203 protein-coding genes, 9 tRNA genes and 2 pseudogenes (2 of these 214 only partly in view) are annotated in these 230,686 nt (G+C 46.7%); 141 read left to right on the plus strand and 73 right to left on the minus strand.

The annotated features are described in order from the left end of the window. The 5 genes from ettA to BLR73_RS00285 form a co-directional block, all read left to right on the plus strand. Positions 1-707, plus strand: the end of a protein-coding gene (ettA, locus tag BLR73_RS00270; protein WP_091857806.1) for an energy-dependent translational throttle protein EttA. Its footprint begins 991 nt before the window's first position; the window shows 707 of its 1,698 coding nt (coding positions 992-1,698); the start codon falls outside the window, past its left edge; the stop codon is at positions 705-707. Between the two features lie 29 nt (positions 708-736). Beyond that, complete coding sequence (locus BLR73_RS00275; protein WP_091857810.1) at positions 737-3,022, plus strand: glycoside hydrolase family 2 TIM barrel-domain containing protein; 2,286 nt, start codon at positions 737-739, stop codon at positions 3,020-3,022. Between the two features lies 1 nt (position 3,023). Further along, positions 3,024-3,746 (plus strand): sugar-binding domain-containing protein, encoded by a 723-nt coding sequence (locus tag BLR73_RS14485; protein WP_233456445.1) that lies wholly within the window; start codon positions 3,024-3,026, stop codon positions 3,744-3,746. Beyond that, entirely contained in the window at positions 3,707-5,836 is a 2,130-nt protein-coding gene (locus BLR73_RS00280) for a glycoside hydrolase family 2 TIM barrel-domain containing protein (RefSeq protein ID WP_233456444.1), read from the plus strand. Before BLR73_RS14485 ends, BLR73_RS00280 begins: the two co-directional genes overlap by 40 nt. A gap of 493 nt (positions 5,837-6,329) precedes the next feature. Further along, positions 6,330-7,658, plus strand: coding sequence for a uracil-xanthine permease family protein (locus BLR73_RS00285; RefSeq protein ID WP_233456443.1), 1,329 nt, complete (start codon positions 6,330-6,332; stop codon positions 7,656-7,658). Between the two features lie 10 nt (positions 7,659-7,668). Here BLR73_RS00285 and mnmE read toward each other — a convergent pair whose 3' ends face one another. From mnmE to prfA, 17 genes are all read right to left on the minus strand, one after another. Beyond that, the gene (mnmE, locus tag BLR73_RS00290) at positions 7,669-9,015 is read right to left on the minus strand and encodes a tRNA uridine-5-carboxymethylaminomethyl(34) synthesis GTPase MnmE (RefSeq protein ID WP_091857813.1); all 1,347 of its coding nucleotides are present in this window, start codon (positions 9,013-9,015) and stop codon (positions 7,669-7,671) included. A gap of 34 nt (positions 9,016-9,049) precedes the next feature. Continuing rightward, complete coding sequence (locus BLR73_RS00295; protein ID WP_013064290.1) at positions 9,050-9,922, minus strand: nucleoside phosphorylase; 873 nt, start codon at positions 9,920-9,922, stop codon at positions 9,050-9,052. Positions 9,923-9,934: 12 nt separating this feature from the next. Next, positions 9,935-11,065, minus strand: coding sequence for a hypothetical protein (locus tag BLR73_RS00300; protein WP_143010849.1), 1,131 nt, complete (start codon positions 11,063-11,065; stop codon positions 9,935-9,937). Between the two features lie 3 nt (positions 11,066-11,068). Then, positions 11,069-11,848 carry a tRNA 2-thiocytidine biosynthesis TtcA family protein gene (locus tag BLR73_RS00305; protein ID WP_013063076.1) on the minus strand — a complete coding sequence of 260 codons (780 nt, stop codon included), beginning with the start codon at positions 11,846-11,848 and terminating at the stop codon, positions 11,069-11,071. Then, positions 11,835-14,195: a bifunctional dihydroorotate dehydrogenase B NAD binding subunit/NADPH-dependent glutamate synthase gene (locus tag BLR73_RS00310; protein ID WP_091857820.1), complete on the minus strand. Its 2,361-nt coding sequence runs from the start codon at positions 14,193-14,195 to the stop codon at positions 11,835-11,837. The genes BLR73_RS00305 and BLR73_RS00310 overlap by 14 nt, the downstream gene beginning before the upstream one ends. A 20-nt stretch (positions 14,196-14,215) precedes the next feature. Further along, complete coding sequence (gene serS / locus BLR73_RS00315) at positions 14,216-15,535, minus strand: serine--tRNA ligase (RefSeq protein WP_013065156.1); 1,320 nt, start codon at positions 15,533-15,535, stop codon at positions 14,216-14,218. 166 nt (positions 15,536-15,701) lie between these two features. Continuing rightward, the gene (gene rpmA / locus BLR73_RS00320) at positions 15,702-15,965 is read right to left on the minus strand and encodes a 50S ribosomal protein L27 (RefSeq protein WP_013064241.1); all 264 of its coding nucleotides are present in this window, start codon (positions 15,963-15,965) and stop codon (positions 15,702-15,704) included. 21 nt (positions 15,966-15,986) lie between these two features. Further along, complete coding sequence (rplU, locus tag BLR73_RS00325) at positions 15,987-16,304, minus strand: 50S ribosomal protein L21 (protein WP_013063597.1); 318 nt, start codon at positions 16,302-16,304, stop codon at positions 15,987-15,989. 458 nt (positions 16,305-16,762) lie between these two features. Beyond that, positions 16,763-18,568 (minus strand): ATP-dependent DNA helicase, encoded by a 1,806-nt coding sequence (locus tag BLR73_RS00330; protein ID WP_091857825.1) that lies wholly within the window; start codon positions 18,566-18,568, stop codon positions 16,763-16,765. Next, the gene (locus BLR73_RS00335; protein ID WP_073047902.1) at positions 18,568-21,066 is read right to left on the minus strand and encodes a transglycosylase domain-containing protein; all 2,499 of its coding nucleotides are present in this window, start codon (positions 21,064-21,066) and stop codon (positions 18,568-18,570) included. The genes BLR73_RS00330 and BLR73_RS00335 overlap by 1 nt, the downstream gene beginning before the upstream one ends. Continuing rightward, positions 21,047-21,967 carry a tRNA (adenosine(37)-N6)-dimethylallyltransferase MiaA gene (miaA, locus tag BLR73_RS00340; RefSeq protein WP_091857830.1) on the minus strand — a complete coding sequence of 307 codons (921 nt, stop codon included), beginning with the start codon at positions 21,965-21,967 and terminating at the stop codon, positions 21,047-21,049. Before miaA ends, BLR73_RS00335 begins: the two co-directional genes overlap by 20 nt. Beyond that, on the minus strand, positions 21,954-22,727 hold the full coding sequence (lpxA, locus tag BLR73_RS00345) for an acyl-ACP--UDP-N-acetylglucosamine O-acyltransferase (protein WP_013063623.1): 774 nt from the start codon (positions 22,725-22,727) through the stop codon (positions 21,954-21,956). Before lpxA ends, miaA begins: the two co-directional genes overlap by 14 nt. 20 nt (positions 22,728-22,747) lie before the next feature. Then, a complete protein-coding gene (locus BLR73_RS00350) occupies positions 22,748-24,139 on the minus strand; it encodes a bifunctional UDP-3-O-[3-hydroxymyristoyl] N-acetylglucosamine deacetylase/3-hydroxyacyl-ACP dehydratase (RefSeq protein WP_091857835.1) in 1,392 nt (463 codons plus the stop codon). 6 nt (positions 24,140-24,145) lie between these two features. Next, complete coding sequence (gene lpxD, locus BLR73_RS00355) at positions 24,146-25,189, minus strand: UDP-3-O-(3-hydroxymyristoyl)glucosamine N-acyltransferase (RefSeq protein WP_028907766.1); 1,044 nt, start codon at positions 25,187-25,189, stop codon at positions 24,146-24,148. A gap of 37 nt (positions 25,190-25,226) precedes the next feature. Further along, positions 25,227-26,456: an HD domain-containing protein gene (locus tag BLR73_RS00360; RefSeq protein WP_091857838.1), complete on the minus strand. Its 1,230-nt coding sequence runs from the start codon at positions 26,454-26,456 to the stop codon at positions 25,227-25,229. A gap of 36 nt (positions 26,457-26,492) precedes the next feature. After that, positions 26,493-27,356, minus strand: a complete 864-nt coding sequence (pyrF, locus tag BLR73_RS00365; RefSeq protein WP_013063298.1) for an orotidine-5'-phosphate decarboxylase — start codon at positions 27,354-27,356, stop codon at positions 26,493-26,495. Between the two features lie 37 nt (positions 27,357-27,393). Further along, positions 27,394-28,509 (minus strand): peptide chain release factor 1, encoded by a 1,116-nt coding sequence (gene prfA / locus BLR73_RS00370; protein WP_013063878.1) that lies wholly within the window; start codon positions 28,507-28,509, stop codon positions 27,394-27,396. A gap of 129 nt (positions 28,510-28,638) precedes the next feature. On the opposite strand from prfA, the gene BLR73_RS00375 reads away from it, so the two are divergent. Continuing rightward, positions 28,639-30,687: a sensor histidine kinase gene (locus tag BLR73_RS00375; RefSeq protein WP_176763571.1), complete on the plus strand. Its 2,049-nt coding sequence runs from the start codon at positions 28,639-28,641 to the stop codon at positions 30,685-30,687. 73 nt (positions 30,688-30,760) lie between these two features. On the opposite strand, the gene BLR73_RS00380 is transcribed toward BLR73_RS00375, so the two are convergent. After that, positions 30,761-30,967: a hypothetical protein gene (locus BLR73_RS00380; protein WP_091857842.1), complete on the minus strand. Its 207-nt coding sequence runs from the start codon at positions 30,965-30,967 to the stop codon at positions 30,761-30,763. A 224-nt stretch (positions 30,968-31,191) separates the two neighbouring features. Between BLR73_RS00380 and BLR73_RS00385 the strand changes: the two genes are divergently transcribed. Beyond that, positions 31,192-33,408, plus strand: a complete 2,217-nt coding sequence (locus tag BLR73_RS00385; protein ID WP_091857844.1) for a peptidase domain-containing ABC transporter — start codon at positions 31,192-31,194, stop codon at positions 33,406-33,408. Positions 33,409-33,417: 9 nt separating this feature from the next. Beyond that, a complete protein-coding gene (locus BLR73_RS00390; RefSeq protein WP_176763572.1) occupies positions 33,418-34,701 on the plus strand; it encodes an HlyD family secretion protein in 1,284 nt (427 codons plus the stop codon). Positions 34,702-34,745: 44 nt separating this feature from the next. On the opposite strand, the gene BLR73_RS14225 is transcribed toward BLR73_RS00390, so the two are convergent. Together BLR73_RS14225 and BLR73_RS00395 are read right to left on the minus strand one after the other, a co-directional pair. Continuing rightward, positions 34,746-34,847: a smalltalk protein gene (locus BLR73_RS14225; protein ID WP_176763573.1), complete on the minus strand. Its 102-nt coding sequence runs from the start codon at positions 34,845-34,847 to the stop codon at positions 34,746-34,748. A 79-nt stretch (positions 34,848-34,926) separates the two neighbouring features. After that, positions 34,927-35,505 (minus strand): HU family DNA-binding protein, encoded by a 579-nt coding sequence (locus BLR73_RS00395; protein ID WP_091857851.1) that lies wholly within the window; start codon positions 35,503-35,505, stop codon positions 34,927-34,929. Positions 35,506-36,659: 1,154 nt separating this feature from the next. Between BLR73_RS00395 and BLR73_RS00405 the strand changes: the two genes are divergently transcribed. From BLR73_RS00405 to BLR73_RS14685, 7 genes are all read left to right on the plus strand, one after another. Next, positions 36,660-37,445 carry a metallophosphoesterase gene (locus tag BLR73_RS00405; protein ID WP_233456442.1) on the plus strand — a complete coding sequence of 262 codons (786 nt, stop codon included), beginning with the start codon at positions 36,660-36,662 and terminating at the stop codon, positions 37,443-37,445. Positions 37,446-37,524: 79 nt separating this feature from the next. Further along, positions 37,525-38,139 carry a CdiA C-terminal domain-containing protein gene (locus BLR73_RS00410; RefSeq protein ID WP_091857857.1) on the plus strand — a complete coding sequence of 205 codons (615 nt, stop codon included), beginning with the start codon at positions 37,525-37,527 and terminating at the stop codon, positions 38,137-38,139. Positions 38,140-38,442: 303 nt separating this feature from the next. After that, entirely contained in the window at positions 38,443-38,598 is a 156-nt protein-coding gene (locus BLR73_RS14230; protein ID WP_176763575.1) for a hypothetical protein, read from the plus strand. Positions 38,599-38,681: 83 nt separating this feature from the next. Next, complete coding sequence (locus BLR73_RS14680) at positions 38,682-38,996, plus strand: putative polyvalent protein kinase domain-containing protein (protein ID WP_369821132.1); 315 nt, start codon at positions 38,682-38,684, stop codon at positions 38,994-38,996. After that, positions 38,923-39,603 carry a hypothetical protein gene (locus BLR73_RS00415; protein ID WP_091857860.1) on the plus strand — a complete coding sequence of 227 codons (681 nt, stop codon included), beginning with the start codon at positions 38,923-38,925 and terminating at the stop codon, positions 39,601-39,603. Before BLR73_RS14680 ends, BLR73_RS00415 begins: the two co-directional genes overlap by 74 nt. Before the next feature lie 241 nt (positions 39,604-39,844). Continuing rightward, positions 39,845-40,900, plus strand: coding sequence for a hypothetical protein (locus BLR73_RS00420; RefSeq protein ID WP_143010850.1), 1,056 nt, complete (start codon positions 39,845-39,847; stop codon positions 40,898-40,900). Between the two features lie 117 nt (positions 40,901-41,017). Next, positions 41,018-41,215: an HTH domain-containing protein gene (locus BLR73_RS14685; RefSeq protein WP_369821128.1), complete on the plus strand. Its 198-nt coding sequence runs from the start codon at positions 41,018-41,020 to the stop codon at positions 41,213-41,215. A gap of 282 nt (positions 41,216-41,497) precedes the next feature. Here BLR73_RS14685 and BLR73_RS00430 read toward each other — a convergent pair whose 3' ends face one another. The 6 genes from BLR73_RS00430 to BLR73_RS00455 all read right to left on the minus strand — a co-directional run bounded on the left by BLR73_RS00430 (position 41,498) and on the right by BLR73_RS00455 (position 46,545). Beyond that, positions 41,498-41,791 (minus strand): hypothetical protein, encoded by a 294-nt coding sequence (locus BLR73_RS00430; protein WP_091857869.1) that lies wholly within the window; start codon positions 41,789-41,791, stop codon positions 41,498-41,500. Between the two features lie 108 nt (positions 41,792-41,899). Then, positions 41,900-43,066, minus strand: a complete 1,167-nt coding sequence (locus BLR73_RS00435; protein ID WP_091857873.1) for an AIR synthase-related protein — start codon at positions 43,064-43,066, stop codon at positions 41,900-41,902. A gap of 8 nt (positions 43,067-43,074) precedes the next feature. Further along, positions 43,075-43,821, minus strand: a complete 747-nt coding sequence (locus tag BLR73_RS00440) for a shikimate dehydrogenase family protein (RefSeq protein ID WP_033149280.1) — start codon at positions 43,819-43,821, stop codon at positions 43,075-43,077. A gap of 11 nt (positions 43,822-43,832) precedes the next feature. After that, the gene (gene ubiE / locus BLR73_RS00445) at positions 43,833-44,564 is read right to left on the minus strand and encodes a bifunctional demethylmenaquinone methyltransferase/2-methoxy-6-polyprenyl-1,4-benzoquinol methylase UbiE (RefSeq protein WP_091857878.1); all 732 of its coding nucleotides are present in this window, start codon (positions 44,562-44,564) and stop codon (positions 43,833-43,835) included. Between the two features lie 27 nt (positions 44,565-44,591). After that, positions 44,592-45,548: a phosphoribosylaminoimidazolesuccinocarboxamide synthase gene (locus BLR73_RS00450; protein WP_013064788.1), complete on the minus strand. Its 957-nt coding sequence runs from the start codon at positions 45,546-45,548 to the stop codon at positions 44,592-44,594. 34 nt (positions 45,549-45,582) lie between these two features. Further along, positions 45,583-46,545, minus strand: a complete 963-nt coding sequence (locus BLR73_RS00455) for a PhoH family protein (RefSeq protein ID WP_033149339.1) — start codon at positions 46,543-46,545, stop codon at positions 45,583-45,585. Positions 46,546-46,658: 113 nt separating this feature from the next. Between BLR73_RS00455 and BLR73_RS00460 the strand changes: the two genes are divergently transcribed. Continuing rightward, positions 46,659-47,378, plus strand: a complete 720-nt coding sequence (locus BLR73_RS00460; RefSeq protein WP_013063300.1) for a DUF5715 family protein — start codon at positions 46,659-46,661, stop codon at positions 47,376-47,378. Between the two features lie 90 nt (positions 47,379-47,468). Next, the gene (locus tag BLR73_RS00465; protein ID WP_091857881.1) at positions 47,469-48,350 is read left to right on the plus strand and encodes a KPN_02809 family neutral zinc metallopeptidase; all 882 of its coding nucleotides are present in this window, start codon (positions 47,469-47,471) and stop codon (positions 48,348-48,350) included. On the opposite strand, the gene rlmH is transcribed toward BLR73_RS00465, so the two are convergent. Together rlmH and BLR73_RS00475 are read right to left on the minus strand one after the other, a co-directional pair. Continuing rightward, positions 48,351-48,821, minus strand: a complete 471-nt coding sequence (rlmH, locus tag BLR73_RS00470; protein WP_073047837.1) for a 23S rRNA (pseudouridine(1915)-N(3))-methyltransferase RlmH — start codon at positions 48,819-48,821, stop codon at positions 48,351-48,353. Between the two features lie 30 nt (positions 48,822-48,851). Further along, positions 48,852-50,168 carry a GH25 family lysozyme gene (locus BLR73_RS00475; RefSeq protein ID WP_013063879.1) on the minus strand — a complete coding sequence of 439 codons (1,317 nt, stop codon included), beginning with the start codon at positions 50,166-50,168 and terminating at the stop codon, positions 48,852-48,854. A 428-nt stretch (positions 50,169-50,596) separates the two neighbouring features. Between BLR73_RS00475 and BLR73_RS00480 the strand changes: the two genes are divergently transcribed. From BLR73_RS00480 to BLR73_RS00505, 6 genes are all read left to right on the plus strand, one after another. Beyond that, positions 50,597-52,099, plus strand: coding sequence for a 2-isopropylmalate synthase (locus BLR73_RS00480; protein WP_091857884.1), 1,503 nt, complete (start codon positions 50,597-50,599; stop codon positions 52,097-52,099). 2 nt (positions 52,100-52,101) lie between these two features. After that, a complete protein-coding gene (gene leuC, locus BLR73_RS00485) occupies positions 52,102-53,496 on the plus strand; it encodes a 3-isopropylmalate dehydratase large subunit (protein WP_091857886.1) in 1,395 nt (464 codons plus the stop codon). A gap of 85 nt (positions 53,497-53,581) precedes the next feature. Further along, a complete protein-coding gene (gene leuD / locus BLR73_RS00490) occupies positions 53,582-54,178 on the plus strand; it encodes a 3-isopropylmalate dehydratase small subunit (protein ID WP_091857888.1) in 597 nt (198 codons plus the stop codon). Beyond that, complete coding sequence (locus tag BLR73_RS00495; RefSeq protein ID WP_033149285.1) at positions 54,157-55,731, plus strand: alpha-isopropylmalate synthase regulatory domain-containing protein; 1,575 nt, start codon at positions 54,157-54,159, stop codon at positions 55,729-55,731. The genes leuD and BLR73_RS00495 overlap by 22 nt, the downstream gene beginning before the upstream one ends. A 21-nt stretch (positions 55,732-55,752) precedes the next feature. Beyond that, complete coding sequence (gene leuB / locus BLR73_RS00500) at positions 55,753-56,814, plus strand: 3-isopropylmalate dehydrogenase (RefSeq protein ID WP_013065727.1); 1,062 nt, start codon at positions 55,753-55,755, stop codon at positions 56,812-56,814. Further along, a complete protein-coding gene (locus tag BLR73_RS00505) occupies positions 56,807-57,475 on the plus strand; it encodes a tetratricopeptide repeat protein (RefSeq protein WP_091857891.1) in 669 nt (222 codons plus the stop codon). Before leuB ends, BLR73_RS00505 begins: the two co-directional genes overlap by 8 nt. A gap of 55 nt (positions 57,476-57,530) precedes the next feature. On the opposite strand, the gene BLR73_RS00510 is transcribed toward BLR73_RS00505, so the two are convergent. From BLR73_RS00510 to BLR73_RS00520, 3 genes are all read right to left on the minus strand, one after another. Continuing rightward, positions 57,531-59,117: a mannitol dehydrogenase family protein gene (locus BLR73_RS00510; RefSeq protein ID WP_091857897.1), complete on the minus strand. Its 1,587-nt coding sequence runs from the start codon at positions 59,115-59,117 to the stop codon at positions 57,531-57,533. Positions 59,118-59,208: 91 nt separating this feature from the next. Beyond that, the gene (gene uxuA, locus BLR73_RS00515) at positions 59,209-60,462 is read right to left on the minus strand and encodes a mannonate dehydratase (protein WP_013064172.1); all 1,254 of its coding nucleotides are present in this window, start codon (positions 60,460-60,462) and stop codon (positions 59,209-59,211) included. 82 nt (positions 60,463-60,544) lie between these two features. Then, a complete protein-coding gene (locus BLR73_RS00520) occupies positions 60,545-62,011 on the minus strand; it encodes a glycoside hydrolase family 10-like protein (RefSeq protein ID WP_091857900.1) in 1,467 nt (488 codons plus the stop codon). A gap of 109 nt (positions 62,012-62,120) precedes the next feature. Between BLR73_RS00520 and BLR73_RS00525 the strand changes: the two genes are divergently transcribed. From BLR73_RS00525 to BLR73_RS00550, 6 genes are all read left to right on the plus strand, one after another. Next, a complete protein-coding gene (locus tag BLR73_RS00525; RefSeq protein ID WP_091857903.1) occupies positions 62,121-63,581 on the plus strand; it encodes a carbon starvation CstA family protein in 1,461 nt (486 codons plus the stop codon). A gap of 5 nt (positions 63,582-63,586) precedes the next feature. Beyond that, positions 63,587-64,084: an outer membrane beta-barrel protein gene (locus BLR73_RS00530; protein WP_176763577.1), complete on the plus strand. Its 498-nt coding sequence runs from the start codon at positions 63,587-63,589 to the stop codon at positions 64,082-64,084. A gap of 37 nt (positions 64,085-64,121) precedes the next feature. Next, positions 64,122-64,973, plus strand: a complete 852-nt coding sequence (gene nadC / locus BLR73_RS00535; protein WP_013064555.1) for a carboxylating nicotinate-nucleotide diphosphorylase — start codon at positions 64,122-64,124, stop codon at positions 64,971-64,973. A 15-nt stretch (positions 64,974-64,988) separates the two neighbouring features. Then, positions 64,989-66,713, plus strand: a complete 1,725-nt coding sequence (locus tag BLR73_RS00540; protein WP_091860027.1) for a dipeptidase — start codon at positions 64,989-64,991, stop codon at positions 66,711-66,713. Continuing rightward, positions 66,710-67,354, plus strand: coding sequence for an HAD family hydrolase (locus BLR73_RS00545; RefSeq protein ID WP_091857909.1), 645 nt, complete (start codon positions 66,710-66,712; stop codon positions 67,352-67,354). Before BLR73_RS00540 ends, BLR73_RS00545 begins: the two co-directional genes overlap by 4 nt. Before the next feature lie 114 nt (positions 67,355-67,468). Beyond that, complete coding sequence (locus BLR73_RS00550; protein ID WP_091857912.1) at positions 67,469-67,978, plus strand: lipocalin-like domain-containing protein; 510 nt, start codon at positions 67,469-67,471, stop codon at positions 67,976-67,978. Between the two features lie 86 nt (positions 67,979-68,064). On the opposite strand, the gene BLR73_RS00555 is transcribed toward BLR73_RS00550, so the two are convergent. Then, the gene (locus tag BLR73_RS00555; RefSeq protein WP_091857916.1) at positions 68,065-69,504 is read right to left on the minus strand and encodes a DUF1254 domain-containing protein; all 1,440 of its coding nucleotides are present in this window, start codon (positions 69,502-69,504) and stop codon (positions 68,065-68,067) included. A 216-nt stretch (positions 69,505-69,720) separates the two neighbouring features. Between BLR73_RS00555 and map the strand changes: the two genes are divergently transcribed. From map to BLR73_RS00645, 18 genes are all read left to right on the plus strand, one after another. Continuing rightward, positions 69,721-70,587, plus strand: coding sequence for a type I methionyl aminopeptidase (gene map, locus BLR73_RS00560; protein WP_041385636.1), 867 nt, complete (start codon positions 69,721-69,723; stop codon positions 70,585-70,587). A gap of 1 nt (position 70,588) precedes the next feature. Next, positions 70,589-71,614, plus strand: coding sequence for a tRNA (adenosine(37)-N6)-threonylcarbamoyltransferase complex transferase subunit TsaD (gene tsaD, locus BLR73_RS00565; RefSeq protein WP_033149293.1), 1,026 nt, complete (start codon positions 70,589-70,591; stop codon positions 71,612-71,614). Positions 71,615-71,717: 103 nt separating this feature from the next. After that, positions 71,718-72,233: a CinA family protein gene (locus BLR73_RS00570; RefSeq protein WP_013063611.1), complete on the plus strand. Its 516-nt coding sequence runs from the start codon at positions 71,718-71,720 to the stop codon at positions 72,231-72,233. A gap of 119 nt (positions 72,234-72,352) precedes the next feature. Further along, complete coding sequence (rpmB, locus tag BLR73_RS00575; protein WP_013063140.1) at positions 72,353-72,616, plus strand: 50S ribosomal protein L28; 264 nt, start codon at positions 72,353-72,355, stop codon at positions 72,614-72,616. Positions 72,617-72,620: 4 nt separating this feature from the next. Then, positions 72,621-72,812 carry a 50S ribosomal protein L33 gene (rpmG, locus tag BLR73_RS00580; RefSeq protein WP_013065340.1) on the plus strand — a complete coding sequence of 64 codons (192 nt, stop codon included), beginning with the start codon at positions 72,621-72,623 and terminating at the stop codon, positions 72,810-72,812. Positions 72,813-72,824: 12 nt separating this feature from the next. Next, on the plus strand, positions 72,825-72,983 hold the full coding sequence (locus BLR73_RS00585) for a DUF4295 domain-containing protein (RefSeq protein WP_006950479.1): 159 nt from the start codon (positions 72,825-72,827) through the stop codon (positions 72,981-72,983). A gap of 105 nt (positions 72,984-73,088) precedes the next feature. Beyond that, positions 73,089-74,048: a signal recognition particle-docking protein FtsY gene (gene ftsY / locus BLR73_RS00590; RefSeq protein WP_073048485.1), complete on the plus strand. Its 960-nt coding sequence runs from the start codon at positions 73,089-73,091 to the stop codon at positions 74,046-74,048. A gap of 51 nt (positions 74,049-74,099) precedes the next feature. After that, positions 74,100-75,413: a 30S ribosomal protein S12 methylthiotransferase RimO gene (gene rimO / locus BLR73_RS00595; RefSeq protein WP_033149295.1), complete on the plus strand. Its 1,314-nt coding sequence runs from the start codon at positions 74,100-74,102 to the stop codon at positions 75,411-75,413. Then, on the plus strand, positions 75,403-75,690 hold the full coding sequence (locus BLR73_RS00600; RefSeq protein WP_013064518.1) for an HU family DNA-binding protein: 288 nt from the start codon (positions 75,403-75,405) through the stop codon (positions 75,688-75,690). The genes rimO and BLR73_RS00600 overlap by 11 nt, the downstream gene beginning before the upstream one ends. Then, positions 75,690-77,996, plus strand: a complete 2,307-nt coding sequence (locus tag BLR73_RS00605; RefSeq protein ID WP_091857920.1) for an HU family DNA-binding protein — start codon at positions 75,690-75,692, stop codon at positions 77,994-77,996. Before BLR73_RS00600 ends, BLR73_RS00605 begins: the two co-directional genes overlap by 1 nt. A 144-nt stretch (positions 77,997-78,140) precedes the next feature. Then, positions 78,141-79,136: an AAA family ATPase gene (locus tag BLR73_RS00610; RefSeq protein WP_013065531.1), complete on the plus strand. Its 996-nt coding sequence runs from the start codon at positions 78,141-78,143 to the stop codon at positions 79,134-79,136. After that, a complete protein-coding gene (locus BLR73_RS00615; RefSeq protein ID WP_033149296.1) occupies positions 79,136-80,005 on the plus strand; it encodes a DUF58 domain-containing protein in 870 nt (289 codons plus the stop codon). Before BLR73_RS00610 ends, BLR73_RS00615 begins: the two co-directional genes overlap by 1 nt. Continuing rightward, positions 80,006-81,073 (plus strand): BatD family protein, encoded by a 1,068-nt coding sequence (locus BLR73_RS00620; protein WP_091857923.1) that lies wholly within the window; start codon positions 80,006-80,008, stop codon positions 81,071-81,073. It begins immediately after the preceding gene. A gap of 10 nt (positions 81,074-81,083) precedes the next feature. After that, positions 81,084-82,082 (plus strand): vWA domain-containing protein, encoded by a 999-nt coding sequence (locus BLR73_RS00625; RefSeq protein ID WP_013063970.1) that lies wholly within the window; start codon positions 81,084-81,086, stop codon positions 82,080-82,082. Between the two features lie 2 nt (positions 82,083-82,084). Continuing rightward, positions 82,085-83,785: a tetratricopeptide repeat protein gene (locus BLR73_RS00630; RefSeq protein ID WP_091857926.1), complete on the plus strand. Its 1,701-nt coding sequence runs from the start codon at positions 82,085-82,087 to the stop codon at positions 83,783-83,785. Then, complete coding sequence (locus BLR73_RS00635) at positions 83,785-86,346, plus strand: BatD family protein (protein ID WP_091857928.1); 2,562 nt, start codon at positions 83,785-83,787, stop codon at positions 86,344-86,346. The genes BLR73_RS00630 and BLR73_RS00635 overlap by 1 nt, the downstream gene beginning before the upstream one ends. Positions 86,347-86,352: 6 nt before the next feature. After that, the gene (locus BLR73_RS00640; RefSeq protein WP_033149299.1) at positions 86,353-87,042 is read left to right on the plus strand and encodes a phosphatase PAP2 family protein; all 690 of its coding nucleotides are present in this window, start codon (positions 86,353-86,355) and stop codon (positions 87,040-87,042) included. Then, entirely contained in the window at positions 87,039-88,256 is a 1,218-nt protein-coding gene (locus tag BLR73_RS00645; protein WP_033149300.1) for an S-adenosylmethionine:tRNA ribosyltransferase-isomerase, read from the plus strand. The genes BLR73_RS00640 and BLR73_RS00645 overlap by 4 nt, the downstream gene beginning before the upstream one ends. Positions 88,257-88,319: 63 nt before the next feature. On the opposite strand, the gene BLR73_RS00650 is transcribed toward BLR73_RS00645, so the two are convergent. Together BLR73_RS00650 and BLR73_RS00655 are read right to left on the minus strand one after the other, a co-directional pair. Continuing rightward, positions 88,320-88,955: an OmpH/Skp family outer membrane protein gene (locus BLR73_RS00650; protein ID WP_091857930.1), complete on the minus strand. Its 636-nt coding sequence runs from the start codon at positions 88,953-88,955 to the stop codon at positions 88,320-88,322. A 79-nt stretch (positions 88,956-89,034) separates the two neighbouring features. Further along, on the minus strand, positions 89,035-89,241 hold the full coding sequence (locus tag BLR73_RS00655) for a hypothetical protein (RefSeq protein WP_013064708.1): 207 nt from the start codon (positions 89,239-89,241) through the stop codon (positions 89,035-89,037). Between the two features lie 67 nt (positions 89,242-89,308). Between BLR73_RS00655 and BLR73_RS00660 the strand changes: the two genes are divergently transcribed. From BLR73_RS00660 to BLR73_RS14250, 21 genes and pseudogenes are all read left to right on the plus strand, one after another. Then, on the plus strand, positions 89,309-90,769 hold the full coding sequence (locus tag BLR73_RS00660; RefSeq protein WP_073042336.1) for an aminoacyl-histidine dipeptidase: 1,461 nt from the start codon (positions 89,309-89,311) through the stop codon (positions 90,767-90,769). Further along, positions 90,766-91,134 carry a hypothetical protein gene (locus BLR73_RS00665; RefSeq protein WP_041385641.1) on the plus strand — a complete coding sequence of 123 codons (369 nt, stop codon included), beginning with the start codon at positions 90,766-90,768 and terminating at the stop codon, positions 91,132-91,134. The genes BLR73_RS00660 and BLR73_RS00665 overlap by 4 nt, the downstream gene beginning before the upstream one ends. Before the next feature lie 108 nt (positions 91,135-91,242). Then, positions 91,243-91,329, plus strand: a tRNA-Ser gene (locus tag BLR73_RS00670). Positions 91,330-91,363: 34 nt separating this feature from the next. Continuing rightward, positions 91,364-91,435: transfer RNA gene (locus BLR73_RS00675), tRNA-Glu, on the plus strand. Between the two features lie 38 nt (positions 91,436-91,473). Further along, positions 91,474-91,545: transfer RNA gene (locus BLR73_RS00680), tRNA-Glu, on the plus strand. A 68-nt stretch (positions 91,546-91,613) separates the two neighbouring features. Continuing rightward, positions 91,614-91,955 carry a hypothetical protein gene (locus BLR73_RS00685; RefSeq protein WP_091857933.1) on the plus strand — a complete coding sequence of 114 codons (342 nt, stop codon included), beginning with the start codon at positions 91,614-91,616 and terminating at the stop codon, positions 91,953-91,955. Positions 91,956-92,125: 170 nt separating this feature from the next. Next, positions 92,126-93,433 (plus strand): hypothetical protein, encoded by a 1,308-nt coding sequence (locus tag BLR73_RS00690; protein WP_091857936.1) that lies wholly within the window; start codon positions 92,126-92,128, stop codon positions 93,431-93,433. Between the two features lie 10 nt (positions 93,434-93,443). Next, positions 93,444-94,988, plus strand: a complete 1,545-nt coding sequence (locus BLR73_RS00695) for a DUF2779 domain-containing protein (protein ID WP_091860029.1) — start codon at positions 93,444-93,446, stop codon at positions 94,986-94,988. An 86-nt stretch (positions 94,989-95,074) separates the two neighbouring features. Then, positions 95,075-95,296, plus strand: coding sequence for a hypothetical protein (locus BLR73_RS00700; protein WP_091857941.1), 222 nt, complete (start codon positions 95,075-95,077; stop codon positions 95,294-95,296). A 120-nt stretch (positions 95,297-95,416) separates the two neighbouring features. After that, a complete protein-coding gene (locus BLR73_RS00705; RefSeq protein WP_091857944.1) occupies positions 95,417-95,734 on the plus strand; it encodes a hypothetical protein in 318 nt (105 codons plus the stop codon). A 146-nt stretch (positions 95,735-95,880) separates the two neighbouring features. After that, entirely contained in the window at positions 95,881-97,719 is a 1,839-nt protein-coding gene (locus BLR73_RS00710; RefSeq protein WP_091857947.1) for an AAA family ATPase, read from the plus strand. Positions 97,720-97,745: 26 nt separating this feature from the next. Then, entirely contained in the window at positions 97,746-99,254 is a 1,509-nt protein-coding gene (locus BLR73_RS00715) for a 5-methylcytosine restriction system specificity protein McrC (RefSeq protein ID WP_091857950.1), read from the plus strand. A 75-nt stretch (positions 99,255-99,329) separates the two neighbouring features. Next, positions 99,330-99,689 (plus strand): annotated as a pseudogene (locus BLR73_RS14660) (2-C-methyl-D-erythritol 4-phosphate cytidylyltransferase); the annotation flags it as partial. A gap of 36 nt (positions 99,690-99,725) precedes the next feature. After that, positions 99,726-100,070, plus strand: a pseudogene (locus tag BLR73_RS14665) (sigma-70 family RNA polymerase sigma factor); the annotation flags it as partial. 14 nt (positions 100,071-100,084) lie between these two features. Then, positions 100,085-101,356: a hypothetical protein gene (locus BLR73_RS00725; RefSeq protein ID WP_091857953.1), complete on the plus strand. Its 1,272-nt coding sequence runs from the start codon at positions 100,085-100,087 to the stop codon at positions 101,354-101,356. A 202-nt stretch (positions 101,357-101,558) separates the two neighbouring features. After that, a complete protein-coding gene (locus BLR73_RS00730) occupies positions 101,559-102,440 on the plus strand; it encodes a sigma factor (protein WP_091857956.1) in 882 nt (293 codons plus the stop codon). Then, positions 102,418-104,061: an ATP-binding protein gene (locus BLR73_RS00735; protein ID WP_091857959.1), complete on the plus strand. Its 1,644-nt coding sequence runs from the start codon at positions 102,418-102,420 to the stop codon at positions 104,059-104,061. Before BLR73_RS00730 ends, BLR73_RS00735 begins: the two co-directional genes overlap by 23 nt. A gap of 39 nt (positions 104,062-104,100) precedes the next feature. Further along, positions 104,101-105,657, plus strand: coding sequence for an AAA family ATPase (locus BLR73_RS00740; RefSeq protein WP_176763578.1), 1,557 nt, complete (start codon positions 104,101-104,103; stop codon positions 105,655-105,657). Continuing rightward, the gene (locus BLR73_RS00745) at positions 105,654-107,012 is read left to right on the plus strand and encodes a vWA domain-containing protein (protein WP_091857967.1); all 1,359 of its coding nucleotides are present in this window, start codon (positions 105,654-105,656) and stop codon (positions 107,010-107,012) included. Before BLR73_RS00740 ends, BLR73_RS00745 begins: the two co-directional genes overlap by 4 nt. Further along, positions 106,994-107,620 carry a M48 metallopeptidase family protein gene (locus BLR73_RS00750; protein WP_091857968.1) on the plus strand — a complete coding sequence of 209 codons (627 nt, stop codon included), beginning with the start codon at positions 106,994-106,996 and terminating at the stop codon, positions 107,618-107,620. The genes BLR73_RS00745 and BLR73_RS00750 overlap by 19 nt, the downstream gene beginning before the upstream one ends. A gap of 86 nt (positions 107,621-107,706) precedes the next feature. Further along, a complete protein-coding gene (locus BLR73_RS14250) occupies positions 107,707-107,970 on the plus strand; it encodes a hypothetical protein (protein ID WP_176763579.1) in 264 nt (87 codons plus the stop codon). On the opposite strand, the gene BLR73_RS14495 is transcribed toward BLR73_RS14250, so the two are convergent. From BLR73_RS14495 to BLR73_RS00805, 11 genes are all read right to left on the minus strand, one after another. Next, positions 107,904-108,122: a DUF6140 family protein gene (locus BLR73_RS14495; protein ID WP_091857973.1), complete on the minus strand. Its 219-nt coding sequence runs from the start codon at positions 108,120-108,122 to the stop codon at positions 107,904-107,906. The two genes, BLR73_RS14250 and BLR73_RS14495, sit on opposite strands and share 67 nt — an antisense overlap. Before the next feature lie 29 nt (positions 108,123-108,151). Beyond that, positions 108,152-108,319 carry a hypothetical protein gene (locus BLR73_RS14255; protein WP_176763580.1) on the minus strand — a complete coding sequence of 56 codons (168 nt, stop codon included), beginning with the start codon at positions 108,317-108,319 and terminating at the stop codon, positions 108,152-108,154. Between the two features lie 30 nt (positions 108,320-108,349). Further along, positions 108,350-108,532, minus strand: coding sequence for a hypothetical protein (locus tag BLR73_RS00765; protein ID WP_091857978.1), 183 nt, complete (start codon positions 108,530-108,532; stop codon positions 108,350-108,352). Between the two features lie 568 nt (positions 108,533-109,100). Then, a complete protein-coding gene (locus BLR73_RS14260) occupies positions 109,101-109,205 on the minus strand; it encodes a smalltalk protein (RefSeq protein ID WP_157054458.1) in 105 nt (34 codons plus the stop codon). A gap of 126 nt (positions 109,206-109,331) precedes the next feature. After that, positions 109,332-109,889 carry an HU family DNA-binding protein gene (locus BLR73_RS00775; protein WP_091857986.1) on the minus strand — a complete coding sequence of 186 codons (558 nt, stop codon included), beginning with the start codon at positions 109,887-109,889 and terminating at the stop codon, positions 109,332-109,334. Between the two features lie 452 nt (positions 109,890-110,341). Then, positions 110,342-111,154, minus strand: a complete 813-nt coding sequence (locus BLR73_RS00780) for a hypothetical protein (RefSeq protein WP_091857989.1) — start codon at positions 111,152-111,154, stop codon at positions 110,342-110,344. Then, positions 111,078-113,090 carry a YgiQ family radical SAM protein gene (locus BLR73_RS00785; RefSeq protein ID WP_091857992.1) on the minus strand — a complete coding sequence of 671 codons (2,013 nt, stop codon included), beginning with the start codon at positions 113,088-113,090 and terminating at the stop codon, positions 111,078-111,080. The genes BLR73_RS00780 and BLR73_RS00785 overlap by 77 nt, the downstream gene beginning before the upstream one ends. A gap of 26 nt (positions 113,091-113,116) precedes the next feature. Further along, the gene (locus tag BLR73_RS00790) at positions 113,117-113,461 is read right to left on the minus strand and encodes a hypothetical protein (protein WP_013064219.1); all 345 of its coding nucleotides are present in this window, start codon (positions 113,459-113,461) and stop codon (positions 113,117-113,119) included. A gap of 16 nt (positions 113,462-113,477) precedes the next feature. Next, positions 113,478-116,426 carry a golvesin C-terminal-like domain-containing protein gene (locus tag BLR73_RS00795; RefSeq protein WP_091857996.1) on the minus strand — a complete coding sequence of 983 codons (2,949 nt, stop codon included), beginning with the start codon at positions 116,424-116,426 and terminating at the stop codon, positions 113,478-113,480. After that, positions 116,423-116,995 carry a 1-acyl-sn-glycerol-3-phosphate acyltransferase gene (locus BLR73_RS00800; protein WP_013065719.1) on the minus strand — a complete coding sequence of 191 codons (573 nt, stop codon included), beginning with the start codon at positions 116,993-116,995 and terminating at the stop codon, positions 116,423-116,425. Before BLR73_RS00800 ends, BLR73_RS00795 begins: the two co-directional genes overlap by 4 nt. A 12-nt stretch (positions 116,996-117,007) precedes the next feature. After that, positions 117,008-117,274 carry a hypothetical protein gene (locus tag BLR73_RS00805; protein ID WP_013064756.1) on the minus strand — a complete coding sequence of 89 codons (267 nt, stop codon included), beginning with the start codon at positions 117,272-117,274 and terminating at the stop codon, positions 117,008-117,010. Positions 117,275-117,482: 208 nt separating this feature from the next. Between BLR73_RS00805 and BLR73_RS00810 the strand changes: the two genes are divergently transcribed. Together BLR73_RS00810 and BLR73_RS00815 are read left to right on the plus strand one after the other, a co-directional pair. Beyond that, the gene (locus tag BLR73_RS00810) at positions 117,483-119,120 is read left to right on the plus strand and encodes a diphosphate--fructose-6-phosphate 1-phosphotransferase (protein WP_033149315.1); all 1,638 of its coding nucleotides are present in this window, start codon (positions 117,483-117,485) and stop codon (positions 119,118-119,120) included. Positions 119,121-119,212: 92 nt separating this feature from the next. Continuing rightward, positions 119,213-120,109: a glycoside hydrolase family 25 protein gene (locus BLR73_RS00815; RefSeq protein WP_033149316.1), complete on the plus strand. Its 897-nt coding sequence runs from the start codon at positions 119,213-119,215 to the stop codon at positions 120,107-120,109. Between the two features lie 12 nt (positions 120,110-120,121). Here BLR73_RS00815 and BLR73_RS00820 read toward each other — a convergent pair whose 3' ends face one another. Further along, a complete protein-coding gene (locus BLR73_RS00820; RefSeq protein ID WP_091857999.1) occupies positions 120,122-120,862 on the minus strand; it encodes a TrmH family RNA methyltransferase in 741 nt (246 codons plus the stop codon). Positions 120,863-120,993: 131 nt separating this feature from the next. Here BLR73_RS00820 and BLR73_RS00825 point away from each other — a divergent pair, with 131 nt between their 5' ends. The 7 genes from BLR73_RS00825 to BLR73_RS00855 all read left to right on the plus strand — a co-directional run bounded on the left by BLR73_RS00825 (position 120,994) and on the right by BLR73_RS00855 (position 129,946). Next, the gene (locus tag BLR73_RS00825) at positions 120,994-123,183 is read left to right on the plus strand and encodes a translocation and assembly module lipoprotein TamL (protein ID WP_091858002.1); all 2,190 of its coding nucleotides are present in this window, start codon (positions 120,994-120,996) and stop codon (positions 123,181-123,183) included. A gap of 96 nt (positions 123,184-123,279) precedes the next feature. Continuing rightward, positions 123,280-124,086, plus strand: coding sequence for an MBL fold metallo-hydrolase (locus tag BLR73_RS00830; RefSeq protein WP_033149318.1), 807 nt, complete (start codon positions 123,280-123,282; stop codon positions 124,084-124,086). A 19-nt stretch (positions 124,087-124,105) separates the two neighbouring features. Next, positions 124,106-124,609, plus strand: a complete 504-nt coding sequence (locus BLR73_RS00835; protein ID WP_013065468.1) for a DMP19 family protein — start codon at positions 124,106-124,108, stop codon at positions 124,607-124,609. Positions 124,610-124,618: 9 nt separating this feature from the next. Then, positions 124,619-125,101 (plus strand): SsrA-binding protein SmpB, encoded by a 483-nt coding sequence (gene smpB / locus BLR73_RS00840; protein ID WP_013063647.1) that lies wholly within the window; start codon positions 124,619-124,621, stop codon positions 125,099-125,101. An 81-nt stretch (positions 125,102-125,182) separates the two neighbouring features. Next, positions 125,183-127,831, plus strand: coding sequence for a methionine synthase (metH, locus tag BLR73_RS00845; protein WP_233456482.1), 2,649 nt, complete (start codon positions 125,183-125,185; stop codon positions 127,829-127,831). Then, complete coding sequence (locus tag BLR73_RS00850) at positions 127,821-129,305, plus strand: glycoside hydrolase family 10-like protein (protein WP_176763581.1); 1,485 nt, start codon at positions 127,821-127,823, stop codon at positions 129,303-129,305. The genes metH and BLR73_RS00850 overlap by 11 nt, the downstream gene beginning before the upstream one ends. A 5-nt stretch (positions 129,306-129,310) precedes the next feature. Beyond that, on the plus strand, positions 129,311-129,946 hold the full coding sequence (locus BLR73_RS00855) for a hypothetical protein (RefSeq protein ID WP_143010851.1): 636 nt from the start codon (positions 129,311-129,313) through the stop codon (positions 129,944-129,946). On the opposite strand, the gene BLR73_RS00860 is transcribed toward BLR73_RS00855, so the two are convergent. Then, on the minus strand, positions 129,943-130,383 hold the full coding sequence (locus BLR73_RS00860; RefSeq protein WP_033149322.1) for a hypothetical protein: 441 nt from the start codon (positions 130,381-130,383) through the stop codon (positions 129,943-129,945). The genes BLR73_RS00855 and BLR73_RS00860 overlap by 4 nt on opposite strands. Before the next feature lie 154 nt (positions 130,384-130,537). On the opposite strand from BLR73_RS00860, the gene BLR73_RS00865 reads away from it, so the two are divergent. From BLR73_RS00865 to BLR73_RS00905, 9 genes are all read left to right on the plus strand, one after another. Next, positions 130,538-130,951 (plus strand): SoxR reducing system RseC family protein, encoded by a 414-nt coding sequence (locus BLR73_RS00865; protein WP_074760613.1) that lies wholly within the window; start codon positions 130,538-130,540, stop codon positions 130,949-130,951. 25 nt (positions 130,952-130,976) lie between these two features. Next, positions 130,977-131,858 carry a Fe-S cluster domain-containing protein gene (locus BLR73_RS00870; protein ID WP_013063846.1) on the plus strand — a complete coding sequence of 294 codons (882 nt, stop codon included), beginning with the start codon at positions 130,977-130,979 and terminating at the stop codon, positions 131,856-131,858. Then, a complete protein-coding gene (gene rsxC / locus BLR73_RS00875) occupies positions 131,855-133,225 on the plus strand; it encodes an electron transport complex subunit RsxC (protein WP_073042368.1) in 1,371 nt (456 codons plus the stop codon). Before BLR73_RS00870 ends, rsxC begins: the two co-directional genes overlap by 4 nt. 29 nt (positions 133,226-133,254) lie before the next feature. Next, complete coding sequence (locus tag BLR73_RS00880) at positions 133,255-134,247, plus strand: RnfABCDGE type electron transport complex subunit D (protein ID WP_033149325.1); 993 nt, start codon at positions 133,255-133,257, stop codon at positions 134,245-134,247. Positions 134,248-134,273: 26 nt separating this feature from the next. Beyond that, the gene (locus BLR73_RS00885) at positions 134,274-134,894 is read left to right on the plus strand and encodes an RnfABCDGE type electron transport complex subunit G (RefSeq protein ID WP_033149326.1); all 621 of its coding nucleotides are present in this window, start codon (positions 134,274-134,276) and stop codon (positions 134,892-134,894) included. Positions 134,895-134,897: 3 nt separating this feature from the next. Beyond that, entirely contained in the window at positions 134,898-135,485 is a 588-nt protein-coding gene (rsxE, locus tag BLR73_RS00890) for an electron transport complex subunit RsxE (RefSeq protein ID WP_013063517.1), read from the plus strand. Between the two features lie 115 nt (positions 135,486-135,600). Beyond that, entirely contained in the window at positions 135,601-136,203 is a 603-nt protein-coding gene (gene rsxA / locus BLR73_RS00895; RefSeq protein WP_013065610.1) for an electron transport complex subunit RsxA, read from the plus strand. A gap of 89 nt (positions 136,204-136,292) precedes the next feature. Beyond that, positions 136,293-136,991 (plus strand): DUF2027 domain-containing protein, encoded by a 699-nt coding sequence (locus BLR73_RS00900; RefSeq protein ID WP_013065031.1) that lies wholly within the window; start codon positions 136,293-136,295, stop codon positions 136,989-136,991. Next, positions 136,988-138,928: an NAD(+) synthase gene (locus BLR73_RS00905; RefSeq protein WP_091858006.1), complete on the plus strand. Its 1,941-nt coding sequence runs from the start codon at positions 136,988-136,990 to the stop codon at positions 138,926-138,928. Before BLR73_RS00900 ends, BLR73_RS00905 begins: the two co-directional genes overlap by 4 nt. 31 nt (positions 138,929-138,959) lie before the next feature. Here BLR73_RS00905 and BLR73_RS00910 read toward each other — a convergent pair whose 3' ends face one another. After that, positions 138,960-141,494, minus strand: coding sequence for an ATP-dependent Clp protease ATP-binding subunit (locus tag BLR73_RS00910; protein ID WP_091858008.1), 2,535 nt, complete (start codon positions 141,492-141,494; stop codon positions 138,960-138,962). Between the two features lie 243 nt (positions 141,495-141,737). On the opposite strand from BLR73_RS00910, the gene gyrA reads away from it, so the two are divergent. The 3 genes from gyrA to BLR73_RS00925 all read left to right on the plus strand — a co-directional run bounded on the left by gyrA (position 141,738) and on the right by BLR73_RS00925 (position 146,167). Then, positions 141,738-144,278 carry a DNA gyrase subunit A gene (gene gyrA, locus BLR73_RS00915; RefSeq protein WP_091858011.1) on the plus strand — a complete coding sequence of 847 codons (2,541 nt, stop codon included), beginning with the start codon at positions 141,738-141,740 and terminating at the stop codon, positions 144,276-144,278. A 69-nt stretch (positions 144,279-144,347) separates the two neighbouring features. Continuing rightward, positions 144,348-145,562, plus strand: a complete 1,215-nt coding sequence (locus tag BLR73_RS00920) for a tetratricopeptide repeat protein (RefSeq protein ID WP_091858016.1) — start codon at positions 144,348-144,350, stop codon at positions 145,560-145,562. A 152-nt stretch (positions 145,563-145,714) separates the two neighbouring features. Continuing rightward, positions 145,715-146,167, plus strand: a complete 453-nt coding sequence (locus BLR73_RS00925) for a hypothetical protein (RefSeq protein WP_091858019.1) — start codon at positions 145,715-145,717, stop codon at positions 146,165-146,167. A 185-nt stretch (positions 146,168-146,352) separates the two neighbouring features. Here the strand turns inward: BLR73_RS00925 and BLR73_RS00930 are convergent, their stop codons facing one another. Beyond that, positions 146,353-146,688, minus strand: a complete 336-nt coding sequence (locus tag BLR73_RS00930) for a hypothetical protein (protein WP_091858022.1) — start codon at positions 146,686-146,688, stop codon at positions 146,353-146,355. A 99-nt stretch (positions 146,689-146,787) separates the two neighbouring features. On the opposite strand from BLR73_RS00930, the gene BLR73_RS00935 reads away from it, so the two are divergent. Genes BLR73_RS00935 through BLR73_RS00945 form a run of 3 tightly spaced genes read left to right on the plus strand, consistent with a single transcriptional unit; the run spans position 146,788 to position 148,457 of the window. Continuing rightward, positions 146,788-147,360 (plus strand): DUF488 domain-containing protein, encoded by a 573-nt coding sequence (locus tag BLR73_RS00935; RefSeq protein WP_091858025.1) that lies wholly within the window; start codon positions 146,788-146,790, stop codon positions 147,358-147,360. After that, positions 147,357-147,836, plus strand: a complete 480-nt coding sequence (locus tag BLR73_RS00940; protein ID WP_091858028.1) for a DUF488 domain-containing protein — start codon at positions 147,357-147,359, stop codon at positions 147,834-147,836. Before BLR73_RS00935 ends, BLR73_RS00940 begins: the two co-directional genes overlap by 4 nt. Before the next feature lie 42 nt (positions 147,837-147,878). Beyond that, on the plus strand, positions 147,879-148,457 hold the full coding sequence (locus tag BLR73_RS00945; RefSeq protein ID WP_143010852.1) for a dual OB domain-containing protein: 579 nt from the start codon (positions 147,879-147,881) through the stop codon (positions 148,455-148,457). 70 nt (positions 148,458-148,527) lie between these two features. Here BLR73_RS00945 and BLR73_RS14265 read toward each other — a convergent pair whose 3' ends face one another. After that, the gene (locus BLR73_RS14265; protein WP_176763582.1) at positions 148,528-148,629 is read right to left on the minus strand and encodes a smalltalk protein; all 102 of its coding nucleotides are present in this window, start codon (positions 148,627-148,629) and stop codon (positions 148,528-148,530) included. A 74-nt stretch (positions 148,630-148,703) separates the two neighbouring features. After that, a complete protein-coding gene (locus tag BLR73_RS00950; protein WP_091858035.1) occupies positions 148,704-149,270 on the minus strand; it encodes an HU family DNA-binding protein in 567 nt (188 codons plus the stop codon). 408 nt (positions 149,271-149,678) lie between these two features. On the opposite strand from BLR73_RS00950, the gene BLR73_RS00955 reads away from it, so the two are divergent. The 12 genes from BLR73_RS00955 to BLR73_RS01005 all read left to right on the plus strand — a co-directional run bounded on the left by BLR73_RS00955 (position 149,679) and on the right by BLR73_RS01005 (position 180,923). Then, positions 149,679-150,008 (plus strand): hypothetical protein, encoded by a 330-nt coding sequence (locus BLR73_RS00955; protein ID WP_091858037.1) that lies wholly within the window; start codon positions 149,679-149,681, stop codon positions 150,006-150,008. 161 nt (positions 150,009-150,169) lie between these two features. After that, positions 150,170-150,373 carry a helix-turn-helix transcriptional regulator gene (locus BLR73_RS00960; protein WP_033151079.1) on the plus strand — a complete coding sequence of 68 codons (204 nt, stop codon included), beginning with the start codon at positions 150,170-150,172 and terminating at the stop codon, positions 150,371-150,373. Between the two features lie 225 nt (positions 150,374-150,598). Continuing rightward, on the plus strand, positions 150,599-153,190 hold the full coding sequence (locus BLR73_RS00965; RefSeq protein ID WP_233456441.1) for a helicase-related protein: 2,592 nt from the start codon (positions 150,599-150,601) through the stop codon (positions 153,188-153,190). Positions 153,191-153,211: 21 nt separating this feature from the next. Further along, complete coding sequence (locus tag BLR73_RS14500) at positions 153,212-155,053, plus strand: hypothetical protein (protein ID WP_233456440.1); 1,842 nt, start codon at positions 153,212-153,214, stop codon at positions 155,051-155,053. A 54-nt stretch (positions 155,054-155,107) separates the two neighbouring features. Further along, a complete protein-coding gene (locus BLR73_RS14505) occupies positions 155,108-158,155 on the plus strand; it encodes an Eco57I restriction-modification methylase domain-containing protein (protein WP_233456439.1) in 3,048 nt (1,015 codons plus the stop codon). A gap of 28 nt (positions 158,156-158,183) precedes the next feature. Next, positions 158,184-160,220: a DUF262 domain-containing protein gene (locus BLR73_RS00975; RefSeq protein WP_091858042.1), complete on the plus strand. Its 2,037-nt coding sequence runs from the start codon at positions 158,184-158,186 to the stop codon at positions 160,218-160,220. Continuing rightward, complete coding sequence (locus BLR73_RS00980) at positions 160,213-162,612, plus strand: DUF262 domain-containing protein (protein WP_091858045.1); 2,400 nt, start codon at positions 160,213-160,215, stop codon at positions 162,610-162,612. Before BLR73_RS00975 ends, BLR73_RS00980 begins: the two co-directional genes overlap by 8 nt. 64 nt (positions 162,613-162,676) lie before the next feature. Further along, the gene (locus tag BLR73_RS00985; RefSeq protein ID WP_091858049.1) at positions 162,677-169,852 is read left to right on the plus strand and encodes a sacsin N-terminal ATP-binding-like domain-containing protein; all 7,176 of its coding nucleotides are present in this window, start codon (positions 162,677-162,679) and stop codon (positions 169,850-169,852) included. Next, a complete protein-coding gene (locus BLR73_RS00990) occupies positions 169,842-171,920 on the plus strand; it encodes an AAA domain-containing protein (protein WP_233456438.1) in 2,079 nt (692 codons plus the stop codon). The genes BLR73_RS00985 and BLR73_RS00990 overlap by 11 nt, the downstream gene beginning before the upstream one ends. A 3-nt stretch (positions 171,921-171,923) precedes the next feature. Further along, positions 171,924-178,058: a DEAD/DEAH box helicase gene (locus tag BLR73_RS00995; RefSeq protein WP_091858051.1), complete on the plus strand. Its 6,135-nt coding sequence runs from the start codon at positions 171,924-171,926 to the stop codon at positions 178,056-178,058. A 2-nt stretch (positions 178,059-178,060) separates the two neighbouring features. Continuing rightward, entirely contained in the window at positions 178,061-180,157 is a 2,097-nt protein-coding gene (locus tag BLR73_RS01000) for a UvrD-helicase domain-containing protein (protein WP_091858053.1), read from the plus strand. After that, positions 180,147-180,923 carry a phospholipase D-like domain-containing protein gene (locus tag BLR73_RS01005; protein ID WP_091858057.1) on the plus strand — a complete coding sequence of 259 codons (777 nt, stop codon included), beginning with the start codon at positions 180,147-180,149 and terminating at the stop codon, positions 180,921-180,923. The genes BLR73_RS01000 and BLR73_RS01005 overlap by 11 nt, the downstream gene beginning before the upstream one ends. A 147-nt stretch (positions 180,924-181,070) precedes the next feature. Here BLR73_RS01005 and BLR73_RS01010 read toward each other — a convergent pair whose 3' ends face one another. Then, complete coding sequence (locus BLR73_RS01010; protein ID WP_091858060.1) at positions 181,071-181,358, minus strand: hypothetical protein; 288 nt, start codon at positions 181,356-181,358, stop codon at positions 181,071-181,073. Positions 181,359-181,538: 180 nt separating this feature from the next. Between BLR73_RS01010 and BLR73_RS01015 the strand changes: the two genes are divergently transcribed. From BLR73_RS01015 to BLR73_RS01055, 8 genes are all read left to right on the plus strand, one after another. Continuing rightward, the gene (locus BLR73_RS01015) at positions 181,539-182,435 is read left to right on the plus strand and encodes a S24 family peptidase (RefSeq protein ID WP_091858063.1); all 897 of its coding nucleotides are present in this window, start codon (positions 181,539-181,541) and stop codon (positions 182,433-182,435) included. 255 nt (positions 182,436-182,690) lie between these two features. Beyond that, positions 182,691-183,149, plus strand: a complete 459-nt coding sequence (locus BLR73_RS01020) for a hypothetical protein (RefSeq protein WP_091858067.1) — start codon at positions 182,691-182,693, stop codon at positions 183,147-183,149. 218 nt (positions 183,150-183,367) lie between these two features. Further along, positions 183,368-183,649 carry a DUF3127 domain-containing protein gene (locus tag BLR73_RS01030; RefSeq protein WP_091858074.1) on the plus strand — a complete coding sequence of 94 codons (282 nt, stop codon included), beginning with the start codon at positions 183,368-183,370 and terminating at the stop codon, positions 183,647-183,649. 20 nt (positions 183,650-183,669) lie between these two features. Continuing rightward, entirely contained in the window at positions 183,670-184,035 is a 366-nt protein-coding gene (locus tag BLR73_RS01035) for a hypothetical protein (protein WP_091858077.1), read from the plus strand. Between the two features lie 96 nt (positions 184,036-184,131). Then, positions 184,132-184,503, plus strand: a complete 372-nt coding sequence (locus tag BLR73_RS01040; RefSeq protein ID WP_091860037.1) for a hypothetical protein — start codon at positions 184,132-184,134, stop codon at positions 184,501-184,503. After that, positions 184,500-186,863: a hypothetical protein gene (locus BLR73_RS01045; protein ID WP_143010853.1), complete on the plus strand. Its 2,364-nt coding sequence runs from the start codon at positions 184,500-184,502 to the stop codon at positions 186,861-186,863. The genes BLR73_RS01040 and BLR73_RS01045 overlap by 4 nt, the downstream gene beginning before the upstream one ends. A 12-nt stretch (positions 186,864-186,875) precedes the next feature. Further along, on the plus strand, positions 186,876-187,325 hold the full coding sequence (locus BLR73_RS01050) for a YcbK family protein (protein WP_091858080.1): 450 nt from the start codon (positions 186,876-186,878) through the stop codon (positions 187,323-187,325). A gap of 82 nt (positions 187,326-187,407) precedes the next feature. Then, the gene (locus tag BLR73_RS01055; RefSeq protein ID WP_091858083.1) at positions 187,408-189,837 is read left to right on the plus strand and encodes an ATP-dependent helicase; all 2,430 of its coding nucleotides are present in this window, start codon (positions 187,408-187,410) and stop codon (positions 189,835-189,837) included. A 23-nt stretch (positions 189,838-189,860) separates the two neighbouring features. Here the strand turns inward: BLR73_RS01055 and BLR73_RS01060 are convergent, their stop codons facing one another. From BLR73_RS01060 to recQ, 4 genes are all read right to left on the minus strand, one after another. Then, a complete protein-coding gene (locus BLR73_RS01060; RefSeq protein ID WP_013065414.1) occupies positions 189,861-189,992 on the minus strand; it encodes a hypothetical protein in 132 nt (43 codons plus the stop codon). 6 nt (positions 189,993-189,998) lie between these two features. Beyond that, a complete protein-coding gene (locus tag BLR73_RS01065; RefSeq protein ID WP_033150897.1) occupies positions 189,999-191,459 on the minus strand; it encodes a DUF4270 domain-containing protein in 1,461 nt (486 codons plus the stop codon). Positions 191,460-191,486: 27 nt separating this feature from the next. Continuing rightward, complete coding sequence (locus tag BLR73_RS01070; RefSeq protein WP_074760793.1) at positions 191,487-192,302, minus strand: glycogen/starch synthase; 816 nt, start codon at positions 192,300-192,302, stop codon at positions 191,487-191,489. Positions 192,303-192,449: 147 nt separating this feature from the next. Next, the gene (recQ, locus tag BLR73_RS01075; protein WP_233456437.1) at positions 192,450-194,273 is read right to left on the minus strand and encodes a DNA helicase RecQ; all 1,824 of its coding nucleotides are present in this window, start codon (positions 194,271-194,273) and stop codon (positions 192,450-192,452) included. Between the two features lie 120 nt (positions 194,274-194,393). Here recQ and BLR73_RS01080 point away from each other — a divergent pair, with 120 nt between their 5' ends. From BLR73_RS01080 to BLR73_RS01120, 9 genes are all read left to right on the plus strand, one after another. Further along, positions 194,394-194,867, plus strand: a complete 474-nt coding sequence (locus BLR73_RS01080; protein ID WP_013065379.1) for a helix-turn-helix domain-containing protein — start codon at positions 194,394-194,396, stop codon at positions 194,865-194,867. 44 nt (positions 194,868-194,911) lie between these two features. Continuing rightward, complete coding sequence (locus BLR73_RS01085; protein WP_233456481.1) at positions 194,912-196,819, plus strand: dipeptidyl peptidase 3; 1,908 nt, start codon at positions 194,912-194,914, stop codon at positions 196,817-196,819. 44 nt (positions 196,820-196,863) lie between these two features. Then, positions 196,864-197,478, plus strand: a complete 615-nt coding sequence (locus BLR73_RS01090; protein WP_073042744.1) for a DNA alkylation repair protein — start codon at positions 196,864-196,866, stop codon at positions 197,476-197,478. A 62-nt stretch (positions 197,479-197,540) separates the two neighbouring features. Beyond that, positions 197,541-198,050, plus strand: coding sequence for a Fur family transcriptional regulator (locus BLR73_RS01095; RefSeq protein WP_013064934.1), 510 nt, complete (start codon positions 197,541-197,543; stop codon positions 198,048-198,050). After that, positions 198,047-199,318, plus strand: coding sequence for an adenylosuccinate synthase (locus BLR73_RS01100; protein WP_091858089.1), 1,272 nt, complete (start codon positions 198,047-198,049; stop codon positions 199,316-199,318). The genes BLR73_RS01095 and BLR73_RS01100 overlap by 4 nt, the downstream gene beginning before the upstream one ends. A gap of 3 nt (positions 199,319-199,321) precedes the next feature. Then, entirely contained in the window at positions 199,322-200,686 is a 1,365-nt protein-coding gene (gene hisS / locus BLR73_RS01105) for a histidine--tRNA ligase (protein WP_033150892.1), read from the plus strand. A 68-nt stretch (positions 200,687-200,754) separates the two neighbouring features. After that, positions 200,755-201,576, plus strand: coding sequence for a rhamnogalacturonan acetylesterase (locus BLR73_RS01110; protein WP_233456436.1), 822 nt, complete (start codon positions 200,755-200,757; stop codon positions 201,574-201,576). 131 nt (positions 201,577-201,707) lie between these two features. After that, positions 201,708-202,265 carry an NADH peroxidase gene (locus tag BLR73_RS01115; RefSeq protein WP_013064684.1) on the plus strand — a complete coding sequence of 186 codons (558 nt, stop codon included), beginning with the start codon at positions 201,708-201,710 and terminating at the stop codon, positions 202,263-202,265. 41 nt (positions 202,266-202,306) lie between these two features. Then, positions 202,307-203,635 carry a right-handed parallel beta-helix repeat-containing protein gene (locus BLR73_RS01120; RefSeq protein WP_091858095.1) on the plus strand — a complete coding sequence of 443 codons (1,329 nt, stop codon included), beginning with the start codon at positions 202,307-202,309 and terminating at the stop codon, positions 203,633-203,635. On the opposite strand, the gene BLR73_RS01125 is transcribed toward BLR73_RS01120, so the two are convergent. Continuing rightward, entirely contained in the window at positions 203,632-204,105 is a 474-nt protein-coding gene (locus BLR73_RS01125; RefSeq protein WP_033150890.1) for a cytidine deaminase, read from the minus strand. The two genes, BLR73_RS01120 and BLR73_RS01125, sit on opposite strands and share 4 nt — an antisense overlap. A 77-nt stretch (positions 204,106-204,182) precedes the next feature. Between BLR73_RS01125 and BLR73_RS01130 the strand changes: the two genes are divergently transcribed. Further along, complete coding sequence (locus BLR73_RS01130; RefSeq protein WP_091858097.1) at positions 204,183-205,094, plus strand: glucosaminidase domain-containing protein; 912 nt, start codon at positions 204,183-204,185, stop codon at positions 205,092-205,094. A 37-nt stretch (positions 205,095-205,131) separates the two neighbouring features. Here the strand turns inward: BLR73_RS01130 and BLR73_RS01135 are convergent. Both BLR73_RS01135 and BLR73_RS01140 read right to left on the minus strand, forming a co-directional pair. After that, positions 205,132-205,202 (minus strand) — tRNA-Gly (locus tag BLR73_RS01135). A 35-nt stretch (positions 205,203-205,237) separates the two neighbouring features. Continuing rightward, a tRNA-Thr gene (locus tag BLR73_RS01140) sits at positions 205,238-205,310 on the minus strand. Between the two features lie 297 nt (positions 205,311-205,607). Here BLR73_RS01140 and BLR73_RS01145 point away from each other — a divergent pair. Further along, positions 205,608-205,973, plus strand: coding sequence for a hypothetical protein (locus BLR73_RS01145; RefSeq protein WP_013063550.1), 366 nt, complete (start codon positions 205,608-205,610; stop codon positions 205,971-205,973). A gap of 80 nt (positions 205,974-206,053) precedes the next feature. Here BLR73_RS01145 and BLR73_RS01150 read toward each other — a convergent pair whose 3' ends face one another. Both BLR73_RS01150 and BLR73_RS01155 read right to left on the minus strand, forming a co-directional pair. Beyond that, positions 206,054-206,932 (minus strand): phosphohexomutase domain-containing protein, encoded by an 879-nt coding sequence (locus BLR73_RS01150; protein ID WP_176763583.1) that lies wholly within the window; start codon positions 206,930-206,932, stop codon positions 206,054-206,056. A 72-nt stretch (positions 206,933-207,004) separates the two neighbouring features. After that, positions 207,005-207,907, minus strand: coding sequence for an AraC family transcriptional regulator (locus tag BLR73_RS01155; protein ID WP_091858100.1), 903 nt, complete (start codon positions 207,905-207,907; stop codon positions 207,005-207,007). Between the two features lie 182 nt (positions 207,908-208,089). On the opposite strand from BLR73_RS01155, the gene BLR73_RS01160 reads away from it, so the two are divergent. After that, positions 208,090-209,265, plus strand: a complete 1,176-nt coding sequence (locus BLR73_RS01160) for a hypothetical protein (RefSeq protein WP_143010854.1) — start codon at positions 208,090-208,092, stop codon at positions 209,263-209,265. 24 nt (positions 209,266-209,289) lie between these two features. On the opposite strand, the gene BLR73_RS14270 is transcribed toward BLR73_RS01160, so the two are convergent. Further along, entirely contained in the window at positions 209,290-209,430 is a 141-nt protein-coding gene (locus tag BLR73_RS14270; protein WP_170857791.1) for a hypothetical protein, read from the minus strand. Between the two features lie 99 nt (positions 209,431-209,529). On the opposite strand from BLR73_RS14270, the gene BLR73_RS01165 reads away from it, so the two are divergent. From BLR73_RS01165 to BLR73_RS01175, 3 genes are all read left to right on the plus strand, one after another. After that, positions 209,530-209,928, plus strand: coding sequence for an FKBP-type peptidyl-prolyl cis-trans isomerase (locus BLR73_RS01165; RefSeq protein WP_013064915.1), 399 nt, complete (start codon positions 209,530-209,532; stop codon positions 209,926-209,928). A gap of 16 nt (positions 209,929-209,944) precedes the next feature. Continuing rightward, on the plus strand, positions 209,945-210,553 hold the full coding sequence (locus BLR73_RS01170; RefSeq protein ID WP_033150888.1) for a YqiA/YcfP family alpha/beta fold hydrolase: 609 nt from the start codon (positions 209,945-209,947) through the stop codon (positions 210,551-210,553). A 109-nt stretch (positions 210,554-210,662) separates the two neighbouring features. Beyond that, entirely contained in the window at positions 210,663-211,049 is a 387-nt protein-coding gene (locus BLR73_RS01175) for a hypothetical protein (protein WP_143010855.1), read from the plus strand. Between the two features lie 246 nt (positions 211,050-211,295). Here BLR73_RS01175 and BLR73_RS01180 read toward each other — a convergent pair whose 3' ends face one another. From BLR73_RS01180 to BLR73_RS01195, 4 genes are read right to left on the minus strand one after another with little or no spacing between them, the layout of a single operon-like run. Next, entirely contained in the window at positions 211,296-211,793 is a 498-nt protein-coding gene (locus BLR73_RS01180; protein WP_013064691.1) for a nitroreductase family protein, read from the minus strand. Positions 211,794-211,813: 20 nt separating this feature from the next. Then, a complete protein-coding gene (locus BLR73_RS01185) occupies positions 211,814-212,059 on the minus strand; it encodes a hypothetical protein (protein WP_091858109.1) in 246 nt (81 codons plus the stop codon). Continuing rightward, positions 212,043-212,264, minus strand: a complete 222-nt coding sequence (locus BLR73_RS01190; RefSeq protein ID WP_074832646.1) for a DUF4250 domain-containing protein — start codon at positions 212,262-212,264, stop codon at positions 212,043-212,045. Before BLR73_RS01190 ends, BLR73_RS01185 begins: the two co-directional genes overlap by 17 nt. Before the next feature lie 22 nt (positions 212,265-212,286). After that, complete coding sequence (locus BLR73_RS01195) at positions 212,287-212,916, minus strand: HAD family hydrolase (RefSeq protein ID WP_013064044.1); 630 nt, start codon at positions 212,914-212,916, stop codon at positions 212,287-212,289. A 185-nt stretch (positions 212,917-213,101) separates the two neighbouring features. On the opposite strand from BLR73_RS01195, the gene BLR73_RS01200 reads away from it, so the two are divergent. Then, the gene (locus tag BLR73_RS01200; protein WP_176763584.1) at positions 213,102-213,914 is read left to right on the plus strand and encodes a carboxypeptidase-like regulatory domain-containing protein; all 813 of its coding nucleotides are present in this window, start codon (positions 213,102-213,104) and stop codon (positions 213,912-213,914) included. A 47-nt stretch (positions 213,915-213,961) separates the two neighbouring features. Here the strand turns inward: BLR73_RS01200 and BLR73_RS01205 are convergent. The 5 genes from BLR73_RS01205 to BLR73_RS01225 all read right to left on the minus strand — a co-directional run bounded on the left by BLR73_RS01205 (position 213,962) and on the right by BLR73_RS01225 (position 218,808). Continuing rightward, positions 213,962-214,034 (minus strand) — tRNA-Lys (locus BLR73_RS01205). 42 nt (positions 214,035-214,076) lie between these two features. After that, positions 214,077-214,149 (minus strand) — tRNA-Lys (locus tag BLR73_RS01210). A 114-nt stretch (positions 214,150-214,263) separates the two neighbouring features. Then, positions 214,264-215,748, minus strand: a complete 1,485-nt coding sequence (locus tag BLR73_RS01215; RefSeq protein ID WP_091858115.1) for a DUF5687 family protein — start codon at positions 215,746-215,748, stop codon at positions 214,264-214,266. A 16-nt stretch (positions 215,749-215,764) separates the two neighbouring features. Then, a complete protein-coding gene (locus BLR73_RS01220) occupies positions 215,765-216,361 on the minus strand; it encodes an outer membrane lipoprotein periplasmic chaperone LolA1 (RefSeq protein WP_091858119.1) in 597 nt (198 codons plus the stop codon). Between the two features lie 2 nt (positions 216,362-216,363). Next, positions 216,364-218,808: an FtsK/SpoIIIE family DNA translocase gene (locus BLR73_RS01225; protein ID WP_091858123.1), complete on the minus strand. Its 2,445-nt coding sequence runs from the start codon at positions 218,806-218,808 to the stop codon at positions 216,364-216,366. An 89-nt stretch (positions 218,809-218,897) separates the two neighbouring features. On the opposite strand from BLR73_RS01225, the gene BLR73_RS01230 reads away from it, so the two are divergent. The 4 genes from BLR73_RS01230 to BLR73_RS01245 are packed head-to-tail and all read left to right on the plus strand — an operon-like array spanning position 218,898 to position 222,398. Next, the gene (locus BLR73_RS01230; protein WP_091858126.1) at positions 218,898-219,551 is read left to right on the plus strand and encodes a 3'-5' exonuclease; all 654 of its coding nucleotides are present in this window, start codon (positions 218,898-218,900) and stop codon (positions 219,549-219,551) included. Then, complete coding sequence (locus BLR73_RS01235; RefSeq protein WP_041385677.1) at positions 219,529-220,704, plus strand: class I SAM-dependent rRNA methyltransferase; 1,176 nt, start codon at positions 219,529-219,531, stop codon at positions 220,702-220,704. The genes BLR73_RS01230 and BLR73_RS01235 overlap by 23 nt, the downstream gene beginning before the upstream one ends. Next, positions 220,694-221,995, plus strand: coding sequence for a tRNA lysidine(34) synthetase TilS (gene tilS / locus BLR73_RS01240; RefSeq protein WP_091858129.1), 1,302 nt, complete (start codon positions 220,694-220,696; stop codon positions 221,993-221,995). The genes BLR73_RS01235 and tilS overlap by 11 nt, the downstream gene beginning before the upstream one ends. 7 nt (positions 221,996-222,002) lie before the next feature. Next, entirely contained in the window at positions 222,003-222,398 is a 396-nt protein-coding gene (locus BLR73_RS01245) for a hypothetical protein (protein WP_033150875.1), read from the plus strand. A 64-nt stretch (positions 222,399-222,462) separates the two neighbouring features. Here the strand turns inward: BLR73_RS01245 and BLR73_RS01250 are convergent, their stop codons facing one another. Next, the gene (locus BLR73_RS01250; protein ID WP_091860041.1) at positions 222,463-222,909 is read right to left on the minus strand and encodes a low molecular weight protein-tyrosine-phosphatase; all 447 of its coding nucleotides are present in this window, start codon (positions 222,907-222,909) and stop codon (positions 222,463-222,465) included. A 3-nt stretch (positions 222,910-222,912) separates the two neighbouring features. Then, complete coding sequence (gene rho / locus BLR73_RS01255) at positions 222,913-224,889, minus strand: transcription termination factor Rho (protein ID WP_091858133.1); 1,977 nt, start codon at positions 224,887-224,889, stop codon at positions 222,913-222,915. A gap of 250 nt (positions 224,890-225,139) precedes the next feature. Here rho and yihA point away from each other — a divergent pair, with 250 nt between their 5' ends. The 9 genes from yihA to glmS all read left to right on the plus strand — a co-directional run. Next, positions 225,140-225,742: a ribosome biogenesis GTP-binding protein YihA/YsxC gene (yihA, locus tag BLR73_RS01260; protein ID WP_013062991.1), complete on the plus strand. Its 603-nt coding sequence runs from the start codon at positions 225,140-225,142 to the stop codon at positions 225,740-225,742. Beyond that, on the plus strand, positions 225,742-227,538 hold the full coding sequence (gene abc-f / locus BLR73_RS01265; RefSeq protein ID WP_091858135.1) for a ribosomal protection-like ABC-F family protein: 1,797 nt from the start codon (positions 225,742-225,744) through the stop codon (positions 227,536-227,538). Before yihA ends, abc-f begins: the two co-directional genes overlap by 1 nt. Continuing rightward, positions 227,535-228,152 (plus strand): recombination mediator RecR, encoded by a 618-nt coding sequence (gene recR, locus BLR73_RS01270; RefSeq protein WP_013065562.1) that lies wholly within the window; start codon positions 227,535-227,537, stop codon positions 228,150-228,152. The genes abc-f and recR overlap by 4 nt, the downstream gene beginning before the upstream one ends. A gap of 6 nt (positions 228,153-228,158) precedes the next feature. After that, complete coding sequence (locus BLR73_RS01275; protein ID WP_013065008.1) at positions 228,159-228,584, plus strand: hypothetical protein; 426 nt, start codon at positions 228,159-228,161, stop codon at positions 228,582-228,584. A gap of 21 nt (positions 228,585-228,605) precedes the next feature. Then, complete coding sequence (locus BLR73_RS01280) at positions 228,606-229,445, plus strand: glycosyltransferase family 2 protein (protein WP_091858137.1); 840 nt, start codon at positions 228,606-228,608, stop codon at positions 229,443-229,445. Then, entirely contained in the window at positions 229,442-229,960 is a 519-nt protein-coding gene (locus BLR73_RS01285; protein WP_073042448.1) for a GNAT family N-acetyltransferase, read from the plus strand. Before BLR73_RS01280 ends, BLR73_RS01285 begins: the two co-directional genes overlap by 4 nt. A gap of 83 nt (positions 229,961-230,043) precedes the next feature. Further along, positions 230,044-230,117: transfer RNA gene (locus tag BLR73_RS01290), tRNA-Asp, on the plus strand. Positions 230,118-230,151: 34 nt separating this feature from the next. Then, positions 230,152-230,225, plus strand: a tRNA-Asp gene (locus BLR73_RS01295). Positions 230,226-230,385: 160 nt separating this feature from the next. Continuing rightward, on the plus strand, positions 230,386-230,686 hold the 5' end (the start) of the coding sequence (glmS, locus tag BLR73_RS01300) for a glutamine--fructose-6-phosphate transaminase (isomerizing) (protein WP_033150870.1). It continues 1,544 nt past the right edge of the window; only the first 301 of its 1,845 coding nucleotides appear in the window; the start codon lies at positions 230,386-230,388; its stop codon lies off the right edge, out of view.

Here is a 230,686-nt window from a genome sequence, read left to right on the forward strand (position 1 = left end):
GTAATAAGGTGATCGAGGCTGAGCACGTAGCTAAGTCGTTCCCCGAGAAAACATTGTTTACCGATCTGAACTTCAACCTGCCACCAAATGGTATTGTGGGTGTGATTGGTCCTAACGGTGCGGGTAAAACCACGCTGTTCCGACTCATCATGGGGTTGGATCAGCCCGATGCAGGTCAGTTCTCAGTAGGCGAAACAGTGAAGTTGAGCTATGTGGATCAGCAGCATAAAGATATCGACCCAAACAAATCGGTATATGAAGTAGTGAGTCAGGGTAATGAGACTATCCGCATGGGGGGCAAGGACGTGAATGTGCGCGCCTATCTGAGCCGATTCAACTTCAGTGGTGCCGATCAGGAGAAGAAATGCGGCGTACTGTCGGGAGGTGAGCGTAACCGTCTGCATCTGGCCATCGCGCTGAAGCAGGAAGGCAACGTGCTGTTGCTCGACGAGCCTACCAACGATATCGACGTGAACACCCTGCGTGCGCTCGAGGAAGGTCTGGAGGCTTTTGCCGGTTGTGCAGTGATCATCAGTCACGACCGTTGGTTCCTGGATCGTATCTGTACACACATCCTGGCTTTCGAGGGCGAAGGAAATGTGTTCTACTTCGAGGGTAACTACAGCGAGTACGAGAGTAACAAGGCCCAGCGCTTAGGCTTAGAGGAGCCTAAACGCGCCCGATACCGTAAACTGATGGAAGAGTAATTCTTTTATTTAAAAAACAATAACTTAAAATGAAAAAACTAACTTTATGTGCTGTGCTGTTGGGAGCATGTATGTGTGCCCAGGCACAGACACAGCAACTATTCGACAATGGCTGGCATTTCAGCCACGATGGCAAGATCATCAGTGTAAACCTACCTCACGATTGGGACATCTCGTATGCCTCTAATCCTGAAACCGGTGCCACGGGTACCGACGGCGGATGGTTCCCCGCTGGCAAGGGGGAGTATCGTAAGGCTTTTGCTACTCCTAAGGGTGAGTTGGTGAAATTACACTTCGAGGGTGTGTATCAGCGTGCCGAGGTGTTTGTGAATGGACAGAAAGCTGGGCAGCATGCCTATGGCTATACCCCCTTCACCGTGGATGTGACACCTTATTTATATAAGGACAAGCGCCTGAACGAAGTGGTGGTGAAGGTTGATAATAGTCAGCAGGTGAACTGTCGCTGGTATTCTGGTTCTGGTATTTATCGTCACGTGTGGCTGCAGACGATGCCACTCCTGCACATCGCCGAGAACGGCGTGTTTGTTACCACGAGCAACATATCGACTAAAGAAGCCACAGTGAATGTAGAAGTGACGGTGCAGAACGAGGCTGCTAACGCCGGTCAGGCCATTGTAGAAGTGGAAGGCAAGCAACAGCAGGTGGAGCTCCAGGCAGGCGAGAGTAAGTCGGTATGCTTTAGCTATACCATCCAGAATCCCCATCTCTGGTCACCCCAGGATCCCTATCTCTATACTGTTAACACTAAGCTCTCAACACAGAATTCTCCATGCTCAACAAAATTTGGCGTGCGCTCGTTCAGCTACGATACTGAGAAAGGATTTGTGCTTAACGGCAAGCCCATGCTGTTGAATGGTGCCTGCGTGCACCACGACGACGGTGTGATAGGAGCCATGGCTTTCGATGACGCAGAGATACGTAAGGTGCGCCTGATGAAGGCTGCCGGGTTCAATCTGATTCGTACCAGTCATAACCCCACAACACGTGCTTTCCTGGATGCCTGCGACTCGTTGGGTATGCTGGTTATCGGAGAGGCTTTCGATGGTTGGCGCACAGCCAAGAAACCCTATGACTATTCTACACTCATCGATTCATGCTATCGTGAGGATATCCATGCCATGGTGATGCGCGACCGCAATCACCCCAGCATCATCTCATGGAGCATCGGCAACGAGGTGATAGAGCGCAAGGAGATAGCTGTGGTAACCACTGCTCGAAAGTTGAAGGCTGCTGTGCTGGAGTGCGACAAGACACGTCCTGTGACCGAGGCCCTCTGTGCCTGGGATCGCGATTGGGAGATTTACGACCCACACTTTGAGGTGCTGGATATTGCAGGCTATAACTACATGATATTCAAGCATACTACTGACCATAAGCGCGACCCCAAGCGCGTGATGTGGCAGACTGAGAGCTATCCACGTGGGGCTTTCCGCAACTGGGCTACCGTGCATGATTATCCTTATGTGATTGGTGATATGGTATGGACAGGTCTCGACTATTTGGGAGAGTCGGGCATCGGTCGCTACTACTATGAGGGTGAGCGCCCAGGCGAGAGCTATGCCGAAGGCGGACAACCCGATTGGCACGGCGCCTGCTGCGGTGATGTGGATATGACCGGCTGGCGTCGCCCCATCAGCCATTACCGCAGTATGCTGTGGAATGATAATGAACCACTCTACATGGCAGTGAAGGAGCCCAATGGCTATCATGGTAAGATATATGAAACCTCTTGGAGCGTATGGCCCACATGGGAGAGCTGGAACTGGGCTGGCTGGGAAGGTAAGCCCATCGATGTAGAGGTATATACCAAGGCGCCCGAGGTGAAACTCTATCTGAACGACCAACTGGTGGGCACGAAGAAGGTGAGCCGCGATACAGAGTTTAAGGCTGTGTTTACGTTGCCTTACGAGGCTGGCACCTTGCGGGCTGAGGCTGGTGATGAGACTGTTACGCTGGCCACTGCCGGTGAGCCTGCCCGTCTGCGCCTGACAGCCGACCGCACCAAGTTGACTGCCGACGGGCAGTCGCTGGCCTATATCACCGTCGAGGTGGTGGATAAAGAGGGTAGGGTATGTCCTGATGCTGCTATCCCCTGCGAGGCTATTGTAAAGGGCCAGGCCACGCTGATGGCTTTTGCCTCTGCCGACCTGAAGGACCGCGAAATAAAGACATCGCCACGCGCCACTACTTTTAAAGGTCGTGCCATCATCGTGGTACGTAGCACCCATAAGAAGGGTAAGGTGCAGGTGAGTGTGAAGAGTAGTCTGCCTGTAGCTACTACTAGCATCAATTAGAATGAAAAGAATTTTTTTCGCATTGATGTTGGCGCTGGCTGTTGATGGTCAGGCGCAGACATCTCGTGATTGGGAGAACCCTGCTGTTCTTGGTATCAATAAATTGCCTTATCATGCTACTTTGCAGTTACCTTCTAGGTGGCATGAGTGCAAGGAGATTGTGAGTCTGGATGGTGAGTGGTTCTTCCATTGGAGCCGCAAACCAGAGGAGAGGCCGGTTGACTTTTATGCGGAGCATTTCGATGTGAGCGCATGGGATAAAATCAAGGTGCCTGGCAACTGGCAGACCCAGGGCTTTGGCACACCTATATATACTAATATAGACTATCCTTTTAAGCGTGATCGGCCCAGTGTGACAAGTGAGCCGCCACGTGACTGGACGGCCTATGAGAACCGCAATCCTGTAGGCTCCTACGTTACCTATATCAACGTCACTAAAGCAATGCTATCACAGAATCTTATTCTGCATTTCGGTGGTGTCCATTCGGCGATGTATGTTTGGTTGAATGGAAAGCTGGTGGGCTATAGTCAGAATTCCATGTCGCCGGCCGAGTTTGATGTGACGCAGTATCTGCATGAAGGTGAGAACAAACTGGCTGTCGAGGTTTATCGTTGGTGCGATGGCAGTTATCTGGAAGATCAGGATATGTGGCGCCTTTCTGGCATCTTCCGTGAGGTGCAGTTGTGGGTGCGCCCTTGGTGCATATTGCCGACTACCATGTAACGGCTGTTCCTAACCGACATTTTTCTCAAGCCAGTGTGACTGCTGATATTGCCGTTTGTAATAGCGGTCGCTCAGTGGCTAAAAATATGAAGGCTGTGCTGAAGTTGGATGGACATACCATCGATGGGGCTCTGAAAACGCTGGGGGCAGGCGATACCATGCATGTTAAGCTTTCGCACCTGATAGATCATCCCCGTTTGTGGTCGGCTGAGAAGCCTCATCTCTATCCGTTTAGCGTTGAACTCGTAGATAAGAAGGGTAACGTGGTTGAGCATTTTGATTATCATCTGGGAGTGAAACGGGTAGAAACCGTTGGAGAGGTTTTCAAAATCAACGACAAGAATGTAAAGTTGCGTGGTGTGAATCGTCATGACCATCATCCTATCACAGGTCGCTATGTAGATGATGCTACCTATGAGACGGACATTCGACTGATGAAGCAGGCCAATATTAATTTTCTGCGTACGTCGCACTATCCTGATCGCGAATATCTTTATGAACTCTGCGATAGATGGGGGCTCTATGTGATGGACGAGGCTAATCAGGAGAGTCATGGCTATGGCTATGCCAACGAAGAGATGGGGCATGATGAGGCTTGGAAGCAGGCACATGTGGATCGCGCAGAATCGTTGGTGAAACGTGACTTCAATCATCCATGCGTCATCCTTTGGAGTCTTGGAAATGAGGGTGGGGTAGGTCCTAATATTCAGGCAATGTATGACAAGGTGTGCGAGCTTGACTCTACACGCCTGCCTTTCTACGATTGTCATCCACGCTACTCCGCTCTGCACGACTTTGGTTATCCTGCACCCGACGAACTGCGCAGTGAGGCTATCAAAGAAACGGAGAAACCGCTGATAGCACGCGAATATGCCCACGCCATGGGTAACTCCGTGGGTAACCTGCAGGAGTACTGGGATGTGATATATGCCGACTCAAGTATCTGTGGCGCTGCCATTTGGGATTGGGTGGACCAGGGACTCGTTAAGAAAGATGGGGATAAGAAGTTCTGGGCTTATGGAGGCGACTTTGGTGATAAACCAAACTTAGATGCCTTCTGTATCAATGGTTTGCTGGCACCCGACCGTACGCCACATCCACATTACTATGAGGTACAACATGTGTATCAACCTTTGCAGTTTGTGTTACAAGGGGATAGCATTCATATTATCAATCGTGACAGTTTTACTGATGTGAGTGAGTACGACATCACGTGTGATACTATCGTGATTGATGGTGAACGACTGTTGAATGTGGCTGCGCATTTGCGTCAGGATATGCCTTGGGCTCAGAAAGGATTTGTGGTAGCCAGTGAGCAGTTTGTACTTTCGCCTTATGTGTTCTCGAAACCAGTAGTGACTCCTTCTGATTCTCTTGTTGCAGGTAATGGCATTACCATCCGTGGTAACGCACTCACGTCATGGATGATAGATGGGCGCGAAGTACTGCAAGCCCCCCTCGATCCATATTTCTGGAAACCAGAAAATGACAATCAGCATGCCGCTGGTTTTGCGGGGCGTGTAGCTATGTGGAAAGAGGTAAAAGATGTGAAGGTGCGTTACACCGTGCTTAATGAGCGTAGCATTCTTGTTGATGTTGACTATCAGCCCACAGAAACAAATCGCCCAATTATGCCAAAGTTGGGCATGCGTATGCGTTTGGCAGCTGATATGACAAAAATAGCGTATTATGGTCGTGGACCCTGGGAAAACTATCCTGATCGCAAACGGAGTGCTTTCCTCGGTCTTTATCAGATGCCATTGTCACAATTCGAAACCGAATACATACGTCCTCAAGACAATGGATGCCGTACTGATGTGCGTTGGTTCAGTATATCTAATGGTTCTAACACATTGCGTATTGATGGATTACAACCACTCTGCATTCGTGCCTGGGATTATGGTGAGGAAAACCTTGAGGCGGCTCGTCATCCGTATGAAATTCAGCGTGGGCAGTTTGTAAATCTCAATATCGATTTGAATATTCATGGTGTTGGTGGCATCGACACCTGGGGGCGCCGCACACTGCCCCAATACACCATTGATGGTAACAAACCATATCACTATGCGTTCATTCTAACTTGTATTTAGTTTGTTGGTGCATAAAAAAGCCGCTCGAGAGTCATCAACGACTCGAGGGCGGCACCAACAATCTATGAATAACTAAAAACCTTTTTCTGAGAAAAAACGGAGTGTCACCACTGCGTCTTTGTTATCCTTACTAACAAATCTTTTCTAACACCTTAGAAATACCTATCTCCAATTTAACTAATAAACCTAAAACCAAATTCTAACTAACTATTAACTCTAAATAAAAACCTAAATCAATCTATATTACCTAACTAATACCTCTGTATCTTTTTGACGATGCAAAGGTACGGCGATTTTCGTTACCATACAATAAAAATGATATACTTTTTGCAATAAAATGCATTTCTTTTGATATACATCAAGCTGTTGTGTGCGAACACAGCTAAATTGTGTGCGAAAACAGTTCTTTCGGTAAAAATAAAAATGGGGAAAATCATGAGAGTATTGTGGATTTTTTGTATATTTGCACGATTTTATAAAATTTCTCACTTAGATGAATCAGATAGAAGAAAAAGAGGGCATCTTTGATGCCAGAGAACTGGGCATGCCAAAATACATTATTTTGGGTGTCCAACATTTGTTTGCTATGTTTGGTGCCACCGTGCTGGTGCCTGTGTTAACTGGTCTTTCTGTGTCGTCAACCTTGCTGTTTGCAGGTATCGGCACATTGGTGTTCCATGCTATCAGCAAGTTTAAGGTGCCTGCTTTCCTTGGCTCATCGTTTGCCTTCCTGGGCGGCTATCTGTCGGTGAAGGCACTGGGCGTAGAGCAGGGAATGAGCGAGACGCTGGCTTTGGATTATGCCTGTATCGGCGTGCTCTTTGCCGGTTTGTGCTATTTCGTGATGGCCGGACTCATCAAGTCGTTCGGCATCGAGAGAGTGTTGCATTTCTTCCCACCTTTGGTTACTGGTCCTATGATTATTGCTATTGGCTTGGTGCTCTCGGGTAGCGCTATTCAGAACTGTACCACCAACTGGCCATTGGCACTCGTAGCACTTGTGACGGTGATTGTTGCCAGCATTTATGGTAAGGGCATCATCAAGATTATTCCAATTCTGCTGGGTGTGGTAGTAAGCTATAGCGTTGCCGTTGCAATGGGCGAGGTTGATTTTACTTCGCTGGGCGAGGCAAACTGGATTGGACTGCCTTTCAGCAAGGAGCAGACCGCGCTGGCTGTATGGGATAATATGGATACTACGTTTTTGATTTCTACCATTATTGCCATCATGCCTATCGCCATCGCTACCATTATGGAGCACATCGGTGATATGTGTGCTATCTCTTCTACTGTAGGTAAGGACTTCCTAAAGGAGCCCGGTTTGCACCGTACGCTGATGGGCGACGGACTGGCTACTGCTTTTGCATCGCTGTTTGGTGCGCCTGCTAACACCACTTACGGCGAGAATACCGGCGTGCTGAACCTTACTAAGGTGTTCGACCCCGCTGTGATTCGTCTGGCTGCTGTCTTTGCCATCCTGCTGTCGTTCTGTCCTAAGTTCGCTTGCTTGATTGGCTTGATGCCTGCTGCTACCATCGGTGGTGTAAGCTTGATTCTCTACGGTATGATCTCGGCTGTGGGTGTTCGCAACCTGGTTGAGGATAGCGTAGATTTCAACTCTTCACGTAATGTGTTTGTGGCTGCTTTGATTCTGGTTATCGCCATCGGCGTGAAATACGGTGCCGACGATAACGTAAGCTTCGGTCCTATCCACTTCTCAGGCTTAGCCCTCTCGGCTATCGTAGGCGTAGGTCTTAACGCCGTCCTGCCTGGTAAGTTAGGCATGAAGATTAAGAGCGTTCACGGTAAGGAAAAGAAATAAAACCCAAGAATCACTTTCCCACGCAGAAGTTTTTAAAGATATTTCCTAAAACTTCGTTGGGGGTGATTTGACCGCCGGTGATTTCGGCGAGGGTGTCAAGGGCTTGGCGGAGATCTTCACTCAGAAGGTCTCCGCTAAGTTGCATTTGGAGACCGTCGATCACGCGTTGGATGCTGTCGTGAGCACGCACCAAAGCGTCGTAATGACGGGCGTTGGTAACAATGATGTCGTTATCGGTTAGGGCAGGAATATTAGCTGCCTCGTAGACGGCTTGCTCTAACTCTTCGATACCGGTACCAAACTTAGCACTGATGGTGATAAATGGGCGATTTAACAGATTGTAACTATTGTTATCCGCCTTGTCGGCTTTATTTTTGATAACGATAAGCTTCTTGTTATCAGTGCGTTGTAATACATCGTTAATTTCTTCTGTTGAAGGCTCTGCATCAATCAGCCAAAGCACGATGCGGGCCTTGTCGATAGCGGCATATGTGCGGGTAATACCTATCTGTTCTACCTCGTCCTGGGTCTGTCGGATACCTGCTGTATCGATAAAGCGGAAGGTGATACCGTTGATGTCGATGGTGTCCTCGATGGTATCACGGGTGGTACCATGAACGTCGCTCACAATAGCGCGATCATCCTTCAATAAGCGATTCAGAAGGGTAGATTTTCCCACGTTGGTCTTGCCCACAATGGCCACAGGGATACCTTGCTTAAGTGCCTGACCTGTTTCGAAGCTTTTGGCCAAGCGGGTAATGTGATTGTCAATCGTTTTCGTTAAATCCATCAGCTCGCTGCGGTCGGCAAACTCCAAATCCTCGTGATCGGAGAAATCAAGCTCGAGCTCTAAGAGTGAGGTGAGCTTGAGCAGCTGTTCGCGCAGTTGGGCCAGCTTGGATGAAAAATGACCACGCAGCTGACTCATTGCTATCTGGTGGGTAGCCTGATTGGTTGAGGCTATCAGATCGGCTACAGCTTCGGCCTGCGAGAGGTCCATCTTGCCGTTCAGATAAGCACGCTGTGTAAACTCACCTGGGCCCGCCTGGCGACAACCATTGGCTATCAGCAAGGCTAACACCTTATTCAGGATATAACGTGAACCGTGACACGAAATCTCTGCGCTCTCTTCGCCCGTATAAGAGTGGGGGGCACGGAATACGCTTACCAGAACCTCGTCAATCGTCTCTTCGCCGTTCCTGATATGCCCATAATGAATGGTGTTGGGCTGGGCGTTTGTGAGGTCCTTGGTAAATACACGAGAAAGAATCTCAAGTGTTTCGTTACCTGAGATTCTTACTATTCCTATTGCTCCGCCAGGGGCGGTAGCGAGTGCGCAAATTGTGTCGACCGACATTAAACGTTAAAGATTAAACATTAAAGATTAAACATTAGATGCGGTCGAGAACTTTTTCGATAAGGGTATCGATGCTGTTCTTGTACTCGGTGTTCATCTTCTGGGCGTAGCGGTTGGCGATAACCATGCAGCAGGTCATAGCACGATGACCCAGTAGCGATGCCATACCGGCGAGGGCTGATGACTCCATCTCGAAGTTGCAGATCTTCAAGCCATCATACTCAAAGCTCTCAATCTTCTCGTTCTGCTTGGGATCCTCGATGTTAGCACGCAGCACGCGACCCTGAGGACCGTAGAATCCGCCACACGAGATAGTATAGCCACGAACCATATCGTCCTTTGCAATGCGGTCGATAAGCTCAGCATCGGCTACCGATACGTAAGGAGCACCCTTGATGGGGTTCCAGTTCATGTGCTGCTTAAAAGCCTCTTCAAGCTTCAGGTCGCACACCTTATTACGGTCGGCATAGTAGTTCAGCAAACCATCAAAACCAATGCTCTTTACGCTGGCTACGAAACATCCGGTAGGGGTGTTGGGCTGCAAACCGCCACAGGTACCGATACGTACCATGGTGAGGGTGCGATGCTCGGCTTTCTCCTCGCGGGTGTTATAATCGATGTTGGCGAGTGTGTCGAGCTCGTTGGCTACGATATCAATATTGTCGCAACCGATACCGTGACTCTGTACAGTGATGCGTTTGCCTTTATACATACCTGTGATGGTGTGGAACTCGCGACTGCTAACCTCGCACTCCTTTGAGTCGAAGTGAGCTGCAACTGTGTCTACTCGGGCTGGATCGCCTACCAGCACCACCTTGTCGGCCAGCTGTTCTGGCTTCAGATGCAGATGGAAACATGAACCATCGGCATTGATAATCAGTTCTGATTCTGGAAAATTCTTCTTCATAGACTGTATGTATTATTTAATTTTACTTTTAATTTCTGCATTACGGATTGCTTTATCCAACTGTTTTACGTTGGCGTTCAGCTCTACCACCTCGGCTTCGAGCTTCAGAATCTCGTTCTTCAGCACTTTTCTACCGTTGGTGTTGGCTGTGTGATACTGCTGGCGCAACTGGGCCAGGCGTGCGTTGGCGGTATCCAGCTTGCTCTGCTGTTCCACCAGCTCAGGGTAGAGCGATTTGGCTTCTTTCGATTGGAAGTTTACTGTCGCTTTACCTTTGTTGTTCGTTTTTTCGACTGATGTGCCAGCGGCGTATTTCTGCTTGATACGCTCGAGGGCAGCCTGACGCTCAGCGCCATCGCCCCAGGTATCAGCAATGCTGGTGATATCAGCCAGATTACGGATCTGCTCTTCTGAATACACGGCGCCATCGTAAGTCTTACGTGTCTCTGATGGCACGAAGATATAGATACATAACTTGCCCTCAGGCTGGCGACGATCGCTGGCGAAGTAGCCGATACGGTTGGTTTCGTCGATAGCGTACATGTAGTCGTTGGCCTCAGAGTTGAAAGGCATACCGATATTCTCGGGTTTCAGGAATGAACCGCTACGCGAGTCGTAGCGTGTCACAAAGATGTCGTAGCCACCAATACTCTCTTCGCCCTTACCGGCAAAGTAGAAGGTTACGCCATCGGCAAGCATAAAGGGGTAGGAGGCCTCGCTGATGCCCTCGCTGATACCAGTAAGGCGCTGCGCACGGCTCCATTCGTTACCCAGTTTGTCGGATGTGAAGAGCTGCTGCAGCGTGTCGACAGGCTGACTGAAGTACACCTTGTTGCCCATCTCGTTGATGTAAAGGCAACCCTGCTGCTGATTGTTGAAGAAGGTGCCCGTAGGCATCAGCTTACCCGATTCGGATGAGAGTCGGATTGAAGCCAAGAACTGCTCCTTATCGGTTACGATACTGTCGATAATCACAATTTGCTGTGTCATCTCGCGCATATTGGTGATGCGTGGATCCTCCTGTGGCTCTTCGATCACAGGCACGGGTTTAGCTTTGGGCTTTACACGTTTACGTTTCTGTGCTGCCATCGGGAGCGACAGCAGTACGGCCAATGCAAGTATCGTAATCTTTCTCAGGTTCATATCTTATTCTTCTATTAGTTTGTTGTCAGCGTTCAGCGCGTTCCACATGCTGTAGCGGGCTTCAGGGTTCATCTGCTCGATAGCATCGTAGATGTGCTTGATGTCGGCGCGATGCGAGTGGGTCTCGTAGGGACAGAGTTTCTGCTGTTTCTGATAACCCTGCAACTCAGCGTACTGCTTGATGTCTTTCTCCTCGATCATACACAGCGGACGGATGATGGCGAGTGGCATCTTGCGCATCCTGAGTAGGGCGGGCATGGTGTCGAATCGGCCTTGGAAGGTGAGATTCATTAATGCCGTGTGCAGCAGGTCGTCCTGATGATGCCCTAAGGCAATCTTGTTGCAGCCTAACTCCTGCGCCAGATTGAACATCTGCTTGCGGCGGTTCCATGAGCACAGGAAACAGGGCGTTTTCTGCTTGCGGCGACGGGCTGCGTCGGTAGGTTCCGAATCGGCTGTAGCGTCAACCTCAAAGCTAGTAGTTAGCACGTGGAGCTTTACGCCCAGGTTGTCGCAGAACTGCTGCAGGTAGCTTGTGTCGGTCTCGTAGTGGATGTTAGCCATCCTAACGTGCAAGGCCTCTACCGTAAAACGTGGGTGCTGTATGCGCGAGCGCTTGGCCAGCATTTCGAGCAACAGGAGCGAGTCCTTACCGCCCGATAGCCCCACGAGTATGCGGTCATCATCTTCTATCAGATGATAAGTAGCCATCGCCTTGACAAAACGCTCATTGAGACGATGCCAGAGGCGATGGCTCTCTTTATCTTGATTAAGCTTCTCCACGCAGATGCTTATCCATATTCAATGCAGCACGACGGCCATCACCCATAGCGAGGATGACTGTTGCACCACCACGCACGATGTCGCCACCAGCGAAGATCTCAGCACGAGACGACTGCATCTCCTCGCTCACAGCGATGGTGTTCTTGCGGCCCAGCTCCAAGCCCTCAATACTCTTTGGTACCAGTGGGTTTGGTGATACGCCAACGGCCACAATCACCTGATCAACATCGAGTGTTACGGTCTTACCCTCAACGGGAACAGGACTGCGGCGACCTGATGCATCGGGCTCGCCCAGCTCCATCACCTGCAGAACGGCCTGCTTAACGGCACCCGTCTCGTCGGCAATATACTCGATAGGATTATGCAGGGTGAGGAACTTAATGCCCTCTTCCTTAGCATGCTTCACCTCTTCCAGTCGGGCTGGCATCTCAACCTCACTACGACGATATACCAAAGTAACATCGGCACCCAGACGCTTGGCTGTACGACAAGAGTCCATAGCGGTATTACCACCACCTACAACCAGTACGCTCTTGGCGGGGTTCAGTGGGGTATCGGTCTTGGGGTTGGCGGCATCCATCAGGTTCACACGGGTAAGGTACTCGTTTGATGACATGATGTTGATGCTGTTCTCGCCAGGGATATTCATGAAGTTAGGCAGTCCGGCTCCCGAACCAACGAAGATGCCCTTGAAGCCCTGAGCCTCAAGCTGCTCTACGCTGATGGTCTTACCCACAATCACGTCGGTCTGGAAGTGAACGCCCATCTTAGCCAGATTCTCGATTTCTACATCTACAATCTTATTTGGCAGACGGAACTCGGGGATACCGTACTTCAGCACACCACCGATTTCGTGCAATGCCTCAAATACATATACATCATAACCTTTCTTCACCATATCGCCAGCAAAGCTCAGTCCGGCAGGACCCGAACCAACTACGGCAATCTTCATACCGTTGGCTGGTGCAATCTCAGGCAGACTGATGTTGCCGCTCTCGCGCTCAAAGTCGGCTGCGAAACGCTCCAGGTAGCCGATGGCTACAGCGGGCTCGTTCATCTTCAGGTGGATACACTTGCTCTCGCACTGCTTCTCCTGAGGACAAACACGTCCGCACACAGCGGGCAGGGCAGAGGTGTTCTTCAGCACCTTAGCAGCAGCCAGGAACTGACCGCGCTCGATGTTCTTGATGAACGATGGGATATTGATGTTTACAGGACAGCCCTCAACACAGGTTGGTTTGGCGCAATCCAGACAGCGCTTAGCCTCGGTCATTGCCATCTCCTTGGTAAGTCCGATGTTTACCTCCTCGGTACGTGTGGTAGCACGATAAACGGGGTCGAGCTCAGGCATAATCACGCGCTCAATCTGAGTGCGCTCTTTTGGTTTCATGCTCTTTCTGAGCTCATCACGCCAAGCAGCGTTGCGGTCGGTCAGCACCTCGATGGGATCGTTGGTAGGATCGCTGTCCATCTTGATGTCGGAGCCTTTAGCCTCGGCTTTCTCCTCGGCGTTTAGACTGTCCAGATGCTCCTCGTAGTGGGCCAGCTCCTCCTGCTCTTCGCGCTTAAAGGTGCCCATACGCTTAAACATCTCGTCCCAGTCAACCAGAGCACCATCAAATTCAGGACCGTCGATACAAACAAACTTTGTCTTGCCTCCGATAGTGAGTCGGCATGCGCCACACATACCTGTTCCGTCAACCATAATGGTGTTCAGGCTAACTTCGCAAGGAATGTTGTGCTTCTGAGCGGTGAGGTTCGAGAACTTCATCATGATTGGAGGTCCGATGGCGAATACCTTATCCACGTGTGGCTCCTGCTCAATGAATTTCTCGATACCAACGGTTACTACGCCTTTCTCGCCGTAGCTACCGTCATCGGTCATAATGATTACTTCGTCAGAACTTTCGCGTACCTTATCCTCAAGGATAATCAGGTCCTTTGAGCGACCTGCCATTACTGAGAGCACACGGTTGCCAGCAGCCTTCAGGGCCTGGATGATGGGCAGCATAGGAGCAACGCCCAGTCCACCACCTGCGCAAACTACCGTTCCGTAGTTCTCAATCTTAGTGGGGTTACCTAATGGACCAACCACGTCGGTCACATAGTCGCCCACATTCAGGGCACAGAGTTTTTTAGATGAGAGTCCCACCATCTGTACAACCAGCGTGATGGTACCCTTCTCGATGTCTGCGCCAGCGATGGTCAGCGGCATGCGCTCACCCTTCTTGCCTACGCGCACAATCACAAAGTTACCGGCTTTACGGCTCTTTGCAATCAGTGGAGCTTCGATCTCGAAGAGAAATACTTTCTCAGAGAACTGCTCTTTTCTAACGATTTTGTTCATAAGTATTTGTAAGTTGTTGATTAATCAATCATGTCGCAACCCATGTAGGGTACGAGTGCTGCTGGGATCTTGATACCGTTTTCGGTCTGATTGTTCTCCAGCAGGGCAGCCACGATACGAGGCAGAGCCAAAGCCGATCCGTTCAGTGTGTGGCACAGCTCGGTCTTCTTGGTCTCGCTGTTACGATAGCGGCACTTCAAGCGGTTAGCCTGGTAGGTGTCGAAGTTAGATACACTTGATACCTCGAGCCAGCGTCCCTGAGCCTCTGAGTAAACCTCGAAGTCGTAGCAGATAGCGCTTGTAAAGCTCTGATCGCCACCGCAAAGCAGCAGAATACGATAGGGAAGCTCTAACTTCTTGAGCAGGCCCTCAACGTGTTCCAGCATCTCCTTGTGGCTCTCCTTTGAGTGCTCGGGCTTATCGATACGTACAATCTCAATCTTCGAGAACTCGTGCAAACGGTTCAGTCCGCGAACGTCCTTACCGTATGAGCCCGCCTCACGACGGAAGCACTCTGTGTAAGCACAGTTCTTGATAGGCAGATCCTTCTCGTCGAGAATCACGTCGCGATAGATGTTTGTTACAGGTACCTCGGCTGTTGGGATGAGATAGAAGTCGTCAACCTCGCAGTGGTACATCTGTCCCTCCTTATCGGGCAGCTGACCTGTACCGTAGCCTGATGCAGCATTAACTACTGTAGGAGGCATAATTTCGGTGTAGCCGCTCTTACGGGCCTCGTCGAGGAAGAAGTTGATGAGGGCACGCTGCAGACGGGCACCCTTACCGATATAAACGGGGAATCCGGCACCAGTGATCTTTACGCCCAGATCAAAGTCGATGAGGTTGTATTTCTTGGCCAGCTCCCAGTGGGGCAGGGGATTGGCGATACCCAGTGATGGGTTAACGTCCCAGTTGCCAACGGTGTCGTTAGCGGTGCACTCCTTCAGGTTGCTCTTTACTACGTGGTTATCCTCAGCTACCTTGCCCTCGGGAACCTCGTCGTAAGGGATGTTAGGAATCTGGCACAGCAGAGTGGTCATCTCCTCCTGAGCCTTAGCCATAGTCTCGTCGAGCTCCTTTGACTTCTCCTTGAGCTGAGCCACCTGAGCCTTTACCTGCTCGGCCTCGTCCTTCTTGCCTTCCTTCATCAGACGGCCTATCTGTCCTGAGAGCTGCTTCTGCTCGTTCAGGCATTTATCAAGTTCCTGCTGAGCTTCGCGACGCTGCTTGTCAACGGCCAGTACATTGTCGATAGCCTCCTTGGCGCCGGCGAAGTGTTTCTTCTCCAATCCGCGAATTACGCGTTCTGTTTCCTCATTGATGAGTTTGAGTGTTAACATCTTAAATACGTATTTATTAGTTTATATTCTTTATCTAAGGCGCAAAGGTACAAATAATCGGTTAAATAGCCAAAGAAATAAGCTAAAAAAAGCAGAAATCCCGCTACTCCTTGCGGAGTGCGGGATCCTGTTGTTTGTTTGGAATAAGTGTTTCTTAATAATTCTCTTAGGCCTCAGCGTTTGGAATTACTGATACAACGCTCTTGTTGTACTTGCCCTTGTGGAAGTTTACGGTACCATCTACGAGAGCGTAGAGAGTGTCGTCCTTACCGATGGCAACGTTGTTACCAGGATTGTGCTTTGTACCACGCTGGCGAACGATGATGTTACCAGCAACGCACTGCTGACCACCGAAGATCTTGATGCCAAGTCGCTGAGCTGCGCTCTCACGACCGTTCTTAGAACTACCTACACCTTTTTTATGTGCCATAATGTTGTTCCTCCTACGTTTTTAAGCGATTACCGACTTGATTACTACTTCTGTGAACTGCTCACGATGACCGTTGCGAACGCGATAGTCCTTACGACGCTTCATCTTGAAAACGATGACCTTGTCACCCTTTACGAGTGGGTTCACTACTTCACACACTACTTTTGCTCCGTCTACGGTGGGAGCGCCTACCTTTACTGCACCGTCAGCATCTACGAGCAGTACCTTGTCAAATTCAACAGTCTTGCCTGCCTCAACATCCTTGATGTGGTGCACGAAGAGCTTCTTGCCCTGCTCGGCCTTGAACTGCTGACCCTGAATTTCTACAATTGCGTACATTTGCTTTTTATTTGTATTTAGGGGTTTTTCCGCGAGGCGGCATACGTTCGTACACACTTAACTCTGCCCCAACGGACTCTAACGGGGTGCAAAGGTACATATTTTAATTGATAGTTGATAGTTTATAGTTGATAGTTTATTATTATTTATGAAAAATTAACCTTTCGGGTAGGGGTAAAAAAAAGAGCAATGACTTTCGCAAGCGATCGCTCCATATCTTCAATAGGTATTAGTCTTCTAAGGTAAAAAGATTGTTTTCAGGATAACGGTGGCAAAGGTAAGGCTTTTTTTGGAAACTCACAAATTTTTTCGCGTTTTTTTTTGACGAATCGGCTCTGTGCACCTACACAAAGTTGTATTTTAAACAAAATTAACAAAAATTGCTATGTAAACGATTGCAAAATGGGGGTATTTTGATAGTTAAGAATTTAGAATTATGAACAAAGAGGAGGGGTGATTTATTTAGTTGTTTTCTGAAGTTTTTTCAGTCGGCGTTGTGCGTCGCCGGCATCAGGGTATAATTCGAGTGCTTTCTGATAGTTGCGGATAGCGGCTTCGGTCATGTGTTCGTGTTCGCACTCGCGACCCATGATGGTGTATTCGGCAGCCAGGCGCTTCAGCATCTCGCGCTTGGCATCCAGTTCGTTCTTCAGCTGGGCCATCTCAGCTTCGTGGTCGGCCTTCAGGCGTTCTATCTCGCGTTTCTGGCGATTGATAATCTCCAGCTTATGACGGATATAACGACGGATATGCGGCTTCTCGATATCGTAGCGCAGATGGATGGCTTTGAAGAATGAGTCGAGGAATGATTTGAAATCACCTCGGTCAAAGGCGGTTACGGCATCGTGGTATTCGCGGTCGGCCTTACCTTCCTGCAGGGCCTGGTTGATTATCTGCTGGTTGTTGTACTGATTGGCAAACCTTACTACCTCGGCGCGTACAAAGATATCGCTGGGGCGCAAGGGCTCTTTCAGGGTGATGCCTTCGAGCGATGTACAACGCGAAAGGGCCACATAAGTCTGTCCGCCAGCAAAAGCGCCACCGCCACCAAAGTCGATCGAGATTTGCGAGAATGTCAGTCCCTGACTCTTGTGTACCGTTATGGCCCATGCCAAGCGCAGCGGGAACTGGGTATAGGTGCCTAAAAGTTCTTCCTCAATTTTCTGTTCCTTCTCGTTAAAGGTGTAGCGCATGTTCTCCCAGATGTCGCGTTCCACGTCAAACTCCTCGTTATCTTCGGTCATCACGCCAATCACGCCGCCTTCCTCGTCGATATACTCGATGGTGCCCAGCGTACCGTTAACCCAACGCTTCTCCTTATCGTTCTTGATAAAGATAATCTGTGCGCCTGGTTTCAGGTGCAGCTCCATAGGGGTGGGCAACGAGCTCTCAGGGAAGTTGCCTTTGATTTCGCCCTTAAACATACTCACTTCGCCATCCAGCGCATCCAGCTGCTGGTCGTTGATGAAATCAACCGTATCCCTGCGGGCAGCGAGGGTGATGGAGAGCGGTGAGCCAGATGAGCTAGAAGTGCTAGATAAACGAGAATTGCTAGATAAACTAGATGGATTTGCAACTCTGCTGTTTAGTGATTGCAGATCGTGCTGGGTGGCGGTGTTGTTGCGGATGCGATCCAGGATGGCGATAAACTTATCGTCGGTTTGGCGATACACCTTACGCAGCTCGATAGACACAATCGGCATGGTCTGCCACACTTTGGCGTTAAAGAAATAAGCCGAAGGGTAGAAGGGCTGCAACAGCTGTCGGTCGTCGTCCTTCAGCACAGGCTCCAGCTGGTAGATATCGCCCACCAGCAACAGCTGTTTGCCACCAAACGGCTCGGGGTTGCGCGTGTACGCGCGTAATACCTTATCTATAAAGTCGATAATATCGGCACGCACCATCGATATCTCGTCGATGATAATCAGCTCCACCTCGCGTATCAGTTTACACTGGGCGCCGTTATATTTCAGGGTTTTCTTCAGGTTCTTCCAACTGTACTGCACATCGTTGGGCAATAGCGGGTGGAAGGGGAGTTTAAAAAAGCTGTGAAGTGTTGAGCCACCTGCATTGATAGCTGCAATGCCGGTAGGTGCCAGTATCACGTGCTTCTTTTTGGTGTTTTTCGAAACGTAGCGCAGAAAGGTAGATTTACCAGTGCCCGCTTTTCCGGTTAGGAAAAGCGAGCGCCGTGTATAGTTGATGATTTGGAGAGCGTCCTGCCACTCTTTGTTGTCCAAATCAAGTTGCTGTTCTGCTTGCATTAATCTTTTTTCTCGGTAGCTTCGCCGTTATTGTTTGGTGTTGGTGTGGTGTTGGCGTTCTCGTGGTCGGCCTCACCGGTCTTGATACTGCCGTCGCCCTGCACCTCAATCAGTTCGCCGCTCTCCGAAACGTGGAGCGAGTCAACAGCGATTGAGTCGGAATCCGAAGGCATAGCCAGATAACCGCCGCAACCATACATAGCCTGTGTGAGCGAGTTATCCTTTGATGCACCAAACTTTGCGTGATACTTCTGGAAGGCAGGATCCTTGAGCAAGCTACCCAGGAAGTAACCACAGATGGGCAGTGCCGTACGGTTACCCTGACCCAGCATACCCGAACGGAAGTGGATGCAACGATACTCGCCACCTACCCATGCGCCACAAACCAGGTTAGGTGTGGTGCCGATAAACCAGGCATCAGAGTGGTTGTTTGATGTACCGGTCTTTCCACCAAAGTCGGTGTCGGTCACGTCATAACCTACAAATCCTCTCAGTCGTGAGCTGGTACCGCTCATACCACCCATCAGCAGCTGCTGTACCAGGAAGGCGCTGCGGTAAGGAATGGCCTGCTCGCCCTGTGTAGGAGCCTCGTAAATCACGTTACCGTCGCGGTCCTCAATCTTGCTTACCAGTACGGGATCGTGCTGTACACCATCGTTACAAGGTGTGCAGTAGGCGCTTACCATCTCCAGCAGGTTTACGTCGCTCGAACCCAGAGCCAGGGCTGGGGTAGCGTCGAGCTTGCTCTTGATACCCATGTCGTGGGCAGTCTTTACGATATTGTCGATACCGCACTCCTGACCCAGACGAACGGCTACCGAGTTGATACTCATAGCAAATGCCTGCTTCAGGGTGATGTCGGCGTTCGAGAAACGTCCGTCGGCATTGGTTGGTGCCCATGTCACCTCCTCGCCGTGATCCATCACCTTCATCGAGAAGTACTCGTCCTTACGGGTGTCGCAAGGGGTGATGCCCTGATTCATGGCCTCGGTGTAAACAAACAGCTTGAAGGTAGAGCCAGGCTGACGCATAGCGGTAACCTTGTCGTACTTCCAGGTCTTGAAGTCAACGTCGCCTACCCAAGCCTTTACGTGTCCGGTCTGAGGCTCGATGGCCACAAATCCGCAGTGCATAAAGCGCTCCATATAGCGCAGCGAGTCGAGTGTAGAAATCTCCTTCTCGATATAGCCAGTCTCGCTGTCGTAGTCGAACAGGCGTACCTTATGAGGCAGGTTCAGATAATAATCGATAGAATCCTGATTATCCTCGAACTTTCTACTCAGATATTTATAATAAGGTGTCTTCTTGGCCAGATCCTCGATAAAGTGGGGAATCTCAACGTGGCGCTCGTCCTGCCAGGGATTAGTGCTGCCCCAGTGCGAGTTAAAGCTCTTCTGCACCTGCTTCATCTGCTTCACTGCAGCCTCCTCGGCATACTTCTGCATACGCGAGTCGAGTGTGGTGTAAATCTTCAGTCCCTCGGTGTAGTAGGCGTATTTGTTATTTTCGCCGTAGTAGTCGGTACACCAGCCCTTCATAAAGTCGGCCACAGCCTCGCGGAAGTAGTTAGCCTCGCCGTCGTAGGCATTCTCCACGCTGTAGTCGAGCTTAATTTCCAGCTGCTTCAGCGAGTCGCACTCCTGCTTGGTCAGGTCGCCGTGCTGGTGCATCAGGTCGAGCACAATGTTACGGCGCTTCAGCGAGTTGTTGGGGTTAATCAGCGGGTTGTAGTAGGTGGTAGCCTTCAGCATACCTACCAGCACAGCTGCATTCTCGGTAGTAAGATCCTTTGGCGAGCAACCAAAATAAGTTTTACAAGCTGTCTTGATACCGAATGCGTTCGAACCGAAATCCACGGTGTTGGCATACTGTGTCAGAATCTCGTTCTTGTCAAAGAAGAACTCCAGCTTGTAGGCAGTAATCCACTCCTTACTCTTCAGGATGAGCATCTTGATACCGGGGATGTTACCCAGCAAACCTGTAGAATACTCCGAACGTGTACGGAACAGGTTCTTGGCCAACTGCTGTGTGATGGTTGATGCGCCACGTGCATCGTGGTGCAGGGCGTAATCCTTCAGGGCAGCAGCAAAAGCCTGATAGTCGATACCATGATGACTGTAGAAACGCTCATCCTCGGTATCAATCAGGGCCTTCCAGAAGGCGGGGTTAACATCGTCGTAGCCTACAGGGGTACGGTTCTCGCTAAAGAACTTACCAATCTGTTTGCCATCGGCACTGAGAATCATCGAAGCCTCGGCTGGGCGCTTGTTCTTGATGGTGCTCATCGAGGGGCTCTTACCAAACAGCCACAGGAAGTTCATGTCAACGGCTCCTAAGTACAGGAAGAAAGCCACCACCAGCGAAGCGATGCCCACCAGTGTCTTTACGTACCAGGCACGTCCCTGATACAAGCCTTTATACCAAGGCCAGAAGCCTTTGATTTTCTGTTGAGCCAGATTCAGCCAGCCCATCATCTTTTCAGTTGTTTTGTTGCTCATAGTCTTGAGATATGTAACTATAAATTTGTTCTATTTCGTCAGGGTGAAACCACCTTATCTGTTCATCTTTCTTATACCATGTTAATTGTTTGCGTGCGTATCGCCTGGTGTTACCCTTTATACGTTCAACGGCCTCTTCCAGTGTCCAGGTGCCGTCGATGTAGGCAAACATCTCTTTATAACCCACCGTGTTGAGCGCGTTCATGTGGCGCATCGGGTACAAACGTTTTGCTTCGTCCAGCAGTCCGTCGGTCATCATCTGGTCAACGCGTTGGTTGATGCGGTTGTACAGTTCCTCGCGGTCGCGGTTCAGTCCGATTTTCACAATGCGGAACGGGCGTTCTTTCTTTTCGCGTTTGCGGAACGAGGTGTAAGTCTTACCTGTCATCAGGCATATCTCCAGTCCGTGCACCACGCGGCGAGGGTTCTGCTTGTCAACTATCTCGTAGTACTCAGGGTCAAGCCTTCTAAGTTCTTCTACTAGAGGTTCTAGACCTTCGCTAGATAACCTAGCTTTTAGGGCTTCGCGAGTTGCATCGTCAACCGTTGGTATATCGTCGATACCGTTGCACACAGCATCAATATACATCATGCTACCGCCTGTAAGCAGGGCATAGTCGCTATGCTCGAACTCGCGCTGCAGAATTTCCAGAACCTGTTGTTCAAAGAGCGATGCACTGTAGTAATCGTGCAGCGAGAGCGAACCCACAAAGTAGTGGGGCACTCGTCGCATTTGCTCGATTGTGGGACTTGCTGTCCCTATCTTCAGTTCCTTGTAAATCTGCCTCGAATCGGCATTGATGACAGGTATGCCAAAGTGCTGGGCTATGTCGAGACACAAGGCTGTTTTGCCTACGGCCGTTGGCCCTGTGATCACGATAAGCGTCTTAGCGGATGACACCTCTCTTCGAATTTTCGATAAACGAGCAGATATATTCTACCTCCTTAGAGTCGGGGTACTTAGCGCGGGCCTCGGCCACACCTTCCTTCATCACACCCTTTGAGTAGATGATACGGTAGGCATCGTGGATGGCCTCGATGGTCTCGTTCGAGAAACCACGACGGCGCAGTCCGATCAGGTTCACGCCAGCATAGCGGATAGGCTCCTTACCTGCGATGACGTAGGGAGGAATGTCCTGACTGGTACGGCTACCACCCTGGAACATGATGTAACCACCCACGTGCAGGAACTGGTGGAACAGGCAGCAGGCCGAGATGATAGCGTTGTCGTCAACTACTACCTCGCCGGCAAACTTGGTTGAGTTGCCGATGATACAGCCGTTACCAATCTCACAGTCGTGTCCGATATGCATATTCTCCATCAGCAGGTTGTTGTTACCCACGGTGGTCTTACCCTTCGAGGCAGTACCACGACTGATGGTTACGTTTTCGCGAATTGAGTTGTTGTCGCCAATCTCACAGGTGGTCTCTTCGCCCACGAACTTCAGATCTTGGGGCTTGGTAGAGATTGATGCACCTGGGAAAATCTCGTTGTTGTTACCCAGACGGGTACCAAAGTGCAGTGTTACGCCGTTATACAGCTTGTTGTTGTCGCCGATTACTACGTTCTTGTCGATCACGCAGAAAGGGCCGATAATATTGTTGTCGCCCAGTTTTGCCTCGGGGTCAACAATTGCCATTGGGTGTATCTGATTTGCCATTTTTCTTTGAACTTTGAACTTTATTTATTCTTTACGATCTGGGCGGTGAAGGTGGCCTCGCTTACTACGTGGTCGCCTACGAATACGTAGCCCTTCATCGATGAGATACCGTGACGTACGGGTGCCAGCAGCTCAACCTTGAAAATCAGGGTGTCGCCTGGTACTACCTTCTGACGGAACTTCACATCGTCTATCTTCATAAAGTAGGTGCTCCAGCGCTCGGGCTCCTCCAGGGTGTTCAGTACCAGCAGTCCGCCGCACTGGGCCATAGCCTCAATCTGCAGCACACCTGGCATCACGGGCTCCTGTGGGAAGTGTCCCTGGAAGAAAGGCTCGTTGGCGGTGATGTTCTTGATACCTACGATAGTGGTTGCGCCCAGCTCTACCACCTTGTCAACCAACTGCATGGGGTAGCGGTGTGGCAGCAGTTCGCGAATACGGTTCACGTCCATGATTGGCTCCTCGTTCGGATCGTAGATAGGTGCCTGGATTTCGTGCTTACGAATCTCTTTGCGCATCATGCGTGCGAACTTATTATTAACAGTGTGTCCTGGACGTGTGGCAATGATACGTCCCTTGATGGGCTTGCCAATCAGTGCCATATCGCCGATGATATCCAGCAGCTTGTGACGTGTGCACTCGTTCTCCCACTGCAGGGGCTTGTGCTGAATGTAACCCAGGTCGGTAGCGTCGCGATGCTCAACGTGCAGCATATCAGCCAGCATGTCCAGACGCTCCTGAGTGGTCTGACGCTCGTAGATAACGATGGCGTTATCCAGGTCGCCGCCCTTAATCAGGTTGGCCTGCAGCAGAGGCTCGATATCGCGTACAAACACGAATGTACGTGCGCTGGCAATCTCGGTGGCATACTTAGCGGGGTCGTCGAGTGTTGCAAACTGCGAGTTGATAAACTTACTCTCGAACGAACACATAGCGGTGATGGTAAATGCATCGTCGGGCAGGATAGTGATGCACGATCCTGTCTGCTCGTCCTTAATCTCTATCTTCTTGCGGATGATATAGTAATCCTTGGGTGCGTTCTGCTCCTCGATGCCTACCTCCTGAATCTTGTTGACGTAGAGGATGGCCGAACCGTCGAGGATAGGGAACTCAGGACCGTTTACCTGAATCAAGCAGTTGTCGATGCCCAGTGCATAGAGGGCCGACAAACCATGTTCAACGGTCGAAACGCGCGCATCGCCCTTAGCCAGTACGGTACCGCGCTGGGTATCGATTACGTTCTCGGCAATGGCGTCGATGATAGGCTGACCCTCCAGGTCGATTCGCTGAATCTTATAACCTGTATTCTCGGGTGCAGGGTTGAATGTAACGGTCAGGTTCAAACCTGTATGCAGACCTTTTCCGAACAAAGAAAAGCTGCCTTTCAGTGTTTTCTGTTTCATATCATTTATTTTCTTTTATTTCTCGATTTGGGCCTTGAGGGCGTCGATTTCGCGCTGCAGGGCGGCTACCTGGCGATACATGTCGGGCAGCTTGGCGTCGATGGCGCGTGCCTTGAAGTACATCTTTGGATTAACGGCGGGCGAACCAATCAGCTGCTCACCATTACCCTTGGTGTTGCTGATCACACCACACTGGGCACCTACAAAGGTCTTGTCGGCCACCTGGATGTGTCCGGCAAATCCAGCCTGTCCGCCAACCATACACCAGGCACCAATCTTGGTGCTGCCTGCCAGTCCTACCTGGGCACTCATCACGGTGTTCTCGCCAATCTCACAGTTGTGAGCCACCTGAATCAGGTTGTCCAGCTTCACACCCTTGCGGATGGTGGTCTGTCCCATGGTGCTGCGGTCGATACATGTGTTGGCACCAATCTCAACGTTATCCTCGATTACTACGATACCAATCTGTGGAATCTTATCGTAGCCCTCGGTGTTAGGTGCAAAGCCAAAGCCGTCGGCACCTACCACGCTACCTGCGTGTATTGTAACATTATTTCCAATCTTACATCCCTGATAGATGGTTACATGGGGGTAGAACAAGCATTTCTGGCCTACCTGTACGCCATCACCAATCACGGTGTGGGGATAAATCTGACAGCCGTCGCCGATCACTGCGCCATCGCCAATCACGGCAAACGCACCGATATACACGTTCTCGCCAACCTTAGCCTTGGGCGAGATTGATGCCAGCGGGTCGATACCCGTCTTGGCAGGCTTCATGCTCTCGTAGAACTGCAACAGCTTGGCCACGCATTCGTAGGCGTTCTTCACGCGAATCAGTGTGCAGCTTACTGGGCGCTCCAGTTCTACATCCTCGTTAATCAGTACTACGCTCGACTTGGTGTCGTAAATGTAATGGGTATATTTTGGGTTTGAGAGGAACGAAATGGCGCCCTCAACACCCTCTTCAATCTTAGCGAAAGTGCGAACGGCTGCATTCTCATTGCCTTCCACTCTTCCCTGTATCAATTCTGCAATTTGTTTGGCTGTAAACTCCATATTGTTTGCAATTATTTAAAAATCCGTGCAAAGATAACTATTTTTCTTCAAATCTTTGATAACAAAGATAATATTTTCGTATTTTTTTTGAAAGTAACTGAACATTTAGCAGCTCCGAGGCTTCCGATATGTCTCTGATTTCGCCGTTTTTGTAAAGTATTTGTATCTTGTCATCATCCACGTTGTACATGTCCTTCTGGATGGTGTTCAGACTCATCAGATAGTGGGTGTCCTCGTAAGGTATGTCCATGTGCTGGGCAATGCTGCGCTTCAGCTCGTCAAGGCGCTCGGCTGTGGGCTCTTCCTCCAGCACCTCTACCTTGAAGATGTGGCGATCCAGCATGTCGGTAGCCAGTGTGGCCAGTATCTTGTCGCTGTGGTGCTTCCAGGCCTTCATGGCACTCCAGATGTCGCTGTCGTCAAGCTCGCTGTAGTACTGCAGCGCTTCGGCATGGGTGGCAAACCACTCGGCATCGATGTCGTTCTCCAGGAAGTAGAGTAGGGCGGGCGATGCAAACACCTGCTGGCCGTTACGTATCAGCCACTTGGCGCGGTTCAGCATGTTTACCAGCACCTTCTCGTAAGCCACACATGTGCGGTGCAGATACACCTGCCAGTACATCAGTCGGCGGGTGGTCAGATAGTTCTCCAGCGAGTAGATACCCTTCTGTTCTACTACAAGCGAATCGTCTACCACGTTCAGCATCTTGATGATACGTGCGCTGCCAATGTTGCCCTCGGTAACACCCGTGTAGAACGAGTCGCGGCGCAGGTAGTCCAGTCGGTCCATATCCAACTGACTGGATATCAGCTGGTGCAGGAAGTTCTTCGGATACTCGCCTTTGAATATCGATATGGCCAGGTTCAGCTGTCCGTTCAGCGAGCGGTTAATCTCCTCCATCATCATCAGCGAAATCTCTTCGTGACTGATGCCGCTAATCAGCGTGTTCTCCAATACATGCGAGAACGGACCGTGACCGATGTCGTGCATCAGGATGGCGGCCTGTACCGCCTCGGCTTCCGAGTCGAAGATAAACTGTCCCTTCTGTTGCAGGTTCTGTATAGCCTCGCTCATCAGGTGGAAAGCACCCAGTGAGTGCTGGAATCGCGTATGCCTGGCCCCAGGATACACCACAGAGGCCAACCCCAACTGATTGATGCGGTTCAGCCTCTGAAAAAGCGGGTGCTCTACAATCCCGTAGAGTATGCCGCGTGGTATCTTGATAAACCCGAAAACCGGGTCGTTGATGATCTTAACTTCGCCCACTTGTTACATTGAACATTGAACATTGAACATTGACCATTAGCAGATGCCGGCATCTGCCAGGATCTTGGCCATCTGCTGCTGCAGCTCCTGGGCCTTCTGTCCAGCCACCTCGTCAAAGTCCTTCTCGTTGCTGGCGTAGATAATGCCGCGAGAAGAGTTAACCAGCAGTCCGCAGTCCTTAATCATGCCGTACTTGCAAACCTCCTCCAGACTGCCGCCCTGAGCACCAACGCCAGGAACCAGCAGGAAGTGGTTAGGAGCCAGCTTACGGATGTCCTCAAACATCTGTCCCTGTGTGGCACCAACTACGTACATCATGTTCTCGTCGTTACCCCATTCCTGACTCTTCTTCAGTACCTTCTCAAACAGGCGCTCGCCATTCTCGTCCTTCATCAGCTGGAAGTCGTGGCTGCCCTTATTGCTGGTAAGAGCCAGCAGCACCACCCATTTGCCGTCGTAGCCCAGGAATGGTGTAACGCTGTCTTCGCCCATGTAAGGAGCAACGGTCAGCGCATCTACATTGTACTGCTCAAAGAAAGTCTTGGCGTACATCTTCGATGTGTTACCGATATCGCCGCGCTTGGCATCGGCTATAATCAGGTGCTTGGGATAGTTCTCCTGCAGATATTCGATAATGCCCTCGAAAGCAGCCATACCCTCAATGCCGTAAGCCTCGTAGAAGGCCAGGTTGGGCTTGTAGGCCACACAGTAGGGAGCAGTAGCATCAATAATGCGGGTGCTAAACTCAAACAGCATGCCGAAGGTCATCTCTTCCTCCTCATACTCTTTCTTCACAATCTCCTTCAGGCCTTTGGGCATCTTGTCCAGGTCTGTGTCCAGTCCCACGCACAGAAAACTCTGCTTCTCGCGAATCTGTTCAATCAGTTCTTTTCTGGTCATATCTGATTTAATTCTTTAATGTTTAATGTTTAATGTCTTAAAGCTCATTTTCCTTCATGCGCTCAGCATTCTCAGCTACGGTCAGCGCATCAATCATGGCCTGAATATCGCCACCCAGGAAACCCTGCAGATCGTGTGTGGTATAGCCGATGCGGTGATCGGTTACACGACCCTGTGGGAAGTTGTAGGTGCGGATTTTAGCCGAACGGTCGCCGGTAGAAACCAGACTCTTACGACGGTTAGCGATATCGTCCACGTACTTCTGGTGCTCCTTATCATAAATAAAGGTGTACAAACGAGAGAGTGCGCGCTCCTTGTTCTTAGGCTGGTCGCGGGTCTCGGTACACTCAATCAGGATCTCCTCGGTCTCGCCAGTGTTAGGGTTCTTCCACATGTAACGCAAGCGTACACCCGATTCAACCTTGTTCACGTTCTGACCACCGGCACCACTCGAACGGAAGGTATCCCACTTGATCTCACCCTCGTTCACGTGTACCTCAAACTTGTCGGCCTCGGGCAGCACGGCTACGGTGGCAGCACTGGTCTGCATACGTCCGTTGCTCTCGGTCACTGGCACACGCTGCACGCGGTGTACACCACTCTCGTACTTCAGTGTACCGTAAACGTCGGCACCTGTTACCGAGAAGTCAACCTCCTTAAATCCGCCCACGGCGCCCTCAGATACGTAGGTAATCGACACCTGCCAGCCCTTCGACTCGCAGTAGTTCTTGTACATCTTAAACAGGTCGCCAGCAAACAGGGCAGCCTCGTCGCCACCTGTTCCTGCACGTATCTCCATTTCTACGTTCTTGGCATCTTCTGGGTCTTTCGGTATCAGTGCAATCTTAATTTCCTCCTCCAGCTGTGGCTGTAACTCCTCGTTTATAGCCAGCTCCTCGCGTGCCATCTCCTTCATCTCAGGGTCGGTCTCGTTAGCCAGAATGTCCTTAGCCTCCTTAATACCGTTCAAGCACGCAATATAACGTTTGCGGGCGTCCATAATATCGCCCAGGTCCTTGTATTCCTTAGTCAGTTTAACGAATCTCTGCTGGTCGGCAATCACGGCGGGGTCGGTAATCAGGGTCGAAACCTCCTCGAATCGTGCCTCCAGTCCATCTAATTTTTGAAGAATGCTGTTACTTGTTTCTGCCATCTTATTTATATATATTATATTTGGGCGGCAAAGTTACAAAAAAATGCGAAGATTTCAAAATATTTTTGGGTTTTAATGTTGTTTTTCTGTTTTTTATCGCTATCTTTGTGCCCAAAAATGTACCAACATATGTCATTACTTAAAAAAACTTTTCAGTTTTCATGGATAGGCCTAGTAGCAACCGTGATGCTTCTCTCATCGTGTGACAATGCTCAGCAGAGTCATGATTTGGAATTCGATCGTGTGCATAACATCATGCGATATTCTGATTCCATCCCTCGTACCGTCGATAGTTTGATGGCGCTGGGTGAAATCAATCAGATGTGTGCCGACTTTTATAATATGTCGTATTACATGACCCGTAATGCAAGTCGTTCCAGTGTGATTGCTGATAGCGCCTTGGCGCGTCCAGTCGTCACAGAGCAGGATCGCATCTATCACTTCCTGATAGCAGCCAATAACTCTGAGCTTGACTACGCGAGTCGTCACTACGAGTCGGGGTTGCGTAGGGCTCAGCAGTTGGTCAACAGTGTTGATACCAGTTTTATCAATCGCCACTATCTGCTGCAAACGGGCTATCTGTTGGCCTATAACAATCTGGCACTTTGCTATATCCTTTTGGAACGTTCAGCCGAGGGTGAAAAGTACATGCAGCATGTGATGTCGCTGATCGATCAGTTTGAGAAAACGTCTGTAAACGACTCTGTTGCACAGCATAATTGGGAGGTTAAACGTACGCAATTCGCCGTTGCCGCTATGATTTCTTATTGTAATATGCACCAATGGGATGGGGCAGAGGCCTGGATGAATCGTGCCGAAAAATATCTTCAGAATATGGCGGATAATCCTCGTGTCGATAAGGTGTATTACCCCTTGTTCTGCTATCAGGTCAGTTGCGTCAAAGCCTTTATCCTCGAAAAGGCAGGTCATCATCAGGAGGCTGCTCAGGCCTATGACGATTTTATGAAGAATCCCTTGTCAAAATCGGTGGTTGCTCGTATCAATTCGGTTTCATATCTTACCAGTAGTCATCGCTATGAGGAGGCCGAACGAAATATCAATGATGTTGAAACTGTGATAGGGCAGTTGGGCATGAAGATGGATCTTGAGACACTTAACGGTATTGTTAAGTTAAAGTTCGATGCCCATTTGGGTGCAGGTCATCGCGACTCTGCCCTTGCCGTAGCTACGCGCATTCTTGACAGACTCGATTCGGCTGAGGTATGGCAGAGACGTGACAAGACAGCCGAGTTGGCTACCATCTATGATATGAGTAAGAAGGATGCGGAGATTGCCGAAAAAGAGGCTAAGATCAACCAGATGCGCATCGTTGTACTGTTGATTGTGATTGTGCTGCTTTTGGTGTTCTTCTTTATTTATGCCTTCACTCGTCGTCGTGCGGCTGTCAGCCTGAACCAGAAGAATGAGCAGCTGTTGATAGCCAATGCCCGTGCCGAGGAAGCATCGCGCATGAAGACCAGGTTCATCCAGCAGATTTCGCACGAGTTCCGTACCCCTCTGAATGTGCTTTCGGGTTTTGCTCAGGTGCTCACGGATTCGGATGCCTATCTCGACGAGAGCTTGCGTCAGGATGCCAACCACCAGATTCTCGAAAATACCAACCGCATTACCAACCTGGTTAATAAGATGCTGGAGCTGTCGGATGTGAGCAGTCGTACGGTCATCGACCTTACCGATCAGGTTTCAGTTGAACAGATAGCTACCGATGCCATCGACGCTTCGGGTATAGCCGATGCCGATCATTTAGCGTTCGAGATGCAGGCAGGCGACGAGGTTTCGTCGGTGCGCATCACCACCAATAAGCGTGCAGCTGTTCGTGCGCTCGCGTTGTTGCTCGATAATGCACGCAAGTTCACGGCACCAGCCGAGGCCTATGGTCATCATGATGCTGCTGATAAGAACCAGCGTGCCGTCTTGAAGGTAAGCATTACCGATACGCTTGTGCAGTTCATCGTCGAAGATACAGGTATAGGTGTTCCTGCCGATCAGGCTGAGCGTATCTTTGATGAGTTTGTGCAGCTCGATGAGTATTATGATGGTACAGGTATCGGACTCACGGTAGCCCGCAGTTTTGTCCGTCGTTTGGGTGGTGATGTGAAGCTCGACACCACTTATACCGCTGGTGCCCGCTTTGTGATGACACTTCCGAGAAAATAAGCCCAAATAATAAGTGGCAGTGAGAATTACCTCGCTGCCACTTTGTTTTCTTGCAGTTTTTTACATTCTACTTTTACTTCTTGTTATTCATCTTATTCTTGATTGCATTAATCAGAGAATTAAGCAGAGATGTAGAAGTATTTGTATCCTGATTACCATTTGTACCTGTTGTAGTGATCAGTGTAGTGGTAGGTATCAAACTCATAACACCACCAGGTACCAGTATCCATCCGTCACCACCTTTAACAGCCTTGAGCTGCGCTCTTTCTAATTGTTTCATAATTGTTGATCTAATTAATTTGTAATTGTACTTTTGAATTATTTGAAAACAGTTTTTTTATTCCTTGGCAAATGTAAGCAAATAATTTGGATGACGATAATAATAGCCGTTTTAATTAACGTAGTTTAAATAAATATTAACAGAATGTTAACAAACTTGAAGTTATTGTTTTATTTGCCATTTTCTTGCTAACTTTGTGGCCAGATTGCTAAAAAACAAGGTAAATGAATAAACCATTCCCAATATTCACTCAACACGATGTGATGGAATGTGGCCCAACCTGCTTACGCATGGTGATGGCCTATTATGGGCGCAACTATCCGCTGGAACGGTTGCGCGATATGTGTCATATACAGCGCGATGGCGTGTCGCTGCTCGGAGTTGCTGAGGCTGCCGAGCAGTTAGGCATGCATACCACAGGCGTGAAAGCTACGCTGCAACAGTTGGTCGACGAGGTTCCGCTTCCGTGTATCCTGCATTGGAATCAGGGGCATTTTGTAGTGCTCTACGAGGTGAAGCGAACCAAAGAGGGGCTACAGTTCAAGGTGGCCGATCCTGTAGGTCAGCGCATCACCTATACCGAGCGCGAGTTTTTGCGCTACTGGGCTTCGGATACCGAAGAAGGACAGCCCGCTGGTATCGCCCTGATGCTGGAGCCAACACCCGATTTTAATTGCGACGAGTATGTCGAGGATGATAGCGACCGCAAGGCCCGTAAGCGCAGTCTCATGCTGTTGCTGTCGTATATGCGACCTTATAAGCGGCTCATCGCGCAGCTGTTCTTAGGGCTCACGGTGGTCTCGCTGCTGCAACTGGTATTGCCGTTCCTCACGCAGGCTATCGTCGATTTCGGTATCTCGCGCCAGGACCTCGGTTTCATCGTCCTGGTACTTATTGCGCAGCTGATGCTCATGATAGGTAGCACCTCGGTACAGTTTATCCAGAGTTGGATACTGCTACATGTTTCTACGCGCGTAAACCTGTCGCTCTTGTCCGACTATCTGGCCAAGCTGATGCGTTTGCCATTCAGCTATTTCGATACGCGCCTTACAGGTGATATCCTGCAGCGTATCGACGATCACGACCGTATCCAGACGTTCCTCACTGGTAGCAGTCTGTCGCTGATACTCTCGCTGTTCAATATCGTGGTGTTCGGTGCCGTTATCCTCATTTACGACTGGCGCATCTTCTTTATCTTCATGCTGGGCAGTGCGCTCTATGTGCTCTGGGTACTGCTGTTCATGCGCCGTCGTGCCAAGCTCGATACCAAGTTGTTCGCCCAGAACGCGGCCAATCAGGGTAAGATTGTGCAACTCATCGACGGTATTCAGGAGATTAAACTCAACACCTGCGAGCAGCAGAAACGCTGGGAGTGGGAGCGTGTGCAGGCGCGCATCTTCCGTCTCAATATCAAGAGCCTGGCGCTCAATCAGTATCAGGAGTCGGGTGCCACGTTCATCAACGAGGTGAAGAATCTGGTTATCACGGCGCTGGTGGCCATGCTGGTACTTCGTGGCGATATGACGCTCGGTATGATGCTGTCGGTGCAGTATATCATCGGTAGTCTGAATGGTCCAGTCAATCAGCTGGTCGATTTCATCCATCGCTATCAGGATGCCCGCCTCAGTCTGGAGCGTCTGCAGGAGGTGTACGAGAAGGACGACGAGGTGCAGCCCGATCGCCAGCTTATCAGCCAGGTGAGCGGCGATGGTGATATCCTGATCAAGAATCTCACCTACCGTTACGACAAACTGAACGACAAACCTACACTCGACCATATTGATGTGGTGATACCTCACGGCAAGACCACGGCGATTGTCGGACTGAGTGGTAGTGGTAAGACCACGCTGCTCAAGATGATTCTCGGCTTCTATAAGCCCGATGCCGGCGAGGTGGTGATTGGCTCGTCGGAACTGGAAAACTACGACAAGCGTGCATGGCGCAGGCATTGTGGTGTGGTAATGCAGGATGGTTTTATCTATTCCGACACCATCGCCCGCAATATCGCTGCCGGTTTCGAGGTGATTGATACCGAGCGACTGGTGCAGGCAGCCCGCGTGGCCGAGATCGACGATTATATCCGCCAGTTGCCGCTGGGTTATAACACCAAGATTGGTGCCGAGGGCAGTGGCTTGAGTCAGGGGCAGAAGCAGCGCATCCTGATAGCCCGTGCCGTGTATAAGAATCCCGACTACGTGTTCTTCGACGAGGCTACCAACTCGCTCGATGCGCAGAACGAGCATGCCATCATCCAGAATCTGGCTGGCTTCCTGCATAACCGTACATCGCTCATCATTGCCCACCGACTCAGTACGGTGGTAGATGCCGACAATATCCTGGTGATGAGCGAGGGTCGCATTGTCGAGTCGGGTAATCACGCCCAGCTGTTAGAGCGTCGCGGCATCTATTACGAACTGGTAAAGAACCAACTGAATGTTTAGCAGAAAATGATGGAAGAAGATAGAATCGAACTACATAGCGACGAGGTACAGGACATCATCTCGCGTCCGCCATCGTCGCTGATAAAATATGGTATTACAGTCATTGCCGCTGTGGTGGCGCTGGTTGTCATTGGCAGTTTTATTTTCCGTTATCCCGATGTGGTGCAGGGTAGGGTGGTAGTCACGGGCGATACCCCTCCCAATCGTATTGTGGCCCGTGCCGATGGCCGTTTGCAGGAGCTTCGCCTGGCCGATGGTCAGCAGGTATCAAAAGGCGCCATCATCGCTGTGGTCGAGAATACCGCCAATACCGACGATGTGGTGAGTGTGAAACAGGCCGTCGGAAAGCTGTCGGTTAGTGGCGAGCCCATCCCCTTCGCTGCCGATCAGTCGTTGCGCCTGGGTGTGGTGCAGGATGCCTATAATCAGTTCTGCGATGCCGTCGTCAGCTACAATCAGGCTGTTCGCCTCAATATCTATCGCCAGCAGATACTGTCGGCACAGAAGGAGCACGCCTCGTTGTTGCGCCACGAAAGTAATCTCAAACGTCAGCTTGAAATGAGCCAGCAGCAAGCCGATCTGGTCAAGCACGATCGCGACCGCGAAAAAAGCCTGCACGAACGCAAGCTCACTTCTGATGCCGAAATGGAGCAGAGTCAGCGCTCGTTGATCTCGGCTCAGCTCTCCGTCGAGCAGGTGCGCACCGACATCTCGCAAACCCAACTCAGCATTGCCCAGATAGATAATCGCCTGGCCGAGCTTCAGGTGCAGTACCAGCAGGATATGCAGCACGTTACAGCCACGCTGCAGTCGGCGCTCAACACCCTCAAGGTGGCCATCGGTCAGTGGGAGCATCTCTATGCTCTTGTGGCCCCAGCATCCGGTAAACTGTCGTACACCAATGTGTGGGCGGTCAATCAGAATATCACTACAGGCCAGCATATCTTCTCCGTTGTCGAGTCGCGCAAATCATGCTTTGTGGGTAAGGTGCTTCTGCCTGCCACAGGCTTCGGTAAGGTCAAGGAGGGCCAGCGTGTAAACATCATGCTCGATGGCTATCCCTACCTTGAGTTTGGCTATCTGCGTGGCACGGTAAGCGGTCTTTCAGCAGTCGCCAATCAGGATGTGTATGTGGCCACCATCACACTGCCCCAGGGCCTGCATACCACCGTTGGACGTGAACTACGGTTCACTGGCGAGTTGAGCGGCCAGGCCGAGGTCATCACCGACGACATCAGTCTCGCCGTCCGCATCATCCAACCCCTGCGGTACATCTTCCATCACAACGTATAAAACGAAACAGAGGGTGCCCAGTTGGACATCCTCTGTTTCTTTTGTTAATACCCCATACACGAGGTGGCTCCCAGTGCCGTCACTATCGCCGTCGCGATCGACGCTATCATCTGCACGATAAACTTCAATGTTTCTTTCTTTTTCATAACTTCTTAGTTTTTTTCATTCTTACATTTTTTTCATTTTTACATTGGTAGAGTAGGCTGGGGCTTTCGCCCCAAACCCTTAATCACCAATCGGCTCGTTATGATTTCCGCCGCCACCGGTGTTGCCGCCACCGCTATTGCCTCCGGTATTGCCACCAGTGTTTCCGCCGGTATTACCGCCCTGGCTACCACCACCGCCACTGTTACTTGGTTCATCCTCTTCCTCGGTCAGCTGTCCTGCAAATGTTTCTGCATTCACAAACTCTGCCTTCTTGATAAACTCCCTGCTCGAGATGTTGGTCTCAGCCTCCTGGTCGGGTAGGAATCTAATGTGCAGGGCCTTCAGGTTCTTGGCTGGCGAGAAATCCTCCTTCTTCAGGGCTCCACCTTTCTCGTTCTCGAAGGTGGTGAAGAAGATGCCCAGACCGTCGATCTTTACTCGTTTCGAGTTCAGGAGCATTTCCAGCAGACAGCTTCTGAATTTCTCCAGCACTCCGAATACCACGTCTGGGGTGTAGATGCTTCCGTGCTTCGAGATGTGGTTGGCCATCTTTCGGGTGTTCAGTGTTTCGATGGCTTTTCCGTGGGCAAACCACTTACCGTAAATCTTCGAGTTCTTGATGTTGTTCTGCTTCAACAGATAAAAAATCTTTGCCATAATGTTGTGTGTTTTAATTTTAAAATGGTTAATAACTAAGTGTTGTTTGTGTCTCTCAAAAGTTGTGCGCGCTTTGTTTTTGATTAACGTTGCAAGAGAAGTGTATCTTTCTTAATGCACTGCAAAGGTACAAAAAATATCTCAAACTACCAAATATTTTAGCCACTTTTTTAATCAAAAAGCAAAAATATTTTGGTTATCCATTTTATACGCTAAGAACCGTAATTTTTGAGGCGAAAAAATTACGGATTTCGCTCAAATAAGTACAACCTCGTCTCCTGTGCTTACCTCCACACCGCACGCCGCACGCCGCAACTTTTCCGTACTTCACACTCGCAGCATCTTGTCTTTAGAATATTATATATTATTATATATATTATAATATATATAATAATATATAATATTTATAATACTAATTAATCTACCTCCACCATCGCACCCATCCACACCGCAAAACCAAAAAGTTGCGGCGTGCGGCGTGCGGTGTGGTGCTATCACCACTACATGCATTTTAGCGGAGTTTAGAGGTTCGTTTTTTGCATTTTAGCGGAGTTTACAAGCCTAAGCCATAAACAAATGTTAGGTTTATTCGTATTAAATAATGATGCGGGGAATATAGTAATCAAAAGGGCGAAACAACTACCCAAAAGCAACCAGAAAGAATGTGGCTCTGGCCTTAGGCGGTATCAGTAGGATCGGTTCTCTTTATCAGAAATAGGCGAATATTCCCTCATAAAATTGGCAAGAAGTGGTGATTATTCCCTCATAAAATTGGCAAGAAATGATGATTATTCCCTCATAAAATTGTCGCGACAGTGGCGCGACAATTACAAGAAGAATTCGGCCGGAAAGGATTTGATGAGAAAAGTATCCTTTGAGGACAAGGAATTAAACGAGACAGTGGTTGTTCGGAAATTCCGAACTACCACTCAACATGGAGCTATAGAGGGGAAAACTGTACTACCCTAGAAAAAGTTCTTCGTAAACGAAGCGGCAAAGCCGAGCGGAATGGATTTTACCTTACCCCTGCCAAAAGCTGAATCATTCTCTCTAAACCCTTGTTTTTGTTGAAAGACGATTATTTTTATTCTTAGTTTTTTTCTTTATTTCACTTATTTGGTGTATCTTTGCATGCAATAATACAAATAAAAATAGTGAACAGAGACTGCAATATTGTAGAATACCCTCGCGCCAAGAAAATCGTAGTTAGTGGCGATATTCATGGTGATTTTACTCAGCTCGTATTTAAGTGCTGCGTACAGTATGAAATGACCGATACACTTATCATTGTAGCTGGTGATTGTGGATTCGGTTTTGAAAGGCCCGGCTATTATGAGGCTGTTTACAATCGTTGTCGCGACCGGCTTTCAAAATCCAATAACTGGATAGCTTTTATAAGAGGAAATCATGATAATCCAGCTTATTTTAATAGACTACCAATCAAACACCAACGCTGGCGTACGTTATGTGATTATTCGGTAATTAAGGCTTGTGGTCATACGATTCTTTGTGTAGGTGGTGCAACATCCATCGACAGAACTCTTCGTATGGCTTCTAATAAATTTCATTTGCCCAATCCGGCTGATCCACTTATGCCAAATCTTTATTGGTCAAACGAGCTTCCTGAATTCAACAAGGAGAAGCTAAATGCGATAGATCAGCAATGTGCTGTTGACACCGTAATAACCCATACCTCGCCGTCATTTTGTGAGTTGTCATCTCACAATTTCTTGGAGAGTTGGGCTGCACACGATGCTGATTTGTTAGACGATGTGAGATATGAGCGCCAGGTGATGGACCAGATCTATGATTATCTTTATAGCAAGAATCATCCTTTAAGTAGTTGGTATTACGGACATTTCCACGAGAGCTGGCATGCTGAAATAGATCATGTAAAATACCATATGCTCGATATAATGGAGTTAAGAGAGATTCTTTAAGAAATATGGGATTTTTCTAGCTAATTATTTTGTTACATCGCTTTTTATTTGTATCTTTGCAATTGTAAATGAATCAACTATGTCTGAAGAGAATTTAACGGAAGGATATTCTATATTAGAGGAGACTTGCATGTTGGTATGCGAGCCTCCATATCAAAATCTTGATACGTTATTGGAAGATTTGCCCAATTTTAGTGGAGCAGGTTTTTATACTCAACTACGACGCATTGCTGAACATCCAGCATTCGAACCAGTTGAGAATGAAGAGAAGATCTTTAGCGCTGCGGGTGATACATGTGATGACTATCAGAATTTGATTAATGCAGCAAGGAAAGCTGTTGAGCATGGTTATCGTGTTTTTATATTGCCAAATCCAAAGAGGTTTAGAACGCCTGACTTTATTTTTGAACGCAAGGGTGTATATAAACTGTTTGATTTAAAAACCATTTCGGGATCGAACTCGGTTGATAATCGTTTAAAAGAATCTGTTGGTCAAACTAACCGTGTGTTGCTTCATGTGGTTTCTAATTATGAACCTCGCCCATTGGCTAAGAGTATAAAGCATTACTTCGAACTGAATCCTGAAGCAATAGAGGTTCTTGTAATAAAAGGAAAGAAATTTATCTCTATTGTTCGCAAAGACACATTAGGCGAATCATATATCAAATACTTTATGGTGAAATATACAAAATAAAAAACCACCCCGGAAGGTGGTTTTTAAATGGGCAGTATCGATAAAGCCTTGCCCCTCGCGGGATTCTACCCGGATAGCCAAAACAGATGTTCTGACGGTGCAAAGATAAAAACATTTTCAATAAGTTCCAAATATTTTGGGATTTTTTTTTAGTAGAAGTGATTTTATATAAGAAATCTTTGTATATTTGCACCCAAAAGAACTATCAAAATGAAAATAGAGCAGATATACGAGGTTATTGCCAAGGAGGGCTTTCCGCTCTAACATTGCAAACTATTGATAACTGTATAAAGGAGATACAAGATGGGACAGAAGATTTTCCTAGATTTAATCTATCAGAGCATGCAGGACTCTGCACAGCAGGTGCGCCGCTCATTGGGGCGTCCATCATCGCGAGCTACGCGACAGCAAGCATTACGTCAAGTAGCCATGCTGAAGGCTGCGAAGGAAGCCCAGTAAACTGGCAAATAGATGAGTGCTAAGAAAAACTGATTGAACAATGGGCTAGGGCTGCCAATCTGTGGGAGGATGACTCTGAACAGATTCTTATTTCAGAATTTGGTCCAATGATAGCTCAAGGTGCCGAAGCTAAGGTGTATTATGCAGATGGCAATACTTCGGTGGTAAAAGAGCGTACTTCAATCTATTCCACCTGGCAAAAGGCTCTTGATGCGATAGCTTTGCACAATTGCTTGTTCCCCGAAACACCAATGACGGTTATCGGTTTTACACGCGACAGCGATGGACTTATGCGTATAGTGCTTACGCAGCCATACGTGAATTGTGAACGGTTGGCTACAAAAAAACGAAATCGACGAAATGGTTATGGCCAAAGTCCAATCTTTGTTGGTAGATAAAATAATTAAATTGAATAGAATAATGGGCAAAAAAGTAAACTTGTTTAAAAACTGTATGTTTTTGTTGTTGCTAAGCTTGTCTATGAGTATTTATGCTCAGAATGGACAGGTGAGTGAAAGGAGAATTACTACAAAATATGAGGAGTTTATCTCGCAATCAGGAACTTTTATTAAATTCACAGATATTTTATTACCTCCGATTGACCAATATCACACAGATGGTATATCAGGAGTTGTTAGAACCGTTTGGGGACAGGACAAAAACTATTATTTCTTGATTCTTACCAAAAGCAGTCTCTTTGAAGGTCCTAGAGCAATGATAGAATATAGCGATTTGCTAGAACTTAACAAAGCATTTGCTCGACTATTAAATGAGGTTGATGAGGATGTAAGATTGAGGACTGAATATAATTATTTGGAAAACAAATATGTAACCAATGATCATTTTAAATTAGGTTACTATATTGAAAAGAAGAAAGCAATGTGGTTCGTTCAATTTGATCCCTATACAGAGGTGACGAGGATATCATACCAGGAAGATCTTTGTCAGTTGTTGCAAAATGCACAAGAAAGCATAGAAAAGATAATGGCAAGAGAAGGCAAATAGTATATTGATTCCTTTCTTATAATAAAAACGAGGAGCGAACATCACTGTTGGCCCCTCTATTGCTTAAAAAACTAAATTAATCAATTATACACCTTATACTCTTAAAATCTTTTTATCGGTGCAAAGATAATACTTTTTTTGAACTATCGGTAATAAATTGGATATTTTTTTGCTATCTCAAATAATATTGTTACCTTTGCGCTCAGACAAGATGATTTAACAAAAACGATATACTTACGATATGAAGACTTATATTTTATTTTGGAATCCTTCCATTTCCAGTTGTACGATGGAAGAGTATCAGGTGAAACTGATGGAAATTGAGTATGATAGTTTTAACTGGAGCGTTTACGAACACGAAGGTGCCAGTTGTGGCGATCGTTGTTTCATGGTACGCTGCGGCGAAGGTAATACTGGTATCTGCATGAGTGGATACTTTGCTACCGATCCTTTTAAAGATGAGGATTGGGCGGATGAAAGTAAAGAAAGATATTATGTGGATATAGATCCTGATGTGATGATAAATCCAGTTCTTGGTACTATTCTTTCTACCGACGAACTTTGTCGCGAAATACCTGAATTTGATTGGACTGGTGGCCATTCTGGTCGCGTGTTGGAAGCACCACTGGCTGAAAAGCTCGAAGCTTTATGGAAGAAGTTTTTGGATGAACACCAGGAGTTGTTTGTGCAAAGAGCTGCTAGGTGCCATATAGAAACAAAATACTATACATCGGTAAATGATGACAAGCAAACGATAGAATTGTGGTTACATTCGAATGGAAAAATACGTGGAAAAAATGAGCCCTTTGAGATAGCTATAACATGTAAAGATGTAGATAGCATGGTAAAAAGGATGGGCGAATTGATGTATAAAAAATCGGGTAAGAAACCTGAATTAGAGATACACTTCGGATGTGAAGATAGGTATCAGAAGTTGTATGCTAAAGTAGTTAAGCTTGTTCTGGAAAATAAAAAAGAGGGTGATACTTTTTACGATGAAGGTCATACACTTGAAACGCTGGTACGTTGGATAGAAACCGTTGGGGTTAGCGCAGAGAGACTAAAGGAACTTGATTTCCCCGACAATATAGTAGAGGCAATAGAGGTATTGAAGAGAAAAGACGATGAGCCGCTTGTGAAGTATGCAAAACGAGCTGCTAAGAATAGTATTGCCAGGAGGATTGTCTTGTCGCGAATTGAAGATGCATTAAGTATCAGACACCTGAAGCACATAGATGAGGAAACGCTGAAGATGCTGAACGAGAATCTGGAGGCATTGCACAGCTTTGGGGAATAAAAAAGATGACTTAGATTAGGGGAGTTCATCGTAAGTGATGTCGCAGTAAATGTCGCAGTAAATGTCGCAGTAAATGTCGTAAGTGATGTCAGTAGTTCTGTCGGTAGTTTGTCGGTAGTGCAACTTACTGATAGACAGAAGAAAATACGCGAATTGATACTGAAGGATTCTTTTATTTCAGCACAGCAAATGTCAGTAGTTCTGTCAGTAGTTACACGAACTATATGGCGTGATCTTGCAGACTTGCAAAAGAAGGGGGGGGGATTCGTGAGGGCAACACAAGTGCTGGTCATTGGCTTTGGGTTGGTCCTATAGTAGATAATAAATAAGTAAAAGGTAATTAAAGAATAGCTTATGTCAAACTTTAACGAACACAGCTTGGAAATGGCCATCATGGAGCTGTTCTGCTGGATTACGCGGTTGAGAGCGGTCAGGACTTTGACGAGCTACTGATTGAGAAGAATCGCTATGGTGCCATGTGGCTGCATTTTGCGGTGAGGCCGTTTCGTAATCGGCGAAAGGTGGCATTAATAAATGCCTAAAAGAAAAACTTACGGCGATGATATAAAGTCGCCGTAAGTTTTTGTCTTCACTTAATTAATTTTCTTTGTTCTTGATGTCCAATTCGGCTCTGTAATATAGGGCTGTTTCTTTAACGATTTCAAGAGAAAGTTCAATTATATCATTTGCTACACTATCCGATGCGCCTTTAGTAAATGCAGCAAGACTTGCTCCTAATGTTTTGCCTAAACCAACCGCTATCGAATGAGGCAATACTTTACCGTCGGTTTCAATACATTTATCTGTAGCTGTCTCAACGGCCTTTGATACTTCTTTGAAGTAAAGCTCTACCTGTTTATTAAATATATCTTTTTTATTATTCTTCTCCATGTTCTTTTACTTTATTAATTGTAAAATTAGTTATCCGTTGCTCTAAATAGTGCAAAAACAGCGGAGGGCATTGTGCTCTCCGCTGCGGTTTTATAGATGTAAATAAAATTACTCGTAATCGAATGTACCGAACTCGCTCTTGATGGTGAGGCTCTTCTTGCCTTCCTCGATGTGGCCTACTACCTGAGCATCGATGTTGAAGCTCTTTGAGAGGGCGATGACCTGATCGGCAACCTCGGGGCGAACGTAGATTTCCATGCGGTGACCCATGTTGAATACCTGGTACATCTCCTTCCAATCGGTACCTGAGCACTCGTGGATGGCACGGAACAATGGGGGTACAGGGAACATGTTGTCCTTGACGACGCGGCAGTTGTCGTTCACGAAGTGGAGCACCTTGGTCTGGGCGCCGCCTGTGCAGTGTACCATACCGTGGATTTCGGGACGGAGCTCGTCGAGCAGCTTCTTGATAACTGGTGCGTAGGTGCGGGTGGGTGAGAGCACGAGCTGACCGGCATTAACGGGCGAACCTTCGACGGCATCGGTAAGCTTGTACTTACCACTATACACGAGCTCGTCGGGTACAGCGTGATCGAAGCTCTCGGGATAGTTCTCGGCGAGATACTTGGCAAACACATCGTGACGGGCTGAGGTAAGACCGTTTGAACCCATACCGCCGTTGTAACGCTTCTCGTAAGTGGCCTGACCGGTTGACGACAAACCAACGATGACATCGCCTGGGCGAATGTTGGCATTATCGATCACGTCGGCACGCTTCATGCGGCAGGTAACGGTGCTATCTACGATGATGGTGCGAACCAGGTCGCCTACATCGGCAGTCTCGCCACCAGTGGGGTAGATGCCGATACCCATTTCGCGGAGTTCGGCCAGCAGCTCGTCGGTACCATTGATAACGGATGAGATAACCTCGCCAGGAATCAACATCTTGTTACGACCGATGGTGCTTGATACCAGGATGTTATCTACGGCGCCCACGCAAAGCAGGTCGTCGGTATTCATCACGATGGCATCCTGAGCGATACCTTTCCATACTGAGAGGTCGCCAGTTTCTTTCCAATACATGTAGGCGAGGGCCGACTTGGTGCCAGCGCCATCGGCATGCATGATGTTACAATACTCTGGGTCGCCCCCTAAGATGTCGGGGATAATCTTACAGAAAGCCTGTGGGAAGATTCCCTTGTCAATGTTTTTGATAGCGTTGTGCACATCCTCCTTGGCAGCACTCACGCCTCGCATCATATATCTATTATCCATAATCTAAACTATTTTTCGTGCCAAAATTCCCAGCTGGCGAAGGCTTGGAGCAGGAGCATCTCGAGGCCGTTCTTAACCTCGGCACCGTACTTGGCGCCCTTGCGCATAAACAGGGTTTGGTCGGGGTTATAAATGAGGTCGTAAAGGATGGTGTGCGAGTCCATTGCCTCGTAAGGCAGATCGGGGCACTCGTCGGTTTTGGGATACATGCCTAATGGCGTGCAGTTAACAATGACGTTGTACTCCTTGATAACCTCGGGGGTAATCTGATTGTACTGGATGGTGTCGGGGCGCTCGTAACGGCTGACGAACACGGGCTCGATGCCTAACGACTTGAGACCGAAGTTGATGGCCTTTGAGGCGCCGCCGGTGCCCAGGATAAGGGCTTTTTTGTGCCACTTGGGGTCGAGCATGCTCTCGATACTCTGGGTAAACCCGATGACATCGCTATTATAGCCCTTGAGCAGCGTTTTATTCTTCTCATGGACCACACGGATCACATTGACAGCGCCGATGGCACGTGCCTCGGGCGAAATGCTGTCGAGGAAAGGAATCACCTTCTCTTTATAAGGGATGGTGACGTTGAGACCTTTAAGGTTGGGATTGCGGTCGATGATCTCGGGGAGTTCATCAATCGTGGGAATCTCAAAGTTCTCGTACTTGGCATTGATGCCTTCGTCGGCAAACTTCTGGTTGAAGTAGCTGATGGAGAACGAATGTCCCAAGGGGTAACCGATAAGTCCGTACTTGTCCATAAATTTAGTATTTATTTAGTTGCAAAATACATGGTGCAGATGCCGAAGGTGAGCCTGCGGAACGAGGCTTCGGCAAATCCTGCCTTCATCAGAATATCTACCATGCGCTCGCCCTGGGGGAAAGCCTCGATGGTTTTTGTGAGATAGGAGTAGGCGCTGGTGTCGCGCGAGATCAGTCGGCCATAAACGGGGAGCACGGTGTGCGAGTAGATGTGGAACAGCTGCTTCATGGGGAACTTAACAGGTGTGGTAAGTTCGACGATGCTGAGATGGCCACCGGGCTTAAGCACACGATACATTTCGCGAAGACCGGCATCGAGGTCGGCAAAGTTACGGATGCCGAATGCGGCGGTAACGGCGTCGAAGGTATCGCTATTATAAGATAGGTGTAGGCAATCCTCTTTCTCGAAGGTTACAATGCTGTCGAGTTCGAGTGCCTTTACCTTCTGTCGGCCTATCTCCATCATGCCCTCGCTGATGTCGGCACCAACCACGCGGGTGGGCTGCAGCATCTGGGTGGCCAGGATGGCGAAGTCGCCTGTGCCTGTGGCTATATCGAGCAGCGACTGGGGCTTGAAAGGCGCCAAAGCCTTGATGGCCTTGCGTCGCCAGCCCTTGTCGATGTCCCACGACAAACGGTGGTTAAGCTTGTCGTAGGTAGGGGCGATGTTATCAAACATCTGCTCTACCTGCGACGCTTTTTCACCTTCGCCGTATGGCTTTATCTTCTCCTGATCGTACATTAATGATTAAACATTAAACATTAAACATTAGCGAGACTTAAAGGCTGCGAGCCATTCGCTGACGTTCTTCTCGATGCGCTGGGCGATATCCTCGTCGCTGTTCTCACGCTCAAACTTCTCGCCTACGATGTGCTCGTAAAGCTCGATGTAACGCTCTGATACGCTCTCGGCATACTCGTCGGTAATCTCGGGCATGGTCTGTCCGGGCTCGTTCATGAAGTCGTGCTCGATGAGCCACTGACGAACGAACTCCTTAGAGAGCTGGCGCTGGGGCTCGCCCTTGGCAAGCTTCTCCTCGTAACCATCAGCATAGAAATAACGGCTTGAGTCGGGGGTGTGGATCTCGTCGATGAGGTAAACCTTACCATCGCGCTTACCAAACTCGTACTTGGTATCAACGAGGATCAATCCGCGCTTGGCGGCAATCTCCTGTCCGCGAGCGAAGATCTTACGGGTGTAGTCCTCCATGATGGCATAGTCCTCGGCAGATACGATGCCCTGAGCGATAATCTCTTCCTTCGAGATGTTCATGTCGTGACCCTCATCGGCCTTGGTTGTTGGGGTGATGATGGGCTCGGGGAAACGCTCGTTCTCCTTCATGCCGTCGGGCAGCTTCACACCACACAGTTCGCGGCAGCCGTTCTTGTACTCGCGCCAAGCCGAACCGGTAAGGATGCTACGGATAATCATCTCAACACGGAAACCCTCGCACTTCAGACCAACGGTTACCATGGGATCGGGGGTAGCCAGCTTCCAGTTGGGGCAGATGTCGGTAGTGGCATCGAGGAACTTGGCTGCAATCTGATTGAGCACCTGACCCTTGAAGGGGATTCCCTTGGGCAGTACTACATCGAATGCTGAGATACGATCGGTGGCTACCATCACCATCAGATCGTCGTTAATGTTGTAAACGTCACGAACCTTGCCGTGATAAACGCTCTTCTGACCTGCGAACTTAAAGTCCGTCTTAGTTAATGCTTTCATCTTATTATATCTGTTTTGACAATTTCTCTCTGTTTCACTTGTTTGGTATTTCGCCCTTCATCTCTTTATCAAACTCCTCGTAGGCGTTGACGATGCGGGTTACGAGTTTGTGGCGAACGATATCATCGCGCTGCAGATTAACGATACCAATGCCCTCTACATTATTTAATATATGCAGGGCCTCGATGAGTCCGCTCTTTTGCGAGTGGGGCAGGTCGATCTGCGTCATGTCGCCTGTAATAATCATCTTGGTGTTCCAGCCCATACGGGTGAGGAACATGCGGATCTGGGCGGGCGTGGTGTTCTGCGCCTCGTCGAGAATCACGATAGCATCGTTCAGCGTGCGACCGCGCATAAATGCCAAGGGGGCAATCTGAATGATGTTCTTCTCCATCATATCCTGCAGTTTAACCTGAGGCAGCATGTCCTCGAGGGCATCGTAAAGGGGCTGCAGATAGGGGTCGATTTTATCCTTCATGTCGCCAGGTAGGAATCCGAGTTTCTCGCCAGCTTCTACAGCTGGGCGCGAGAGGATAATCTTTTTGGCGGTTTTGTCTTTCAGGGCTTTAACGGCAAGGGCTATGGAGAGGTATGTTTTTCCGGTACCAGCTGGGCCAACGGCAAACACCATGTCGTTATGGTTGTAAGCCTCGATGAGTCGCTGCTGGTTGGGCGTTCGCGCCTTGATGGGGCGGCCCGACATGGAATAAACCACAACGCCATCGGGCACATCATCGCGCGTGCGCTTACCTTTTATGATATCGAGGATGTCCTCGTCGCCAAGCGAATTAAAACGGAGTACATGGGCGCGCAGCTTTTCAACACTTTCCTCGAAAGCTGCCATTTGTTCCTCGTCGCCCAAAACGCGAATCACATTGTCGCGGGCCATGATGCGCAGTTTGGGGTATAACGAGCGAATCATCTGTAAGTGCCCGTTGCCAACCCCATAGAATATCACGGGGTCAATGTCTTCTAATACGATATGTTTCTCTATCAAAAGCTGAAGTTTTTTATTTTTGGGCACAAAGTTACAAATAATTTTTGTATCTTTGCAACGCAAAACAGAATTTTTAAATGAAACTTACAAAAAAAAGATATTTAATAGGATTTATGGGCATTGTAGCGGTGCTTGCGGTGGTGCGTGCCGAGTTTCCGCAGCTGGCTGAACCAAGAATCGCTGAGAGCCATGTAGAGGTGAATGCCGACAGTGTGGCAGCTGCGATGCCTCATACCGATTTCAGTGCTACAGCTACTGCTAAGAAGCACAAGATATACTCGGTGCCCAGCTTTAAGGCTTGCTTTCCCGATACCCAGTCGGTGCAGTTGGCTGCAGCGATGAAGTGGGGCGTGAAGCGTGTAAAGAACCGCGAGGATGCCGAGAAGCGTAAGAGCGAGCTGGTGTATGTGGGTGCCAACCCTTACGTGCATATCGACAAGCTGTACTCGAGTATTCCTTACCTGGTGCCCCGTGCGGCGGTGCTGCTGCAGGATGTAGGACAGGCATTCTTCGACAGCTTGTATGTAAAGGGCATTGCCCTGCATCGCCCCATTGTTACCAGCGTGCTGCGTACCGAGGCCGATGTGACCAAGCTGCGCCGACATAACGGCAATGCTACCGAGAACTCGTGCCATCTGTATGGTACCACCTTCGACATCTGTTACAACCGCTACGAAACGGTTCAGGATCCTGATGGACCTGCGCGCAGGGCTGTGCGTAACGACAGCTTGAAATACGTGCTGTGCGAGGTGCTGCGCGATATGCGCGAACAGGGTCGCTGCTACATCAAATACGAGGTGAAGCAGGGGTGCTTTCATATGACAGTACGTTGAACATTCTTGCGTCCCTTCGGTAGCAAGCGCCACCCTGCGGGATGTCGAGCGAAACATTAAACATTAAACATTAAATAAAAACTTAGGACTATGAGATTAGACGGACGAAGAGAAAGCTCGAATGTTGAGGATCGCCGCGGTATGAGCGGTGGTGCTAAGGCTGGTATCGGAGGTATTGGCGGTATTATTCTGATTGCTCTGTTTACCTTTCTGCAAGGTGGAAACGTAGGCGATGTCGTACAGAATGTCGTTCAGCAGTCGCTACAGATGCAGGCGCCTACCGAGACCGTTGGTGAGGAGAATTTTACTGAGGAGGAACAGGAACTGGCCTCGGACTGTAAGAAGATTCTGGCTAGTACCGAGGAGGTTTGGACCAAGGTGTTCGAGGAGAATGGCTGGGGCGAATACCAGTATCCCACGCTGGTGCTGTTCAGCAATCAGGTAAACTCGGCTTGCGGTTCGGCTACAGCTGCAGTGGGTCCGTTCTATTGCTCGGGCGACCAGAAACTGTACGTGGATCTGTCGTTCTTTACCCAGATGAAACGTCAGTTGGGTGTTGAGGGTAACACCTTTGCCTACGCGTATGTGATAGCCCACGAGATTGGTCACCATATTGAGTACCTGACGGGTACACTGAACAAGGCGCATTCGGCTATGAACCAGACAGATAAGGTGAGTGCCAACCAGATAAGTGTGCGCTTGGAGCTGCTGGCCGATTACTATGCCGGCGTGTGGGCGCATTACGAGGATGCGATGAACCACTCGATGGAGTACGGCGATTTAGAAAAGGGCTTGGAACTGGCTAAGGCTATCGGCGACGACTGGTTGCAGAAGAAGGCTCAGGGTCGTGCAACACCCGAATCGTTTACCCACGGCACCAGCGATCAGCGTAAGCGCTGGCTGAAGCGTGGCTTCGAGACTGGCGACATGCGCACCAGCACCTTTGCTGTACAGAATTACAACGATCTATAATTACTCGTGATGATAGGGCTCGCCTTTGATGATGGTGCAGGCACGATAGATCTGCTCGGTAAATACCAAGCGAATCATCTGATGCGAGAACGTCATCTTTGAGAGCGAGAGTTGCTCGTTAGCACGGGCATATACCTCGGGAGAAAATCCATACGGTCCGCCTACGACGAATACCAGTCGGCGGGCCGTATTGCGTTTCTGCTCCAGCCACTTGGCAAACTCGATACTACGAAACTCCTTACCATGCTCGTCGAGCAGCACCACGGTGTCGCTGGGCTGAATCTGTTTCAGAATCAGTTCGCCCTCGGTGGTTTTCTGCTGTGCCTCCGACAGGCTCTTGGTGTTTTTGAGTTCGGGGATGGTTACGAGCTCGAAAGGCATGTAATGACCGATGCGATCTACATAATCGTTGATGCCTGCCTGGAAATGCTTGTCGGTGGTCTTGCCAACTAAAACAAGGATTGTTTTCATAATTGATAATTGATAATTTACAATTGATAATTACTTAATGCTTTTGTTGGCTACGAACTCGTCGAACTGACTCTTATAGCCGTTAAACACATTGATATCTACATCGCCACGAATACCGTTTACACGGCCATCGGGGCACAGTTGCCAGAAGGCCAGGCGCACATCGGGCTTATACTCGCCGTAGCGGGCAATCCACACGTCGTAGTCGCGCTTAATGTCGGGCACCATACCAAAATACTTATTGATAAACATCTGGTTTATATATAAGATAGGTGTTACGCCGCAACGGGCCTTTACCATCCTGCACCAGATACGTATCTGCTGGAACATCTTCTCGGCACCGCCAGCAGCACGTATCTGTGCGTCGCTGGGCTCTACATCGAGCACTGGGGGCAGGTCGCCCTTCTGGAACTTGGTGTGCTTGATGAAATGCTTGGCCTGGGCGGCACCCGATGTCTTGAGCGAGAAGAAATGGTAGGCGCCGATGGGGATACCATGCTTGCGTGCCTTGGCGTAATCGTCGGCATAGAACTTATTGGTTACGGTAACGCCCTCGGTACTCTTGATAAAGATAAACGAGATGGGGTAGTTGGCCTTGCCGTGCACATTCTTGTGGTTTTTCTTGCCTAAGAAGCTGATGCTGAGCTTATCCCAAAGGATGGGTGATTTGTGGCGACCCTTGCCGTGCTGGTAGCGGGCGATATCAATGCCGTAGATGCGCTCGGAGGTGTACTTCATGCGTTCGCCCCAGAATCGGTTCTTCTTCCATTCGCCCACCTGCAGACGTGGCTCGCCATCGGTAGGGGTGAGCAGTTGAATGCCGAATCCGTCGCGCTTGTCATCGGTCCAGTGACCCTCGAAATAGCTGCCATCGGCTATGTAAGCACCATGACCGTTGGCTTTGGTACCTCTGAAGTCGCCTTGGTAAGTTCCTAAGCTGTCGATACGCAAACCCGTTTTGATGGTGTCGGCCTGATAAGTGGCCACGATGGTAAAACCAGCCGAGTCTAAGGCCAGCGTGGTGCCCTCGTGGGTACGGTTGCGCCAGTTGCCCACGTTCCAAACGGTTAGTCGCTGGGCAGGTTCAATCTGCAGGCGCTTACCGTTGGCAAAGGCTGCCACCATCTCATAGCCCTCGTCCATCACGTTGTGACGGTCGAAGTAATACTCAAATTCGTCGCCAAAATCGGGCATAGAGTCGTTGGGCAGGGTGTCGGCCTCGGCGGCAAGTGTGTTCTGCATATCGGCACTCAGTTGCATGCCGGGATGCGTGGGTTGCCTCAGAAAGTAGGTTGATGCCAACAGCAGAACAAAGGGTGTTATAATAGATATTAATACCTTTTTCATTTATTTACATGATTTCGGGTGCAAAGTTACAAATTAATTTGCTATCTTTGCCATCAAAATAATGATAATTTTTATGCTTATGATAAAGAATTGATGTGCGAACAGGCCCCCAAAAGGGCTAAAACTAATAAATTGATAGATTTTTCGATAAAAAAGTTACGAATTGTTTGTTTATTCCAATGAAAATGATTAATTTTGCAGCCGAAAATAAGAAATTAAGCAAAAATGATGAGTCTGAATCTACTTAACAGCCTGTTTATTATTATTCGACTGCATGGGGCAGGTCGGAAGTGACAGGGTATGTAGATAATTGACAGTGTTTCATTGAAACTAAAAATTAAGATAGAGCCTTTCTCACTTCCGAGTGTGAAAGGCTCTTTCGTTTGGAATAAATTAATAGTTTAATCGTAAAATAGTAAAATTGTAAAATGGAAAGGTTGTTTATTTTCGACACAACGCTCCGCGACGGCGAACAGGTGCCCGGATGCCAGTTGAACACCGTAGAGAAGATTCAGGTGGCTAAGGCGCTTGAGCAGTTGGGCGTGGACGTGATCGAAGCAGGATTCCCTATCTCAAGTCCAGGTGACTTTAACAGTGTGATTGAAATCTCGAAAGCGGTTACATGGCCAGTGATTTGTGCGCTGACACGTGCCGTTGAACGCGATATCGACGTGGCTTTCGAAGCCCTACAGTATGCCAAGCACAAGCGTATTCACACGGGTATCGGTACCAGCGACGAGCACATTCGGTATAAGTTCAACTCAACCCGTGAGGAGATTCTGGAGCGTGCCGTTGCCGCCACCAAGTATGCCAAGCGATTTGTAGATGATGTGGAGTTCTACTGCGAGGATGCCGGAAGAACAGACAACGCATATCTGGCCCAGGTGGTAGAGGCGGTAATCAAGGCTGGTGCTACCGTAGTAAACATCCCCGATACCACAGGCTACTGTCTGCCTGAGGAGTATCACGATAAAATCAAATACCTGATGGAGCACGTGGATAATATTGATCGTGCCATCATCTCAACCCATTGTCATAACGACTTGGGTATGGCTACAGCCAACTCGTTCAGCGGTGTGATGGCTGGTGCCCGCCAGGTGGAGGTAACCATCAACGGTATTGGCGAGCGTGCCGGTAACACATCGCTCGAAGAGATTGCCATGATACTGAAGTGCCACAAGCAGTTAGGTATCGAGACCAACATCAATACCACCAAGATTTATCCTACCAGCCGTATGGTGTCGAGCTTGATGAATATGCCCGTTCAGCCTAACAAGGCTATCGTGGGTCGTAATGCCTTTGCGCACTCAAGCGGTATCCATCAGGACGGTGTGCTGAAGAACGTACATACCTACGAGATTATGGACCCCAAGGATGTGGGTATCGACGATAACTCAATCGTACTCACCGCCCGCTCAGGTCGTGCTGCCTTGAAGCATCGTCTGCATGTGAACGGTGTGGATCTGACCGAGGAGAAGTTGGATAAGGTATATGAGAAGTTCCTGGTATTGGCCGACCAGAAGAAGGAGGTGAGCGATGCCGATGCTCTGATGCTGGCTGGTGCCGATACAGCTGATACACATGCTGTTAGATTAGACTTTCTGCAGGTTACTACAGGTAAGGGCGTGAAGAGTGTGGCCAGTATCGGACTGGACATCAGCGGACAGAAGTTCGAGGCAGCTGCTTCGGGTAATGGTCCGGTTGATGCAGCCATCAAGGCACTCAAGAAGATAATCATGAAGCAGATGACGCTGAAGGAGTTTACCATCCAGGCTATCTCGAAGGGTAGCGACGATGTGGGTAAGGTACACATGCAGGTGGAGTACGATGGCGCACTCTACTATGGTTTTGGTGCCAACACCGATATCGTTACCGCCAGCGTCGAGGCGTATATCGATTGTATAAACAAGTTTAAAAAGGAGGAAGATTAAAAATGAATACACTCTTTGATAAGATATGGGATAAGCACGTGGTGCAGCAGGTGGAGGGTGGTCCTACGCAGCTGTATATCGACCGCTTGTACTGTCACGAGGTAACATCGCCTCAGGCATTCGACGGCATGCGTGCACGCGGACTGAAATGTTTCCGCCCCCAGCAGATATTCTGTATGCCCGATCACAATACACCTACACACGATCAGGACAAGCCTATCGAGGATCCCGTTTCGCGTAAGCAGGTGGACACCCTCGCCAAGAATGCAGCCGAGTTCGGACTGACCCATTACGGCATGATGTCGAAGGATAACGGTATCATCCACGTGGTAGGTCCTGAGAAGGGATTATCGCTGCCAGGCATGACGATTGTTTGTGGCGACTCGCACACCTCTACCCATGGCGCAATGGGTGCTGTGGCTTTTGGTATCGGTACCAGCGAGGTAGAGATGGTGATGGCCTCGCAGTGTATCCTGCAGCAGAAACCTAAGTCGATGCGTATCACCATCAACGGTGTGCTGGGTAAGGGTGTAACACCTAAGGATGTGGCTCTTTACCTGATGGCACAGATTACCACCAGCGGTGCTACGGGCTACTTTATCGAGTATGCCGGATCAACGGTTAAGGCTATGAGTATGGAGGGCCGACTGACGCTGTGTAACCTCTCGATAGAGATGGGTGCGCGTGGTGGTTTTATCGCTCCCGACAGCACCACGTTTAATTACCTGAAGGGTAGGGAGTATGCACCCAAGGGCGAGGCGTGGGACAAGGCTGTGGCCTATTGGAAAACGCTGAAGAGTGGCGACGATGCTGTGTTCGATAAGGAGCTATCGTTTAATGCTGCTGATATCGAGCCCCGTGTTACCTATGGTACCAACCCTGGTATGGGTATCGGTATTACTGAGAATATTCCTGCTAATGCCGAGCAGGCTAAAGCACCCGAAGCTGGCTTTGAGAAGGCCCTGAACTATATGCAGTTTGAGGCTGGACAGAAGTTGCTGGGTACCAAGGTGGATTATGTGTTCCTGGGTGCTTGCACCAACGGACGTATCGAGGATTTTCGTGCGTTTGCCCATCTGGTTAAGGGCCGTCATAAGTCGCCCGATGTGGTGGCTTGGCTGGTACCAGGTTCGTGGGCTGTTGACAAGCAGATTCGCGAAGAAGGACTGGACAAGGTGCTCGAGGCTGCTGGTTTCGAAATCCGTCAGCCTGGCTGTTCGGCCTGCTTGGCCATGAACGACGACAAGGTGCCCGCAGGTAAGTTGGCGGTATCAACATCCAACCGCAACTTTGAAGGTCGCCAAGGCCCCGGTGCCCGCACCATCTTAGCATCGCCCCTCACTGCTGCCGCAGCAGCGATAACCGGCGTGATTACAGATCCACGAGAGTTAATATAGCAACGGACAACAGGACTGAAAGAAATAATCCTCGCGATGAAATAATCCTAAAGTCCTGTAGTCCGTTGCAAAAAAACAAAAAAAGATGAAACAGAAATTCAATGTAATAACAAGTACGTGTATTCCGCTTCCGATGGAGAATGTGGATACCGACCAGATAATACCCGCCCGATTCCTGAAGGCCACCACACGCGAAGAGAAATTCTTTGGCGACAACCTGTTTCGCGACTGGCGATACAATGCCGACGGCACGCTGAACAACGACTTTGTGCTTAACAATCCCAAGTACTCGGGCTGCATCCTGGTGGCAGGCAAGAACTTTGGTTCGGGTAGTAGTCGCGAACACGCTGCGTGGGCCATTGCAGGCTACGGCTTCCGTGTGGTTATCTGCAGTTTCTTTGCCGATATCCATAAGAACAACGAGCTGAACAACTTTGTGCTGCCCGTGGTGGTGAGCGAGGCGTTTCTGGCTGAACTCTTTGCCAGCATCGATGCTGATGCCAAGACCGAAGTAGAGGTGGATCTGCCCAACCAGACGGTAACCAACAAGGCTACCGGGCGCAGCGAGCACTTCGACATTAACGCTTACAAGAAGCATTGTCTGATGAACGGATTAGACGATATCGACTTCTTGGTGGAGAACAAACAGAAAACAGAACAATGGGAACAAGCGAACAAGTAAACAAATTCAAGCGTGTAAAGCCCTTTGTGGAGATTATGGACTCTACGCTGCGCGATGGTGAGCAAACCAGCGGCGTATCGTTTCTGCCCCACGAAAAGCTGATGATGGCCCGCATGCTGCTGAACGATCTGAATGTGGATCGTATCGAAGTGGCATCGGCCCGTGTGAGCGAGGGCGAACGCGAGGCGGTAAGCATGATTTGTCGCTATGCCTCACGTATCGATGCTCTCGAAAGGGTAGAGGTGCTGGGCTTTATCGATGGCGGCAAAAGCATCGACTGGGCTGCTGAGTGCGGTTGTAAAACCGTGAATCTGTTGGCCAAAGGCTCGCTGAAGCATTGTACCCAGCAGTTGCAGAAAACACCCGACGAGCACATAGAGGATATCCATCGCGAGGTGCGTTATGCCCACGAAAAAGGCATTACCGTTAACCTGTATCTGGAGGATTGGAGCAACGGTATGAACGAGTCGCCCACCTACGTTTACAAGCTGATGGATGCGCTGTGCGATGTGGGTATCCGACGCTTTATGCTGCCCGATACCTTGGGTATCATGAACCCGCTGCAGTGTATCGAGTACTTCCGCAAAATGCTGAAGCGTTATCCCGATACGCACTTCGACTTCCACGCCCATAACGATTACGATCTGGCGGTATCGAACTCGTTGGCTGCTGTGCTGAGTGGTGCCAAAGGCCTGCACGTAACGGTGAACGGACTGGGTGAGCGTTGTGGTAATGCACCGCTGTCGAGTGTGCAGGTAATTCTGAAGGACCAGTTTAATGCCCGCACTAATATCCGCGAGGACAAGCTGAACGACATCTCGCGTATGGTTGAGAGCTATAGTGGTATTGCCGTAGCACCTAATCAGCCTATCATCGGCGATAACGTGTTTACCCAGGTGGCTGGTGTGCATGCCGATGGCGACAAGAAGGATAACCTGTATTGCAACGCTTTGGCGCCTGAACGATTTGGTAGAAAACGCGAATATGCCCTTGGTAAGAATAGCGGTAAAGCTAACATCGCCAAGAATCTGGAAGAACTCGGTTTGGAGCTCACACCTGAGCAGACCAAACGTGTAACCCAGCGTATTACCGAACTGGGCGACAAGAAAGAGATTGTAACGCAGGAGGATCTGCCATTCATCGTGAGCGACGTGCTGAAACACGATGCACCAGAGGATAAAGTTAAGTTGGTAAGTTATGTAGTATCAACGGCTTATGGCTTGAAACCTGGAGCAAATATAAAGGTGGAGATTAACGGACAGGCGTACGAGGCTTCGGCTACTGGTGACGGTCAGTACGACGCTTTCGTAAAGTCGTTGCGCTATATCTATAAGAAGTATCTCGGACGTACGTTCCCCATCCTGCAGAACTACGCTGTTACCATCCCGCCTGGCGGACGAACCGATGCGTTGGTACAGACCGTGATTACCTGGAACGATAACGGCAAGATCCTCCGCACCCGCGGACTGGATGCCGACCAGACCGAAGCGGCCATCAAGGCTACTTTCAAGATGCTGAACATCATCGAAGATGAACAAGAGAAAGAAATATAGTTGAAAAAACGAAATGGAATTATGAAATTAAAGATTGCTGTATTAGAGGGCGACGGAATAGGCCCAGAGATTATGAAACAAGGTGTGGCTGTGATGGATGCAATTGCCGCTAAGTTCGGTCACGAGTTTGAATATACCCCTGCTATCTGTGGTGCTCATGCCATCGAAGAGGTGGGCGATCCTTACCCCGACAGCACCCACGAGGTATGTATGCAGGCCGACGCTGTGCTGTTTGCTGCTGTTGGCTCGCTGAAGTTCGACAACGATCCTACCGCTAAGATACGTCCTGAGACAGGTTTGCTGGCCATGCGTAAGAAGTTGGGCTTGTTTGCCAACGTACGCCCTGTGGCTACTTTCGATTGTCTGCTGCACAAGTCGCCATTGAAAGAAGAGCTCCTGAAGGGTGCCGACTTTGTGGTGATTCGCGAGTTGACTGGCGGTATGTATTTCGGTGCCAAGTATCAGGATAACGATCAGGCCTATGATACCAATATCTACACCCGTCCTGAGGTGGAGCGCATCCTGAAGGTGGGCTTCGAGATGGCAATGACCCGTAAGAAGCATCTGACTGTGGTTGATAAGGCTAACGTGCTTGCATCGAGCCGTTTGTGGCGCCAGATAGCCAAGGAGATGGAGTCGCAGTATCCCGAGGTTACTACCGATTACATGTTTATCGATAATGCCTCAATGCGTGTGCTCACAGAGCCCCGTTACTTCGATGTGATTGTTACCGAGAATACCTTTGGTGATATCCTGACCGACGAGACCAGCTGTATTACTGGTTCGATGGGCTTGCAGCCTTCGTCGTCATTAGGCGAGCACACACCGCTGTTCGAGCCCGTTCATGGTTCGTGGCCACAGGCTGCCGGTCAGAATCTGGCTAACCCAATCGCTCAGATTCTCTCAGCTGCCATGCTGCTGGAGCACTTCGGACTGAACGAAGAGGGCGCCCTGATTCGTAAGGCTGTTACCGCCTCGCTCGATGCTAACGTGCGCACCCCTGAGATTCAGGTCGAGGGTGGCGAGAAATACGGCACAACCGAAGTAGGAGAGTGGATTGTAAATTACATTAAGAATGCGTAAAGTTGTAATGATAGCTGCTATGTTTGTGGCGCTGGGCGCAGCTGCCCAGACGCCCAAACAATGGCGCGATTCGGTATCGGTACTGATAGAGCAGATTAATCTGAACCCCAATAATCTGGAGCTGCGCTTGAAAAAGGCTGAGGCTAACATCAACCTGCAGCAATACGAGTATGCCCGCGATGAATATTCGGCTGTGCTGAAGAAAGACGAGAAAAACCTGGCGGCACTTTACTTCCGTGCGTTCTGTCAGACGCAGTTGCGACAGTATAGTTTTGCCCGTGCTGATTACGAGGCGTTCTTAGCTATCCAGCCCGAACACCTGGAGGCGCGCTTGGGTTTGGCACACGTGCTGCAGTTGTTGGGACGAAAGACTGATGCTGCCGATGAGCTGAACCGTGCTGTACAGATGTTCCCCGACAGTACGGATGCCTATGCAGCCAGAGCAGCTTTTGAAACACAACAGGAGCAATACGATGCAGCCCTGTACGATTGGGACGAAGCTTTACGCTTAGCGCCTAAGAATGCGGAACTGACGGCATCGAAGGTTGATGTGCTGTTGCGCTTAGGACGTAAGAAAGAAGCCCGCGAGGCATTAGATCAAGCCGTAAAGCAAGGCACCCCGCGTGCTGCTTTACGTGAGTGGTACGATAAGTGCAAATAAAATAATAAAGCCCACCAAATTTGGCGGGCTTCATTATTATTAGGGCCTTTTTATTTTATCTAGCAGAAACGTATTTGTGCAGTGTGGCGCGAACGGCACCATTACCAGCAAACAGTTCCTTAACCATTCCCTCGATCTGCTCGCCCAGACCAGCCTCGTACAGGTCGAGACCAAACACGTCCTTGCGGCTGTAGAGAGTCTTCAGGCAGCTCCAATCCTGATCGGCCTTACCAATCTGCAATGGAGCAACGATAGCCTGCAGTTCCTCGAGCATGGGGTCGGGTGAACAATCAAAGGCTGTACCATCATCCTTGATACCCTTCAGGTAGCGGGCGTAACCAGCCAGTGTGAGAGGGATGAGTACCAGATTGCTCTTATCCAAACCGCGAGCGATGTACTTCTTCAGAGTCTCACCAAAGCGGATAGGCAGTTTCTGACTGGTATCCATAGCGATACGCTGTGGAGCATCGGGCATGAATGGGTTTGGCAAACGGCGATTGATAACAGCGCCGATAAACTCGTAGGGGTTCAGCACACCTGGATCAACTACTACTGGCATAGCTTCGATATAACCCAGCTTCTGAACGAATGGGCGCAGGTCCTCGTCGGCCATCTCGGCAGAAATCAGTGTGTAGCCCAGCATGCAGCCATAGATACTCATGGCGGTGTGCAGTGGGTTCAGACAGGTGGTAACCTTCATGGTCTCTACCTTATCAACGGTTTCACGAGTGGTGTAGAGTGCACCGCCCAGATCCAATGGTGGACGACCGTTGGTGTAGTTATCCTCGATAACGAGATACTGTACCTCTTCGGCATTTACGAATGGAGCGGTGAAGGTGTGCTTCTCGGTCTCGATGTAGTTGTTGTCGTCGAAACCATCAGCAGCCAGCATCTCCTTTACCTTCTCGTGTGGACGAGGGGTAATCTTATCAATCATCGACCAAGGGAAGGTAATCTTCTTCTCATCCTTCAGATAGTCGAGGAAGGCAGCGGGTACCAATCCGTCCTTCACCCAACGCTCGGCATAAGCAAATACGCCAGCCTTTACCTTATCGCCGTTGTGCGAGCAGTTGTCCATGCTCTGGACGGTGAGAGGCATCTGTCCGGCGTTGAAACGCTCGAGCAACAGGGCGCAAACCTTACCCATAGCGAATACAGGCTTCAGTCCGCGAGCCAGGTCGGCCTCGTTGTAGGTGTAACCTTTCTCGGTGATGGTGAACGAAATCATCTGCAATGATGGGTTCTTGAAGATCTCAACCAGGCGGTTCCAATCCTCAAACTGTGGGTCGGCCTTCAGGGCTTCGGTTACGCTGGCAATCACCTTCTTCTCGATAGAACCGTCTGAGCAGAGGTTCACACAGAGCGAAAGGTTGTTATAGGGGGCATAAGCCTTATCGATGACCTCGAAGTCGAAAGTCTCGGCTACAATCACACCGCGATCGTACTTACCTGTGTTCAGTGCGTCGTTCAGGATGGCAGCAGGGAAAGCACGGAAGATGTTTCCGCCACCGAAGTGTACCCATGTGGGCTCCTTGGCTGTCTTTTCGCGTACAGCCTTGATATCAAACTTAGGAAGCTGGTAGCCCTTAGCTTCCCACTCTGCGGCATTTAACTGTCCGCTCAGTATATCGTTTAATTTCATAACACTTATTTTTTTGCAACGGACCACAGGACTTAAGGATTTTTTCCACAAGGATTTTTTCTTTTAGTCCTGTTGTCCGTTGCTAAATTATTTAATCAAAGAATCCGGGTTGTTTGTATTCGATGCCTAATTCGCGATCAACGGTGGCGAGGATACCCTGTACCTGACCGAGGGCGAACATACGACCCAGGAGGGTGTAACCAGCATTGTGACCGTGACTGCTCTCGTCCATAATGCCACCAGGCTCATCGGTAAAGGTCATACCATGATCCACACGCATGGGCAGAGCAGGATTCTCCTTCTCGAAGATACGGCAGAGCTCAATCAGGTCGGCACGACCGCCCAGGTGAGAGGCCTCTGTAAAGTCGCCATTGGGGAAGATGTGGCACGAACGCAGGTGAACGAAGTGTGTGCGAGAGGCAAACTTCTTAGCCAACTCAACCACATTGTTATAAGCGCCTGCAGAGAGCGAACCAGCACAGAAGGTGAGTCCGTTATGCTTGTTGGGAACAGCATCCAGGAACCACTGGATATCCTCCTCGGTACGAACGATACGTGGCAAGCCCAGAATCTCGATAGGGGGATCGTCGGGGTGAACACACATGTTCATGTTGCACTCCTCGCAAACAGGCATGATAGCCTCGAGGAAGTACTTCATATTGGCACGCAGCTTAGCCTTGTCGATGCCCTTATACAGGTCGAGGAACTCGCGGAACTTCTGTACAGGAGCCTCGTCGTTCTCGCTGAAGTTTCCGCTTACGAATCCCTGAGTCTTAATCACGATATTCTCAACCAGCTTGTGGTCCTTCTCGGGTGTCATGGTCTTGGCCAGCTCGTCGCACTCGGCGATGACGCTGCGGCCCTGGCCCCATCCCTCGGGGAACTGGAACTTCTCCCATTCCTCGCGAGCACCTGGACGCTTCAGGATATAGATGTCGAAATAAGCAAATTCGGCATAGTTGAAATAGAGGTTAGTGGCACCGTTGGGGTTGTCGTGGAACAAGTCGGTGCGGGCCCAGTCGAGTACGGGCATGAAGTTGTAGCAGATACAGTGGATACCTTCGGCAGCGAGGTTACGCAGACTCTCTTTGTAAACCTCGATCTGGTGATCGCGATCGGGACCGCCGTATTTTATTGTTTCAACAACGGGTAGCGATTCTACTACGCTCCAGCGCATGCCGTAGCTCTCGATGTACTCGCGCAGGTCGCGAATCTTCTCACGAGTCCAAACCTCGCCAAGGGGTACATCGTGCAGGGCGGTAACAATGCCCTCAACACCGATTTGTCTGAGTTGTGCAAGAGTAATCTTATCCTTCTTGCCAAACCATCTCCATGTTCTTTCCATAATTAGTTATTATTTTGATTTGCTATATTTTTTGATGCTGCAAAATTACGCATTTATTGGTAAATGAGGTTGTGTTTTTAGCTCATTTCTTTGTTGATTTGTACTTTTTTAGCTTATTTCCCATGATTAGCTCGCGAAAATCGTATGGTTTGCTACCGTTAGGTGCTATAGTAGAGGGGATGCTGGCTGCTTCGCCCTCCATACCGTAGCGGTTCATGGCCGTAACGGCGTAATACAAGGTGCGACCCTTATGGGGTACGGTAATCGATAAATCACGCTGACGGGTAGCAATCAGGTTCTCGGGATTGTTCACATCCACGGGAAGTGTTTCTGAGGCATAGACATTATATAATAGATAGTCGGCACCCGAATAGTCGGTAGCCTTCTGCCACGATATCATATCGTTGATCATACCGCGTTTCATCTGCAAATGGCTAACAGCCGATGGGGCCTGCTTGCCTGCCCACGTCATAGGTGGAACGAGGGCTGGTACGATATTGAAATCGCGGGTGAAATCGTAGATACCTTTGGTATTATCGGTAAAGAACTTACTGCGGAAGAATGTGCATCCCAAACCAAGCTGGCGCAGCACGTTCATCTCGCGGGTAATCACATCCAGATTCCAGTTCTTTTCGCGTGGATGCATCATGTAAACAGCCAGGCCTGGAGCTACCATACGTCCGTAGCTATGCTCCAACCAATCTACCGCAAAGGGGAAGAAGTTATTACCCTGAAAATACATCATCGGGTACAGGGCGTCCATCAACCCATCGCGCAGCCAACTTTGGGCGTCCTGGCAGACGGTAGTGTTTGCATTCCAACCCGAACTTTTGTATCTGGTTAGGTCGTCGTATTTACCTATAGGCGAGCAAGATAGCTTAATCCATGGCTTTAAACCTTTAACGGCACGATTAATCTTGCGAACGATGTCGGTAATGTATTGTCGACCTTGTGGACGCGACACCTTCAGCTTCCAGGTTTCGGGGTAGCGGATGTAATCCAAATGGATGCCATCTACATCGTAATTGCGGGTAACTTCGGCACAGAACTGGGCCAAATAATCGCCCGTTTGTGGCTTTTCGGGATCCATATATCCCTCGTCGCCAATCTTACGAATCAGCGATGGGTATTTCTGTCGGAGCTGCTTACAGCCTGTACCGTTCCATTTTCCAACGGGGATGGTAACAATCCAAGCGTGGCACTCCATACCGCGACGATGGCACTCGTTAATGCAGAACTGCAGAGGGTCGTAACCTGGCGATTTGCCAGGATGACCGGTAATACAACCGTCCCAAGGCTCAGTGGTGGTTGGGAAAATAGTGGTGGCACGTACGCGGGTTTGTATCAGTACGGTATTGATACCAGCCTGCTGCAGTTGGTCGAGAATCGAAATCAACTCACGCTGCTGGGTAGGTGTAGAGTAGGAGTGAGGCCAGTCGATACCGCCAATGGTGGTTAACCAAACGGCTCTGACTTCATGTTTTGGTGTATTCGCTTTGGTACTTAGCACAAGTGCTAAAAGCACGAAAATATGTATAATTGTCTTCAAAATGATATTTTTTTTGATAATTTTGGTGCAAAGTTACTTTATTTTTTCCATTTCTCAAATAAAAACACTACTTTTGCACAAAAATAATTCAAAAAATAGCTAAAGAAAGATGATTTCATTTGTATTGAGTCTCGTTGCTCTTGTGATAGGCTACTTCTTCTATGGTCGCCTGGTAGAGCGTGTGTTTGGTCCCGACGACCGTGTGACTCCAGCTGTTGCCAAAGCTGATGGCCTAGACTACATCGTACTTCCTTCATGGAAAATCTTCATGATCCAGTTCCTGAATATTGCTGGTACTGGTCCTATTTTTGGTGCTATCATGGGTGCCAAGTTTGGTCCTGTAGCGTATCTGTGGATTGTTTTTGGTTGTATTTTTGCCGGTGCCACCCACGATTATCTGTCGGGCATGCTGTCTATGCGTCATGATGGTGCAGGCCTGCCGGAACTCATCGGTCAGTATCTGGGCAAGACCACCAAGAATATCATGCTGGTGTTCACCGTGCTGCTGCTCATTATAGTAGGTGCGGTGTTTGTCTATTCGCCAGCCGAGATTCTGCATTCTATAGGTGGTGACACCCTTATGTGGATTATCATCATTTTCAGCTATTATGTCATTGCCACTATGTTGCCTATTGACAAGATTATCGGAAAGATATATCCGCTCTTCGCCTTCTCGCTGCTGTTTATGGCAGCTGCGCTGATGGTGTGGTTGTTCCTGCACTGGCCCACAGTGCCCGAGCTATGGAACACCTTCTACAACCTTGGTGCCGCCACCCATCCTGATACCTGGAAGGATAACATCTTCCCAGCTTTGTTTATCACCATTGCCTGTGGTGCTATCTCAGGTTTCCATGCTACACAGAGCCCGCTGATGGCCCGTTGCGTAAAGAGCGAGAAAATGGGTCGCCCCATCTTCTACGGCGCCATGATTACCGAGGGTATCGTGGCACTTATCTGGGCTACAGTAGCATCGTGGTTCTTCTATGGTACCCCCGCTCCAGGCTATACGCTGATTGAGCAGGCTACTGCTGGATTCCATACTTCGGCTCCTGCTGTAGTAAACTTGGTTTGTAACGAGTGGTTGGGTGTTGTTGGTGCTATCCTGGCTATGTTGGGAGTAGTTGCTGCACCTATCACATCGGGTGATACTGCTTTCCGTTCGGCCCGACTGATTGTTGCCGAGTGGTTAAAGATGAATCAGCGCCCCATCCCTAAGCGCTTGCTTATCTGTATCCCCTTGTTTGCCATCTCTATCGCTATGCTTGTTTGGCAGATTGAGAATCCCGATGGTTTCAATACCATCTGGCAGTATTTCGGTTGGAGTAATCAGGCACTCAGCGTGTTCACACTCTGGACCATCACCGTTTATCTGGTTCGCAACAACAAGTGTTTCTGGCTCACGTTGATTCCTGCCATGTTTATGACTACCGTTTGCTCAACCTACTTCTTTGTGTCGAAGCAGTTCCTGGGTCTTGGCAACGATGGTTATCCTTATGGCGCAGTTTGTCTGGGTGTAGCTATCGTATGGTTTGTATTATGGTATCGAAAGAATAATAACTTAAAACAGTAATGATTATGAAAAAGTTGATGATGGCTGCTATCGGCCTGATGATGGCAATCGGTGCTAACGCACAGTATCTGAACGATTCAGAAAAGGTATTTACTCAGGATAAGTGGTACGTAGGTGCCTCACTCTCAGGTTTGGATTTGAACTATCACAAGGGTAGTGATTGGACCTTCGATCTTCATGCCAAAGGCGGTTATCTCATTGCCGACGACTGGATGATTACTGGTTTGGTAGGTTATCAGGCTCAGACCGATTTCCCATCGGTGGTACAGCTGGGTGCCGGACTGCGTTATTACTTTGAGAGTTGCGGTGTGTATGCTGGTGCTACAGCCAAGTATGTACATTGCGACGACTTCAGCGATTTCCGTCCTGAGCTGAGCGTAGGTTACGCTTACTTCCTGACAGGTAAGCTCACCGTCGAGCCCGAAGTTTACTACGAGCACAGCACCAAGGATTCTGACTACTCAGGATTCGGCGTACGTCTCGGATTCGGAATTTATTTCTAAAATCAAAATAATAGTAAAATAGTAAAATTTAAAATTAATGTTAAGTGTTGATGAATTGGTTGACAGACTGATAGATCTGTCGTTTGCCGAAGATATAGGCGATGGCGACCACACTACCTTGTGCTGTATCCCCGAGGATGCAATGGGTAAGAGTCATCTGCTGATTAAGGAAGATGGTATCTTGGCAGGAGTAGAAATTGCAAAAGAAGTGTTCCACCGTTTCGACCCCACCATGCAGGTTGAGGTGCTGATGCAGGATGGAACCCGCGTAAAGAAAGGCGATATCGCCATGATTGTTTCAGGAAAAATCCGTTCGCTGCTTCAGACCGAGCGTCTGATGCTGAATATCATGCAGCGCATGAGTGGTATTGCCACCATGACCGATAAGTATGTGAAGCGTCTGGAGGGTACCAGCACCCGTGTGCTTGATACCCGTAAAACCACACCTGGTATGCGTATGCTCGAGAAGCAGGCCGTAAAGATTGGTGGTGGTTGCAATCACCGTATCGGCTTGTTTGATATGATTCTACTCAAGGATAACCACGTAGATTTTGCCGGTGGTATCACTAACGCTATCGATCGCTGCCATAAGTATCTCGATGAGAAGGGCTTGAACCTGAAGATTGAGATCGAGGTTCGTTCGTTCGATGAGTTGCAGCAGGTACTGGATCACGGTGGTGTGGACCGTATCATGCTCGATAACTTCAGCGTGCCCGATACCAAGAAGGCGGTTGATATTATCAACCATCGTTATGAGACAGAATCGAGCGGCGGTATCACCTTCGATACCATCCGTGATTATGCTGAACAGGGTGTAGATTTCATCAGCGTTGGTGCGCTCACACACTCTGTAAAGGGACTCGACATGAGTTTCAAGGCTTGTGACTAATATATAATAATGTATATGAAAAGAAAACTGATACTAGCAATTGCGCTGATGGCCGTAATGGGCGCATCGGCATGTACTAACTTTATTGTTGGCAAGAAAGCCAGCGCCGACGGTTCGGTGTTTGTAACTTATAATGCCGACTCGTATGGCGCATTCATGCCCCTCTATCACTATCCCGCTGCCAAGCATCAGCCTGGCGATATGCGTAAGGTGTACGAGTGGGATACAAACAAGTATCTCGGCGAGATAGCTGAGGCTGCCGAGACCTATAATGTGATTGGTAACTCTAACGAGTGGCAGGTAACTATCGGTGAGACTACCTTTGGTGGTCGCCACGAGATGGCCGACTCAACAGGTGTTATCGATTATGGTTCGCTTATCTACATCGCCCTGCAGCGTTCTAAGACAGCTCGCGAGGCCCTGCAGATTATGACTTCGCTCGTTGAGCAGTATGGTTACTACTCTGAGGGTGAGACCTTCTCAGTAGCTGATAAGGACGAGGCTTGGATGCTGGAGATGATGGGCTGCGGTCCTGATCGCACCAAGTCGAAGGAGCGCACCGTTTGGGTAGCTGTACGCATTCCCGATAACGCAGTAGCAGCTCACGCTAACCAGAGTCGTATCACTAAGTTCCTGGATGGTCGCTATGTACAGGTAAAGATGAAGGACCTGTTTGGTAAGAAGTATGCCGTTAACGGTAAGAAACCTGTTCCCAACCTGATGCTTTGCTCAAGCAATGTGGTAAGCTATGCACGTGCGATGGGCTGGTTTGATGGTAAGGATGCCGACTTCAGCTATAATGCTGCTTACGCTGCTCCCGACTTCTCGGGTCGTCGTTTCTGCGAGGCTCGTGTTTGGAGTTTCTTCAACCGCTTTGCCGACGATTTCTCGGAGTATGTTCCCTATGCAGCCGGTAAGGAGAAGAACGCTAAGGAGATGCCACTTTGGATTATCCCTAACAAGAAGGTAACCATCCAGGATCTGCGCGATGCTATGCGCGATCACTACGAGGGCACACCATTCGCTCTCGATACCAATATCGGTGGCGGTATCTATCAGATGCCTTATCGTCCAACACCTCTTACATTCAAGGTGGGCGAGCAGGATGTATTCAACGAGCGTCCTATCTCAACCCAGCAGACTGCTTGGAGCTTTATCTCACAGATGCGTAGCTGGATGCCTCGCGAGGTTGGTGCTTGTTTCTGGTTTGGTAACGACGATGGTAACATGGTGGCTTACACACCTATGTACTCTTGTATCACACGTCGCCCCAAGTGCTTTACTGAGGAGGGTGCCGATGACGTAACTTTCTCGATGGACAATGCTTTCTGGGTATGCAACTGGGTTAGCAATATGGTTTATCCTCGTTACTCACAGTTGTTCCCAACCCTGCAGGCCGTTCGCGATTCGCTCGACGCTTCGTATGCTCAGCTTCAGCCTGAGATCGAGGCTAAAGCCCTTGCATTGCCTACAGCCGAGGAGCGTGTGAAGTTCCTGACTAATTACAGCTGCAAGAAGGGCGACGAGATGATTGCTCGTTGGCAGAAGCTGGCCTTCTTCCTGATTGTGAAGTTTAACGATATGGCTGTTAAGCCAACAGATGCCAACGGCACTTTCCTGCGCACACCTTATGGACATGGTGCACGTGCAGAGCGTCCTGGTTATCCTGAGCAGTATGCGCGTGATTTGTTGAGGCAGACAGGCGACAAATATCTTGTACCAGCGGAGGAGAAGAAATGAGCACATTGAAAGCCGCACTCTTCGACCTCGATGGTGTAGTATTCGACACAGAACCCCAGTATTCTATTTTCTGGGGTTCTCAGTGTCGACTCTATCACCCCGAACGTCCAGGTCTGGAACACGAAATTAAAGGTCAGACGCTCACACAAATCTACGATCAGTGGTTCAGTGGTCCGTTGGAGAAAGAGCAGCCTGTAATCACAGATAGACTTAACGAATACGAGAGCCACATGCATTACGACTATATCGAGGGCTTTGAGCAGTTGATTGCCGATTTGCGCGCTCATGGTGTGAAAACGGCAGTTGTAACCAGCTCTAATCTGCCTAAGATGCAGGCTGTGTATCGCTATCAGCCTGAGTTTAAGTCGTTGTTTGATGCTATTCTTACCAGCGAGGATTTCGAGCGTAGTAAGCCCGATCCCGATTGTTATCTCAAAGCCGCCGCGCGCTTGGGTGCAAGCACCGATGAGTGTATTGTTTTCGAGGATAGCTTTAATGGTCTGCGTTCTGGTCGTGCTGCCAATATGAAGGTAGTGGGACTGGCAACCACCAATTCGGCAGAGTCGATCAGCGAATTGTCCGACATCCAGATATCCGATTATCGGAATATGGACTTTAACCAACTTTCCTCTCTACTTTAGGGAATTCCCCATTGTGGTTTATGGATTTTCCTTTGTAGGAGTAAGCTAAATTATCTAACTTTGCAATATCAAAAATAATCGAATGTCTAACAAAAAAATAGAAAGGGTACAATTATGAAGAAGCTCTACACAACACTGATGATCGCGATGATGGGATTGATGACACTGTCGTTCACCTCTTGCGAAACCGATGAGGAAATCGCTTACGATCTCGAAGGCACATGGGTTGGCAATATGTCGATTGCCGATGCTTATGGTGAGGCGTATGTTGATTCAGAAATCACATTCCTGCGATACTCAAACTCTTACACTGAGGGTAATGGTCTCTGGGCCGATTATTATGGACCACGTGACTACGAGGTATATCGTTTCGAGTGGTATGTTGATTTTGGTACCATTTATATCCGCTTCGAAGATGGCGCTCGTGTAGAAATCCGCAGCTACTCTTTGAACTCAAATCGATTCCGTGGCCGCTTCTGGGATGGCGACAAGGAAGTAAGCTTCGAGCTGCGTAACTCTACTCGTAAATACGACTACGACTACAACTGGGGTGGCAGTCACTATCGCACCCGCAGTGCAGACGATGCCACCGAGGCTCGCCCCACACATCCCCGCATCAAGTAAATGCAGTTTTCCCCTAATACTAACCCCGCTTTACTATCATGGTAGAGCGGGGTTAGTGTTTGGGTAAATTTGAGGTATCTGGGATATCAATCTAAGCGGGTGATGATAGGCATGGTCCACTCGTTATGGGCGATACGATCAACAGGGTTGTAGATACGGAAGATAAGATGGAAGTCGTCTGCTGGAGCAGGCAGCCAGTTGTCGGGATGGTCTGTATCCGGTTCGTGCGAAACATAAATGTCGAGTGAGCCATCATCATTGCGCTTCCAGTTGTCGCGGTCTGTTATGTTATAGCGATTCTGCTCGTTGTCGTAGAGGAAGTTGTCTTCGCCATAGAGGGTCACACTCCAGAAACCGTAAGGCTTTGTTTCTGGCCAGTTGTCAGAAGTTATATGCAGACGATAGCGATGATTGCCATTAAGGTGCTGTCCGTCGGCATCAACGTTGGCGCGTGGATAAACGGCTACGCTTACAGGATTGGCTGCGAGGGCTGCCACAGCAATAAGAGCACGATAATAGTATTCGGTACCGAACTCTGCAATAGGTTCGCCATAGAACTGCCAAGAGCCATTGGGCTTAACAAACTGCTGACTGCGTGGCGTTGTGATAGCGATAATATTGGTTACGAGGTTTTTCCACAATGTCTCTGCCTCACTGCCGAAGATAGAAGCGTCGAATTTCAGACCAGGACCTACATTGATACGCTTAAGGTCGGCCAGCCATTCGGCATCTTCTTTTGCTGGCGGATTGGTGAGCATCAGCTCATTGGCGCGAGCAAAGAATTTATCCATAGGCATCGTCATGATGTAATCCACAGGAGCTTTAAAGTCGTAATCTGGGTTGTAGGTACCCTTACCTGTATATTCTGCGCCGGTAGTCAGGAAGTCGTTCAGCATATAGGTACGCATCTCGTCCTGGATAGCATGTACGTTGGACAGGTCTTCCTTGCCCTTACAAACGGTACGCAGCAGCATCCACACATGGTCGGTAGGGCTGGCGATATGTGTCATGTTGGCTGGAACGTCGCCTTTGAATTTGGGGCCTGTAAAACAGTAGTAGCCATATTCACCCTCGATATCGGTGGCTACAGGAGCTGCTATACAGTTGCTCCAGGCATCAAGAATCTGAGCCAGACAGAAACGGTCTGTGTGAGGCAGGCGCAACACGAGTGCATCTCCTGAGAGGTCCATCATCACCTGTGTGTAGTTAGTGTCCACGTTAGGTGTCACCACCTCTTTGGTATTAGCATTGGCCAGCACGCGGGCGTGAATCAGACGGTTGGCTGGTGCCTGCTGCTGACCAACGGGTTCTACTACGTTAGTCATATGAATATAGGTAGCGTCCATGAGCATCAGCGGCAGTGCATAGACGTAGGCTCGCTCAAGCAAATTGGCCTTCTCGGCATCGGTTAGATTTTTTGACGCATTAGCGGGATTGTCGGAATAGGTATTGCATCCTGTGGCGACAATGGTTGCAAGCAGCATCATGGCTGCTGTAGCAAGGTTGTGAATTTGTTTTGTTTTCATACTGAATAAATTTGATTTATAGTGATATTTTGTTTATGGCGGCAAAGATATGAAAATAAATTGAAAAAACAAAATATATAAAGAAAAAATTAAACATATAAACCACTGGGTGGTAGATGGATGTAACTCGCATAAATAAAGAAAAAAGTATTTTCCTTTGGTTATTCGCATAATTTGCAGTAACTTTGCACCCGATTATATATATAATAAGGTGAAATGAGTGCATTTAAGAAAAAAAGAAGATGGCATTGCTTGCCCGGACAGGAGCCCACAGAGATGGATAAAACCATTATGTATTGGGAGAACAAAGGTAAGCTGGTACCAACACGTGAACTGATTAAAACCCCTGAACAGATAGAAGGCATCCGTAAGGCGGGTGTAGTGAATACCGCTGTGCTCGACGCAGTGGCCAAGGAGATTAAGGCTGGAATGAACACACTCGAGATCGACCAGATTTGTCGCAAGGTGTGCGAGGATGCTGGTGCCATCCCAGCCTGCTTGAATTACGAAGGATTCCCCATGAGCGTGTGCACCTCGATCAACGAGGTGGTATGTCACGGTATCCCCAAGGAGGAAGATGTGCTCGAAGAGGGCGATATCATCAATGTTGACTTTACTACCATCCTTGATGGCTATTATGCCGACGCCAGTCGTATGTTTATCATCGGCAAGACTACTCCTGAGAAGGAGCAGCTGGTGCGTGTAGCTAAGGAGTGTCTGGAGATTGGTATGGAGGCTGCTAAGCCTTATGGCTTTGTGGGCGATATCGGTCATGCCATCGAGAAGCATTGTAAGAAATACGGCTATGGTATCGTTCGCGATCTGGCCGGACACGGCGTGGGACTGAAATTCCACGAGGAACCCGATGTAGAGCACTACGGACATTGTGGTACCGGTATGCTGCTGGTTCCTGGTATGGTGTTCACCATCGAGCCTATGATTAACATGGGTACCTGGAAGGTATTCATCGATGCCGACGATCCATACGGATGGGAGGTTATTACCGAAGATGAGTTGCCTAGCGCACAGTGGGAGCATACACTCGTGATGACAGAACATGGTGTAGAGATACTGACGTACTAAGATGAAGGATATATATATATTAGGTATAGAAAGCTCGTGTGATGATACTTCGGCAGCTGTACTGAAGAATGGTATTCTGCTGTCGAACGTCACAGCTTCGCAGGCTGTGCACGAGGCTTATGGTGGAGTGGTGCCTGAATTGGCATCAAGAGCACACCAACAGAATGTGGTGCCTGTAGTTGATCAGGCCATCAAGAAAGCTGGTATTACCAAAGAGGATTTAACAGCGATTGCCTTTACCCGCGGTCCCGGACTGATGGGCTCGTTGTTGGTAGGCGTAAGCTTTGCCAAAGGTTTTGCCCGCTCGTTGGGTATCCCTATGATTGATGTAAACCATCTGCAGGGACACGTGATGGCACATTTTATCAAGGAGAGCGAAGACGATCAGCACCAGCCACCATTGCCATTCCTGTGCCTGTTGGTATCAGGTGGTAACTCGCAGATTGTAAAGGTGAACGCCTATAACGATATGGAGGTGCTTGGACAGACTATCGACGATGCTGCCGGTGAGGCTATCGATAAGTGCTCGAAGGTAATGGGACTGGGTTATCCCGGTGGTCCTATTATCGACCGATTGGCTCGTCAGGGAAATCCTAAGGCCTATCAGTTTGCCGAGCCTAATATCCCTGGTCTCGATTATAGTTTCTCGGGCTTGAAGACCTCGTTCCTGTATTCGATGCAGAAGTGGGTGGCCGAGGATTCCGACTTTATCGAGAAGCACAAGGAAGATATCGCTGCCTCGCTGGAGTGGACGATTGTTGATATCCTGATGAAGAAGCTGAAGAAGGCTGTGAAGCAGACAGGTATCAAGCACGTGGCTGTGGCTGGTGGTGTGAGTGCCAATAACGGCTTGCGCAATGCGTTCTACGATGCCGAGAAGCGTTATGGCTGGACGATTTATATCCCCAAGTTCAGTTATACCACCGATAATGCGGCGATGATTGGCATCGTGGGCTATTATAAGTATCAGGATCAGCAGTTCTGCGACATCAGCGCCCCCGCATTCAGCAAAGTAACGTTTAAGTAGTAATAATTAGCAACGGACAACAGGACTAATAAGATTGATTATCACTGGAAAATAAACTTTAAGTCCTGTAGTCCGTTGCAAAAAAAAGAAAATTAAACTAAATATGGATTTTGAAAGTAAGATAACAAGTAGAGAGGTAAGTGAAATCCTCTGGGAGACCGAGAAGACTGTAAGTACTGCCGAGAGTTGCACTGGTGGCCGTATAGCTGAGGCTATTATTGCAGTACCTGGCGCATCAAAGTATTTCAAGGGTGGTATTATCTCATATATCAACGAGGTTAAGGAGAATCTGCTGGGTGTTGACCATCAGTTGCTCGAAGAGAAAACCGCTGTGTGTGAGGAGGTTGCGATAGCTATGGTAAAGGGAGCATGTAAGGCGCTGAATACTGATTATGCAATTGCTGCTACCGGTTTTGCTGGTCCTACTGGCGGTACCAAGGAGATTCCTGTTGGCACCATCTGGTTGGCATGCGGACGTCCCGAAAAAGTGGTAACCATGAAGCTCGAAGAAGACTATGGTCGCGACATCAATCTGGCCATTGCTACCAACCGTGCTATGGAGATGTTTTTGGGCTTTTTGAAGGAGGAAGATGCCCCCAGACCCACGCGAGAAGGTTAAAAATCATTAATTCTTTGAATTTCCGGTCGTGTAATTATCTGAATCTCAATAAAATTGTGTAATTTTGCACGCTGTTTGGAATAAGTAAGTGTAAATCACAAGTAAAAAGGTAGATAGAAATGTCTAAGATTTGTCAAATTACAGGAAAGAAGGCACAGATAGGTTGCAATGTGTCTCACTCAAAGCACCGTACAAAGAGAAGCTTTGACGTTAACCTTTTCAGCAAGAAGTTCTACTACGTAGAGGAGGGTTGCTGGATTCAGTTGAAGATTAGCGCTGCTGGTCTTCGTATGATCAATAAAGTAGGTCTGGATGCTGCCTTGAAGCAGGCTGTTGCCAAAGGATTTGTAGACTGGAAGGACATTAAAGTGATAGGAGATTAAAATCATGGCAGGAAAGAAAGCTAAAGGTAATCGCGTTCAGGTTATCCTGGAGTGCACAGAGCACAAGAATAGTGGTATGCCCGGTACTAGCCGTTACGTAACCACCAAGAATCGTAAGAATACGCCAGAGCGTATGGAGCTTATGAAGTATAACCCAATCCTGAAGAAGATGACTCTTCACAAGGAGATTAAATAATACGACTGAAGTATGGCAAAGAAAACCGTCGCTACCCTCCACGAAGGCTCAAAGGATGGTCGCGCTTACACAAAGGTAATCAAGATGGTTAAGAGCCCTAAGACTGGTGCTTACATCTTCGACGAGCAGATGGTTCCCAACGAGGCCGTTAAGGACTTTTTCAAGAACTAATTTACATTTATTATATTGAAATTAGAGGTCGCAAGGAAATTTGCGGCCTCTTTTTTTGGTTGTGTCGTAAATTATGCCTATCTTTGCAATCGAAAATATTGCAATATGGGATTATTTGGATTTTTTAGTAAGGATAAGAAAGAGACACTCGATAAGGGTTTGGAGAAAACCAAAACGAGTGTGTTCGATAAACTGACTCGTGCCGTAGCCGGTAAGTCGAAGGTTGATGATGATGTATTGGATAATCTTGAAGAGGTACTCATCACCAGCGATGTGGGTGTAGATACCACATTGAAGATTATTCAGCGCATCGAGGAGCGTGTGGCTCGCGATAAATATGTCAGCACTTCTGAACTTAACCGCATTCTCCGTGAGGAGATAGCCGAACTGCTGGCCGAGAATAATTCGGATGATAACGATAATTGGGATTTGCCCGCCGATCATAAGCCCTACGTTATTCTGGTGGTAGGCGTGAACGGCGTGGGTAAAACCACAACCATAGGTAAGCTGGCTTGGCAGTTCAAGCAGGCCGGCAAGAAGGTTTACTTAGGTGCTGCTGATACATTCCGTGCAGCTGCTGTTGAGCAGTTGTGTATCTGGGGCGAGCGCGTAGGTGTGCCTGTTATCAAGCAGCAGATGGGTAGTGATCCCGCCAGCGTGGCTTTCGATACCCTGCAGAGTGCCAAGGCTAATGGTGCCGATGTGGTATTGATTGATACCGCTGGTCGACTGCACAATAAGGTAGGCTTGATGAACGAGCTGAAGAAGATTAAGGACGTGATGAAGAAGGTACTGCCCGAGGCACCCGACGAGGTAATGCTGGTGCTTGATGGCTCTACCGGTCAGAATGCCTTCGAACAGGCCAAGCAGTTTGCTGCCGTTACACAGATTACCTCGCTGGCTATCACCAAGCTTGATGGTACAGCCAAGGGTGGTGTGGTAATTGGTATTTCTGATCAGTTGAAAGTACCTGTAAAATATATCGGACTGGGCGAGGGTATGACCGACCTCCAGTTGTTTAATAAACGTCAGTTTGTAGATTCGCTGTTTGACGTTAAAGATTAAACATTCTTTGCAAGCAAAGCGAACAAGTTCGAGCGAAACATTAAAGATTAAATGGCGAAAACAATAGATATTATATCCCTGGGCTGCTCAAAGAATCTGGTTGATAGCGAGACTCTGATGGGTTTGATGGAGGCCAATGGCTATCAGTGTACACACGATAGCGACGACCCTCAGGGCGAAATCGTGGTGGTAAACACCTGCGGTTTTATCAACGATGCCAAGGAAGAGAGCATCAACACCATTCTGGAGTTTGCTCAGGCCAAGACCGAAGGTCGTATCGAGAAACTTTTTGTGATGGGCTGTCTTTCTGAGCGCTATCTGGCCGACTTGGAGAAAGAGATTCCCGAGGTTGACGGCTGGTACGGCAAATTTAATTATAAGAAACTTTTGAAAGACCTGAATGGCGAGGAGTATAACGCTTGCGAGGGTAAGCGCCATATCACCACGCCACGTCATTATGCATATATCAAGATTAGCGAGGGTTGCGATCGCCATTGCGCGTATTGCGCCATCCCTCTGATTACTGGTAAGCACCAGAGTCGCCCCATGCAGGAAATCCTCGACGAGGTGCGTTATCTGGTTAGTCAGGGCACCAAGGAGTTTAATGTCATTGCCCAGGAGTTAACCTATTATGGTGTTGACTTGGATGGCAAGCAGCATATCGCCGAGCTCATCGAGCAGATGGCCGATATCCCTGGTGTAGAGTGGATTCGCTTGCATTATGCTTATCCCACACACTTCCCTTGGGATCTGCTGCGCGTGATTCGCGAAAAGCAGAACGTATGTAAGTATCTCGATATCGCACTCCAGCATGTATCAGATAACATGCTGAGCCGTATGCGTCGCCATGTGACTAAGGATGAGACTTATGAGCTGGTTCGTCGTATGCGCGAGGAGGTGCCCGGCATTCATATCCGTACCACCCTGATGGTTGGTTTCCCTGGCGAGACCGACGAGGATTTCGAGGAACTCAAGGCCTTTGTAAAATGGGCTCGTTTCGAGCGTATGGGTGCTTTCTCATATTCGGAAGAAGAAGGAACCTATTCGGCTGACAACTTCGAGGACGATGTGCCTGAGGATGTGAAGCAGAGTCGATTGGATAAGATTATGCGTATCCAGCAGAATATCAGCGCCGAACTCGAGGCTGAGAAAGTTGGAAAGGTATTCAAGGTGATTATCGACCGACGTGAGGGTGATTATTATATCGGTCGTACCGAGTTCTGTTCGCCAGAAGTTGACCCTGAGGTGCTGATACCAGCAACTGAGGCAAAACTTACCATCGGCAACTTCTATGATGTATTGATTACAGATTCGGAAGAATTTGATTTATATGGAACCACAATCATTAAAACATATGAACAATAAAGACTTTATCACAGAATTGGCGCAACGCACGGGTTATTCGGCTGATGAAACCCAGCAGTTTGTGAATTGTGTAGTTGAGGCAATGGGCGACCATTTTCAGGACGACGACTCAGTGCTGATTCCTACATTCGGTACATTCGAAGTTAAGAAGAAGATGGAGCGCATCATGGTAAATCCTTCTACAGGACAGCGCATGCTGGTGCCACCAAAACTGGTGCTTACATTTAAGCCAAATGTAAGTTGGAAAGAACGTGTAAAGAATGGAGGAGCTGAGTGATGGGAAAGATTTCGATACAAGAATTAGCCAATGTGCTGGTTGAGCGCAGAAAGATGAACAGACGCGATGCAAGTTTGTTTGTAAGTGCTATGTTCGATATCGTACAGCAGCGACTTGAAACCGATAAGCTGGTTAAAGTCAAAGGTCTGGGTACGTTCAAGATTATTGATGTTGAAGATCGCGAAAGCGTAAACGTAAATACAGGCGAGCGTGTGCTGATTGAGGGGCACGGTAAAATTACCTTTGTGCCCGATGCCCTGCTGAAGGAACTGGTAAACAAGCCATTTGCCCAGTTCGAGACGGTGGTGCTGAACGATGGTGTGGATTTCGACGATGTTGATACCACAACCACCGATGCTTCCGAGCCCGAAGTTGATGCTGAGCCCATCGTTGAGCCAGAAACAGAGCCAGTGGTAGAGCCCGAACCCGAACCAATTGTTGAACCAGAGCCAACTCCAGTAGTTGCTCCCGAACCAGAGCCCGCTCCTGTGGTTGAGCCTGAACCAGTTGTAACTCCTGAGCCCGAGCCAGTTGTGGTTCCCGACGATGATCATGCAGCTATGCCATTGGTTGACTTTGGTGGCAACGAGGAGCCCAAACCAATTGTCGAGCCAGAGCCCGTTGTGGTTCCTGAACCAATTGTTGCTCCAGAGCCAGTTGTGGTTCCTGAGTCAGAGCCCGTAGCCGAGCCTGTAGAAGAAATGATGTCACTTGATGATGAGTTCGATGACGATATCGATGATGAACTCGAGGAGGAGCTGAAGTTAGGTATGACTATTCGTCCTGAGACAACAGTTCGCCCAAAGGAAGAACCAAAAGTTCTGGAAGATATCGCCGATGAAGATATTCCTGAGTGGGTTATCGAACCTTATGTTGCTTCGCCCGCCGAAGAACCCAAGGCTGAACCCGAGCCCGTGGTTGCACCCGAGCCCGAGCCAATTGTGGCCCCTGAGCCAGTAGTTGCCCCAGACCCTGTTGTAGCCCCTGAGCCAGAGCCCTTTGTAGCTCCCGAACCAAAGCCAGTAGTTGCTCCCGAACCAAAGCCAGTAGTTGCTCCTGAGCCTGTTGCTCAGCCGGTGGTTGAAACAGCACGGCCTGCTGCAAATTCTAATCTGCAGTCGATCCTGAGTTCGTTCCAGACCATCAAGAAACCAGCTCCTGCACCCGAGCCAATCCCTGAGCCCGAGCCAGCTCCAGTAGTAGCACCCGAGCCTGTGGTAATCCCAGAGCCAGCACCTGTTGTTGAGCCCGTTTATACCCCAGAGCCCGAACCCGTTGTGGCACCAGAACCGGTATACGCTCCCGAGCCTGAACCCGTTTATGCTCATGAGCCAGAGCCCGTTAAACCAGTTGTAACACAGCTTTCTGACGAGACAAGAATTACCGAAGAGTCGCTGCGTGATATGCTTGAGGATGATCCCGAGCCCGTAGTGATTCCTGAGCGCACACATGTGGCTGAGCCCGAACCAATCGTTCAGGGTGAGCCCGCTTCTGTAGTTGAGGAGCACAAGATGACTGCCGACGAAGAGCTTGCTGCAGCCTTTAAGAGAATGGGTGTTACAGACGAGGTTGTTTCTGAGCCTGCACCTAAGAAGGTGGTAGAGGAGGAAGAGCCAGAGAACGAGGAGCCCGAATATGAGTTTGAGACAGCCCGTCCACGCAAGTCGGCTGGTAAATGGGTACTGGCCTTGCTGGCATGTATCATTGGTTTAGGTTGTGGCTATCTGTTGGGTAACCATTATCCATACGCCAACTTCCTGCCTGATGAGAGCAGTGAGACTGTGATCCACGTTCAGAAGGAAACCGCTCCCGAGCCACAGGCTGCCCCTGATATTGAAGCTGTAGTGGACGAGGCCCCAGCTGAGCCGACTGCTAGCGAGGCTGATACCAAAGCTGCTGAAGCAAAGGCTGCCGAGGAAGCTAAGGCTGCAGAGGCTAAAGGCAAAGCAGATGCCGAAGCAAAAGCCAAGGCCGACGCTGAAGCAAAAGCCAAAGCTAAGGCAGAGGCAGAAGCCAAGGCAAAGCAAGAGGCCGAGGCCAAAAATTCTATTGCCGATAAGTACAACGCGATGGACGTAAGAGTACGCTTGGGTGCCTATCGTATTGTAGGTACCGACCGCACGGTAAAGGTGAAGGAAGGCGACAATCTTGTAAAGATTTCACGCCGTGTTCTGGGACCCGATATGGAGTGTTATCTCGAGGTATATAACAACATCAAAGCCTCTACACCACTCAAGGTTGGCCAGGAAATTAAAATTCCAAAATTGCAGTTGAAGAAGAAAAAGAAGGCCGCAACAGCCAACTAAATCAGCAAATAATGAAAAAGTTTCTTAAAACTTAGGTTTTGGGAAACTTTTTTAATATTATTTAGACTGATAAAGTGTGGCAAAGTCCTTTAAAAAAAGTATTTTTGCAGTCAAATTTAGAAAACAATTAAAGATATAAATATTATGGCAGAAGCTATTGATATCCGAGAGTTAAATATTCGGATTGAACAACAAAGCGCATTTGTAACAAATCTTGTGAGTGGAATGGACCGCGTAATCGTTGGTCAGAAACATCTAATCGACTCGCTTTTGATAGGTTTGTTGAGTGATGGACATATTTTGCTGGAAGGTGTGCCAGGTCTGGCTAAGACATTGGCCATTAAGACCCTTTCGCAGTTAATCGATTCAGATTACAGCCGTATTCAGTTTACCCCCGACTTGCTCCCTGCTGACGTGATAGGTACTATGATCTACTCGCAGAAGGACGAGAAGTTCCAGGTAAAGCAGGGCCCCGTATTTGCCAACTTCGTGCTGGCCGATGAAATTAACCGTGCCCCAGCAAAGGTGCAGAGTGCACTGCTCGAGGCCATGCAGGAAAAGCAGGTTACTATCGGTAGTCAGACCTTTAAGTTGCCTAACCCATTCCTGGTAATGGCTACTCAGAACCCTATCGAGCAGGAGGGTACCTACCCACTGCCTGAGGCACAGGTCGACCGTTTCATGCTCAAGGTGGTTATCGATTATCCTACACTCGAAGAGGAGAAGAAGATTATCCGCGAGAATATCACAGGCGAGATGCCTACCGTTACCCCTGTAACTACAGCCGAGGAGATTCTGAAGGCTCGCAGCGTGGTTCGCGAGGTTTATATCGACGAGAAGATCGAGCAGTATATTGCTGATATCGTGTTCGCCACCCGTTATCCCGAGCGCTATGGCTTGAAGGATCTCAAGGACATGATTTCGTTTGGTGGTTCGCCTCGTGCCAGCATCAATCTGGCTAAGGCTGCTCGCGCTTATGCTTTCATTAAGCGTCGTGGCTATGTGGTTCCCGAGGATGTTCGTGCTGTGGCTCACGATGTATTGCGCCACCGTATTGGACTTACCTACGAGGCCGAGGCCAGCAATATTACCAGCGAGGAGATTGTTTCAAAGATTATCAATAAGGTTGAAGTGCCCTGATGGAAACCTCTGAGATCATAAAGAAAGTCCGTAAGATCGAGATCAAGACCCGTGGCTTGAGCTCAAACATCTTTGCAGGTCAGTACCACTCTGCCTTTAAGGGTAGGGGTATGGCCTTTAGCGAGGTGCGCGAGTATCAGTTCGGTGATGATGTGCGAGATATCGACTGGAATGTGACTGCTCGTTTCCATCGTCCTTATGTAAAGGTGTTCGAAGAGGAGCGCGAGCTGACGGTGATGCTGTTGATCGACGTCAGCGGTTCGCTTGATTTCGGCACCCAGAAGCAGATGAAGCGCGATATGGTGACCGAGATTGCTGCCACCCTTGCCTTCAGTGCTATTCAGAACAACGATAAGATTGGTGTGATCTTCTTCTCGGATAAAATCGAGAAGTACATCCCGCCCAAGAAAGGCCGCAAGCATATCCTGTACATTATCCGTGAGATGCTCGACTTTAAGCCCGAGTCAACACGTACGGATATCAAGCAGGCCATCGAGTTCTTGTCGAGTGTCCAGAAACGTCGTACCACAGCCTTTATCCTGAGCGACTTCTATGTGCGTAGCGATTTCCAACAGTCGTTGCAGATTGCCAATCGCAAGCACGATGTGGTAGCCATCCAGGTGTACGACCAGCGTGCACGCGAGTTGCCCGATGTGGGATTGATGAAGGTTGTAGATGCCGAAACTGGCTACGAGCAGTATGTGGATACAAGTTCCAAGAAACTGCGTCAGGCTTACCAGAAGTACTGGTTAACCCGCCAGGCCCAGTTGCAGGAAACTTTTAATAAGAGCAATGTAGACAATGTGAGCATAGCCACTAACGACGACTTTGTGAAATCGTTGCTACTGCTATTTAAACAACGTAGTTAAATGAAACGTATTTTTCTTCTTATATCGCTGATAGCCAATGCGCTGCTGATTTCGGCACAAGTATCTGTCGAGGCTGAGATTGACTCGATTCAGATCTTTGTTGGTCAGCAGACTCACCTGCGACTCACTACCAATGTGCAGCCCAGTCAGAAGGTTGAGTTCCCGCAGTTTCAGCCCACACAGATGATTACACCTGGTGTTGAGGTGCTGAAGTGCGAGGAGCAGAAGCAGGATATCGGTGATGGATTCGAAGCCCGCACGATGGTGTACACACTCACCTCGTTCGACGATACCCTTTATTATCTGCCACCACTTACCGTTAAGGTGGATGGTAAGCAGTATAAGAGTAAGAGTCTGGCCCTGAAGGTGCTCACCATCGATGTGGATACCACCAAGGTCGATCAGTTCTTTGGTCCTAAGGATGTGCAGGACAACCCGTTCCTTTGGAGCGAGTGGAGCTTGCCATTCTGGTTGAGTGTGCTCATGCTGGTACTGTTGGCTTTGTGCTACTATCTGTACTTGCGTTTGCGCGACAACAAGCCCATCATCACCCATATCCGCATTGTTAAGCGCCTGCTGCCACATCAGAAGGCCATGCAGGAGATTGAGCAGATTAAGGCCGATAAGATGGTGGCTTCGGAGAACTCGAAGGAGTACTACACCAAGCTTACCGATACCCTGCGTAAGTATATCGAGGAGCGTTACGGATTCAATGCGATGGAGATGACCAGTAGCGAGATTATCGAACGCCTCACCGCCTCGCAGGATCAGAAAGCACTCGACGAGTTGCGCGAGCTGTTTATGACTGCCGACCTGGTTAAGTTCGCCAAGCATTCTACACTTATCAACGAGAACGATAAGAATCTGGTGAGCGCCATCGACTTCATTAATCAGACCAAGCTCGAGAATCAGCCTGTAGAAGAAAAGGTTAAACCACAGCTCTCTGAGGAGGATCAGCGTACACAGAAGTCGCGCCGCCTGCTCAAAACCGTCATCACCCTTATCTCGGTGGTATGCGCCGGTCTGTTCGGCTTTGTGGCTTACACCCTTTATCAGTTATTGAATTAAAACAGAACAAATGGAATTTGCCAATAAAGAATATCTGCTGTTGCTTCTGCTCATCATACCTTATATTATATGGTATGTGATGTACAGAAAGAAAACCGAGCCCACGCTGCGGATGAGCGATACGTTTGCCTTCCGCTATGCGCCAAAAAGCTGGAAGGTTAAGCTTATGCCCCTTTCCATGCTGCTCCGACTGCTGGTATTTGTGATGATAGTCATGGTGCTGGCTCGCCCTCAAACCCGTAACTCGTGGGATAGCAAAACCGTAGAGGGTATTGATATCATGCTGGCTATGGACGTATCTACCAGTATGCTGGCCGAGGACTTGCGCCCAAACCGTATCGAGGCTGCCAAGCAGGTGGCTTCTGAGTTTATCATTGGTCGCCCCAACGATAATATCGGCTTGGCCATTTTTGCCGGCGAATCGTTCACCCAGTGCCCCATGACCACCGATCATGCCTCGCTGCTGAACCTGCTGCAGAATGTGCGTACCGATATCGCCGCCCGTGGACTCATCGAGGATGGTACCGCTATCGGTATGGGACTGGCCAACGCCGTGAGCCGACTCAAGGATTCGAAGGCTAAGAGCAAGGTGGTAATTCTGCTTACCGATGGTAGTAACAACCGTGGTGATATCTCGCCATCTACCGCTGCCGAGATTGCCAAGAGTCTGGGCATCCGCGTTTATACCATTGGTGTGGGTACCAATAAGGTGGCACCTTATCCAATGCCTGTGGCTGGCGGTGTGCAGTATGTGAATGTGCCCGTTGAGATTGATACCAAGACGCTGAGCGAGATTGCCAGCATCACTGAGGGCGATTTCTATCGCGCCACCAATACCAACGAACTTCGTAAAATCTATAAGGAAATCGACCAGCTTGAAAAGTCGAAGCTTAACGTCAAGACCTTTAGCAAGCGTTACGAGGCCTACCAGCCTTTTGCACTTGTGGCTGTGTTGGCGCTGTTGCTCGAGATTCTGCTGCGTGTAACTATATTTAGGAGGATACCGTAATTATGTTTAGATTTGCTGACCCTACATATCTCTATCTCTTAGCGGTGATACCAGTACTGGCCATCATCCGCTTTCTCACGTATCGCAATCAGAAGAAACGTTTGCGTAAGTTTGGCGATCCCAAACTGCTGCGTTCGCTCATGCCCGATGTGTCTCGTTTCCGTCCCGCAGTAAAATTCTGGATTCTGCAGGGTGCTTTGGCATTGCTGGTTGTTATGCTGGCCCGTCCGCAGTTCGGCACCAAGATCAGTAACGAGCAGCGTACCGGCATCGAGACTATTATTGCGATGGATATCAGTAACTCTATGCTGGCCGAGGATATCACGCCCAGTCGTTTGGACCGTAGTAAGATGATGGTCGAGAATCTGGTGGATCACTTCACCAACGATAAGATTGGCTTGTTGGTGTTTGCTGGCGACGCTTTCGTTCAGCTGCCTATCACCAGCGATTACGTGTCGGCCAAGATGTTCCTCTCCAGCATCGACCCCTCGATGATGGCCACTCAGGGCACTGATATTGCCCGTGCCATCGATATGGCAACCCATAGCTTTACCCAGGAAGAGGGTATTGGTAAGGCCATCATTGTGATTACCGATGGCGAGGACCACGAGGGTGGGGCACTCGAGTCTGCCGAGGCTGCCAAGAAAGCCGGCATGCGTGTGTATGTGCTGGGTGTTGGTTCAACCCAAGGTGCGCCTATCCCCATTCCTGGTACAGGCGATTATATGAAGGATAATACGGGCAATACGGTAATGTCGGCCCTCAACGAGGATATGTGTCGCCAGGTGGCTCAGGCTGGTGGCGGTGCCTATATCCATGTAGAGAACAACAGTGCTGCTCAGGACCAGTTGGATAACGAGCTTTCAAAGTTGGCTAAGAAAGAGACTACCAGTACCGTTTACAGCGAGTTCGACGAGCAGTTCCAGGCTGTGGCCATCTTGGCATTGCTGCTGCTCATTCTCGAGATTTGCATCTTCGACCGTCGCAATCCGCTGCTCAAGCGCCTGTCGCTTTTCGGTTCTAAGAAGAAAGCCGCTGCTACCGTAGCTTTGTTGCTGGTGGCTGTTACTGCCAGCGCCCAGACCGATCGCCAGTATATCCGCGAGGGTAACAAGCAGTTCCGTGTGGGTCAGTACGATAAGGCCGAGGTGTCGTATCGTAAGGCCGTAGAAAAAAATCCCAAGAATCCGCAGGCAGCTTATAACCTGGGTAATGCGCTGATGGCTCAGAAGAAGGATTCGTCTGCTGTGCAGCTGTTCGAGCAGGCCACCCGCATCGAGACCAACCCGTTGCGTAAGGCTGCAGCCTATCATAACATGGGTGTGATCTGTCAGACACATAAGATGTACGGCGAGGCTATCGAGGCTTACAAGAATGCCCTGCGCCTGAATCCTAACGACGATGAAACCCGCTATAACCTGGTTCTCTGCAAGAAGCAGAAAAAGAAGCAGGATCAGAATCAGCAGCAGAATCAGAACAACAAGGACGATCAGAAGAAAGACAATCAGAAGAAGGACGATCAGAAAGATCAGAACAAAGATAAGAAAGACGACAAGCAGCAACAGCAGCAGAAGCCTCAGATGAGTAAGGACAATGCCGAGCAGCTCTTGAATGCCGCCATCCAGAACGAGAAGATGACGCAGGACAAGATGAAGAAACAGCAGCAGAAGCCGCAGCGTCGGAATGTATTAAAGAATTGGTAATGAAACGTATAGCGATATTTATAGCAATGGTAATGACCACGGTTCTGGCCGTGGCCCAAACATTAACAGCATCGGCACCATCGCATGTAGCGGTGGGCGAGCAGTTCCGGTTGTCGTACACGGTCAACACACAGAACGTGTCCGACTTTCGTGCTGGTAATATCCCCTCTGAGTTCGAGGTGCTCATTGGCCCGAACCGCTCCATGCAGTCGAGCTATCAGATGATTAATGGTCACACCTCGTCAACCTCGTCTATTACTTATACTTATATAGTAGCAGCTACCAAGAATGGTACGTTTACCATCCCTGCAGCTTATGCGGTGGTAGATGGCAAGAAGATTACCTCAAAATCGCTCACCATCAAGGTGTCGGGCTCGGTTTCGGGCTCAGGCTCTAATTCGCGCCAGAATAGCGACGATGGTGCTGAGATGCGCGATGCCGGTAGTCGTATCTCGGGCAGCGACCTGTTTATCAAGGTAAGCGCCAACAAAAAGCGTGTTTATGAGCAGGAGCCCATCCTGCTTACCTATAAGGTTTATACACTGGTACAGCTCACCCAGCTGCGTGGCGATATGCCCGACCTGAAGAGCTTCTATACCCAGGAGGTGGATCTGCCACAGCAGAAGTCGTTCTCGATTGAGACGGTCAATGGTCGTCCATATCGCACCTGCACCTGGAGCCAGTATGTGATGTTCCCACAAACCACTGGTAAACTGCAGATTCCGTCGATTACCTTCGAGGGTATCGTGGTGCAGCAGAATCGTAATGTGGATCCGTTCGAGGCATTCTTCAACGGTGGCTCTGGCTACGTAGAGGTGAAGAAAAAGATTGTGGCTCCTGGTATTGATATTCAGGTTGATCCGCTGCCACAGCGCCCAGCCACATTCTCGGGTGGAGTAGGTAAGTTTAATATCTCGGCCCAGCTCGATAAGACAGAGACCAAGGCCAACGATCCTATCAAACTGCGTGTGATTGTGAGTGGTACAGGTAACCTCAAGCTCATCAAAGAGCCTGTATTGAACTTGCCTAAGGACTTTGATAAGTACGAGCCCAAGGTGACCGACCAGACCAAGCTGACCACAGCCGGACTGGAGGGCTCGAAGATTTACGATATCCTGATTGTACCACGCCATCAGGGCCAGTACGATATTCCACCCGTTGAGTTTACCTATTTCGACACCGCCACCAAGCGTTACGAAACGGTAAAGAGCGAGGGCTTCCATCTCGATGTGGCCAAGGGCTCGGGTAGTGCTTCGGTGAGTGATTTCTCTGGTCAGGAGGATGTCGATGAGTTGAACAAGGATATCCGCTTTATCAAGACGGGCGACGCCGATCAACATCTCACCAACGATTTCTTCTTCGGCTCAACCGCTTATTGGATTATCATCGCTGCGCTGGTAGTGGTGTTCATCACGCTGTTTGTCATCTTCCGTCAGCGTGCCATCGATAACGCCAATGTTACCAAGATGCGTGGTAAGAAGGCTAACAAGGTGGCCACCAAGCGTCTGAAGCTGGCAGCCCGATTGATGACCGACAACAAGCCTAACGAGTTCTACGACGAGGTGCTGCGTGCCCTGTGGGGGTATGTGGGCGATAAGCTCAATATCCCAGTGGCCCAGTTGTCGCACGATAACATCAGTCAGAAGCTGGCCGATCGTGGCGTACATCAGTCAATCATCGATAAGTTTATCGGTGCTATCGACGAGTGCGAGTTCGAACGTTATGCCCCAGGCGATCCAAAGGGAAATATGAGTAAGGTTTACGATAAGGCCATACTGGCCATCGAGAAGATCGAGGAGGTGATGAAGAAGGGTAGTAAGAAAGCCGCTACTTTGGTATTGTTACTGCTGTTGGCACCTATGGCTGCCCAGGCTGCTACCAAGGCCGAGGCTGATAGCGCCTATATCAACGGCAATTATCAGGAGGCCATCAAGGGTTATGAATATATGCTTAAGCAGGGTGCTTCGGCCGAACTGTATTATAATCTGGGTAATGCCTACTATCGCACCGAGAATATCACCCGTGCCGTGCTTAATTACGAGCGCGCCCTGTTGCTCTCGCCAGGCGATGCCGACATCCGTTTTAACCTGCAGTTGGCCCGCTCTAAAACCATCGATAAGATTGTGCCCGAGAGCGAGATGTTCTTCGTTACCTGGTACCGTTCGTTGGTGAATCTGATGAGTGTCGACGGGTGGGGACGTATGGCCCTCGTGTCGCTGGCCATCGTTATCGTGCTGTTCCTGGTTTACCTGTTCTCGGCCCGTGTATGGGTGCAGAAGTTAGGTTTCTTTGGCGGTATCGCCCTGTTGGTGGTATTTGTGTTCAGCAATTTCTTTGCCTGGCAGCAACGCCAGCAGTTGCTGTATCGTCAGGGTGCCATCGTTATAGCCCCATCGGTAGCCGTCAAGAGCACGCCTGCCCAGAACGGTACCGACCTGTTTATCCTGCACGAGGGTACCAAGGTGGTGATTACCGACAGCTCGATGAAGAACTGGCGCGAGGTACGTTTGGCCGACGGAAAGAAAGGTTGGCTGGAGAGTAAGAAAATAGAAATGATTTAATACCCTATGTTTGAGACGTTGATTGATTTCGACCGCGAGTTATTGTTGGCCGTTAACGGCAGCGATTCGCTGTTCCTCGACCGTATGGTGCGCACGCTTACCAACGGTCTTACATGGATACCGCTCTATCTGTCGCTGTTTTATATGGTGATGAAGAATAACGATAATTTCCGCCGTTTGCTGTATGTGCTGCTGGGTGCTGGGTTGTGCATCCTGATAGCAGGTACGCTTAACGACGAAATCGTAAAACCCCTTGTGGCCCGTTGGCGCCCCACGCACGATCCCCAGATTGGCACGCTGGTTGATATCGTTGATGGCTATCGTGGCGGCAAGTATGGCTTCTTCTCATCGCATGCAGCCAACACCATGAGCATTGCTGTGTATTTTATCTGGATGGTGCGAAGTCGCCGTTTGTCAATCGCACTGGTCATCTGGTCGCTCCTTAACTGCTGGACCCGCATGTATCTGGGTGTTCACTTCCCAGGCGACATCATGGTGGGCCTCTTGTGGGGTGTGGCTGTAGGCACCGGTGTTTATTTCCTCTATGGTCGTATTACACGTGGCATGTACACACCTCGTAATCTAAATCCCGACCAATACACCCCGGGCTGCTATCGCCGTTTAGACTGCAACTGGCCTGTAGGCGTGTTTGTATTAACATTAGTTTTTGTATTTATTAAAGCTTGTATTATATGAATTCCGATCCACGACATATTCGTATCAGCGATTATAATTATCCGCTCCCCGATGAGCGTATTGCTAAATTCCCTATTGCCCAGCGCGACCACTCTAAGTTGTTGGTTTACCGTCAGGGCCAGGTAAGTCACGATGTATTCTATAACCTCCCCGAGTATCTGCCCAAGGGTGCTCTCATGGTGTTTAATAACACCAAGGTTATCCAGGCTCGTATGCATTTCCGCAAGGATACAGGTGCCCTCATCGAGGTGTTCCTGCTTGAGCCTGCCCAGCCTTCGGACTACGAACTGATGTTCCAGACCTCCGAGAAGTGTGCATGGTATTGCCTGGTGGGCAATCTGAAGAAGTGGAAAGAGGGCACGCTTCGTCGCGAAATCGAGATAAAGGGTCAGCAGGTGGTTGTTACAGCTACCCGTGGTCCTATCCACGGCACCTCGCACCGCATCGATTTCGAGTGGACCGGTGGTTTCTCGTTTGCCGAGATTATCGATGCCATGGGCGAACTGCCCATTCCTCCGTACTTGAATCGTGAAACCCAGGAGAGCGACAAGACTACCTACCAGACCGTTTACTCAAAAATCAAGGGTAGTGTGGCTGCACCTACTGCAGGTTTACATTTCACCCCCGAGGTGCTGGCTGCCGTCGATGCACATGGCATTGAGCGCGAGGAGCTCACCCTGCATGTGGGTGCCGGAACCTTTAAGCCTGTAAAGAGTGAGGAAATTCAGGGGCATGAGATGCACACCGAGTATATCTCGGTTCGTCGCGACACCATCCGCAAGTTGCTGGCTCACGATGGCTGTGCCATTGCCGTTGGTACCACCAGCGTACGTACACTCGAGAGCCTGTATTATATGGGACTGAAGGTGATGCAGAACCCCGAGGCATCTGAGGACGATTTGCATGTAAACCAGTGGGAGCCCTACGATACCGATACCCAGGTAAGCACCGTTGAGTCGCTTACAGCCCTTGGTGCCTGGATGGATGCCCACGGTCTCGAAGTGCTGCATAGCAGTACCCAGATTATCATCGCCCCCGGTTACAACTATCACATCGTAAAAATGCTGGTAACCAATTTCCACCAGCCACAATCCACCTTGCTGTTGCTGGTAAGCGCCTTTGTAAAGGGCGATTGGCATAAGATCTACGATTATGCGCTGGCCAACGATTTCCGATTCCTCAGCTACGGCGATTCATCGCTGCTTATTCCATAACACAAAAAAAATAGGAGCCCCAATCGCGGAGCTCCTATTCTTTTTATTAAGTATTACCAAAAATTACTTCTTCTCTTCAGCCTTCTTCTCTTCAGCCTTCTTCTCCTCGGCCTTCTCTGCAGCAGGCTTAGCAGTTGGCTTGTAGCGCTTGTTCAGACCGTTGATGACGTCCTGAGTAATATCCAGCTTCTTGTTGCCCATCAGGATGTTGTCGCCAGCCTTCGAAAGGATCAGGTCAAACTTCTTATCCTCGTTGTACGACTTCAGGAAGTTCTGCAGTGAGTCGCGCAGAGCCTCGTTAAACTTAGCTGTCTCGCTGGCCAGTTCGTTCTCCAAACGTGCCTGCAACTCCTGCAGGTCGTTCTGCTGGCGCTGTATAGCGGCCTGCTGACTTGCTGCCTGCTCACGGCTCTGGAAACCGTTGTTGTTCAACTTCTGCTGGAAGTTAGCCATAGCAGCCTGCAGGGCATTACCTTTCTGGTTCAAAGTGTTACGGGCGTTGTTGCTCTTCTTCTGCAGGGTTACGCTGTAGTCCTTAGCAAAGTTGTACTGAGTCATCAGCGAGTCAACCTCAACATAAGCAATCTTCATACCCTCGCCGCTAGTAGCAGCGGGCTGATCGTCCATCTTAGGACTCTGGTTGTTGCACGATACCATCATAGCTGCGATGGCCAGTGCTGGAAAAATGTACTTTTTCATTTTCTGTTTTTAATTATTATTTTTTTGAATTTTCAATTTTTACATTCTTACATTTTTGAATTATTACATTCTCAATGTTTTATTTCTCCGAGACAGCAAACGGACTCTTGGTGCGAAGCTCGCGATCCTGGTCCATCACACAGTGTATACCTCGGTCTTTCATCGCCTGCGAATCGTGAATGTGCTGCGATGAGAACTCGCCGTTGCGCTTTAAAAGCACCTTTACGAGCAAAAATGCCATGCATATAGCAATTATTAACGTGGTTATGAGTAGAGTCTCAATCATTTTTTATATCTTTGCGGCTGCAAAGTTAAGCATTTTATAGCGAAATCAAACAAAAAAAGCATTAATAATGAATAAAAACGATTTAAAACCTGCAGTTGTGTTCGCAGAATTTGCGAAGATTAACGAAATTCCGCGTCCATCTAAGCGCGAAGAGAAGATGATCGAGTATCTGAAATCATGGGGCGAGAGCCACAATCTGGATACAAAAGTTGACGAAACCGGTAATGTGATTATACGTAAACCCGCCACCAAGGGTATGGAAAACTGCAAGACCGTTATTCTGCAGAGCCATATGGATATGGTGTGCGATAAGCTGGTTGATGTAGAGTTCGATTTCGATAAGGACGCCATCAAGACCTATGTAGATGGTGAGTGGCTCACAGCCGAGGGAACCACACTGGGTGCCGACGACGGTATCGGTTGTGCCATTGAGCTGGCCATCCTGGCATCAGATGATATCCAGCATGGTCCTATCGAGTGCGTGTTCACTCGCGACGAGGAGACTGGCTTGAGCGGTGCCGAGGGCATGAAGGCTGGTTTCATGACTGGCGATTACCTCATCAACCTCGACTCTGAGGACGAGGGCGAAATCTTCGTATCATGCGCCGGTGGTCGTAACACCACAGCCAAGTTCACTTTCCAGCGCCAGCAGGCAGCCGAGGGTAGCTTCTTCATGAAAGCCCAGCTCAAGGGCCTGGTTGGTGGTCACTCAGGTGATGATATCAACAAGAAGCGCGCTAACGCCATCAAGATCCTCGCTCGTTTCCTGTATCAGGAGATGAACCGTTACGAGGGCATCCAGCTGGCTCAGTTCCATAGTGGTAAGCTGCATAACGCCATCCCACGCGATGGTCAGTTCGTGATTGCCGTACCTCACGATGTAAAGGAGAACGTAAAGGCCGACTGGAATGTATTTGCAGCCGAGGTTGAGGACGAATTCCATGTTACCGACACCCAGATGGTTTGGAGTATGGAGAGCACCGATGCCGAGCCTGTTATCGACCCTGCTGTAGCCAAGAACTTTGTTTGGGCTGTCCAGGCTGTTGATAATGGCGTCTACGCCATCTGTCAGGACGAGGAACTCGGCGGTATGGTCGAGACCTCTTCAAACATCGCCAGCATCCACTCTTCCGAGAATGCCATCGAGATTCTGTCAAGCCAGCGCAGTAACGTCATGTCAAACCTCGACAATATGTGTGCCACCATCCGTGCCGCTTTCCAGTTGGCAGGTGCCGAGGCTACATCGGGCGACGGCTATCCCGCTTGGAAGATGAAGGCCAACTCTGAGCTTCAGAAGATTGTTCGCGAGAGTTACGTAAAACTGTTCGGTAAGGAGCCCGTGGTACGTGGTATCCACGCTGGTTTGGAGTGCGGTCTGTTCTCAGAGCGCTATCCACAGTTGGATATGGTAAGCTTCGGTCCCACATTGCGCTATGTGCATACCCCCGACGAGCGTCTGCTCATTCCAACCGTACAGATGGTATGGGATCATCTGCTTGATGTACTTAAAAACATTCCGCAGAAATGATGCATACGCGCGCGTACATTATAAATATAACCCTTTGCTTGGGTGGGCTGCTTTTCGCTTCGTGCGGAAAGCAGTACACCGCCGAGCAGACGGTGAAGGATTTTGTGGCCGAGAATATGCAGGATGGGGTAGAGACCTCGGGTGTTGATTTTGCCGATTTGGGCACCACACGTCACATTAACGACACACTTGTGGCAAAAATGCGAAAAAATGGTGCACCCTTGTTCAAAAGCGGCATTCAGTATGCTCAAGCACCCGCTGGCGATCTGTTCTATCTGAGAATGAGATACTTATATCAGGGTGACACATTGCAGAATACCTTTTATCTCGACTCAACGCTTACTCAAGTGGTAGCTTTCAAATAACTTTTTCGAAAAAAAGTCGAATAAAAATTTGGAGGATTCAAAAAATAGTCGTACCTTTGCACCCGCAATCGAGGAGATGCCCCAAGGTTTGGTACTCTAAGGTCCTTTGGAAGGATGGGTGAGTGGCTGAAACCAGCAGTTTGCTAAACTGCCGTACGGGTTCCCGTACCGGGGGTTCGAATCCCCCTCCTTCCGCCTCAGGAAGTCTCCACGAGAGCGTGTCGATGTTGGTCGATTCATCTAATGGTTAGGATACAAGATTCTCAATCTTGGCATAGGGGTTCGATTCCCCTATCGACTACAACATTTTTGACATTCTGGTCGATAATTTGACATGCTGGTCGATTCATCTAATGGTTAGGATACAAGATTCTCAATCTTGGCATAGGGGTTCGATTCCCCTATCGACTACAAAAAATCAAATCCTCTGCAATCACATTGATTTGCAGAGGATTTTTCTTTTCAAGGGCGTTAATTAGGTGTTAATCTCAGACGTTAGCAATGTAAAACGACTGCAAAAACCTGACAAAATCTATCTGGAGAACACCAACATGCTGCATGCCCTCGCGACCACACAGGTTAACGAAGGCACTGAGCGAGAGGTCTTTTTCATTAAACAGCTGTCAGCAGCCCATGTGGTGGAATACAGCAAGACATCTGCCGACTTTACCATCGATCATCAATACACGATTGAGGTTGGCGGGCGTTCGAAGGACGGCAAGCAGATTGCCGGCGTTGCCAATAGCTTCATCGCCTCAGCCAACGAGGAGTATGTGCTGGGGAACAAGATTCCCATCTGGCTTTTCGGTTTTTTGTATTAGCATAGCGTGAGCAGTTTCGAGTTTTCGTGGCACAATAATAGTAACTTTTCTGCTAAAATACGTTACCTTTATTATATGTTAAATAAAATGAAATTGCCTCTGTTTGTTGAATTTTTCATGGAAAAAGACTATATTTGCAGTTGCAATATAAATTGAACAAATAAGACATTATGATAACAGAAGGAATACATCTTTTCAAGACAGCGTTTAAGAACACGCGACGTCAGATTTTCGTATCTGGCATTTTCCTGGTAGCAATAACTGGTGTACTAACCGTCATCCTGTATCTGGCAGAAAGCCGGGTGGATCCTGAATTTAGTTTCTGGGATGCATTCATCTGGCCGTACGAGAAATATCTTGGTGACCCTGGTAAAATCGTTGACGAGCCCTTGATATCTCCGATTGGCAAATTTATCGCTACACTTGTGGGTATCATGGGGGTTGCAATCTTTGCTGTACCTGCCGGCCTTATTGGTTCTGGACTAACGGATGCGATGGACGAGGAAAAGCGCGAGAAGGAATTGGACGAATATAGAGTTCGTATTCGGAAATCCTTCCGCAGGGTACTCAACAAAGAGACACAGTATCGTGTGGCTCCTCGCAGAGTGCCTGTTATATCGCTTCAGGCAAAAAAAGGCATGTCGGAAAAGGATATTATAGATACCGTTTCAAAGTTTAAGGAGTTCCGACTCCGAAACCTTGCGGCATCACAAGTGGCCAGTGAGCATCCACAAGATCGTCTGGTCATAGAGATACTTCCATTAGACGAGCAGACCGTGGATGGCTATACCATTGAACATACCGATTATGGCATCAAGATTAATCGTGGTTCCAACGTCACAATTATCACTCCGAGTGCAGCCAGTGAGAATAGTATTGGTCATGTAGGTTATTATTTGGCACAGTTTGGTGGCTTCAACTATGTCAGTCGAGAGTTTGTTACAGATGTGGATGAACCTGTAAGTTATTACAAAATTGATGGTGAAAAAAATGAATGGGAAAAGCCGCTTCAGGCATTTGTTGAAGACATAATGAAACTGTCAAAAGACAGCTCGCATTGGAATATCATCCTCGTCTCCTCAGACAATGTCTATGAGACGCAATTCCATTTTGTACATAGTGCCAACGAAAAGACAGGATTGTCACATACAACGCTTGAAGATTACAAGCTTCTGGAGTTATATGCTGTTTTTTCTGAAAAGATGAAAACAGAGTATGAGTACTTGTCTGATATGGATGAGACTTACAGACCCGTAGGGAAAAAGAATATAGGGGTGATAACAGGAGGAGGCACTAAGAACAATGCCTTCACCTTACGCATTTCGTATAGTGTCACAACATGGTCGTCTTCGAGTGCTCCCGTCATTGTAGATATGGCAAAGGTTATCAAACAATATCTAGAAAAGCCTGAGCGAAATACCTTTGAAGATAATCCTTCATGGAAGGATACAGGCTGTGGATATGGAACCAATAAATAACAATAAGATTATGAAAGGATTATCAAAATCACGTTACACCGCGTTCTGCCAGTGCCCGAAGAACCTCTGGCTGAAGGTTTATAAGCCCGAGGAGGCTCCCGTTGACGAAGGCCTGCAGGCACGTTTTGAACAAGGAAACATAGTGGGCGATCTTGCTATGCAACTCTTTGGTGACTATAAGGAGGCCAATGCAAAGAAGCCTGACGGCAGTCTCGACCTTGGCATGATGGTGGAGCAGACTCGCCAATGGATGCAGGAAGGTGTAGAGAACATCTGTGAGGCATCATTTGCTCTCGAAGGTCACTATTGTGCTGTCGATATCCTGCGAAAGACAAAAGATGGGTGGGCTATCTACGAGGTGAAGAGTAGTAGTTTCCCAGAGTTCAATGGACAGGAAGCCAAATTGGAGAAGTATGCGCCAGACATTGCTTACCAAAAATGGGTGCTTACGCAGTGTGGTGTCAACGTGACGGGTACTTATCTCGTCTGCCTCAACAGCGACTATGTGCGTCAAGGTGAACTCGATATTCAACAATTATTTGTTCTTAATGATTTCAAGGTGTTGGTGGATAATGAGTATCTGAAAGTTCCTGCCCGCGTCAGTCAGGCTTTGAAGGTCATTAATAGCGAGCAGGAGCCAGACCTTGACCTGTCAGAATGCTGTATGAAACCCTACGGCTGCGCCTTCCTCGACTATTGTAAGCGACAGCATGGGGTACCTACAACCTCTGTCTTCGATATCTATGGAGGTAAGGGGCGTGGAGCCTTTACGTTCAGGAAGAAACTGGACTACTACCATCAAGGCCTTATCAATTTTGAGAACTTGCGCTCGACGGACATCGGTCTCATACAGAATATGCAGATAGAAGCTGCTTTGACTGGTAAAGAGTTCATCAATCCCGATGGCATTCGCAAGTTCTTGGAAAAGATTACCTATCCCATCTATTTCCTCGACTTCGAGACAATGCAGGATGCAGTACCGCAGTATGATGGTGCGAAGGTTTATGCACAAATCACCTTCCAGTACTCGCTTCATATCAAAGTTAGTGCCGATGCTCCTTACGACCACAAAGAGTATTTGGCTCCTAGTGATGGAAGTGACCCTCGTCGCAAGTTAGCTGAAAGTTTATGTAAACACATTCCCATGGATGTTTGTACGCTGGCCTATAATAAGATGTTCGAATGTGGACGCATTCTTGAATTGGCTAAGCTCTATCCCGACCTGAGTGATCACTTGACGAATATCGCTGAGCATATCATCGACCTCATTGACCCTTTCCGTGCTGGCGACTACTATGTGTCTGCTATGGGAGGCTCGTTCTCCATCAAGAGTGTGCTGCCAGCCCTCTTCCCTGATGATGACGAGTTGAATTATCATAACCTTGATGATCGTTGTCAGAACGGAGGCGATGCAATGACTATCTTCCCCCGCATCAAGGACATGGAACCAGAAGAGGCCGAAGCCAGCCGCCAAGCCCTTCTCAACTACTGCAAACTTGACACATGGGCAATGGTAAAGGTATGGGAGAAACTCCGTGAAAAGGCGGGAAATTGACAAACAACAAAAAAAGTTGCCATGTTTTTTGAATTTTTTGGCGAATGTGTCTATATTATGCACATCAAACTTTAAATTCAAAAGATATGGCAACAACAATTAAAACTAGTTCCAAAAACTACTTCAACAAAATCCAAAAGTACCTCTACAACAAAAGAGTCTTCTTCACCCCATCACTCGACCTTGGGGGCTATGCCCTAACCATCTTTGACCTCTCTGAAGTCGAGACCACCTCTCTCCTAAACAAAATGACCAAACACTTCCATCTCTCACCCAAAAAGCAGGAGCCATTGGCTCTTGCTGCCTAATATGGATGGACTATTATTGAAGCAAAGCAAATTATATCAATTATTTCACAGAATTGTTTTGTGGAATAATTCTTTTTTGTTATCTTTGCACTCAATGTGAAACTTAAAACGACTAAAGTCATGGCAACAAAATTGACAAGCGATGGTATGATTTCTGTTCCTAAATGGGAAGACCTTCTAGGAGTTGATGCGTATACTGTTTTTCAAAAATTAAGCAGTACCTGTCACTGCAAACTCATCAATGATAGTATTGGGATAAAAGGTTTTCGCCATTTAACGATGACAAACTCCATCTGGCGTATTGAAATGATTTGTGAGAGTAAAGATACTGAAGATGTTTTGGCCAAACGCATCGCTCCTTCGGAAACGGATTGGTTGGTGATCGATATCTTTCTCTACCATAAGAGAAAAGATGATGCAGAGTTTCCCTATAAATAAATCTTTATTGTCAGCATAGTCGTCCCGAGCCAAATACTCCACCGGCAAGCTGTTTTGCGAGTATGATGATTTTTTAAAGGGATAGATTAGAAAAATAACTATAATATTATAAACCTCGCGATGTATAGGGAATCGTGGATACAGAGATGGTTACAGATAATCACACAAAGAATGCACAAGCACAAAGCAATCCAAAGGAAATACAATTATTTAACAAGTTTGTTGATACATTTATTGTCAATAGGACATCGTTGATTGATACCCAGAAACAGTTTAACGATCAAGACATTGCCTCTTGTCTTGAAAAACTGAAAGATCTGCGGAGGATGAACAAAAAAGATGGTAATGATAATGAATCTTTAGAATATGTTTTAGAGAAAGAGAATACGCAATCTCGGATATATGAATTGCTCTGGCATTGTTATTATATCATGTATTTGATGGGTGAGACTGCAAATACATTCTTTGAGAAAACTGTGGATAACAGAGACTTGTTCGTAGAGAAAGGAAAAGGTGTGGCATCCACTAATCAAGCATACAACAAAGAAGCAATTCGCCCTTTTCGAACTTTACTCGGTATTTTCAAAAAACTATGGAACAATGAAAACAAGGAAATAGGATTAGTAAAAAAAACAATTGTGAATCTTTTGCCAAAGACTCTAAATGATCAGAATGCTGAGATTGATGACAGAATAAAAAATATCCTTTTGTATCTGTGCGTCCCAGACAAATATGTACCAATTGTTTCTCAGGATCATAAAAGAAATATTTGGAATAATTTGTGCTTCTTAGTAGGAAAGGAAAAGAATGGTTATAATGAAGACGGTTTTATCGAACTATTAGGAGAAATAAAGAAAATTAAAAATGTGGGTGATGATGAGAAAAAGAAAGAAGCTGATAATCTTCATGGTTTCTACTATAAATCCATCAGACCTTTTTGGGATACCCCCAAAATGTCAACTAAAGCAGATGATGAAGGAGGCCTACCTCTGAAAACTTTGTTGACATTCAAAAAAGCTATTGTGCTTTATGGCCCTCCAGGAACCAGCAAGACATATACTGCAAGAGAATTGGCAAAGAATGTGATAAGTGCTGCATTTGCTGAGAATTTGAAAAAAGAAAAGGAAAAAAAACAGGAACTGTTTACGAAGTTCATTGAGAAAGAGAACCAGATATTTGGTGAAACAGAAAATCATCAGGAAGGACAACCGTTAAGTCACATTCATCGCCTACAACTCCATCCGAACTATACATACGACGATTTTATTATCGGAAAAACTATCGAAAATCATGGTGTTACGACTAAACTTGGATATCTTTTAAGATTAATAAAAGATATTAGTGAAGATAAAAGTGAATTTAAAAAATTGCCGCATATTGTCATCCTTGATGAGATAAATCGCGTAGACATTTCGCGAGTGTTTGGTGAATTATTCACAGCAATGGAACCTGGATACAGGAAAGAAGGTGTAGAACTTTTTTTGACAGAAAACGATACTCAACCACAGCGTCTGAAAGTTCCTGAAAATATGTATTTCATTGGAACGATGAACATGATTGACTTTTCTTTGGAACAAGTTGATTTCGCATTGCGAAGACGTTTTGCGTGGGTTGAAAGTAACTATGATGATGGTAGATTGAAAGATATTATTGATTATAAAATTACGCAGGAAGGTCTTGATGGCTCAATCAAAGATGAAGATGTCAGGAGTTATATAAACAGATGTACGTCGCTAAATAATCTTATTTCAAAGGAGAATAGTCTTGGCGACGCATATAAGATCGGTCATGCTTTCTTTGCAGAGATTGTCGATATCTATAAAGAGATTGGTGCAACTGACAAATGGAACGCATCTATAGAGTTCTTGTGGCATATTAGTGTGAAACCAACGATAACCGCTTATTGTGGTTCAATGGACTCAAATATGGTAGAAGATTTCATTAAAAAATGTCACGATGTATTTAAGAAAACTGATAAATTATAAGGTGCAGAAGTGAAGCAATTGCCCAGATGAAACCAATTGAAGCAAGAGACTGTCTTCCGTTCGACAGTTGGAAAGACTGGAAAGAATCAGATAAAAGAAAGGCAGATGAAGCCATAAGAAAGCTTTGTGAGTATTTTGAAAATACGAATGAAGTGAGTGAGGACGATGATGACAAAATCGTTTCACTGCAGACTGTGCACTTTCGTTATGACAATGACGAACAAGCAACTGTTCAGACGAGATGGTGGGCTGGAAGATACATAGGATTGGCTAAAATTTCCGTTAATACGTCTTTTCAAGCTGAAGTTTCTATTCGTCCGCGTTTTGGCGAGAAATACTTATTGACTATTCTTGAAGACCTCTACAATATTAGAGTGGGCTCTCATGATGGTGATGTTAGTCCTCAATCGTCTGAATGGTTCTGTTCTCTGCTGAACATTCTACGTAGGAGGATGTGGGTTGACAAATGTGCAAGAGCCAACAGATATGGTCTTCCACGCAAAAATGTAAAAAGAGAATATCAAGGTGTTGCTTTACGAGGTGTATTGGATATAAGAGGAACTATCATGCCTTGGTTAACACAAAAAGAAGTCTGCACGAATATCTATGAAAAGACTTATGACGACAATATTTGCCGTATTGTTTATGAGGCACACCGGATTCTTTCAAAGAATGTTATTGAGAATAAATTGGGAAGACGCACGAATAAAAGTCAGCCCAACTTTGCTTTTTCTATGCCCCCGACAGTACAAGATACCATTAATGCATTGAACAGCCAATACAAAGGAACGGCATTCAATTTGACAGAGGTAGAGTATAAGCGGATTCGTTATAATAGCATCTACGTAAACTGGAAACCTTTGGTAGACTTTTCGTGGGATGTCATTCGCAATACTCAGCTAGGCTACAAATCGTCAGACAATCAGACACAGTGTATATTTATTGATATGGCTGAAATATGGGAATCCTTTCTGCGTAAGAAGTTAGGTGAAGGCTTTTCCGATGATGGTTGGCGAGTTCTCTCGGTTGAAGAATGTCGCTATAGAATATATAAAGGCAAATTCTATTCACGAGATATAATTCCAGACATTATTCTTACAAGACAGAATAGACGGGGAGAGAAAGAGTATATGGTCTTCGATGCCAAATATAAACGCATGAGAGCCAATGTGGGTAAAGGGTATGATGTTGATCGTTCTGACTTCTTTCAAATACATACTTATATTAATTATGTGGAACATCATTTAGGACATGTTGTTATTGGAGGACTATTATATCCTCTGACGAAGAAAGTTCAAACTGAGGATGGCAGTGAAATTGGAATTATTATTGATGAAAATAAGTTTCATTCTGAACATCTTTATGGATGGGAAGAACGGAATAAATCAAATGATACAAAATTCATTGTTGACGGAGTTTATTGTCCAGGAGGCGACAATGCAGAATCTAAAGCCTACGATGTTATCAAGAAAGATATGGAAGTAAATGTTAAGGCAATGATAGAACGAATAAAAAAAAGTTGCCCTGATTTTTGAATTTTTCTCCGAATGTTACTATATTATCTTCACAAACCAATAAAAAGAAGAAATATGAAGCGAGTATTTATTGACATGGACAATGTGCTGGTGGACTTCCAGTCGGGACTTGACCAAGTGAGTGAGGATGTTAAGGCAGAATATACAGGCCGTTTGGATGAGATTCCAGGCTTGTTCGCCAAGATGAAGCCGATGCCAGGTGCCATTGAGGCTGTGCATGAACTGCAGAAACGTTACGACCTGTTCATCCTCTCTACGGCACCTTGGAAGAACCCTTCGGCTTGGTCGGACAAGGTGGAGTGGGTGACGAAGTACCTTGATGACGTGTTCCATAAGAAGATGATCATCACCCACCGCAAGGACCTCTGTCTGGGTGACTATCTGATAGATGACCGAGGGAAGAACGGAACGAGTGAGTTCAGTGGCGAATGGATAGAGTTTGGTTCGGAGAAATTTCCTGATTGGGAGAGTGTGCTAAAATACTTAGAAAGCCAAAGATTAGATGAATATCTTGTGGAAATTGGTCGTACGGATTTGCTGACTCTGGAAGAAGAGGTGGCATTGAGTAAGGCTATACAGGAGAAAGGGTCCGACTGTGAAGAAGCGGAACGACTGGTAAAGTGCAATAGTCGATTCGTCATCAGTGTGGCCGCACAATATCAAAAGCAAGGGCTGACACTCGAGGAACTGATAGAGGCAGGAAATGAAGGACTGAAAAAGGCTGCTATGAAGTATGATGCCTCTCGCGGCTTCAAGTTCATCGCCTATGCCGTCTGGTGGATTCGCCAGAGCATTATTCAGGCAATCGAAGATAAAAAAGAAAAATAATTATGAGCAACAGTATAACTATTAGTCTGACGACTAAGCGGCGCGGAGACGCAGAGAAAATGGCTGCACGTGCAGCAGAACTTGTGAAGGAAAAGAACTGCGATTTGGAGTTCGAATTATTTGATGCTGACGATGGCAGTTGTTCTGGCATTGGAATAGCAGAGTTGTATGGAGAAGCCAGCGGCATCGTACAGCGTGTTGTTGAAGGTGTACTAGCATCCTTTCCAGACATCGAGATGCGCGAACAGGTCTCTGTAAATGGGGAACTCTACAAAGAATACATCTCTGAAAATGGCAAATTGGTGCAGGTGGAAATAATCGACGAAGAGGAGGCTCGCATCATGACTTTACGAAACTGTTCCGTAGAAGAGTTTAAAGAATTGCTTAGCAAAACTCGTCAGGGAGACTGGAACAGTCAATTCGACCTCATTGAAGCCTTGTTCTGGAGCGCGTATTTCGAACAGCGCTTTAGTCTGCTTCAGCCAGAGGACGAACAATGGCTGCGTCCGCTTGCCAAGAAGAATGACCCTAGAGCCATCACTCTGCTGTTGGTGGGTATGGAGAACCTGTACACTACATGGGACGAGGAGTTTACTGATGAAGATACTGGCGAACCGTGTACATTTACTCACGCAGAAAAGATAGATGGCAAGACGCTCTTCCGACGTAACGATGTGGAGGCACTTCGGATGCTGACGGATCTTTGCGAAGATTGGCAAATGACGGATCGCAGAGAACTGTTCAAGGCCGTCAATATCATTCGTTGTTGCACTGAGCAGAACTACACGATGATTCTCCACCGTCTGGCTGATGAAGGAAATGAAAAAGATGCGATGGCTGAACTGGCAGAGACCTATCGCTATGGCGACGAAAGCAATGGCATCTACATCAACCGCAGTTTAGCAAAAGAGTATTATGAGAAAATTGGTGAGCAATATAATCCTGCAGAAGACGATACTGAGGATTCGCCCGTTGAGACAGACTATACTTTGAAAGGCAATGCGGAGACATTGAAAGGTATTTGCGATACAATCAACAATCTGTGCCAGCGTTTTGGTACGCCCGACAATGAGTGCGGAATGTTTGTTCCCTTGCAGCCGCTTATGAAACTGTTAGTGGGTTCGAACGATGAAGCCTATCGCGGAAATGTTTTGAGTATGGAACAGAAGGACGTCAATACGCTCGTCTTGCATACAGAGTCAAACAATCCTGGGCCGCTTTATTATGCTTTGCGCCAGTGTTACGAGAATTTGAATGTGGAAATGAAATCATAACACATCAAACAAGAACCAGCTGTGGAAAGTTTCTTTTGAAACCGGAGGCTGGCTGGCATCCTTCTAATCCTGTAGTAGAAAGGTCTTGGGATGCCGTTTTTATTGCAAAATACAGGAAAGATTCAAAAAAGTTTCGTGCTTTTTTGAATTTTTTCTTTTATGTGCCTATTATTAAGTCATAACATTTAAAAATAGAAAAGTTATGGGTGAAAAATTAGAAAAGTATTTAATTGAGATTTGTAAGGCTCCACTTCTTAGTATCGAAGAGGAAATTGAGTTGTCAAAGGCTATACAGCAAAAGGGTGCTGACTGCGACGAGATGAAAAAGATGGTTAAATGCAACGAGCGTTTTGTGTTGAGTGTTGCCAGACAGTATCAAAACAGAGGCCTTTCGATTGAAGAGTTGATAAAGGCTGGTCGCGCTGGACTGGAGAAAGCCGCTTTGAAATTTGATGCAAGTCGTGGTTTCAAGTTCATCTCCTATGCCGTGTGGTGGATTCGCAGAGAGATTCTCATTGCCATTGAGAGTCCTGATGTCGATGTTATCAATCCTATTCATGACCCAGCAATTCTTCAAGAACTTTGTAATAATGGTAGTAAGAGTGCTGCCTTGAAGCTTGGCCAGATGTATGATAAAGGTGACGAGGAAAATGGTATCTTCAGAAATCCGGTGAAAGCCAGAAGATATTTTAAATTGGCTGGTAAGAAATATGAATACGTGCCAGAAGAGGAAGATCCGCATGAGGCCGACTATTTTCTGCGTGGCTCTGCTGAGGAACTCGTAGCCGTAAAGACACTCGTAGATGAGCTTGCCCAGAAATATGGTGAGCCTGCAAACGAACTTGGCCTTTATATCTCGATGAACATCCTGATGAAGACGCTTGTTGGTTCTCATTATTACGACGGTAATCTGCTAACAATGAACGCCGACGATCCAGAATGTATTGTGCTGCATGCTGAGGCCAACAGAGTGGAGCCCTTGCTTTATGCGCTGCGCCAGGCATTCCCAAATCTTGAAATCGAAGTAAAAGAAACCAAAACTGCGTTAATTCATAAAGTATATGGCAACAAGAATAAAAAGTAAGGATATGACGCTACTGCAGGCTATTGAGCGTGTGGTAGAATTGTCTGAGGACTCAAAGATGAGCAAGGAGTTTATTAAGAAGGCAAAAACAGAGATACAATTGCTGGCCAAGAGTTATGGCATCACGGAGCGCCAGGCTATACTATTCTGTATTTGTATGGAGAAAGGCCCTTGTCGTGTAGATTATAACGATTTGGCAAATCATCTGGATATGCATAAAATCAGCGTATTGAGTTATGCCAGTGATATCGATGCACTTGTGCGTCGCAGACTGCTGCGCTTTAGGGATGTGAGAGATGAAGACGACTTCGACATTCCCACAGTGGTGATACGTAGTCTGAAGCATAATGAGGTGTATCAGATTCCCGAACGTAAGGGGCTGGACTGTTCTGCGATGTTCGAACTGCTTGAACTGTGGTTTGAGGATTTGAGTGACGGAGCAATCTCTGCGCACGAACTCTGCGAGGAGTTGCAAACACTCTATCACGACAATCCTCAAGTGGGCTTTGTGAAACACCTGCAGGAACTCAATCTTAGTCCTAACGATCAGATGATGACGTCTTTCTTCTGTCATAAGCTGCTAAATGATGACGACGATGATATCCGTTTCAACCAGATTGAGGATCTGTTTGACAATAAAGGAGATTTTAATGCAGCAAAGGCAAAGCTTAGAAGGGGCGAGCACAGGTTGCAAACGAAAAAAGTGATTGAACATAGATGTGTAGATGGACTAGCTGATGTTACCAAGTATAAGCTTACGGATAGTGCCAAGCGCTCGCTGCTGGCTGAGATGAGTATTTGTGAAACAGAAGAGAAGTTGGCTGATCAGCTAGACTATAGCAGTCTGGCAGAGAAGCAACTGTACTTCCCCAAGGACATACAGCGACAGGTAGATGAATTGGGCAGTTTCTTGCAGTCAGAGAATTATCAGAAAATTCAGAATCGCATGAAGGAAAAGGGATTCCGAAATGGTTTTGCCTGTCTGTTTTATGGCTCACCTGGTACAGGTAAGACGGAGACTGTTTATCAGTTGGCGCGAAAGACGGGACGTAACATTATGGTGGTGGATGTGCCCCAACTAAAGAGTATGTGGGTAGGTCAGAGCGAGAAGAACGTAAAGGCGCTCTTTGACCGCTATCGCGAACAGGTGAAACGAGCCAAGGTGACGCCCATCCTGCTTTTCAACGAGGCCGACGCTATTATTGGCATCCGCAAGAACGGGGCATCGAGTGCTGTTGACAAAATGGAGAACTCCATCCAGAACATCATCCTCCAGGAGATGGAGAACCTTGATGGCATTATGATTGCAACCACCAACTTGGCTCAAAACATGGACAAAGCTTTCGAACGCCGATTCCTCTATAAGATTAAGTTCGAGAAACCCACCTTGGAGGCTCGCATGCACATCTGGCATGAGATGATTCCAGCGCTCTCAGAAAATGACATCAAGACACTGGCAGAGAAATACGAATTCAGTGGAGGCCAGATAGAGAATATCGCGCGCCATTATGCCATCAGTAACATCCTTTATGGTGATAAGACAAACAACATCGAAAGTCTTATGACCTACTGTGATAACGAGCGTCTCGAAACAAAACAAACCAGGAAAATAGGTTTTTAGTAATATCTTTGCGGGGAAAATAATGGAGAAGAAATGAAAATGGATATAGATCAGCATGTAAGGGAACTGTTAAAGGCTATGGGAGAGGGAGTGTATGAAAAAGAGCACATCCTGGCGATGTCGCTGCTGAGTGCTATGGCAGGTGAGAGCATTTTCCTGCTGGGGCCTCCAGGTACAGCCAAGAGTCTTGTGGCACGAAGGTTGAAAATGATTTTCAAGGATGGGCGGTCATTCGAGTATCTGATGTCTAGATTCAGTACACCAGACGAGATATTTGGTCCTGTGTCTATCTCACTCCTGAAAAGTGAAGACAGGTATGAACGAGTCGTTGATGGTTTCCTGCCTACAGCTACCGTAGTATTCCTCGATGAGATATGGAAAGCTGGCCCCTCCATTCAAAACGCTCTGCTGACAGCCATCAATGAGCGTATCTACCAGAACGGACGCACCACCCTGCAATTGCCTATGAAGGCTCTGATTGCAGCCAGTAATGAGTTGCCTGCAGAGAATGAGGGACTTGAAGCCTTATGGGATCGTTTCTTGGTGAGAATGGTGTCCAACTGTATTCAGAGCGAGAATGTATTCTATAAGATGATTCGTCAGAAGAACACCAAACCCAAGACTATTCCAGAATACCTGTTGATCACAGAGACGCAGTATGAGGAATGGCAGCAGAAGATTGAAGAGGTGGAAATCACCAACGAGGTGTGCGCTGTCATTACCCATATCAGGAAGAAGCTTAAAGCTGAAGCCAAGAAAGAAGATGTAGAAGAAATGGACTTTTATATTTCGGATCGCAGATGGAAGAAATGTGTTCATCTGCTGCAGGCCTCAGCATTCATGAATGGGCGCAGATGCGTAGATCTGACTGACATTCCCATTCTGATTCATTGTCTGTGGAACAAGTCGGATGTCATCCCCACCATCATTGATGCGGTTTGCTCCAGTCTGACAGCCCCCATAGACGAACGGATAGTCAAGCTGGGAAAGGCAATCGATATGGAACTCAAAAATGTGAGAAAAGCTCAGACGACTTCAAATGAGACAAACTCTGATGAGGACAAATATGTACTCGTCAACTTCTTCTATTATAATGTCTTGAAGTATCAGGCAGGAAAGACCTTGTTCTATAAGATGGATTATAGCCATGTGCCCTCAGGGAAAACCTGTGATGGAGTCATCTACTATGATGATGCCAAGAAATCATATATCATTCACGCTATTTATACAGGAGAATTATACGATTATAAAATCAAGAACACGAAGGAGACGAAAAGGATCAAACTCTCCAAATGTCATGGTGGAATCATCATTGACAATGTTCCTTACGCATTCCAGACCAAAAAGACTAATGCGGAGCCGTCGATTTTCAACATGCCTGGAAGCCCAAGTCCCAACAAGGCATTAGCAGCACTTGAAGAGATTAGAAATAGCCTCTTTACAAAGTTGTCTGACTTGCAAAGGTTGTTTAATTATTATCGAAACCTTTTCCTATCCGATGATGACATAAATATCGTGTCAAAATATCTCGCCCTATGCGAAAAGAACCTGAAAGAAATGGAGGTTAAAGCTCAAAACGCCAGTATGCTGTTATGACGAAAGATGAGGATATATCCCAAAGACTGAGTGCTTATGATGAAGCATTCGACTTCTATATGGATAGAGGCAGGATGCCAGATGCAGTGCCGCCGAATGATTTGCTTGGTGGTTTTATGCAACAGGCTATCAACGAGAACCCTCAGTTGGAGAGTCAGGATCCCCTATGGAAGGATATTATGAAAGAGGAAATCCTGAAGTTTATTGAGGCGATGCTGAAACTCTTCGAACCTGCTAAGAAACAATATCAGGAAGAGAAGACGCTTATCAGAGTTTTCTCCTTAGGGGGCATTGAGAAGAAAAGGGAATTGTGGTCCAAGGTATATGGCACCATCAAGCAACAATATAAGCCGGAAGAAGTGAATATCGATGGATATGTGCAGCAATTCAAGGAGTCGGCGCCTGAATCAGTGTTTGGACCGCTGATAAAGGATTGGGATACTGCCTGTGACAATCAGCTAAAAGAATATGAAGCTGCCTGTATCGAAAAAAACAAAACTTACTGGGAACAGAACATTCGGGAGCATGGGAATACAGACTATAAAGAGAGGAAGAAAATACAGAAGATGTTCTATAGTTATCCTCAGATGGTAGAGATAGTTAATATGATAGGCAGGGAAAAACCACAAAGAGAGGATGAGAAAGATGAAACCATCAGAAGATACCTCCCCTTATTGCCTTCGCCTCCAACTCCTGCCGTAGAAGTTGAAGAAATCACTAATGGTAACAACCTGCAACACTTATTACCCATTGAGACAGCAATCCTTGCAGCCCACGATACGGAAAGCCTGTTTTATTATAAATACGCCATGAGCCAACTACAACAGTTTGCCAACAAGCCAAAGTTGGAGCGTATCATGAAGGTGGAACAAACCAAGAAGAAGGAGCCGCGCTTGGAGAAGGGGCCTATCATAGTGAGCATCGACACCAGCGGATCTATGTATGGGCGACCTTTGGAGTTAGCCACCTGTCTGCTCAGACAATTATTGTTCATGGCAAAGAAACAAAAACGGAATTGTTTTCTGATTTCCTTTTCTGTGCGAGCCCAAAGTATAGACTTGGCAAAGCCTGGCGCATGGAAGAAATTGGAGTCTTTTCTTAAAGATCGATATACAGGTGGAACTGATGGCAATGAGATGCTGAGAGCTGGTATCCGAATGCTACAGACTAAGAACTACGCGATGGCAGATATGCTGATCATCAGCGATTTCATCTTTGAGCCACCAGTAGAGCATGTGAGAAAAATCATGGAAGAAGAGCATCAGAAAGGCACTCGTTTCTATGGCTTGCAGATAGGTAGAGATTATCATGAATATGATAAAATATTAGATAAAGTATGGCAGATAGAAAGATAGAACCGCTGTTCTGGATTAACCCGAACTTCAGGCTTCAATTTCCTTATTTCAGCATCAAGTGGTATCTGATTGATCATCAGGTGTTGGTTCAGGAGGCTATGCAAGGAGGCAGGGGCAAGATGGTGTATCAAACCCAAAAGAACCTCATGATGATGATGTTACGCGATAACCATTCCGGACTTGATTTGCTGTATTCAGAAAACACCCAGTTTGAGAACCTTAGACTACAGAGCTGGTTGCGTATCAACATACGAGACCAGATTGTCATTAGGGCAGAAGAGGTACTACCACAGCGATTCCATCAGATAGAGACCATTAAGCACATCAAAGCAAAAGGTGTCAGGGTTAAGAAATTGAGAAAGGGAGTCCTAGGGCAATGTAATTCTTTTAAAATCATCAGTCTGTCGCCTTTGCTGGTTATCTTTCCTACAGATTTTTTGGATATGGTTATCCTGCATGAGATGGCTCACCTAAAGTATATGCACCATAGAAAAACCTTCTGGGCATATCTGTCTCAACTCATTAACGATGATGCTAAACAACAGAATGAGTTAAGAAACGTCGTACTTTCAAAATACATTGGTCTCTATGAATTTCTGATGAAATAGAAGAAAGAACTAACCTCTGTCTCAATACGGCACACCCTTCTTGTATCTTTGCGGCGTCAATTCTATATCAATTAAACATTCGAATTATGAAACAGTTATTTTCCTTCATTACTGTAACAGCTTTTGCTGCAATAGTCTTATTCTCTTGCAAGAAAGATTATCAGAAAGTGTCAACAGAGTTTATTCGTAATCTACCAGATTCTTGTGAATTTTTGATAGCGGTTGATAATGATGCAGAACATCTGGTTTACTACAAAGAGCCACAAAACAAGGTATTCTTTTGCTACAATGTAGAGACAGAATCTTTGGAAGAAATCAATGTGCCAGCCTTCTTGATATCCACTCCATAGATACGCATGAAAGCGTCAGCAACTACCTGACCGCCATTCGTGTGAACGGGATCACTGAAGGATTGAGTTGCAACCTCGACCTGCATACCGGGATCAAGGACAATGCCGTTAGTTCGGACTTTCTGCTTAACTGTAATTCTGAACAATGCCATAACTTAATAGATTAGTTCCCTTCTTTTGATTATTCATCTTCTCCATAAGTAGATTCAACAGAAATAGTATGGCATGTTCCATCATTAAAGTCATCACATCTACCTTTGTCATAGATTCGCATATACTCATCTCTAAACGCTTCACATCCATCTCCAAAGTCATGAATGCATTTTTTACAAATTGGTTTAAATGCCATTGCTAATAATATGTTGTTTATATGAAGATCCTATAAACTTTTCAGATAACGAAATAGAGCTGTTAAACTTGCAGCAGTGCCCGCAACTCCACCAATAATCTTTAGAATCATATTTCTTTCTTCTGGTGAAGAGTTTTTATATAACTCAATTAAAGCATCTTTACTATCTTGAGCCATACGAATAATGTTTTTAGCATCAAAAGGATTATCCATAATTTTATATTTTTAGTTGTTATTTGGCAAAGATAGGGATAATTTTCGAAATTACAAAGCAATTACTTCCTTTTTTTTACATCACGAACTGAATTCCTATATTAGACACTCTGTGAAACCAGGAAGCATGCTCCCCAAGCGAACAGGTGTCTGTATAGCCATAAGGTTGGGATTTCTATGTGAATTTCTTCTTCTGTGAGAGGTATTGCCATGATGGCACATCCTATCCAGATCAATGATGTGAAAGTGTATATTCTAGGGACACCAGCAAATACCATGATAGTTACAACAACCATGTGGAGGTATGGAATACCTTTTGAGACAATATCTAACGTCATAATTGGTTATATTTATAATAAAAACAAACTCAGTTTAAATTTCTGGGGGCAAAATTAGAATATAGGTTGGACTAAACCTGTCCGACTTAAGAAAATATTCAAAAATTAAGTTATGATATGCCGTTATTGATACAAAATACCCTCAGGCTTCGATTTGAAACCTGAGGGTGATATGATAGAGCCTGCTGCAGTATGCGTGGCGGGCCGCGCAAGTGCAGGTCCTTGGCTATCTACATGGCGCCCATGCAACTCGTGGCACCTAGGGCAGTTACAATCGCAGTAGCGATACTGGCAATCATCTGTACGATAAACTTTAATGTTTCTTTCTTTGTCATAATTGTTAATGGTTATAGGTTAATGTTTTATGTTTCGCTCGACATCCCAAAGGGTGGCGCTTGCTACCGAAGGGACGCAAGAATCTTTAATGGATAGGCTGGGGTCTAAGCCCCAAGCCTTACCCCTTAATCTCCAATCGGCTCGTTATGATTTCCGCCGCCACCGGTATTACCACCTTGGTTGCCGCCACCAGTGTTTCCACCGGTATTGCCACCGCCATTGCTTGGCTCGTCGGGATCCTCAATCGTACCTGGGTCTGTCGAGGTTACACGCTTAATCTCCTTACCATCGCGGTCGTAGCAAGTAATCTGGATAGCTGTACCAGCCAGCTCCTCCTTCAGATCCACCGCTGGGGTGAAGATAATGCGGCGACTGGTTACCAGTCCAGCTTTCACCTCATCTACCTTGGCTACACTCTTGGCGCGGATGCCAAATCGCATGGTACCCAAACCTGGCAGCGCAACGCTATGCCCCTCAGTGGCCCAAGCCTTAATCACCTCGCCAGCCGCATCCCAGCAGGCCTGCATAATGCCTTTACTTACTCCGCTGCGCAGAGCAGCCTCCTTAATCACCTTCTCCTGACTGAGCGAGGTGTACAACTCAGGCATCATGATGTAACGATAAGTTCCCTCATACTTGCCAATCTTCTGCAATTTTTCCTGTGCTTTAACTTTAAGTGCCATAATTTTTAGTGTTTAGTTTGTGTTGTAAATAAAATTTAATGTTTAATGTTTAATGTCTCACGTCTCCACTCTGATGTTGATTTTGCGGCCACACGTAGAAAATTTCCTTAGTGCACGTGGGAGATATTTTTTTCGCGTGAGCGAGCATCATCGCTATCTTTGTTTTGACGGTGCAAAGATACGAAATTTTCAAGCGCTTTGCAAATTATTCTTCAAAAAAGACACAAAAAAAAGCACGCTCGAAAAAAAAGTGCAATTTGGTACAGATGGCAGATGGCAGTTTTTATTTTGAGCATGCTACCTTACTAGCGTTTTTTGAAATTTAATAATAATATAATATATATATTATATTATTATTAAAATCTTATATATTATAAATCTTACTATTGCTGGTCTGCTAGCGACAAGGGTGCAAAAATAAAACTGCCATCTGCCATCTGTACCACTTTAACTTACACTTCGAAGCGGATGTAGGTGCGGTCGTCGAAGGAGTTGTTGCCTTGTACGAAGGCCTTTGTGGCTTTGAATTGGCCGATGTTTAGGGGATCGGTTTCGCGCTGGTGGGCCAGGAGCGATTCTGATTCCTTAAGCGTTGGGGCCAGTTGGGGATAGCCGTCGCTGGCAAACACAATCTCCCATTTCTGGAAGTCGAGCGGGATGACTTTTACCTTTTGCTCTGGGATAGGGAAACCATCGATAACGGCGTAAGTAATGTTCTGATTTTTCATCACTTCGAGCATGGTAGGAATCATCACTTCGCGGGCTGGGTCGTGGGGCTGCAGTAGGTCGGCTTGTGGCACACCTGCGGCCAGCAACTCCTTAACTTTGGCAGCACGCATCTCGGCCAGGGGCTGCTCGTAGGGCTTAGGGTTATCGAAGAAATTACCACCTATCAGACACTGGCAATCGCCTACCATCCAAACCTCGCGGCGCAGGCGACTGTAGATGATGGCCGAGGCGCAGAGGCGCTCCTCGGGATGTTGCTGCATACGCTCAACGGGGAAACGCAGCCAGTAATGACGGCGCAGCGCACGGGTAACACCAACGCAGAACTGATGGCTGCTGGTGTTGGCCGGCATCTTGCGGATATAACGACTGATGAGCTGCATAGCATAGCGGCCATTGCTCATAAGGGGGCAATGGCGACGCTTGGTTTTGGACGTGCTGCCGTCGATAACGGCAATAAAATCAGAAGTTACGACGATTCCGTCCTCGCTTTTCTTGCTGGGGCTTTTCGCTATGATGCTTTGCTCGAGAATTTTCATTTTTAAAATTTGGATTATAAGATTTAGGCTTGCCACCGCCAGATGGCTTGCCGCTACCAGCGGGCTTTGGGCCACCGCCATAAGCAGGGCGATAACCGCCTTGTGGTGGCATGCCGCTATACAACTTGGCAATCAAGTCGGGACGACCGATGCGGCGTAACGACTGCTCGATGCCACGGCGCTCTTCGGGCTTGTACCAGAAGAAGAACTGGCGCTGGGCCAACTTCTCCTTTGGTGTTTTGGCGCTGAACACGGGTTGCAGGGTATAGGGATCGTAGCCTGTGTACCAGGTTTCGGTGGCATTGGTGAGTGGCGTGGGGGTAAAGTCCTGTACCTGCTCCAGATGGAAGTCGAGGTTCTTGGTAATCACCGCCAGCTCGGCCATATCCTCTTCCTGGCAGCCTGGGTGGCTGGAGATGAAGTAGGGGATGATTTGTTGGCGAAGTCCCTCCTCGCGATTAATGCGATCGAAGATGCGCTTGAACTCGTAGAACTGCTGGAACGAGGGCTTGCGCATGAGGTAGAGTACACGATCACTGGTGTGCTCAGGGGCTACCTTGAGTCGACCCGAAACGTGGCGGGTAATGAGCTCGCGGGTGTACTCCATAGCGGCCTTATTGCTGGCCTCGTCCTTGCTACGATGTAATAATAAATCATAACGCACACCACTGCCGATGTAGCTATGTTTGATGCCTGGAAGGGCATCTACTGAGCGGTAGATATCGAGTAGTTTTGAGTGGTCGGTATTGAGGTTAGGACATATCTGCGGATGGATACATGATGGGCGACGGCACTTTTCGCAGGCGTTCTTATTACGTCCGCTCATGCCGTACATGTTGGCCGATGGGCCACCCAGGTCGCTGAGGTTACCCTTAAAGTCGGGCATCTCGATGACTTGTTTTACCTCGCGCAGGATACTCTCTTTTGAGCGGCAGGTAATGAATTTGCCCTGGTGGGCCGAAATAGTACAGAATGCACAGCCGCCAAAACAACCGCGATGGATGTTTACGGAGAACTTGATCATCTCGTAAGCGGGAATGCGCTTACCCTTGTACTTGGGATGTGGCTGACGCGTGTAAGGCAAATCGAACGATGCGTCGAGCTCCTCGGTTGTCATGGGTGGGTAAGGTGGATTGATAACCACATAACGTCCATCCACACCCTGCAGCAGGCGCTGGGCGTGCATCATGTTCGACTGCTCCTCGACGTTCTTGAAGTTCTCGGCCTGAGCCTTCTTGTTTTTCATGCATTCCTCGTGTGAGTGCAGCACGATGTCGCGATCGGTAATGCCACCGATGATATCCTCCTTACGTGAGAGATAAACGGTTTGCGGCAGGTCGCGAATATCACGTATGCTCTCGCCGGCAGCCAGGCGGCGTGCCAGTTCGATAGTAACCTTTTCGCCCATGCCGTAGGTAATCATATCGGCAGGCGAGTAGCACAGCAGGCATTTCTTGAGGCTGTCGCTCCAGTAGTCGTAATGACTTACGCGGCGCAGCGAGGCCTCGATACCACCCAGCACTACGGGTACATCGGGATAAAGCTCCTTGAGGATTTTGGCATATACGATGGTGGGGTACTCGGGACGCATGTCGTGACGACCATCGGGGCTGTAGGCATCTTCTGAGCGCAGGCGGCGTGCGGCGGTGTACTTGTTTACCATCGAGTCCATACAACCTGGGGCGATACCGAAGAACAGGCGAGGGCGACCTAACTTCTTAAAGTCGCGATAGTCGCCATGCCAGTCGGGCTGTGGCACGATGGCCACACGGAACCCCGCGGCCTCGAGTGTGCGGCCAATCACGGCGGCACCAAACGATGGGTGATCAACATAAGCATCGGCCGAGAACAGGATTACATCAACGTAATCCCATCCCCGGAGTTCGAGCTCCTTTTTTGTTGTGGGTAAAAAATCAGTTAATCTGTACTCTTTCAAATCTTATTTTCCAAATTTTTCGGCCATCAATTAAACGGTGTGCCCTGCAAAACGCGTGTGGTCATGCCCAGACCATCGTTGTCTTGATGCTTCCAGTTAATGTATAATAGCACAAGCTGCTGCAGGCCGAATGCCTTCATGTTGGGATGATAGATGACATCGAGACAGAGGTCGAGCAGGGTTTTATCCTTGCCGGCATCGCCCTCGAGCAGTGCGCGAATGTTCAGTTTCAATTTGTCAAGTACCTGTTCGTCGACGTAGCCATTAGAGTCGATCAGATCGCGGAAGAGCTGATACTTCTCGATGGTCTGCAGGTGTTCGTCACTTACTTCGATACTACGGGTTCCAGATGAATTAGATTGAATTTTCATACTTTTAGATAATTTTTTATGGGTTATTTGATTGTAATAGGAATTGCAAAATGCCCCGCATAATGCTGTTGCGCTTGGGCTCGTCCTTGATGCACTCGAAGGGGAATCCCATGGCGAACGACTTGTAATCGGTGCCGTTATAGGCTACCGAAGCGCTGTAATCGTCGGCATACTTCATGGCCGAGAATGCGGGATAAACAGGCTCGATGATTTCGGGATGCTGATCGGCATAGTGCTGCTCGTTCAGCTGGCGATGGAAGGTGAACTGCAGGCCGAGACCGTTGATAGAGTCGCGCTGCAGCGAGTCGGCATTCTGGCCCTGATAGGTTAGCTTGAGTATGTCGGCCAGATATGTGCGATCCACGGGATCCTGCATGTCGCTGCCCAGGTAGGCGCCGCTAACCAGTAGCGAACCGCCGCGCTTGGCAAACAGGCGGATATGTTCGCGCAGCATGGGCGACATGAGCTGATAAGGTACCAGCGAGTAGCCATCCTTGCGTTGCAAACCGAGAATCACATCCATCATTTCATAATTCTGAGGGTGTACCTCGTTATTGTCGAGTGCAGCCACCGAGCAGCTGGCCACGCGGTATTTGCGGGCGGTGGCGATGGCTGCAGCATGGGTGCGGATATAATCAAAATCGTTGCCGGCGATAAACTGGCCTTGCAGCGAGTCGTTGGTGTAGCCAAGGCCATCGCGGCGCTCGCTACCCATCTTGCTCTTGTCCCAACCTATCTGATAGCCCAGCCATCCTGCTGTGCGACCATAGGTAACGCCGGCATCGGTGTCAAGGTCGAAGCCTTGCGAGGCGGTGTTATCTACCACCTGTGGGGCTGCCAAACGGGTAAAGCCGTTGACGATGAGTACCGACTTCTGAGCCTCGGGTACATCGAATACCGATACCACCTCGCTGGGGAAACTCTCGCCGCCATCATTAACGGCTGTGACGCGGAACGAGTACAACTTTTCGGGATCTACAGGGATGGTAACAGATGTTTCGGTGCCACCTTTGATATAGGTACCGTTATCGAATCCGCTGCGACCTGTAGCTGTGTAAACCACATAGCCGGTGGGCTTGGCGGTGGGCTCATATTCGTCGTAAACGGGGTGCCAGCTGATTTTGGCCTCGCCACGACCGGTAAGTTCGGCCGAGAGACGGTCAGGTGCCAAGGGCTGAACCACGTATTTCTTGTGGTGCATGGCGCTGATGTAGCGCAGCAGGGTTTTATAGATGCTGCGTGCCAGGTCGAAACGGAAGTTAGGATCCTGACCCATGCGCATGTCGGCAAAGTTCTGGTGCGACATGGTTTCGAGAATGGCGCTGGGCACCATGGGGCAACGGGTTTCGCTGTAGTTGCGATCGTAGAGTTCGCGTGTGGGCCAGTTGCCGTATTTCTTTTTGATATCTGCGGGGATTGAGTAGAGCAACTCGTCGGCCAAGTCGCGTGATACCAGGCGGGTAAGACCTGAGTTGAGAATGCTGTCGTTAAGATAGGTGGTGCACACGCTCAGGGTGCCTGTGTGGCTCTTGCCATCGCGGGTGTAACCGGCATCGCTGTGAATGGCCAACGAGAGTTCGATGGGCACATTCAAGCCGGTGGTGTCGGGTACAAACACAGAACCGCCAGCCAGGTGGTTGGTCATATAGCTGCGCACGTTGATGTCGTCGCCGTAATCGTCCTCGCCATCCTTGGTGCTGTACACCTCGTAAGGCATGCCTGCCCACTGGGCGTAGTAGCGTGCGGCTTCGAGGCAGCGGGGCAGTCCGCTCACACCGCGACCACGATCGATGTTACCCATACCGCCGCCAAAACGTACGGCATCGGCTGTTACCACACCGTGGTGGTGGCGACTCAGGTTGCTGAGCGTTACGCAGTTGCGTGTGCTCTGACCTTGGTCGAAATAAAAAGTGCCCAGGTAAACCCATGTTTTCTCGCCCATCGTCTGGTTCACACGGAACTCGGTGGGGATGCCTTGGTGCCATACGGTATAGTGGGCATCGTCGATGCTCTTATCGGTGGTGTGATAGCTCACATATACGGCGTAATTACCACTCTCGGTAATGGCGGGTTTCCAGATAATTTCGCTCTGGCGCTTGACGTTGTCGGTAGTGGCCGACTGGCGACAAGTACCAGCGGTGAACGGATTTTCGAAGTCTTCATAACTGCCTGAATGCCAGGCGAAACCATTAGTGTTGCTCTTGCTCCACTGATGGGCGCCGTTGTGCTCGGTGTAGCCTGTTTCGGGGGTATCGTTATCCACTATAAACTCATTGCGCTGCCAGTCGCGTTCGCGTGGTGAGAACACAATGGCGCCTGCATTCTGCAGCATGGGTATGAGGTAGGGGGTAACGATGGTTTGTGTAAACAGGTCCTCGCGTGTACCAAACAGTGCGGGGCGCTGCCATTTCCATGTGCTATCCTTGACGTTGAAATAGCGACCATGACTGGCCCAGAGCGAGATATGACGGTTTTGCAAACCCTCGGTGATGGTGTAGGGGAGTGAGGCGTTGCGAACCCATGGACGACCGTGATAATCGATGTCGCCCCAGGTGCGGCTTTTGTCCTTGTGCTGGCGCAAACGGTTTGGCACCAGCTGGCGCAGATCCCAGCCACCGGTAGTGATTGTGAGATTGTAATCCTGAACCGAATCGGGCAGCAGCTGCTGCACTTCCTGATAGATGGTTTCGGCCAGGTCGTCGGTAAACAGCTGTTCGCCAAGATTATTGTTGGCGCTGATATCGACAGTGCGCAACGAGTCGTTAACCACCAGAGTCTTCAGGTGGAAAGTAGAGCGTATGCGTTGCTCATCGCTCTTAAAGTTCACAAAGTATCGGTCTATTTTATCCTTAAGCGATTTATAGGGGTCGGGCGGTGTTTTAACCTTAGCTTTCCGAGCCGCATCGGCGGGCATGGCAGTAAGCAAGGCAAACACAGCCGCGAGTATGATACTTGTACGTTTCATTGTTTGGTAATATCTCCTATCTCTCCTATCGAGAAGTTCTCGGGCTTCTTGCCCTTGAAATCCTTAAAATATAATTTTATTTCCCGCATGTCGGCCTCCAGGTCGCCTGTGGGAATGATGGTTTTTGTACACTGAATCAGTTTGCGTTCATAATCCACCCCATATAATAAAATAGGTATGCCGGCCTTAAGTGCGATGAAGTAGAAACCTTTTTTCCACTCGTCAACGCGGCTGCGGGTGCCCTCGGGGGTGATACAAAGTTTGAACTGAGAAACCGACTTGGCTGTATCGGCCATCGCGTCGGTCATGCTCATCTTTTTCTGTCGGAATACGGGTATGCCGCCCATACTACGGAAGATAGGGCCAAGCGGCCAGAAGAACCATTCCTTCTTCATCAGGAAGTTAATCTTCATACCCTCGGCTCTACTGTAAAGCTGCCCAAGCAAAAAGTCCCAGTTACTGGTGTGGGGCGCTAAACAGATAATGAACTTTTCGGGGTGGTTTTCGGAAATCTCCTTCTGCCACCCCATGCGTTTGTACAGAATCCATCTGCAAAGTGATTTTAGCATTGCAGCAAGGGATTACGCGTTAAGCTGATCAACAATCTGCTGTGCTTCAGCGGTAAACTTATCGCGCAGGTCCTTATAATATGCCTGTACATCCATTCCTGGCTCTGGGTGTGAAATACGACTGATGTAGTTAGCACGGAGCATGATTACAGAACGAATCAAGGCATCGTCGTTTTCCATGTTTCTGTCGTTATCATACAAAGAGAGCGCTACAGCCTCAGCAAAAATCTCATCACAGATTGCATTAATGCTTTTCTTAAGTGTTCTTTTGTTCATCATAATTATTTCGTTTAAATCCCCTCCTTTTGGGGTGTTTTGTTATATTCATAAAGCAAAGTTAGAAAAAAAATCTGAGATTACAAGTGTTTTACACCAAAAAAATATTAAAATGCCAAAAATACATCGATTTCTTTCGTATTTCTTACAAAAATTCACTAATTTTGCGGCTCAGAAAACAATTACTCATTAATTTATAAGGAATAATAATATGGAAAAAAGTGCATTGCAGATGGCGAGAGCCGCTTATCAGCCTAAGTTGCCTAAGGCACTTCAGGGTGCAGTAAAAGTTAAGGAGGGTGCCGCTACACAGAGTGTGGGCGACCAGGAGGAGATCAAGAAGCTCTTCCCTAACACTTACGGTATGCCTATCGTAGAGTTTGAGCCCGCTACCGAGGCTAACAACACTAAGATGAACGTAGGTATCATCCTCTCAGGCGGTCAGGCTCCTGGCGGTCACAATGTGATTACTGGTCTCTTCGATCAGATTAAGAAGCTGAACCCTGAGAACCGTCTGTTCGGTTTCATCCTGGGTCCTGGCGGTCTGGTAGATCACAACTACATGGAGCTCACAGCTGATATCATCGACGAGTATCGTAACACTGGTGGTTTCGATATGATCGGTTCTGGTCGTACAAAGCTGGAGAAGGTTGACCAGTTCGAGAAGGGTCTCGAGATTATCCGCGAGCTGAACATCAAGGCTATCGTTATCATCGGTGGTGACGACTCTAACACTAACGCTTGTGTACTGGCTGAGTACTATGCTGCCAAGAACTACGGCGTACAGGTAATCGGTTGTCCTAAGACTATCGACGGCGACCTGAAGAACGATCAGATTGAGACTTCGTTCGGTTTCGATACAGCTTGTAAGACATACTCTGAGCTGATTGGTAACATCGAGCGCGACTGTAACTCAGCACGTAAGTACTGGCACTTCATTAAGGTAATGGGTCGCTCAGCATCTCACATCGCCCTGGAGTGCGCTCTGCAGACTCAGCCAAACATCTGCCTCGTATCTGAGGAGATCGAGCAGAAGGGTATGAGCCTCGACGATATCGTTACATACATCGCTAACGCTGTTTGCCAGCGTGCTGCTGATGGTAACAACTTCGGTACTGTTATCATCCCTGAGGGTGTTATCGAGTTCATTCCTGCTATCAAGAAGCTGATTGCTCAGCTGAACGACGTTCTGGCTATGCCAGAGGCTAAGGAGCTGGATCGTCACGAGTCGATCGACTTCGTTAAGGCTCACCTGACCGACGAGAACCTCGCTGTATTCAACAGCCTGCCTACAGGTGTTGCTCGTCAGCTGGCTCTCGACCGCGACCCACACGGAAACGTACAGGTATCACTGATCGAGACCGAGAAGCTGCTCTCTACTATGGTAGCTCAGAAGCTCGAGAAGATGAAGAAGGAAGGCAAGTACGCAGGTAAGTTCTCAGCTCAGCACCACTTCTTCGGTTACGAGGGACGTTGCGCTGCTCCTTCTAACTTTGATGCCGACTACTGCTACGCTCTTGGTACATCAGCTGCCCAGCTGATTGCTAACGGCAAGACCGGTTACATGGCTATCGTTAAGAACACAACAGCTCCTGCTGAGCAGTGGATTGCTGGTGGTGTGCCCATCACAATGATGATGAACATGGAGAAGCGTGCTGGTGAGATGAAGCCAGTTATCCGTAAGGCTCTCGTTGAGCTCGACGGTGCTCCTTTCAAGACCTTCGCTGCACAGCGTGATCGTTGGGCTCGCGAAACCGCTTACGTATATCCTGGTCCAATCCAGTACTGGGGTCCAACAGAGGTTTGCGATCAGCCAACCCGTACACTTGCTCTTGAGCAGGGTAAGTAATTAATTTATTAGGCGCGAATTACGCGAATTATCACGAATTATTTTATTTATTCGCGTAAATTCGTGTAATTCGTGCCTTTTCTTTTTCGTTGATGCCAAAGCGCCGAGTTGTTCGTAGAAAAGGGGTAGGTACTACCCGCACTTACCATGGTCCACGTGGCCATCGTAAGCCCGGATTCTTTGTCCGTATTCTACAACATATGCCCGGGTGGGCGTATTGGGTAGGCGGCGGTGCTGTTGTGGCGGTATACGTTTACTTTTTCTATTATTTCTTTGTAGGTCCGTTCGGATTCCGCTGGCGTGCCCTTTATGGCGACGTGAGCTATCCCGAGGGCTACGAGATTCATGGTATCGACATCAGTCATCATCAGGGGCGCATCAACTGGGATGAGCTCAAGGACAACGGACAGATAGACCACTGTCCTATCCGCTTTGTGATGATTAAAGCTACTGAAGGGGCTACACGTACTGACGAGAACTTCCGTGAGAATTTCTATCAGGCACGTGAGAATGGTTTTACCCGCGGGGCTTATCACTTCTATAGTGTGCATACGCCCGCTGAAGAGCAGGCTTATCATTTTATCAATACCGTTAAGCTGGAGAATGGCGACTTGCCTCCTGTGCTTGACGTGGAGCATAAACCTAAGAACCAGAGTGATGAAGACTTCAAATACTCTGTGCTACGCTGGTTGCACTTGGTGGAGAATCACTACCAGGTGAAACCTATTATCTATACCTATTTTAAATTCAAGACACGCTATCTCTCTGATCCTGTGTTCGATCAGTATCCTTACTGGATAGCGCATTACTATGTGGATTCGCTGGAATACCAAGGACCTTGGAAATTCTGGCAGCATACCGATGTGGGTCGATTGCCGGGTATTAAAGGTAATGTTGACTTTAATATCTACAATGGCTCGTATTACGACCTGCGCCAAATGACTCTTGGTTCGCAAGAGACGATTGGCGAAAAAGCATACCGCGAATAAGTTTTTGGGTTGTTATCCCCTGCGGCGGAATTCGGAGCAGGTGATAGCGGTGGCGATGGCTACATTCAGGCTATCGGCAGTTGGACCTTTATGGAAATCAGGAATCAGCAGCTTGTGGGTAACACGTGCGCGCACGGCATCGCTGATACCATTACCCTCGTTGCCCATCACGATCAGTCCCTTTTGCGATAGCTCCTGTGTGTAGATATTCTCGCCGTCCAGGAAGGTGCCGTAAACGGGGAAATCCTTGGGCAGCGAATCCAGCAGTTGCATGGTGTCTATATATATAAGGTGTACGCGGGCAATCGAACCCATCGTAGCCTGAACCACTTTGGGGTTCCAGGCATCTACAGTACCCTCGCTGCAATAGATGGTATCGATGCCAAACCAGTCGGCAATACGGATGATAGTGCCCAGATTGCCGGGGTCCTGGACGTTGTCGAGCAGAATGGATAGGTGTGGGGTGTTAGGTGCTTGGTGTTGGTGGGTAGGTATGGGGAAGAGGGCGAGCACCTGCTGGGGGTGTTGCTGCAGAGAGAGTTTGGTAAGCTCGTCGTTGGTAACCTCGATAGCACCGGCAACAGGGTTGGCAGCTATCCATTCGGCAGTAGCAAACAGCTGCTTGGGGGTATAGCCAGCTTTCAGTAAGTCGCCCACAACCTTATGACCTTCGGCAATGAAAAGGCCCTCTTGTTTGCGAAACTTCTTCAACTCAAGTTGGTGTACGAATTTAATCTGATTCTTGCTTATCATACTCTGTCTGTCTGATTTTTGTGCAAAGTTACAGGTTTTTAGGCATGAATTACGCGAATTAGCCGAATTTTTTTAATATTTCGTGTTAATTCGTGCCATTCGTGCCGTTTTTTTATTAATTTTGCGCCAAAATGGATCTCAAGGCAACTCATAATAGGTTTTTACCCCCCATATGTCTGGCTGCAGCACTCGTTCTGAGTAGCTGTTCGGTGAGTCGTGATATTCCGGAAGATAGCTACCTGCTGAACAAAGTAAAGGTGGTTGCCGATGGTAAGTATCACGATATTAATCCGGGTAGTTTGAAGGGCTATGTGCGACAGAAACCTAACTCGCGCTGGTTCTCGGCTGTAAAATTGCCTTTGGGCGTTTATGCGATGGCGGGCAAGGACAGCTCGTGGGTGAACCGTATGCTGCGACAGATGGGCGAGGCGCCTGTTATCTACGATACGCTTCAGGCACAGCTTACTTGTAAGGATCTGCAGCAGGCCCTGCAGAACAAAGGTTATCTGGATGCTCAGGTTGAACTGTTTATCGATAAGAACAAGCATAAACTTGATGCCGTGTATGTGCTGCATCCAGGCAAGCCTTATTTTGTACGCGAACTGGATTTTGTGATCGAGGATACCACGGTGGCGCGCTTGCTGCGTGGACGTTCGTCGTTGTTGCATCAGGGTATGCAGTTCAGCGTTGAGACATTGTCGGCCGAGCGTAATGCCATCACCCAGTATCTGCAGAATCGCGGTTACTTCCGTTTCCATAAGGAGTATATTACCTATGGTGCCCGTAAAGACGAGGAGCAGCAGGGTGTTAACCTGAGGTTGTTGTTGCAACAGCAGCACAAGGCCTATACCATCGATAGTATCAAGTACGAGGGTGGTGCCGACGATCATCTGCATCTGCGCCCTAAAGTGCTGAGCGAGAATACGTTCCTGGAATCAGGAAAGCCTTATTCGGCAGAAAAGCTGCAGAATACCTATAACCACTTCGGACGATTGGGTGCTGTAAAATATACCAATATTGCTTTTGGGCAGCAGCCCGATACCACGTTGCTGGATGCTACGATTCAGGTGCAGACCAACAAGCCATCTACCATCAGTTTCCAGCCCGAAGGTACTAATACCGCTGGCGACTTTGGTGCGGCTGCCTCGCTCACTTATCAGAACCGTAACCTGTTCCGTGGGTCGGAAACATTTAGTTTGCAGTTGCGTGGTGCCTACGAGGCCATCAAGGGTTTGGAGGGTTACAGCAATCAGGACTTTACCGAGTATAGTGCCGAAACCAAACTCTCGTTCCCACGATTCATCATGCCGTTCCTGAGTAGCAGTTTCCGTCGCCGTACGATTGCCACCAGCGAATTGTCGCTGTTGTACGATGTGCAGGACCGTCCTGAGTTCCATCGTCGAGTCTTGTCAGCTGGTTGGTCGTATCTCTGGAAACCCCAGAATCATCATGATAGCTATCGTTTCGACCTGGTGAATCTGAACTATGTGTTCATGCCTTGGATTAGTGAAACTTTTAAGACAGAATATCTTGATAATACCTCGAACCAGAATGTGATTCTGCGCTACAATTACGAAGACCTGTTTATTATGAAAATGGGTTTTGGTTACGTATATAACAACGGTGTGGTAGCGCTGAAAACCAATGTTGAAACAGCTGGTAATCTGTTAGGCGCCTGCTCTAAGATTTTTGGTGGTTCGAAGAACGATTTAGGTCAGTATAAACTCTTTAATATCGCCTATGCACAGTACGTAAAGGGCGATTTCGACTATACCCAGCAAATCTTCAAGGGTACTAACGATCAGTTGGTGTTCCACATCGGTCTGGGAGTAGCTTATCCGTATGGTAACTCTAAGGTGTTGCCATTCGAGAAACGTTACTTCTCGGGTGGTGCCAATAGCGTTCGCGGATGGTCGGTTCGTAGTCTCGGCCCTGGTCGTTACAAGGATAAGGACGGACGTATAAACTTTATTACAATGACGGGCGACCTGAAGCTGGATTTGAACGTGGAATATCGCATGAAGTTGTTCTGGAAATTCAACGGCGCTATTTTTGCCGATGCCGGTAACATCTGGACGCTGCGCGATTATCCCGATCAGCCTGGCGGACAGTTTAAGTTTAATACCTTCCTGAGCGACTTGGCTGTGAGCTATGGTGCCGGTTTGCGACTGAACTTCGACTATTTTATTCTGCGCTTCGATTTGGGTATGAAAGCCATCAATCCTGCTTTCGAGATTGAGTCGGAAGCTCACTACCCACTTCTTCATCCAAAGTTGAGTCGCGACCTTGCCTTCCACTTTGCAGTAGGTATGCCATTCTAATTACTGTTAAAAAAGTAAAATAGTACGGCATCTCTAAATTTTAAATTCTCATTTCTCGATTATTTGTGCTACCTTTGCACGAAAATTATATTTGAGATGTTGAAGTTTATATCCTTTGGAAGCGGTAGCAGCGGTAATTGCTATTATCTGGGCACAGCGACCGACGGGCTGATTATAGATATTGGTATAGGAATACGCACACTGAAGAAGTATTGTAGAGAGTATGGTATTCAGCTTAATTCCGTGAAGCGTATCTTGATAACGCACGATCATGCCGACCACATTAAAAGTGTGGGTGCCCTGAGTCACGACTGCAACCTGCCTGTTTATGCCACACATAAAGTACACCAGGGCATAGACCAGAATTATTGTGTAACGAAGAAAGTATCGCAAGATCATAAACACGAGTTGGTAATTGGCGAACAAGTACAGCTTGGCGACTTTAAGGTGCGCCCTTTTGCTGTGCCTCACGATGCCAGCGAGAATGTGGGCTACGAGCTGGAGGTTGAAGGTATTGTGTTTGTGGTGCTTACCGATGTGGGTAGCATTACCGACGATATCAAGCAGGCCATTAATCGTGCCAACTACCTGGTGATTGAGGCCAACCACGATGTGGAGATGCTGAAGAACGGTCCTTATCCCGCTTATCTGCAGCAGCGCATTCTGAGTGGTAGCGGACACCTGTCGAACGTATCGTGTGGCGAGGCGCTGGTTGAGAATATGAGCGAGGGCCTGAAGCACGTTTGGCTGTGCCACCTGAGCGAGGAGAACAATCATCCTGAGTTGGCACGTAAGACGGTAGAGACCATCCTGCGCAGTCATGGTGTGATTCCTGGCAAGGATGTGGAGCTGGAAGTGCTGAAGCGCAAGACACCAACAGGAGTCTACGAGATTAAAGATTAAACATTAAACATTAACGTTTATGGTGGAGGTAATTGTAAAAGACGAGGATTTGCAGCAGGCTGCACTCGAGGGAATGGATGAGTTCCTGGATGTGTTTGTAAAGGCTATCTACGATGCTATCGGTGGCGAACTGACTGCCGAGAGCATGGCCAAGTTGAATGCCGACCAGCTGACATTGCTGGCCTGGAACATTCTGCACGAAGAGGTGATGGATGGCGGATTTGTACAGCTGATTTACAACGGCTACGGTCCCTTCATCTTTAAGAACCCCCTGGCCAAAGCACTGCGCCAGTGGGATATGCGTGCCCCCTCAAAGTTGATTTACGATGCCCACACCCTGTGGCTGAAATATCGCGAAGAGATTGAAACCGAGAAGAGCGACGAGGATTTCATGGCTATGTTCGAGCAGTATCCTGAGTTCGAGAATCTGGATGATATCTTTATCGAGAACGAGGAAGAGTGGACCGAGGATATCGCCCATTATGTGGACGATCACCTGGACAACTTCGCAAAGATCATTTAATAGTAAGAGATGAACAAGACAGAAGAACAGTTACGCAAAAAGAGTCCTGTACAGATTCGCAACAAGAAGGCCTCGTTCGAGTACTTCTTTGTTGAAACCTATACTGCAGGCATCGTGCTTACCGGTACCGAGATTAAGAGCATCCGACTGGGTAAGGCGAGCTTGGTGGATACCTATTGCGTGGTGCTTAACGGCGAGTTGTGGGTGAAGGGCATGAACGTTAGTCCTTACTTCTACGGTTCGTACAACAACCACGAAGCCAAACGCGACAGAAAGCTGTTGCTAACCAAGAAAGAAATACGCGCCCTTGAGAGTGCCACCAAACAAACGGGTTTTACCATCGTGCCCACCTTGGTGTTTATCGATGACAAAGGCCGGGCCAAGGTTGATGTGGCGCTGTGTAAGGGTAAGAAGGAATTCGACAAGCGACAGACGCTGAAGGAAAAGGAGGATCGCCGTGAAATGGACCGTGCGATGAAAGTCTGGAAATAATTGAAGATTAAACATTAAACATTAAGGGTGAAGAAACTAAACGAGATCATAAAACAGCGTATTCTCATACTCGATGGCGGTATGGGAACCATGATAGGTGCCGTGATGGGCAAGGTGGGTAACAGCGACGAGCTGAACCTGACACACCCCGAGATAGTTTCGGATATTTATCGCAAATACCTCGAAGCCGGTGCCGATATCATCACCACCAACACGTTCAGCAGTCAGTGCATTTCGCAGGCTGAATATCATCTTGAAGACCGTGCGCATGAGATGGCAAGCGAGTCGGCACGCTTAGCCCGACAGTTGGCCAATGAGTATAGTACCGACGACAAACCCCGCTTTGTGGCAGGCTCGATCGGTCCTACCAACAAAACCCTTTCGATGTCGCCCGATGTAAGCAATCCAGCTTTCCGCGATGTGACTTACGACGAGATGCTGGAGGCTTATCAGGAACAGGCCGACGGACTGATTGAGGGTGGGGTAGATACGCTGCTGATAGAGACCATTTTCGACTCGCTGAATGCCAAATGTGCCATCGATGCCTGTATGCGCGCGATGGAAGCACGCGGGGTAGAATTGCCCATTATGGTGTCGGTAACGGTGAGCGATCTGGCTGGTCGTACGTTATCGGGTCAGACGCTTGAGGCGTTCCTGGCCAGCGTCAGCACTTATCCTATTTTCTCTATCGGACTGAACTGCTCGTTTGGTGCCACGCAGATGAAACCTTTTATCCGCGAGTTGGCCCAGAAAGCACCTTATTATATCAGCTGTCACCCCAATGCCGGATTGCCCAACGCCCTTGGTCTTTACGATGAGACCGCAGAGAGTATGGCTCCCAAGATGGGCGAGCTGGTGGATGAGGGCATCGTAAATATCATCGGTGGCTGCTGCGGTACTACCGATGAGTTTATCCGTTTATACGGTCCGCTGGTGGTTGGCAAGAAACCCCATGTGCCCGCAGAGAAATCTACCACGATGTGGCTATCGGGACTGGAACTGCAGAATGTTACTGACGAGGTGCATTTTGTGAATGTGGGTGAGCGATGCAATGTGGCGGGTTCGCGAAAGTTCCTGCGACTGATTAAGGAAAAGAAATACAACGAGGCTATCTCTATCGCCCGCAAACAGGTGGCCGATGGAGCCTTGGTAATTGATATCAATATGGACGATGGCTTGCTGGATGCCAAACAGGAGATGACAACCTTCCTGAATATGATTGCAGCCGAGCCTGATATCGCTAAAGTGCCCGTGATGATCGACTCGTCGAACTGGGAGGTGATCAAAGCCGGACTGAAGTGCGTGCAGGGTAAGAGCATCGTCAACTCAATCTCGCTCAAAGAGGGCGAGCAGAAGTTTATCGAGCACGCTCAGGATGTGATGCGTTATGGTGCTGCTGTGGTGGTGATGTGTTTCGACGAAGAGGGACAGGCCACTACCTACGAGCGTCGTATCGAGATAGCCTCACGTGCCTATAAGATTCTTACCGAGCAGGTGGGTATGAACCCGCTCGACATCATCTTCGACCCCAATATCCTGGCCATTGCTACGGGTATGGAGGAGCATGATGCCTATGCTATCGACTTTATCCGCGCTACCGAATGGATTAAGCAGAATCTGCCCGGTGCACACGTCAGCGGTGGTGTGAGTAACCTGAGTTTCTCGTTCCGCGGTAACAACTATATCCGCGAGGCCATGCATGCCGTATTCCTGTATCACGCCATTCAAGTAGGAATGGATTTCGGTATCGTAAATCCTTCAACCAAAGTTACTTATGCTGATATTCCTCAGGATCAGCTTGAAGTAATCGAGGATGTGGTGCTGAACCGCAAGAAGGGTGCATCGGAGGTTCTGATTGAGTTGGCCGGTAAGATACTCGAGGAAGAATTAGCCAAGAAAGAAGCGGGTGGCGCCACGAGCGAAAACACCCCTTTTCAGGACCGCGCCCAGACGCCAGTTGAAGAGCGATTAGCCCAGGCGTTGATTAAGGGCGACGGCACATTCTTGGAGGAAGATTTGAAAGAGGCCCTGCCTAAGTTTACCCATGCGGTACAGATTATCGAGGGTCCGCTGATGGCAGGTATGAATACCGTAGGTACGCTGTTTGGTGAAGGAAAAATGTTCCTGCCGCAGGTGGTGAAAACAGCCCGCACCATGAAGCAGGCCGTTGATATCCTGCAGCCCTACATCGAAGCTGAGAAAACCGAGAGCACCACTTCGGCAGGTAAAGTGCTGTTGGCTACCGTTAAGGGCGACGTGCACGATATCGGTAAGAACATTGTGAATGTGGTGATGGCCTGCAACGGCTACGAGGTATTGGATATGGGTGTGATGGTGCCTGCCGAGCAGATTGTGAAAAAGGCTCAGGAGGAGCACGTGGATATGATAGGTTTGAGCGGCTTGATAACCCCCAGCTTAGAGGAGATGGTGAACGTGGCCGAAGAGCTGAAGAAAGCCGGTTTGGATATCCCCATCATGATTGGTGGCGCTACCACCAGCGAGCTGCATGTCGCTTTAAAAATTGCCCCCGTTTATGGCGGTCCGGTAGTATGGATGAAGGATGCCTCGCAGAATGCACTGGTTGCCCAGAAGCTGTTGACCGACAAGCAGGCGGTGGAGCATGAACTCGACCAGAAGTACGAAACCCTGCGCGAGGAATATCACCAGGAGCAGACTCAGATTGTGTCACTCGAAGAAGCAAGAAAGAACAAATACAAATATGAAGAATAAATACCTATTGATGGCTCTCGCCCTGATGCTGGCGATGACAACTTGGGCTCAGAAGCGAGAAATGCGCGGAGCCTGGATACAGTGTGTAAACGGACAGTTCCAGAATCTTGGTACCAAGAAGATGCAGCAAACGCTTACCTATCAGCTGGACGAGTTGAAGAAGGATGGCGTAAACGTGATTATCTTCCAGGTGCGCCCCGAGTGCGATGCGCTCTACGAGAGTAAGATTGAGCCTTGGAGCCGATTCCTGACCGGCACACAGGGTAAGGCCCCCAATCCTTATTGGGACCCTTTGCAGTGGATGATCGACGAGTGCCACAAGCGCGATATGGAGCTGCACGCATGGATTAACCCCTTCCGTGCAAAGACCAAGACCACCCATCAGTTGGCCAATAACCATATTGCCGTTCGCAAGCCCTATAGCTGTTTTGCTTACGACGATTTGTTTATCCTGAATCCTGGTATGCAGGAAAACCGCGATTATATCTGTATGGTTGCCAAGGATATCGTAGCCCGTTACGATGTGGATGGTATCCATATGGACGATTATTTCTATCCTTACCCCGTGAAGGGACTGAGCATTCCCGACGATGAGCTGTTCCACGATCACTCTAATGGTATCAAGGACCAGAACGACTGGCGCCGTTATAACGTAAACCTGTTTATCGAGCAGTTCTATCAGGCCATCCACGAGGTTAAGCCATGGGTAAAGGTGGGCATCTCGCCATTCGGTATCTATCGTAACAAAAAGAGCTCGCCTGTGGGCAGTAACACCAACGGCACCCAGAATTACGATGATTTGTATGCCGACATTCTGTTGTGGGTAAACAATGGTTGGTTGGATTATTGCGTGCCCCAGTTGTACTGGGAAATTGGCAATAAGGCTGCCGATTATGCAACCCTGATTAAGTGGTGGAATCAGCATGCCGCCAACCGTCCGCTGGTGATTGGTGAGGATGTTGAGCGCACCGTGAAATATCCCGATTTGCAGAACCCCAACAAGCACCAGATGGATGCCAAGATGAATCTGCACCGTGCTAACCCAGCTGTGAAGGGTACCGTACTGTGGTATGCCAAGGCTGCTGTTGATAATGTGGGTAATTACGGCACCTTGCTGCGCACCAAGTACTGGCAGAATCCTGCCTTGCAGCCCGAGATGCCTTTCCTTAGCGATAAGGCTCCTAAGAAGGTAAAGAAGCTGGCACCCGTTTGGACCGAGGATGGTTACATCCTGTTCTGGACGCCCACCCACAGCAAGCACTGGGATCAGCACCCCAACAAGTTTGTGGTGTATCGTTTTGCCAAGGGCGAGAAGGTGAATGTAAATGATGCCTCGAAGATTGTGGCCATCACCGATAAGCCCTTCTACAAGCTGCCTTACGATGAGGGTAAGGAGAAGTTTACTTACGTGGTAACTGCTCTGAACCGTATTCAGAACGAGAGCAAACCTGCTTCGAAGAAGATAAAATTATAAGAACAATGAAAGGGTTGATAGGAGGAATTTTTGCTGTGATGCTGATGGCTGCCTGTGGCGGCAGGAGCATGAGTGCTGAGGAGATGCAGCACAAGTTAGACAGTATTCAGAAGATAGAAGCTGCCGAGCGATTGGCGGCTCAGGGTATCAACTTGGCTGATGCCGATAACCCGCTGAAGCAGTTCTACGACAGCTTGAACCTCCTGCCATTACCCATTACCTATAGCGATGAGCTGGTGCGTTACCTGCCCGATTTCAAACCCGTGCCTCAGGATATTGCCAAGGCATTGGAGCTGGAGGGTAACAACAAGCAGAAAGCCATCTCGCTATCCGAGTCATTAGGTGCACGCCTGATGATTCTGGCTGCCGATGAGGAAGACGACAGATACTCTTTGTGGCTGTATTCTTTAGACAACGATTATATGCCTGTAGATAAACTCTGTTTGTACGCGATTGATGAGGAGGCCGATCTCGACGATTTCGGTGCCGAAGACATCCTGCAGTACTTCACCATCACGAGTGATTACGAAATTCATTTGATGGACTACTCGAAGGACGCCCACAAAACACGCACAGAGGAAGTGTTTACGCTAGATGCCCAGCGTAATTTCCAGTTGCAAAAAAGTGAGGAGTTAGATTAGTCGGCCAGCAGCTGCTTCAGGAACGCATCCAGATCTTCGTCCAAACCCTTCATCAGTTCGGGATCGAAAATCACGGTCTCGTCGTCAACCAGATACAACTCGGCTACCGGCTCCTTGTCTTCATTCTCCAGTACAAACGAGAATGGTTTCAGAATCGACATATTCTCGATGGTATCCTTCATCTTATCCAGACACTTGCGGAACACGGCAGGTATCTCTTCGAAGAAATTGTCGGATGTATCGCCAATCCAGTCTTCGATGATGCAACGGTTAATCTCTTCGTCGTTATCGTCGAACGCCATCAGCTCGCCGGTATCCTGCGTTACGCGGAAGTGGATATCGGTCATTACATTAGCCTCCTGTGTAGGAGGAAACTTGTCGGCTATCTTACGGATAGCACGCTCAATCTGCTGCTGAGCTAGTTCGGTTGCTTTCATCTTTCTTTTTGTATTAATTCTGCGACAAAAGTATAAAAAATCTTTTGTAATTGCAAACGATTACGATTATTTTTGCTAAAAAACCGCATTTTCGCTTGTTTTATTCAGCAGATTGTCGTACCTTTGCAAAATGTAATGTCTACTTAGCAAATTAATGAGTAATAAGATAACACATTCGGGAACCGTTAAAAGTATTATGGATGGATGCATCAAGGTGCAGATTGTCCAGACCTCGGCGTGTGCTGCCTGTAAGGTGGCTTCGCACTGTAACGCTGCCGAATCGAAAATAAAGATTGTGGATGTGTTTACCACCGATACCGCAAGCTACCAAGTAGGGCAGGAGGTTACCGTGTGGGCATCGAAGGATGTGGCCAACCGCGCCCTGCTGTTGGGCTTTGGCGCACCTTTCTTATTATTAATATGTGTACTGATGATAGCCCTGAAGCTTACAAGCGATGAGGGGCTTGCTGCGTTGGTGGCTTTAGCGTCGTTGGTACCTTACTATCTGGCGCTGTGGGCGATGAAGAACCGCATCCAGCAGCAGATAGCCTTCAATATCGAGAAATAATTATAGTAACTAAAACAAATAGATTATGAATTTCATCTTGATTGCAGTAATTGTACTTGGAGCTATCGCCTTGATAGCTGCTATTGTGCTTTTTGCAGCCTCCAAGAAGTTCGCTGTCTATGAGGATCCCCGTATTGCGCAGGTGGGCGAGTTGTTGCCCGGAGCCAATTGCGGTGGATGCGGATTCCCTGGTTGTAGCGGTATGGCCGATGCCCTTGTGAAGGGTGCCGATGCCGGAAGCCTCGACGGACTGATGTGTCCTGTTGGTGGCGCTGAGACCATGGGAAAGGTAGCCGACTTGTTGGGGATGGCCATCGCCAATTCCGAGCCGATGGTTGCCGTAGTGCGTTGTAACGGTACTTGCGAGCATCGTGCCAAGATTGCCGAGTATTCGGGTTTGCGTACCTGTGCCGCTATGCATGCTTGTGGTGCTGGCGAAACAGCTTGCGGTTTTGGCTGTCTGGGTTGTGGCGATTGTGTGGCTGCCTGCCAGTTTGGCGCTATCAGTCTGAATCCTGAGACAGGAATCCCCGAGGTCGACGACGAGAAGTGTACCTCGTGTGGTGCTTGTGTAAAGGCTTGTCCGCGTAACATCATCGAGCTGCGCAAAAAAGGTCCAAAGAACCGTCGCGTGTTCGTTTCGTGTGTGAACAAGGACAAGGGCCCTGTTGCCATGAAGGCTTGTGCCGTTAGCTGTATTGGTTGCGGCAAGTGCGAAAAGGAGTGTAACTTTGGTGCGATTACCGTTGAGAACAACCTGGCTTACATCGACCACACCAAGTGCCGTTTGTGCCGCAAGTGTGTCACCGTTTGTCCTAAGCATGCTATCGTGGATGTTAACTTCCCAACGCCTGCACCTGCACCAAAGCCCAAAGAACCTAAAAAAGAAGAGGAGGCAAAAGCATGAAGATAAAAACATTTAGTATGGGTGGTATCCACCCTGCAGAGAATAAGCTTACCCACGAGGTGGCCACCAAGGTAGCAGCGCTGCCTAAGCAGGCCATTTTCCCATTGGGTCAGCATATCGGTGCGCCTGCCAAACCCGTGGTCCAGAAGGGCGACAAGGTAAAGGTAGGAACCATGATTGCCGAAGCTGGCGGTTTTGTGTCGGCACCTATTTTCTCGTCGGTTAGCGGTACCGTATTCAAGATTGATACGGCTATCGATGCTACCGGTTATCGCAAGCCCGTGATTATCATCAATGTCGAGGGCGATGAGTGGGAAGAGAGTATCGACCGTTCAGATAAGCTTGAACTGGTGGCAGCTCATCCCGAGCTCACTCCCGAGGAGATTGTAAAGCGTGTACAGAACGCCGGTGTAGTAGGTATGGGGGGTGCTTGTTTCCCCACCTTTATCAAGTTGACACCTCCACCAACAGCTAAGGCCGAGTGCGTGATTATCAACGCTGTAGAGTGCGAGCCTTACATCACAGCCGACTATCGCCTGATGATGGAGCATGCCGATGAGATCTTGGTTGGACTTGAGCTCCTGATGATGGGCGCCAAGGTAACCAAGGGTTATATCGGTATCGAGACCAACAAGCCTGCTGCTATCGAACTGCTCACTGCAAAGTGCAATGAAAAGTTCAATGGCACCCAGTATCAGGTTGAGGTTGTGCCTTTGAAGCAGCGCTACCCACAGGGTGGTGAGAAGCAGTTGGTTGATGCCGTGATTAATCGTCAGGTACCCGCACCTCCTGCCATCCCTGTAAATGTGGGCGCTATCGTACAGAATGTGGGTACAGCCTTTGCCGTTTACGAGGCTGTGATGAAGAATAAACCCCTGTTTGAGCGTTACACCACCGTTACCGGTAAGAAACTGCAGAACCCAGGCAACTTCCTGGTGCGTATGGGTACACCGATGAAGGATTTGATCGACGCTTGTGGCGGTATGCCCGAGGGCGATAACAAACTGCTGGCTGGCGGACCTATGATGGGTAAGGCCCTTACTTCGGTAGAGGTGCCCATCTGCAAGGGAACCAACTCGGTAACCATTATCTCTGATGATGAGGCTCGCCGTAAGGATGCCCAGCCTTGTATCCGTTGCGCCAAGTGCGTAGGTGTTTGTCCGATGGGCTTGGAGCCTTACCTGCTGGCAAAACTCTCAGAGGTAAAGAACTGGGAGCGTGCCGAGAGCGAGGATATCACCAGTTGTATCGAGTGCGGCTCGTGTCAGTACACTTGTCCGGCTTATCGTCCGCTGTTGGATAACATCCGCTTGGGTAAGAGCACGGTGATGGGTATCATCCGCGCCCGCGCCGCCGCAAAAAAATAAAATGTTTAATCTTTAATGTTTAACGTTTAATGTCTAAGTTAATAGTTTCATTATCGCCACACGCTCACAGCCGCGATTCGATCGAGCGCAACATGTACGGTGTTATCATCGCCATGATGCCTGCGCTGCTCGCTTCGTTCTATTTCTTTGGCTTGGGTGCGGTTATCGTTTCCGCTACCAGTGTGGCTGCCTGCTGCTTCTTTGAGTGGGCTATCTGCAAATATATTCTGAAGAGACAACAGAACACCTTGGTCGACGGATCGGCTGTGATTACCGGTCTGCTGCTGGCGTTCAACGTGCCTTCGAACCTGCCCATCTGGATTATCCTGATTGGTGCGCTGTTTGCCATTGGCGTAGCTAAGTTTACGTTCGGTGGTTTGGGTAACAATATCTTTAACCCTGCGTTGGTGGGTCGTGCTGCCTTGCTGGTAGCTTTCCCTGCCCAGATGACCACTTGGCCTAAGATTGGACAGTGGGATACCTATCTCGATGCCGAGACAGGTGCCACACCGCTTTCGATTATCAATTCGGCCATCCGTATGGGCGATGCCTCGTTGCTCGAGCAGTTACCCTCATCATTCGACCTGTTCTTAGGTTCAAGTTCGGGTGGTGCTGGTGCCATGGGCGAGATTTGTGCGTTGGCCCTGCTGTTGGGTCTGGCCTTTATGCTCTATAACCGCATTATCACTTGGCACATTCCTGTATCCATCCTTGGTACTGCGTTTGTGTTCTCAGGCTTGTTGCATCTGGCTAATCCTGTTTATCCTGATCCATTTACCGTGCTGCTTACCGGTGGTATGATGTTGGGTGCCATCTTTATGGCAACCGATTATGTTACCAGTCCTATGACACCAAAGGGTCAGTTGATTTATGGTGTTGCCATCGGATTCCTTACTGTGGTTATCCGTAACTGGGGTGCTTATCCCGAGGGTATGTCGTTTGCCATTCTCATTATGAATGCGTTCACACCGCTCATCAACAATTATGTTAAACCAAAACGTTTCGGGGAAGTTTCGAAATAATGTAAAAATTTAAAAATGAAAAGATTATGAAGAAACTCGAATCGTCATTATTAAATATGGTGCTGGTGCTCACCGGAGTAGCAGTTATCATGGGTGGTATCCTGGCTTTTGTGAACCACCTTACCGAGGGGCCTATTGCCGATCAGAAAGCCAAGGCGCTGGCCGATGGTATCAAGTCGGTGATGTGTGTCGACGACCTGCAGGTAGCTAACACCGATACCGTAAAGCAGACCGATGCCAAGGGCAAGGAGCTGGTTTATGTGATTTACGAAACTAAGGATGCCCAGGGCAAAGATTTGGGTGCTGCTGTTGAATCTACCACTGGTGGATTTGGTGGCAACCTGAAGGTGCTGGTAGGTTTTAATACCGAGGGCCAGATTCTGGGTTACACGCTGTTGGAACATGCCGAAACACCAGGTCTTGGTGCTAAGGCCGATAAGTGGTTCCAGAAGGGCGAGAAGGGCGATATTATCGGCCTTACTCCCGCTCAGCCTCTCACCGTATCGAAGGATGGCGGTAAGGTAGATGCCATCACTGCATCAACTATTACCAGTCGTGCTTTCCTGTTGGCTGTAAACAATGCTTATAACGCTTATAAGGCTGCCCCCATGGATGCAGCTACAGGCGCAACTAAAAAAAGTGAATAGTTTATGAATGCAATACAGATTATAAAAAACGGCATTGTTAAGGAGAACCCCACGTTCGTCCTCATGCTGGGTATGTGTCCTACACTGGCCACTACCACCTCTGCTGCCAACGGTATGTCGATGGGCCTCGCCACAATGGCGGTACTCATCTGTACCAATGTGGTTATCTCGTGCTTAAAATCGGTTACTCCCGATAAGGTACGTATTCCTGTGTTCATTGTAGTGATTGCTGCGTTTGTTACGCTGCTGCAGATGGTTATCAAGGCTTATCTGCCCGATGTCGATGCCTCGTTAGGTTTGTTTATCCCGCTGATTGTGGTTAACTGTATCATCCTGGGTCGTGCTGAGGCTTTTGCCGCAAAGAACTCACCCGTAGCTTCGCTGTTCGATGGTATCGGTATCGGTCTTGGTTTTACACTCGGTCTTACCCTGCTGGGTATGTGTCGCGAGCTGTTAGGCTCAGGTTCAATCTTCGGATTCACCCTGATTCCCGAGACTTATAACATCCTGCTCTTTGTGTTGCCTCCAGGTGCATTTATCACCCTCGGCTTCCTCATCGCGATTGTTAACAAACTCAGAAGCAATGATTAATTATTAGGCACGGATTAACACGGCTTTATAAATAAAGACACGGCCTGCTTCATACAAAAGCTGTGTTTCTCTAAAAGAGAGCCGTGTAATCCGTGCCAAGAAAAAAAATAAGATTATGGAGTATTTGTTGATTTTCATTAGCGCCATCTTTGTCAACAACATCGTGTTGTCGCAGTTCCTGGGCATTTGTCCGTTCCTTGGCGTTTCAAAAAAGATTGATACCTCGCTGGGTATGTCAGCAGCTGTAGCCTTTGTGCTTACGCTGGCCACCATCGTTACCTGGTTGGTTCAGAAATATGTGCTCGATGCCTTTGGCCTGCAGTATCTGCAGACGATTGCCTTTATCCTGGTGATTGCCTCGCTGGTACAGATGGTAGAGATTGTGCTCAAAAAGGTGTCGCCAGCCCTCTATCAGGCATTAGGTATTTTCCTGCCCCTGATTACCACCAACTGTGCCGTGCTGGGTGTGGCCATTCTGGTTATCCAGAAGGATTACAACCTGCTGCAGTCGGTAGTCTACGCCTTCTCAACAGCCATCGGCTTTGGTGTAGCTCTTACCGTGTTTGCTGGTATGCGCGAGCAGCTGGAGCTGGTAAAGATTCCTAAGGGCATGCAGGGTATGGCCATCGTCATGCTCTCGGCAGGTTTGCTTAGCCTGGCCTTTATGGGCTTCTCGGGTGTGGATGGCGGACTGAAGATTCTCTTTGGTCTCGACTAAATAGCCGCCTATTGGTAAAAAGAGTCCGAACTATTTTGTAGTTCGGGCTTTTTTTTTTAACTTTGCCCCAAATTTACAGTATTTTAAAGATGAAGATTGGAGATAAAGTAAGATTCCTGAGCGAAGTTGGCGGCGGAAAGGTGGCTGGCTTCCAGGGCAAGAATATAGTGCTTGTTGAGGATGAGGACGGCTTCCAGATGCCGATGCTCATCAACGAGGTGGTAGTGGTAGGCGAGGAGAGCTACGAAACTACCCGTATGGTTGAACAGAAGGCCAAGGCCCGTATGGCTGCCGACGATGACGAGGAGCCCGAGATTGAGCCTGCCGACCGTCCCATTACCTTTAAGCCAAAACCCGAGGAGCGCAAGGGTGGCGACAAGCTGAGTGCATTCCTGGCCTTTGTGCCTATGGATGTAAAGGAACTCTCGCAAACCCGTTTTGAGAGCTATCTGGTTAACGACTCGAACTATTATCTGCGCTATGTGCTGATGACTGCCGAGGGTACAGCCTGGAAGCTGAGAGCCGAGGGCGAGATTGAGCCTAACTGCAAGGAGTTTATCGAGGAGTTCGGTCGTGAGGACCTGAACGATCTTGAGCATCTGTGTGTACAGCTGGTGGCTTACAAGCGCGAAAAACATTTCCTGCTTAAGTCGCCCGTTAATGCCCAGGTGCGTGTAGATACCGTTAAGTTCTACAAGCTGCATGCCTTCCGCGAGAACGACTTCTTCGAGCAGCCCGCACTTATTTACACACTCATTGAGAACGACGTACAAAAAGTAAAACTATGAAATACGGATTTGTAAACGTAGCAGCTGCTGTGCCCACCGTAAAAGTGGCCGATGTAGAGTATAACGTGCAGCAGATTGAGAGCCTGATAGCTCAGGCCGAGGATCGTGGTGTCGAGGTGATGGTGTTTCCCGAGCTTTGCATCACGGGCTATTCGTGTCAGGATCTGTTTAAAGAGCAACTCCTGTTGGATCATGCCGAGGATGGTGTGGTAAAACTGCTTGATTTCACCCGCAAGCTCAACGTTATCGTGATTGTTGGTTTGCCAGTGGTAGTCAACGGTTTGCTGTACAACTGTGCAGCAGTGCTGCAGGGTGGACAGCTGTTGGGCATTGTGCCAAAGGTTTACCTGCCCAACTACGGTGAGTTTTACGAGAAGCGCTGGTTTGCATCGGCTCAGGACTTGAATCCTACCGATATTTATTTTGCAGGCAGCCCCGTTCACGTATCAGCCGAACCTCAGGTGTTTGTTACTGCCGATGGCGTGAAGTTCGGTGTCGAGATCTGCGAGGATGTATGGGCACCCACACCACCCAGCAACAACTTGGCTTTGGCTGGTGCCGATGTGATCTTCAACCTCTCGGCCAGCGACGAACTGATTGGTAAGCATGCTTATCTTAAGTCGCTGCTTGCCCAGCAGAGTGCCCGTATGATTAGCGGTTACGTTTATGCCAGCTGCGGTTTTGGCGAGTCTACCCAGGATGTGGTTTATGGCGGTAATGCTATTATTTTTGAGAATGGCCGACTGCTCGAAGAGGGCGACCGATTCTCGTTGCAGCCACAAATCAAGATGTGTCAGATTGATGTGCAGGCGCTGCATGTTGAGCGTCGCACCAATACCACTTTCATTAATGCACAGCGTAATGCCCACGCTCGCGAAATCGCTTGCAAGGCTACCTGCCAGCGTCCGTTCGAGCTCTTCCGCAATATCGATCCGTATCCCTTCATCCCCAAGAGCGAGGATATGCAGGCGTCGTGCGAGGAGATTCTCAATATCCAGGTGATGGGTTTGGTAAAGCGTCTGCACCATATCAATGGCAAAAAGGCTGTTATCGGTATCAGCGGTGGTCTGGATTCTACCTTGGCACTGCTCGTAACCGTTAAGGCTTTCGATAAGTTAGGTCTCGACCGTCAGGGCATCGTGGGTATCACCATGCCTGGTTTCGGTACCACCGACCGTACCTATAACAATGCCCTGAAGCTGATGGAAACCTTGGGTGTTACCATTCGCGAAATCAGTATTGCCGCAGCTGTAACCCAGCACTTCAGTGATATCAATCACGATGCTTCGGTTCACGATATCACCTACGAGAACTCGCAGGCCCGCGAGCGCACACAGATTCTGATGGATGTGGCCAACAAGGAGAACGCCATCGTGGTAGGTACAGGCGACCTGTCGGAGTTGGCACTCGGTTGGGCTACCTATAATGGCGACCACATGTCGATGTATGGTGTGAATGCCGGTGTGCCCAAGACTTTGATTCGTTACTTGGTAGGCTACGTAGCAGGAGAAATGGCTACGGATACATTAATGGATATCATCGATACCCCCATTTCGCCCGAGCTGATTCCAGCCGACGAAAACGGCAATATCAAGCAGAAGACCGAGGATCTGGTTGGTCCTTACGAACTGCACGATTTCTTTATCTATTACTTCCTGCGTTACGGCTTCAGTCCTAAGAAGATTTTCCTGTTGGCCAAGCGTGCTTTCTGCACCGCTACCAGCGAGAAACCAGCCCTTTACGACGAGGAGACCATCAAGAAATGGCTTACCACCTTCTGCCGCCGATTCTTTAATCAGCAGTTCAAGCGTTCGTGCTTGCCCGATGGTCCAAAGGTGGGTAGTGTCAGCTTGTCGCCTCGAGGCGATTGGCGTATGCCAAGCGATGCATCATCCGCCCTTTGGTTGAAAGAATGCGAGGCACTGGCGTGCAATTGATAATTGACAATTGATAATTAAGAAAAATGAGTTAGCTGAATGCTAACTCATTTTCTTTAAGTGTGATATGGATGGTGGCTCCCGGTTCAAGGTCGCCATTCACTATCAGGTCGCTAATGCCATCCTCCAGATAGTTCTGTATAGCGCGCTTTAGCGGACGGGCACCAAACTGCACATCGTAACCCTTGGTGGCCACAAACTCCTTGGCCTCGTCGCTCAGGTCGATGTGATAGCCTATCTGCTCAATACGGTTGTACAGGCTCTTCAGCTCTACATCGATAATACGCTTGATGGCATCCAGATCCAGCTGGTCGAAGGTGATAATCTCATCCAGTCGGTTCAGGAACTCAGGCGAGAACTGCTTCGACAGTGCCTTCTGTACAATGTCGCGTGCATACTGCTTGTCCTTGTCGCTCTTCATCAGTCCCGTCTGTGCCGATGCACCGAAACCTACGCCACGGCCAAAGTCCTTCAGCTGGCGAGTACCTGCATTCGATGTCATGATAATCACCGTGTTGCGGAAATCCACCAGTCGTCCGTTACCGTCTGTCATGCGTCCCTCGTCAAGCACCTGCAGCAACAGGTTGAACACGTTGCTGTGAGCTTTCTCAATCTCGTCCAACAGAACAATCGAGTAGGGGTGACGGCGCACGCGCTCTGTCAGCTGTCCGCCCTCGCCGTAACCTACGTATCCCGGAGGTGCACCAATCAGTCGCGAGGTGTTAAAGCTCTCGGTATATTCGCTCATGTCGATACGAATCAGCGCCTCGCTGCTGCCAAACATAAACTCGGCCAGCTTCTTGGCCAGGTAGGTTTTTCCCACACCTGTAGGACCTAAGAACATAAACACGCCGATAGGGTGGTTGGGCTCCTTCAGTCCTACACGGTTGCGCTGGATGGCCTTTACCATCTTGTCGATAGCGGCATCCTGGGCTATCACGGCGTTCTTCAGCTCTACGGCCATACCCTTCAGGCGTACACCCTCCTGTTCGGCCATGCGCTGTACGGGCACACCCGTCATCATCGAAACCACCTCGGCCACCTGGTCGGCATCTACCACCAGTCGCTCTTCGCCCTCGCCGTTGCTCCAGCGGTCGTTCAGTTCCTTCAACTCCTTGGTAAGGGTTGTCTCGCGGTCGCGATAACCGGCTGCCAGCTCGTAGTTCTGGTTCTTCACTGCCTTCTGCTTCTTTTCGCGGGCATCGGCCAGCTCCTTCTCCTTCTCAATAATCTCGGGTGGAATCTGTGCGTTGCCTAAGTGTACCTTCGAACCAGTCTCGTCCAGCGCGTCGATGGCCTTATCTGGCATAAAGCGGTCGGTAATGTATCGGTCTGTCAATTTGACACAGGCCTCGAGTGCCGCGTCAGTATATGTCACGTGGTGGTGCTGCTCGTAGCGATCCTTGATGTTACGCAGAATCTGCAGCGTCTCCTCGTTGGTGGTAGCCTCTACCTGTACCTTCTGGAATCGGCGCTCCAAGGCACCGTCCTTCTCAATGCTCTCGCGATACTCATCCAGCGTGGTAGCACCAATGCACTGTATGGTGCCGCGTGCCAAGGCTGGTTTCATAATGTTGGCAGCATCCATACTGCCAGGGGTAGAACCTGCACCGATGATGGTGTGTATCTCGTCGATGAATACAATCACGTCGGGGTTAGCCTCCAGCTCCTTCATCAGGGCTTTCAGGCGCTCCTCAAACTGTCCGCGATACTTGGTGCCTGCCACAACGCCTGTCATATCCAGCGTAAAAATGCGCTTTCCAAACAGCATTGGACTGCAGTGGTGGGCCTCAATCATCTGGGCCAGTCCCTCTACAATGGCGCTCTTACCTACACCAGGCTCGCCAATCAGTATGGGGTTGTTCTTCTTGCGGCGACCCAGAATCTCTACAATACGCTGTATCTCGCGCTCGCGACCCACACAGGGATCCAGCTTACCATCAGCAGCGGCCTTTGTCAGGTCGGTACCAAAGCTGTCGAGTACAGGTGTCTTCGAGGTGGGCTTCTTCTGGGCGGTGTTATTAATCTTGCTTACCGGAATGCCCTTGTCGCCATTCATCTCAAACTCCTCTTCCTCCTCGTCGGGCAGTCCTATGCCGTTGCTCACGTTATTACTTACGTTTGTGTTCTTCGGCGCAAACAGTATGGCTGCAGCGTCGTCGTATGTCACATCGTTCATTTCTAAAACTTGTTTTGCCCCGTTGTTAGCCAAGTCGTGCAGTATGGCCAGCAGCAGGTGTTGTTCGTCTATCTTATTGGCTCTCTGTATGCGTGCCTCCAGTACAGCCAGTCGCAGTACGTTGCTGGCCTTCTCGTTCAGCACCAGGTCGGTAGTGTGTATGGGCTGACCAATCTCGTCCTCCCTTACGCGCATTTCCAGTTCAGTCTTTACCGCCTGCATATTCAGGTTCAGCCTGTTAAACAGGTCGATAACCGGACCCTCGTTACTGCGCAGAATGCCAAGCAGCAGGTGTTCGGGACCCACCGATCGGCTAGCCAGTCGAGCTGCCTCTTCACGCGAGAAAGCCAGTATTTCTGATAGTTTTGGCGAAAATTGTGTCGTCATCTATGTCTGTTTCTAATTGTTATTAATATACCTTATATTATATATCTTCTGCAAAGATACAACAAATCTTGCAAACATCGTGCCATAAAAAGCTAATTTTTTACCATAAAATAGCTTAAAAGGTTTGGTGGGTCGCAAAAAAATAATTACCTTTGCACGGTTAAAAACGCGTCAGAGGGCTTAAAAATGCCCTTAAACGCAAAAATGGTAAAATTGTATATAGTCAAATAGTAAAATAAAAAGATGGATCAAACATTCGACAACGACAGAATTATTAAGATCAACATCGAAGAAGAGATGAAATCGAGCTATATCGATTACTCTATGTCAGTAATCGTGGCCCGTGCCCTTCCCGATGTTCGTGATGGCTTCAAGCCTGTTCATCGTCGTATCCTTTACGGTATGATGAACATTAATAACGTTTCTACCCAGCCTTATAAGAAGTGTGCCCGCGTAGTAGGTGAGGTGCTTGGTAAGTACCACCCACACGGCGACTCTTCAGTATATGGTGCCCTGGTACGTATGGCTCAGGATTGGAACATGCGTTACACCTTGGTTGATGGTCAGGGTAACTTCGGTTCGGTGGATGGCGACTCACCTGCTGCCATGCGTTACACCGAGTGCCGCCTCTCAAAGATGGGTGAGCACATTATGGACGACCTGGATAAGGAAACCGTAGATATGGCGCCTAACTTCGACGACTCGCTCGAGGAGCCAACCGTTATGCCTACCAAGATTCCTAATCTGCTGGTTAACGGTGGTAACGGTATTGCCGTAGGTATGGCTACCAATATGCCTACCCACAACCTGGGCGAGGTAATCGATGGTTGCTGCGCTTATATCGACAATCCTGATATCGATACCGAAGGCCTGATGCAGTATATCCCAGGTCCCGACTTCCCAACAGGTGCTTATATCTATGGCCTGCAGGGCGTGAAGGATGCCTACGAAACAGGTCGCGGACGTATCGTAATGCGTGCCAAGGCCGAGATTGAGAGCGGCGACACACACGATAAGATTGTGGTAACCGAGATTCCTTACGGTGTAAACAAGGCCGACCTGGTAGCTTACATTGCCGACTTGGCTAATCAGCACAAGATTGAGGGTGTAGCTAATGTTAACGATGAGTCGGGCCGTCAGGGTATGCGTATCGTTGTGGATTGCAAGCGCGATGCCAACGCCAACGTACTGCTCAACAAGCTGTTTAAGATGACAGCCCTTCAGAGCTCATTCTCAGTTAATAACATCGCTCTGGTAAAGGGTCGCCCACGCCTGCTTTCGCTCAAGGATTGTGTGAAGTATTTCGTTGAGCATCGTCACGACGTAACCATCCGTCGCACCAAGTACGATCTGCGCAAGGCTCAGGAGCGTGCCCACATCTTGGAGGGCTTGATCATCGCCGTTAACAATATCGACGAGGTTGTACATATTATTCGTAACAGTAAGACTCCAACCGACGCTCAGCGTAACTTGGAGGCCCGTTTCGAACTCGACGAGCTGCAGAGTAAGGCTATCGTCGACATGCGTCTGGCTCAGCTCACTGGTCTGCGTGTTGATCAGCTCCACCAGGAGTTCGACGACTTGCAGAAGCTGATTGCCGAGTTGCAGGAGATTCTGGATAACCCCGAGCGTTGTAAGGAGGTGATGAAGGCCGACCTGCAGGAGGTGAAGGAGAAGTATGGCGACGAGCGTCGTACCGAGATTATTCCTTTCGACCACGAGTTCAATGCCGAGGACTTCTATCCCGACGATCCAGTGGTTATCACTATCTCGCACATGGGTTACATCAAGCGCACCCCACTGTCAGAGTTCCACGAGCAGGGTCGTGGCGGTATGGGATCAAAGGCAGCCCGTCATCGCGACAACGACTTTACCGAGTATATCTATCCTGCCACGATGCACAACACGCTGCTGTTCTTCACACAGAAGGGTCGTTGCTACTGGCAGAAGTGTTACGAGATTCCTGAGGGCGATAAGAACTCAAAGGGTCGCGCTATCCAGAATATGCTGAATATCGAGCCCGACGACGCCATCAATGCCGTTCTGCGCATCAAGAACTTCAACGATACCGAGTTCCTTAACTCACACTACGTAGTATTCGCTACCAAGCAGGGTATCATCAAGAAGACCTGTCTCGAGGCTTACTCACGTCCACGTGCCAACGGTGTGATTGCCATCAACATCAACGAGGGCGACCAGGTAGTAGGCGTTCGCCTCACCAACGGTCACAACGAGCTGTTGCTGGCTAACCGTAACGGTCGTGCCGTACGTTTCGACGAGAACGATGTGCGCGTCATGGGTCGTGTATCTACCGGTGTAATCGGTATGCGTCTCGACGGTGGCGACGACGAGGTTGTAGGTATGGTTTGCGTCAACGATCCTAACACCGAGACTATCATGGTAGTTTCTGAGAACGGTTATGGTAAGCGTTCTGAGGTTGAGGATTACCGTAAGACCTCACGTGGTGCCAAGGGTGTTAAGACCCTTTCAATCACCGAGAAGACCGGTCGCCTGGTAGCCATCAAGGTGGTAACAGACGAGAACGACCTGATGATTATTAATAAGAGTGGTGTACTGATTCGCCTGAAGGTGGCCGATGTTCGTGTCATGGGCCGTGCCACACAGGGTGTTCGTCTCATCAACCTCACCAAGAAGAACGATAGCATCGCTTCGGTATGTAAGGTAATGCACTCGCAGGCCGAGGACGAGGATATCGAGGAGGCAGAGATCGACGCTGAGGCTGCTCAGGCTGCTGAGGCCCCCGAGACCGAGAATAAGGATTAAACTATCCGCTCAAGTAAACGTCAAAAAATAAATTTTAGTAACAATAAGTTCAACCAATTTTAAAAGCTTATGAAAAAATTAATCATGATGGCATGTGTGCTGGTAGCTAGCTCTACCGCATTTGCCGGCGACAGTGACGCTTTGAAGGCTATCCTCAAGGCAAAGACTTATGCAGAAGCTGAGACTCTCATCAAGAGCAGCCTTGGTTCTCTGGCTAACGATGCCGAGAAGGCAAAGGCCTACAACAAGCTTGTTGACCTTGCCCTGAACGACTTTAATGCTCAGAGCGCTATCCAGACCGAGAATCAGGTAAACAAGCAGATGGGTAAGGAAGAGAAGCCCGTTGATATGAAACTGATGAACGAGATGGCCTATGCCGCTCTCGTAGCAGGTATCGAGTGCGACAAGTTCGACCAGATGCCTAACGAGAAGGGTAAGGTAGCTCCTAAGTTTGCTGCTAAGAATGCTCAGCGCCTGTGGACTGCTCCACGTAACACTCTGGTTAACGCTGGTCAGGACGCTCTTACCGCTAAGGATAACGCCTCAGCTCGTAAGTACTGGCAGCTGTTCACCGAGAGCGACGCCGCTCCTATGTTCAAGGATTGCGACCGCGAGCAGCAGAAGCCTTTCTTCGGTCAGGTAGCCCGCTTCGCTTCAATCTTCGCTTATCAGGACAAGGATATGGCTAAGGCTCTTGAGTTGGCTGATGTAGCTATGAAGGATCCCGAGGAGTACGAGAATGCTCTCAACCTCAAGCTCGAGATTCTGGGCGACGGTCTGAAGACTAAGGACGACTCTGTTAAGTATGCTGCCAGCCTGAAGGACATCTATGCCGAGCACAAGGTCGACGGTGTAATGGAGAAGCTGTACAACACCCTGCTGGGTCTTGGTCAGACCGACGAGGCTAACAAGATCCTCGACGACGCTCTTGCCGCTAATCCTAACAACTTTGTAGCCCTCGCCGACAAGGGTCTGGCTCTGCTCCAGGCTAACAAGGCCGAGGAGGCTGTTCCTTACCTCCAGAAGGCATTCGAGGTTAAGCCCGACAACGCTATCATCGCTACCTACGCAGGTACAGGTTACAGCGTACAGGCTCAGAACATCGAGGATCCTGCTAAGAAGAAGGAGCTGTACAAGAAGGCTATCGAGCTGTTCGACAAGGCTAAGGAGCTCGACCCCGACATGCTGCAGGCTAAGTGGGGTTACAACCGCTACAATGCATACTACAACTACTATGGTGCTGACGCTCCTGAGACCAAGAAGGCCGAGGAAGAGTCACGCTAATCTGCAATCAAGTATATAAACCCAATCAGCCGAGGAAATACTCCTTGGCTGATTTCTTTTTATATATGCAATCTTTTCCAATATAATTTGGATAATAACAAATTGTGTTGTACCTTTGCAACAGAAACAATTTATAAGCAGAAAAAGAGTTTATGGAGAACGAGAAAGGTACCAGAGATTTGTTTTTAGAGACGCTCACAAATATTGGGTGTCAGTATGAGCTTGCAGACGAAGAGGGCGATGATCGCATCTTCTTTGCCTATCAGGGCGAGCATTTCTTTGTGGAAGCCCGAAACAATTTGCGTTTTATCCAGATATACGATACGCATTGGGGACATGTAGAACTATACGATGTTGAAGAGTTTGCACGATTAAAGAAAGCTATCAATGGTGCAAATCTTAACAATACCGTTACAACGGTTTATACCATCGACGAGGAGGCCAAGACCGTGGATGTGCATAGCAAATCTACCATTCTCTTCATTCCCCAGATTCCCGATATCGGCGACTATTTGCGCTTGGAGTTAAACGAGTTTTTTGGCGCCCATCGCTTTGTGGGTAACGAGATGGCTAAGCTGAGAGAACAAGAAGGTACCGAAAAATAGTAATTCAAATCTAAAGGATTATCTCGATATCCGTCTTAATAACTTCTTCTTTGCACACGATTTGGTTAATTCCGAAATGACCCTCATGGCCGAAAGAGAGAAGAAAAACCTGCCAACGCTGGATTTGACAAACATTGACGATTCTCACAACGATGCGAATTAATATCTCAAGTTTTGCTTGATAATTATGCTACAAATGGAATGGGGATGCCACAAAATTCGATAACAACATCATAGATAGCCACTTCATTGACGTTGATATCCTCGTCTACTTTGATCATCTTATCCATCATAGCTGCGAAATACTTTTTCTGTTCATCGGTAAAATTCTTAATATCGAGCAGGGCTATAAGTGATGATTTTTGACTTATTTCGTCTTTTGAAGTTTTGGGTAAATCTAGCTCTTCCAATAGTTTATAAAAGAAGTTCGTTTCTCTTATATCAATGCGCCCGTCTGCATGGATTATATCCTGCAGAACACGCATAACTGCTATTTTCTGATTGTAGTTCAAAATCTCCATAACTATTTTTTTGTGCAAAAATACATAAATTCTTCTTTATTTCTTTATACTCTTGTGTTTTTTTGCTATTTTTGCAGTTGAAAAGTAATAATTAACAAAATGAGCACGTCATTCTTGTATTCTATAGGACACAGCAATAAGACCATTGAGGAGCTTATTCGCGAATTAAGACTGTATGGCATACAGTACTTGATTGATGTACGCTCTATGCCTTATTCCAAGTATCACACGCAATTTAATAAAGAACCTTTGAAAATCGCCATCAATGAAACTGGCGACATTAAGTACGGCTATATGGGTGATGTGATTGGCGGATTACCCGAAAATAAAGAATGCTATACTGATGGTAAGGTTGACTATGGTAAAATTAGGAAGATGCCTTTTTTTATAGAGGGTTTAGATAGACTTGTAAAGGCTAACGAACAAGGTTATAAAACTTGTGTTATGTGTAGCGAAGGTGATCCTTCAATGTGTCATCGCTCAAAGCTGATAGGTGAGGCCCTAAGAGAAAAAGGTATAATACTTAACCACATTTGCCACGATCATAATGGTAAACCAATTTTAAAGAGCCAAATTGATGTAATAAATGAGGTTAATAAGGGGGCAAGTGTTATCAATCTTTTCGGCGAGTCCGTTAATCTTACTTCAAGAAAAGTATATAAAGAGGTATGAGAATCTATACTATTGGTGTATATGGCAGTACTGAAGAAGATTTCTTTGGGAAACTTACAAGGTCTAAGATCGATCTTTTCTGTGACATAAGGCAACGTAGGGGTGTTAGAGGCCGTCAGTATGCTTTCGTTAATAGTAGTTATTTGCAAAAGAAACTTTCTGGGCTAGGTATAGGCTATTTGTATGAAAAAAGATTCGCTCCAACGAGAGAGATTCGTGAAATGCAATGGGCTGAAGACAAAGTGGCGCATCAAACAAAAAAATCACGTGAGGCATTGGGATATACGTTTTGTTGTGGCTATGAGAGATTAATTTTGGATAAAGAAAATTTGGACGAGCTAATGGCTACGTTTGAAACAATGAAAGCTCAGAACATTGTGTTATTCTGTTTGGAGTCGAATCCCAATGCGTGTCACAGGTCATTATTAGCCAGTAGATTATCAGAGAAATATAACTTGGAAGTTGTTCACCTATAAATTAAAAGAGCAATGGAAGTGCTAATTGTGTCGCGAACACGAATGAAAAATGGAGTTTGTTGTGGAGGTTTGGATCTTCATAGTGGGGAATTTGTCAGATTACATGATCATTGGGGAAAGAACCTTATAGAATCGGCTCCTTTTCAAATTGGGGAAGTGTATGATATAGACTATAGGACTGCTGCAAATTGTCGCCCAGTCCCTCATGTTGAAGATAAGGAAATTCTTCCCAATTACGCGAAACTTAGGCAATTGACTAATACGGAGTTCATTACTGAAATAGATAGGTTAGTTGATGTTCCTTGTGGTGGTATTGAAAGTATTTTCGAAGGAAAACTACGTCGTTCAACCTTTGCGACCTACATTTCTCCAGAGGATATACCACAGTTCAGCGTTTGTTTCTGGCGACCTAATGCACCTCTTATCAAATCAGGATTTTTGGGTAAAACCAAATATTGGTTTGGAGGTAGTCATGCTATCAACTATGTTGGTTTTCAGGAACCAATAGAAATAATTCCCGCAGGTACACTCCTTAGAATGTCATTGGCCAATTGGTGGTCGCCTGATACCATCACAGAGAAACGTTGTTATTTGCAGTTGTCGGGGTGGTTTGTGGTATAAGTACTCTTTTGATAATAATAAAAAGGGAATCAACAGAAATGTTGTTCCCCTTTTTTAGTCACTTTTTGTTTTACACGCTCATGCAACTGGTGGCACCCAGTGCCGTCACTATCGCCGTTGCGATACTTGCAATCATCTGCACGATGAACTTTAATGTTTCCTTCTTACTCATAATCTCTTAATGTTTCATGTTTCATGTTTCATGTTTAATGGATAGGCTGGGGCCTAAGCCCCAAGCCTTACCCCTTAGTCTCCAATCGGCTCGTTATGATTTCCGCCGCCACCGGTATTGCCACCAGTGTTTCCACCGGTATTGCCACCAGTGTTTCCACCGGTATTGCCACCGCCATTGCTTGGCTCGTCGGGATCCTCAACCGTACCTGGGTCTGTCGAGGTCACACGCTTAATCTCCTTACCATCGCGGTCGTAGCAGGTAATCTGGATGGCTGTGCCTGCCAGCTCCTCCTTCAGATCCACCGCTGGGGTGAAGATGATGCGACGACTGGTTACCAGTCCGGCCTTCACCTCATCCACCTTGGCCACACTCTTGGCGCGGATACCAAATCGCATGGTACCCAAACCTGGCAGCGCAACCCAATGACCCTCAGTGGCCCAAGCCTTAATCACCTCGCCAGCAGCATCCCAGCAGGCCTGCATAATGCCTTTGCTAACTCCGCTGCGCAGGGCAGCCTCCTTAATCACCTTGTCCTGAGAGAGTGAGGTGTACAACTCCGGCATCATGATGTAGCGATAAGTGCCCTCATACTTGCCAATCTTCTGCAACTTTTCCTGTGCTTTAACTTTCAATGCCATAATTCTAATTTTGTTTTTGTGTTGTTGTTTGTAAATAAAAATGTTTAATGTTTAATCTTTAATGTTTAATGTCTCAACTCCGATGTAGATTTGCGGCCTCGCGTGGTAGATTTTCTTAGTGCACGTGGGAGAATCTTTTTCCTCGTGTGGGAGCGTCATCTCCATCTTTATCTTGACAATGCAAAGGTACGAAAATTTCGTTATACTATGAAAGATCAACTGTTAATGAATTGTTAAAATAGGTGTGTATGCTGACATGAGCACAGAGCACAGAGCACAGTTTTCTCATGAGCACCTCGAAAAATGTAAATCAAAAATATACTTTATATATAATATATATATTATATATAAAGTAATTAATAATAGTAGTAATCATCCTCATAATTGTACCCTCTCCACAAATAAACTGTGCTCTGTGCTCTGTGCGCTTCAGATTTAGATGATACCGAAGAAGTAGACATATTAAAACAATCTATAAATAAGGCAAATACAGAGAGTGACATAACAACTGTGTATTTCACTGACGAGAAAAGTCATGCCATAGGGGCATATTGTTCTACCAACATCCTCTATCGCCCAATGATTCTTGATATGAAGAAATATCTTGAAATCAGGCTTAGCAATTTCTTCCTGGTTCATGATATTATTCATGCAGAGATGGTCCTTCTAAAAAAACAGGCCTCACAGCAAAAACAGGCGATAATGGATATGGACCCAGATAAATTACCAGTTTGCTAGTCATTTATTTGTGGCAAATAAAGCAAAATTCGACATAAAAATGAAAATAATGCCATAAAAACGTTTTTTTTCATCAGTTTTTGGTGAAAAAGTTTCGTTTCGTGCTTCTTTTTTATTATCTTTGCCACAAATAATTAATAAAGCGAACCAAGAGCTATCTTATGGATAAAGACATTAATCGGATTAAAGTTGTGTTGGTTGAAAAGAAGAGAACCAACAAGTGGTTAGCTGAGCAGTTGGGAAAGGATCCTGCAACTGTTTCAAAGTGGTGTACCAATAGCAGTCAACCAACCCTTGAAACATTAATCAAGATTGCTCAGTTATTAGATGTTGAACTGAGTTCGTTGGTGCATGTCAATAGATAGTTGTGGTTTTAGTGTTGTATTTTTATGAATGTAAGTTACGCAGCTGGACAAAGAATTACTGTTCGTGGTGAGGATTTTCTCATCACTAACGTTGAACGAGATATAAATGATGTTTATCTTTTACATGCTACAGGTATAAGTGAATTGGTGAAGAATCATCATTTCATTTTTGATACAAGTATTGATACTGACATTGAGATTGTCAGCCCTTCCAACACTCTGCTTGTGGCAGATAAGGATCCGCGATGGCGTAAGACACGCCTTCTTATTGAAACGGCAATAAGAAGTAATGCCTTCTTCTCCCATAAGATAACTGTGGCTCAAGGTGGTGCATATGATATTGCTGATTATCAGATGGAGCCTACTTTGAAGGCACTTGAACTACCTCGCCCTCGTTTGCTTATTGCAGATGGCGTAGGTCTTGGTAAGACTATCGAGGTTGGCATTTTCCTGAGCGAGATGATACGTCGAGGTCGTGGAAAACGTATTCTTGTTTGTGCTTTGAAGAGTATTCTTGCCCAGTTCCAGGAAGAAATCTGGAATCGTTTTGCCATTCCTCTTGTACGTCTTGATAGTGTTGGTGTTGCCAAGATTCAGAGTGAGATTCCTATGAACAAGAATCCCTTTGACTATTATGACAAGACCATCATATCTATAGATACGCTGAAGAATAACGGTCGTTTCCGTGCTTGGCTCGAAAAGACTCATTGGGACATTATTGTTATAGATGAGTGCCATAAAGTTGCTAACGAAGATAGCCTACGTGGCGATTTGGCCCAGTTCCTTGCCCAGAAGTGCGACTCGATGATTCTCACTTCAGCAACTCCTCACAATGGAAATGCAGAGTCATTCGCAAATCTTATGCGAATGCTTGATCCTATTTCTATTCCCCGTAATGGCGAATATACCCAGGAGGATGTAAAGCCTTATTATGTGCGCAGATTTAAGAAGGACATTGAGGATGAGAGGATTCGTGGACAGTTCCAAGACCGTAAGGTTATTAGTATTCCTGTCGATCTCCATCCTGAGGAAGAGAAGTTCTTAAAGGTGCAGCATACCAAATTCCGTTCTGTTAATAATGAAGATGGTACAGACCCACTGTATTCTTTATCACTTTTCAAGAGCTACCTTTCTTCACCATACGCAGCAAAGGCATCTCTGGAGGAGCGAATTAAAAAGGATGATAGCGTAGAGATTAAGGAATTGCTTGATTTGGTGAACAGCAATATCAATCTTGGTATTGACACACGCTATGTCGCTTTCAGTGAGAAGCTTAAAGAGATATGGAAGAAGAATTCCAAAGAGCGTGTTGTTATTTTCACAGAGCGAATAGCAACCATGAAGTTTCTTGAAGAGAATATTAAGAAGGAGTTCGGACTTAATGACGACCAGGTTAAACGTTTCGATGGCTCGCTTACTGATACTGAGCAGGAAGAGATGGTTAACGATTTCGCTAAGGAAGATAGTAAGATACGTGTATTCATTTCCAGCGATTCCGGTTCTCAGGGTGTAAACCTGCATTACTTCTGCCACATCATGTTCAACTATGATATCCCTTGGAGTCTTATCACCCTTGAACAGCGAAATGGTCGAATCGACAGATATGGACAGAAGCAAACGCCTATTATTTACTATCTAGTTGCACAGGGCCAGGATGCTGACCTGCGTACAGATTTCCGCATTATTGATAAGCTGCGCGATAAGGAACAAGAGGTTCACGACACACTTGGCGATGCCATGAGTGTTATGGAGCTTTATAGTAGTAAGAAGGAGGAAGATGAAGTTGCAGAGGCCTTGAAAAAAGGTGATGAAGATTTCCTGCAGCCAACTCGTCGCCATCGTGGAGGATTCCGTCGTCCTGATATTGTGGCAACAACTCCCGCAAAAGAACATCTTTCGGATAAGATATTTGAGCCAAAGCTTTCTTTGTATCAGACTGACGAGTCATTCTATCGTGACCTGTTCAATGAGTTGGAAGCTATTGGTTCTATCCATCATGGTGATGTAAGTTGGAAAGAGGGTGACGTGCCATATGTAGAGGTGAAAAACAATGCAGAACTGAGCGATGTATTGTTCGACATGCCTCGCGAAGCCGTACCATCTGACAATATTTTCCGTCTGTGTGCAGATAAGCCTACATTGAATAAGTCTATTGCAGCATCTCGAAAGAGCAAAGATGGAGGTTGGAGTAAGTTCTTACCTTTATATGATCTTCATCCCATCATTCAATATCTGCTAACTAAGTTTACGGCTTCTGTGCCTAAGAACCAGGCATTCGTAGTTAAGGGCGAGCATTTGCCTGTGGGTATGAGCTACTATTTGTTCTATGGAAGTCATGCAAATGGGTTAGGGCAGACGCTTGTTAGCAAGTTCTTTGTAGTTCCTATAGATAAGGAGGGAGCCATCCGTGAGCAACCTGCTTCTCTTGATGAGTTCCTGAATAAGTACCATATCACAGAAGGTTATTTGCAAGGTGTCCAAGAGTCTGATATTGAATTGTTGCAGCAAAACCTTCCAAGTGCAATTTCGAATGGTATCGAAATGTATATGATGCAAAAGCAGTTCGATGTTGCTGTAAAAATGGAAGCCCAGCTCACCGAATATAAGAGTAAACTCAACAAATGGGCTAATGAAGCAGAAAACCAATTATCTCTTTTCGGAGACGAAGGTGTAGTTGTAACTCGTCGCAATCGTGATAAACAGATTGAAGAGATTCATACCATCCGCGACGAGTCGGGCCAGTTCTATCAGGATATGTTCTCACTTGATAAGGCAGATCCATATATGCGCCTACTGGCAGTTTTTTATAATTTCTAACAGATAAATATAAGCAATTTTATGGCTGACAATATAAAATATCGTTTCATACAAAACGTAGGTGACTATTTCCCCTCGGGTTATTTTGGTGAGGATTTTTTGGATAAAGTACAAAAGTGCGCAGGCCTGTCAAATGATGAGGTCAAAGCCCTTTGTTCTCCATTTGTTCGACTCCAGCATGACTACGATGAGTATAAGAACTTTATCATCAATAATAATCCCCGAATAGAGGATGCCATCAAAAAGACCCATGACTTCAATACTCAACTATTGAAGATACTTGGTTATGAAACTGACCATGCTTACCAAGAGCATTGTGTAGTAACTGAAGATTCTGATCCTATTGAGATGATTCCTGTACGCCATATTCTTCGCCAAGGTCGGCAGGTGAAGATGTTTGTAATGGAAATGCAGAATCTGATAGCCTTAAATGATCAAGAACCTGCAGGTCTTTTTGAACAGCAGTATGAGAGTGAGCCAGATAGATATACCAAGCAGCAGAAGTATTCTGCTCGTCAGTGGCGATATGTTTTTGATATTCCTGATGGATATAAGATATCTCCAGCCATTATAAATAAGGCAATTACCCAGATTTTCCTACTGCCAGAGGAGCGTCGCCCACACTTCATTCTGATGATGGCAGGTAATGTGGTATTCCTTTTCGATAAAGATAAATGGGCAAAGGGTAGCTACCTGCAATTTTCTCTCGATGAACTGTTTGCGCAGGCTCGTATTCCTGCCTTCAAGAATTACTATGCTCTTTTCCACATGCTTGTCAGCAAGCAGACACTGGCTGCAGATGGAGAGATGGTGCTTATGGACACCATTATAGAGGAGAGCTACAAGAATGCCTACGAGGTTACCAAGGATTTGAAGGAAGGTGTAATCTTTGCTGTTGAAACATTAGCAAACGAGGCATTGTATTGGTGGAAGCAAAACAATAGTGTTCCTGTTAGCGACTATACTGATGATTCGTTTGAGGCTGAGGTAAAGGATGATTGCCTTACCATTATATACCGTTTGCTTTTCCTCTTCTATGCCGAGAGCCGTGAGGAACTTGAAATACTTCCAATTGGTGATGAGGTATATAAGCATGGCTACTCTCTTGAATCACTTCGCGATTTGGAGATGGTTCGCCTGAACTCACAGGAAAGCCGCGACGGATTCTTCTTCGACGATAGTATTCGACATCTGTTCAATTTGTTGTCAGATGGCCACAATGCAACCTTATCTGGATACTATAAGAGCTTCCGTGTTCGTCCCATCGATTCTCCATTGTTTAATAACAAAAATCTAAAGCATTTAGCTGACGTACGTATACGAAATATTAAATGGCAGGAGATTATCAAAGCCTTGTCGCTTTCAAAAAAGAAAAATTACTGCGGACGTATCAGCTATGCCAACCTTGGCGTTAACCAGTTGGGTAGTGTTTACGAGAGCCTGCTTGCTTATCGTGGATTCTATGCCGAAGAAGACTATATTGAGGTTCATAAAGCCAATGATCCACAAGATGGAACATTCTTGGTTCCATATAGCCGCATGGGCGATTTTGATATTTCGGAGGTGTTATGTAATCAGGAAACTGGTGAACCCATCATTCTTCCTGAGGGAACATTTGTATATCGTCTGAATGGTCGTGATCGCCAGAAGTCTGCCAGCTACTATACGCCAGAAGTTCTTACTCGTAGTACAGTAAAGTACACGTTGAAAGCTATCATCGATGAGGTGAAAGCCAACAAACGTAATGCGACAGAACTCCTTGATTTAAAAATACTGGAGCCAGCCATGGGTGCTGCAGCTTTCCAGAATGAGGTAATCAACCAGCTTGCAGATGCCTATCTTACCCACCAACAGCGCCAGTAGCGTGAGCGAGGATTAAAGAATTGGCGTATACAACCAGATAAGTATCGTGACGAATTGCAAAAGGTTAAAGCATTTATAGCCACACATAATGTTTATGGTGTTGACTTGAATCCTACCGCTATTGAGCTTGGAAAGTTGTCGCTTTGGCTCAACGTTATCCATAAAGATCTGGAAACTCCATTCTTCGCTAATCGTCTGGCTGTAGGAAATGCAGTTATTGGCGCTTGGCTAAAAGTGTATAGCAAGGATGATGTGAAAGGTATTGCCGAAAGGCAGAGCCGCTCATTGAAGCCAAACAAATGGTGGGAGAAAGCCCCTCATAAGGTAAAGTTCTTCAGCAATCGTGTAAATCGTTCTGTTAATGATGTCTATCATTTCCTTCTACCTGATGCCAATATGCTTGGTGTGCGAAGCATCAGAGAACAGAAACAGGCTCATCCCAATGAGTTTGCTCGCATGACACTTATCCTTAAGGATTGGACGAAACCCATTACCGAATATGATTTCCAGACACTCCAGCGATTGTCTTTGAAAATTGATGTATTGCTCAAAGAGTATTATACTGATCAGATTTCAATCGATAAATATACAAACAATCGAAAAGAAATATGGGATGGTATAGACCATTCTGATACAGAATCAATGTTTAAGGAAGAAGAGCAGGCAGAATCTTATGCAAGAAAACTGCAACTTTTCGATACGCGTTATCGACGTGACAATGCTTATCGCAAACTGAAACTAGCGATGGACTATTGGTGTGCATTGTGGTTCTGGGAGTATGATGATGCCAGCGACCTGCCTACTCGTGAGGAGTATTGGGCAGACATAGAGGCTTTACTTGATGTTGATAACGACAAACTTGACGATCGTACTCGACAGGCATTAGAGCATGCTGGTTCTCGTATGGTTGCTGAGGATGCTCCCGAGTACGGTACACGTATGACAGAGGACGAATCTGAGATTGTTACGAAAACTCAGGAAGAGTTGCTAACAGAATCTCATGGATTATCAACTCTTTTTGCCAATGAGGATCCTTTGCGATTGCAAATTGCTGATCGTCTTGCTAAACGCTATCGTTTCTTCCATCCAATGTTGGAATTTATAGAGGTGTTCTGGCTGCGTGATGGTTTCGACATTATCTGTGGAAATCCACCTTGGATAAAGTTGGAGTTTAATGAAAAGGACGTTATTTCCGATAAATATCCAGAAGTAGCTATTCGTAATGTGAGTTCACCAGTAATACGCCAGCGTATTGAGGATTTCCTAACGAATCCTGTAATGGAGAAATTGTATATAAGCGAGCAAAATGAGCAATGTTGTAGTACAACATTTCTTAATGCAACATGTAATTATCCTCTTCTTGAGGGACAAAAAACAAATCTCTATAAATGTATACTATCAAATTGTATCGAAATGGCTTCACCATCGATGGGTTATGTAGGATTGCTATGCCCAGAGGGGATATATGATGACCCTAAGGGACAGCCATTACGTCGTGTATTATATAAAAGATTAAGATATCATTTCCAGTATGTAAATGCTCTTCTTCTTTTTGCAGAAATAGATTGGCACACTAAATATGGTTGTCACATTATTGGTAGTTTACAAGATTCAGCCAATTTTATTAATATATATAATTTGTACCATCCAAGTACGATTGACGGATGCCTAACGCATGACGGGCATGGAATTTGTGGTGGAATTAAAGACGAGAATGGCAAATGGAACACCAAACCACATCGAGATAGAATAGTTCATTTCACAGATAAAGAAATAGCACTTTTGTCAAACACCTTTGAAGATGGCACTACTACAGATTGCGCAAAACTAATAAGTTTGCACTCACAATTAATTATAAATGTTATCGAAAAAATCTCAGAGTATCCTTCTCACGTTAAAGATGTTCTGAATATTGTAACTACATGTTTCGATGAAAGTGGTGCTCAACGTGATGGTATAACAAAGAGGCAAACATGCTTTACAGAAAATGACCAATATAGTTTCATATATAGTGGACCTCATTTTCATGTGTCAAATCCTGTGTACCAGACTCCTCAAATGGTTTGTGAGACAAATAGATCGTACGACAGTGTCGATTTAAAACAAATATCAGAAAGCTATGTACCCAGAACTAATTATATCCCATTAATTCCCATTGACCGCTATAAAACGCTTATTAAAGGTTTCATTGCAGGTCAAGATTCCGATGGTCAACCTCTGTATGAGAGTTGGATGGATTATTATAAAATTGGTTTCCGTGCCATGTTAAGTATAGAAGGCGAACGATCGTTGATATGTGCGGTTTTGCGTAGCAAAACCGCACATATCAACGGTGTTATCTCCGCTGCTTTCCGCAGTGGAGATAACACCGTGGATATGGCTGGCCTTTGTTCCTCAATCGTAATGGACTTCTATGTTAAGATTATTGCGATGCAAAACTTGAACCCAAGAAGACTACAATTTTTCCCTGTTGGTATCTCAAAACGATATCAATCAGCTCTTTACTCACGAACTCTTTTACTTAACTGTTTGACAAAACACTATTCTAATCTCTGGAGTGAAGTTTGGCGTGAAGATTTCTGTAATCAGACATGGAGCATAGGTGACCCTCGCTTGAAACCCTTCAATACGCTTCAAAGAGAGTGGTCTTGGAACATTCCACTGCGTAATTACTTTGAACGCCGTCAGGCTTTGGTTGAGATTGATGTTATAGTTGCTATGGCTCTCGGATTGAGTCTTCAGGATTTGGAGATGATTTATACCATCCAGTTCCCCGTACTACAGCAGAACGAGAACGATACATGGTATGATGCCGAGGGCAATATTGTCTTCACATGTTCGAAAGGACTTACAGGTGTAGGACTCGATCGTAAGCGCAACACCAAGACTGGTATGCTAGGATGGGAGGATATTCGTGGTGAACAGATAGATGAAAATACATATGCAGGAACTGCGCCCACTCATACTCACACCATTGACCCGGCAAAGAGCGAACTCTACGGAGGTCAGCAACAAACCTTCGTAGCTCCCTATACCCGTTGTGATCGTATTGCTGACTACCGTATCGCCTGGGCACATTTCGAAAAAGTATTTAACAAATAGAAGATAGTTACCCCTTGACATAAAAAGAATGGAACAAAATAATATAATAAACGAGTTAAGTTTGAAGGCCATACCCGATTTATTTGGCAAAAATTTCTTTATACCAGACTATCAAAGAGGTTATCGCTGGGGTACACGACAGGTGGAACAACTTATGAATGACCTTTGCTACTTCTTTGATGATAGGGGAAAAGGGGATTTCTATTGTCTCCAACCAATAGTAGTAAAAGAACTCGACGAAGATGAAAAGGTCACTTATAATCTCCATTCTGATACAGACGAAAACCGTTGGTATGAGGTTATTGATGGTCAGCAGCGTCTCACTACAATACGCATAATCCTTGCGTTGTTTAAGAACATCCAAGGGCGCTTCAAATATAAGTTTACCATAAAGTATAAGACTCGTCCTACACTTGATGACATATTTGACAAATTCATCTATGACTATGACGAGGACGAATATGGCATCACCGTAGAGAACGAACAAAGTCTTGATATAGATAGCTGGCACATTCTTCAAGCTGCTAAGTGTGTCTTGGCATGGTTGAAAGAAAATGAGGCGCAAGGAGTAGGACTTGACTACTTCACAGGTATCTTCTTACAATATTTCACCCAACAAAAAGGTTTAGTGGGTAAGAAGTCTGTTCAGGTGATATGGTATGAATTGCGTGATAATAGTGATCCAAACTCTACTTTCAAGCGTCTAAACGACAAAAAAGTGGCTCTCAATAACGCCGAACTTATCCGCGCCATGTTCCTCTCTGACTCTGCGGAATATGAGTGCGACGAGTCTTTAATAGACGGTTATCCTGAAGAGGTGCAGGGCATCGTCAAAGAAAGAGAACAAGCCCGCAAGCAATCTCACATTGTAGAACAATGGGACATTATAGAAAAGCAACTGCGTCAGTCAAACTTCTGGGCATTTGTCAAGGATGACGCATCAGACGAAGGCTATAGTTGCCGTATTGAGTATCTGTTTGACCTTATCTCTCAAAAGAGCAAGAAGGAAAAAGATGAACTCTATACCTATCTGCGATTTGACGATATGGTTACGAAACACAAAGACGTTAAAGGCCTGTGGGATTTGTGGGTTAAGGTGGAAAGCAACTTTGATACTTTGTTGTCATGGTATCAGAAACGCGACTACTACCATAAAATTGGCTATCTTATAGCTGAGAAGGGATCTAGCATACTCCACGACCTGCTCGATATGTCAACGAAGCAGACGAAGACACGTTTTGACAAAAACATCAATTGGCTCATCAAAACCAATATGATGTTAAACGTGAAAGATAATATTTACACATACAGTTACGATGACGACAAACAGAAATCAGCACTAAACCGTATTCTTTTCTTCTATAACGTGGAGTCCACGCGTTTAGCGACCACACAAGACAACTTCCCATTTGAGTTGTACAAGAAAGAGAAATGGACTTTGGAACACATTCATGCTCAGAACTCCGAGCGCATAGATCGTACCGATAAGGCGAAGTGGGAAGAGTGGATAGATTTGAATACAGAAGCTCTTGAACGTCTCAAAACAAGATTTGGAGAGGGGAACCTATACGACCCACGTTCTATTATCCAGATATTGGGAGAGAACAAGAAGAAAGTAAGAAGCAATACTTACGTGTTCGACACTTTTACAAGGTGCTTCGACAGCGTGAACGACTATTACAACAAGATGGCATTAGCTGAAGGTGGCTCTCCTGAGATACATACCATATCAAACATGGCATTACTGAGTGGAAGCGTCAATACGTCAATCAGCAACTCTGTGTTTGAGGTTAAGCGTCAACTCATTATGGAGAAAGATGCAGGTGGAGAGTATATTCCATATTGCACACGTCTTGTGTTCTTGAAGTACTACAACAAGGATAAGGAAGATTTCAGTGTTCAGCAGTCTTTCTACTGGAGTGAAATTGACAGACAAAATTACCAGGCAAACATCGAAGAAGTTCTAAAAGATGTCTTATCTGCAAAAGAACCAGAGGAAGAGGATAAGAAAGCGATGGAGAAAGTAGAAAATGCAGCAAAAGAAAAGGAGGTAACAAATGGCTAACGATAATATAGGACAATTGAAAACATTCCGTCAGTTACTTAACGAGGAGAAGAGCATAATAATTCCGAAGGTACAGCGCGACTACGCCTACGGCAGACAAGAAGAAAAGGTACAGGAAGTACTTGACGGTATGCTCATCAGCATCATAGAAGCAATTAGAGATGATTCCAACAATATCCTTGACTTTGTCTATGGCGGGACCTATGTCCATAAAAGCGACAAGAAGGCTGGCCTTATACCTCTTGATGGCCAGCAACGACTCACAACTCTTTTCTTGCTTCATTTCTATGCTTCTTTACTTGGTGATGAGGAGGGAAATCCTATTGACCAGAAAGAGGTAGAGATACTGACAAAGTTCAGGTATGAAACTCGCCAGTCTGCAACAGAGTTCTGTACAAACCTTATTAGAAACATACGTCCTAACCTAACCAAGAACTACAAGCCCGAGAATAATAACATCAAGGATCTTATCGTTGACGATGCATTATACCTGAGCACATATGATAGTGACCCAACTATCATGTCTATGCTCAACGTTCTAGATAAAATAGAGAAGAAATGTGCTGAACTTGGTGCATTATCTCTTAAACCATGTTTGTGGAAACGTCTCATGGAGAGGCGTAACATTGAGTTCTATAAGTTGTCACTTGACAACTTTGGACTTACGGATGATCTCTTCATCAAAATGAATGCCCGCGGTAAAAAGCTTACTACGTTTGAGATATTCAAATCCGACATGATTGCTGCTATTAAGAAGGTCGATGAGAAATTAAAGGATGATTTCTCAAAAGACATGGACACAAAATGGATTGACATAGTTTGGGATTATACTGATAAGACTGTTAACGATAAACGCCAACCGTTGGATATCACAAATGATGCAGACACGAAATATTCCATGCTGTTTCATAACATTTTCCGTGTTGAGTACTATCGTCGTGCTCTTGGTGATAGTGGTTTGGGAGAGCAGAACATCAACAGCATATTCAAAGACACAGAAGGCATTACCAGTGTTATAGATATGTTTGAAACCCTTTATTCTATACACAAGAATATTGGATTCAATGACCTTTGGTATAAATTTTTCTACTTTAGCGAGAATACCGTAGGAGACGATAATTTGATAAGACTTTTTTGGAAGCAGAAACATAGTTCTGTTTTCGAACTTGCCATGCTGGGAGAACTGTCTGTACCTGAAGTGGTATATTTTTACTCGATGTATTTACTATACAAGAAGGGCACTGATGAGGACTCCATGAAGCGTTGTCTTAGAATAATCCGTAACCTTATGACTGCTAATGTTCGGGCCGTCGATGCCCGTACTGACAAACTTGCAAGTTTCCTTGTAGAGGTGAAGTATGTTGTTGATCACAATGGTATAGACACATACTATGATAAGGAGGTGGGATTGAATATCGACGGCAATGTACACAAACTCGGCTTCATACAAAACGTATGGAATGAGGAGTTTGCTAAGCAAAACTACCTCTATCCGGAAGATTATAAGAAGCTTCTTAGGTATGAGAATCACCAGATACTTCAGTGCTCATTGTCTCTGTTTATGGACTATTGTATGGAAATAGAAGGCTTGGAGGGAATGAGGCCTGTTGCGCCACTTGACACGACAAAACTCTTTAAACTTCTTAAGAAGTTTGAAACGATCTACTCTAACGACTATCTTAACTATTTCCATCAGATACGTACTGCATTGCTTGACAATGACATTGAATACATGCAGTATGACGCTTACATGGACAAGAACGACAAACGCCGTTACTTTATAACCAAGACAACGGAACTGAGTGATTTCTATATCAAATATGCACAAAGGCATAATCAAGATAGCATATTGAAAATCTTGGAGAAGATGCCACTCCCATCAGAATTCTTGGCACCAGGTGAGTTGTGCAAGCAATTTGATATAAGAGATTGGAAATACTATATAGCAAAATATCCGGAGCAGTCCACTCATCAATGGACTCGCTACGGAATAGGTGTTTGGGATGACTTTTCTAAATATCCTCTCGACCTTATTCTTCTTAACAGTTCTCAGCACAGCGATGGTAATCTTGAATGGATGATGATGACATTCCTATTGAAGAATGTACTTGCGAACGATGAAAAGTATTACCTTGATGAGCATGGTTGTCATCCTATATCAATAAAGAAATGTGCTGCTGCCATACAATTCAAGCACGGCAAGTGGCTAATAGAATGCAGCAAAGATTTACTTCCGACTATTACGACGAAGTATCCAAATCTTATCGTTGAGAAGACTGAAGATGAGAAGATTACAGTAGACTTTGGTGATAGCAATTATGGCTTAGACTATATTGAACTTGGTCAGAAACTTGTAGAGTTGTTAGAAGAATCCCATTACAATATCTGCTGAATAAGGATTATTATACCGCTTGGGCACATTTTGAAAAGATATTTAACGAATAATATAAGCAACTATGGCAAAATATAATAGTAAACATGACCTGTTAAAGGCAACTGATGAGGACATTAAGAAGTTTTTCTATGATGCCAAATTCATGGGAATATTTGATTATTATATCCCGAATGAGCTGAAAGACAAGTTTTGTGGTAAAATTACAAACATAACAATTGATGGAGAAAATAATAGTCTCTGTCCTCAGTCATTATATGTTCCACAAAAATATAATGATTATGTCAAAGAAGGACATTGTGCGTTTACATGTTTTGTCATGTTGACTTTATTAAGGAGTGATAAACACGCATATAAACTTCAAATTGTTCGCATAAAGAATGTTGTTGTGAAAGAAGTTAAATCCTTTGATAAAACAGAGGAATCTTTTTTCAAACGCAATCTTCGTTTGCGTAATAATCAATTTATAGGTCTATTTACAGAAAATAAAGATGGAAGTTTCACCATTCGAGATATTAGACGCTCAGATTTTTCAAAACTGATACTTCAAAATGGAAAAGACCAACAGCCTATAGTATATCATCCAAAAGCAAAGAAACCTGAAGACGGGAAATACTATGAGTTTTCATGGGTACTTAATGGAGCAAATAAAGACGAATATATATATCATTTCAAGGTTGATGAAAGTAAACCTATAAAGGAAATCTCTGCTTATGAATTAATTAAACGTCTCAAGGATGATATTATGGGATATCCTGCAGGTGCTGGTCAGAAGATAGTTAAGATGCTTGATACTCTTAAGAATCAGTTGACTGCTAGCGGAAAGGAAATCTTTATTTACGAGCTGTTACAGAATGCCAATGACTATCCTTATAAAGTAAATGAATCAGTCGAGAAAGTAAATGTTGAATTCCATATCACACGTGATTCCCTTGTCTTTATGCATTCTGGAGCGGTTTTCAATGAACGTAATATAGCTGCTATATGTAGTATCAATGATAAAGAAAAGACTGATAATAAGGAAACTATTGGTTATAAAGGAATAGGTTTTAAAACAGTATTCCTTGACAATAATTACGTTTATTTGCAAACAGGTGACTTTTCTTTCCGTTTTGATAGAGAAGAATCAAGGGATATTGTGGACACTCCATGGCAGATTCTTCCAATATGGACAAATTATAACGAGTTGACTCCATCTGAAAAGTATGTCTTTACAAATGCGGATAAGCATTTTCGTGTAAAATTTGCATTGCGCCCAATAAAACAAGACACCCTTCGTGGCGATGGGCAGAACTACGTTCAGATGTTTAAGGAAGTCTTTAAAAATGAAAGAGTAATACTGTTTATTCCTAATCTTTCGTCCGTAAAAGTATTTTACAATGGGACATCTGAGGCTGATATAACTTGTAACTGTGACAATGATCATTGGCAGGTTAATCATTATCAAGATAACGTTCCTCCAGCAGTAACGGAATCAATTAACTCTGATATAGATAAACAAGAGGATAATGGAACACTTAAGATTCCAACCAAATATTATGATTTTACAAAGACAAAAGTGTCTTTTGCTTGTGAAGTTGATGGTGTAAACCTCAAGCAAGTTGAAGATACAAATCTATATTGTTATTTACCGACTAAAGCATCTTGGGGATTTAAGTTCTTAATGAACACAGACATGATACCTAACGGTGCACGAGATGACATCTTAATAGAGTTTGATGACCAGATTAATATTAATGCTGAGATTTCGGAGATTGCTGGAAAAAAATTCTTTGATTGGATAAAAGGCTTATGTGAATTAAAAAAATATAAGCTTAATTCCATATTTAGTCTTATGCCTGTTTTCGAAACATGCATTAAAGAGCATGGTAAATATAAGGGGTTAATTGAAAGATTCAGGACCGGATTTGATTCCAAGATTAAAGTGGACCCTATTATCCCTATTGCTGTAGATAACTATGCAAAGGTTTGTGATACAATCTTAGATGAGACAGGTCTGATGTCGGCAGGAATAATGTCTGATACTGAATTCACTAAGTTTACTGGACTTACTGGCTCTTTGCCAATCAATATACTTAGAACCGATAGGGAATTCAAATCATTCTTGCGAAGGTATTTAAAGCAGTTAGAATGTGAAGAGAATATATGGGATTTTGACGAATTGAAAAATATATGTTCGAATCAAGATTTCCAAAAATGGATTGGTAACCAAGAGAACAATAATAAATTCCTCTCGTTCCTTCTTAAGAAGGATAAACTCGTAGATTTTCTTGATGAAAAGATTTTTATTGCAGAAGGAAGTGGAGAGTTGCATAGTGCTAAAGAACTTTACTGTGACATTGATAAATATCTTGAAGATATTAATCCATTTGCAGATAAATTCAACTATTTGTCTTTAGCAACAAGAGCATTCTTTAAGAATGATACATCATGGGACGAAGCTATAAAAGGTGCTTTTGCGGAATTCAATTGCACAAGTTTTATCAATGATGTCCTTCTGTCGAAGGATAATATAGAAGCCACAAAGAATAAACTGAAGAATATAGGCACTTCTGTTCATTTCTACAATTTTATGGCGGCAAATGTGAAATTTAGTTCTAGTTATCAAGACCTGCCATTCTTTGATGAAAATGATAAAGTTGTAGACAATTTTAAGGACAAGTATATATTCCTTCCATCATCTAATGGTCATGATGTTTGTTCATCTCAATGGCTCAATACCATTAGTATATCTTTCTTGTCGGATAAGTATTCTGAAACAACAAGGAAATATTTTAGTAGTCATTTTGGCGTTAAAACTTTCACAGATGCTGTAATTATTAACGAAATTGTCTTGTCAGATGCACATATAGAAGAAATTGTTAATGCTACTAATAGTGACATAGACGTCAATATAAACTTTATTGAATATCTATTTACTCATAAAGATGATATTCAAGGAATAGAAATTACCAACGGAGAAGAAAAAACAGTTAACTTCAAACGTTTTACTAAATATGGCTTATTCTTTATCAACGGAAACAAAGAACAAAAATATCTTGAAGCATCAGATGAAAGTGCTTTTGTGGCCGTCAAAAAGGAATATTCAGATTATAGATGGTTTGACAAAAAATGGTTTTATTTTATTTCAGATAAATATTGCTTGTCAAAAAAACAAGCAGAGTCAAAAGAATTTGATGCTTTCCTTAAGAAATATTTTGGTCTTTCAGACATGAATGATGTAAGATTCAAAAATATAGCAAAGAACCATGTAGGTGAAATTAGCAATAATATAGCATCTGATTCTAATTTAAATCTATCATTTTGGGCTTTTTTAGCTAAATTCCAATGGACAGACAATAGTAAAGACTTCGAAGTATTCAATGTTCTTCCTGTAATGGATGTCGAAGGTAAGTTTATAACAGATATTACAAATCACACAAATCTTTATTATTTTGATAAAGAATTATCTGATATTTGCAAAAGCAGTTGGGTGACCAGTGGGCTTATCACAATCTTATCACCTCAATATGACACAATTAGTAATATAACGTCACTATTTGATTTGTTCGGTTTCAAAAAATATGAGCCACAAAAATTCGCGGCTTTTTTTGAGGATGTAATTATAAATCAAGATATACCAGAATCAATACCAACCGAAGTTTCTTCTACAGGTTATAATATAGCCTTAGATACTGAAGAGAAATGTAGAAGCTTCCATATGTTTATGTCAAAGAAATATACCTTATTGAATGATATAGATAAGGCACTCTTAAAAGGCTCTCCTGTTTATGTATTTGGCAAGGAGAAGAAGCGTAGGTTGGAAATAGGATATGGTTCTTATCTATTAGGAGAAGATAAATATAGCGTTAAGAAACAATGTTCTGCATGTCTCTTGCCAGAGATAAATGCATTAGATTCTTCATTTGTTAATGAAGAAAGTCTCCCTTACTGGAAAGATGTTATGGGATGCGTAATATTGGATGACGATATTCTATGTCAGTGGATAGAACAAAATTCAGAAACCATCAGTCAATCACTTCAAATTACTAAGCTGAACATATCATTCTGGACCTGGTTGTTTGATGCAGGTATCAGTTCGCAATCAAAAATCGGTAGGTTGAAGAATCTTCCTATTATATTATTTACAACAAGAGATGCTAATAATAAAGAAGAGAATCAGAAGATTGTTTCTTTGAGTAAGGCAGAGGTTTATATGTCCAATTCCTATATGGGGCAAGCTCAAATTGAAGATTTTGCTAGAAGTCATGGAAAGACGAACTTTGTCAGCTCATCTTATATTAGAAATAATGATAGTATTGAGGATTGGAGGCGTTTTTTTAAAAACCTTGGTGTGAAAGATGATGTTAAAGACGTTATCTATAGCATCATAATGAATGACCTCCCCACCTTGCAAGACAAGAGGTTCCCATGGGTTTTAGTTGACCAATACAGCAAAGAACTAGCAGATCCTGAGAAGTTTAAAGAACTGGTTCCAAAGTTGATTCAACTTAAAGTAGAAACAACGACTGCTGGGGTATATGTTTCAATTGCAAATGCCCTTAGAATAACGGTTGATAACTACTCTACAAAGGAACCATTCAAAATGGTTAAATTAGACGGAGAAATTTCTCGTGATTATTATGAAGATGAAAATGTAAAGAACCTCATTACTAAGATTGCAGAAGAAGCCAAAACAAAGAAGATAGCAGAACTACAACAGTGGCAGAATGCTAAGGTTAATCATTTTTTGATTCTGCAAGACACTTTATCTTATGATGATTTTAAAGATATACATTTTTCTTTTATAAAAGAATTATTTGGATATACAGAATATTTTGAAAGGAATAAGATAAAGTTGTTTGATCGAGAGTGGAAATTAACTAAATCAGAAGAATTGTATTTGGGTTCCAGATACGAGTGTAAATGTGATTTTGAGAGATTCGGAATAACTAAGACGTTTGTCAATGATGAATATTTAAAGTTGGGCAAGGCCAATGAATGCTCCAGAGTCTTGCGTTCAATTGGCTGCCAAGATCGTTTTAAAGAAAATGATATAAAATACTTAACGAACAAGAATTTCTCGATTTACTTCTGGTGTAAATATGTTGGTTCAAAAGATATAACTATTATTTCTGCCATTAATGCTTTGGTTAAAGAAGGAAAGTTTAATGATGTTGAATGTATTCCATCTGAAAGTGGAGAGATGAAAAAAGCATGTGAATTGTACTCTTCTACCTTAGCAGATTACATGAAGTACATCCCCAATTACAAAGAGAAGATAATTGACCAGAAGATGCAGTTTACAGAACCGTTAGATGAACTGTGTAAGCAGTGTATGGATAGGTTGTCTTTAGGTGATATCATACATTTCCTGATTAATTCCAAGCCTAAAAATACAAATAGGATTTATGCATTACAATGGCTTCTTGATGACAATTCTGAAGATAAAGAGACTTGGATAAATACCTATATCACTCATGATAATGCTAGATGGCTCAATGGTCAGGGAGGTCCTTCTCATGTATCTGAATTATTCGCTATTGATCCAAACAAGTGTAAGCAAGCATATGTGTTTAACTCATCGCCTAGGGTTATTGATTTGTCATATTTCCCAAGTGGTAAAGAACTAGAAGTATGTGAACAGCTTAAAATACCTGTGTTCTCTGACGATGATCTTGTTCCCAAACCTGTTACAACACCAGATGGTGGTCAGACCTTAACAGTTTCGAAAGAAATCACAAAACGTCTGCTGTTGGTTATCGCATATAGATACAGATATGACTGGTCTGATTTGTTCAGTAAAATGAAGCAAAAATTGCAAGATGTAAAATTCATGTTATGTGAATCGATAAGCTATGGTTATAAAGACTTATCGATAGATAATGAAGACTTTTATTTTGATCCAAATAATAAAACGTTCTACTATGTAGATAGTTGGCAAGACAAGAAAGTATACGAGTCTTTTGTTAGTAAGTTGTGCGCATATCTGGATATGGATCTGGATTATCGCGAGTGCAAAGGTAAACTTGATAATAACTTTAATGGCAGAAAGGTTGCCGTTTATCTAAATCAAAATTGCAAAGACCTTTATCAAGATGAAGAGTTCGTATCTGTGATAAAAGTATATTGGAGTGATATTATTGACCTTCTGGATATTAAGCCAGAGGAAAATATAGATATTGAAGAAGAAATTGAAGTTGAAGATGTTGCTGCGGGTAAGTATTATGAGGATGAGTTAAAGAACGTCCAACAAGAAGAGCAACAAGAAGAGAGTTTTGAGCCAGAATCACAGAGCAATTCTGAATTAGGAGAGAATCAGACGGGCTCTACCCATACTAATTCTCAACATACGGAATCTACAGATACTACTTCTATTAGCGAAACAAGTAGTTCAGCAGGTTCCTCACAGCCCACCAACAATGCTTCAGATAGTAACGAACCACGAAAAAGTGGAGATGACAGAAATACTTCTGAAGACAGAACAACTGAGAATAATAAATCAACAGAAAGAGTCAATTCTGAGAGTGCAAGAAGTGAAAGGAAAGAGTTTGGATCCGACTCTTCTCGCCAAAGTACTTCTAATTCTCAACGTTTAAGAAATAGCTTCAAGCCGAAAACTCCTACTAAGGAAGAAATCCAGCGACTTAAGTATCAATCATCGACCAAGACATTTACGACTAAGGATATGCAAGGCGATGAATATGAAGCTCTGAATAAAATCTTAGGAGAAGGTCTTTCTGCAGAGGAAATAGTAACAGAGAACTATCTTGCACAACTTAGATTCTGGAATAGTTTGAAGGATGAAGGATATACTCCTGTGGACTCAATATCTATGGAAGACTTTATTCGAAATAATAAAGAAGACCAAGACTACGAATTAACAAACGGAAAATATGTACACAGGTGTAGTGCAAGAGGAGGTATACTGTACGTATCTCCTTCCATTTGGAATATGGTTACTGATGATCGATGCGTAATTTGTGTATTTGTTGGTTCGAAAGTTAATGAATTCATTTATATCCGCACCAAAACGGATCTTCTTAATTGGATTGCAGAAGATGCTATCGTCATTAAACTTACTGGCTCGGAAAAGGTAGAAGCAGTTAACAAACTTTACTCTGAAGTACTAATGGATAAAGGTTCTGCTTATACTTTGATACGCTTATCATACAATGAATCATATAATTCTTTGTTCTCTGATATTGAGAATAATGATTTCAGCCAAACAGAAATAAATGATGATGATTATGGAGAATAGAATAATACAGAACTATCAGTATTTTTTTGGCGATCAGGTCAGAGAGATAGAACAGGAACAGAAAACATTGGTTAAGTCGCCTATTAGTCAGCTCGTTAAAAAAGAGGAGTTGACTTTCGGGTATGTTGACCATGTTGATGAGGCAAGAGGTCATGTTGTATTCAAGTTCCCCAAGAACAAAGCACCACGTCTAAAAGTTCTTCGTTCTCTGACTATTATTTCTAAAAATGCATGGGCAGAACTTGGACGACCTACTTCCTCATGGCAGATTACTTTCCTCGACTTCATGAAGAATACCCAATATCATTCTCCGAATTCGGAAGTGTTGCCTTTGTATTATACAAAAAGAGGGAATCCTGATTACGACTATGTGGGATGTTCTTCAATTAGCCTTTCATTGTTTGACCTATTTAAAAGGAAATGCGAGGAAGGGAAGTCTCTTACAGTCTTGTTCTTCATGCCGTTCCCACCTGTGAACTACTATAACAACTTGTCCAACTATATGGAGATGTTTCCTTCTCCAGAGTTGCTTATCGAACCAAAAATTGATTATAAAGACTGGACTCCTGAAGAGCTCTCATTTGATGAAAACCATCCGAATGCTATAGCCGAAACTATTGCTGATACCTTAAAAAACGAGCATTGTTGTGTAGTGCAAGGTCCTCCAGGAGTAGGTAAGAGTTACACGATAGCTACCATAGTTGCAAAATATTTGAATGAGGGTAAAACAGTATGTGCTACCACAATGGCCAACAAAGGACTCATTGAGTTGATTAAACAGGACCCATTGGAGGTTTTTGTTAAGCACCGTCGAGTGTCAAAGACAAATTTATCTGCTGACGAAAGAAATGCTGTGCCTGGAATTAAGCCTGCAACCAGTTCTTTAGCTATTCCTTCTGGCGAACTTCTTTGTTCAACAAATTATGTTTTATCATATGCGTTTGATAAAAAACATATTGAAGAAAATGGAACTCCGACTTATGATTTGGTAGTCATAGAAGAAGCTTCACAGGCATTCCTTACATCAATTATTGCATTTAAATCTTTAGCAAAAGATTGTTTGATAGTTGGTGATCCAATGCAGTTGCCACCAATTATTGCAAGTCCACAAAAGAACATCTACAAATCTTGGAATGTCAATACGCAAGTGGAAGGATTACAGACATTTGCTTTGGGCACAGATGTGAAGGCATACAGAATAGTAACCACATTCCGTCTGCCAGCTGCTACAGCAAAATTGACTGCACTTTTTTATGGAAATCGCTTCTGGTCTGTACAAAAGGATTGTGTTGACTTTAGTGATTGCTCAGATACATTTTTTCCTAAAGAAGGTGGTATCCTATATTACTACACGAAAGACTACACAAATGGAGTACTTTCAAATGCTTGTATTGATATAATCAGCAATATAATTGGGCAGATAGAGCATTATTATCCCACACGTTCTTTGGCCATTATCTCTCCTTTTAAGGAATCAGTTCGTCAACTTCAAAAGAGATTCTTGACAGATACGGCAATCGAAGATTTGACAGTTGAAACGATTGATAGAATTCAGGGTATGACTGTAGATTATGCTATTTTATATCTTCCTGGGCGGCATCTCGGTTTTGCTTTAGAAGAGCGAAGATTTAATGTGGCAACAAGTCGTTCAAGAACTACAACGCTCATTATTACGGATGTTCCATTAACGAATCTACCAGTTGTGTCACCACATGTATTGGCATTCCTTAATAATAGCAACCATATAGGTGAGAGTTCTTTAGTCATGTCACAGTCGGATATGTCTATAATGGAAGATATATTAGGCAAGAATGATATTAAGGCGTTATATCCAGGAATGGAAGCCATAATAGACGAATTGTTAGACAATAATATTCCTTTTAGTCATGAAGGAGATGTTGACTTGTTAGATAAGGATGGAATCGTAATTGCTACAGCAGGAATGCTGTTAAATGATTATAAGATAGCAATAGATCCTGTTGATGACGACTCTAAGCAGATTTTTGAACGAGCTGGATATAGAGTCATATCCTCAAATGAATTTAGTATTGATCTCTTAAAACAATAAGATATGTTACCACTCCAACAAGCACGCGAAGTACGTGATTCAATAATAGAGTATATTAAGGCAACCTTCAAGTTTAAGGAGAAGGATGTAAGTGATGCATTCTACCGCTTTATTGAAGATAAAGAGGAAGGATTGTTCAAGGGGCCATTTATATCGTTGAAAACTCCTTTCGTATCAGCAACTGAGGAGGAGAGTAAGAATATACCATTGGATATTGCTCCAAACTTTCCACCTTATAAGCATCAGCTGCAGGCATTTAGCCAGTTGTCTATGAAGAATGGGCATAATCCAGAGCCAACATTACTAACAACAGGTACTGGTTCAGGTAAGACGGAGTGTTTCTTATATCCAATATTAGATTATTGCTACAACTGTAATAAGTATGAGCGACAGGTAGGCGTAAAAGTGATTATCATGTACCCCATGAATGCACTTGCCAGCGATCAGGCAAAACGTCTGGCTGAGACTATATGGAACGATGAACGCTTAAAAGGAAAGGTAACTGCAGGCCTTTTTGTAGGTGAAGGTACTGATCCGAAGGATTATCCCAGAGACATGGGCGAAGACCATATCATTGAGAATCGTGATGCCATTTTAGACACCGTACCAGATATTCTTCTCACAAACTTTAAAATGCTTGACTATGGTCTGATGCGACAAAGGTTCCGTTTCTTATGGAAAGGTAACATTGATACAGATTATAAAGCACTTAAGTTTATTGTTCTTGACGAGTTGCATACCTATGATGGAGCCCAGGGTACTGATGTGGCCAACCTTATACGGCGTTTGAAGCTAAAGCTCAATATGCCAAAGGGCGTGTTGTGTCCTATAGGTACCTCTGCTACTATAGGTAACGGTGCAGATAGTAAGAAACGACTCTGTGAATATGCTACAGATGTTTTTGGAGAGACTTTCAAAGAAGAGAATGTTATTGAAGAACATCGTATCCCAGTAGAACAGTATATAACAGTAACGAACAATAACCTACCAGACGTAAAACTTATAAAGAGTTGTGAGTTTGGTGCTAATGATACTGTTGACAGTTATATGAAACGCCTATGCAAGGTATGGCTAAAGGATTCATCAATATCTCCAGTTGATGCAGGAACATATCTTCGCAGTATGGATATCGTCAAATCATTGTTGGTAATATTGAGTTCAGGAATACTATCACTTGACGATATACATAAGAGGCTGATTGACCAAGATAATAATTATCGTAGGCTTTATCTTCAGGAAGGCGAGAAGGTATGCATCATTACGTTGGAAAATCTTCTGGCATTGATTGCTTATGCCAAACGTCCACTTAATAATACGAGCAAACAAATTCCACTTCTTTATCTCCAGGTTCAGCTGTGGCAGCGCGAATTGAGTGGTATCTTACGATATTTCCAGAAGGAGCCTGAATTCGTCTGGCGTTATAGTTTAAAGAAGGATGAAGACCGAATAGCACTGCCTATGTATTTCTGTCGTGAGTGCGGAGCAAGCGGATGGATTTCCAGAAGACTGGCAACTGATGACAGGTATTGCTCTGACATAACGACCATCAACAAGGCTTTCATGAATCGTGAAAAGGAGGTTATGCTCCTTAATATTGAATCGAAAAAGCATGAGGCCATAGATGAATATGTGAATGACAATGCGATTAACGTTACTCATCATGTATTCATGAAGGATTTACGCGAAGCAAGCGTAAGTGATAGTGATACACTAAGAGTACGCGTGTGCAGCAAGACTACGTCGACAAGAGGTGGCAATCAGCGATTTGCATCAAATTGCCCAGAGTGTAATAGCGACTCGATTTGCCAGATAGGCGGTAGAACATCAACATTGTCGAGCGTGGCCATTAGTCAGGTATTGTCAAGTGATTTTGACCATGCGGATGAAAAAGATAGAAAGATTCTGGTTTTCAATAACAGTGTTCAAGATGCTGCACATCAAGCAGGTTTCTACGAAGCAAGAACCTTCCGTTTCTTGTTCCGTCAGTCAATGCAGCAATACATTAACACGTTGGAACATCCTGTAAATGTGGCAGAGTTGCAACAAGGCTTTAAAGATTATTGGAAAGCAAAATTGACTGAGGAAGATTATTATAACCGTTTTCTTCCAGCAGACTTGGCTTCTCACGTAGATTTGAGGCACAATTATCGAGAAGGAAATAGCTTTATGCAATCTTTCAAAAAGGAGTTTGATGTCCGTGTAGATTGGGAAATCATAAGTGAGTTTGGTCTGACTTCTCAATTAGGTCGTACTTTGGAGAAAACAGGTTCGTCTGCAACCTTCTTCAAAAGCGAAGATATACATAAGGTGTATGACTTGATGAAAGATTTCCTGATGGAGAACAACCTCAGTTATGTTGCCGAAAATGAAAGTTCTTTCTGTCACTATGTGTATGGTATACTTCAGAGAATGAGACAACATGGCGCGGTAGACCATCAATATCTCGATAAGTATAGAAAAGAGGCGCTAACTTTGTGGGCTCTAAACTGGAATAGAGACGGCCGCCACTTCTTAAATAGAGCATTTGGAGGCGGCATTAGGTTCCCGAAACTTATTGGTGTCAATTTCCAAGGCTCCAATGACGATATGCTTGACATCGTGGTTCTAAGAAGAGAAAAGCCCAATTGGTACACAAACTACTTCTGGAGAAATTTCAACTGGCCCATTGAGAAGAATATGACTCTTTTCAACGACTTTATCAGAATGCTTTTCATTAAGATGGAGGAAGTTGGGCTAGTGAACAGGGCTCCTGAAGGAGGTGGCAATTATGTTATTAATCCTGATCATATTTGGGTAAGCAAACAGGTAAAGCATATTAAATGTAGTAACTGCCAGTCGACACTATATGTGGCTAAAAATGACGTGATTGCAGAAGATACACCTTGTCTAGATTATAAATGTGCGGGAACATATTCTGAGGAAATCAATCCAGAACTGAATTACTACCAGCAGGTATATAACAGAGCGCTATCTCCTCGTGTATATGCACGTGAGCACACTGGTTTGTTGGAACGTAGCGATAGGGAAAAGTTGGAGAAAGACTTTAAAGAGCATCCTCATTCCAACTCTGTAAACGTTCTAACAGCCACTTCAACACTCGAAATGGGTATAGATATTGGCGATTTGAATGTGATGGGCAACGCAAATGTTCCACCTAAACCAAGTAACTTCCTTCAGAGAGTTGGACGAGCTGGACGTAAAGAAGGAGCTGCCCTTGTGCTGAACTACGCTCATTCTGGTGAGCCACATGATATGTATTATTTTACGTATCCAGATGAGATGATGGAAGGCGAAGTGAATACTCCAGGTTGTTTCCTTGAAGCAAAAGATATACTTCGTCGTCATTTCTTTGCATACTGTATTGATACATGGATTAGTGCAAGTACGGACAATACACTGCCTTCGTATGTGAGAGACCTGAAACTTACGGAGGACGCTTTGGCACTTGATAGTTTCGTCATCAATCAAATCATTGCATTTATTAAGAACAACAAGAATACCTTAAAATCGCGGTTTGCAGAGCAATATGATGAGAAGACTCAACCAACGATAAAGATTCTTGCAGACTCTCTGGATAATGAATCTTTCTATCAGATTATTATCAAGGAATTCCATTCTTTGGCAGACAGATTGTATGGGTTGGGGCAGGAGATGAATGAATATAAGGAACAGGAAGAGAAACTACAGCCCAATGATCCTGCGAAGGAAGCCATAAAGGATTTGATAAAGGCATGCAAGAAACAGTATGCGAGCATTCAAGGCCAGAGTCTTATTGAGTTTATGACTAACTGCGGCCTGTTGCCAAACTATGCTTTTCCTGAGACGGGAGTAAAACTTCAAGCCAGTGTTTATTCGTCACAAGAAAAAGAAGATAAGAAGAATAATGTAGCAGAACCAAGTGTTATAGAACTAACAAGGTCTGCCTCGCAAGGTATTAAGGAACTGGCGCCTGGTAATAAGTTCTGTACCCAGAAACTTCAGTTAGAGGTTAGTGGTATACCTACTTTTGATTGGAAAGACAATCTCACCTCTATGAGATATTGTTCTAAGTGTGATTGCCTGGCAGAAAAAGGAACACCAGATTATTCACAAGCATCATGTCCGAAATGTGGTGACCCTTCATGGGGCGTTAACCAACACCATTTCTTGAAGTTCACAAACGCAAGGAGTGCTATGTATAAGGTTGATGCTGTACTTGATGACTCAAACGAAGAACGTACAAAAGAACAGTTCATCGTAAAGAAACACTTTATGTTCCACCATAAGGGGGTTGTTTCATCCTACGCCATGAAAGGCATAGGATTCGGTATTGAATTCTGTAACAACATGGATTTGTATGAAGCCAACTACGGTATGCAGATGCAGTCAGGAGCTAAAGTGGAAATTAACAATGAGAGTATCATACCTGAAAACGGCTTTGTAACTTGCAAGTACTGCGGTAAGTCTACACCAATTCTATCTAAAACGAATAGGGATCATCAACCTGTAGAACAGCACTACAGATTCTGTAACCATAAACAGATTAGCTTTGCTGATGATAGAAATGGCGAGGTATTTGAGCAGCTCTATTTGTATCGCCATATGCAGACAGAGGCAATCAAGATTCTTTTGCCAGTACAGATATTAGATGCAAAATCAGCTGTCGAGATGTTTAGGGCAGGTATTGAACTTGGTATGAAAGAATACTACCATTCATCTCCTGAACATATCAGAATAGATTCGTATACTGAAGCGAATCTGGCTACAGGAAAGAAAGATTACTATCTTGTGATGTATGATACTATCCCTGGTGGAACTGGATATTTGGCGAAGCTGTATAATACAGATGCATTCACAGAACTGCTGCAAAATGCATACAATAGAATAAAAGAATGCACATGCCAGCATGAAGGTAAAGATGGATGTTATCATTGTATACTTACATATGGCAACCAATATTCTCGCGATTCGTTTAGCAGAGAACAGGCTGAAATATTATTTGAACGACTGGTTGATAATACCAAAACATGGGAACGTATTGATGGTTCTGTTGGTACTATTGCACAAAATGGTGCAGCTGAAGATAGTGAACTTGAACTGAAGTTTGTTAGTGCAATGCGAACGCTGTCAAAGAATAAAGACTGGTCGTTCGAGAAGGTGCCTGATGAAGATTCATACCATTACGAGTTGGTAGTAATGGATGAAAGTTCAGAAACGGAGATCAGATATAATATTAAACCACAGTTTGAATTGACTGTTGCATATGGGGTTAAGCATACCACTATCCCTGATTTCCAGATCATGTGTACCCGTGCGAAGATTGACGGAATTGAAATCGAAGATTTGATAAACATTCCTTGGTGGTCAGTATATTTGGATGGCTACCAATATCATGCCTGTACGCCTAATATGAGATTCTATAGCGATTGGGAAAAACGTGAGGGCATCAAACAGGCAAAGCCACAGCGCATGTTCTCTTGGACATTGACGTGGGAAGATATTCTGTTGTTCGAATCTGAAAAAGATGATGAACTGGGATTCAATTCTGTTACTCGATTAGGGAAATTCCTAGAAAACCCGCAGCTAGGAAATATCAAGGAAACTTGTTTCTGGTGTATATACGATACGTCAGAATTCCTAACAAGTGGAGGGGCGTTATATGAAGGTTCTGTTTCTCAGGACGCATCATGTGAGGATAGGCTCACTGACAGCTCAACAGATGAGGAAGTGGATAAAGTATATAGTGACGCAATCAGCTACGACCTTCTGATACACAAGGGATTAAGTGTATTGGATAAAGAAGAATGGGTTAAATTCTGGAGAAGATACAATCTGATTCAATTCTTCTCTAATACTCAAGAAACTCCTCAAGAAGAGGTTGTTGCTTCGATTGTGAACCGAGACGAAGTCAAGGAACTCTATCCCGGAATGGAAGATATTGTTGATATATTAATAGACAACAATATTCCCTTCAGCTATGATGGTATTTTTGAGCTCACAGACGAAAACGATGAAGTTATCGCAAGTGCTGCTATGATTATTGATAATCCGAAGATTGCCATCGATCCCTATAGTGAAGATGATAAAGAAACATTCGAACAGAAGGGATATAAGGTTATTAAACAGGAAGAATTTAGTATTGACATAATAAGATTATAAATATGAGACTATTTTTATCAGAAACATTCTTTGACGCAGTTTTTAAATTGCCAAAAAAGACACAGGACAAGGTGGTAACATTCCAAAAGAAGTTTCGTGAAAACCCTGCATCGCCAGGCATTCATTTGGAACCAATAGCTCAATTTAAGAATTCAACAATGCGCACAGCACGAATTGATGATAACTATCGTGTAATTATCGGAGTATTGGGAGGAAATACGTATTCCCTGTTGTATGTCGCTGACCATGAAGAGGCATATCGATGGGGTATGAGCAAGCGCTTTGTATGGAATGAGCATACACAGGCCTGCCAGCTGATATCCATAGAAGAGAAAGAAGATGATTATACGTCATCAAGTCAGCCTGTAATCGAAAATACTTTTTTTACAGGTGTACCAGAGGAAAAATTGCTGAAGATTGGTATACCACAGGACGCAATAGGAAGAGTAATGTCTATTAAGTCGTTGGATGATCTCGATGCATTGGAGCCAATTCTGCCTATTGACGCGTATGAAAACATCTTCAATATAATGGATGGTACCAACATAGATGATGTTATTAGCAACATAGAAGAAGGTCAGGCTCATGAGAATGAAGACAAATTGCTAAGTGATAATAATAAACGCCGATTTATTGAAATTACAGATGATGATGAACTTCAGCGTATTATCGACCAAGGCATGGATAAATGGCAGATATTCCTTCATCCATCACAGCGAAAGCTTGTTGATGCCGAATATAAGGGTACAATGAAAGTTAGTGGTGGAGCTGGAACAGGAAAGACCATTGCAGCTATTCATCGTCTGAAATACCTATGCCAAAAGGCTGACGCAAAGGTGCTGTTTACTACATACACTAAAACACTTAGGGTAAACTTAGCGGATTCTATTAAAAAACTTGGGGTTCCATCAAATAAGTACACCTTAAACAACATTGATCGTGTTCTATTGGATGTTGCGCAGGCATATAAGATAAAAGATGGTTATAATGTGCTTGATTATAGCGGTGATGAAGAGTCATTGAAGTTATGGCGTGAAGTTCTTGAAACAGAAATTACGGAATTTAACGAACAGTTCCTATACGACGAATACATTGATGTTATCGTATATTATGGGAATAATGATGTTAAAGAGTATATGATGCAACCACGTGTTGGTCGTAACAAGGCATTAAACCGCAAACAGCGCATTGAGATATGGAAACTCGTTGAGAAATATGTAGCTTTGAAACAAGAGCGTAAGGTTGTTGACAGACTGGAGTTGTTTAACGAAACAACGAACTATCTCAACGAGAATAATATCCATCCATACACCAATGTTATAGCTGACGAATTTCAGGATTTCTCAAACCCAGAATTGAAATTCCTTCGTGCATTAGTTGCTGAAGGAGAGAACGATTTGTTCTTAGTTGGAGATCCTATTCAACGTATCTACACGGGCCGTAAAATGAATTTCGGAGCTGCGGGTATTAATGTAAGAGGTATTAGGAGCAAAAAACTTAAAATCAATTACCGTACTACAGAACCTATCAAGAGGGTTGCTGTTGGAGTCATTAAGGGCGTTGATTATGACGATCTTGATGGAGGTAAGGAATCTACAAAAGGATATGTTTCTCTTATACATGATGGAATAGCCCCTCAATACAAAATAGTAAGTGATGCAAATTCAGAAGTTGAACAGGTTATAGAATGGCTTAATGAGTGTATAGACAATGGAATAAAACCTTCTGAGATATGTATTGCTGCACCAAGTATGCAACTATTGAAGGGGGTTCAAACAAGATTGCATCGTGACGGAAAAGAGTATAGAGTCTTAAAAGGGGATCAAAAGCAAGGTAGTACTAATGGTGTTGACTTGTGTACATTCCATTCATTGAAAGGACTCGAATACCGTGTAATCATTCTAACTGATGTAAATGAACGTAATCTGCCTTCTAAAGCTACAGAAGGTTACCCATTCTCTGGAATGGATAATGTTGCTAAAAAGGAGTACTTGTCAGCAAAGCGCTCATTACTTTACGTTGCTATAACGCGAGCACGACAACTTGTATATATGGTCGGATTTGGTGAGCCAACAGATCTTCTTAAGCATGAGATATAACACCAATAATAAATACATAAGTACAAAAGATGCAGTCCGTTTAACTGGGCTTTCGACGCAGGAGGTATACGATCTGATTCACAGCGGTACACTTCCTGCGCGGAAGGCTCCTAAAAGTGGATGGCGTATTATGCCGAAGGACTTGGCTGAATTAGGGCTTATAAAGATGGATTCAGACTCCAACATTGAGAAATTTCAAACGGAGGCTAGTTTCTGCTATGTAGAAGACGAGGAACACTATACCCAGGTCTTTAAACGTATGACAGAAGTAAAGCACAGTTTGAAAATTGCTACGGCAAATCTTAAAAACTTCAACGTTTTTATTGAGGCTGATGGGGGAGTAGAAACGATGCGCTTATGCGACTTCTTCTTATTGCTTGTGGAACGAGGCGTTCACGTTCAGGTGGTGTGTATGAAGCCTTTCGGGTTCTACCTCTATGCAAAGAAAAACTGCCCTCAACTGCTGGAGAATCCTCTTTTCGAGTTGCGTTACAACGATCGCAATCATATGAAGATGTTTGTTTTTGACGATGAGTGTGCATACATTGGTTCAGCTAACATCACTTCTGCTGCTATCGGTAAGCGTGCAAGTGGAAAGAGAAATCATGAGGCAGGAATACTTTTGTCTGGTCCGACAATGATGCAGGCAACGTTAAAACACTTTGAGAAAGTTTGGAATGATCCAGACATCCTTAAATCTAGTTGGAAACGTTTTGCTAAAATGGCAAATGAGTTTAAGGCAAAGATAATGGTTGAGGAAGTATAATCTTTTGAGGAAGTAAATAAAAACCGAGGAGCGAACATCACTGTTGGCTCCTCGTGTACTTACTAATAATATGAATATCAAAAATGTCCTGCGCATCGCTGCGAATAGCGGGGCGCAAATAGACTTGGTTCGCCTGTAAAGAGGGCGTTAATCTATTAATTCTTCAATATGGTTTGATAATACGACCTCGAATAGATGCTCTCCATTGGCATAAACGTCTGGGTCGTTATCACCGAAGGCCTCTGAAATAGCTATGAAGGTGCTTGCACTAACGGCACCTGAAAAAGCAATATGTATGCAATTTCCTCCATCGTCTAAACACACCTCCTTTATTAAGGTGTCGTCCAGACTGTCATTATTCAAAATTTCAGTAACTATGTCACTCACAAATTTCTCTTTACCTATCTGGTAAATCTGTTCTTTAGTTGGTTTCATTTTCTTGTTTTTTAATTTTGTTTTTTAATACCGCCTGCAAAAGTACAACATTTTAGAAAAATAGCAGCATAATCTCATAGAAAAATTTGCTATCTCAGAGAAAAATGTTATCTTTGCGGCTCGATAGGGCGTAATGCCCATTAATATTTTAACTAACTAAAGGTAGAAAGATTACTATAAATGACAAGAGATGAACTTAACCTAATCCTTTCCCAGATGGGGAAGGCTAGATGGAATCCGCGGCTCCTGGATACTTCGACAGGCGAATATTGGGATTACGACAGCAACTTGATGGCGTGCGAGTCGGGGTTGGAACAAAAGCAGTTGCCTAAAGATATCGACATTAGAGAATCGATGTTTATAGAGTTTGAAATGCGCGATGACTCGATGATTGATGCAGGCATAATGCAATTCGATTCGATGAAGGCCAGACTAAATGCGCCAGTAACAGATGGCAAAGTGGTATTGGCGTTCTATGAAGGCCGAACGTATGTTGGTGTTTACTGTAAGGATAAAGATGGTAATGCCTGGGTACTACCTATGAATAAGCGATACCGTAAGATTTATCTAAACGATGATAAAGAAGCAAAGATCGTAGGAAGGGTGCAGGAATTGGAAAGGCGTGAGGTGGAAGTGGATGCTCATGTGTGCAACCGACTGATTGATGAAGCTATGAAAGAGCTGCAGAAACCTAAAGTAATAGAACAAATACATGTATCGTGGGCCATACAGCAAATACAGTCGGCCATCACTACCAATCGCTGGTGGTTCTCGGTGTATAAAGCTATGGTACAGCTTGAAGTACATACCAAAGATGATTATGAAGGATTTAGCGAACGAATTAGGCGTGAAGTGCCTGACCATAAGCATTTGCCTGACCCTATAGAACTAAGCCGACTGGATATACTTAGCTTTAGTAAGCCAATAGCAAAGTGGGATGCACCCATAACCCAGCATAAGCGATTTATGGAATATAAGGAGATTGGACTGGGCATGATAGCCCTGCTTGAAAGCGAGAAAGATGGGGTAGGAGAAATTCTCAGAAAACTCTCAGAAACTCTCAAGAAAAACATCTGATTTTCACAAAAACTCTCAGAGATTTCTAAAACGCTACAAGAAACTCTCAGAAACGCTACGGCGATGGAATTTTACTTCCGTCGCCGTTTTTTTATGCCTAATTTTGCCCTCGGAAATCAGATGATAGTCGTCTGATAATGTTTAAAAAATAAAAAGTATTATTCACGGGAAATTTGTAAGAAACTGGCCGAAGAGCTGGTAAGTGTAGAATCAGAGATTGCAAAGCAATCAATTCTACTAGAGGGCGTTAAGAAGGTGATAGCCGAGAGAAAGACGGGCATCATTCGGGATTTGATTTGGGGAGAAAAATTGCATTTCCCAAGTAAGACTTACTTAGTGACTGATGTGGCGCTAAAAGAAAAGGAAATAGATGAGATTGGTTTCGTCGTAAATGGAACCGTTGCTATTGATCCTGAGAGTGTGGAGAATTCCGACCTGAAATTATCTACGGCTGAAACTAAACTGTTTGCTGAGTATAAGGAGGCTTATGAAAAATATTACGATATGCTGGATATGGAAGAACTCGCAAACATGAAAGAAGTTGCCGAAAAAATGCGTGGTCTGAAAAATAAGCTGGATCTTATCTTACGTAAAAGTTGGGCGTTCAGATTTGTCGACGCGTCAAATGCAAGTTTCTTTGAAAGAACTGACGTAAGAGTGTATCTTGGTGATGGATACAATCCTATGTTAGATGATCTGATAAGAACACGATAAGGATGATAATATGATGGAAAAAAAGGTTAGAATAGAAGGCCGGGTGAAACGGATAGAGTATCTGAGATACCTGGCTGATGTGAGAGCTGAAGAACAGCATGCATGGAATTTGGGTATTCGCATTACTCGTAAGAGTATCGAAGAAATAAGAGCTGAATTCGTAAGAGTTTCAAATTTTGATTCAATTTATATTAACATTTAATTTAACAAAAGTAATTATGAACACAATGATTTTAAGAGTGAAAAAGTGCGGGGTAATGACTACCGTACAGAGTGAGAAAAGTGAGAATGGCGTACTTGACAAGCGTACTCTGGTACTGCAGATGTTGGGTGGCAAGTATGAGGACAGCTTTGTGGTAACAGCCCTGGGCAGTTTGGCCACCATCGAGTGGACCGAAGGAGAGTTGGTTGCCTGTAGCATGAGCTTCAGAACCCGAGAACACAACGGACAGGTGTACATGGACGTTATTGCGAACGAAATCCAAAAGATTAAACATTAAACATTGAACCTTTAGAAAGTATGGCAAAGAAATTGTCATTGGAAGAGGTTGAACAGTTTGTAAAAGACACACTGGAGAACCCTGAGAACATCATAAAGATGATTCAGAAACATGGTAAAGATGCACTATCTTACATAGAGCATGGGCAGTTACATTTGGATTATGACAATAGAAATTATTCTTCTTGGAATGACGATATACTGCAGCTGTTTCCGCTAAAGTATCCGGTCGTAATCACTAGTTGGAAGGGTACTATTGCAGCCCATTTCCAAGACTGGAATGTGACTTTTGACAATATTGGTACTCGCGCCATTATTGAACAGATTGTTGCAAAATACTTGGATGACGAAAAGGCTTTAGAAATGATATGTGCATCTAATAAGTAAATAGTAAGAATTTTGAGTTGAGGTGAGGAGGATATTCTCGAGTAAATGGCCAAGGAATCCGAAACTTCTTCTCGCTTTAAAAACTCAAAAAACAAAATGAAAACAAATAACAAATTAAACAAGACCGTAACTGTTAACGGTATGATGGCCGTTACAAAGAGTGATTTAGAAATGGATTATGTGCAGTTCCTGCCAGATAATCCGAGTATAGGACAAGTGGAGGCTTTTCGTGGTCGTGGATTAGGTCAATTGTTGACCAACGGATCATTTGAGTTTACTCGTACCAAGCGATTACGCCATAAGCCTGAATTTAAAGGGGATTACGCCAGTTTGTCGTTTGGTGCAGATGGCAACGATCGCGTAACATTTGTGGTACCTAACGAACTGCGCGCCCAGTTACCCACCATCCTACGAAAGGGTATTTGCCCAATCATTAAACACCTGCAAAAGAAAGGATTTAGTAAATGATTTACCGCATAGTAAATAAGGGTAAGAAGTTTGCTTATCTGGTAAAGAATCGTGAAGATTTCTTGGCGCTCAGAAACACCAAAGAGAATCTGGAGAACTTAGCCAAAGCTCGCAAAGGCGATGAGAAAGCTAAGGCCCAATTGGTGCAGTTTGCTTATAACATTGGTGTGCTAAAAAGTTCGGCTTTAGCTGGTTGCAAGAGCATTGGTAGCTACTTTTTTCACGATGTGGATTGCTACGATGCCGACCAAAGTGCGGCAATGGCACAGCAGATACTGGCCAAGAAAGATGAGATAGGCTTGATGATGCTGGAGAAAAGTGCGAGTGGGGGATACCATCTGGTTTGTAAGCGCCAGCCTGGTACTACTATTCTCGAGAATCAAGTGCGCATTGCGACCATTCTGCAGATTGAAATGGATACAAATGTGCATGATTTGCAAAGGGTGGTCTATTCGACAAGTGGTGATGAAAAAGATTTGCTTTTTCTCAGCGATGAGCTGTTTGATGAACCGATGACGGTTGAGGAGTGCGAGGCGGAATATGCACGTTTGAAAGAGCGCGAGCGTAAAGGTGAAGAGCAGGTGCCAGCTGGGGCTAAAAAGGCGAGGAAGCATTATAAGCCTTGGGAAGATGATTTAGCAACGGATGATGGCCGCGAGAATAGCCGCGAGAGCCGTGACGAGGGACAGGGCCCAGTCACATCCTGCGACAGGGACCAGTCCCTGGTCACAGCATTGCAAAATAAACCAATTGATGAGCGGGTGAGGTTTGTGATGGAGGCGGTGCTGAAGGCGAAGGGGCTGGAGAAATCGGACTTTACGGATATTGGCGGTAGGCATAATGCGGTGAAGATATTCCTGAGTGGCTGTAACCAGTTATTAAGTAAGGAGGAGGCAAACGGAGCTTTGGCGGAACTGATGCCTGAACATTGGGCCGATGCGAATGTACAGAAATGCCTGAGTGATTTTTATGCCAAGTATTACAATCCTGAACGAAAACTGAATAAGGATGAAGAGGCAATATTTACGAAGAGTAGGAGACTGGGGGATGATAAAGAATCAGAAGTGAGTGATCGTTCTGCTCCTATTCCTCCTGAGATGCCGGCAAAACTGCCAAAACTGATTAAACTACTTACCAAGAATACCCCCAACCAATACAAAGCTGCGGTGGCGCATGCGGTGTTTCCATCGCTTGGCACACACTTGAAAGAGGTGGAGTTTGAGTACACCGATTACGTGAAGCATGAGGCCACGCTGATGAACTGCTTGATGGCACATACGGGTGCAGGTAAAGGCTGTATAGACGAGCCCATTCGCCACATTATGGCCGATATTAAAGCCCGTGATGCGGAGAACACCCGAAGAGAGGCCGAGTGGAAAAAGGATTGCCAGAAGAAGGGTGCCAATAAGGATAAACAGGTTCGACCCGAAGGACTGGTGATACAAGAGATTGATCCTGATATGACCAAGCCCGCATTGGTTACCCGTATGGACGAAGCCGAGGGCCACTTTGTATATGTAAAGCTGAACGAGATTGACTTGTTTGAGCAGCTGAAGGGACAGACTGGCAAGCAGCATTTCCAGCTGATGTGTTTGGCTTTCGACCCAGGTGCTGAGTTCGGTCAAACACGTATCGGAACCCAGAGTGTTACAGCAAGACCTAAGTGTAGATTCAACTGGAACGCCTGTACTACCATCCAAAAAGGTCGTCGCTTCTTCAGTCGAGTACTTACCGATGGTCCTATCAGCCGAATCAATTTCTGTACCATCCCAGAGATGGAGATTGGTGCTGAGCAGCCCATCTACGGCAAGTACGACGAGGCGTTTGATGCTGAACTGAAAACGTATATCGACAACCTTGTGTCGGCTCATGGTGTGGTGGATTGTCCGCAGGCATTCAAACTGGCTAAAAAGCTACAGGAGGAGTGCGCAGAATTTGCCCGATTGTCGCAGGATGAAACGTATTGGAACCTTTCGCATCGTGCCATTGTGATAGCCTGGTTAAAGGCATGTGTGCTGTATGTGGCCAATGGCTACCAATGGGAAAAGACGATTGAAGATTTTGTCCGTTGGAGCCTGCAGTACGATCTGTGGTGCAAGATGCAGTTCTTTGGTGAAGATATTGAAAAAGCCAACCAAGAAGGCGAGCGCATAGGAACCCGTGGTCCTCGTAACCTGCTTGAGCTGCTGCCAGATGAGTTTACCATTGACGATGCAAAGCGCATGCGCCAAAAGCAAGGCATGGATGCAAGTAGGGCCATCAAAATGATAAGAATCTGGAAAAGTAGAAAGTATGTGTTTCAGATTTCAGTTTTGTTAAGAGCGAAAAATACAAAGGAAAATGTAATAATTAAAAAATGAGAAAATGTAAAAATGGAAATAGTACAATTAAATAGTAAAGCAAACCTCTCCGAGCATTTTGTGCTCGGGGAGTTCACAAGGAGCAAGTATCCTGAGGTGTATAATATCCCTAGTCATGAGGCGATAGCGAATATGAAGCGATTGTGTGTTTGGCTTGAAGTATTGCGTGATAAGGTTGGGCATCCAATAGTGATTAATTCAGGTTATCGATCGCCACAGTTAAATCGTAAGGTTGGTGGAGCACCCACCAGTAATCACTTAACGGGTTGTGCGGTAGATATACGCACATCGGGATTTGAACAAGCTATAGAATATACAGCCATATTAATAGCCTACGCTACAGAAAGTGATCAGGAGTTTGATGAACTGCTGATAGAGAAGAATCGCTATGGTGCCGTTTGGGTACACTTTGCGGTGAGGCCGAAAGATAACCGACATAAGGTAAGTTTTATAAATGCGTAAAATCGAGCCGGGAGCATAAAAAAGATTGAAAATCTTTTGTTCTGCTCTCGACTTTTTCGTATCTTTGCAGGAAAAATTCAGAATGAACATCGATATACTACGCGAACTAAATGACAGTCAGCGCGTTGCAGTGGAGTACTGCGACGGCGCAAGTCTGGTGATTGCTGGTGCAGGATCGGGTAAAACACGTGTGCTGACGTATAAGATTGCCTGGCTACTGGAACAGGGGATGAAGCCCTGGCAGATACTGGCGCTGACATTTACCAACAAGGCGGCACGCGAGATGAAGGACCGTATAGGACGGCTGGTAGGCGAGGAGCAGGCTCGCTACCTGCAGATGGGCACCTTCCACAGTGTGTTTGCACGCATACTGAGGGCCGAAGCGGATAAGATAGGTTACAACGCGAACTTTACGATTTATGACCAAACGGATGCACGATCGCTGGTGAAGACCATCATTAAAGAGATGGGACTAGATGACAAGGTGTACAAGCCATCGTCGGTGGCCGACCGTATATCGCTGGCCAAAAACCACTTACTGTTGCCGCAGGCGTACCAACAGAGTGCCTGGGCTGCGGATGATGCCACACAGAAGCGCCCGCAGGTGGCCAATATATATATAAGGTATGCGGAGCGTTGCCGACAGGCGAATGCGATGGACTTTGACGACCTGCTGGTGCAGACATGGGTGCTGTTTGAGAAGAACGAGGAGGTAAGACAGAAATACGTAGAGAAATTCGGGTTTGTGCTGGTGGATGAGTATCAGGACACGAACTACGCGCAGCAATCGATTGTGTATCAGCTTACCAAGGAGCGACAGAAGGTGTGCGTGGTGGGCGATGATGCGCAGAGTATCTACAGCTTTCGTGGTGCCAACATTGATAACATCCTGAATTTCCAAAGCCAGTATAACAATGCCAAGCTGTTTAAGCTGGAGCAGAACTACCGATCGACACAGCTGATAGTACAGGCGGCGAACTCGCTGATACGACGCAACGAGCGACAGATACCGAAGAACGTGTTCTCGAAAAACGAGCATGGAGAAAAACTGCAGCTGAAGCCTGCCTACAGCGACCGTGAGGAGGCACTGATAGTGACACAGGACATTAAGAAGCTGAAACGACAGGACAACTGCAACTGGAGCGACTTTGCGATACTGTACCGCACTAACTCGCAAAGCCGAAGCTTTGAGGAGCAGATGCGCAAGGACGGCATACCATACCGCATTTACGGCGGACTGAGCTTTTACCAGCGTAAGGAAATAAAGGATGTGATAGCCTACTTCCGCCTGATAGCGAACCCGGATGATGAGGAGGCCTTTAAGCGCATTATCAACTACCCGGCGCGCGGCATTGGCGACACCACGGTGGGCAAAATCATACAAACGGCGCAGGCTTACGGGGTAAGTTTGTGGCGGGTAATAAAGGACCCAGTGCTGTTCCCGATGGACGTGAGCAAGGGCACGATGACGAAGATACAGAACTTCCGCCAGCTGATAGAGGGCTGGATAGAGCGCCTGCAAACGGAGGATGCCTACACGCTGGGCCACGATATCATTATGAACTCGGGCATCAGCAAGGACATCTACAGCGGACGCAACCCTGAGGACATATCGCGACAGGAGAACCTGGAGGAGTTCTTAGGTGGTATGCAGGACTTTGTGGAGAGTCGACGCGAGGAGGATATGGGCGACGAGGTGTATCTGCCTGATTTCCTGCAGGAGGTGGCACTGCTGACGGATCTGGACAGCGACGATGGCGACAGCAACGATAAGGTGGTGCTGATGACGGTACACGCTGCCAAGGGACTGGAGTTCCCAACGGTGTTTGTGGTGGGACTGGAGGAAAACATCTTCCCAAGTCCGATGTGTACCAATTCGATGCGCGAACTGGAGGAGGAGCGACGCCTGCTGTACGTGGCGATTACACGAGCCGAGAAGCACTGTATATTGACCTGTGCACAGAACCGATTCCGCTACGGACGTATGGAGTACGACACACCATCGCGCTTTATACGTGATATCGACCCAGAACTGCTGCAGGTACACAGCGAAGCGGGTGGGGCAGGCAGCTTTGGTGCGCCCCAGCGTAAGGCTTACAACCGCTACGATGGCGGGGCTTACGGCACTGGAACCACAGGTGGTTACAGCCGTAGCAGCAGATATGAGAGCGAGGGCCCGGAGTGGATGCAGAACCCACGCCCGGTGGCCACGCAGTTTAAGGCCGACCCGAAGCCGAGAGCGGTGGCTCCACGACAGCCAGAAAAGCCCGTGAACCCGTTTGGTGCCAACTTTAAGCGTGTGTATAACGCAGTGGCACCACGACCCATGGCGAGCGACCCGAGTACGAGCGACCTGCGCGAGGGGGCACGTATAGAGCACATGCGCTTTGGTGTGGGTACGGTGGTACGTATAGAGGGTACGGGTGAGAACACCAAGGCAACGGTAGAATTTACCAATGCGGGTACCAAGCAGCTGCTGCTGAAATTTGCTAAGTTCAAGGTGATAGGTTAAGGCCTACGCCAGGCATAAAAAAATTAGAGCGACTCGTCATCGGGTCGCTCTATTTGTCTTTTACCGGCTTTCGGCAGATGCTTCTTCTTACGGATCCAAGCCGCCTTGCGGGCTTCGTAATCCTCGTGATGCTTCTCTAAAAATCCGTCGGCCATATCTGTTTACTGCTTAAATTTGGCATAGATTACCTTTACCTCGATAGGCGAGTTAGCGCCACCTACAAGCTTGGTACTTGAGAGTCCGAGCTGGTTGTGAACATCCGAGATAACTGTGGTGCTATAACCGTAGCTATCGTAAGATGTCTTGCTGGTGGTAGCAACTGGTACCAGTACCACCTTGTTCCAATCGGGGTGCTTGGCCTCCCAGGCAGCATCGCTCTTCAGGCCCTCGGCCTTCTGGCGTGCCATCTGTGTAATCAGGTTACCAATATTACTAAAGGTGTAAGCATTGGAGCTGAGTGTGGCCATAAATGATGTGGTGTAATCGTACATGGTCTTATTCTCGAAGAACGAGTACAGGCTATCCTTCTGCACCATCAGAATATTCTGTGGGGTGCCGATGGGGTACTTGGTGTTCTGTACGCCGCTGTTCTCACGTTCGAAAGTAACGCTTACCGACAGCAGTGAGTCGTTAGCATGAGCCAGCGAGATATCGTCAACAGGCAGTGTTACCTCGGTAAAGATGCCAGCAGGCGACTTGAGGTAAGTGCAGCTGTTGTCGGCTACCAGGCGGTTAAGCGCAGCCTTATCATTCTCGATATGTGAAGTCTGCAATACCTCGGGAGTCGACGACAGATAGATAGAGGCTGTGTAAGTAGAATCTTCCTCCTTATAGCGGAACTGCGAAACCAGGTCGATCTGACTGATATTAGCCATCACGCCCAGACCATCCGACACCTCGAAGTTGAAGCCAGGAACCAATGTGTGGATAAAGGTGTAGGCATTCTTGAACTTCTCAGGATTAGAATAATACTGGCGCATGAGATAGGTGCCAAAGTTATTATAGGTATTGCCGTCCTTATCGGTATAAGGATCGTTGAGCGAAATGCTTGCAAACTCGGCGTAACCTGATGTGCTGCGAAGACTATCGGAGAAGTGCAGGTTTGAGAGTGCGAACGACGAACTCTTGTTGATGCCATCCTTACGTACATAGCCCTCGACAACGGGGTCGAAATTGCTGTAGTACGAACCATCCTCGACGGGCACAGCCAGCTCCTTAACCTTTACCTTGAGTGGTGTGAGCGAGTCGCCATAGCACTTGCTACGGTCGAAGATGAGCCAGATTTCGCACGAGTCGGCAGCGATATCACCATCGCTCTCGCCAAGAATGGTGCTCTTATCGGGCAGTGAAAAGCCTTCGAGCATATTAAACTGAGCCATAAACTCGTTCTTTACGTACGAGTTAGTCTCAGGATCCTTTACCTTTCCGAAATAGCAATCAAAGGTTTTTGAGTAAACCGAATCGGCCATGATGGAACGTGATGTAGCCTGGTACACACCAGTAGAGAACACCATCTTATCGCTCTCGTTGGTAATCGACGAGCCGATAGTTTCGGTATCCTCGCTACAAGATGCCATCGCCATTGCGGTGATTGCAATCGCTGTAAACAATCTAAGTTTCATGTATCGTTGTTTTGGACTTTATTTCTCTTACTTGGCCTCGTCGGCATACAGCGACTCATAGAATGCCTCGTAGGCATCGCCAAAGTCCTCCTGATAACCGAGCAGTGGCTTGTTCTTGGCTGCTGCATAATCGCTAAGCACCTTGCTTGCATCGGGCACAGCCTGGATAACACCATCGCTATAGTCGATTGCCAACTTACCTAACTCGTCGAAGTCGAATGTATCCTTATAATCGGTAAGCAACTCGGGCTTGGCATCGCGGAACTCCATGAACTGCTTGAAATCAGAACCGAAATCCTTCTCGATGCTCTTATTGTAAAGCGAGGTTACAACCTTGGTCTCGGCAAACGAAGGCTCGTCGCGATAGGCGGTCTTTACATAGAAAGGCACTACGCCAGCCATCCAACCCTGACAGTGAATGATATCGGGCACCCAGCGCAGCTTCTTAACGGTTTCGAGTACACCACGTGCGAAGAAAATAGCACGCTCGCCATTATCGTCGTACTCTACACCTTGCTCGTCGCGCTCTATCAGACGCTTACCAAAGTAATCGTCGTTATCGATGAAATACACCTGCACACGAGCAGACTGGATTGAGGCAACCTTGATGATAAGAGGGTGATCGGTGTCGTTAATGATAAGGTTCATACCCGAAAGTCGGATGACTTCGTGTAACTGACCACGACGCTCATTAATATTACCCCACTTTGGCATGAAGGTACGAATCTCGTGACTGCGTTCCTGCATAACCTTTGGAAGGTTCTTTCCCATGAGTGACAATGCATTGTCGGGGACGTAAGGAGTGATCTCCTGATTGATAAATAGTATCTTCTTTTTAGCCATCTTTGGATGATTTTACCATGCAAAGGTACTAATATTTTTGCACAAAAATGCGAATTTGTGCTCGTTTTTAGCAAAAATTAGGCACTTTATGCCCCTTTTTTTAGTTTCTTTGTTGCTTTTATTATAAATAAGGTGTAAAAAACGCCCTTAAACGTACTTTTGAATGAGTGATACAAAACGTTCGCCATACTTGCCTTTTTTGTGCTCGCCGATGCCCTGGATGTTGCCAAACTGAGCCAGCGAGGTGGGCTTGATGGTGGCCAATGAATGGAGCACCTTATCGCTGAAAACGATGTATGGAGGGAAGCCTTCTTCTTCGGCACACTGCTTGCGCAGCTGACGGAGGGCTTCGAACAGTTTGGGATCCTCGATACCGGTGGTTGGGGGCAATCCGGGGATGGTGATGGTGGGTATCTCCAAACGCAACTTGGGTTTCTTCTTAGGTGCCTCCTTGGCGCTATGATCTACCACACACAGCTGGGCGGTTTTTCGACCGTAAAGCACATCGTCGCCAATGGCGGTTACCTTTACCTTGTTGCCATCGTTATAGGCTATCTCGATAAAGCCCATCTGCAGCATCTGCAACAGATAGTCCTGCCAGTCGGTCAGGCTCAGGTCATGTCCCACACCAAAGGTTTTCAGGCGGTCGAACCCCTGGCGCATCACAGCAGGCGAGCGCATACCTTTCAGAATCTCGATGATGGTTGAAATGCGGATATCCTCGTTGGCACGTTTGGCGGCGCTCAGGGCCATCTGCACGTAGCGGGTGCCGTCAAAGCGCTGGGGTGGGTTGTCGCACACGTCGCAGTTGCCGCAGTCGTGGTCGGTCTGCTCACTAAAATAGTTCAACAGTATGCGGCGGCGGCACACGTTGGATTCGGCATACTCCTGCATGCGTTTCAGCTTGTCCATATTCATATCCTGCTGACCACTCTGACGGGCAAACTCAGTAAGCTGGATGATATCGGCCAGCGAGTAGAACAGCACGGTATCGGCGGGGGCACCATCGCGACCGGCACGACCAATCTCCTGATAAAAACTCTCGATGCTTTTGGGCATGTTGTAATGGATTACCCAGCGCACGTTGCTCTTATCGATACCCATACCAAAGGCGATGGTGGCGCATACCACCAGCAGCTGATCGTTCTTGAACTGCTCTTGCGTCTGACTGCGCTCTAACGACGACAAACCGGCATGATAGGCAGCGGCGTTGATACCTTTTTTACGCAGGTCGGCAGCTACCTTCTCGGTGGTTTTACGACTGAGACAGTAGATGATGCCTGCATCGTTGGGGCGCGCCTTGATGAAGTTGAGAATAAAGTGCATTTTCTCGGCCGATTTGTAGCCTCTTTTTACCGACAAACTAAGGTTGGGGCGATCGAAGCTTGACACAAACTCGCGCGCGTTCCTTAGTTTAAGTTGCGTAAGAATATCTTGGCGGGTAATCTTATCGGCGGTGGCCGTTAATGCCATCATGGGCACATTGGGAAATTTTTCGCGTAGCACACCCAACTGGGTATATTCGGGACGGAAATCATGACCCCACTGACTGATGCAGTGGGCCTCGTCGATGGCAAAGAGCGATATCTGCAGATGCTGCATAAAATAATCCATCTCGGCCAGCAGTTTCTCGGGTGATATATACAGCAGTTTTATCTGTCCGGCTAAGCATTTGCGACGAATCACGGTATCCAGCGTGGGGTCGTTTCCACTGTTCAGGGCTTCGGCCTCGATACCATTCGAACGCAGCGTCTCGACCTGATCCTTCATCAAGCTGATGAGCGGCGAGATAACGATGGTGATGCCAGGCAGCGCCAAAGCGGGAATCTGATAGCAAATACTTTTACCTCCACCCGTAGGCATGAGCACCAACGCATCATTGCCCGCAATCACGTGGCGGACGATTTCTTCTTGGTTCTGACGGAAAGAAGAATAGCCGAAATATTGTCGTAAAATGCCAAAAATATCCATATTTTTTCAATTTTTCGGCAAAGGTAATACTTTTTTTGCAAATTTTCGGTATTTGTCTTTGTTAAATGAAAAAAAGTTTTTATCTTTGCACATCGTTAAAAATAAAGGTCAAAAAAGCAAATGGCAAAGTACAACATTATTGAAAAGAAAGAGAAGGCAGCGGCTTACAGAAGTTTGGTAAGCCCCAAAATGATGGACGAGATGCAGGAAAAAATCATGAACATCATCGTCATGCAGAAGAAGTATCGCGACAAGGATTATTCGGCAAAGAAGCTTGCCGAGGATTTAGGCACAAACACACGTTACATCTCGGCTGTGGTAAACGTTCGTTTCCACATGAACTATACTTCGTTTGTAAATAAGTATAGAATCGACGAGGCTATGAGTATTCTGGTTGACAAGCGCTATCAGGATTTGCGCATGGAGGAGGTGAGTGATATGGTAGGTTTTGCTAACCGCCAGTCGTTCTACGCTTCGTTCTATCGCGTGATGGGTATGACTCCACGCGACTACCGTCTGCAGCACCTGGAGCAGCACCCAACCATGAAGGCAACAAACGTAAAACGTGGTCGCAAACCCAAAAATGCAAAATAAGCGTGGAATTTAACTATCAAGACGAGCGTTTTGCAGATCTGCAAATGCTCCGTTATCGTTTGAACGGGTTTGAAAAGCTATCGTTACAGCAGAAAAAGTTAGTTTACTACCTGTCGAAAGCGACACTGTTCGGACGAGACATTACATTTGATCAGTTTGGTAAATACAACCTCCGCATCCGCAAGATGTTGGAGGTTGTATATGTTGATATGAATATGCCGCACGATAACGACGACTTCAAGGCGCTTGAGGTGTATCTGAAGCGTGTGTGGTTCTCAAGTGGTATTCACCATCACTATGGTTGCGAAAAGTTCAAGCCAGGATTCTCGGCCGAGTATCTGCGCGAGGCACTGCATCAGGTTGAAGCATGCAAGCTGCCACTGAAATCGGGCGAAACCATCGACGAGATGTGCGACGAACTCTTCCCTGTAATCTTCGACGAAGAGGTGATGCCCAAACGCGTGAATCAGGCCGACGGCGAGGATTTGCTGCTGACATCGGCCATGAACTTCTACGATGGTGTGACACAGGCCGAAGCCGAAGCTTTTTACGAGCAGCAGAAGCAGCAGAACAAAATGCACGACACACCACCTTCGTACGGTTTGAACTCTACCTTGGTAAAGGAGAACGGCGAAGTGAAGGAGCAGGTGTGGAAAGCCGACGGCAAGTACGGCAACACTATCCGCCATATTATATATTGGTTAAGAAAAGCCTACGATGTGGCCGAGAATGATAAGCAGAAATCAAGCATTACTTTATTGATTATGTATTATCTGACAGGCGACTTGCAGTTCTTTAATCACTATTGTATAGAATGGCTGCAGGATAAGGAATCGGAAATCGACTTTATCAACGGATTTATCGAGGTGTATGGCGACCCATTAGGACTGAAAGGTTCGTGGGAAGGCTTGGTGGAGTATATCGACGAAGAGGCCACTCATCGTACACAGACCATCAGCCAGAACGCCCAGTGGTTCGAGGATCACTCGCCAGTAGATGCGCGTTTCCGCAAGCCTGTAGTAAAAGGTGTGTCGGCCAACGTGATTTGTGCTGCTATGCTGGGTGGCGACGAATATCCTGCTACGGCCATCGGCATTAACCTGCCAAACGCCGACTGGATTCGTGCTACTTACGGCAGTAAGAGCATTACCATCAGCAATATTACCGATGCGTATAACAAGGCGTCGAAGGGCAGCGGTTTCAAGGAGGAGTTTGTAAGCGACGAAGAGACGCTGCGCCTGATTGAGAAATACGGCGACGTGTGCGACGACCTGCATACCGACCTGCACGAGTGCCTGGGTCATGGTAGCGGACAGTTGTTGCCTGGCGTTGATCCCGATGCGCTGAAGGCTTACAGCAGCACGATAGAGGAGGCGAGAGCCGACCTATTCGGACTGTACTATATAGCCGACAAGAAGCTGGTAGAGTTAGGCTTGGTACCCGATGAAGAGGCGTACAAATCGCAGTATTATACGTATATGATGAATGGCTTGATGACACAGCTGATACGTATTACCCCAGGCAACCAGCTGGAGGAGGCGCACATGCGTAACCGCGCGCTGATAGCCCACTGGTGCTACGAGAACGGCGACGTAATCAAGCTGGTGAAGCGCGAGGGTAAAACCTACGTTGAAATCAGCGATTATGCCGAACTGCGCTCGCTGATTGCCCGCTTGCTGGCTGAGATTCAGCGTATTAAGAGCGAGGGTGACTACGAGGCTGCCCGCGATCTGGTGGAGCGTTATGCCGTAAAGGTAGATGCCGAGCTGCACGCTGAAGTATTAGACAGATACAAGAAGCTGAACCTGGCACCTTACAAGGGTTTTATCAATCCGCAGCTGATGCCCGTTTACGATGAAAACGGCGAAATAAGCGACATTACGGTAAGCTACAGCGAAAGTTATGCCCACCAGATGCTGCGCTACAGCGCGGAGTATGGAACGCTGATTTGATGAAACATTAAACATTAAAGATTAAACATTATACTTTAAGATTAATGGATTTAAACCAACAGATAAAAGAGATTAAGCAATCATTCCGCCTGATGATGGACGGAATGGTTGCTGCTTCTATGCGCAATAAAGGCGCCAACTACAAACTGAACTGGGGTGCCACCTTGCCACGACTGAAGGCTAAGGCCGATGAAATCGGACAGAACTACGACTTGGCTATCGCACTTTGGAAGGAGAACGTGCGCGAATGCAAGATATTGGCCACCATGCTGATGCCAGCCGACCAGATGCTGCCTGAAGTAGTAGACATTTGGATGGAACAAACTGATAGTCAGGAGATTGCAGAGCAAGCTTCATTTAATTTATATCAGTATCTGCCTTATGCTGCCGACAAGGCTTACACCTGGATGGCATCGGATAAGGAGCTGTATCAGCTGTGCGGATTCCATATTCTGTCGCGTCTGTTTATGAATAAACAGGAGCCCAACGAGCGTGGCATCAACGAGTTTATCGATCAGGCATTGGCCGCCCTCGAAGGCGACAGCTTGATGGTGAAGAAAGCAGCCATGAATGCCATGATTAGATTTGCAGAACTTGGATTAGTATACGAACGTCTTGCAAAAAGTGCATTAAAAAGGGCTAATTTAGAATTTTTTTAAATAAAGTTTCTTTTATCTGCCCGAAAATGCGTACCTTTGTGCGGTTTTCTTGATAGATTCAGATGAAAGAAAGTGTAATTGTGGCCGTAGAAAGGCTTTTGGACAACTATCTTGAGATGAACAATCATCGCAAGACACCTGAGCGATACACCATCCTCAGAGCCATCTACAGCATCAACGGGCACTTTACACTTGACGACCTAAAAGCCCGACTGGCACAGGAGATGGATTTCCCCGTTAGCAGGGCAACCTTATATAATACGCTGAATCTGTTTATGTCGCTCCGACTGGTAGTTAGGCACCGTTTTCAAGGTACGACCAAATACGAGGCCTGCTACGATAACCAAAGTCATTGTCATCAGATTTGCACCATGTGCGGTAAGGTTACTGAGGTTAAATCGCCTGAGATCAAAGCTGCTGTGGAGAATATGCATCTGAAACGATTCAGAAAAGACGGCTTTACGCTGTATGTTTACGGCGTGTGCAGTACCTGTCAGACTAAGATGACAAAGCGCAAGAAGACAACAACCACGACAAAAAAGAGTAACAACAAGAATAAAACTGAAAAATGAACAAAGGTAAAGTTGATGTCCTGCTGGGCTTGCAGTGGGGCGACGAAGGAAAAGGTAAGGTGGTCGACGTGCTGACCCCTAAGTACGATGTGGTTGCCCGTTTTCAGGGTGGTCCTAACGCTGGTCATACACTGGAGTTTGAGGGTCAGAAGTATGTGCTTCGCTCAATCCCTTCAGGTATTTTCCAGGGCGACAAGGTAAACATTATCGGTAATGGTGTAGTGCTGGCTCCAGACTTGTTTATGGAAGAGGCCAAGGCACTCGAGGCAAGCGGACACGAGCTGCGTAGCCGTCTGCACATCTCAAAGAAAGCCCATCTTATCATGCCTACCCACCGTGTGCTGGATGCTGCATACGAGGCTCAGAAGGGTAAGGATAAGGTAGGTACTACCGGTAAGGGTATCGGTCCTACTTATACCGACAAGGTAAGCCGCACAGGTTTGCGCGTTGGTGATATCCTTGAGAACTTCGAGGAGAAGTACGCTAAGGCAAAGGCTCGCCACGAGGCTATCCTGAAGTCGCTCAACTTTGAGTACGACATCACCGAGGTTGAGAAGAAGTGGCTGGAGGGTATCGAGTACCTGCGCCAGTTCCCCATCGTAGATTCAGAGCACGAGCTGAACAACCTGCTGAAGAGCGGTAAGAGCGTGCTGTGTGAGGGTGCTCAGGGTACTATGCTCGACATCGACTTTGGTTCGTATCCTTTCGTTACATCATCTAACACCATCTGCGCTGGTGCTTGCACTGGTCTGGGTATCGGTCCCAACAAGATTGGCGACGTTTACGGTATCATGAAGGCTTACTGCACACGTGTAGGTGCTGGTCCATTCCCCACAGAGCTGTTCGACGAGACAGGTAAGAAGATTCGCGACCTGGGTCACGAGTACGGTGCTGTTACCGGTCGTGAGCGTCGTTGCGGTTGGATCGACCTGGTAGCCCTGAAGTACTCTATCATGGTGAACGGTGTTACCCAGCTGATTATGATGAAGAGCGACGTGCTGGATGGTTTCGACACCATCAAGGCTTGCGTGGCTTACAAGCAGAACGGACAGGAGATCGATTACTTCCCATACAACATCGAGGATGGTATCGAGCCCGTATATCAGGAGCTGCCAGGCTGGAAGACCGACATGACCAAGTTTACCAGCGAGGATCAGTTCCCCAAAGAGTTCAACGATTACATCAAATTCCTCGAGGCCCAGTTAGAGACTCCTATCAAGATTATCTCTATCGGCCCCGACCGCGATCAAACAATTGTAAGAAAGTAATAAATGGCACAGAAACCTTCTATTCCAAAAGGCACGCGCGATTTCTCGCCAATGGAGATGGCGAAGCGCAATTATATTTTTGATACCATCAAACAGGTGTATCAGCTCTACGGCTTTCAGCAGATAGAGACCCCCGCTATGGAAACCCTCGGCACACTGATGGGTAAATACGGCGAAGAGGGCGACAAACTGCTGTTTAAGGTGCTGAACTCGGGCGACTACCTCTCGAAGGTTACACCCGAGGAACTGGCTGAGCGTAACTCGCTGCGACTGGCAGCCAAACTCTGCGAAAAGGGTTTGCGTTACGACCTTACCGTACCTTTTGCCCGCTACGTGGTGATGCATCGCGAAGAACTGCAGTTGCCTTTTAAGCGCTACCAGATGCAGCCCGTTTGGCGCGCCGACCGCCCACAGAAGGGTCGCTACCGTGAGTTCTGGCAGTTTGATGGCGACATCGTAGGTTCCGACTCATTGCTGAACGAGGTGGAGCTGATGCAGATTGTAGATACCGTATTCAGCCGTTTCGGCGTACGTGTTCAGATCAAGATCAACAACCGCAAGATTCTGACTGGTATCGCCGAGGTAATCGGTGCTGCCGAGAAGATTGTAGATATCACCGTTGCTATCGACAAACTGGATAAGATCGGACTCGACAACGTGAACCAGGAGCTGCGCGAGGACGGCCTGAGTGACGAGCAGATTGAGAAGCTGCAGCCTATCATCTCGCTCGAGGGCACCAACGACGAGAAGCTGAACACCATCGCCGAGGTGCTGGCTACCAGCGAGACTGGACTGAAGGGCGTTGAGGAAACACGCTTTATCCTCGACACACTGAAGACACTCGGACTGAAGAACGAGATTCAGCTCGACCTGACACTGGCTCGTGGTTTGAACTACTACACAGGTGCCATCTTCGAGGTGAAGGCACTCGACGTACAGATTGGTTCGATCACAGGTGGTGGTCGTTACGACAACCTGACTGGTATCTTCGGTATGCCAGGTATCTCGGGCGTAGGTATCAGCTTTGGTGTAGATCGTATCTTCGACGTGTTGAACGCACTCGACTGCTATCCAAAGGATGCTACCAACGGCACCCAGCTGCTGTTTATCAACTTTGGCGAAAAGGAGACAGCTTACTGTCTGCCATCGGTTGCTAAGGCCCGCGAGGCTGGCATCCGCACAGAGATATTCCCTGATTCGACCAAGATGAAGAAGCAGATGTCGTATGCTAACGCTAAGCAGATTCCATTCGTAGCACTAGCTGGTGAGAACGAGATGGCTGCTGGCAAGTTGACACTGAAGAACATGGAGACTGGTGAGCAGAGCCTGATCACTATCGACGAGATTATCAAAACGATTCTTGCTTAATCGTTTATATAACTATCCAATCCCCCTCCGCACGTTGGAGGGGGATTTCTACTAAAACAATTAAAACAATGAAGAAACTTACCTTTTTATTCTTTTTGGGCGGATTGTTGCTCTTTACAGCGATGACTCCCGACAAGCATACCACCATTTTTGTGATTGGCGACTCGACAGCTGCCAACAAGGATACAACTGGTGGTAAGCAGGAGCGCGGGTGGGCCATGATGCTGCAGGAGTGCTTTGATGACGATTACATTGTGGTAGACAACCACGCTGTGAACGGTCGCAGCTCGAAGAGCTTCATCGACGAAGGCCGCTGGGACAAGGTGCTGGAGCGTATCAAACCAGGCGACTATGTGATTATCCAGTTCGGACATAACGACGAGAAGCCCAAAGCCGACCGCCATACCGACCCAGGTTCTACATTCGACTACAATCTGGCCAAATACGTGCGCGAAACCCGCGAGCGTGGCGGCATTCCCGTATTGATGAACCCGGTGGTGCGCCGTAACTTTTTTGTGGTAGCACCTCAGAACGACGACGACGAGAAGCTGCGCACATCTACCTTTAAGGATGGCGTAAAAATGATTGAGGGCGACACGCTTTACGATACCCACGGCCTGTATCGTGTGGCACCAAAGGATGTGGCCACCCGCATGAACTGCCATTTTGTAGATGCCAACACCATTACCCACAACCTGGAGCAGGGTTTGGGAACCGAGGCGTCGAAGAAGCTGCACATGTGGTATCGACCCGGCGAAGAGCCATCGGAGCCAAAAGGCAAGCAGGACAATACACATTATAATATATATGGCGCCAGAGTGGTAGCCAATCTGCTGGCCGATGCACTCTGCCAAGAGGTTCCCATACTAAGTAAATATCGTAAGAAATAACATAATTGCGCAACATTTTAAAATAAATCCAGCAAAATACTTGCGGGATTTATTTTTTATGCTTATATTTGCAGCAGAAGAATATTGTACTAACAAAATATCATGTATTAATAACTAAACAAATTACAATTATGACAAAGAAATTTATCTGTGCTGTTTGTGGTTACATCTACGAAGGCGAGAATCCTCCCGAGAAGTGTCCAATCTGTAAGGCTCCTGCCTCTAAGTTCTCTGAGCTGAAGGACGATGGCGACGTAACTTATGCTACCGTTCATCGTATTGGCGATGGTAAGCCCGAGGGGGTATCAGAAGAGATGATTAACGATCTGCGTGCACACTTTAACGGGGAGTGCGGCGAAGTAGGTATGTATCTGGCTATGGCTCGTCAGGCCGACCGCGAGGGTTATCCTGAGATTGCAGAGGCATTTAAGCGTTATGCTTTCGAGGAGGCTGATCACGCTTCACGTTTTGCTGAGCTGCTGGGCGAGTGCGTATGGGACACCAAGACCAATCTGGAGAAGCGCGCTGCTGCCGAGGCTGGTGCTTGCGAGGATAAGTTCCGTATTGCCAAGAACGCTAAGGCTGCCGGATTCGATGCTATCCACGACACCGTTCACGAAATGGCTAAGGACGAGGCCCGTCATGGTGCAGGCTTTGCAGGACTGCTGAAACGCTATTTTGGCAAGTAATCTACACAATAAATTAAAGAATAATCCGTTTTATCATTAAGATGAAACGGATTTTCTTTTTTATATCACTGATATTAGGCCTGGTAGCCTGCGCCGATGACGACTCGTTCTCGACCAGTACAGGCTTGCGCCTCGATTTTCCTTCGGACACTATCAAACTCGATACCGTATTCAGTCGTACGGCATCTTCTACCTATACCTTCTGGGTAAACAACCGCAATGACAATGGCGTAAAACTGCAAAGCGTACGCTTGAAACGCGGCAACCAGACCGGCTTTCGCGTAAATGTGGATGGCATGTATCTGGACAACAACAATGGTTCGCAAACCAACGATGTAGAGATTCGTAAAAACGACAGCGTTCTGGTGGTTGTAGAGATAACGCCGTATGAAACCTATCAGACTGCACCCAAAGAGATTACCGATGAATTGGTGTTTTTAATGGAGAGCGGTACCGAACAGAGCGTTTGTTTGAAGGCATGGGCTTGGGATGCCATCAAGTGCGAGCAGCCTGTGATTGAGCGCGACTCGGTGATAGAATCAGATAAGCCCTTGGTGATTTACGGCGATTTCATCGTAAAGGAAGGAGCACACCTCACCATCCGTAACACCACACTTTACTTCCATGCCGACGCTGGGATGGAAGTATATGGAACGCTGCATTCCGATAACTGCACCATGCGTGGCGACCGTCTGGATCGTATGTTCTCGTATCTGCCTTACGATCGCGTACCTGGTCAGTGGAAGGGTATCAGATTCTATAACACATCAAACAATAACGTATTGAACACCACACAGATACGCAATCCAAATCAAGGTTTGATTTGCGACTCATCGGCTATCGATAGCGTAAGTTATCGCCTTAAAATGCAGCAATGTGTGGTACATAATTGTCAGGGCGACGGCGTAAAGTTAACCAATGCGCACGTGCGCTTGGAGAACTGTCAACTGACGAATGCGATGGGCGACTGCCTGAATATTAACGGTGGAATGGTAGAAATAGTGTATTGCACCTTGGCGCAATTCTATCCCTTTACAGGTGGGCGCGGGGCTGCCTTGCGTTTTACCAACCAAACATCACCTTTATATCATATGATGTGCGAGGGAACCATCATCACAGGTTACGACGATGATGTGCTGATAGGCGAACAAGCCAAAGATAGTGCAGCGTTTAACTATACGTTTGCCCACAGTTTGCTACGAACACCAAAGATTGACGATACAGCCCATTTCAACGATATCATCTGGGAATCGCCCAATGATGAGATTCAAGGAAAAGCCCATTTCATCAAGATTGATGAAGACAACCTTGACTACGATTTCCACCTCGATACTTTATCGACGGCGGCGGGATTGGGATGTTATCGTTAAAACTCTGAGAAAGTGAGCGGCATCAGCTCTCTTACGCCATCAATCACATACACATACTTCTTTCCGTAAAGCAGAATGCGTATGGGGGCTTTGGCACGGGTCTCAGATTCGATGATGACCTGACGGCATGAGCCACAAGGACCAACGGGTTCTTCTTCCAGATCGCCATGAGTACCACGAGCGGCAATGGCCAGCATACGTACGGGCTGATCGGGATACTGAGCACCTGCTGCAAACAAGGCGGTACGCTCGGCACATAAGCCTGATGGATAAGCTGCATTCTCCTGATTGCAACCTATAATTTCAACACCATTGTCCAAACGTACTGCTGCACCTACACAAAACTTAGAGTAGGGGGCATAGCTGCGGCTTGTAGCCTCGATAGCAAGCTCTACCAAGTGGCGTTCTTCAGCACTCAGTTCTTCCATGGCGTACACTTTAATAACCGACTTTAGCTCCAGTTCTCTCATAAAAATCCTATATTTTTCTGCAAAAATACAAATAATTCGAGAGAAATCATTACTTTTGCACAAATAAAATGCATAATATGAGAAAATTTATAGTCTTCATAGCTTTTTTCCTGTCGGTTTCGGCGTTTTCGCAGATCAAATGGAATCAAGCCTATCAACAATATGTAGATCAATATAAGGACATTGCCATCGAGCAGATGCAGCGTTATCGCATACCTGCATCTATTACTTTGGCGCAAGGGTTGTTGGAGAGCGGTGCTGGTAGAAGCGAGCTCACCCGCACCAGCAATAACCACTTTGGAATTAAGTGCAACAACGGTTGGACGGGTCCACGTACGTATCACGATGATGATGCACGTAACGACTGTTTCCGTGTGTACAGCAATGCCTACGAGTCGTACGAAGACCACTCGAAATTCCTGGCTGCCAACCAACGTTACCGTTCGCTGTTTAATTTGAAAACGACCGACTACAAGGGCTGGGCACGCGGACTGAAGGCTGCCGGTTATGCCACCAATCCTATTTATGCCGAGAAGCTGATTGAGATTATACAGATGTATAAGCTCTACCAATACGACAGCGCCAGGGGCTACGACCACTTTATGGCTCAGCGCACCAAGGATCAGGAGGTGGGCGGTGCTTCGCTGCATTCCATCAAGATATTTAATAAGAACTATTATATGATTGCCCGTCGCGGCGACACCTTCAAGTCGATAGGCGAGGAGGTTGGCATCAGCTACCGCAAGATAGCCAAATACAACGAGCGTTATCGCAAGGACAAGTTGGAAGAGGGCGAGATTATCTGGCTGAAGAAGAAACAGCGCAAGGCACCAAAGGATTACAAGGGGCGACTGCACTACGTGCGCGATGGCGAGTCGATGTACACTATCGCCCAGAAGTACGGTATCCGTTTGAAGAATCTGTATAAGATGAACCATCTGACGCCCGACTACCAGATTCGTGTGGGTGATGGTTTGCGCTTAAGATAAAAAAATAGTAGGGGGCTCAGTGCCCTCTACATCTATGAGCGGAATACGGGAATCGAACCCGCCTCCCAGGCTTGGGAAGCCCGTGCACTACCGATGTGCTAATTCCGCAACACTGAATAAGATCACAGATTTTTGCTGAGGAGAGCCGATAGCCGGACTCGAACCGGCGACCCACGCATTACGAATGCGTTGCTCTACCAACTGAGCCATATCGGCAGGTCTCCTTTAGCGGGTGCAAAAGTAACATTTTTATTTGGTACCTGCAAATTTTACGCCTTTTTTTTTCGTTTAAGCCTGATTTTTTGTGTAATCAGCACACTGTTGAGATAAATCAATGTTTTGATTTTGGTCAATAAAAGGACTGTGTTCGCACACAAAACACACAAAGTATGCTCATTCTATCAAAAATCGTCGTACCTTTGCATCGTCGAAAGACATAAAGGATAACTACAATAGGTAAAAGTAGGGCGGCAAAAAAGACCGTTCCGAGTAAAGAAAAGAAAGGGTAAAAAGATGAAAAAGATATTTTTGACAATGATTGCTTTGCTGTGCATGACTACAGCTTTTGCAAAGAACGAAGCAGCAGCCCCCGAGGCAACAAACGTTGCTGCTTATGATTTGAACATCAATATCAACAGACTCTCAGACGCTCTGAATCTGACAAACGATCAGAAAGAGGCTGTAGAGAACATCTACAACATGTTTAATACTGAGATGAGTTATGCTACACAGTACAGCAGTAGCGAGCGCGAGATTATGGTTAAGCGCGCTATCGATACTGATGTGAAGCATATGAGCTACGTACTTAACGACGAACAGATGAGTAAGTACATGGCCATTCTCAATGCCACGATCAAAAACCGTGGAATAATAAAGTAAGAATTCATATTTGTTTTTAGTTAGTAATTGGTTAGTCTATTTCTGGGGTATTCGTGAGAATACCCCTTGAATTTTTTATGTCATATATGTATTTTACGGATTAACAGAATATCCTTCTGCAGATTGTAGATAAACAGCAGCAGTTGGTTGGCCAGATTATCAGCATTCTCAAAGCTCTTGGCTTCACTATATACGCTAATAGCAGGCGTGGCAGCCGACTTGTGAAGATATACCCAACGATCAGGGAAGTCGATCTTTAGTCCGTCAACATCGCTTATCTGTGCGCTATCGTCGTGTACAAACCGATTCTCAACTCTCTTAAGTACTGATTCTACATCAATACTGGGTGCAAGGTCGATATGATTTTTTACGATGTGGTAGTTGGGTAGGGTACTACGCAGCTGACTAACCGTGCATTGCTTTTGAGCCAGGCTGCTGAGAAAAAGCACAATGCCCACCAGTACACTGCTTTCGTAACTGTACTCGGGATAGATGATGCCACCATTATCCTCGCCGCCAATTACAGCGCCCACCTCTTTTATCTTTTCCACAACGCTTGTCTGACCTACGGCTGATGTGTAGTGGATGCCACCATGTTTCAGTGTTATATCATGCAATGCCCGCGTGCAATTAAGACTGCTAACAGTATGACCTGGAGTACGGCCAAGCACGTAGTCGGCCACAGCAACCAGCGTATAGTCCTGACCAAACATAGTGCCATCTTCGCAAATAATCGACAAACTGCAGGTTTGAGTATCAACCACCAAACCAAGGTCGAACCCATCCTTTCTAGTACGATTCAAAATGCCATACTTATCGTTCTGCAGCATCAGAAAATCAACGTTAAGAGCGCGGAACAACTCTGCCAAAACAATGCAATCGTCAGAGTTAACTGCATCAACACATACATGGAACTTGCGCTCGCGAATGGCATCAGCCTCAACTAATTTTAAATTCAAAAGTGTTTCGATATCCTGTTTAATAAGAGCCATAAATTAATTTTCGTGTATTATTATATAATAGGTGTAGGATTATTTCTTTTCGTCCTGATGATATTTGATGCGATACTCCATCGGCGTCATGCCCGAGTGTTCCTTGAAGTACTTGCCAAAGAACGAGGCATTGGCGAAGTGTAGATCATCGGCTATCTGCTGCATGGTCATATCGGTATATCGCAATCTGTTCTCTATGGCCTGAAGCGTAAAAAAGGCCACTATCACGCTGGGCTTACGGTGCATGGTGTCCATCAGCAGTTTCGACAGATACTTGGGTGTAACATTCAGCATCTGGGCAAACTCATCCACGCGACGTATGCGTCCATCGCTCTGTTCAACCAACTGTACAAAGCGGTCGGCCAGTTTCCTGCCGTGCAGTCCGCTATTATTAATTAGATGGTTATCCTTCAGCATATTATTGCCGCGACGCAGTACCGATAGAACTTCGAGCAGGAAGGCACCAACAATAGAATGCGTAATCTCGGGATAAAGTAGCTGCGAACTGTTACGTATGTGGTAACTAAGTTGCTTGAAGTAAGTCTCGAACAGGGCTGCATCGACTTCGCTCAGTGTTACCTTAGGATTATGCTTGAGCGGCAACAGATCGGCCAAACTATTTTTTACATACATATTCATATTCCACATTTCACCGCGCGAGAACCATAGCTCGCGACAATCAAAGTCGACCGACGACATAAACTTCTCAACCACCGAGTGGGCCATTAATAAAAACAAGTCGTTCTTACTTAACTGTACAGTATGACCGTCGTACTCAAATTGAGCCACACCGGCAGTACAGATAATAACAAGACCATGATCTAAGGGACGTACCCTGCCAGCTGGAACGCCACCAAAGTGCTCCATAACCACCAGTTCGTCGCTGTCGGCTATTCGTAAGCTGCCTGCTCCAGTTCTTGGTTTTAAGTCCTTGATATCCATATAATATTCGATATTTCACGTTGTCGGGTGCAAAAGTAGACATAAAAAATGAGAAATCAATGTTCTTTGTTTCATATTTTATGTTCGTCAGGTGGCATAGGATATTATAATTACACTTTTTATTAGTATCTTTGCAATCGATATAAAAAATATTTAGAAACAAGAATCAATTAATCAGTTTTATGAAACATCATCTCTACATCTGTGTTGCTGCTTTACTGTTAGCGGGAGCTGCTCCCATGCAGGCACAGAAGAAAACCCAAGCCAAAAGCAAAGGCAAAGGTACAACAACAAAAACTAACATTCTTTATGTAGAACCCGAGGAGCGTAACTACGCACAGAACCTGGGTGGACACATGTTCTGGGACTATACCGCCAGAGAAGGAAATGGCTTGCAAACCGACTTTAAAATCAGTAAAGAGGAGCATAAGGCATTGGTAGAGAAATACTCGTATAGCACATACGAGGAAGCTTACAAGAATCTGCCCGTACTGCCTAATCCATCAGAAGTTGACACACGTGAGAAAATGACCCGCTATACAGTATGTGTAGTTGGACCACTGAACGAGGGCGTGAATAACTACGAGCCCGAACCCGAACTGAAAGCAGAAAGCGACAGATTTAATAAGCTACGAATGGAGATTGCCAAGAAGGCGCGCAAAGGTCAGCCATTCGATACCATTCACGTAGACAAGAAATGGCCCCAATATAATAAGGTGCTCGACAAGATGAAAGCTGTTATTACATCGCTTTACAAAATGAATACCGACATTGTGCTTTATACCGAGGCTGCAGATTTCGACAGAGGATCGTGGCTGCTTGGGAAACAGGGCGGTGTACCACGATTCTATTACAATATTTATTCACCACTGGTAAAGCAGATAATTAAAGAGTGGTTCGGGTCGACTGAGTGCAAGCAGGTGCAGGCCATCGAGGACGAACTGCGTGCCCGCGTAGCAGCCGAAAACCCCAAGAAAACACCCGACTGGTTTATAGAGGGACGTAAGCGCGAAGGCGAGATTGTAGCCCAGTACAACCGCAAGCTTTTACAGCGCTGGATTCAGAAATCGCCAACAGCAACCTTAGCATCCTATAAAAATGCCATAGCCAAACTGATAGCCTACAATAAAGAGGTAGAAGCCATACGTGGCAACGATGCCATCACACCCGAATATATCTCGGCACGCTATTCGGTAAAAGGCGGCTTAACCCAGCTGTTCGCCTATTATTATTACCTGATGGACCTCTCCGACATTCCCCTTGTACGCACTCCTGCCACACAAGAGGGCGCCAAGAAGTTCAAACTCGAAGATTCACCTTGGAAACTGTCGTATCCTTATAATTTAAGAAGAGAATAGCCACCAGCGATTGGGGGTAACGCCTCAATCATTAATAAAATTCTTGGTGGTCATATCATAATATAATGCCTCGAGCTCCTGTAGAGTCAAGTGCTCTACAGAGTGCTCGATTATTCGTATCAACTCTTCGCGACGAAAGTCTTCCGACTTCGTGAATTTATCCATGTATCCCATAATTTGTTAATTTTGGGCACAAAATTACACATAAAACTCGAATATTCAGCAAAATCTACTATCTTTGCAAGAAAAATTAAGATATAAAACATGGGAAAACGTGAATATATCCAGGCCAACAAGGATTGGCTGGAGGCTAAAGCAAAAGAGGAGGGCGTAAAGGCATTGCCCAAGGGTATATATTATAAGGTATTAAGCGAGGGCGATCAGACAAGTGCCCAACCAACGGTTCGCAGTATCATCACAGCACATTATACTGGCCGAACGATTAACGGCAAGAAGTTTGATAGCAGTCGTGGTGGTGTGCCTCTGGCTTGCAGGTTGTGCGACCTGATCGAGGGCTGGATCATCGCTATCCAGCAGATGCATGTGGGCGACAAGTGGGAACTCTACATCCCAGCCGAAATGGGCTACGGTAAGTTCTCGCAGCCTGGCATCCCCGGTGGTTCAACACTCATTTTCGAAATCGAACTCTTAGGTATCTCATAACACTACCAAGCATCCGATGGATACCCCAAAGATTCTATTCCTACACGGGTTCTACGCCAGTGGCCAATGCGTGCCGGCAAAGGCACTAAGGGAGGCATTCGATGGCGAGGCTATCGTACTGACTCCCGATCTGCCCCTGCATCCCAAAGAGGCTTTGGCGTTTATCCGCGATATGTGCGACCGCGAAAAGCCCGATGTATTGGTAGGTAACAGCTGCGGATCGTTCTACGCCCAGATGATTGCGCCTGCTATCGGCATTCCCGCTTTGCTTGGTAATCCACATTTCAAGATGACCGAGTTTCTGAAACCCCGAATCGGCGCCCAGCAATACAAATCGCCACGTGCCAATGGTAATCAGGATTTTGTTATCGACGAAGCACTTATCAATGAATTCGCTGAACTGGAAGCCCAGCAGTTCTCTAACGATTCATGCCGTAATCCCGAACGTATATGGGGCCTATTTGGCGAGCAAGATACCTTGGCCCACTTCGAACCGCTCTTCTTAGAGCACTACCAGCACGCATTCCATTTCCCCGGCGCCCACACGCCAACCGAACAGGAAACAAAAACATGGTATGTACCACTCATAAAAACACTCATGAGGGAATATCCTACGCAAGTATAGGGTATTCCCCCATTAAGTATAGGAGTTTTCATTTTCATATCCCACATAATCGTCATATCTTTGCAATGTGAATAATAACTTAATGTTGAACCATTTAAAGATTACGATTATGAAAATGACGATAGTTAGCACTAATCGGCTGATAGCAGCCATGATGATGATGGCAATGACAGCAGCAATGCCAGCAATGGCAGGTAATAAGCATCACAACAACCGCGATAAGAAAGTGGTTGCAGTAGTTGACAAGAAAAAGACGCACTTCGACAGGGTTGATAAGCATACTGCTCACTTCGACAAGAGACATGCATATCATCCAGAGATGAGAATCTGCACATTCAAGCTGAGTCGTCACGATTCTCCTACCAAGATGATGGCGCGGGCAGAGCGTATCAACGGTGTGAAGGATACCAAGTACAATCCACGCACTCGTGAGATAACCGTTCTCTACGATGCCAACAAAACTACAGCGCGTCACATCAAGCATGTAGTAGCATAGACTGGCGATGTTTAAAATCGGTGTAATTTTGTTTAATCTGCGCCAAATAATGTAGATTGAACATAAATAAACGATAAACAAACATTGATCTCCCGTTTTATGTGTACTTTTGCAGCATAGATAATATGGTTAAGGTTTATGGTTGATTAATTTAGTTTTTTAAGTAATTGTACGGAAAAGGTTCGCTGTGAAGCGAGCCTTTTCTCGTTATAATAAAAATAGCCCACCAACGATGGCGGCTATTCATTATTTGCAAATCTGATCCATATCCTTGCGTTTCTTTTCCTTCGCCTCGTCGGCTGCATAACCGATAGGAATCAGCACGGCAGGCTCCTCATTCTCAGCAAAAGTAAAAAGCTGCTTGCATTTCTCGGCATCAAAGTTGCATACCCAGCAGGTAGCCAGACCTTGTTCTGTTGCAGCCAGACACAGATGCTCAACAGCAATAGCTATGTCGATATCGCCATGATGCTTGCCATCCTTGCGAACCCATTCCTCATCGTGCAGGATACTGCAGATAATATACATAGGTGCTGTATTAAACCAATCGCGACTATAGCACTCACGCAGATTTTCTTTTTCAGCATCGTTCTTAACCACACGGAACATCCAAGGCTGCTTGTTCACAGCCGAAGGAGCAAAGCGTACGCACTCCATCACGTAGTCGAGCTTCTCCTGTTCCACACTCTTCTCCTGATAGCTTCTGCAGCTATATCTCTGCTTTACTAAATCTAAAAAACTCATATTCTTGATTTTATATAAAATTATAGCATGTTTTCGAGTATCTCAACCGCTTTGGTGATATCATCTTGAAACTGCTTATGATCGTGTAAGAAATCAGCCCTGCCACCACTGATGGCCTCAAACAGTTCCTGACTCATATCGTCGGCATAGGCAGCAATAGCCATCTCAATGTCATCCTTCTGCCAGTCGAGCGTAGAGTGAACATAGATGCGCTGCTTTTGATGCAGGAAACTATAGGCGGTCTCGATACTATCTTTTGTTATCATTTTGCTCTGAGTTATATCCAATAGGGCGGAACTGACGTTGCTCTTCGCTATACACATATCCATGACCGAACAGGTAATCTTTGATATCTGCGGGTTCAGTTCCAAAATTATAGCAAAGTGATTCCAGCGTGTCAAACTCCTCATCTCTCAGGAGCATGTTCACGCTCGAAACCAATATAGCGGGATCTTTGGGTAAATATTCCATTTTTAATATTCGTAATATAGTATTATTTATCTATGCCTAATAATCTTTCGAGTGGCTCTGTCCAGTCTTCATTATTCTCAGGAAAGAGCGTATGAATACCAAGTGCTTTCGCTGCTTCGATATTCTTTTGTCCATCATCAATAAAGAGCGTTTCTTCGGCTGAAGATTGCTGGCCATCGAGCATCATCCTGAAAATCTCTGCCGATGGTTTCATCTGTTTACACTCGTAACTCAGATAGAGATGGTCGAAGTAATATTCGATAGAGTGGCCATTGCCATCAAACTCGTTACTCTTGGCCCACTGCATCATATACGGATTGGTGTTGGAGAGCAGACATACCTTGTAGCCGAGTTCACGCAATCTCAACAGCATCTGCAGATTCTTTTGTGGTACAGCCTCAACATAACCATGCCAGGCATACTTACACTCATCGTGAGACAACTCACGACCCACAAGCTGACTCAGCTCTGCACGGAACTCTTCAGGCGATATCATGCCTTTCTCCAGATCGCCAAAAATACCTTTCTGACAAAACGCATCCAGATGTTTCCTGGCATCGCGGAGACCAAGCTCCTCGAATCGCTTAACAGCCTGTTCATAGCTCAGGGCTACAACCACACCGCCCAAATCAAATGCAATATTCCTAATCATTATATTACTCATATCATATTGTAATAGACATCTCGGGCTGCAAAGGTACAAATAAAACGTGGTAAAACATCATCATAAACCTGAAACTATCAAAACATATCACAAAGAATTTGAAAAACGACGAGTAATTCAGGGATAATAACTACATTTGCATGCGAATTTGCAACACTTATAATTTCAAAAAAATGAAGAAGACCATACTCTTAACTGTATTTATGCAGTTGATGATTACAGCGAGTGCTCAGACCATTGTACGAGGCAACGTAGTAAACGAACGCGGCGAGGCTGTAGAATATGTCAGCATTGGTTTTGATGAGGATAGTGTGGGCGTGATTTCCGACGCGAAGGGGCACTTTACGCTCACCATACCTGCGGGACGAAATAAGGACTTATCGTTCACGCATGTGTCGTATCAGGATGCTATCGTGCCTTATGCCACCTACAGCAAAGGAAATGATCTGAAGGTAGTACTAAAGGATAAAGTGATAGAACTGGCTGAGGTGGTAATCGGCAAGAAAAACAAAACGAACACGTTATCGGGGCGTTCGCTTGTAAGAATAGGGACAGTAGGATTCATAGGAAACATAAACGGCGACACGGAGTGGGGGCCGATATTCAAGAACAGCAAGGACTATGTACTAAGTGAGATGCTTCTGACCATAGCTAAATGTAAATATGATGAGTGTGTGCTTAGTTTCAATGTCTATGAGCTACAGGGCAAGAAGTTTATCAACATCATGAACAAACCCATATACAAACATATATCACCCGCAGACGATGGCAAGAAATTCAGCGTAAGTCCCGATGAACACATCGTGCTTAAGGGTAAAAAGAAATATTGTATCAGTGTGAGTGTGGTTGACCATAAAGGTAATGGTGGTATATTCTTCCCAGCCAACTATAAAAGCAGCTACGCCCGCAACGCCGTAAAGGGTAAGATGAAAAAACTTCCAGCCTGCCCACCAATCATCGTAAAAGGGTATAAAGTGGAGAACTAATATATACGAAAAAAGCAGGCCTTAAAGGTCTGCTTTCTGTTTCTTAGTACACCCGCAGAGGCTCGAACTCTGGACACCCTGATTAAGAGTCAGGTGCTCTACCAACTGAGCTACGGGTGCATCATTTTGGTGGCTTTTTAGGGCCTGTTTTCTTGCAAAAAGTACACCCGCAGAGGCTCGAACTCTGGACACCCTGATTAAGAGTCAGGTGCTCTACCAACTGAGCTACGGGTGCATCATTTTTTGCTTTGTATCAGCTCTCTTGCTGAATTGCGGGTGCAAAGGTACGACTATTTTTTGAAACCACCAAACTTTTTCGCGATTTTCTTTCAAAAAACTCAAAAAAAGCCTAGAAATCGCGTGTATTCATGAATCCTTCGAGGTTTTCATACCTTCTTTTCATCATTCTAGTGTAAATGTTGCGAATCCAAATGGGGTGTGCAATGATGAATGCCAAACCCACAATACACATAAAAATATAGGTATATGTAAGACCCACTAACAAATATCCGAGACCAGTAATGAGCACAGGACCAAAAAGTGCAAACAACTCGATGACCAACTGCATTCCATTTTCGAAGTTACCCTTAGCTGTTACCTTGAGTTGCAAAGGCAGAGTCTGCTTATTGTAAACCGCCAACTGGAAGATGATGAAATGCAGGAATCCGGCCGTTAGCAACATGTAAGCAAACAGCATCAGTATGGTGTACTTGCCAGTGAAAACGGCAGGCAACATGATAACAAATGGAATAATGAGCACAGCGCTATAGAAAATGAACTTGGCACGCAGCAGGGCGATGATGTTTTCGCGGTGCATCATCAGCAGTTCAATATAGTTGCCTTCCTGCCCCATAATCTTAATCAGGGCAGTTACGCCATAAAGGGCAAAACAGTACAGGCACCAGAAGTTCTGCATCAGCTCGCTGTCGTAAATAGTGGTATAAGCCACCAGCAGCGAGAAAGCAATCACGGCACACAGACTATAGATACAGCGCGTACGCATGGTTTTATTGCGGATGTTCGACTTAAGCTCGATTTTAAGATATTCGCCGATCAATCCGAAGCGATTAAAGAATGCGAACTCTGATACATGGTTGAGTGCACGCTCGGTTTTCTTCGAGATTTCCTCGTACACAAAGATAAACTGCATGTGGCGGTTTACAAAGAACAAACCGCAGATAACCAGCAGCACGATAGGCAGGGCGTACCACGACAAACCTTGAGCAATAATCATATCTACCATCTTATCGAAGGTGTCGGCCTTTGGCGACAGCATCAGCGGTGTAAATGGCAGAGCGTAGAACACCAAACCAGGAATAAGCCACAGCACGCTGCGATTAATCAGTGTACGGAAGAACAGATAAATCTGACTGTTCAAGATCATGAGCAGCTCGCAGGTTACCAACTCGAGCATTACCAGTGGGAAGCTCTCGCCAGCAAACAGCTGGATGATAGAGTAGGGCACAAACATACAAAGCCACAGCAGATTGTAGCCACTCACGTGCTCGCCAATCAAGAAACACTCGATGGCGGTATAGCGCGAAATGGGCTGCAGAATGTAGGGTTTAACCATCATGCCAGGTGTGGTTTGCACGATGAAACGCAGCAGGAAATCGATGGCCATATAAAAAGGCGCAAAAGCCAGCATCATGCCAGCCTCGCCTTTGGCAGCCATACCAACTATGCAACCATACATAATAAGGTAAAGGGCAAACATGCCAGCACCTAAATAAATAAGTAGCTTGGCCCATTTATTCTGCTCGAAGGCAGGACTACGTTTATAACTCAGGTTAGTGTTCTTACGAAGCAGTCGGTACAGTTGAAATTTGTTCATTGTTTAAGTTTTGTTTTTATCTAAGATCGATGATTTCGGCTTTGGGGAAGTCTTTTGAGTTGAAGCGGAACTGACCGTCGGCCAGCTTCTCCTTCTTAATGTTGCTGATATCGAAGGTGGTCCACTTCTTACCCTGCAACATCTTTACCTGCTTGGGCTGATAGTTCTTCTTATCAACGGTAACAAACAGTTCCTTGATTTTGCGCTCACCGCTGTTGGCCAGCAGATGCACCACATAATCCTTACCAGCCGTGTTGATAGTGTAGTTATAACCACGCTTGTACAGATTGATAAAGTTGTAGGGATTGATGGCCTGCAACTGCGCCTCGGTAGGATTGCTCACATTCACCTCATCGTTATTCTTCATGTAGGTCCACTGTGTTTTACCATCGAACCATACGGTGGCCTGAGGTGTGGTAGCATAAAACTTCTTACCTTTGATGGCGATGGTACCACTGGTACTGCCACTGGTGGCACTCATCTTAAAGTTTGCTTTTACGCCCTGTGGGGCAGTGATGGTGGCAGCAGCCTTATCCAATACACTCTTTGCTGTCTGCGCATAGCCTCCTACGGCCAGCAGCGCAGCAACCAGCATCATGCTTAATCGTTTCATTTTTATCGTAAACTATTTAAAAGATTATTCAAACTATTCTCATCCTGAATCAGTACCTCGCGAGGTTTCGAACCCATAGCGGCACCAACCACACCGGCTTTCTCGAGCTGGTCCATCAGTCGGCCTGCACGGTTGTAACCGATAGCGAACTTACGCTGTATGAGTGATGTAGAACCGCTCTGATTCATAACAATCAAACGGGCTGCATCGTCGAACAGCGGATCGAGATGAGCCATATCCACATCTCTATCACCAGCATCACCCATGTCGGCCTCGGGCATATCAGGCTCGGGCAACTCAAATGGTGCACCGTAGCTCTGCTGCTCACTGATGTACTCGTTGATACGTTCAACCTCGGGAGTATCCACAAAGGCACACTGTACACGCTCGGGCTCTGAGCCGCCTACCAGCGCCAGCATATCACCACGACCAATCAGCTGCTGAGCACCTGTACGGTCGAGAATGGTCTTTGAGTCGATACCTGCCGAAACCTTAAAGGCGATACGGCTTGGGAAGTTGGCCTTGATGGTACCGGTAATGATATTGGTTGTTGGACGCTGGGTAGCGATAATCATGTGGATACCCACGGCACGTGCCAGCTGGGCGATACGTGCGATAGGCAACTCAACCTCCTTACCGGCAGTCATAATCAGATCACCGAACTCATCGATCACCACCACAATGTATGGCAGGAAACGGTGACCGTTGTTAGGATTAAGCTGACGGGCAGTAAACTTCTGGTTATACTCCTTGATGTTATGTGCACGGGCTATCTTCAGCAGGTCGTAACGTGTATCCATCTCCTTACACAGCGAGTTCAGGGTACGTACCACCTTGGTTACGTCGGTAATAATTGGGTCGGCATCATCATCGGGCACCTGAGCCAGGAAGTGATTGCAGATAGGCTCATAGAAGCTGAACTCCACCTTCTTCGGGTCAACCAGCACAATCTTCAGCTCGGCCGGGTGCTTCTTATATAATAAAGAGGTAATGATGGCGTTCAAACCAACCGACTTACCCTGACCGGTAGCACCAGCCACCAGCAGGTGTGGAGCCTTGGCCAGATCGAACATAAACACCTCGTTGGTAATCGTCTTACCGATAGCACAAGGCAGCTCCATCTTCGACTCCTGGAACTTCTTTGAGTTCAGGATCGACTCCATCGACACGGTCGAAGGCTTGGCATTTGGTACCTCGATACCAACCGTACCCTTACCAGGCATAGGCGCAATGATACGAATGCCGAGTGCAGCCAACGAGAGGGCGATATCATCCTCAAGATTCTTCACCTTCTGGATACGTACGCCTTGTGCCAACGTAATCTCGTAAAGTGTGATGGTAGGACCAACGGTAGCCTTAATGCTGCTGATTTCAACACCAAAGGTACGCAGCACATCTACGATACGGTTCTTATTTGCATTCTGCTCAGCCATATCGATATAGGGCTTACCATCATTATCATATTTCTTCAGCAGGTCGAGAGTGGGGTACTTATAGTGCTCCAGATCGCGCTTGGGATCGTAAGGCTCGTTGCTCTCCACAGCATCAGCCACGGTCTTGGCATTAGCAGTCTCGGTATCGCCCTTAGCCTCTTCAACCACCATCTCAATCTCGCTGCCTGTAGCTTCGGGCTGCTTAGGCTCGGGCTTAACAGGCTTAGGCATCGGACCTTCCTTAATGTTGATATCCTCGTTCTGGTAGCCCTCGTCGATAACCACAGCACCGCCATTATCGTCGAAAATCACCTCCTGCTTGGCAGGATCGTCGAACACCAGTGTCTCGGCTTCCTCGTCCTCATACTCATTAGTATCCGTCTGCTCACTGCCCTTATTAACAGTAAACTTTACCTTATTATAATAGATGGCGGGGTTAAGCAATTTGCGGATAAAGATAACTGTAGCGGCACTGAAGTAGGTGAGGAAAGCCACAGCCACCAGAATAAGCAAGGCTGTAAGACCAGGTGCACCCACCAAGTTGCCAATAAAGCTGCTGATATACAAACCGTGATCGCCACCAGGATTGTAGCTAGCGTTGGCAAACAATGGCTCCAGGAATGTGGCCAGTGCAACCGATGCCCAAATCATGAGCAGCATCGAAGCGAGTGCCCACTTAAGCAGGTTTACACGATAGGCTTTCATCAGGTGTATAGCAACCACGAACAGCAGTACCGGTATCAGGAATGCCGGCAAGCCAAAACAGTGCTTAATAAAGAACCACGATGCATAGGCACCCAACGAGCCACAGGTGTTGGCAAACTCATGATGTTCGTTCATCAACTCACCGGCACGCGGTTCCTCTATCAGGGTTTGGTCGGCCGCACCCGTTGTAAAGTATGACACGAATGCGAAACACAGGTAGATAGAAATACCAAATATGATGGCACCGAGAATAAAGCTCAAGCGCTCTTTATTTTCGTTGTTTGAGTTCTTTTTCTTTCCTTTCTTCATATAGTTTATGATATTTTCGTGCAAAAGTAGCTAAAATCGCTCATATTTCATCATAAATCGGGATTTTTTTTATAATTTTGCACGCAGAAATGAAAAAGTTAATACAAAACAAGGTAGATAAGAAGGCAATTTCGCAATTTCCACGTGCAATTTTCGACGGAAAGATTGTGGTAGTGGTGTCGCAAGCCGAAGCCGAGCGAGCAGTTGATTACCTGCTGGCTCAACCCGTGCTTGGGTTTGATACCGAAACGCGCCCCAGCTTTAAAAAAGGCGTACACCACAAGTGCTCGTTGCTGCAGGTATCCACCGAGAACTGCTGCTTCCTGTTCCGTTTGAATCACATTGGTCTTTGCCCTGCCGTTAAGCGCTTGTTGGCCGACAACACCGTAACCAAGGTGGGCCTGGCATGGCGAAACGATGCATTAGGCTTGCACCAGTTAGGCAATTTTGAGATGGGCGAGTTTGTAGATTTGCAGGATATGGCCCGTAAGATAGGTATCGAGGATCAGAGTCTGGCTAAGCTCTACGCCAACGTATTTGGCGAACGCATCAGCAAACGCGAGCAGCTAACCAACTGGGAGCGCGACGTACTCGACGACCATCAGAAGCGCTATGCAGCCACCGATGCGTGGGCCTGCGTACAGCTTTACAACGAGTTTAAAAGAATGATTGAAAATAATGATTATCAACTGGTTATCGTGCCAGAAATAACAACTAAGAATAATGAAGAAACTATATCTTAAGCGAGGTAAAGAAGAGAGCTTATTGCGTTTCCATCCATGGGTATTCTCGGGTGCCATTGCACAGGCCGACGACGATTTGAAGGATGGCGACCTGGTACGCGTATTAACAAATCATGGCGATTTCATCGCTGTAGGTCACTTCCAGATGGGCTCTATCGCCGTACGTGTTCTCTCGTTCCGCGATGTTGATATCGATGCCGATTTCTGGGCATCACGACTGGCCTCGGCACTTAAAGTGCGCCAATCCATCGGCATTGCCGACAATCCCAAGAACAACACCTACCGTCTGGTACACGGCGAGGGCGACAACCTGCCCGGACTGATTATCGACGTTTACGACCGCACCGCCGTTATGCAGGCTCATAGTATTGGCATGCACCTGCAGCGCAAGCAGATAGCCGAGCAGCTGGTAAAGGTAATGGGTAGCCGTATTGATAATGTATATTACAAGAGCGAAACCACACTGCCGTTTATGGACGATATGGAGAACGGCTTTGTATATGGCGGCAGCGAGGACAACGTGGCACTCGAGAACGGCTTGAAGTTCTACGTAGACTGGCTGCGCGGACAGAAAACCGGATTCTTTGTGGATCAGCGCGACAACCGTTCGCTGCTCGAGCGTTATTCGGCCGGCAAGAGCGTGCTTAACATGTTCTGTTACACCGGTGGATTCTCGGTTTACGCCATGCGCGGCGGCGCCAAACTGGTACACTCGGTAGATAGCAGCGCTAAGGCCATCGAGCTTACCAACCGCAATATAGCCCTTAACTTTGAGGGCGACAACCGCCACGAGGCCTTCTGCGAAGATGCCTTCAAGTATCTTGAGCAGGCAGGCAACAATTACGATCTGATTATTCTCGACCCTCCTGCATTTGCCAAGCACCGTGGTGCCCTGCACAATGCACTGAAGGGTTACACCCGCCTGAACAACAAGGCTTTCCAGAAGATTCAGCCAGGCGGCATACTCTTTACGTTCAGCTGTTCGCAGGTGGTTACTAAAGACCACTTCCGCAACGCCGTATTCACAGCTGCAGCCCAGGCAGGCCGCAAGGTTCGTATTCTGCACCAGCTGCACCAGCCAGCCGACCATCCTATTAACATCTATCACCCCGAGGGCGAGTATCTGAAAGGACTGGTGCTGTATGTTGAATAAGGTTAGAAAGTTTATTGAGCGCGAGAAGCTTCTTTATCGCTACGATCTGCATTTGGTAGGCCTGAGCGGTGGAGCCGACTCGGTAGCCTTGCTCTTGATTTTAAAGGATTTGGGTTATAGAATCGAGGCTGCGCATTGTAATTTTCGTTTACGTGGCGAAGAGAGCGATCGCGACGAGCAGTTTGTACGTAACCTTTGCAAGCAGCACGATATTCCGCTTCACGTAATTCATTTCGACACAAAAGAATACGCTGCACTACATAAAGTAAGTATTGAGATGGCTGCACGCGATTTGCGCTACGGCTATTTCCGTCAGCTTTGTCAGGATATCGGAGCCACAGATGTGTGTATCGCCCATCATCGCGACGATGCTGTTGAGACGCTGATGATGAACCTGTCACGTGGTGCTGGCATACACGGCCTTACAGGCATCCGCCCTAAGAACGATATCGTGCGCCGTCCATTATTGTGTATTAATCGACAGGAGATCCTGCAATATCTCGATTCCATCGGACAAACATTCGTTACCGATTCAACCAATCTCGAGGCCGACGTGCTGCGTAACAAACTGCGTCTTATGGTGTTGCCGCTTCTCGAAGAAATCGCCCCTGGTGCTATGGCCAACATCTATAAAACCGCCAATTACCTGCGCGAGGCCGAGGAGGTATATAATAAGAAAATCGAAGATTATAAAGATAACTTCATATCTGATAATAAATTCTACAAAGATTCAGACATAACACCGTCGATGCCGTCGATACTTCACGAGTGGCTGTCGCCTTTTGGTTTTAACTCTACGCAAACCGAGCAGATACTTGATTGCATGAACGAGACTGGGCGTGAATTTCTTTCGGCAACACATAGGTTAGTGGTTGATCGTGAATTCTTTGAGGTTGAGCCTATTACAGATCCGATTAAACCGCTTAAAATACCCGAGACAGGTACCTATCGCGACGAAGACCAAACCGCCTTTAAGTTCGAGATAACCACCGATACCACCGTATCACGTGAGCCCTATGTGGCTACGCTCGATGCCGACAAGGTGCAGTTTCCCCTCACGGTGCGCCTTGTAGAGCAGGGCGACAGATTCGTACCTTTTGGTATGAAAGGCAGCAAACTGGTGAGCGACTATCTTACCGACCAGAAGGTCAGTATCTTGGATAAGCGCCACCAGGAAGTAGTAACCGATGCCACAGGCGCCATTGTGTGGCTAATTGGTCGCCGCACCGACAACCGTTTCTGTGTAAGCAAAGAAACCACAAACGTATTGCGAATAACAGTTACTTTTTAGATAGGTTATGAAAAAGTTAGTTATCTTTTTGGTGATTATAGGCGCCATTGCATTAGGTTTGATGGTCACCACGCCCGATCGTCAGCAGCATGTTGATACCATTAAATCGGTCATGAAAGGCGCTGTAAGTGCCGAATTGCGCGAAAACAACATCGATGGTCCGCTTGGCTCGATAGCCTCGGTAGCCGCCACCACAGCCGTTGATCAGTTCCTGAACACCAACTTCCTGGTTCGCGACCACCGCTTCTACAGCCTTGGCTTTGTAGATTACGATGGCGAGTTTATCATGGTATCCGTAGGTGTGTTTAACCACGTGTACACCCTCGACGAGGATCAAGCCCGCCAACTCATCAAAAAGAAACTTGAGGAAATAAATCCTTTAGACTTTCTGAAGAAAGACTAAAAGAATTAATATCTTTAAAAACAAATTCAGTGTATTTGGTCAACAAATTCACTGAATTTGATCATCAAATACACTGAATTTGTTCTTCGAGTAAAGCTTGACAGCCACGAAGAACATCTTGCCAAGTGGCTTCGAAGTTGCCGGTGTACCATGGGTCGGCAACATCTTTATCGTAAAGCAGGGGGCGGATTTTACCCTCGGGATCGCCACCGGCTATACGGGTCATATTACGAAGATTGGCAGAATCCATACCTATCAACAGGTCGTAACGGCTGTAGTCGGCGCGGGTCATCTGACGGGCGGCGTGGCCGTTGCAGCAGATGCCGTGTTCGGCCAGTTTTCGACGGGCTGGGGGATAAACGGGGTTACCAATCTCCTCGGTAGAAGTTGCAGCTGACTCGATCAGGAATTGATCGGTCAGCTGCGCCTGTTCTACTAAGTATTTCATCACGTACTCTGCCATCGGACTGCGGCAGATATTACCGTGACAAACGAAAAGAATCTTCTTCATCATTTATCCGTTCATCGACAGGAGGAACTCCTCGTTTGTGCGGGTGGTTACCAAACGATCGCGAACGGTGCTCATGGCCTCGATAGGATTCATATCGGCAATAAACTTACGCATAATCCACATGCGGTTAAGTGTGGTATCATCAAGCAGCAGATCGTCGCGGCGTGTTGAAGACAGCACGATATCGATAGCTGGGAAGATGCGCTTGTTGGCCAGCGAGCGGTTAAGCTGGATTTCAGAGTTACCTGTACCCTTGAACTCCTCGAAGATAACCTCGTCCATCTTAGAACCAGTATCAACCAGAGCTGTTGCAATGATGGTGAGCGAACCGCCACCCTCGATGTTACGAGCAGCTCCGAAGAAACGCTTTGGCTTCTGCAGGGCGTTGCTATCCACACCACCGGTAAGAATCTTACCAGAGGTAGGTGCTACGGTGTTATAAGCACGAGCCAGACGGGTGATTGAATCGAGGAAGATAACTACATCGTGACCGCACTCTACCATACGCTTGGCCTTTTCGAGCACGATACCGGCAATCTTTACGTGGCGCTCGGCAGGCTCGTCGAAGGTTGATGCAATAACCTCGGCATTTACGGTGCGGGCCATATCGGTAACCTCCTCAGGACGCTCATCGATCAGCAGCATCATGATATAAGCCTCAGGATGATTGGCGGCAATAGCGTTGGCGATATCCTTCATGAGCACGGTTTTACCGGTCTTAGGCTGGGCCACTATCAGGGCACGCTGACCTTTACCGATTGGCGAGAAGAGATCGACGATACGTACCGATGGGTTGGTAGTAGCGCGATCGCCGCAAAGGGTGAACTTCTCCTCTGGGAAGAGTGGTGTAAGGTGCTCGAAGGCTACACGGTTGCGAACCTCATCTGGGTGGCGACCGTTAATGCTGCGAACATCGGTCATGGCAAAGAACTTCTCGCCCTCGTGTGGTGGACGAACGGTGCACTCTACCACATCACCAGTCTTCAGACCGTAACGCTTAATCTGCTGGGGTGCAACATACACATCGTCGGGTGACGACAGGTAGTTATAATCGCTCGAACGCAGGAATCCGTAACCATCGGTCAGAATCTCCAATACGCCGTTAGCATCAATCAGGTCGGCAAAGTCGTAGCGTGGCTGCGAGCTGGGCACAACATTTCGATTGAGAACGGGCTGCTCGGTAGCAACGGGTGCAACCGGACGGTCGAACATATCGAGTGTAGGTATAGCACTCTGGTCCTCGATGGGAATATCAAGAATGGTAATAAAATCGGTTCCATCGCCTGGGTCGCCCATCCATACGCCATTCTCATCAACCTCGTCGGTCATGGGGTCGGGGGCAGCCTCCTGGGCTACAGGTGCCATCTCAGGCTCAGCCTCGGGCTCATATTCTGACTCGGGAGCAGCAACCTTTGTGGCAGCCATTTTCTCGCGCAACTGCTCGATAGCATTGGGAGCGACCTCATCGTCGGCATCATCGGCACCAACGGCAAACTGGGCAGCCTCGGGCACAACAAATTCCTCGGCCTCGGCAGCGGCTTTGGCAGCAGCAGCCTCGATGGCAGCACGTGCAGCAGCCTCTTCGGCCTCTTTCTCAGCCTTGCTCTTACGTCCGCGCTTCTTAGGTTTTGGTGCTTCTTCGGGTGCAGCCTCAGCGGTTTCAGCAGGGGCAGCAGGCATATCGGCAAACAGCTGTGGCTGCTCGGCCTTTTTACGAGTGCGATTACTCTTTGAGTCGAGGTTCTCGCCATCCTCGCCATTTACAGTATAAACTTTGCTTGTATCTTTCTTAGCAATTCGTGTGCGCTTGCGTTTAGGTGAGTCGTCGGCAGCAGAGGCGCTCTGTTCAGCAGCCTTGTCGAGTATGGCATACACCACGTCAGTAAGCTGGTCGTCGGGCGAAACCTTAATACCAAGCTCGTCGGCAATACCCACAAGCTGGGGTATGTCCATAGATTCTAATTCTTCTTTTGTATACATACAATATGTACTTAAATTACATTTATGATTCTGAAAAGATTTTGTGGAAATGCTTCGCGAACGGAAGCACTGATTAGAAAAATCGTTGCAAAGGTACGCATATTTTTGCGAACCACCAAACTTTTTCGGAAAAATTTCGTATCTTTGCGCTAAAAACCGCGAAGATACTCCGTCTCGGCAAAAAAAAGAATGAATTCTTTTGTTTTGCTCTCGACTTTTCGTATCTTTGCACCCAAAATTGATATAACTTATGGAAATTAAGAAAGCCGAATTTACATTAAGCGCTCCGATGGAGTCGATGTGTCCGAAGGATACCAAACCCGAATACGCCTTTATTGGTCGTTCGAACGTGGGTAAGTCGAGCCTGATAAACATGCTTACCGGCAAGAAAAATCTGGCTAAGACCAGTGCCACACCCGGTAAAACACTGCTCATTAACCACTTTATTATTAATAACGAGTGGTACCTGGTAGATTTGCCCGGCTATGGTTTTGCCAAGCGCTCGAAAAAAGAGGTGCAGAAGCTGGAGCAGATGATTAACGGCTATATACTGCAGCGCGAGCAGCTGGTAAACGTGTTTCTGCTGATTGACATACGCTTGGAGGCCCAGAAGATAGATCTGGAGTTTATGGAGTGGATGGGAACCAGTAGCGTGCCATTTGCCATTATTTTTACCAAGGCCGATAAGTTGAGCGCCAGCAAGGTGCTTCAGAACCTGAATGCTTACAAGAAGGTGCTGAGCGAAACATGGGAAGAGCTGCCCCCGATTTTTGTTACCTCATCGGAAAAGAAACAGGGCCGCGACGAGGTACTGGATTACATTGAACAAATTAATAAAGGATTGAAGGAATAATGGCTAAAGAAAATCCATACTTAGACGTGCAGCACTTAACGAAGTCGTTTGGATCGTTGGTGCTGTTTCGCGATTTAAGCTTTTCGATAGCCGAAGGACAAAAGGTAGGACTGATAGCCAAGAACGGCACCGGTAAAAGTACGCTGCTATCTATCCTGAGCGGTAAGGAAGGTTACGACGAGGGCGAGATTATCTTCCGTCGCGACCTGCGCGTGGGCATGCTGGAGCAGAGTCCCGCATTCGACCCCAACGAGAGTGTGCTGGATGCGTGCTTTAACCATCAGGGCGACCCTGAGAAGGTACTGAAAGCCAAGCAGGTGCTGACACAGCTGAAGATACGCGACCTGGAACAGCCTATGCGCCAGCTGAGCGGAGGACAGCAGAAGCGCGTGGCACTGGCCAACGTGCTGATTACCGATCCCGATCTTCTGATACTCGACGAGCCAACCAACCATCTGGACTTGGAGATGATTGAATGGCTGGAGGGCTACCTGAACCGTGGCAACAAAACGCTGCTGATGGTAACACACGACCGATTCTTCCTGGACCGTGTGTGCTCGGTAATCCTGGAGCTGGACGATCAGACTGTTTATACCTATCGTGGCAACTACAGCTACTACTTAGAGAAACGCCAGGAACGTATCGACAACCGCCGTGCCGAAATAGCACGCGCCAACAACCTATATCGCACCGAGTTGGAGTGGATGCGTCGCATGCCTCAGGCCCGTGGTCACAAAGCCCGTTACCGCGAAGAAGCTTTCTACGAACTAGAGAAGATAGCCAAGCAGCGCATAGAGGAACGCCAAGTACGATTGAAATCCCGCAACGTATATATTGGCTCAAAAATCTTTGAGTGCCAATATGTATCGAAGGCCTTTGAGCGCCCCGATGCCGAACCATTGACGATACTCAAGGACTTTTATTATAACTTCTCACGCTTTGAGAAGATGGGTATCGTGGGCAATAACGGTACAGGCAAATCTACCTTCATAAAAATGCTGTTAGGCCAGGTGGCACCCGATAGCGGAAAGTTTGATATCGGCGACACCGTACGCTTCGGCTATTTCTCGCAAGAAGGTCTGCATTTTGATGATACACAGAAGGTTATCGATGTAGTAAAGGATATAGCTGAGTATATCGACATGGGTGGCGGCAAGCACTTAACTGCCTCGCAGTTTCTGCAGCATTTCATGTTCACACCCGAACAGCAGCACAACTATGTGTACAAGCTGAGCGGTGGCGAGCGCCGTAAGTTGTACCTATGTACAGTGCTGATGAAGAACCCCAACTTCCTGGTGCTCGACGAGCCTACGAACGACCTGGACATCGTAACACTACAGATTCTGGAAGAATACCTGCAGGACTTCCCAGGCTGCGTGATTGTAGTAAGTCACGACCGCTACTTTATGGATAAGGTGGTTGACCATCTGCTGGTATTTAAAGGCATGGGCGATATCAAGGATTTCCCAGGCAACTACACACAGTATCGCGAATGGGAGAAACTGCAGCCCGATGAGCCTAAAGAAGCCAAAGAGCAAAAAGCCGAAAAGGCCACAAAACAGCCCGCCAACAATCCGCAGCAGAAACGCAAGCTTACGTTTAAGGAAAAGCGCGAGTTGGAGCAGTTGGAAAAGGACATCGAGGCACTCGAGGTTGAGAAGAAACAGATAGAAGAAGCCCTTTGTGGTGGCACCACATCGGTTGAGGAAATAACAACAATGAGCAAGCGTCTGCCCGTGCTTAACGACGAACTCGACGAGAAGAGCATGCGCTGGCTGGAACTATCAGAAATATGATACAACAACAATACCCATCGCAACTGCTCGAAAAGGCTGTACAGGAGTTTTCGAAGCTACCGGGCATCGGCAGGAAAACCGCCCTGCGTCTGGTACTCTGGATGCTGCGCCAGGACGATAGCGACGTAACACAGTTTACTGCGGCAGTAAACGAGCTGAAGTGCGGCGTAAAGTACTGTAAAGTGTGCCACAATATCAGCGATACCGACATCTGTCCCATCTGTGCCGACCAGCGCCGCGACCAAACAACGGTGTGCGTGGTTGAGAACATACAGGATGTGATGGCCATCGAGAACACCCAACAGTTCAATGGTCTGTACCACGTATTAGGTGGTGTGATATCGCCCATGGACGGCATGGGTCCTGCCGACATCGAGATCGACTCACTGATACAGCGCGTAGGCGAGGGCACGGTACAGGAGGTGATATTAGCCCTGAGTCCAACTATGGAAGGCGATACCACCAACTTCTACATCTACCGAAAACTGGCGCCTACTGGCATAAAAGTAAGCGTGATAGCCCGAGGCATAGCCGTAGGCAACGAACTGGAGTATGCCGACGAGGTTACGCTGGGCCGATCGATTACTAACCGAACATTGTTTGAAGAAAAATAGGAAGATATGAAAGAAACAAGAAATCATTTGATGACCATTCTGGTTTTTGCCGTAGTGTTTGCACTTGGCATTGTAGTTCTGTTTGAGACCGATACCATGACTGCAGGTTTGTATACAGGCGAAACACAATCGGAGTTTTTCTGGACCGCCTTTATGGAACTGCTCACACTGGGTTGCGTGTTCCTGGGCTTGCGCCTGTTTAAGTTTAATAAGGTGCACGCCGAACTGGTAAGCAAAAAGCATAATGCCTTAAGCAAGTGGGGCACCCTGCGCCTGGTAATGATACTGGCACCCATGGTTGCTAATACATATTTATATTATTTATATATGAACACCACTTTTGGTTATATGGCCATCATCGGTTTGCTGTGCCTGCCATTTGTGTTTCCAACCATGAGCCGTTGCGAGGCCGAGGTTGAAGACGATAAATAATATCACCGCCAAAAGAAAAATATGAAGCTATCGGTTATTATCGTAAACTACAACGTACGCCCGTACCTTACGGCATGTCTTGATAGCGTACAGCGCGCTCTCGAGGGTATCGAGAGCGAGGTGTTTGTGGTAGATAACCATAGCGACGACGATAGTGTAGAGGTAATCAGTCGCGACTACGCGTGGGTACACCTTATTAATAATAGAGAGAACTTAGGTTTCTCGAAGGCCAACAACATAGCTATCCGTCAGGCACAAGGTGAGTACATTCTGCTGCTGAACCCCGACACCGTAGTGGCTGAGGAGACACTGAAAGGTGTTATCGACTTTATGGACCAGCACCCTAAGGCGGGTGGGGCAGGTGTAAGAATGCACAATGCCGATGGCACCCTGGCACCCGAAAGTAGACGTGCTATTCCCACACCTTTTGTCGCTGCCCGTAAGATGTTAGGCTTCACCAAGCGCTACTATATGAGCTACCTGTCGTGGGATGCGCCTGCACAGATCGAAGTGGTGAGCGGCGCCTTTATGCTGCTACGCCACAAGGCCATCTACGAGGTAGGCATGCTGGACGAGGACTTTTTTATGTATGGCGAAGATATCGACCTGTCGTATCGTCTGCTTCAAGGCGGATGGCAGAACTGGTATCTGCCTTACGATATTGTACATTACAAAGGTCAGTCGACCAGCAAATCAGATTTCCGCTATGTGCATGTGTTCTATCAGGCCATGCTGATATTCTTCCACAAGCACTACAGTCACCTCAGTTTCTTTTTTTCGCTGCCAGTTAAAGTGGCCATCTACTTCCGCGCCTCGCTGGCATTAGTTGATATCGTACGTAAAAAACTGCATTTAGGATGAAACAGATTACACTGCGCGCTATCGAACCCGAAGATCTCGATCTGCTATACCGTATAGAAAACGACGTAGAGCTTTGGAACGTTGGCAACACCAACGTACCATATTCGCGATACCTGCTGCACGACTATGTAGCTAACTGCAAAAACGACATCTATACCGACCGCCAGGTGCGTATGATGGTTGAGAACCAGGCAGGCGAGGTAGTAGGTGTGGCCGATTTGGTGAATTTCGACCCTGCCAACTGTCGCGCCGAGGTGGGACTGATAGTACTTAACAGCTATCGCCGACAGGGATATGGCACCGCCATGCTACAGGCTTTGGCCGATTACGCCCAGCGCATTTTGCATCTTCATCAGCTTTATGCCTACGTGGATTGTGAGAATAAAGCATCACTTTGCCTATTCGAAAAAGCCGGTTACAAAGTATGCGCAAAAATAGGCGATTGGCTGTTCGATGGAGCAAAATATCGCGATTCTGTGCTAATTCAGTACGTATTTCAGAAAAAATGCGATTAAATCGCAAAAAAATCGCCAAAAAGTTTTGGTAGTTCCAAAAATATCACTACCTTTGCACCCGCAAATAAGAAAAAGCGTTCTTTGGTGCGTTAGTTCAGTAGGTTAGAATGCCTGCCTGTCACGCAGGAGGTCACGAGTTCGAATCTCGTACGCACCGCTAAAAAGTTTTTTTTCATTCGTTCCATAGTAATGGTGCGTTAGTTCAGTAGGTTAGAATGCCTGCCTGTCACGCAGGAGGTCACGAGTTCGAATCTCGTACGCACCGCAGAGGTCCATCAAGATGTGAATCTTGGTGGATTTTTGTTTTATATTATCTTGTGTAAGTTTTTAGAAATATTTTTGGGCAAAACGTTTGTAGATTCAGATTTTTGTTGTAATTTTGCAGCCGAATTTGAATCAAAGACGACAAAACGACAAAACAGTATATGTGTGGAATCGTAGGATACATCGGGAATAAGGAAGCTTATCCCATACTAATTAAAGGCTTGCGCCGTCTGGAATATCGTGGTTACGATAGCGCTGGCGTAGCTTTGATTAATGACAATGGCGACTTGAATGTTTACAAGTCGAAAGGAAAAGTCGACAATCTTTGTGAATACTGCAACGACAAGAATATAAGCGGTACTATAGGTATAGCGCACACGCGTTGGGCCACTCATGGTGAACCATCATCGCGTAACGCACACCCACATTATTCAGAAAGTAAGAACTTAGCCATCATCCACA

This window comes from Prevotella sp. khp1 (assembly GCF_900102205.1).
Taxonomy (GTDB): domain Bacteria; phylum Bacteroidota; class Bacteroidia; order Bacteroidales; family Bacteroidaceae; genus Prevotella; species Prevotella ruminicola.

Bases quoted from the DNA above. Each gene is read 5' to 3' on its own strand.
- BLR73_RS00275 (WP_091857810.1), top strand. From the start codon at position 737: ATGAAAAAACTAACTTTATGTGCTGTGCTGTTGGGAGCATGTATGTGT.
- BLR73_RS14485 (WP_233456445.1), top strand. From the start codon at position 3,024: ATGAAAAGAATTTTTTTCGCATTGATGTTGGCGCTGGCTGTTGATGGT.
- BLR73_RS00285 (WP_233456443.1), top strand. From the start codon at position 6,330: ATGAATCAGATAGAAGAAAAAGAGGGCATCTTTGATGCCAGAGAACTG.
- mnmE (WP_091857813.1), bottom strand. From the start codon at position 9,015: ATGTCGGTCGACACAATTTGCGCACTCGCTACCGCCCCTGGCGGAGCA.
- BLR73_RS00295 (WP_013064290.1), bottom strand. From the start codon at position 9,922: ATGAAGAAGAATTTTCCAGAATCAGAACTGATTATCAATGCCGATGGT.
- BLR73_RS00300 (WP_143010849.1), bottom strand. From the start codon at position 11,065: ATGAACCTGAGAAAGATTACGATACTTGCATTGGCCGTACTGCTGTCG.
- BLR73_RS00310 (WP_091857820.1), bottom strand. From the start codon at position 14,195: ATGAACAAAATCGTTAGAAAAGAGCAGTTCTCTGAGAAAGTATTTCTC.
- serS (WP_013065156.1), bottom strand. From the start codon at position 15,535: ATGTTAACACTCAAACTCATCAATGAGGAAACAGAACGCGTAATTCGC.
- rpmA (WP_013064241.1), bottom strand. From the start codon at position 15,965: ATGGCACATAAAAAAGGTGTAGGTAGTTCTAAGAACGGTCGTGAGAGC.
- rplU (WP_013063597.1), bottom strand. From the start codon at position 16,304: ATGTACGCAATTGTAGAAATTCAGGGTCAGCAGTTCAAGGCCGAGCAG.
- BLR73_RS00330 (WP_091857825.1), bottom strand. From the start codon at position 18,568: ATGCAAGCAGAACAGCAACTTGATTTGGACAACAAAGAGTGGCAGGAC.
- BLR73_RS00335 (WP_073047902.1), bottom strand. From the start codon at position 21,066: ATGAGCAACAAAACAACTGAAAAGATGATGGGCTGGCTGAATCTGGCT.
- lpxA (WP_013063623.1), bottom strand. From the start codon at position 22,727: ATGGCAAATCAGATACACCCAATGGCAATTGTTGACCCCGAGGCAAAA.
- lpxD (WP_028907766.1), bottom strand. From the start codon at position 25,189: ATGGAGTTTACAGCCAAACAAATTGCAGAATTGATACAGGGAAGAGTG.
- pyrF (WP_013063298.1), bottom strand. From the start codon at position 27,356: ATGACCAGAAAAGAACTGATTGAACAGATTCGCGAGAAGCAGAGTTTT.
- prfA (WP_013063878.1), bottom strand. From the start codon at position 28,509: ATGGCAGAAACAAGTAACAGCATTCTTCAAAAATTAGATGGACTGGAG.
- BLR73_RS00375 (WP_176763571.1), top strand. From the start codon at position 28,639: ATGTCATTACTTAAAAAAACTTTTCAGTTTTCATGGATAGGCCTAGTA.
- BLR73_RS00380 (WP_091857842.1), bottom strand. From the start codon at position 30,967: ATGAAACAATTAGAAAGAGCGCAGCTCAAGGCTGTTAAAGGTGGTGAC.
- BLR73_RS00385 (WP_091857844.1), top strand. From the start codon at position 31,192: ATGAATAAACCATTCCCAATATTCACTCAACACGATGTGATGGAATGT.
- BLR73_RS00390 (WP_176763572.1), top strand. From the start codon at position 33,418: ATGGAAGAAGATAGAATCGAACTACATAGCGACGAGGTACAGGACATC.
- BLR73_RS14225 (WP_176763573.1), bottom strand. From the start codon at position 34,847: ATGAAAAAGAAAGAAACATTGAAGTTTATCGTGCAGATGATAGCGTCG.
- BLR73_RS00395 (WP_091857851.1), bottom strand. From the start codon at position 35,505: ATGGCAAAGATTTTTTATCTGTTGAAGCAGAACAACATCAAGAACTCG.
- BLR73_RS00410 (WP_091857857.1), top strand. From the start codon at position 37,525: ATGTCTGAAGAGAATTTAACGGAAGGATATTCTATATTAGAGGAGACT.
- BLR73_RS14230 (WP_176763575.1), top strand. From the start codon at position 38,443: ATGGGACAGAAGATTTTCCTAGATTTAATCTATCAGAGCATGCAGGAC.
- BLR73_RS00420 (WP_143010850.1), top strand. From the start codon at position 39,845: ATGAAGACTTATATTTTATTTTGGAATCCTTCCATTTCCAGTTGTACG.
- BLR73_RS00430 (WP_091857869.1), bottom strand. From the start codon at position 41,791: ATGGAGAAGAATAATAAAAAAGATATATTTAATAAACAGGTAGAGCTT.
- BLR73_RS00435 (WP_091857873.1), bottom strand. From the start codon at position 43,066: ATGGATAATAGATATATGATGCGAGGCGTGAGTGCTGCCAAGGAGGAT.
- BLR73_RS00440 (WP_033149280.1), bottom strand. From the start codon at position 43,821: ATGGACAAGTACGGACTTATCGGTTACCCCTTGGGACATTCGTTCTCC.
- ubiE (WP_091857878.1), bottom strand. From the start codon at position 44,564: ATGTACGATCAGGAGAAGATAAAGCCATACGGCGAAGGTGAAAAAGCG.
- BLR73_RS00450 (WP_013064788.1), bottom strand. From the start codon at position 45,548: ATGAAAGCATTAACTAAGACGGACTTTAAGTTCGCAGGTCAGAAGAGC.
- BLR73_RS00460 (WP_013063300.1), top strand. From the start codon at position 46,659: ATGGGCATTGTAGCGGTGCTTGCGGTGGTGCGTGCCGAGTTTCCGCAG.
- BLR73_RS00465 (WP_091857881.1), top strand. From the start codon at position 47,469: ATGAGATTAGACGGACGAAGAGAAAGCTCGAATGTTGAGGATCGCCGC.
- rlmH (WP_073047837.1), bottom strand. From the start codon at position 48,821: ATGAAAACAATCCTTGTTTTAGTTGGCAAGACCACCGACAAGCATTTC.
- BLR73_RS00475 (WP_013063879.1), bottom strand. From the start codon at position 50,168: ATGAAAAAGGTATTAATATCTATTATAACACCCTTTGTTCTGCTGTTG.
- BLR73_RS00480 (WP_091857884.1), top strand. From the start codon at position 50,597: ATGGAAAGGTTGTTTATTTTCGACACAACGCTCCGCGACGGCGAACAG.
- leuC (WP_091857886.1), top strand. From the start codon at position 52,102: ATGAATACACTCTTTGATAAGATATGGGATAAGCACGTGGTGCAGCAG.
- leuD (WP_091857888.1), top strand. From the start codon at position 53,582: ATGAAACAGAAATTCAATGTAATAACAAGTACGTGTATTCCGCTTCCG.
- BLR73_RS00495 (WP_033149285.1), top strand. From the start codon at position 54,157: ATGGGAACAAGCGAACAAGTAAACAAATTCAAGCGTGTAAAGCCCTTT.
- leuB (WP_013065727.1), top strand. From the start codon at position 55,753: ATGAAATTAAAGATTGCTGTATTAGAGGGCGACGGAATAGGCCCAGAG.
- BLR73_RS00505 (WP_091857891.1), top strand. From the start codon at position 56,807: ATGCGTAAAGTTGTAATGATAGCTGCTATGTTTGTGGCGCTGGGCGCA.
- BLR73_RS00510 (WP_091857897.1), bottom strand. From the start codon at position 59,117: ATGAAATTAAACGATATACTGAGCGGACAGTTAAATGCCGCAGAGTGG.
- uxuA (WP_013064172.1), bottom strand. From the start codon at position 60,462: ATGGAAAGAACATGGAGATGGTTTGGCAAGAAGGATAAGATTACTCTT.
- BLR73_RS00525 (WP_091857903.1), top strand. From the start codon at position 62,121: ATGATTTCATTTGTATTGAGTCTCGTTGCTCTTGTGATAGGCTACTTC.
- BLR73_RS00530 (WP_176763577.1), top strand. From the start codon at position 63,587: ATGAAAAAGTTGATGATGGCTGCTATCGGCCTGATGATGGCAATCGGT.
- nadC (WP_013064555.1), top strand. From the start codon at position 64,122: ATGTTAAGTGTTGATGAATTGGTTGACAGACTGATAGATCTGTCGTTT.
- BLR73_RS00540 (WP_091860027.1), top strand. From the start codon at position 64,989: ATGAAAAGAAAACTGATACTAGCAATTGCGCTGATGGCCGTAATGGGC.
- BLR73_RS00545 (WP_091857909.1), top strand. From the start codon at position 66,710: ATGAGCACATTGAAAGCCGCACTCTTCGACCTCGATGGTGTAGTATTC.
- BLR73_RS00550 (WP_091857912.1), top strand. From the start codon at position 67,469: ATGAAGAAGCTCTACACAACACTGATGATCGCGATGATGGGATTGATG.
- BLR73_RS00555 (WP_091857916.1), bottom strand. From the start codon at position 69,504: ATGAAAACAAAACAAATTCACAACCTTGCTACAGCAGCCATGATGCTG.
- map (WP_041385636.1), top strand. From the start codon at position 69,721: ATGAGTGCATTTAAGAAAAAAAGAAGATGGCATTGCTTGCCCGGACAG.
- tsaD (WP_033149293.1), top strand. From the start codon at position 70,589: ATGAAGGATATATATATATTAGGTATAGAAAGCTCGTGTGATGATACT.
- BLR73_RS00570 (WP_013063611.1), top strand. From the start codon at position 71,718: ATGGATTTTGAAAGTAAGATAACAAGTAGAGAGGTAAGTGAAATCCTC.
- rpmB (WP_013063140.1), top strand. From the start codon at position 72,353: ATGTCTAAGATTTGTCAAATTACAGGAAAGAAGGCACAGATAGGTTGC.
- rpmG (WP_013065340.1), top strand. From the start codon at position 72,621: ATGGCAGGAAAGAAAGCTAAAGGTAATCGCGTTCAGGTTATCCTGGAG.
- BLR73_RS00585 (WP_006950479.1), top strand. From the start codon at position 72,825: ATGGCAAAGAAAACCGTCGCTACCCTCCACGAAGGCTCAAAGGATGGT.
- ftsY (WP_073048485.1), top strand. From the start codon at position 73,089: ATGGGATTATTTGGATTTTTTAGTAAGGATAAGAAAGAGACACTCGAT.
- rimO (WP_033149295.1), top strand. From the start codon at position 74,100: ATGGCGAAAACAATAGATATTATATCCCTGGGCTGCTCAAAGAATCTG.
- BLR73_RS00600 (WP_013064518.1), top strand. From the start codon at position 75,403: ATGAACAATAAAGACTTTATCACAGAATTGGCGCAACGCACGGGTTAT.
- BLR73_RS00605 (WP_091857920.1), top strand. From the start codon at position 75,690: ATGGGAAAGATTTCGATACAAGAATTAGCCAATGTGCTGGTTGAGCGC.
- BLR73_RS00610 (WP_013065531.1), top strand. From the start codon at position 78,141: ATGGCAGAAGCTATTGATATCCGAGAGTTAAATATTCGGATTGAACAA.
- BLR73_RS00615 (WP_033149296.1), top strand. From the start codon at position 79,136: ATGGAAACCTCTGAGATCATAAAGAAAGTCCGTAAGATCGAGATCAAG.
- BLR73_RS00620 (WP_091857923.1), top strand. From the start codon at position 80,006: ATGAAACGTATTTTTCTTCTTATATCGCTGATAGCCAATGCGCTGCTG.
- BLR73_RS00625 (WP_013063970.1), top strand. From the start codon at position 81,084: ATGGAATTTGCCAATAAAGAATATCTGCTGTTGCTTCTGCTCATCATA.
- BLR73_RS00630 (WP_091857926.1), top strand. From the start codon at position 82,085: ATGTTTAGATTTGCTGACCCTACATATCTCTATCTCTTAGCGGTGATA.
- BLR73_RS00635 (WP_091857928.1), top strand. From the start codon at position 83,785: ATGAAACGTATAGCGATATTTATAGCAATGGTAATGACCACGGTTCTG.
- BLR73_RS00640 (WP_033149299.1), top strand. From the start codon at position 86,353: ATGTTTGAGACGTTGATTGATTTCGACCGCGAGTTATTGTTGGCCGTT.
- BLR73_RS00645 (WP_033149300.1), top strand. From the start codon at position 87,039: ATGAATTCCGATCCACGACATATTCGTATCAGCGATTATAATTATCCG.
- BLR73_RS00650 (WP_091857930.1), bottom strand. From the start codon at position 88,955: ATGAAAAAGTACATTTTTCCAGCACTGGCCATCGCAGCTATGATGGTA.
- BLR73_RS00655 (WP_013064708.1), bottom strand. From the start codon at position 89,241: ATGATTGAGACTCTACTCATAACCACGTTAATAATTGCTATATGCATG.
- BLR73_RS00660 (WP_073042336.1), top strand. From the start codon at position 89,309: ATGAATAAAAACGATTTAAAACCTGCAGTTGTGTTCGCAGAATTTGCG.
- BLR73_RS00665 (WP_041385641.1), top strand. From the start codon at position 90,766: ATGATGCATACGCGCGCGTACATTATAAATATAACCCTTTGCTTGGGT.
- BLR73_RS00690 (WP_091857936.1), top strand. From the start codon at position 92,126: ATGATAACAGAAGGAATACATCTTTTCAAGACAGCGTTTAAGAACACG.
- BLR73_RS00695 (WP_091860029.1), top strand. From the start codon at position 93,444: ATGAAAGGATTATCAAAATCACGTTACACCGCGTTCTGCCAGTGCCCG.
- BLR73_RS00700 (WP_091857941.1), top strand. From the start codon at position 95,075: ATGGCAACAACAATTAAAACTAGTTCCAAAAACTACTTCAACAAAATC.
- BLR73_RS00705 (WP_091857944.1), top strand. From the start codon at position 95,417: ATGGCAACAAAATTGACAAGCGATGGTATGATTTCTGTTCCTAAATGG.
- BLR73_RS00710 (WP_091857947.1), top strand. From the start codon at position 95,881: ATGGTTACAGATAATCACACAAAGAATGCACAAGCACAAAGCAATCCA.
- BLR73_RS00715 (WP_091857950.1), top strand. From the start codon at position 97,746: ATGAAACCAATTGAAGCAAGAGACTGTCTTCCGTTCGACAGTTGGAAA.
- BLR73_RS00725 (WP_091857953.1), top strand. From the start codon at position 100,085: ATGAGCAACAGTATAACTATTAGTCTGACGACTAAGCGGCGCGGAGAC.
- BLR73_RS00730 (WP_091857956.1), top strand. From the start codon at position 101,559: ATGGGTGAAAAATTAGAAAAGTATTTAATTGAGATTTGTAAGGCTCCA.
- BLR73_RS00735 (WP_091857959.1), top strand. From the start codon at position 102,418: ATGGCAACAAGAATAAAAAGTAAGGATATGACGCTACTGCAGGCTATT.
- BLR73_RS00740 (WP_176763578.1), top strand. From the start codon at position 104,101: ATGGATATAGATCAGCATGTAAGGGAACTGTTAAAGGCTATGGGAGAG.
- BLR73_RS00745 (WP_091857967.1), top strand. From the start codon at position 105,654: ATGACGAAAGATGAGGATATATCCCAAAGACTGAGTGCTTATGATGAA.
- BLR73_RS00750 (WP_091857968.1), top strand. From the start codon at position 106,994: ATGGCAGATAGAAAGATAGAACCGCTGTTCTGGATTAACCCGAACTTC.
- BLR73_RS14250 (WP_176763579.1), top strand. From the start codon at position 107,707: ATGAAACAGTTATTTTCCTTCATTACTGTAACAGCTTTTGCTGCAATA.
- BLR73_RS14495 (WP_091857973.1), bottom strand. From the start codon at position 108,122: ATGGCATTGTTCAGAATTACAGTTAAGCAGAAAGTCCGAACTAACGGC.
- BLR73_RS14255 (WP_176763580.1), bottom strand. From the start codon at position 108,319: ATGGCATTTAAACCAATTTGTAAAAAATGCATTCATGACTTTGGAGAT.
- BLR73_RS00765 (WP_091857978.1), bottom strand. From the start codon at position 108,532: ATGGATAATCCTTTTGATGCTAAAAACATTATTCGTATGGCTCAAGAT.
- BLR73_RS14260 (WP_157054458.1), bottom strand. From the start codon at position 109,205: ATGACAAAGAAAGAAACATTAAAGTTTATCGTACAGATGATTGCCAGT.
- BLR73_RS00775 (WP_091857986.1), bottom strand. From the start codon at position 109,889: ATGGCACTTAAAGTTAAAGCACAGGAAAAATTGCAGAAGATTGGCAAG.
- BLR73_RS00780 (WP_091857989.1), bottom strand. From the start codon at position 111,154: ATGAAAATTCTCGAGCAAAGCATCATAGCGAAAAGCCCCAGCAAGAAA.
- BLR73_RS00790 (WP_013064219.1), bottom strand. From the start codon at position 113,461: ATGAAAATTCAATCTAATTCATCTGGAACCCGTAGTATCGAAGTAAGT.
- BLR73_RS00795 (WP_091857996.1), bottom strand. From the start codon at position 116,426: ATGAAACGTACAAGTATCATACTCGCGGCTGTGTTTGCCTTGCTTACT.
- BLR73_RS00800 (WP_013065719.1), bottom strand. From the start codon at position 116,995: ATGCTAAAATCACTTTGCAGATGGATTCTGTACAAACGCATGGGGTGG.
- BLR73_RS00805 (WP_013064756.1), bottom strand. From the start codon at position 117,274: ATGATGAACAAAAGAACACTTAAGAAAAGCATTAATGCAATCTGTGAT.
- BLR73_RS00810 (WP_033149315.1), top strand. From the start codon at position 117,483: ATGGAAAAAAGTGCATTGCAGATGGCGAGAGCCGCTTATCAGCCTAAG.
- BLR73_RS00815 (WP_033149316.1), top strand. From the start codon at position 119,213: ATGCCAAAGCGCCGAGTTGTTCGTAGAAAAGGGGTAGGTACTACCCGC.
- BLR73_RS00820 (WP_091857999.1), bottom strand. From the start codon at position 120,862: ATGATAAGCAAGAATCAGATTAAATTCGTACACCAACTTGAGTTGAAG.
- BLR73_RS00825 (WP_091858002.1), top strand. From the start codon at position 120,994: ATGGATCTCAAGGCAACTCATAATAGGTTTTTACCCCCCATATGTCTG.
- BLR73_RS00830 (WP_033149318.1), top strand. From the start codon at position 123,280: ATGTTGAAGTTTATATCCTTTGGAAGCGGTAGCAGCGGTAATTGCTAT.
- BLR73_RS00835 (WP_013065468.1), top strand. From the start codon at position 124,106: ATGGTGGAGGTAATTGTAAAAGACGAGGATTTGCAGCAGGCTGCACTC.
- smpB (WP_013063647.1), top strand. From the start codon at position 124,619: ATGAACAAGACAGAAGAACAGTTACGCAAAAAGAGTCCTGTACAGATT.
- metH (WP_233456482.1), top strand. From the start codon at position 125,183: ATGGGAACCATGATAGGTGCCGTGATGGGCAAGGTGGGTAACAGCGAC.
- BLR73_RS00850 (WP_176763581.1), top strand. From the start codon at position 127,821: ATGAAGAATAAATACCTATTGATGGCTCTCGCCCTGATGCTGGCGATG.
- BLR73_RS00855 (WP_143010851.1), top strand. From the start codon at position 129,311: ATGAAAGGGTTGATAGGAGGAATTTTTGCTGTGATGCTGATGGCTGCC.
- BLR73_RS00860 (WP_033149322.1), bottom strand. From the start codon at position 130,383: ATGAAAGCAACCGAACTAGCTCAGCAGCAGATTGAGCGTGCTATCCGT.
- BLR73_RS00865 (WP_074760613.1), top strand. From the start codon at position 130,538: ATGAGTAATAAGATAACACATTCGGGAACCGTTAAAAGTATTATGGAT.
- BLR73_RS00870 (WP_013063846.1), top strand. From the start codon at position 130,977: ATGAATTTCATCTTGATTGCAGTAATTGTACTTGGAGCTATCGCCTTG.
- rsxC (WP_073042368.1), top strand. From the start codon at position 131,855: ATGAAGATAAAAACATTTAGTATGGGTGGTATCCACCCTGCAGAGAAT.
- BLR73_RS00880 (WP_033149325.1), top strand. From the start codon at position 133,255: ATGTCTAAGTTAATAGTTTCATTATCGCCACACGCTCACAGCCGCGAT.
- BLR73_RS00885 (WP_033149326.1), top strand. From the start codon at position 134,274: ATGAAGAAACTCGAATCGTCATTATTAAATATGGTGCTGGTGCTCACC.
- rsxE (WP_013063517.1), top strand. From the start codon at position 134,898: ATGAATGCAATACAGATTATAAAAAACGGCATTGTTAAGGAGAACCCC.
- rsxA (WP_013065610.1), top strand. From the start codon at position 135,601: ATGGAGTATTTGTTGATTTTCATTAGCGCCATCTTTGTCAACAACATC.
- BLR73_RS00900 (WP_013065031.1), top strand. From the start codon at position 136,293: ATGAAGATTGGAGATAAAGTAAGATTCCTGAGCGAAGTTGGCGGCGGA.
- BLR73_RS00905 (WP_091858006.1), top strand. From the start codon at position 136,988: ATGAAATACGGATTTGTAAACGTAGCAGCTGCTGTGCCCACCGTAAAA.
- BLR73_RS00910 (WP_091858008.1), bottom strand. From the start codon at position 141,494: ATGACGACACAATTTTCGCCAAAACTATCAGAAATACTGGCTTTCTCG.
- gyrA (WP_091858011.1), top strand. From the start codon at position 141,738: ATGGATCAAACATTCGACAACGACAGAATTATTAAGATCAACATCGAA.
- BLR73_RS00920 (WP_091858016.1), top strand. From the start codon at position 144,348: ATGAAAAAATTAATCATGATGGCATGTGTGCTGGTAGCTAGCTCTACC.
- BLR73_RS00925 (WP_091858019.1), top strand. From the start codon at position 145,715: ATGGAGAACGAGAAAGGTACCAGAGATTTGTTTTTAGAGACGCTCACA.
- BLR73_RS00930 (WP_091858022.1), bottom strand. From the start codon at position 146,688: ATGGAGATTTTGAACTACAATCAGAAAATAGCAGTTATGCGTGTTCTG.
- BLR73_RS00935 (WP_091858025.1), top strand. From the start codon at position 146,788: ATGAGCACGTCATTCTTGTATTCTATAGGACACAGCAATAAGACCATT.
- BLR73_RS00940 (WP_091858028.1), top strand. From the start codon at position 147,357: ATGAGAATCTATACTATTGGTGTATATGGCAGTACTGAAGAAGATTTC.
- BLR73_RS00945 (WP_143010852.1), top strand. From the start codon at position 147,879: ATGAAAAATGGAGTTTGTTGTGGAGGTTTGGATCTTCATAGTGGGGAA.
- BLR73_RS14265 (WP_176763582.1), bottom strand. From the start codon at position 148,629: ATGAGTAAGAAGGAAACATTAAAGTTCATCGTGCAGATGATTGCAAGT.
- BLR73_RS00950 (WP_091858035.1), bottom strand. From the start codon at position 149,270: ATGGCATTGAAAGTTAAAGCACAGGAAAAGTTGCAGAAGATTGGCAAG.
- BLR73_RS00960 (WP_033151079.1), top strand. From the start codon at position 150,170: ATGGATAAAGACATTAATCGGATTAAAGTTGTGTTGGTTGAAAAGAAG.
- BLR73_RS14500 (WP_233456440.1), top strand. From the start codon at position 153,212: ATGGCTGACAATATAAAATATCGTTTCATACAAAACGTAGGTGACTAT.
- BLR73_RS00975 (WP_091858042.1), top strand. From the start codon at position 158,184: ATGGAACAAAATAATATAATAAACGAGTTAAGTTTGAAGGCCATACCC.
- BLR73_RS00980 (WP_091858045.1), top strand. From the start codon at position 160,213: ATGGCTAACGATAATATAGGACAATTGAAAACATTCCGTCAGTTACTT.
- BLR73_RS00985 (WP_091858049.1), top strand. From the start codon at position 162,677: ATGGCAAAATATAATAGTAAACATGACCTGTTAAAGGCAACTGATGAG.
- BLR73_RS00990 (WP_233456438.1), top strand. From the start codon at position 169,842: ATGGAGAATAGAATAATACAGAACTATCAGTATTTTTTTGGCGATCAG.
- BLR73_RS00995 (WP_091858051.1), top strand. From the start codon at position 171,924: ATGTTACCACTCCAACAAGCACGCGAAGTACGTGATTCAATAATAGAG.
- BLR73_RS01000 (WP_091858053.1), top strand. From the start codon at position 178,061: ATGAGACTATTTTTATCAGAAACATTCTTTGACGCAGTTTTTAAATTG.
- BLR73_RS01005 (WP_091858057.1), top strand. From the start codon at position 180,147: ATGAGATATAACACCAATAATAAATACATAAGTACAAAAGATGCAGTC.
- BLR73_RS01010 (WP_091858060.1), bottom strand. From the start codon at position 181,358: ATGAAACCAACTAAAGAACAGATTTACCAGATAGGTAAAGAGAAATTT.
- BLR73_RS01015 (WP_091858063.1), top strand. From the start codon at position 181,539: ATGACAAGAGATGAACTTAACCTAATCCTTTCCCAGATGGGGAAGGCT.
- BLR73_RS01030 (WP_091858074.1), top strand. From the start codon at position 183,368: ATGAACACAATGATTTTAAGAGTGAAAAAGTGCGGGGTAATGACTACC.
- BLR73_RS01035 (WP_091858077.1), top strand. From the start codon at position 183,670: ATGGCAAAGAAATTGTCATTGGAAGAGGTTGAACAGTTTGTAAAAGAC.
- BLR73_RS01040 (WP_091860037.1), top strand. From the start codon at position 184,132: ATGAAAACAAATAACAAATTAAACAAGACCGTAACTGTTAACGGTATG.
- BLR73_RS01045 (WP_143010853.1), top strand. From the start codon at position 184,500: ATGATTTACCGCATAGTAAATAAGGGTAAGAAGTTTGCTTATCTGGTA.
- BLR73_RS01050 (WP_091858080.1), top strand. From the start codon at position 186,876: ATGGAAATAGTACAATTAAATAGTAAAGCAAACCTCTCCGAGCATTTT.
- BLR73_RS01055 (WP_091858083.1), top strand. From the start codon at position 187,408: ATGAACATCGATATACTACGCGAACTAAATGACAGTCAGCGCGTTGCA.
- BLR73_RS01060 (WP_013065414.1), bottom strand. From the start codon at position 189,992: ATGGCCGACGGATTTTTAGAGAAGCATCACGAGGATTACGAAGCCCGC.
- BLR73_RS01065 (WP_033150897.1), bottom strand. From the start codon at position 191,459: ATGAAACTTAGATTGTTTACAGCGATTGCAATCACCGCAATGGCGATG.
- BLR73_RS01070 (WP_074760793.1), bottom strand. From the start codon at position 192,302: ATGGCTAAAAAGAAGATACTATTTATCAATCAGGAGATCACTCCTTAC.
- recQ (WP_233456437.1), bottom strand. From the start codon at position 194,273: ATGGATATTTTTGGCATTTTACGACAATATTTCGGCTATTCTTCTTTC.
- BLR73_RS01080 (WP_013065379.1), top strand. From the start codon at position 194,394: ATGGCAAAGTACAACATTATTGAAAAGAAAGAGAAGGCAGCGGCTTAC.
- BLR73_RS01085 (WP_233456481.1), top strand. From the start codon at position 194,912: ATGCTCCGTTATCGTTTGAACGGGTTTGAAAAGCTATCGTTACAGCAG.
- BLR73_RS01090 (WP_073042744.1), top strand. From the start codon at position 196,864: ATGGATTTAAACCAACAGATAAAAGAGATTAAGCAATCATTCCGCCTG.
- BLR73_RS01095 (WP_013064934.1), top strand. From the start codon at position 197,541: ATGAAAGAAAGTGTAATTGTGGCCGTAGAAAGGCTTTTGGACAACTAT.
- BLR73_RS01100 (WP_091858089.1), top strand. From the start codon at position 198,047: ATGAACAAAGGTAAAGTTGATGTCCTGCTGGGCTTGCAGTGGGGCGAC.
- hisS (WP_033150892.1), top strand. From the start codon at position 199,322: ATGGCACAGAAACCTTCTATTCCAAAAGGCACGCGCGATTTCTCGCCA.
- BLR73_RS01110 (WP_233456436.1), top strand. From the start codon at position 200,755: ATGAAGAAACTTACCTTTTTATTCTTTTTGGGCGGATTGTTGCTCTTT.
- BLR73_RS01115 (WP_013064684.1), top strand. From the start codon at position 201,708: ATGACAAAGAAATTTATCTGTGCTGTTTGTGGTTACATCTACGAAGGC.
- BLR73_RS01120 (WP_091858095.1), top strand. From the start codon at position 202,307: ATGAAACGGATTTTCTTTTTTATATCACTGATATTAGGCCTGGTAGCC.
- BLR73_RS01125 (WP_033150890.1), bottom strand. From the start codon at position 204,105: ATGAGAGAACTGGAGCTAAAGTCGGTTATTAAAGTGTACGCCATGGAA.
- BLR73_RS01130 (WP_091858097.1), top strand. From the start codon at position 204,183: ATGAGAAAATTTATAGTCTTCATAGCTTTTTTCCTGTCGGTTTCGGCG.
- BLR73_RS01145 (WP_013063550.1), top strand. From the start codon at position 205,608: ATGAAAAAGATATTTTTGACAATGATTGCTTTGCTGTGCATGACTACA.
- BLR73_RS01155 (WP_091858100.1), bottom strand. From the start codon at position 207,907: ATGGATATCAAGGACTTAAAACCAAGAACTGGAGCAGGCAGCTTACGA.
- BLR73_RS01160 (WP_143010854.1), top strand. From the start codon at position 208,090: ATGAAACATCATCTCTACATCTGTGTTGCTGCTTTACTGTTAGCGGGA.
- BLR73_RS14270 (WP_170857791.1), bottom strand. From the start codon at position 209,430: ATGGATAAATTCACGAAGTCGGAAGACTTTCGTCGCGAAGAGTTGATA.
- BLR73_RS01165 (WP_013064915.1), top strand. From the start codon at position 209,530: ATGGGAAAACGTGAATATATCCAGGCCAACAAGGATTGGCTGGAGGCT.
- BLR73_RS01170 (WP_033150888.1), top strand. From the start codon at position 209,945: ATGGATACCCCAAAGATTCTATTCCTACACGGGTTCTACGCCAGTGGC.
- BLR73_RS01175 (WP_143010855.1), top strand. From the start codon at position 210,663: ATGAAAATGACGATAGTTAGCACTAATCGGCTGATAGCAGCCATGATG.
- BLR73_RS01180 (WP_013064691.1), bottom strand. From the start codon at position 211,793: ATGAGTTTTTTAGATTTAGTAAAGCAGAGATATAGCTGCAGAAGCTAT.
- BLR73_RS01185 (WP_091858109.1), bottom strand. From the start codon at position 212,059: ATGATAACAAAAGATAGTATCGAGACCGCCTATAGTTTCCTGCATCAA.
- BLR73_RS01190 (WP_074832646.1), bottom strand. From the start codon at position 212,264: ATGGAATATTTACCCAAAGATCCCGCTATATTGGTTTCGAGCGTGAAC.
- BLR73_RS01195 (WP_013064044.1), bottom strand. From the start codon at position 212,916: ATGATTAGGAATATTGCATTTGATTTGGGCGGTGTGGTTGTAGCCCTG.
- BLR73_RS01200 (WP_176763584.1), top strand. From the start codon at position 213,102: ATGAAGAAGACCATACTCTTAACTGTATTTATGCAGTTGATGATTACA.
- BLR73_RS01215 (WP_091858115.1), bottom strand. From the start codon at position 215,748: ATGAACAAATTTCAACTGTACCGACTGCTTCGTAAGAACACTAACCTG.
- BLR73_RS01220 (WP_091858119.1), bottom strand. From the start codon at position 216,361: ATGAAACGATTAAGCATGATGCTGGTTGCTGCGCTGCTGGCCGTAGGA.
- BLR73_RS01225 (WP_091858123.1), bottom strand. From the start codon at position 218,808: ATGAAGAAAGGAAAGAAAAAGAACTCAAACAACGAAAATAAAGAGCGC.
- BLR73_RS01230 (WP_091858126.1), top strand. From the start codon at position 218,898: ATGAAAAAGTTAATACAAAACAAGGTAGATAAGAAGGCAATTTCGCAA.
- tilS (WP_091858129.1), top strand. From the start codon at position 220,694: ATGTTGAATAAGGTTAGAAAGTTTATTGAGCGCGAGAAGCTTCTTTAT.
- BLR73_RS01245 (WP_033150875.1), top strand. From the start codon at position 222,003: ATGAAAAAGTTAGTTATCTTTTTGGTGATTATAGGCGCCATTGCATTA.
- BLR73_RS01250 (WP_091860041.1), bottom strand. From the start codon at position 222,909: ATGAAGAAGATTCTTTTCGTTTGTCACGGTAATATCTGCCGCAGTCCG.
- rho (WP_091858133.1), bottom strand. From the start codon at position 224,889: ATGTATACAAAAGAAGAATTAGAATCTATGGACATACCCCAGCTTGTG.
- yihA (WP_013062991.1), top strand. From the start codon at position 225,140: ATGGAAATTAAGAAAGCCGAATTTACATTAAGCGCTCCGATGGAGTCG.
- abc-f (WP_091858135.1), top strand. From the start codon at position 225,742: ATGGCTAAAGAAAATCCATACTTAGACGTGCAGCACTTAACGAAGTCG.
- recR (WP_013065562.1), top strand. From the start codon at position 227,535: ATGATACAACAACAATACCCATCGCAACTGCTCGAAAAGGCTGTACAG.
- BLR73_RS01275 (WP_013065008.1), top strand. From the start codon at position 228,159: ATGAAAGAAACAAGAAATCATTTGATGACCATTCTGGTTTTTGCCGTA.
- BLR73_RS01280 (WP_091858137.1), top strand. From the start codon at position 228,606: ATGAAGCTATCGGTTATTATCGTAAACTACAACGTACGCCCGTACCTT.
- BLR73_RS01285 (WP_073042448.1), top strand. From the start codon at position 229,442: ATGAAACAGATTACACTGCGCGCTATCGAACCCGAAGATCTCGATCTG.